Origin of the sequence: Marinitoga aeolica (genome assembly GCF_029910535.1) — a bacterium.
Classification (GTDB): domain Bacteria; phylum Thermotogota; class Thermotogae; order Petrotogales; family Petrotogaceae; genus Marinitoga; species Marinitoga aeolica.
Map to the genome: position 1 here is coordinate 1,153,429 of NZ_CP069362.1, position 230,686 is coordinate 1,384,114.

Here is a 230,686-nt window from a genome sequence, read left to right on the forward strand (position 1 = left end):
TGAATAACGGTTTCATTTTAATTGATAAACCCGCTGGAATAACCTCACATGATGTTGTTGAGGTAATAAGAAAAAAATTTTCAACAAAAAAAGTAGGTCACTCTGGAACACTTGACCCATTTGCTACAGGATTATTAATAATTGGTATAAATAAAGGAACAAGGTTATTGGAATATCTTCAACATCAGGATAAAAAATATCATGTAAAGGCAAAATTAGGTATAGTTACAGATACATACGATATAACTGGTGAAATAAAAGAAACCAATGAAGTTCAAAAAGAGCATATCAATAATTTAAAAGAGGTAATCTTACAATTTAAGGGGAAATATATGCAGGTACCACCAATGTATTCTGCAAGAAAATATCAGGGAAAAAGATTATTTGAACTTGCAAGAAAGGGTAAAATAATAAAAATGCCACCCAAAGAGGTTGAAATATATAATATAGAAAATATACAAATTTTTGAAGATGGAACGTTTGAATTTGAATGTGAAGTATCTTCAGGAACATATATAAGATCATTGATAATGGATATAGGATATAAAATTGGTATAGGCGCAGTTACAACAGACTTAAGAAGATTGAAAGTTGGCGAATTTGATATAAACAATGCAGTAAATTTAGAAGAAGTATCTGAAAAGGATATTATTTCAATGATTGATATGTTATCTTTTCCAAAAGTAACATTAAATGAAATAGGTCTTAAAAGAGCATTAAACGGGAATCATATATTTTTAGAACATATTGAAAAATATGATAAATTTAAAAAAGATGATTATGTTTCTTTAATTGATAAAGAGGGACATTTAATTGCTGTTGCAAATGCTGAAAGGAATTCTGATTTTCTTGAAACATTAAAAAAACATGAAAGAAATGAAAGGATTTTTAAAATAAAAAAAGTTTTTAAATAAGAGGGTGAAGGTATGGAAGGAAATCATCCCTATGTTAGATGGGCAATAGACTGTATTGAAAATTACGTAAAACATGGTAGAAAAATAGATATAAAAGATGATTTACCAGAAGAATTATTAACCAGGAGAGCAGCATGTTTTGTAACATTACATAAATTTAATGGTGATTTAAGAGGATGTATTGGCACAATTGAACCGGTATATGAAAATTTAGCCATAGAAATAAGAGAAAATGGAATAGCAGCTGCTACAAGAGATTACAGATTTTCACCTGTGACTGTAAGCGAATTGGATGAAATACAGGTAAGCGTTGATGTTTTAAGCGAACCAGAACCTGTTGAATCTGTAGATGAGCTGGATCCAAACGTTTATGGGGTAATTGTTGTTAGTGGGTGGAAAAAAGGAGTTTTACTTCCTGCAATTGAGGGTGTTGAAACGGTGGAAGAACAATTAAGAATAGCAAAATTAAAAGCAGGAATATATTCTGCTGAGCCTTATGAAATTTATAGATTTACTGTAGAAAGATATTTTTGATATTCTATCAGGTGATTTTATGAAAGAAGCAATGTTTTATGAGGAGTTAGAAGATAAAAAAGTGAAGTGTAAATTGTGTCCTCATAATTGTATAATAAAAAATAACCTTACAGGAATTTGTAAGGTTAGAAAGAATATTGATGGAAAATTATATTCCCTGAATTATGGTGAAATAACGGCAATAAATGATGATCCAATTGAAAAAAAACCGCTATTTCATTTTTATCCAGGTGAATATGTATTATCACTTGGTACATGGGGTTGTAATTTTAAGTGTTTATTTTGTCAAAATTTTGAAATTTCGCAGGAACGTCCATATAGTATATATAAATTAAATCCAGAAGATATTGTGGAAATGGCAATTAAAAGAAAAACGAAAATAGTTGCATTTACATATTCTGAACCTATAGTATGGTATGAATTCGTATACGATACAGCCAAATTATTAAAAGAAAAAGATATAAAGACTGTTCTTGTTACAAATGGATACATAAACAAAGAACCATTATTGAAATTAATACCCTATATTGATGCTATGAATATAGATTTAAAGGGATTCAACGATGAATTTTATAAAAAAATTATAGGTGGTAAAAAAGAACCTGTGATGGAAGCAATTAAATTATCATTTGAAAATAATATTCATATTGAAGTTACAACGTTGGTTGTTACAAATGGTAATGATAATGAAAATGAACTTGAAGAGTTGTTTAAATGGATTGGAAATATTTCAAAAGATATACCATTGCATTTAAGCAGATACTACCCGGTTTATAAGTATTCTGAATCCCCCACGGATATTGTTAAGTTAAAAAAAATATATAATATAGCAACAAATTATTTGAACTACGTTTATTTAGGCAATGTATGGGATGAAAATTATGAATCAACATTTTGTCCTGAATGTGGGACCTTATTGATAAATAGAAGAGGTTATAATATAAAAATTCAAAATATAGATGACAAAGGAAGGTGCAAAAGTTGTTTAAAAAAGATCCCAATAATTTTCTAAAAAAGAAAGGAACATTATATTTAACTATTTTGATTTTAGCATTGGGTTTAACATTATTCTTTATATTTCATAAACCATTGCCTAAATATTATGAAAAAAAAGATTTTGCTTTGGGGACATGGGTTAATGTAGTAGTAGCAAGTAATAAAATTGATTCAGAAAAGTTAACTGATATAGCGTTTAATGAAATGAGGCGTATAGAAAGAAAATTTAGTAAAAACATAGAAACAAGCGTAATATCTCAATTGAATGAAAAAAGAAGTATTACAGCAGATAAAGAAACATTGTTTTTAATAAAAGCAGCAATAAACTATGCAGATTTAACAGGAAGCGCATTTGATCCAACAGTGGGCGCAATAATAAAGTTGTGGGGATTCGATGATATGAATAGTAAAAAAAGAGTACCTACTCAAGAAGAAATAAATAAACTTTTACCTGGCGTAAGCTATAAATTTATTAAAATCGAAGGAAATAAAATTACATTATTAAATGATAAAACAATGGTAGATTTAGGTGGCATAGCAAAAGGATATGCTGTAGACATGGCCATTCAAAAAATTAAGGATTTAGATCCAAATGCTACTGGTTTTATAGATGCAGGTGGAGATATTGGAATAATTGGTCCAAAATTTGGAAGATTTGCATGGTCAATAGGTATAAGAGATCCGGATGGTGGTCCATATGATATTAAAGAAAGGGTATATTTGAAAGAGGGTGCAATAGTTACTTCTGGTAATTATGAAAGATATTTTATAAAAGATGGCGTTAGATATCATCATCTAATAGATCCAAAGACAGGATATCCTGCTAATTATTATAAAAGTGTTACAATAATTTCAGATAGTGCCATGAAAGCTGATGCTATGGCAACTGCGCTTTTTATTTTAGGTGATAAATTAATAGGCTTAGACTCAATGACAAGATATGGAATACAGGTTTATGGTATTACATCCAATAATAAAATAGTTAAAACCACAGGATTTGATTATTATCTAAAAGAAGAAAAATAAAAATTGGAGAGAAAAGAATGAAAAAAGACTTAATCTTTGTATTTATAATAATATTATTAGTTTCAGGTATTATGATTATTCAAAATAACCTGAAGAATGATTTAAAAGGGGCAGAAGTATATTTAAGTGGAAAAGAAATAATGAAAATAACAAAACCTGGAACATACGCCATTTATGGTGATGATGGAGATTACAAATTAAAAGTTGTATTTAATGGAGAAAAGGTAAGGGTTATAGATGCGGATTGTCCTTTAAAAACGTGTGAGTATACCGGATGGGTTGATAATGCATCACAGGAAATCATATGTTTACCGAATAAAGTTGTAGTAAAACCAATTGGAAAAGAAAAAAATATAGGAGTTGACATTATTTCATGGTAAAAAATAATATTCCAAGAATAGCAATATTAACAGCTTTATCCTCTGCCGTTTATTATTTAGAAACACTTGTTCCTTTCCCTATTCCATTACCAGGTGCAAGATGGGGTTTCTCTAATTTTGCTATATTATACTCATTGAACTATGATCAATCACTTTTAAATGGATTATATATAGCGATATTTAAAAGTATTTTGGGAGCATTATTGGCTGGTAAATTTTTAAGCCCTACATTTTTTATGGGATTATCTGGTAGCATTATTGCAACATTTGCGATGTATTTAGTGATAAAAATGAAAAAATTTGGTATAATAGGAATTAGTGAAGTAGGGGCGATATTTAATAATCTTACCCAGGTAACAATAGGCTGGTTATTTATAGTGAAATCCATAGGAATATTTTGGTATCTACCACAGATGATATTATTTGGAACTTTTTCAGCTCTTGCAAATGCCTTTGTAGTTAAATCAACTTTTAGGAGTGTAAATAAATGAAAATAATATTAGGTTCTGGTTCTCCAAGAAGGAAAGAAATTCTGACAATGTTAAATATACCATTTGAAATTAGGGTATCAAATAGTGAAGAATATAGTGAAAATAAAAATCCTATTGAATATGCTAAAGAGTTGAGTTTAAAAAAATCAAAAGATATAAAAATATTTGAAGATGAATTGCTAATTACAGCAGATACTATTGTGGTTTTTGATAACGAAATATTAGGAAAACCAAAAAATAAAACCGATGCAATGAATATGTTAAAAAAATTATCAGGTAAAAAACATGATGTGATTACTGGAATTACCTTTAGAACAATAACTGAAACATATACAACATATGACTTAACAGAGGTATTTTTTCATGAATTACCAGAAAACATAATTCAATACTATATAGAAACATATCATCCTTTAGATAAAGCTGGAAGTTATGGAATTCAAGATTTTGGAGGATCTTTTATTGAAAAAATTAATGGAGATTACTATAATGTAATGGGATTGCCTTTAAATAAAATCTTTTGGTATTTATATGAAAAAGGAGTTTTTAATGTCTGATTTACCAAGAGAAAAATTATTAAAATATGGACCTAAAAATTTGACTATTGATGAATTATTAGCTATAATAATAAGAAAGGGAACTAAAGAAAAAAGTGTTTTTGAGATTTCAAAAGAAATTTCAAAAGAGTATTCCCTAAAAGATTTATTTTCTATGGATATTGAACAACTTTGTGAAATATCCGGGGTAGGTAAAGTGACTGCTATTACATTAAAAGCAGTATTTGAACTGGGAATAAGATTTCACAAAGAAGCATTAAAAAAAGACAATTTAAAACTTGATTCACCAGATAAAGTTTATGACCTGTTATATGATGAAATGGTTTTTTTAGATAAAGAAATGGTAAAATGCATATCTTTGAATAGCAAGTTAAATCCAATTTCCATAGACACAATTAGTATAGGAACGGCAAATCATTCAATTTTACATCCAAGAGATATCTTTAAAACAGCAATAAAAAATAATGCAATATCAATTTTAATTGTTCATAATCATCCATCAGGAGATAGTGAACCAAGTATGTTGGATTATGAAATTACCAAAAAGATAGAAAAAAGTGGAGATTTGCTTGGAATAAAATTGTCTGATCATGTAATAATTGGAAAATCAGAATATTATAGTTTTAAAATTGGAAGAAAGGTGATTAGAAATGGATAATATACCTGATAATTTAAAAGCTTTAATGCAGTTAAAAAAGAAGTTTGAAAAAGATTTAAAGAAAAAAGGTATTAATATTGAAAGAAAAAAACAGAAAAGTGTTGAAAGAGCCAAAATAGAAATAAAATACATATCTATACCAATTGATGATGTTCAAACTATTGTTGATCTTAATTATTATGATTTTAAAAATAATAATCTTGAATTAGCAAGACACATAGAAAAATTGTTGGCTAATAAGCCAAAAAGTTCTTATATTAATCAGCAAGCAGTAGTTCATTTACTGAGAGAAGAATATGAAGAAGTAAAAGAATTATTGGACAATCCATCGTTTCCAGAGGATTATTTTAATTTAGGAATGGCAAAGTTTCTTCTAAAAGAAAAAGATGCTTATGAATTTGCTGAAAATGCAGTTAAAAGATTTCCGAATAACAAATATACAAATTTGCTATTGGCAATGAATGCAGTATATAATGGTCAATATCATAAAGCATATATGGCAGTAGGAGAGGCTGCAAAAAGTGCAAATGATCCGTTATTGTATTTTGTTATGGCATTATATGATAAAGATTATGTAAAAGCAAAAGAATATTTGAGTAAAGTATTCTTACAGGGTAAAGTAAAATATGTAGCTTCAATTTATCAAGGGTATTTACACTATTTATCTCAAGAAGGAGATAAATTATATCAAATGAGAAAAAATTTTGAAAACAGTATTCCATGTGCTAATTGTTTATTGAGATATTCAAAATTAAAGGCTATAAATGTTCCTCCAGATTACTGTAAATACTGGAAAGTACTTGAATCATTTGAATATGAAACATCTGGTAGATTTGAAACAGAAATGAATTTACCAGAACAAGCTATAATTAGTTTTCTTGGTTTTTATAACTATAATAACGAAGAAATGGCAAATAAAAGTTTTGAAGAAATATCAGAAATGTTTGGAGAAGTAAGAATAATATTCTTCCCAAATGATTCACATGTAAAAGGATTAAAAACATTCTCAATGGAACCTATTAAAAACGGAAAAATAGCAAAATTAATAGGTCCTGGTGTATATCAAAAACTTAAAAATATAATACAGAGATTGGAATCAAAAGAAGGAGTAAGATATGATTTTGCTATAGATATGCCATTCTATGAAGGAATAAAGATGTTATTTGGATGGAGAACATGTCAAATGTATTATGAGGGGGAAGATGAATGACAAGAGATGAAGCTATTAAATTATTAAAAGAGCAGGTAAAAAATGATAATCTTATAAAACATTGTCTTGCCGTGGGTGCCATAATGAAAGGATTGGCAAAAGAACTGGGTGAAAATCCTGAAAGATGGGAAATAATAGGTATTTTACATGATTTGGATTATGAATATACAAAAGATAAGCCGGAAATACATGCTAAAAAGACAGTAGAGCTTTTAGGTGATAAATTAACAGAAGAGGAAAAGAATGCTATTTTAGCTCATAATAATCATGCCCCATTAAATACTAAAATGGATTATGCATTATATGCTGCTGACCCTATGTCAGGTTTAGTAACAGCAGCGGTATTAGTAAGGCCTGAAAAGAAAATAGAAGGCTTAAAAGTAAAATCTTTAAAGAAAAAATTTAAAGATAAGTCTTTTGCTGCAGGTGCAAACAGAGAAAATATAAGGAAAATAGAAGAAATAAACATAGAACTAAGCAGATTTTTTGAAATTTCAATAGAGTCAATGAAAGAAATTGCTGAAGAATTAGGACTTTGAAAAGAGGTGGAAAAGATGGAATTAAAAGAATTAGTTCAAAAAGAAATAGAAAGATATAACAGAGAATTTAAGATCGTGGAAAAAGATATAAAATTAGAACCAAAAGATGTTGCTAAATATATAGACCACACAATTTTAAAAGCAACAACAACACCAGAAGATATAAAAAGAATTTGTAATGAAGCAAAAGAATATAACTTTTTCTCAGTCTGTGTAAATCCCGCATATGTTCCTCTAGCAAAAGAAGAATTAAAAGGATCAGATGTAAAAGTAGCTACAGTAATTGGCTTCCCTTTAGGTGCAAATCCAATTGATGTAAAAGCTTATGAAACAGATATAGCTTTAAATGATGGAGCAGATGAATTCGATATGGTTATAAATGTTGGTATGTTAAAATCTGGAGATTATGATTATGTATATGATGAAATAAAAGCAGTTGTAGAAGCTGCTCAAGGAAAAACAGTAAAGGTTATTATTGAAACATGTTATTTAACAGCAGAAGAAAAAATAGCTGCATGTGTAATATCTAAGGAAGCTGGAGCACATTTTGTAAAAACATCAACAGGATTTGGAACAGGTGGAGCTACAGTTGAAGATGTTGCATTGATGAAATTTGTTGTAGGTGATGCATTGAAAGTCAAGGCTTCAGGAGGAGTCAGAAGCTTTGAAGATGCAGAAAAGATGATAAAAGTTGGTGCAGAAAGAATTGGAGCCAGTGCAGGTGTAAAAATTGTAAGTGGCGAAAAATCCAACGCAGATTATTAATACAAACATTAAATAACTCCTTAAGTATAATACTTAAGGAGTTATTTTAGTTTGTAGACAAAATCCTCAAAAGCAGTTATTTTAGTTTATAATATTTAATCTTCGCGAAGCGAAAGTTTGGGAATTTTCAAGTATTCGCTCATATTATTTTTTTAGAAAATACTTTGTCAACAGTATGAACTCTTTAAGTATAAAATACTTAAGGAGCTATTTTATATAGTGACATTGTATTAAAGTGAAATTAATATATTTTCATTAAAATAGCGTGGAATATAAAATATGAGGAGGTATTTCCATGGAAGTCAAAAACGTAAATGTTTCAGAAAAACTTGCAAATCCTGCACCATTAGGTTTGATGGGTTTTGGTATGACAACGATATTATTGAACTTACACAATGCAGGAATAATAAAATTAAGCGTTATGATTATGACAATGGGTATTTTTTATGGTGGATTAGCCCAGGTTATTGCAGGTATTTTTGAAATGAAGAAAAATAACACCTTTGGAGCAACAGCCTTTACATCATATGGTTTTTTCTGGTTGAGTTTAGTTGGTATATGGACAATGCCAAAAATGGGCTTGGGAGATCCAGCTTCCGCAAAAGCAGTCGCATTTTATCTTTTATTATGGGGAATATTTACATTATTTATGTATATTGGTACATTAAATGGAAATAAAGCGACACAAACAGTTTTTGGCTCATTAACAATATTATTTTTCTTATTGGCTATTGGCGATTTTACAGGAATTGCTGTGATAAAAACAATAGCTGGCTGGGAAGGAATATTCTGTGGAGCATCTGCTTTTTATACAGCTATGGCTGAAGTTTTAAATGAAAAATTAGGAAAAACAATATTACCACTATAACAAATAGCCCGAAAGGGCTATTTATTATTTTATTTTTGATGGATTTTCAAAATTTGTTTTTATAAACCACACATGAATTTTTACTCCATCTTTTTCTTCTGTTATATATTCAAAATCTTCTATTGAGCTAGAATATACTATTAACCATCCTTCTTTTAATCCTTTTCTTTTTATGTATTCTATTAATTGTTTTTTCGCTTTTTCATATTCATTTCCCGTTATATCTGCTTTTACTTCTATTAAATATTCTTTATTATTAAAGTTAATTAATAAGTCTATTCTTCCCCCGCCTACTTGTGTTTCTGGATATACTTTTCCTTCTGCTGCTTCTACATATAAACTCAGAAATTGATCTAAATTATATTGATATACTCCTTCATAATAATTTCTTCCTTTAAACATTATCGCTCCTCTTTGTTTTATGTATTTCGTATATCTTTTTAATAACTTATTTAAATCCAGACTTCCATCTTCTTTTATGTATGGTTTTACTGTATCTTTTAATGTTGCCATATATTTTTTTTCACCATTTATTTGTGGTTTGAAATATCCATATAATTTTTTGTAATACAACGGTACTTTTACACAACAATATCCATTACATTCATCTATTACTCCATTTAAATATAGATATTTTATCCTTTCATCACTTATATCAAATTCTATTGTTTCTGGTTCAAATAATATTCTCATCATTAATTCTTTTTCTTGTTTTGCTTTTGATACAATATTTTCAATGTTTTTTTGAATATATTTTCTGGTAAAATCAAAATATGTTTTTTCAAAATGTTCTTTTGTTATTATTTTTTCATTTTTTGCTTTTTTCTCTACTAAATCGTATGCTAATGCATTGGTTAATCCCGGTTGTCCTGCTGCATTATGCCAAATGAGTTCCTTTACTTTTTTATCAAACATTTGTCCAGTTTCTTTTTCATGCTGGCTTAATAAATCATATACCTGTTCTTTTGTAAAATATGGCACTTCCATGTGCTCTGCTATATTAAATGGACTTGCATTATCTTCTAGTATTCCACTTAAATAACTTACACTTATTAATATCACACTTCTGAGTTTATATAACATCTTTTTATGATACACATTTCTTATAACATGTAAAAATTCATTCATTAATTCTTCATTATTAAATTTCTCAAATTCATCTATCATCAGTATAATTTCTTTTCCTGTTTTATCATATAAATCTTCCAATACAAGCCTTATTTCATCGATTTCTTCAGGATTTTTTAATTGTATTTTTATATTGTGTCTATATTCTAGATCATCCATTATATCCTTTATCAATGTTTTTAAAAATTGATTTTGATCTTTACTGGAATAACTCTCAAAAGATATAAATATAGGCAAATATTTATCTTTTGTTTTTTCCACTATTTCATTTAAAAATGTAGTCTTACCTGTTTGCCTTGGTGCTGATACTGTGAAATATCTCCAATTCTCTATATGATCTATTGCTTCTTTCATTAATTTTGCTCTTTCCACATAATAACATGTTTTTTTATCAACAGGTCCTGATGTGCAAAATCGTTTCATCTTTTCACCTCCACAACTGAATTATATCACGTTTCAATTATTTTGTTACTTTCAACTTCAACCTCAATTATATCATAATTAAAAATAAAAATTGTGCTATAATAGTAGTGAGGTGGATTCTATGAAAATAATTAGAGAAACACCATATATCTGGAAAATTGAAAAATTTGGAAACATGAAAGTTGATGCAATTGTTTTTACCAATTCAGAAACAATATATAGTCAGGAATACCATGAAGCAATTCAACAATTAATCAATGTAGCTTCTTTACCGGGAATTGTTAAAGCAGCATATGCAATGCCAGATATTCATTGGGGATATGGATTCCCAATAGGTGGGGTAGCGGCATTTGATACAGATAATGGAATAATATCACCAGGTGGTGTAGGTTTTGATATTAATTGTGGTGTAAGAGTTATGACCACATCGCTTTCTTATTCAGAAATAAAAAAATATATAGATAAATTAATAAAAGAAATATATAATAATATTCCAGTTGGAGTAGGCTCAAGAACAAATTTTAAATTTTCTGTAAAAGAAATGAAGAATATTATAGAAAATGGAGCATATTGGGCGATTAATAGCAATTATGGAATATCAGAGGATTTGAATAATATTGAAGATAGAGGTAAAATAAAATACACAGATTTTAATACAATGTCTAAAGAAGCTATAAAAAGAGGTTCAAATGAATTAGGAACATTGGGATCAGGTAATCATTTTATTGAAATACAAAAAGTAGGGAAAATATATAATTTAGAAATAGCTGAAAAATGGGGATTATTTGAAAATCAAATTGTTTATACAATACATTCTGGTTCAAGAGGGCTTGGACACCAAATCGCTACAGATTATATTAAAATATTAAGGGATAACCTAAAAGAGTGGAACAAAAAAATTCCTGATAAGCAATTAATAAATGCACCATTTAATAGTCAATATGGGCAGAATTATTTCTTAGCAATGAATGGAGCTGCAAATTTTGCTTTTGCAAATAGGCAAATAATGGGACATAAAATCAGAAAAATTTTTAAAGAAATTTTTGGTACTGATGTGAAATTATTATATGATATAACTCATAATATTGCAAAATTAGAAGAGCATATTATTGATGGGAAAAAGAAAAAATTAATAATTCATAGGAAAGGTGCCACAAGAGCCTTTAAAAATCAACCAGTACTTATTCCAGGAGATATGGGGACATCATCTTATGTTCTTATAGGAACAGAAAAATCAGAATCACTTGCTTTTGGATCTTCTGCTCATGGTGCAGGCAGAGTATTAGGACGAAGGCAGGCAAAAAGAAAGTTGAATTCAAAAGATATATTAACAGAATTAAAAAACAAAAATATACGTATAATAGCTAAATCAAAAGGAACTATTGTTGAAGAAGCCCCCGAAGTTTATAAAAATATCGATGATGTAATTGAAATTATAGAAAAAACAGGTATTTCAAAAAAAATCGCAAAATTAATACCAATAGGTGTTGTAAAGGGTTAATGAAAATTAAAACGTATATTCAAGTTAAATCTTTAAAATTGTAAAGTTTTATTTCTATAATTTAAATGTAAGAAATAAACGACGGGGGTAATAATATGTTTGCAAAATATGAATGTATAGAATGCATAATAGGGCAGATAAAAAATATTATAAATAAAGATTTTAAAGGATATGATGAAAAACAAAAGTTCGAAATTATGAAAAATGTATCTATGGAAATGCTTAAATATTCAACATATGGAAAAAAACCAATTGAAATGGCAAGAGTAATTTATGAAATGCTCGGTGAATATACCGGTACTACTGATTATTTTAAAGAAGAAAAAAAACAGTCTAATGAAACATTTTTAGATGTATTCGATGAAATGTATACATTCTTAAGAGAATCAGATAATCCTCTAAAAAATGCAGCAAAACTCTCAGCTTTAGGTAATGTTATTGATTATGGGGTAAAGAATTCCTTTGGAGAATTAGAATGGGAACTGGAAAATATTTTGAAAAACAAAGATTTTGCGCTGGATGATTTTGATAGTTTTGCCGAAAAACTTGAGAATTCAAAAATATTACTATATATACATGACAATGCTGGTGAAATAGTATTAGACAAATTATTTATAAAACTTATTAAAGAAAAATATCCGTCATTGCATATTATTTCTGCAGTAAGAGGTGAACCTGTAATAAATGATGTGACATTAGAAGATGCAAAAGAGATTGGACTTAACGAAGTTTCATCAGAAATAATATCTTCTGGTAGTAAAATCCCGGGAACATTATTAAGTGACGTAAATCAAGAGTTTATGATTGCCTATAAACAGGCAGATATGATAATTTCGAAAGGACAGGGAAATTTTGAAGGATTAAGTGGAGAAGATGATAACATCTACTTTGTTTTAATGGCTAAATGTCCTGTGGTTTCAAGAGAATTAGGAGTTAACGTTGGAGATTTAATTTTTTCGAGAAAAAGTTTGTTTGTAAAATAAATCAGGGTCCATAATCTTATTTTTTAAGGGGGTAAGAAGATGAAAAAGTTATTAGTTATTTTGTTGGCAGTTTTAACAGTTGCTGTATTTGCAGCTCCTACACATCTTGTCATTTTTCATTTAAATGACACACATGGTCATGTGTGGCCATACAGTGAATATCACAATCCTGATATTGGGGGATTTGCAAGAATTGCAACTTTGGTAAACAAAGAAAGAGCAGTAAATCCTAACGTATTGTTCTTACATGCTGGCGATGTTAACACAGGTGTTCCAGAATCAGATCAGCTTGATGCAATTCCAGATTTTGTAACATTGCATTATATGGGTGTAGATGCAATGGCTTTGGGTAATCACGAATTTGATAATCCACTCGAAACAACATTCATGCAACAAAGATATGCTGGATTTCCATTTTTATCAGCAAACTTCGTTACAAAAGATGGAAGACAATTATTCAAACCTTATATCATAAAAAATGTTGGTGGAATTAAGGTTGCTATTCTTGGTGTTACTACAGAACAAACACAGGTATTAGAACCACTTCACTTAAATGGCGGTAAATTCTTAAATGTTGAAGAAACAGTTAAAAAATATCTTCCTGAATTAAAGAAAAAAGCAGATATTGTTGTTGTTCTTGGTCATTTAGGTTATGATGGAAAATATCAACCATTAGGCGTTCAATACACAACATCAGATCAGTTGGCAAAAGATGTAAAAGGTATCGATGTTGTTATAGATGGACATTCACACACATTAATGGAAAAAGCAGCATACATAAACAAAACAATAGTTGTTCAAGCAGGAGAATGGGGTAAATACTTAGGTAGATTGGATTTATGGGTAGAAAATGGAAAAATCGTGGATTATGAATGGGCAGCTATTCCAATTAATATGAAAAAATACTTAGGCAAAGATGAAAATGGAAATGCTCAATACGAATACGTAACAGAACCAATTCCTGAAGATCCATTTATAAAAATGATAGCAGATTACTACTACTCATTAGGTGCAGAAGAATTAAATAAAGTTATTGGTGAAACAAAGATATTATTAGATGGTGAAAGAACACATGTTAGAGGTGGAGAAACAAATCTTGGTCACTTAATTACAGATGCTTTAATCTGGAAAACAGGAGCAGATATTGCATTGCAAAATGGTGGCGGAATTAGAGCTTCAATACAACCAGGTAAAATTACATATAGAGACATCTTAACAGTATTACCATTTGGAAATACCGTATATGTTGAAGAATTAACAGGAAAAGATATTATGGATATTTTGAATTATGCAGTTAAGATTCCAGCAGGTAAAGGTGCATGGTTACATGTTGCAGGAGTAACATATAAAGTAAAAGATGGAAAACCTGTAGATGTTATGGTAAATGGCAAACCATTAGAAATGGATAAATTATATAAAGTTGCTGCAAATAATTACATGGCTAGTGGTGGAGACGGTTACTCAATGTTAAAAGGTAAAAAAGGATATGACACAGGATTTGTATTAGCAGATGTTGTTAAAGAGTACATTCAAAAATTAGGAACAATAGAAAATTATGATAATGCTCCAAGAATAATGATGGAAACAAAATAAAAATATAGCAATCGGCGAGTGTACACTCGCCGATTTTTAATTATGAAATTTAATATTTAATGTAGTGGTTTGTAATAATTAAAGTATATACTATAAAGGAAATCACACGTAGTTACAAAGGGTAACACGCGAAACATGGAGGAAAAGTATGAGAGGAAAAGTTAAATGGTTTGATGCAAAAAAAGGTTATGGATTCATTTCTGGTGAAGATGGAAACGACGTATTCGTACATTTCACAGCATTAAGCATGGACGGATTTAAAACATTAGAAGAAGGTCAAGAAGTAGAATATGACATTCAAGAAAATAACAAAGGTTTACAAGCAGTTAATGTAACTACACTCTAATAAAACCAATCAAGCCCCGGAATGGGGCTTTTTATATTTTATTTTGTACTTTGACTACAAACTTAATTTTATATTTTTGTTGACTTTTATAAAAAAAAGGTATATAATTGATTTGTCCCGTAAAGGGAAGAATCACATCCGTAGTTGCAATGGGTAACACGGTAGAAACATGGAGGAGAAGTATGAGAGGAAAAGTAAAATGGTTTGACGCAAAAAAAGGTTATGGATTCATTTCTGGTGAAGATGGAAACGATGTATTCGTACATTTCACAGCAATTGCTATGGACGGATTCAAAACATTAGAAGAAGGTCAAGAAGTAGAATACGACATTCAAGAAAACGAAAAAGGCTTACAAGCTGTTAATGTAAGAGCTATCTAACAAAATAAACCAATAAGCCCCGTTAAGGGGCTTTTTTATTTCTCGATAACTTTTTCAACATATTTACTTGTAATAGCTTTTAATAAACAACCATAACTCATTCTAAATTTAATAGTATCTCCCAGCTTATATTCATATTCTGAGTCTGTTAAATCAACTATAGTGTGATCACTGCTTGAATGCAAAACTTCGATTTTTTCATCTATAGGTATTAATCCATCTGGTGAAATATCCTGCTCTCCAATAGCAAGAATAGCTTTTAGTCTTTTCCCTTTATCTTCAAAAACAGGTTTTCTTCCAAAAGCATCAAATCCTATTTCTCCAACAGGTACTGATGGTTTTTCTTTTAATTCTATAATTTGTGCTTCTAAAATAACAGTATCCTGTCTATTTCCAGGTACATTTCTGTTATTAGTTACATCAGTTCCACAAATAATAGACTCACCCAGCCTAAAATGATTTATCCCATCAGGTAAAATTCCATTTTCTATTAATGGTAAAGCAGCAGAATTACCACCAGAAATTATATCTAATTTTCTACTTAAAATTTCTTCAATTTCATTTTTTACTTCAAGAAGAATATTCATATTTTTTACACTTGGTAGAACGCCACCAAAACACCCGAGGTTAGTTCCGATACCTTTTAGACAAATATTATCATATTTTTGTACCTCAATAATTTCTTCAACAGCATTTTCATACCAAACTCCTTCTCTTAAATCACCAACATCAACCATATATATAATATTTTGAATTTTATTTTTTTCTTTAGCAATTTCATTTAACCATTCAACAGTTTTCAATTCTGAAACGAGGGTAATATCAACATGTTCAACCACCAATTCCAACTCTGACTTCATAGGTATTCTTAATAGCATAAACTCTGCGTCAATACCATTTTCTTTCATATAAATAATGTTTTGAATTCTGGAGTCACCTAATGAAGTAATTCCTGCATCCAACATAGCTTTTGCAACGTCTATATTTGCAGAAACAACTTTTGTAACTCCTGTAACCATAATTCCACGGTTATCACAAAGCTTTTTAATGTTTTTAGCATTATGTTTTATCCTTTCAGGATAAATATGAAGAACTGGATACACTAACTATTCCCCCTTTAAATCTTTAATATTATCACTATTAATTCCAAAACATTCCTTTTCAGCATTACCATATGGTTCAATATGAATAACGATATCTCTAATACTATTATTTTTTTCCTTGATTTTTTCTTCTAATTTTGCGGTAATATCATTTGCTTCTTTTACTGTCATATCTGGTGGAAGTTCAATATGCATATCCACAAAAATTTTATATCCAAATTTTCTGGCTCTAATTTTATGAGGATTTTTTACGCAATTACAGGATTTTGCCTCATTAATTACTATATTATATATTTCTTTTAATTCAGGTGAACTCTCCATAAATTCATTTGAAGATTCCATAAATTGCTCAAATCCTGTTTTTAAAATCATAAATGAAACCAATATGGCTATAATTGAATCTAACCACCATATTCCTGTAAAGTATAACACAAACATACCAATTAGAACAGATGATGAAGTTAAAATATCATTTCTCATATTTAGAGCATCAGCGATAATAGCATTACTATTTATCTTTTTGCCAATAGATAATCTATATTTATATAATAAAAATTTAGAAATAACGGAAATAGAGGCAATAGCAATTACATAAACAACATTATCAATAATTATATCTTTATTAATTAATCTTTTAATTGAGCTTATCAATACTTCAAATCCAGCATATATAATAATTAATGAAACAACCTTTGTAGCAATAGTTTCAGCTCTTTCATGACCATATGGATGTTCTACATCAGGTGGCTTATTAGAAATTTTACCTGCAATTAAAGTCATAAAAGAAGTAAGAATGTCAGTAGCAGTATCCAATCCATCAGCCAATATAGCCATACTGTTAGTAAAAAATCCTATTAAAATTTTAAATAAAGCAAGCAGAGTATTAACAATTATTGAAATTATAGATGATTTTGTAGAAAGTTTTTCTCTTTCAATATAATCCACACCGTCACCTCTTTGCATTTATTAATATATCTATTGACTTTTGTAATAAATCATCCTTAACACTCATTCCAAGATCAATATCTGGTTTATTTTCGCCATGAAAATCACTGCCGGCGGTAATAAAAAGTCCAGTTTCAATAGCTAAATTTTTGAACATTCTTATTTCTTCATTGGAATGTTTTGGATAATAAACCTCTATTCCCCATAATCCATATTTTTTTAATTCTAAAATAATATTTTTTAATTTATTATAAGACAGTTTTAAATATTTTGGATGAGCAATAACAGGAAACCCACCTGCATTTTTAATTAATTTTACAGCTTCTTTTGGTTCTATTTTTTCTTTTGGTATATGTGCGATCTTTCCATCGCCCAGATATTTATCAAAAGCTTCATCTCTATCTTTTACATATCCTTTCTTTAATAAGACTCTTGCAAAATGTGGTCTTCCAACAACATCACCATGAGCCTCATTTATAACTTCTTCTAATGTTATATCAAATCCTAAGCTATTTAGCCTTTCAACCATTAAATTATTTCTGTTTTTTCTAAAATCCTGGACTTTTTTTAAAGCGGTATTTAATTCCTGATTATCCAGAGCAATATTATATCCAAGCATATCAAACATATTTTTGAACTTACAACTAATTTCAAGACCTGTAATATAATTGACCTCATGTTTTTTTGCATAATAAAGTGCTTCTTTTTGAGCATCGATATTATCATGGTCAGTAATTGAATATAAAATTAAATTTTTTTCTTTTGCTTTTAATATTAAATCTTCTGGAGTATATGTTCCATCTGAAAAAGTAGAGTGTGAATGTAAATCAATCAGCATAATGTTCCTCCTAATCAAATAAATTAATGCGGGCATAAAGCCCGCATTATGCGAGAATATCTAACTTCTGACCCTGATACATTTCACCAACGATTCTCACAAGTTTTCTTGTTAGTCCGTCCTGTTTGTAAACAATGGCATTTAATAAGTTTTCGAAATCTTGAGACGTTTGCTGGGTGATTCTGGCAGCTTGAACATGAGCCTGTTTTGAAACCTGAGGTGTATATTGATATGACACTCCACTAACTGGACTAATCATGCTATCACCTTCTTTAAGCTTTGGTCCATTAAATATATCGACTCAAATCATCTTTTTCTTAATATTATTCTAAATCTTCCTTCATTCCTATAGTATTTAATATAATAGAATCTTTTTGTCGCCATTTATCCTTGACTTTTACATATAAATCCAGATAAATTTTATCATCCAGTAAAATCTCAAGATCCTTTCTGGCAAGCATACCGATTTTTTTAATCATTCTTCCTTTTTGACCTATTATAATTCCTTTTTGCGATTGTCTTTCAACATATATTTCTGCTCTTATATAGACTAAATCTTCTTTATCTTTTATTTCTTCAACAACAACCGCAGTAGAATGAGGAATTTCCTGAGAAGTCAAATGAAATATCTTTTCTCTTACTATTTCTGAAATCATAAAAGCCAGAGGTCTATCTGTAGTCATATCTTCTGGGTAATATTGAGGACCTTCTGGTAATACCTCTATTATTTTTTGTAGTAATTCTGTTAAATTATGTCCTGTTAATGCCGAAATTTCAAATTCAGCAACAATATTTGAATTTTCGTCTAAAACAGTTTTAATTCTATTTTTGGCTTCATTTATTTGTTCAGGAGTTGCAGCATCTATTTTATTGATAATCAATATAGCAGGTATTTTTGATTCCTTTATTATTCTGGCAATATTTAAATCTGATTCTCTTACCTTATCAATAGGATCAATTAAAAATAATATTAAATCCTGTCCTTTTAAAGCATTTACAGCTATTTTTACCATGTATTCTCCAAACTTATGTAAAGGTTTATGTATTCCCGGTGTATCTACAAGAACCACCTGAGCCTCAGGGGTAGTTAAAACACAATTAATTCTATTTCGTGTTGTTTGAGGTTTATCCGAAACGATAACCACTTTTTTTTTCATTAAAGCATTAATCAATGTAGACTTTCCAACATTTGGTTTACCTGCAACCGCTACAAAACCACTTTTCATTACATCAACTCCCTTAAACTTTCCATTATCATTGCAGTTGCTCTACAATCATCTTCATTATATTTAATAATCTTTTCTAAACTCTCTTTATGTCCTCTTAAATAATTTTTATATTCAATAAATATAGCATAACCGTTTAAATCAGTTCTCCATTTATATCCAAAAAATTTACTAATATCCTTTAAAGAATACGAAGTTACAGGTAAAGCAATATTTTTCTGAATTTTTTCATATAAATCATATGATCTATCTTCTATTTTATATAGATATTTGTATAAATGAGATATGTTTTTTGTAATCATTTGCAACCTTTTTATATCATATACATCATAGTGGACAATAGTTTCTTTTGTAGAATCAATAAATTTCAGGAACCTTTCAAGATTATCGTCGGTGTTTTCGACATTCAAATAAGGCTTATATTTGCCTTTTACTAAAATTCCATGAAGAAAGTCCAAATCTCTGTATGTTTCAACATCATATATAATATATTTTTTAGGAATATCAAATTTGTTTATTATTATTGGTTTATTTTCCAATAAGGATTTTAAATTATACAATGGTTTTCGAAATTGTGGAGGGACCTGTTCAATTTTATTTGATTCAACAACTTTTATAGGGTTGATATTTAAATCTTTTAAAAGATTCATATAACTCTTTGAAATTCCAGGAACAACAGATAAATCACCATTTTTAATCATTTCTTTATGACATTGAATCTTTATTTTACAAAATTTACAATGATTTCCTGGAGTTTTTTCTTTTGGTATCTTAAAGGATTCAACCTCTTTTTTAAATAAAGGAAGTTTTCTCATTATCCATCGTTCAGAAAAATAATGAACCTTATTCTCAAGGGTTATTTCAACTCCCCTAACCTCTTTACCCATATCTTTAAAGTATAAATATACAGAAATTATATGAAAAATATGGCTTAATTTTAATTTTCTCGATTCCCTTAAAATCTTTACTGATTTTCTTTTTGCGTCATAACTGTCATAACTTGCAACAATATCAACGCCTTTGTAATTAAATTCAATATATTTAGTTGGCCTTTTATAAATAGGAACAAAGTGCTGACACTTTTTTATATTTCGATAATTCAACAGATCCATTTTCATTTTTCCAGCTCCACTTCCATATCCACTTTTTTAAAAAACATATTACTCAATATTTTGTTGAAAATTAACTGTATAATTTTGTAATATCACCAAATTCAAGAAATAAATTAGCAATATTTTTCAAAAATCCCAGTCTGTTCATTCTTATACTTTCATCTTTATCCATAACAAACACATTGTCAAAATAATTATCAATACTCTCCTTCATTCTCAATAGCTCTGCAATAGCCTCATCATAATTTAAATAATCCAATTTTTCTTCCATTTTTCCTTTTACACATAAATATTTATCAAACAATTCTTTTTCTGCATCTTCCTTAAATAATCTTCCATCATATTTTAAAGAATCATGATTTTTTGAAATGTTTTGTACCCTCTGAAATGTTTTGATAAATGCTGTAAAATCTTCAGAACGAACTACCTTATTAAGAGCTTGGGCAGAAATTAAAGCTCTCAAAGGTTTATTCCAGTTAATAATAACAGTATTTATTACATCTGTTGAAATGTTTTTCTTTGAAAGATACGTTTCAAAACGTCCTTTAAAAAAGTCTGCAATTTCTGTTTCAAGATATTCAACATTTATAATGTTAGCAATATTCTTCATCAAATCATTTAAATCAAAATCCCAATTATTTTCTATAATTATTCTTAAAACACCATATGCTTTCCTTCTAAGAGCAAAAGGGTCCTTTGAACCAGTTGGTATTTTCTTTATACCAAAAAATCCAACAATATCAAATAATTTATCAGCTAAAGAAACAATTAAAGAATTTAATTCAGTTGGTAAACTATCTCCTTCTTCAACTGGTTTATAATGTTCTTCTGGAACCATATATATATCTTCTGGATAATTGCGATGTTTTAAATAAATTCTTCCCATTGTACCCTGCAACTCAGGGAATTCATATACAATATGCGTTGGTATATCTATTTTTGATAATTCGGTAGCTTTTAAAAGATTTTCATTTTTATAATTTAAAATCTCTGAAATTAATTTAGAAATTTCTTTCATTGAATTTACTTTATCAAGATATGTACCCAATCCAGCTTGATAAGTTATTTCATTTAATTTTGAAAGATAAGCTCCTTCTACTGTATTTAGATCCTCTTCGTAATAGAATTTTGCATCATCGAGTCTGGCATTGATTACCCTCGAATATCCATTAGTAACATTTTCTTCTTCACTTAAACCATCTTGAAAGGCTATATAATAATTGCTAATTTCACCATTCTTCTTTGCTACAAAACTTCTTTGATGATGTTTTACAGTAATTTTTATTACTTCTTCTGGTAAAGAAAGATATTCTTCATTAAATTTTCCAACAACGGCACTTGGATATTCTGTTAATTGAGTAATTTCATTTATTAAATCCTCATCTTTTTCAATTTCCAGTTCATTATTTGTTGCAACCATTTCCAGTTCTTTTATTATTCTCTCTCTTCGTTCATTATAGTCAGCAATAACAAAATTTTCTCTTAATTCAGAGAAATAATTATCTGGATGTGATATTGATATTTCACCTTTTCCAAGGAATCTATGACCATATGATTTTCTCGATGAGTTTATACCAAACAATTCAAAATCAATTATTTCATAATCGAGTAAAGACAATATCCAGTGAATAGGCCTTATAAATTCATAATCACCATTTCCCCATCTCATAGGCTTCTTAAATCTCAATTTTTTAATTATCAGAGGATATATTTCTGCAAGCGTTTCAGAAATCTTTTTTCCCTCTTTTTTTATTTTTGCAAACATATATACATTGCCTTTTATTTCTCTTTCCTCTATTTCATAATTTTCATTCTGTAATGATCTTAAAAATCCCTGATACGGTTTTGCTGGATTTCCTTCTTCATCAAAAGCAACCTTTTTGGCAGGTCCTTTTCTTTCAATTATTCTATCAGGTTCTTTTTCAGGTAATCCTTCTAATAATATTCCAAATCTTCTTGGTGCAATAAACACCTGCAGTTTAGAATAAGAGATATTTCTATTCTTTAGTTCTTCTTCTGCATATGTATATAATTGTTTAATTATATTATCGTATTCACTTGAAGGTAATTCTTCAACACCTATTTCAAGTAATGATTTAATCATTCTCTTCGCCCCCAATCGCATCCAGATATGTGCGGGCAGTCTTTCTTGCCATATCTCTTATTATCAAAATATACTTTTGTCTTTCATTTACACTGATAGCATTTCTTGCGTCTAATAAGTTAAATGAATGAGCAGCTTTTACAAGATAATCATATGCTGGTAAATATAATTTTTGTTCTATTAAAGCTTCAAATTCCTTTTTATAAGTTTCAAATAATCCATATAATGTTTCTACATTCGCCTTTTCAAAATTAAAAATTGAAAATTGCCTTTCATTTTCTTTAAACAATTTTCCATATGGAACGTATTTATTCCACATAGTTTCATATACATTATCTTTTCCCTGTAAATACATAGCCAGTCTTTCTATACCATAAGTAATTTCAAGAGAAATTGGCTTTAATGGAATACCACCCATTTGTTGAAAATATGTGAATTGAGTAATTTCCATACCATCAAGCCATACTTCCCAACCAATTCCCCATGCTCCTAATGTTGGTGATTCCCAGTTATCTTCTACAAATCTTATATCATGTTCAAGGGGATCTATACCTATTGCTTTTAATGATTCCAGATATAATTCCTGGGAGTCTTTTGGAGATGGTTTTAATATAACCTGATATTGATGAAATCTCTGCATTCTATTTGGGTTTTCACCATACCTACCATCTGTAGGTCTTCTACTTGGTTGAACAAATGCAACGTAAAAAGGGTCTTCTCCCAATGTTCTGAAAAAAGTAGAAGGGTGGTATGTTCCCGCACCCATTTCCATATCATATGGTTGATCAATAACACAACCACGCTCGGACCAGAAACTATCTAATTTTAATATTAAATCCTGTATATACAAGTCAATTCCTCCCTATTCCAATGAAATTAACAGTGGATAATGTGGTTGCCCACCATTATGGATCTCCACTTCAAGATCAGGAAATTCTTCCATTAACTCATTAGCTATTAATTCTGCAGTTTTTAATTCTATATCCTGACCATAGAAAATAGTCATTATTTCATATCCATCATTAATCTGATCTTTTAATACTTTTAATACAGCTTCATTTAAATCAAAACTATGAGCTTTTAATTCCTTTCCAACAAATACAAGATATTCATCTTTTTTAATTTTTTCTCCAGCAATTTCAGAATCTCTTATAGCATATGTAACCTGAATAGGAACAACACCAGATATTTCAGATTCTATTGATTCCTTTAATTCATCATAATCCATATTATCATCAAAGGCCAATAATGCAGCAACGCCTTCCTGAATATATTTTGTTTTTATTACCAGTATTTCCCTATCTTCAATCATATCAGCTACTTTTTCTGCAGTTAAAATAATATTTGGATTATTTGGTAAAATCAAAATTTTCTTTTGAGGTAATTTTTCTATAGCATCCATAAAATCCTTAACGCTTGGATTCATTGTCTGTCCGCCGAATATAACAGCATCCACACCAAGACTCTTGAATATTTTCGTTAATCCTTCTCCAGGAGAAACTGTAACAATTCCCCAATTTTCATTATTAGATTCAAATTCTACTTCTTCTTCATTATTTTTAGCAGAATTTTCAATTGTTGATTCAACTACATGTTCATGTTGAACCTTCATATTATCAACTTTAACCTTATATAATTCCCCATATTCAAGAAATTCTTCAAAAACCTTACCAGGTCTATTTGTATGAACATGTGTTTTTAAAAATTCACCCTGATGAACCAATACAATAGAATCACCAAGTTCTTCCAGAAATGCTCTAATTTTGTCTATATTTTCTTTAGATATTTCAGGGTCATGTAATTTTAATACACATTCTGTACAATATTGAAATTTTATTTCTTCATATGCAATCTCTTTTATTTCTTCAGCAGATGCTGATTCAATCTCTTTAAGATTAACCTCAGTATCACCTTTAATGGCATCTCTAAAACCTTTAACAATATAACTAACTCCTTTAGCACCAGCATCTACTACATTAGCATCTCTCAGCTTTTTTAAATATTTAGGTGTTTCTTCTACAATTTCTTCTGATATTTCATATAATTTATCCATAAACTCTTCAAAATCATCTATATTTGACAGTTCATTTTCGGCCCTCTCGGCTAATTTTCTTATCAATGTAAGCATTGTACCTTCAACAGGCTTTATAACAGCATGATAAGCTACTTCTTTTGCGTTTTTTAAAGCTTCGATAAAATCCTTTGTTGTTACTGATTCTTTATTTTCTAATACTTCAGTAAAACCTCTAAAAATCTGGGATAAAATAACACCAGAATTACCCCTTGCCCCCATTAATAAACCGTCGCGCATATTTTTCATGATATCTTTTATCTTATCTTTATTTTTAACCCTGTCAAGCCATTCACATGCTTCCAGCATTCCAGAAGTCATATTTGAACCGGTATCGCCATCAGGTACAGGGAAAACATTTAATGCATTTATCTCATCTTTATTTACCAATAATGTTTCAGCAGCCTTTTTGAATGCCACATAAAAGTCTCTTGCCTTTAATTCAGTCATTACAGTCACCTCTTTATGATTTTATTCCAACGACTTTTACATTTACAATTACGTCGACATCCCCCAAGGCCTCTTTTATCCTGTGATAGACATTTTCCTGAGCATTGGCAGCAACTCTTTTTAAAGGTAAACCGTATTCCATATAGATATATAGATTTATAGTTACTCTGTTATTTTCTTCAATTACTTCAACACCTTTTTCTTGTGGTTTTTGAAGCATAGAAGTTAATTTGTTTAAAAATCCACCTTTTCCGATATCCACAGTACCATATGATTCTAATGCCGCTCTATATACAATTTCATTAAAAACTTCAGGTTTTATAGTAACCGTTCCAAGTTCTGTTTCAACTATCATAATAACACCTCCAGAATTATTTTTCTAATATAGCTGATAAATATCCAACAGTTCTGTTATAATCGCCAAATGTTTCAGCGCTAGTCGTGTGATATAAAATTCTTACCTTATCAAACCCCATATATAATAACGTATTTATACACCCATATCCACATGCAGAAATACTATATTCTTTTATATCTTCATATAATAGTTCGGGATCTAATTTTTTCAGATCTTTTATAATAATTTTGCCTTTTTTTATCGTTAATTCATGACTTTCATAATGGTTTAAGTCACTCGAAGCAATTATTAATGTTCCATCATCTATAATTTCTTTTAAAACCTGAGCCAGCATTTTTGACGTTTTTAAACTCTGATCTCCCAGTATTATAGGAATTATCTTAAACGTATTTCCATATAAATATTGTAAAAATGGTAACTGAACTTCAATAGAATGTTCATAATGATGTGCGGAATAATCACCTTTTATCTGTAATTTAGATAATAATAATTTTGCCTTTTCATCTATTTCTATTTCTCCATAAGGAGTGAGCCATGATCCTTCTGGAAACACAGAAATATTTGGACCTATACCTGTATGATTAGGTCCAATAATTATAACAGATTTTATTTTACCTTTTTTGAAGATTTCATAATATCCATATGAAGCTGTTTTTCCAGAATATACAAAACCAGCATGTGGTGAAATTAATCCTGTAGGTTTTATATAATTTTTTGGAATATCCGGTAATTCTCCAAAAAACTCTTCCATTAAATCATTTAACTCACTTATTTTTTCAGGATAAAAAGTCCCTGCAACCACAGGGTATCTAATCATTTTAATCGCCCCCATAATTAACTAATTTGGGCCAGATAAATAAGTTCAAATCATATTCTCGATTTCTTTTTTCATTACTTTTAAATAGAAAACCAACAATAGGTAAATCCTTTAAAAATGGAACCCCAGAATTTAAATTTTCTTCCTTTATTATTTTTAATCCGCCTAAAATACTTACAAAATTATTTTTTAAAATCATTTTAGTATTTATTTCTCTCGAATTTTCTGCATTATAATTTGAAACAGTAGATTTCTCTGGTTCTCCAACCTTTAAATCTATATCCAGATCAATTAAGTCCATATTTTCTACATAATTTGCTTCTATCTCCAGTGTTAAACCACTTTCAATATATTTAATAGAATTTTCTTGAACAACAGGAACTCTATATACAGATTTAAATGTCGATTTAGTTCCTGATTTCAATATAATTCGTGGTTTTGATACCAGTTTTGCATTTGATCTTGAATTGATATCATTAACATTAAATGCAGTATCAAGTATTTCTTTATATAATTGCGGATTAATTATTCCCTGATTTATTGAATCTATAATGCTCTTTGAAGATATTTTCGCTTCTATTTTTTGTATAGTTTCTTCTAAAATAGAAGAATCCACTATAGCAATTTCTATAGATATTATCTTTGGAATTCTTTTCTTTACAATTATAACATTTTTTTCTTTCTCAAGATAATAATCGTTTTTTGTTAATAAAAGTTCGATATCATTAAAATCTTTCGGATTATATATAGTTATATTTTTAAGTTTTTCATCATTTATCAATGCATAATTATTATTTTTAGCATATTGTTCTACCAATGAATATAATGTCAAACTTTCAGTATTTTTATTTTTCTGAACGTTTTCTTTCAAATCGTTTTTAAGAGATAATAATTCTTTTAACTTCATATATTCACTTTCATAAACATGTATTTTCACTATTTTTCCAGAATCATTTTCATATATATTATCATAATCAATATTTAAATTTTTTAAAATAATAGAAAAATATGCATATTCTTCATTTTTGACAGTAAAATAATAATCTTTTTTAGGCAATATAATTGGAGTGGGTTCATTTGTTACCTTAACATCATATTTTTCGTTAAAATCTTTTATTGTATTTATAACATTTTCTGTACCTTTTATTATATAATTTTTATCTATCTTTTGGATTATAGAATCTTTAAAAATTTTATTAAATGGTAATAAATCAAGGTTAGAATGTATTATTTCGATTTTTTCTTCATTTTTTAAATTTTTGACGTTATAATTTTTATTAATTTTCATTTCTTTTATTTGATGTATTTTTGATATAAGATTACTTAACTCATTAACATTTTTTCCTTTAACAATATATATAGTGTCATATACCTTTTTAATCTTTAAATCAAAAGTATCGGCTAAATTTTCTAGTGGTATATCTGTGTTTATTACTGTAATTGTAGAATCATTTTCTATATCAATAGAAGTTGGTTCCTCTGTAGGGATTAAAAATTTATTCAACTGCTCATTTAATGATTTTAACTGGCTTATATTTTTCTTTAAACCACTTATAAAATATATATCCTTATCAACATTTAAAATATTGACATTAAAAAATCTATCCATATTTTTCAGCGAATATTTTGACGTTATTATAGTATATGTAGGTTCTTCTGTAATTATTGGTTTGCTTTTTTCTTCTATTGTTTTAATTGTTGATTTAGTGCTTTTTTCATTTGCTTTTAATTTCTGAAATGTCTCATATGCCTTATTATAAAATTCTTCGAAAAGTGTAATATCTTCCTCAAAACCAGTAAGTAATATTAAATTATTCGTAATTTCTGAATATTCAATATTAAACACATTTATAATATCTTTTTGCGGTAAATTATATTCAAAAATTTTATGTATCTTATTTTTAATAATTTTTTGAGAATCTTTAATGATATTTTTATCCTGTTTTTTGGGTTGCACAGGTATTGTATTAATAATTTTCTTTACAAGATCGATTTTATCCTCTGAACCCTTAATTACATATAAAGTGTCACTTATTTTTACATATTTCAAACCTATAAGACTAAGTAGATTATTAAAATTAGATATATTGGTTTGCAAAGAAATATAAATTTCATCATCATTGATATTTAAAGGTTTTTTTGAGCTTATTATAGGATAACTGGCATTATATAAAGGACTTTTAGAAATATAAATATCTTTAGTGCTGATATAATTATAATAAATACCTGTGGAATCAAGTATTATCCTGAATAAATCCTCAGGGTAAAAGTTCTTTAAATCTAATGAAATTGTTTTATCAGGAATATCTGTCAAATAATATTGATTAAATCCCAGTTCTTTTAACAAAAGATTGAGCAAATCCTTTATTTTTATATTTTTAAATTTAAATGTTTCATTGTTTAATGCTTTTTTCCCTTTTGCGGAAATAATAACTTTATTATTTTTATTTATTACAATATCTCCCGGGAAAATCATTATAATTTCTATGATATTATCATATAGATTTATTTTTTTAATAGGGCCGCGAGGCAAAATATAAGTTTTCTTTTCAAATTGAACATCATTGAATTTTATTTTATAATTTGTTTTTGTATTGTTTTTAAAAATAGTAATATCTGTGGCAACTCCTGTAATTTCAATAATATTGTTATTATTAAGATAATCGATTTTTATATCATAGGCAAAAAATAATGATGAAAGTAATATAAAAAATACAACAAACGATTTTTTCATCTAAGCACCTCAAATCTCTTTTCATATTCGTTATATAATAAAATACCATCATTAAAAATCTTTAAAACATTATAATCCCCTATTTTTTGACCTTCGCTAACTTCTTTCAACAACCCATTAAAATATATATAAGCTTTTTTTTGACTGTTTTTCATAATTACACCAGAAAATTCAAAAAATTCAGGATTATGCATATTTAACGTATTTTCCCACAATTTATTCATATCAATATTTAAAAAACCAAATATTTTATAATCATATTTTTTATAATTTTTACTTAATTTTGTATTTTCTGGAATCGCCCTTTTTATATATAAAGAATAGCTTTTATTTGAGAAAAAATCATAATTTGATTTTAATTTAAAATGTTCTATTAAAACCCCTTTTTCACTTTTTAATTTGGATAATATTTCATTTAATTCTTTAGCAGAAATTGCTGTATTAACATAATTATTATTAACATCAGAAATAGTATATTTTGGTATAATAATTTTGTTAGAATTATCTTCTGGAATTGAATTAATCAAAAAAATAGAAAAAATAATTGCCATAATTGAAATCAAAAATCTATATATCATTTTTTCAACTCCAGGATTTTATATTCTTCATACATTAAATCAAGTGTTCCATTTTCTTTTATTTGATATGGAGAAATGATTTTCATTCCGTCTATTACTTCTATTAAAATAGTAGCATCAAGGCTTTCTGGTGTATAATCAATATCCTGAACAATAACCTTTGTTTTTATCTGTTCCAAAAAATTAAGAAAATCATATAATTTGCTATTTGCTTTTTTTGTGCTGTTGATTTTTAAGTTATACTCACTCATAATATTTTCATTTCTTTTAATCTGCGCAATTTTACTCATATGTTTTTTGTTTTGAAAATTTATATATGAAAATAATAATACTGTTAGTGATATAGTCAAAAAAATCCATGAAAAAATATTAAGAAAAAATCGTATTCTTGATCTAAACATAAACAGCATTTAGAAAATCCCCTTTTATTTCATTTATAATATTTATTAATAATTTATTATCAAGCTGTATTTCTTCCCCCATTTTTTCATCTGAATATACACCATATAAATATTCATTATCTATTTTCTGATAAATTATGTTATAAGATTCACCGATAAAAGAAATATATTCGCTTTCATAATTGTTTTTTTCCAGAAAATACCACAGCATATAATTAAGAGGAATAGTATAATCAAAAAAAATAGAATTTCGGAACTTTTTGATATTACTGGTAATATACATATAATATGTATTGTCTTTCAAAACAATATATTTTATTTTCTGGGTAGAAATATTATAATTTTTAGAGTTTTTAATAATGAATTTATTCCTTTCTGTTTTATCAGAAAATTTTTTTATAATACCATAATAATCAACAATATTTATTTTTTTCGAATTAAACCCTTTTCTTTTAAATCTATATAAAAATCTATTATTAAAATAAAAATTTATTACCATTCTATACCACTCCATCTAAATGACGATGTAATAGGTAAAATAACAAGATTGGCATCGTCTATTCTTAAAGTATTGCCAGGGCTTTTTAAGATTAAATTATAAAAATTAAAAATTTTTGCATAATCAGAAGTTTTATATGGAATTTCCTTATATATAATTCCATCAAAATAGCTATGGGAAGAAATTACGATTTTTGTACTCTGATCATTAAAATCAATAGAATGATATTTTATCTGAAGAAAATAATTCATCATTTCAATAAAATCAATCCTCTTTTTTAAATCATCAAAAAAAGAGGTTTTTATAATAAAAGAAAAGCTTATAAAAAGAAGACTTTCAATAAGTAACATAATCATCAATTCATATAACACAAATCCATTTTTCTTTTTCATAGCCCCAGTGAATTTATAGTATTGAATATACCCCCATAAAAACCATAAGCAACCTCAAATATAATTATAGATATAATCATTATAAGTACGGGTTCCAGAAGTTTTTTAGTTTTCTGTATAATTTGATTTAATTCAAAATTCAACTGTGCTTCCAGTATATCCAACGGTTGTTTTAAACTACTCAAATCCTTTGATAATGAAATGCTAAAAACTAATTCATTTAAATCAGTTTTTTTCAAAACATCTATAATATTATTTCCTTCTTCGATAAGACTTAAAATATTGATAATTTCTTCCTTTAGTCTTTTTGAGGAAATAATCTCAGAACTTTTCTCAAATGCCTCATATGTAGTATCCCCACTTTCTATAAAAACAGATGTGGTTTCAACAAATTCTAATAAAGCATATTTTTTATAAATTTTATTGATAAACGGCAAATTATAAATAATATTATCAAATCGTTTTTTATTCTTGAAAAGAATAATAACTGTTGTGATAATAAAAAGTATAATTCCCACTAAAATCCATGAAATTATAAAATTGAAATTTGTATGAAAATTATCTCTGAATATTGGAACAATTATAAACTGTAAAAATAAAAGAAGTGATATTAGTGCAGAAAATAGTAAAATTGGATAAGCCATTATATTTTTAATATCCTGAGCATTCTTTAATCTATTTTCATAAATATTTTCCAAACGATAAATGATTTTTAGCAGTTCATTATTATCAGAAACTCTCGATAGAGATTTTCTAAATTCATAATCAAAAAAAGTGTTCATATCCATAGCCTTTTTATATGGTATTCCAATTTTTATATTATTAATCAATAGATCAAGAGCAATTTTTATTCTTTCTGAAATCTCCTGGTTTTCCCTGATATATAAAATGGCTTCGTAAAAATTTAATCCAGAAGATATAAATGCCTTTAGCATTCTTATAAATTTCACATGTTCCTTTATATTTAATTTTTTAAATCTAATTTTTTTAACATATTTAAAATTTTCTATTTCTATATTATCATCAATATTTTTTAATGCATCTATATCATTTCTTCCAAGAACATAACCTTTTATTTTTAAATTAAAATCTTTACCTTCAAAATAAAAAAGTTTCATAATATCACCTATTTAAAACAATTTATATATATTTTACCATAATAATTTTATTTTTTAAAATGGAGATAAGAAAATTCTAAAAATAGGCTATTCAAAAAGTTAAAATTACTCAGACAGCTCGATTGCATATCTTTAAGTCTTCGTTTCTTTTATACTTTTTGATAGCCAATCAAAAATATAATGATGATATTGTTGCTATAATAGTTCTATAATAGAACGATTTTAATGAAAAATAGTATCATTATAGAACGATTTTTTCTATATCACATAAAATTCGTTTTAATTTAGAACGAATTATTGTATAATTAGTATTGATATAGAACGGAGGTGAAAAAATGGATTTAAATGAAATTATTGAAAGAATGGAGTTAAAAAAAGCACGATTGCTAAACGCATTACCTGCAAAAAAGAGGTTGTATTTTAAAAATATTGATAAATATGATAATAGAGGAATATTGTTATATGGACCTCGAGGAGTAGGTAAAACAACATATTTATTGATGAAAGCAAAAGAAAATAATTATTTTTATATCTCTGGAGACGATCCATTAATTTCAACATTTCCATTATATGAAATTGGTGAAAAAGTTTTTTTAGAAGGATATGATGGAATAATAATAGATGAAGTGCATTACTTGAATAAATGGAGCATACATATTAAGGCGTTATATGATTCATATCCAGATAAAAAGATATGGATAAGTGATAGTAGCAGTATAATATTAAGAACAGGAATATCGGATCTTTCAAGAAGGTTTATAAAAATTAGAATGCCTTTATTATCTTTTAGAGAATATATATATTTGTCAAAAAATATAGAAGTTCAAACCATAAATTCTCCTTTCAATTTTGATAAGGAGAAATTTATGTCACAAATAAAAAATATTGATATTTTAAAGTTATTTAAAGAATATGCATCAGCAGGAACAAGACCATTCTTCCTTGAAGGAAATTTTTCTGAAAAAATGGAAAATATTCTTGAAAAAACATTATATAGCGATATACCATTTTTTTTGAACAGCATAAAAGAAAATCATCTAAAATTAATGAAAGCTGTAATAGGTTATTTGATATATTCAAGAATTCCAACGATTAACGTTGAACGAATGTGTAAAGAGTGGGGGTTGAGCAAAAATAAATTATATGAATTATTAAAAGTGATGGAAGAAGCAGAATTAATAAATATAATATTAAAAGAAAAAGATTTTAGCATAAATTCAAAAGGTGAGAAAATATTTCTTGCTGATCCCGCATATTACTATATATATAATGGAGAAATTGAGAATTTTAGAGAGGCATTTACAGTATTTACGTTAAAAGAAAAAGGAAAGATATTCGCATCAAAAAATGAAAAAGAAGGAGATTTTATTTGGAATGATATAAAAATCGAAGTAGGTGGGAAAAATAAAAAAATTAAAAAATCAGATTTTGTTATTCGTGATGATATTGATATGCCTTTAAAAAATAAGGTACCATTATGGTTATTGGGATTTTTATGGTAAAAATGCTATAATCTTAACGGAGGAGGGGAAATAAAATGGAATTAAAATGGGAAGATTTCAAAGTGAAAATTCCAGAGTTGGATTTTGAAAACACAGAAAATATCGATGCGATGACAGAATATTTTGGACAAAAACGTGCATATGAATCAATATTAATGGGTTTAGAAATAGAACAAAAAACACACAATATTTTTATTGCGGGCCCTGTGAATACAGGAAGAAGAACCTTTGCAAAAAACATATTATCCAGATATTCTACGAATAAAAAAACACCAAATGATTACATATATGTATATAACTTCAAAGACTCAATGAAACCAAAAGCAATATCATTAAAACCTGGAACAGCAATAAAATTCAAAAAAGAACTGGAAGAAACAGTAGAAATGGCATTTAATGCTATAAAAAAGGGTATTGAAAGTGAGGATTTCTCACAAAAAAGAACAAAACTTGAACAGGAATATTTAAGTGAAAGAAAAAAAATATGGGAAGAATTGAAAAAACAGGTAGAAAAATTAAATTTTAAATTGCAATTTACATCAGATGGAGCAGTAACAATCCCTGTGTACGAAGGAAAAGAATTAACAGACGAAGAATATGACCAATTGCCAGAAGATGTGAGAAATAAATACGAAGAAAAAACACCTCAAATCAGGCAATTAATGGAAAAAACAATGGTAAAAATCACAGAAATAGACAAAAACTACAGAGAGCAATTAAGAAATTTAGAAAAATATTGGGCGTTATTTACTATTTCCAGCATATTTGAAAATCTCATAAAAGAATATAACGACAATTCAGATGTTGTTGAATATCTCAATGAAATAAAAAATGATATTTCAGAAAAATTTCCTGAAATACTCTCAGATGAAAACTTAATAAAATACTATAAGAAAAAATATTCCATAAATATTATCGTGGATAATTCTTCTATTAGTGGAGCACCTGTTATAGAAGCTACAGATCCCACATATTCAAACCTCATTGGAAAAATAGAATATATATCACAAATGGGTATATTAAAAACCGATTTTACAATGATAAAACCAGGGTTATTGCATAAAGCAAATGGTGGATATTTAATACTTGATGCAGAAAAAGTAATGAAAAATCCATATGTTTGGGAAGCATTAAAAAATGCACTAATGAATAAAGAAATAAAAATAGAAAACCTCGAAGGAAAAATGGGATTAAGCGTGGTTCACACATTAGAACCAGATCCAATCCCCTTAAATGTAAAAGTAATAATGATTGGTGAAGAATGGATGTATGAAATATTATATGCATATGATCCAGATTTCAAAAAACTATTCAACATAAAAGTTCCGTTTGATACAGAAATAGAATTAAGCAAAAAAAATGCGGAATACTTTTCAATGTTTGTAAAAAATATAATAAAAGAAAATGATCTGAAAGATTTTACAAAAAAAGCGGTAGAAGAATTAATAAAATATTCCTGCAGGTTAAACGGAAAAAATGATAAATTATCAGCAAGATTTGGTATATTAAAAAATATAATTTTAGAAGCTAATTATATTTCAGATAGATATAGCGATACAATTCCTTATGTAGATGGCAATGCTGTAAAAGAAGCAATTCAAAAACATGAAAATATGTTCTCATTATATAGGGATAAAATAATGGAATCAATAAAAGATGGTCAATTGATATTAGAAACAAAAGGAGAAAAAATAGGACAAATTAATGGATTAACAGTTATGGAAATAGACTCATATTCCTTTGGAGTTCCTGTAAAAATTACAGCAAAAGTATTCTCTGCAAAACAGGCGGGGTTGCTTGATATTCAAAGAGATGCAGACTTAAGCGGTAAAATACATAGAAAATCCACATATATTATAGAAAATTATTTCTATTCCAAATATCATCTTGATGAACATATGGTATTCTCGGCTTCAATAAGTTTCGAACAGGTGTATTCTATGCTTGAAGGAGATAGTGCATCATTAGCAGAAGTATTGGCTTTAATATCAGCGATATCAAATATTCCAATAAAGCAAAATATAGCAGTAACAGGTTCCATCGATCAGCATGGGAATATACAACCAGTAGGTGGAATAATAGAAAAGGTAGAAGGTTTCTATAATGTATGTAAATTACAAGGATTAACAGGAGAGCAAGGAGTAATAATTCCCTATCAAAATATAAAAAATCTAGTATTAAACCATGAAATAGAAAATGCAATAAAAGACGGAAAATTTCATATATATACAGTAAAAAATGTAGATGAAGCAATAGAAATAACTATGAATAAAAAAGCAGGAAAAATGGATGAACATGGCAATTTTGAAAAAGATACGGTAAATTGCATGGTATTAGAAGGAATAAAAAATCTAAAAAAATTGCATCCCACTAAAAAGAGGTTTTGGCCGTGGAAATAGAAAGGAAAGAAATAAACAAATTCGATGAAATATTAATAGAATTTCTCGAAGAGCTGGATGATGTAACTTCAGCGACTAAAAAGCAATATACAAAATCCATAAAATACTTTCTCAATTATTTGAGAAAGCACAACATATCAAAACCCACACCCAAAACAGTAAAAATGTGGAAAACATATCTATTAAAAGACAAAAGTCCATATACAGTAAATCTGTATCTTTCTGGTATAAGGCGTTTTTTTGCTTTCCTGGAAGATAAAGGATTATATAAAAATATAGCTAAAAATGTAAAAGGCGCAAAAAGACCATTTGGCCATAGAAAAGATATATTAACTGACGAAGAAATAAGAGAGATATTTAAAATAATAGACACATCAACATTAGCAGGAAAAAGAGATATGGCAATGATAAAAACATTGGCATATACAGGAATAAGAATATATTCTCTTATAAACATAAAAATAAAAGACATAATGAAAAGAAATAATAAAATATTACTTCATTACAAATCAAAAGGACATGTTGGTAAAGACTCGGTAATAGCTTTACATAAAGAAGTGTATGAATCTATAAATGAATTTTTAAAAGAAAGAAGAAAAATTCAAAAATACAAATCAAATGATCCGCTGTTTATTTCACTATCACCAAATTCATATGGCAAAGCATTAACAGAAAGAGCAGTTCAGATGATAATAGATAAATATTTCAATGAATTGGGGTTAAAAGAATTTAGAGGCGATAAAAAACTTTCAGCACATTCATTCAGGCATACTGTGATTACAAAAATAGCATTAAATCATGGAATAGAAGCAGCAAAACAAATAGCAGGTCATAAAAACATATCAACCACACAAATATACTATCACGAAGCAACCTCAGTAGCATTAGAAGCCGATGAGCTAATAGATTTTAGCGAGTAAACTTAACAAAATATTAACCAGTATTTAAACGGAAAAGATTATAATAAATGTGTATATACACATGAGGTGTAAAGGTGGTGGAAAAATGTCTAAATTGGAAAGACATAATATAATGATCGATCCAGAAACATGGAAAATCTTAAAAGAGTTAAAAAGAATACAGAATAAAAGCATTAGCGAAATATTAAGAGAAGCAATAAACCAACTTTTAAATTCAAAAAAATATAATAAAACATATTTTAAAATAATGACTAATGCATCGTATTGTGATGATAAAGAAAATGAGGAATTAACCAGAATTCTTGATAGTTTAACAGAAAAAGATTTAGAGGTTGTAGATGAATATGAGTTACATCGTTAAATTAACTAAAAAAGCAAAGAAATCGATGAACAAACTTGATAAAGCAACAAAAGATAGAATAAATAAAGCACTAATTAATCTTATAGATTATTATGATGGGAAAAACGTTTCAGAACCTGATGTTAAAATATTAAAAGGAAAATATTTTGGATTATTAAGGTTAAGAGTTGGTAATTATAGAATTATTTTTAAACTAGAAGAAAATGAGTTGATAATATTAATATTGGAAATAGTAGCTCGTGGTAGTGCTTATAAAAAATAAATTGTCCGGTTAAGCCGGACAATTTTAGATTATAAACAAAATAAAATATGAAAAAATAATATGAGAGAATCCTTGAAAATTCCCGAGAAAATTCAAATGGAGCAGGTCAATTTTGCACGGATGCAAAATTGAGTGAAGCCGAACACGGATGTGAGTCTGATACGACCTGCGAGAATGAGAATTCTCGAGGATTCAGAATTTTCACCGGATGAACGAATATTATTTTGAATATTTTATTTTTTACGTAATAATTATAACTACTATTAAAATATAACTTTTAAAACCGGATATTTTTCTGTATCAGATGGTACATCAGCAAGTGTAGAAAAATCTGTATTAGAAGAACTCCATTTTAATGTAGTGTCTAAATTTTCTAAATCATCAGCCTTTTCAACTTCGCTATTATAATAAACATAAACAACATTAGAATTTGTACTAAAATTTATATTATCAACAGCATTTTCTAAATAATTATTAGCAATTAAAGCACTAATATCCGCAGGAATAGTATCTTCATCATAATAGTACTGAATAATAGAATTTTCCAAAACCTTCATATCGTTTATAATCTTCGTCATCTTCGCCTTTAAAATAACATTATTCACCATTGGCACAGCAAAAGTCCCCAAAATAGCAATAACTGCCAGAACAATCAACACCTCATACAAAGAAAAACCAGCTTTATTCTTCAAAGCCATCCCCATACCCCCTTTTGTTAAATTTTAGATAAAACAATAATATTATATCATAAAATAAATAAAAAAGCACCCGAAGGTGCTAAAATTTTATTTATTTTTCAATATATATAACCCAATTATTTAAAATTAAATTTTTATACCTATCAACAACTTCTAATTCTGTAATTCCCTCTTTAATTAAAATAATCATTTTATCAAAAGATTTTTCATATAAAATAAAGTCTGGATCGGTTAATTCCGGTAAAAGCCTTATAGAAAAATCATTTGAATTGCTATTTTTAACACTTTCATCATCCTTTACCAGCATAATGACATTATCAACAAATTCCTCATGTATAGAAACATCTCTATTTTCTCCATTGGATAAAATGTTCAACTCGTTTAATTTCTCTTTTATCTCATAAGCAATTGTTTTATATTCAAATTCGCCAATTCTTGTAATTCCAATATTTTTTAAACCATTAACATAAATAAAATTAACAATCCTTTTTATTTCTCTTTCTATATTTCCATTATACATCACAAATTCTGGTGTTTTATATCTATTTGAAAACTCATAAACATCTTTCACCTTTTTATCTTGATATTCTTTAATAAAAATACCAAGTATAGCAAGAAATATTCCTAATACTCCACCTATAGCTAATGTTAATTTTTTATTTGGCGCAACAGGCTTGTATGGAATATATACATTATCAACAATCCTGAGTGATGGTTGATAAAAGTTAGATTGCAATTCCTGGGTTTCTATAGAAGATTTTAACGTTTCATATTTTGTTTGTAAAATAGCAGAATCCTTTTTTAATAAAAAATATTCATATAATAATGGAGATTTTTCTTTAATATCAGAATCTATTTTCTGCATTAAAGAAACTGTAGATGATTTAATAACATCCAGCAATTCAAGTTGTGTTTTATCCGCAACATACTGCTTATAAGTATCAATATCAGTTGTAGCAAGATATTTAAGGTTATTACTTAAAATATCATTAATTTGTTTTTTTAGATTATCCTCTAACACCTGAATTTTTGCTTCCAATTCAATTAATTTAGGGTTTTGAGAAGAATTTAATTTCAATGTTTCATATTCTATTTTTAAATTAACCAATTGATCTTTTAAAGGTTTAATGGAATCATTGTTTTCCAAAAAGAATTTCTTTAAATCTGGATTCAGATTTACAAGATTATCCTCAACAGATTTTATTTTTGTCTCTAATTCTGTCTTTTTACTGTCTATATCAATTAAATCAAAATATAATTTAGAATATTGCGAAACATAAGGCTCTAAAGAATTCTGATCAAAAATTTTATTATTAACCTGGAAATCCAAAATTTTCTTTTGTACATTTAAATACTTATCAGAAACATCCCTAAACATATCCTTCAACTTGCTTAAATAAAAGTTAATATCAGATAAAGCAACGTTTTTTTCGTACTTAATATATTCATCATAAACAGATTGTACAATAGAAGCAGCTAATGTTGGATCAGCTGATTTATAAGAAATCTTAATTAATGATGTATCTTTTTGTGGTTGAATATCAAGATTTTCTTTAATACTTTCAACAATATCGTATTTATTTATTTCACTTTTTTCTCTTTTCAAAATTTTACTAATAAAAGAAGGCTTTGAATTTTTTCGATAATAGTCCAATAACTTATTATCTTCCACAACATTTAACAAAATCTGATCTGATTTCATCTTTTCAATAACAGTGCTAATAGAATTGCCTCCAGATGGCAAACTAATTCCCACCATAGAAGCCAGGCTTCCATATTGAGCAAGCAAAGAAGAAGTCTTTGAAGTATTTTTTGTTTCAATCACCATCTTTGCTTCATATATATCTTTAGCAAAATAAAGATATAACCCTGTAATTAAAACAGTTAAAAATAAAATAACAAAAAAAGTAACCTTTCTTCTTTTAAATATTCTAAATATATCTGATAATGTCAACTCATTTTCAAAATCTTCCATCCAGCTACCTCCTAACGTTTTTTATTATTATATCAAATTTTTCTTAAATGTATACTGTGTATAATAAAAATTAATTAATAAATATTATAAAATATTATTTAGTTAGAATAAAAAATTTTCGAGAAGATAGGGAAATTGACTAAGCTTAAAAGCTTGTTTTTGTAATCATCTTTCTACTTTTACTATATTTATAGAATTAAGCGCTAAACTTGTATAGGTAAAAATATGTTATAATAAATGGAGAAAAAATATCGGGGGTGAAATTATGGCAATATTAATAACAGGTGGAGCAGGATACATTGGTTCTCATGCATGTGTGGAATTTTTAAATGCTGGATATGAAATTGTGGTTTTAGATAATTTTTCAAATAGTAAGCCAGAAGTATTAAAAAGAATAAAAGAATTAACAGGAAAAGACTTTAAATTTTATGAATTAGATTTATTGGATAAAAAAGGATTAAAAAAGATATTTGAAGAAAACAAAATAGATGCAGTAATACATTTTGCTGGTTTAAAAGCAGTAGGAGAATCCGTTTCAATTCCTTTAAAATATTATCATAACAACATAACAGGTACATTGAATCTATTAGAAATAATGCAAGAGAAAAATGTAAAAAAAATAGTGTTCAGTTCATCTGCTACAGTATATGGTAATCCAGAAAAAGTACCAATAACAGAAGATGCACCATTATCAGCTACTAACCCATATGGTAGAACAAAATTATTTATTGAATACATATTAAAAGATTTATATGTATCTGATAATGGATGGTCTATTGCATTACTCAGATATTTCAATCCAATAGGAGCACACGAATCTGGTAGAATAGGTGAAGATCCAAATGGTATTCCAAATAATTTAATGCCATATATAACTCAAGTAGCAGTTGGAAAAAGAAAAAAATTATATGTATTTGGAAATGACTATAACACACATGATGGAACAGGTGTAAGAGATTATATTCATGTAGTGGATTTAGTAATAGGACATATAAAAGCATTGGAAAAAATAATGAATGAAACAGGAGTAAAAGTATATAATCTTGGAACAGGTGTTGGATATAGTGTTTTAGATGTTGTAAAGGCATTTGAAGAAGCAAATAGAATAAAAATACCATATGAAATAGTAGATAGAAGACCTGGCGATGTTGATCAAGTATATGCAGATCCAACAAAAGCATTAAAGGAATTGGGGTGGAAAGCCGAAAGAAATATAGTAGATATGTGTAGAGATTCCTGGAATTGGCAAAAAAATAATCCAAATGGATATGATAAATAAAAATGCCGGTTATCCGGCATTTTTTTAATAAAATTAACAAATTCTTATTTAATTATAAAAACAAAAAATCAAAAGTGTGCTATAATTATGAATGGGATAAAATAGTGTTGGAGGCATGAAATGAAAATAAATTCAAATTTTCTAAAATTAATTGATTTTCTAATTTTAATAATTTTTAATACATATATAACCAGGAACATATATGTTTCATTGATATTTGGGACATTTATATATCTTGGTATATATGCATTTAGAACATATGATTTTGAAAACATAGAAAGCTGGAATGATACAATAATAAGAGTTTTTGCTGGAATGATGTTAGGTTTTCTCGCGGTTTTATCTTTTTCAGCAATTTTTGATAATTTTATTTTAAAATCATATTTTTTAGATAATTTTCTATTTAATATTTTAGTGTTACCAGTTGTTCATAAAATTAGTTATTATATATTATTAAGAAATATAGAACCAAAAAAATATATAGTAATTGGTAGAAAAGAAGAATGGGAAGATTTAATGAATGAAATAGAAAAAAAGAGTCTTGGAAAATTAAGATTTGCTGAATATATAAATCCTTCACCTGTTAGATTAAAAAAATTGATTAAAGAACATGATGGGGTTTTGGTAGCTGATCCAGAGTTAGAAAAATTGGTAATAAATGAAATAAATGAATTTAAAGAAAATGGTATAAAAGTTGAATATTTACCTGTCATAGTTGAAAGATTTTTAAGGAGAATTCCAATACAGGTAGCGAAAAAGTTTAAAGCCCATTATGAAGTAGCTTTTAGTGAAATAAAAGAATCGCCTGCTAAAAGAATAGTTGATATAATCTTCTCATTATTTCTTTTAATTTTATTTTCACCATTAATAGTTATATCATATTTTCTGATTTTTTTAGAAGATGGAAATCCTGTTATTTTTAAGCAGATAAGAATTGGGCAAAATGAGAAACCTTTCCTTTTAATAAAGTTTAGAACTTTGAAAGATAAAAAAGATGAAGACAAATTATCGAATCCGAATGAAAAAATAGATAAACATGCATTATATTTTGGGAAATTTTTAAGAAAAACAAGGCTTGATGAAGTCTTGCAATTTTTTAATGTATTAAATGGAACGATGAGCATTGTCGGTCCTAGACCAGAAATGGAACATTTTCATATTTTAGCTAAAGAAAACATACCGATGTATGAATTTAGACTTAAATTAAAGCCTGGAATTACAGGATGGGCACAAATTAATTATAAACATACAACTACATTAGAAGATTATAGAAAAAAAACAGAATACGATTTATATTATATAAAAAATAGAAAATGGTTATTAGATTTTAAAATAATGATTCAAACGGTAGAAACAATATTTGGGTTGAAAGGCGCTAAATAATGGAGGCATCAAAATGTGGCAATTATTTTTAATAATATCATTAATGCATGTATTATTTGTAGCTATAGCAATAATATATAATGTTTTTAGCAAAAAAATTGATATGAATGTTTCTAATATAGATATTTCTAATTTTCCTAAAATAAGTATTTTAATTCCAGCATATAATGAAGAAAAAAATATTGAAAATAAAATTAAAAATATTCTTAGTCAAAATTATCCAAAAGATAAATTAGAGATATTAATAGGTTCGGATGGTTCAACAGATAGGACAGCTGAAAAGGCTAGAAAAGTTGAAAATGTAAAAGTTTTTGAATTTGATCGTTCAGGAAAAGCTAGTGTTTTAAATAAATTATACCAAAAATCATCCGGAGATTATATATTAGTCTCTGATGCAGATACATTGTTTTTATCAAAAAATGCATTAAAAAATGCTGTTCTAAGTAATAGTGAAATGGTAACAGCAATTGTTGGAAGTGATGAACTACCAGGATTGAAAAAATATTGGAATATAGAATTTAATGTAAGGAATTTTGAAAGTCAATTTGGGAAATGTGTTGTTTCTAGTGGTACATTTATTTTTGTTAAAAGAGAATATTTTCCTGAAATACCTTCTCACATTATTGCGGATGACTTATTTATACCCTTGTGGGTTATAAAAAATGGCGGAAAAAGTATTCAAAATGATAGCATAATATGTAAAACAGAAAAAGAAAATTATACGACAAGGTCTTATTTTAAGAAAAAAATGAGAGTAGTTAGAGGTGGAATACAAACATTATTTGAATATTTTGAATTGAAATTAGATTTTTTATCTTTCTCTTTTTTCTTTCTACATAAAATTAGTAGATGGTATATGGCATTATTTTTTACACTATTCTTATTGTTTTTTGATGTAAAACTGTTTTTATCATATATATCAGTATCTTTACTTCTTTTTCTAGTATTTAAAAAGTTTAGAATGCTTATGATAGATTTATATGTACCCGTAATAGCGACAATTTTAGAATTCATCAAACCAACAAAATTTGGTGGATGGGATTTTTAAAATGGGAGTTGATAAAATTTCCAACAAAGTTTTTAATTTTTTGATATTTGGTTTTTTTTGGTTACCTGTAGTTTTTTTTGGTGATGATTTAATTTATATTTCTGAGATAATAATTGCATTTTTATTTATAATGTTTATTAAAACAGAGAAAATAGAATTTAAAAGTTATTGGTATTTTTTAATTCCAATAATTCTTTTTTTCTATAGAATAACATTTGCCCCATTTGCAGGAGCAGTTTTAGTAGCGAAAGAGTATATATTATTTTTTAAACAAATAGAATATTTTGTAATATTGACAGTTTTTTACCATTTTTTTCAAAAAAATAAATATGAGGAAAGCAATTTATTTAATATTTTGAATGTTCTGTTTATAACATACGCTATATATATTTTTTATGATGGGATTAGTCATTTGGGTCAATTTCATAGAGCTGTGATACCTTTTAAAAAAGGTGTAAGTAGTAGTTTATCTGGATTGTTTTCTTCTATTAGTATATATTTTTCATATTTGAACATAATCAACAATAGAAAAAAATTTTTAAACATTTTTTTTCTATTAATAGGTTTGGGAGCTCTTATATTAACTTTTTCACGAACTTCTTTACTTGCAATGATTTTAGTTTTTTCTGTTTTTTATATTTTTGAATTTATATATTCAAAGAATAAGAAAATAATAATATTAAGTATATTAGTATTATTATTAATTTTAAGTACTTTAAGTATAGTTTATAATTCTTTGGATTATAAATATGGTTTAAAATCATTTGATATAAATGGAATAATAAGAATGTTAAAATATGATAGATCATTTTATATTAGAATACATTATATTGCAAAACCAGCAATAGAAAAAGATATAGGAGAAGATACTTTTCATACTTTTATAAATACATTATTTGGAAATATTAAAAATTCACAAAATATTTGGGATAATCAGTATTTGATGTTATTTAATAATTTCGGTCTTATTGGGGTTTTTTCATATTTTTTAATATATTTAAATATTTATATAATGATATTAAAGAAATATAATAATATATTTAATAAATTAATGTTTCTAATAACTACGCATATAGTTATTTCTGGAATTACATTAGAATCTATGACAAATATATATGTTTTTTTAAATATATATTATATATTAATTGCGTATTTAATATATCAATCTGGAGGTTGCGAAAATGGATACAGTTACTATAATAAAGAATATGTATAAAAGATGGAAAATATATTATTGGATAACTTTTATATTAACAATAGTACTAGGAATATTGTATATAAAATATGCAGATAAAAAATATACTTCAAAAATGCTTATTGAATTAAATGATTCACAACAAAATTCATTTATTTCATCTGGATTAATTGATATTAATTCTTTAATAGGTGGAAATAATATAAATACAATAGCTACCGAAAAAATAAGATTAACTTCTGAACCAGTGATAGAAAAGATAGTTGATGAGTTAAATTTAGTAGATTATTACAATAAAAATTTAAATATAATAAGAAAATTATTAAAAACAAAAATCGAAAAAAGAAATGCTATAAATATTCTAAAAAAACAAATTGTTCTTGAAGAAGTACCATCAACAAATTATATTTATGTCAGTTTTACTTCTACAGACCCAACTCTTTCTGCATCAGTTGTGCAGAGAATATACGATTATTATATAGAATATACCGTAAATAAACAAAAAGAATTTTTTAATTCGTATAAACAAAAACTTGAAAATATTAAAAAAACTTTAGAAGAAGAATTAAATAAAAAAACTCAAGAAATAATAGATTTCGAATTAAAAAATAAAGTTTTTTCAAGTTCATTACCAAAAAATTTAATAGATAAATATTATGAAATATATAATAATTTATTTGAAATTGAAAATCAAAGATATGAATTAAGAAATAAAATTGAATTGTTTGAAAATAATTATGTGAATATTGATGATTCATTAAAAAAAGAATTAGTAATATCGTCAAACCCAGATATAACATCTTTAAAAAGAAGTTTATTAAATGAAAAATTAGAATTAGAAACGTTAAAATCATCAAATCCTAATTCTCCAAAAATATATGAAATGGAAACTCATATTAAATTATTAGAGCAGGAATTAGATAAAGAAGTTGAAAAAATATTATCAAATCAATATTTATATTTAGACACAGTATCAAAAAATGATTTCAAAGATTATATATCTCTAAAATCACAATATGAGAAACTTGATGTTTATAAATCGTTTCTTGAAAAAACATTAAAAGATATTGATGCCAAAATATATTCTCAATCACCGTTATATTATGAATATTTTAATTTAAAAAAAGAGCAAGAAATAGCATCAAAAAAGTTATCAGATATAACAAGTTTAATTGACCAAATAAATTTAAAGGATTTTTCAATTATGCCGAAATTTGATATTATTGAAAAACCCTATCCGCCAAAAAGTCCTTCTTCTCCAAACAAAAATTTATTATTAGCAACAACAATATTTTTAGCTATTATTATGGGATTTTTAGGTATTTATTTAAAAGAACATTTTAATAATAAAATTATTGATATTGATTTATTTAAACAACATTTCAAAGAACCTGATATATATGATGATATCAAATTTAATAATATACGGAAATATTTATATAATAATCATATAAAAAAAGCAGTAGTATATCCATTAAATCTAAAAGAATTTGATTATTTATTTGATGAATATGAAATTTATGAAATAAGGAAAAACACATCATTTAAAGACATAAAAGAAATAAATGAAAAAATAAAAAAATTAGAAAATGTACTTATTATAATAGATTCAAGCGAAAAAACAGACATAGAATTATTTAAAGAAATAAAAAATAGATTTGTTCTTATCGAAGAAAAATATACTTATATTGATGATGTAGAAAGAATAAAAGAGCTTCAAAACAATGTAAAATACATATATATTAAAACGGAGTGAAAAAAATGATAAAAGTGAAAAAAATGTTTTTAATATCTGGACCAATAGGTCCAGTTATTGGTAGTAATCAATCTTTTAAAAATACGTTAATTGAATATTTAAAAAGCGGTTATGAAGTATATCACTTTGCTTTTTTTTATAGAAATAGTCAAAAATATAATGTAAAAGATTTCCTTAAATTTAAAAATTATCATTTTTATGGAACACCCAAAGTTTTTGAGTATATAAGAAATTTAATAAGCAAGAAAAGTACTAAGAAAGAAATATCAATTCCAATTCCACATCCAGACGCAATAATAAAGCCGGAATCAGAAATTACCACATTTCAATCAATTTTTTTTATATTCTATACAATATTTGAAAGTATAAGAGCACTGCTATTAGCTTTATTTATAAAACCAGATTTAGTGTATTCATATGAAGTATTTTCAGTAATACCAGGATATTTAATAAAAAAAATATTTAAAATACCAGCAGCAAAAAGATTTCAAGGAACCTATCTTGATTACAACAATTTAAATAACAAAAAACTCTGGTTTCATAAACTGGCATATAAATTAAAATTTAACTTAGTAATAATGGCAAATGATGGAACAAAGGGAAATAAAGTATTAAAAAAATTAGGTATAAATAAATATTTATTTTTATTAAATGGTTTAGATGATAAAATAAAAGAAAAAGTTGATGAAGAAAAAATAAAATATTTAAAAGAAAAACATAATTTAAAAGAACATTATGTATTGGGAATATTTAATAGATTTCATCCATTTAAAAGAATAGATAGAGCAATATACTTATTAAAGCAAACCATAGATAATGGAATAAATGCAAAACTTCTTATAGGTGGAATGGGGGGACCAATGGAAGATTCATTAAAAAAATATGCGAAAGAGCTTAATGTAGAGAAAAAGATAATATGGTTAGGAAAAATAAAATATGAAGAAATGAAATATTACTATAAATTATGTGATGTTGTATTGATAGTAAATGATTATGCCAATACTGGTAATCAAATATTAGAAGTTTCATATCTAGGAATTCCAACAATTGCAACTGATGATGAAAATAATTCAAAATATTTATCGTTTAATAATATTTATTACGTGAAACCTAAAGAATTTTCTAAAAATGCTATAAAAGGGATTTTATACTTTTACAATAACAAAAATAAATTTAATAAAAATGAGTTAAAATCCTGGAAGGAAAGAATGGAAATAGAAATAAAAGAAATTGAAAAAATCTTGGAGGAAAAAAATGAAAATACTAAGTTTAATAGGAGCAAGACCACAATTTATAAAAGAAGCAGTAATAAATAAAGAATTAGAAAAAAAGGGTATAAAAGAAATATTAGTGCATTCAGGACAACATTATGATAAAAACATGTCAGATATATTTTTTGAAACATTAAAAATAAAAGAACCAGATTACTATTTAAATATTGGGTCATGGAATCATGGTGAAATGACAGGAAAAATAATGATAGAGTTTGAAAAAATAACAATAAAAGAAAAACCAGATATAATTTTGGTATATGGAGATACAAACACAACATTAGCAGGAGCAATAGTAGCAAGTAAATTAAAAATACCAGTAGCACATATAGAAGCAGGAATAAGACAAGAACCAAAAGATATGCCAGAAGAAATAAATAGAGTATTAACAGATAGAATATCAACATACTTGTTTTGTCCCAGCGAATTAGCGGTAGAAAATTTAAAAAAAGAAAATATAACAAAAGGGGTATACTTTGTAGGAGATATAATGCATGACCTGTATAAAATAATGGAACCAAAATTCAGATATGATATATTTAACGAATTAAAACTAAAAGAAAATGAATATATAGTAATGACAATGCATAGAGATTTCAATGTAGATAACAAAGAAAAATTAGAAAAAATACTACAGCAAATAGAAAAAATATCAAAAGAAAAAACAATAGTATTTCCAATACATCCAAGAACTAAAAAAAGAATAAAAGAATTTAATTTAGAGAAATACTTGGAAAAAGTAAAAGTAATAGATCCAATAGATTATTTAAATTTAATGGGGATGGTAAAAAAATCATGGAAAGTAATAACAGATAGTGGAGGATTGCAAAAAGAAGCATATTTTGCTGAAAGACAGGCAATAGTAATAATGCCAGATACAGGATGGAGAGAATTAATAGAATTAAAGTGGAATAAATTAGCAGATGAAAACAATATATATGAAAAAGTATTTGAAAAAAATAATGCGAAATATCCGGGAAATGTATATGGAAAAGGTAATGCTGGCGAAAAGATAGCAAAGATTTTAAAACATTTGGAGGAAATAAATGTTAGATAAAATATTAAAATTTGAAGAAAAAAATGATATATTAAATTTTAAATTTTCATCTGGAGATTTATTATGGCCATTTATAAGATATACTATATTATATGGGTATATGAAAAATTATTATGGTTTACAATTAGAATCAATGTCAAATGTTCATAAAAAAATGAACATTAAAGAATTATTAAAATATATATATATAACATTTTCCAATAACCCATATAAAGTAAAAAAAAATTATGAAATATTGTTTTTTGGAGTAAATTCTGCTAATCATTTAAGAAATGATGGATTATATTTTAATAGGCTACACGATTATTATACAAATATTTTTCCTGAAAAAACTTTTTTTATTGAAAAATCGCATAACCTACAGTATTTTAGACCGCGTTATTTTAAAAATATTGCATATAGTGATTATCTAACAATGAATATAATATTAAAATCTAAAATTTTAAAAAAAGCAGATAACCATGATAAAAAATTGGCAAATGAATTTATTCTTTTCTTAAAATCAAACTTTCAAGAATTTAATTATGAATTTTATAATAACATATATAATCTTATTATAGCTCACTCTGTTCAGATTCCATTATATAAAAAATATTATAGAAAATTATTCAAAAAACTAAAACCAAAAATTATTTTTGTTAACACTGCAAGTTACGGAAATATGTATGGACATATAGTAAAAATAGCTAAAGAGATGAAAATAAAAACAGCAGAATTCCAGCATGGTGTAATCACTTCGGGACATGTGGCATATAATTATAATGACACAATATTAAAAAATGAAGAATATAAAAAATATCTACCGGAATATCTTTTAACATATGGTGATTTCTGGAACGATAATATGAAAACACCTGTAAAAAAAATAACTATTGGTAATCCTCATTTTTGGTATAATTTTGAAAGATTGAATAATGAAAAAAAAGAGAGGTCAAAAAAAATAATATTAATAGTTTCTCAAGGAACAGTTACGAATATAAATGTAAAAATAGCAAAAGAGTTATCAAAAAAAATAGATAAAAATTATAGAATAATATTTAGATTGCATCCGGGAGAAATACCTTTTGAAGAAAGATATAAAGAATTATATAATTATAATAATATTGAAATAAATAAAGAAGGAGACATATACAATTTAATACACGATTCAGATTATATTATTAGTATATATTCAACAACAATTTTTGAAGCTGTATCTTTAAATAAAACAGTGTTTATATATAAACATCCGCTTTCCGAACTACATATTCCAAAGAATATAGGAATATGGTTTAACACCGTTGATGAATTATACGAAATGATTAAAAATAATATGAAATCAGAAAAGGAATATAATATAGAATATTTTTGGAATAAAAATTGGAAAGAAAACTATATAAATTTCTTAAAGAATGAAATTGGAATAGAGGTGAAAAAATGAAAGTATTAGTCACAGGTTCAGAAGGATTTATAGGGTCTCATTTAACTGAAATGCTGGTTGAAAAAGGATATAATGTAAAAGCTTTTGTTAGATATAACTTTCAAAATGATTGGGGTTGGCTTGAAAAATCTAAATATTTGAAAGATATAGAGATATATACAGGAGATATAAGAGACTATGATAGTGTATATGATGCAATGAAAGATGTAGATATAGTGTTTCATCTTGCAGCATTAATAGGAATACCATATTCATATCTTTCTCCATTAGCATATATAAAAACAAATACAGAGGGGACATATAATGTATTGGAAGCAGCAAGAAAATTAAATATTCAAAGAGTAATACACACTTCAACTAGCGAAATATACGGTACAGCACAATATGTACCAATAGATGAAAAACATCCATATAATCCTCAATCTCCATATGCCGCTTCAAAAGCAGGAGCTGATCATTTAGCTTTAAGTTATTATAGATCATTCGAATTACCAGTAACAATAATAAGACCATTTAATACATACGGTCCAAGGCAATCAGCAAGAGCAATAATACCAACAATAATATCTCAAATATTAGCAGGGAAAAAACAAATTAAGTTAGGTAATTTAACTCCTACACGAGACTTAAATTATGTAAAAGACACAGCAAATGGATTTATAACTGTAGGATTACATGAAAAAACAATTGGTGATGTATATAATTTAGGAACAGGAAAAGAAATATCGATAGGTAATTTAGCTAAAAAAATAATTGAATTAATAGGAAAAGATGTAGAAATAATAACAGATAAAGAAAGATTAAGACCAGAAAAATCAGAAGTTGAAAGACTATTATCAAATCCAGAAAAAGCAATGAAATTAACTGGTTGGAAGCCACAATATACATTAGAAGAAGGGTTAAAAGAAACTATTAATTGGATAAAAGAAAATATGCAATATTTTAAAGTTGATATATATAATGTTTAGAAGGTGAATATATGAAATATATACCATTATCAATACCTAATTTTACAGGAAAAGAGAAAGAATATGTATTAAATGCTGTGGAAACAACATGGGTTTCTACAGGGGGTTCATATATAACAGAATTTGAAAATAATATAGCTCAATATTTAAATGTTGAAAAAGCAGTTGCAGTTCAAAGTGGAACTGCAGGACTTCATCTTGGTTTAAAATTATTAGGGGTCGAACCAGGAGATGAAGTAATTGTTCCAACACTCACATTTATAGCAGCTGTTAATCCGGTAAAATATTTATGCGCAGAGCCTATATTTATGGACTGTGATGATTCATTAAATATAGACATAAATAAATTAGAAGAGTTTTTAAAAAATGAATGCGAATTAACCAGTAAAGGATTAAAAAACAAAAATACAAATAGAATAATAAAAGCAATAGTAGTTGTTCATATATTTGGAAATATGGCAGATATGGAAAGTTTAATAGATATAGCAGAAAAATATAAATTAAAGATAATAGAAGATGCCACAGAAGCACTAGGTACAAAATATACAGAGGGAAAGTATAAAGATAAATTTGCAGGAACAATAGGGGATATAGGAGTATATTCTTTTAATGGTAATAAAATAATCACCACAGGCGGTGGTGGTATGATGGTAGCAAAAGATAATAAAATTGCAGAAAAAGCTAAATATTTATCAACCCAATCAAAAGATGATCCATTATATTATATACACAATGAAATAGGCTATAATTACAGAATGACAAATTTGCAAGCAGCATTGGGTGTAGCACAGCTTGAGCAATTAGAAAAATTTATAAAAATAAAAACAAATAATTATAAATTATATAAAGAATTGATATCTGAAATAGAAGGATTAGAATTATTAGATTTTAGAGAAAATACAAGACCAAATTATTGGTTTTATTCATTATTAATAGATAAAGAAAAATATGGTTTAGATAGAGATGAATTGTTAAAACGATTAAAAGAAAATGGAATAGAAACAAGACCCATATGGTATTTAAATCATATGCAAAAACCATTTATAAATAATTATGCATATAAAATTGAAAAAGCTAATTATTATTGGGAAAGAGTATTAAATATTCCATGTAGCACTAATTTAACTGAAGAAGATGTTAAATATGTAGTAAAAAATATAAAAGAAATAAAAAAGTAGGGGATAAAATGTCTGAAAAAATTATTTTGGTTGGCGGCGGGGGACATTGTAAAGTTGTTTCTTCAATAATTTTAGAAAATAATGACTATGAAATTGTTGGTATTTCCGATATTGAAAATGAATTAGGAAAAGAGATAAATGGTATAAAAATAAAATATACAGATGACCAATTAGAAGAATTATATAATAAGGGAATAAAAAATGCAATAATAACTGTAGGTAGTGTAGGAAATTCAACGCTTAGAATAAAATTATTTAATAAAATAAAATCAATAGGATTTTATATACCAGTTATAATATCAAAAAATGCAATAATAGCTAAAGATGTAGAAATAGATGAAGGAACAGTAATAATGCCAGGGGTTATAATAAATCCAGGAGTTAAAATAGGAAAAAATTGTATAATAAATACAGGAGCTATTATAGACCATGATTGTATTATAAAAGATAATGCTCATATAGCACCTGGGGTAACTTTAAGTGGCGGGGTTAAAGTTGGAGAAAACACGCATATAGGAACAGGAAGTTCTATTATTCAATATATCAATATAGGTAAAAATTCAATAATTGGTGCGGGGTCAGTAGTTGTAAGTGACATACCTGAAAATGTAAAGGCTTTTGGAGTACCAGCAAAAATCAGGAGTGAAATATAATGAATAAAATATGTATTTTTACTGGAACACGAGCAGAGTATGGATTATTATATCCACTAATGAAAAAAATAAAAGAAAGTAATGAATTAGAATTGCAAATAATAGTTTCGGGGATGCACCTATCTCCAGAATTTGGATTAACTTATAAGGAAATAGAAAAAGATGGTTTTAAAATAAATGAAAAAGTAGAAATATTATTATCAAGTGATACTGATATAGGTATAAATAAATCAATAGGGCTTGGAATAATAAGTTTTTCTGAAGCATTAAAAAGATTAAATCCAGAAATTTTAGTAGTATTAGGAGATAGATTTGAAACATTAGCAATAACTATAACTGCATATATACAAAAGATTCCTATAGCACATTTACATGGTGGTGAAAGGACCGAAGGAGCTATAGATGAAGGTATTCGTCACTCAATAACAAAAATGAGTTATTTGCATTTCACATCCACAGAAGAATATAGAAAAAGAGTAATACAATTAGGAGAAAGTCCAGAAAGGGTTTTTAATGTTGGGGCAATAGGATTGGATAATGTAAAGAGCATGAATTTATTAGAAAAAGATGAATTAGAGAATGAATTAAATTTTAAATTTGGTAAAAAAAATATATTATTTACATATCACCCAGTTACATTAAAAAAAGAAAAATTAGAAAACGAATTAAAAGAAATATTTAATGCCCTTGAAGAATTAATAAAAAAAGGATACAAAATAATTATAACAAAAAGTAATGCAGATGCGGGAGGAAGAACAATAAACAAATTCATAAATAATTTTTCAAACGAATATAAAAATGAAGTTTTATCTGTTACTAATCTGGGGACATTAAAATATTTATCAACAATGAAATATGTTGATTTTGTAATGGGTAACTCTTCAAGCGGCATAATTGAAGCACCTTCTTTTAAAATTCCAACAATAAACATTGGAGACAGGCAAAAAGGAAGGGTTAAAGGAAATAGTATAATTGATTGTGACCCAATAAAAAAAGAAATATTAAAAGCTGTAAATATAGCAGAAAAAATGAATAGAAATGAAATAAACAATTCATATGATCAAGGTGGGGCAACAGAAAAAATATATGATGTATTAAGAGACTATATTAAAAACAATAAATTGAACACAATGAAGAAATTTTATGATATAAATTTTTCTATTTGAGAGAGTGAGAAAATGAAAAAAGATAAAGTTTATATAATAGCAGAAGCTGGAGTAAATCATAATGGAGATATTAATATTGCATATAAATTAATAGATGCTGCAGTTGAGGCAGGTGTAGATGCAGTAAAGTTTCAGACATTTAAAGCAAATAAATTAGTATCAAAATATGCAGATATGGCATCATATCAAAAAAGAAGTTTAGGTAATAGTTCAGAACAATTAAAGATGTTGGAAAAGCTAGAATTAAAATTTGATGATTTTATTAAATTAAAAAAATATTGCGATGAAAAAGGAATTGAATTCTTATCATCTCCATTTGATCTTGAAAGTATAAAATTTTTAGAGAAATTAATGCCATATTATAAAATTCCATCAGGTGAAATTGTAAATTATCCATATTTAAGAAAAATTGCAGAAAAAAACAAACCAATAATAATGTCAACAGGTATGGCAACTTTATCAGAAGTAGAAAAAGCTTTAGACACAATATATGAAGTTAATAATAATGTTGAAATTTATCTTTTGCATTGTACTACGAATTATCCAACTCCATATGAAGAAGTAAACTTAAAAGCAATGATAACATTAAAAGAAGCATTCAAATTACCTGTTGGATATTCTGATCACACTTTAGGAATTGAAGTGCCCATTGCTGCTGTTGCAATGGGAGCTCAAATAATTGAAAAGCATTTTACACTGGATAAAAATTTACCTGGTCCAGATCATAAAGCATCATTAGAGCCGCATGAATTAAAAGAAATGGTAAAATCAATAAGAAATATAGAAAAAGCGTTAGGAAATGGAATAAAAAAACCAAATAAAAGTGAAATTGAAATTAAAGAAGTTGCAAGAAAAAAATTAGTAGCTGCAAGAGATATAAAAAATGGTGAAATAATAACAGAAAAAGATATTAGCATAAAAAGATCAAATATAGGATTATCTCCTGAATATTATGAAATAATAATAGGTAAAAAGCTATTAAAAAAAATAAAAGAAGATGAAGGGTTTACATGGAATCATTTTATGGAGGAATAAATATGTATAACAATAAAAAATTTTTAGCAATAATTCCAGCAAGAGGCGGTTCAAAAGGAATAAAAAATAAAAATATTATAGATTTAAAAGGGAATCCTTTAATAATCTATACAATTGAAGAAGCTAAAAAAAGTAATATATTTGATAAAATAATAGTAAGTACAGATTCACCTGAAGTAGCAGAAATATCCAAAAAATATGGAGCAGAAATTCCTTTTTTAAGACCAGAATATTTAGCAACAGATACATCTAGTAGCATAGATGTTATTTTACATGCATTGAATTATTTTAAAGATATAAATGAACATTATGATTATTTTATATTATTACAGCCAACATCGCCATTAAGAAAAGCGGAAGATATTTTAAATGCTGTTGAGTTATTATTTCAGAAAAATGCAGATAATATAGTTAGTGTTTGTGAAGTGGAACATTCACCATTATTCAGCAATACTTTACCAGAAGATTTAAGTCTTTCAAATTTTATTAGAGAAGAAGTAAAAAATAAAAGAAGGCAAGACTTACCAAAATATTATAGAATTAATGGAGCTATATATATTTCAAAAGTAGAAAGTTTTTTAAAAACAAAAGATTTTTATAATAAAAAAAGTTATGCTTATATTATGCCTATCGAAAGATCAATTGATATAGATAATATGATTGATTTAAAATTAGCAGAAATATTACTGGAGGAATAAAATGAAAATAAAAGAAATAAAAGATTTTTTTTCAGTAAAAAAAGAGGATGATCTTAATGTTGTAATTGAAACATTAAATAAATCGCCATATAAAATTCTTTTTGTTTTAGAAGGAAACAAAATTATTGGCACTATAACAGATGGAGATATAAGAAGATATTTATTTAATAAAAAGAACAATATTTCAGAAATAAAAGCATTTAATATAATGAATACAAATTTTAAGTATATTTATGAAAAAGAATATAAGAGTTTTTCAATTAAAGATTACTTAAGATATAATGTTGAATATTTACCTGTTGTAAATGAAAAAATGGAAATAATAAAAATTATAAATATACCAATAAATTTTCAAGAATTAACCAATTTAAAAACTAAAGTTTTAATTATGGCAGGTGGAAAAGGCACGAGATTATATCCTTTAACTAGAGTTATTCCCAAACCATTGGTTCCGTATAAAGATAAAACAATAATAGAACAAATAATGGAACAATTTATAAATTCAGGATTTGATGAATTTATACTTAGTGTTAATTACAAAAAAGATTTAATAAAAAATTATTTTTCAGATTTAAAATATAATATTGAATATATTGAAGAAAAAGACTTTTTGGGAACAGCTGGAAGTATTGCTTACTTAAAATTCCATAATATAACTAAACCGTTTTTTATAGCAAATTGTGATGTTTTATTAGATGTTGATTTTAAAGAAGTTCTAGAATATCATAAGTCAGAAAAAGCTGATATAACAATTATTTCTGCAAAAGAAACAGTTGATATTGCATATGGTGTTTTAGAATTTGATGAAAATAATAATTTTAAAGAAATTTCTGAAAAACCAAATTATGAGTTTTATGTAAATACGGGAATTTATGTATTAAATCCCAATATTATTGATTTAATTTCACTAAACGAAAAAATAGATATGCCAGAATTACTTGAACGCGCATTAAAAAATAATAAAAAAATAAAGGTTTATAAATCAGATAAAAAAATGATTGATATTGGCCAATGGGATTATTATAAAAAGTTTTTATAATTTGGTGGTGATATAATAAAAAGCGTAATAACTAAAATAAAAAAAAGCACAACTATAAAATCGGGAATATGGTATACAATAACAGATTTTATATTAAAAGGAATGGCATTTATAACCATTCCTATTTTTACAAGATTATTATCAGTTGAAGAGTATGGAATAGTTTCAGTATATACCACATTTGTAGGAATTTTTGCTATAATTACAGGAATAGATTTGCATGCATCTATAGGAACAGGAATAAATGATTTTAAAGAAAAAAAGAAAGAATTTTTATCTTCTGTATTATTTTTATCATTATTAAGTTTTATCTCAGTTTTTATTATTATTTATATATTTAGAGAATTATTATCCAATGTATTTAATATAGAGAGTAATATATTAATTTTTTCAGTAATATCAGGATATTTCGCTTTTATATTTAATTATTATATAACAATAAAAGTATTTGAAAAAAATTATAAAGTAAAATCATTATTGAGTTTATTAAAAGCAATATCTACAGTTATATTGTCTATAATACTTGTAATAATAATAAAAAACAATAAATATTTTGGAAGAATATACGGTGAGTTAATTGTAGGAATTATAATCTCAACTATTTTATTTTTTTTAATATTAGCAAAAGGTAAGAAGATCATATGGATAAAAGCATGGAAATATTCAATGTTGATAGGAGTACCGTTAATATTACATAATCTATCTGGAATAATATTATCTCAATTTGATAGATTAGCAATACAAAAAATTATAGGATCAGAGAAAGTAGGATTATATAGCTATGCATATACCCTGGGAATGATACCATTAATAATTTTAGGAGCTACTAATTTAGCATGGGTTCCATGGTTCTATGATAAAATGTATGAAAATAAAAAAGAAGAAATATTTAAGAAAGTAAAATATTACAATGAGATATTCTTACTATTATTATTGCTAATGTTTATTATAATACCAGAGCTTGGTATTATAATGGCGCCTAAAAATTATAGTACTTCTTTGATAATACTTCCGATAATAATAGCATCATATTACATGCAATTCTTATATACAATATATGTAAATTTTGCATTTTTCTATAAAAAAACAGGATCAATATCCTTTGGAACATTATTAGCAGGTATAATAAATATAGTATTAAATATATGGTTAATACCAATATTTGGATACGAGATTGCTGCTATTACTACATTAATATCATATATATTTTTATTATTATTCCATGGAATAAACGTATTATACAACCTAAATGATAAAACAATAACTCCAAAATACATACTTGGTTTTGCATTTTTAATAATATCTTTTAGTTTAATTCAATATATAATATCTAAATATTTTGGAATGTTTTCTATAACTGAGCGTATTTCAAGAATATTAATTTTTGGGAGTGTTGGGGCAATAGTTGGTATAAAAATATATAAAAAATCAAAAAATCTTTTTAAGGGGGATTTTATTTGAAAAGATATTTTAAGTTATTATTTGAAAAAAATCATTGGTCATTATATGAAAAAATATTAAAATTAGCACTTAAAAATAATTACAATGTGTTAAGTTTAAAAGAGTATTATAATAATATAGAAAAATACAAAGACAAAAAAGTATTACTATTAAGACATGATGTAGATCATAGTCCTCACGATGCTTTAGTAATGTTTAATATAGAGAAAAAGTATAATATAAAATCTACATATTATTTTAGATGGGTAACTTCACAAGAGGAAATAATAAAAGAAATAAAAGATGCAGGATTTGAAGTAGGACTTCATTATGAAACATTATCTTCTTATATAAAAGCAAATAATTTAAAGGATATAAATACTGAACATATTCTAATTTGTAAAAACATTTTAGAAAAGGAAATAGAAGAATTTACACTATTATTTGGAGGATTAAACAGTATATGTTCACATGGAGCAATTGAAAATAGATTATTTAAAGTACCCAATACTATATTAGTAGATAAAACAATAAGAGAAAAATATGGTATTTTTGAAGCATATGATTTAAAGGAAAAATTTGATGTATACATTTCTGATAATGACTTTACTATAAACCCATGGAAGTATAACACTGATCCCATAACGGAAATAAAAAAAAGAACTGAAAAAATATATTTTTTATCCCATCCAGTTCATTGGGGAAGAAATATAATAAAAAGATATTATATGAAAAAATATAGAGAAACATATAATCAATATAATATTTAAGGTGATATCATGACAATACTAATAATAGGATATATGCATCCAAAATACGATAAAAGAGTACTTAGAACAGTAAAAGCACTGTCAAAAGAAAATAAGGTAATATATCAATATTGGACAAATAACGATGAAACAGAATATGAAGAGAGTAATGTAACATATATACCAATAAAATATACTAAAAATATTCAAGCAAACCCAATGATAAAACTAAAAAACAGAAGAAAACTCGATAAAAAAATTGTGAATATGATAAAAAATTATGATTATGATATATTATATATGCATCATTTTTTAGCTTCCAGACCATTAGAACCTTTTAAAATAGCCAAAAAAAGAAACAAAAAAATAATATATGACATTCATGAATATCATCCAGAAAATTTTTTAAACAATTTATCAGGAATAAAAAAACAAATAAAAGAAAAAGCATTATGGAAAATTTTTGAAAAACAATTAATATTATCAGATAAATTAGTATTTGTATCAACGGACATGCAAAAAGATGTATATCAAAAATTAAATATTCATAATGATTATTTTATTCAAAAAAATTATGCAGAAATATCAGTAGAAAAAAAAGAAATAATTAAAGAAATATCTTTTGTAGGTAAAATAAATAGAAATTTAGATGATGAAAAAGAAATACTAAAAAAACTAATTCAAAAAGGTTTTAAATTCAAAATAATCGGAATGGAATCAGAGTATTTTAAAGATATACCACATGAGCATACAAATTTTTTACCATATGAGGATATGATGAAAGAATTATCAAAATCAGCATTTTCTTTAATATCCTTTAATACAATAAAAAATAGAGAGTATAAAAATGATATATTCTCTTTACCAAATAAATATTACGATTCAATTGCCAGTGAAACACCAGTTATAGTAAAGAATACGTTTATATCAATGGCAAAAGAAGTAGAAAAATACAATATAGGTGTGGTTATAAATCCAAAGAAAGTAGAAGAATCAGTCGATAAAATAATAAAAGCATATGAGAATTATGATGAGTTATTAGAAAATATAAGAAAATATAAACATGAATTTATTTGGACAGAAAAAAAAGAAAAAGAGTTTGTAAACTTTGTATTATCTTAATGGGGGGATAAAATGAAAAAGGTATCTATTATAATACCAACATTTAATGAAGAAAAGTATATAGAAAAATGTATAAATTCATTAATAGAAAATGATTATGAAAATAAAGAAATAATCATTGTTGATGGTATGAGTGAAGATAAAACAAGAGAAATAATAAAAGAATATCAAAATAAAGAAAATTTAGATATAAAAATAATAGATAATGAACAAAAAATAACACCAGTTGCTTTAAATTTAGGAATAAAAGCAGCAACTGGTGATTATATTATGATAGCAGGAGCACACACAACATATTCAAAAAGTTATATATCTGCATGTGTAAAAAGATTAGATGAAAATAAATGTGACATTGTTGGTGGAATAATGATAACAAAACCTGGAAAAGAAACGACAATTGCAAAAGCAATATCACATATACTCTCTCATCCGCTGGGAATAGGAAATGCGAAATATAGACTTGAAAACTCAAAAGAAGAATATGTAGACACAGTAGCATATGGAATATATAAAAAAGAAGTATTTGAAAAAGTAGGATTGTTTGTTCCACAATTAAAAAGGAATCAAGACATAGAAATGAATTTAAGATTAAAAAAATCAGGAATGAAAATAAAGCTTGTTCCAGAAGCAAAAAGTTATTATTATGCAAGAGATAATTACAAAGACTTATTTAAAAACAATTTCCAAAATGGATTATGGGTAATACTTTCTACACATTATTCTAAAAAGGGTTTTTCATTAAGACATATAATCCCGCTATTATTCGTATTATTTTTAATATTTGGAACAATAGCTTCAATATTCTCACCAATTGTAAGAATACCATTTTTCATAATCCTTTCAATTTATCTTGTTCTAACAATATACTTTTCATTAGAAATATCATTAAAAAATAAAAATTTAAAACTATTCTTACCATCATTATTATCTTTCTGGATATTGCATATTTCATATGGACTTGGCTCATTTTATGGTCTTTTTCTCATTCTTTAATACATAAAAATTTATTTTTATTTAAATAACAAAATTAATTAATCACCTGATATATTAATTCGAATTTAAACAAAACAGAAAAGAAAAAAGTTGCAATATAACTCAATTAATGATAAAATAATACAAGATTATATGTTCAATATAAATATATGTTTAAATAATATTGACAAATCAAATTATTATAGTAAAATATATATAGATAGAATTATAATGAACGGAGGAAAAGAATGGAACCAGAAATCTATGAAGATGAACTTACTCTAGAGGACATAATGCATATATTTAAAAAACGTTTTTGGTGGTTTTTTCTTACAGTGGCAGTAACAGTAGCTTTAACCATAACCTATCTTTTTATAACAACACCCATATATGAAGCAAACGTCACATTGAAAATCGAACCACAGCAGAGCAGTTCTATATCAGATTTATTCACCTCACAAATCACTTCTGCAAGGCCAGAAATTTCAACAGAGGTAGAATTAATAAAAAGCAGAACTAATTTAGAAAAAGTAGTGGATGATTTAAATTTAATAGAATACTTTAAGAATAAATCAGAAGACCCAAAAGCAGAAATAACAAAACAGGACATAGTAAAAACATTATCCGAAATGATAACGGTTTCGCCTGTGAAAGACACAAATATAGTTAAAATTTCTGTTCAAAGTGATAATCCAGAATTAGCAAGAAATGTAGCAAATAAATTAGCAGAGGTATATAATGAATTTTTAAAAACATTGTCTAAAAATGAATATACAGTAAAGCGTGAGTTTATAGAACAACAAATTCCAAAAGTAGAATCTGATTTAAAAGCTGCAGAAGAAAAAATAAGAAAATTCAAAGAAAAAAATAAAGTATTTTTGCTTGATGAAGAAGCAAAAAACATATTATCTTTCACATTAGAATACGATAGGCAAATAAACCAATATAACCTTCAATTAGAAGAAACAAAATCAAAGGTGAAGGCATTCAACGACTTATTAAAAAAGGTTGATGAAAAAATCATTTCATCAGAAACCATATCAACAAATCCTTTAGTAAGCCAATTAAAATCCAAATTAATTGATTATAAAGTGGAATTGGCTGGGTTGTTAAACGTATATCCAGAAACAGATCCAAAAGTAAAGGAAATCAAAGACAAAATAGCAGAAACAGAAAAATTATTAAAAGATGAAGTATCTAAAATAATAACTTCACAGGTACAAACAATTAATCCTGCTTATCAAGACATATATTTACAATTAATAGAATCACAATATACAACAGAAGTATTAAAATCAACAATAGATGCATTGACAAAATTAAAATCAACATATAATGAAAAATTCTCAAAATTACCATTACTTGAACAGCAATTATTAGAATTAGAAAGAGATATAAAAGTAAAAGAAAATCTATATACATTATTATTAGAAAAATTAGAAGAAACAAGGATAGCAGAAGCAGGAGTTGTAGGAACAGCGAAATTAATAGATTCAGCAATAACCCCCAATAAACCAATAAAACCAAATAAAAAATTAACTGCAGCAATAGGTGGGGTATTAGGAATATTCTTAGGTATTCTTGTTGCTTTTATAGTTGAATATATGGATAAAAGTATAAAAGATGAAGATGAAATAAAAAGAATGGCAAAAGGTCATATAGTATTAGGTAGAATTCCAACATTTGAAATGAAAAAAGAATATGAAAAACCGGAATTAATAGTATTAAATGAACCAGTTTCTCCTGTTTCAGAATCTATTAAATTAACATTAGCTAATATTAATTATTCTACAACTCCAGCTCCTGAAGTAATTGCAATAACAAGTGCAGGTCCAGGAGAAGGAAAAACAATAACTTCAGCGAATTTGGCAATATCTTATGCACAAAACGGCTTAAAAACATTACTTATTGATATTGATATGAGAAAACCAAGGGTTGAAAAAGCATTGGGATTAGAAAGATATAATATTGGTGTTGTTAACCACATATTAAAAGATATACCAATAGAAAGAGTTACACAAAATTATATGGAAAATTTAGACGTTATACCAGTTGGTCCATTACCTCCTAACCCAACAGCCTTATTAACATCAAAGAAGTTTGGTGAATTAATAGAACAATTAAGACAAAAATACGACAAAATAGTTATAGATTTACCTCCAATTCTTGCAGCGGCAGATGCTTTAATTGTGGCAAAGCACACGGATGGTTTAGTATTAGTAGTAAGAGCTGGAAAAACACAAAAGCATTCATTAAAAGTAGCCCTTGAAAATATTACAACATCTGATAATAAATTACTTGGTATTGTAATTGATGATATAAATGAAAAGAATTCAGGTTATTATTATTATTATTATTATTACCAAGATGGTGAAAAGAAAAAAAGAAGTAAAAAATCAAAATAATAATTAAGGAAGTGTTTATATGTTTTATGACATACATAATCATATACTCTTTGGAGTAGATGATGGATTAAAAACAATAGAAGAATCAATAGAAACATTGGAAAATTATAAAAAAAATAATATTACGACAGTGTTTTTTACACCACATGTAAATCATCCAACAGTAAAAACAGATATAGGAAAAATAAAAGAGCATTATGAAATATTAAAAGAAAAAGCAATTGAAATAGGAATAACAACATATTTAGGTAGTGAATTATATTTAGGACCAAATCAAAATAATAATTTTATACCATTAAAAGATTATTTTGTATTAATAGAATTACCAACAACAATATATCCTGTTTATTTACTGGATACAATATTTGATTTACAACTTGAAGGATATGAAATAATATTAGCTCACGTAGAAAGATATCAATGGTTGAAAGATAATGAAGCATTAATAGATAAATTAAAAAGAATGAATGTATATTTCCAAATGAATTTAGAATATATAGAAAATGACAATTATTTTATACCAAATGAACTTATCGATTTCATAGCAACAGATTATCATGGTAAAAAAAGAAAACCAATAGACTTTTCATTGTTTAAAAAATATGAATATATAATGGAAAAAGGTAAAAAGATATTGAAGATATAGGACGTGTTATTATGCGAAAATTTCCAAAAATAATTGATTTGATTATATTAATAATAATAAATATTTTTCTATTTAATTATACATGGTATATCTCATTAATAATATCATTATCATTATTTTTAGGATATTATGCATTTAGATCATATGATCTTGAAACGATGAATTCATTAAATGAATCGATTATAAGAATATTTGCAGGATTTTTATTGGGTTCAGTTATATTGCTTTTCTTTTATCCTATATTCCTTGAAAATAATATAAATAGAAATACGTTTATAAATAACCTATTTATCTCGCTTTTAATTTTACCATTATTACACAAACTCGAATACCAGCTTTTTGAAAAGCATGCAAAACCAAAAAGATATTTAGTCATAGGAAGAGAAAATGAAATAGGACAGGTTTTAAATGAACTTGGTGAAAAAACATTAAATAAATTACAGTTCATAGATTATATAAACCCATCACCGGTAAAACTTGATGAACTGGTAAGTGAAGGATACCATGCTATTTTAGTAACAGATCCCAAATTAGAAGAAATAGTAAAGGATAAACTTGAAGAATATAAAGAGATGGGAATAGAAATAGAATATTTACCAAATTTAGTTGAAAAACATTTAAAAAGAATTCCTTTGGAAGTGGTAAAAAAGTTTAAAGAATATTATTCAATAATTTTTGAGCAAGAACAATATTCACCAGCTAAAAGATTAATAGATATTATTGGATCAATTATTGCTTTAATTATATTTTCACCATTTATGATATTAACTTCAGTTTTGATTTACATAGAAGATAGAAAACCAATAGTTTTTAATCAAAAAAGAGTAGGTTTGAATGAAAGACCATTTAATATGGTTAAATTCAGAAGTATGAAAAATATTAAAACAGATGGTCCAAAATTTGCTGATGATGAAAAAGATAGAATATTAAAAGTAGGTAGATTAATAAGACCTATAAGAATTGATGAAACATTACAATTTATAAATATCCTTAAGGGAGATATGTCTTTAGTAGGTCCAAGACCAGAGCAAATACCTTTTGTAAAAGAATTTAACAGAAATATTCCTTTTTATTATGCTAGACATAAGGTAAAACCTGGATTAACTGGTTGGGCGCAAATAATGTTTAAATATGCATCATCACAAGAAGATACAAAAATAAAGCTTAGTTATGATTTATATTATGTAAAAAATAGAAATACATTATTTGATTTAAGAATAATATTACAAACATTAGAAGCTGTATTTTGGAAGAGGGGAGCGAAGTGAATAATAAAAAATATCCTTTGGTAAGTGTTGTAATGAGTGTATACAATGGAGAAAAATATCTAAGTGATTCAATCAAAAGTATTCTTGATCAAACATATGAAAATTTTGAATTTTTAATAATTGATGACAATAGTAATGATAAATCAAGAGAAATATTAAAAAAATTTTCAAATATAGATGATAGAATTAAAGTTTTTTTTAATAATGAAAATAAAGGATTGACTTATAACTTAAACTTTCTAATAAATAAGTCAAAAGGTTCTTTAATAGCAAGAATGGATGCAGATGATGTTTCAAAAAATAACAGATTTGAAAAACAAATTTCTTTTTTAATGGAAAATACTGAAGTAGATATTTTGGGTACTTGGGCAATAGATATTGATGAGTTTAATAATGAAATTAGAAAAAGAACTGTTCCTATTACAGATATAGATATAAAAAAAATTATGTTAAAAGTAAATCCTTTGATTCATTCAACCATAATGTTTAAAAAAGAAAGTTTAGAAAAAATAAATTTCTATGATATAAAATATAGAACTTCACAGGATTATGATATGTATTTTCGAGCAGCTTCTATAGGTTTAAAATTTCATAATTTAAATGATTATCTTTTATATTATAGATACGAAAGAAATTATTCTAAAAAAAGGAATTTTAAATATAGGTTAAATGATTTTTATATAAAGAAAAATGGATTTAAGATTAATAGAGTTCCCTATTATAAATGGTATATGTTATTAATACCTATTTTTTTAGGGATTGTGCCCCCTTTTACATATAATATATTTAAAAAATTAGACCCAAGATAAGGAGAATAAAATATGAAAATATTAATAACAGGAACAGCAGGTTTTATAGGCTTTCATTTATCTGAGCATTTACTTGAAAAAGGATATAATGTAATAGGAATTGATAATATTAATGATTATTATGATACTAAACTAAAAGAAGATAGATTAGCAATATTAGAACAAAATAACAATTTTATATTCCATAAAGTAGATATTAAAGATAAAACAGAAGTAGATAAAATATTTGAAATGTATAGATCAGAATACGTAATAAATTTAGCAGCTCAAGCAGGAGTAAGATATTCTATAAAAAATCCTTATGCGTATGTTGATTCAAACTTAATAGGATTTATGAATATTCTTGAAGCATGTAGAAATTATCCTGTTAAGCATTTACTATACGCATCTTCAAGTTCAGTATATGGGGGGAATAAAATAGCACCATTTTCAACAAATCATAATGTAGATCATCCAGTAAGTTTATATGCAGCAACAAAGAAATCAAATGAATTAATGGCACATACATATAGTCACTTATATGGAATACCAACTACGGGATTAAGATTTTTTACTGTATATGGTCCATGGGGAAGGCCGGATATGGCATATTTTTCGTTTACAAAGAATATAATAGAAGGAAATCCGATAAAAGTATTTAACCATGGAAATATGGAAAGAGACTTTACATATATAGATGATATTGTAGAGGGAATATATAAATTATTAAATGTTATACCAAAACCAAATCCTGATTGGGATGAAACAAAGGATAGTATAAGTAGTAGTTTTGCTCCGTATAAAATATACAATATAGGAAACAATCAACCAGTAAAATTAGAAACATTCATATCTATTCTTGAAGAAAAAATAGGAAAAAAAGCAGAAAAAATATATATGGATATGCAACCAGGAGATGTATTGAGAACTTATGCTGATGTTTCTGATTTAGAAAAAGAAATAGGTTTTAGACCAAGTACGAGTATTGAAGAAGGATTAGAGAAATTTGTAAATTGGTATAAAGAATATTATAATATAAACCTTTAATTTAGTATTAATCGGAATAAGAGGGGGAATAACTTTGAAAATAGTAGTAGCAGGGATGGGATATGTAGGATTATCATTAGCAGTATTATTATCACAACATAATGAAGTAGTAGCATTAGATATAATACAAGAAAAAGTAGATATGGTAAATAATAAAATATCCCCAATAAAAGATAAAGAAATAGAAGAATATTTAAAAACAAAAGATTTAAATATAAAAGCAACAACAAATATAGAAGAAGCATATAAAGATGCGGAATATATAATAATAGCAACACCAACAGATTATGATCCTGAATTAAATTATTTTAATACAAGTTCAGTAGAAAAAGTAATATCAGATGTATTAAAAATAAACCCAAAAGCAATAATGATAATAAAATCAACTGTACCAGTTGGATATACAAAACAAGCAAGAGAAAAATTTGAAACAGAAAATATAATATTCTCTCCGGAATTCTTAAGAGAAGGAAAAGCATTATATGATAATTTATATCCATCAAGAATAATAGTAGGTGAAAGATCAAAAAGAGCAGAAAAGTTTGCAGAATTATTAATAGAAGGAGCAATAAAAAAAGATGTACCAGTATTATTTACAGATTCAACAGAAGCAGAGGCGATAAAATTATTTGCAAATACATATTTAGCAATGAGAGTAGCATTCTTTAATGAATTAGATACATATGCAGAAATAAGAGGATTAAACACAAAACAAATAATAGAAGGAGTATGTTTAGACCCAAGAATAGGAAATCATTATAACAATCCATCATTCGGATATGGTGGATATTGTTTACCTAAAGATACAAAACAATTATTAGCAAATTATAAAGATGTACCAAATAACTTAATAGAAGCAATAGTAAAAGCAAACTCAACAAGGAAAGATCACATAGCAGAAATGGTAATAAAAAAGAATCCAAAAATAGTTGGAGTATATAGACTAACAATGAAAAAAGACTCAGACAATTTTAGACAATCAGCAATACAAGGAGTAATGAAAAGGATAAAAGGAAAAGGAATAGAAGTAGTAGTATATGAACCAGCATTAAAAGAAGATGAATTTTACCGCTCGAGAGTAATAAGAGATTTAGAAGAATTCAAAAAAATATCAGATGTAATATTAGCGAATAGAATGTGTGAAGAATTGGAAGATGTAAGAGAGAAAGTATATACGAGGGATTTGTATGGGAGAGATTAACAAAAAAATAAAATTTGTAAAATTTAAAGGTGGTTTAGGAAATCAATTATTTCAATATGCATTTTTAAAAAATATTGAGAGATATTGTAATTGTAAAGTTAAAGGAGATTTTTCTCATTATAATAATTTAATCAAAGAAGATTTGATAAGAGTACCAAGAATATTAAAAATGAATGTAAATATTGATATTGCTACAGAAAAAGATTTAAAAAAAGTTTTAATATTTAAGAGTTTTAAATTTAATCCGAAATCCAAAAAATATAAAATGAGTACTGTATTTGAGACCTTATTTAATAGAAAATATTTTTTTGAATTTGATAGGAAGTATAGAACGGTTAAAGATATTATAAATTATATAATTTTTGATGGATATTGGCAATCATGGAGATATGTTAAGAATGTAGAAAAAATATTAAAAAAAGAAATTACTTTGAGAGATAAAATAAGTAAAAAAAATGCAATATTTATTGATAAAGTTACTAAAGAAGAATCAGTATTTATAGGTATTAGAAAAGGCGATTATCATAGTACAAAAAAAAGTATGAATCGATATGGAATTTTTGATGAAAATTATTTTAATAGAGCAATTGAAATAATCAAAAGAAAAGTGTTAAATCCAAAATTTTATGTTTTTTCAAATGATATCGATTGGGTAAAAAATAATATTAAATTTGATGAAAAAGTTATATATAGGGAAAAGAAAGACCAGGTAAATGATTTAGAAGAATTATTTGTATTAGGTTCATTTAAGCATGCAATAATTGTAAATAGCACTTTTTATTGGTGGGGTGCCTGGTTAATAAATAATAAGGATAAAATAGTTATTGCTCCCAAAGAATGGTTTAATGATGGTTCAAAAATAGATATCGTTCCACCCGAATGGATAAAATTAAGTAGGAGGAATTAAAAAATGAAAACCGCAATAATAACAGGGATAACAGGACAAGATGGTAGTTATTTAGCAGAATACTTACTAGAAAAAGGATATGAAGTACATGGATTCATAAGAAGATCATCTTCTTTCAATACAAAAAGAATAGATCATTTATATAAAGATCCTCATGAAGAAAATGTTAGATTATTCCTACATTATAATGACTTAACAGACTCAACAAATATAATAAGATTAATACAAAAAATACAGCCAGATGAAATATACAATTTAGCAGCACAAAGTCATGTAAAAGTAAGTTTTGAAATACCAGAATATACAGCAAATTCAGATGCGTTAGGAACATTAAGAATATTAGAAGCAATACATTTACTAGGATTAGAAAAGAAAACAAAATTCTATCAAGCAAGTACATCAGAATTATATGGAAAAGTACAAGAAATACCACAAAATGAAAAGACACCATTCTATCCAAGAAGTCCATATGCAGCAGCAAAATTATATGCATATTGGATAACAGTAAACTATAGAGAAGCATATAATATGTTTGCATGTAATGGAATACTATTCAATCACGAATCAGAAAGAAGAGGAGAAACATTCGTCACAAGAAAAATAACAAGAGCAGCAACAAGAATATTAGTAGGAAATCAAGAAAAATTATACCTAGGTAACTTAAGTGCAAAAAGAGACTGGGGATATGCAAAAGATTATATAAAAGGAATGTGGATGATATTGCAACAAGAAAAACCAGATGACTATGTACTAGCAACAGGAGAAACACATGAAGTAAGAGAATTCTGTGAAAAAACATTTAATAATTTAGGAATAGAAATAGAATGGAAAGGAATAGGAATAGATGAAAAAGGAATAATCAAAAAAATAGATAAAAATAAAACAAAAGAAATAATAGAAAAATTAAAAGAAAAACATCCAGACCTAAAAGAATTTAAAATAAATACAGATCATCTAAAAGAAGGACAAGAAATAATAGCAGTAGATCCAAAATATTTCAGACCAACAGAAGTAGATATATTGCTTGGTGATCCAACAAAAGCAAAAGAAAAGTTAGGATGGAAACCAGAAACAACATTTGAAGAATTAGTAAAAATAATGACAGAATATGACTTAGGATTAGCAATAAAAGAAAAACACAGAAATGAATGGATAAAAGAATAAAAAATAAAAAAAATATAAAAAGATAAATAAAAACAAGGGGATGTAAAAATGGAAAAAAATGCAAAAATATATGTAGCTGGACATAGAGGATTAGTAGGTTCTGCAATAGTAAGAAAACTAAAAGAATTAGGATATACAAATATAATAACAAGAACACATAAAGAATTAGACCTAACAGATCAAAAAGCAACAAGAGAATTCTTTGAAAAAGAAAAACCAGAATATGTATTCCTAGCAGCAGCAAAAGTAGGAGGAATATTAGCAAATAACACATACAAAGCAGAATTCATATATCAAAATATAATGATAGCAGCAAATGTAATAGAAGCATCATATAGATATGGAGTAAAAAAACTACTAAATCTTGGATCATCATGTATATATCCCAAATATGCAAAACAACCATTAAAAGAAGAATACTTACTAACAGGAGAATTAGAACCAACAAATGAACCATATGCAATAGCAAAAATATCAGCAATAAAAATGTGTAGATATTATAATGAACAATATGGAACAAACTTCATAAGTGTAATGCCAACAAACCTATATGGACCAAATGATAACTTCAATTTAGAAACTGCACATGTATTACCAGCATTAATAAGAAAATTCTATTTAGGAAAATTATTAAACGAAGGAAATTATGAAAAAATAAAAGAAAACATAAAAAAATATCCAATAGGATTTGGATTAGATAAAGAAATAGATGAAAATAACAATGAAACAATAGACAAAGTATTAAAACAAGTAGGAATAACAAAAGAAAACATAACATTATGGGGAACAGGAGAAGTATATAGAGAATTCTTGTATGTAGATGACATGGCAGATGCATGTGTATATCTAATGAGAAACGTAGATGCAGAAGAAATGGGAAAGATATCGCCAGATTATTTTGTAAATATAGGAGCAGGAAAAGATATAACAATAAAAGAATTAGCAAAAATGATAAAAGAAATAATAGGATACCAAGGAGAAATAATACATGACACAACAAAACCTGATGGAACCCCAAGAAAATTATTAGATGTAACAAGATTAAATAAATTAGGATGGAAATATAGTGTTGAATTGGATGAGGGTATTAGAAGAATTTTTGAATATTTATATTAGTTATCTGAATATTCTAACAATTTGAGAAAAAATAAGTGAACTCATTTTTCAAGTAAACAATAAAATCATTAAAATTAATTTAATTTCATTAGAATTATTATTTTGATTAGAAAAAAGATTAAAAATAGAATCATTTTATTCAATAATCAAAAAAAGAAGAAATATGGGTAAATAATTATAAAACCTTTGAAGAAGCAAAAATAAAAATATTTGAATACATAGAATCATTTTATAACAGAAAAAGAATACATAGTTCTATCAATTACATGACTCCACAAGAAAAAGAAGATGAAGCCTTAAAATTGTTAGAAAAAAGTTACATTGCTTAAAATGCTATTTTTTTAGTTAAACTTAGCCTGCCCACCGTTCTTGGATAAGACCATTAATCAAATCATTATTTATTTTTATAAAATCTAAATTATTAACTATATGAAATTGTTGAAAAGGAAGGTGTTTAATCGATTTCAACTAAGACAAATATTTATAATTATAAAAAATTATTAACTTTTCCAAACTTTTTTAATAATAGTAATGCTTAAGAATAGCTTTATAAGAAGAAAATTTTTCCTGTAAAAAGAATAATGAGTTTTTTAAAAAAATTATATCAATAATACTGAAGATAAAAATAATTTTTTAATAAAAGTGTGTTTAGGATCTAAGCTAATATAAATTTGAGTGTACTTATATCTACATTTTGGACATATAAAAGATAAGTCAATTATTTGGAAATATACTGTTGAACTAAAAGAGTCTCCGGTAATAAGTCAAGAGGAAAATAAAAAAAACAATGAAAATTAACAAGGATGTAAAACAACAAGAATTCAGAATAAAACGATAGAAAAAAGACTAAAACAAATATTATGCACAGGGTGCAAAAAATAGAATTATTTAATTGTTTAGTTAATTGTATTGCTTAATTATCACCATCATCCTTCAAAAATACCATATTTTTAGAAGGTTGAGATAATTCAATAGGATTATAGGATGAATTATTTTTAAGCATATAATAAATACTTCTAACTAATTTTCTGGCAGTAAAAATAACAGTCGCTTTGTGAGATTTACCTTGAGCTCTTTTCTTTTTGTAATAAGATTTAAGTACAGGATCATACCTAATAGCACAAGAAGCTGCTTGATATAGGTAATATCTTAGATATTTATTACCTCTTTTGGATAAATCTTTGTGATTATCAGTTTTTTTACCAGAATCATTTAAATCCCAGCGTAGTCCAGCATAAGAAGATAATTTAGAATCAGATGCGAAATTATCAATATTAATAATTTCAGAAATAATAGACATAGATAAAACAACAGAAATACCTGGTATAGTATCAAGAGTAGTGTTTAAACGTTTAAAATATAAGTTTAGTTGTTTGTCAATACGATCGATTTGAGATTTCAAAAGTTTAATTCTATCAAAAGCAAGAGCAATATTAAAATTAGCTGTATTAAAATCATTCAAAGTAGAACGATAAATCTTAGTAATAATAGACTTAAGTTTCTTAGCAAAGTCAATACCGAGTCTTCTTTTATATAAAGAAGAAACTAAATTGAATAAATCATTAATAGACTATTAACAATATCTTCAGCAGAATAATCAGATAAAATATTAATATGATATCTAGAACGAGTAATTTCTCTAAGAGATTCAAAAAAAGAATCTTTAGGAACAAAAGGAGTAAGATTCTCAGGAAACTTAATAGCAGTTTTTTGAATAACTTTAGCATCTAATTTATCAGTTTTAGGCCAATTAAGAATCTTTCTAGTATTATGAACATCAGAAGGAGAAACAAAAAACAACTCATCAAAACCGTGAGATTTAAGAAAAACAAAAATGTTTTTAGAATAAACACCAGTTATAAGCAAAAGCAACATCTTTGCCCTTGAAAATAGAAACAAGTTTCTCATAACCATCAATAGAGTTATCAACAACACCTTTGATAGAATTATCAAGATAAAAATCAAGCTTATCTTTAGAAACATCAATACCAACAAACAACATAGAAACACAACCTTTCAGAATTAGCTTCTAACTCTGGGTATATAAGAAAAGAACCTTATGGTACGTAGGAGCTCAAACTCATTCTCCGGTAGCAATTCAACTTATATACCAAAGTTAGTCAGACTATTCAAAGCGCCTTTTGTGCAGGAGGTGACAGAATTACTTTAGTTATATAATAACTCAGAGTTAGAATACTTTTTTTAAAAATAAATATCATATTTATTAATTATATGAAAACATTATACATAAGAATATTTCTTTGAAGAGGAGAGGAAAAATGTTAGAGAATTCTGAGAAATTGCGAGTAAGATTAATAGTTATTACAATAAATTACAATTCAGCGGAATATACATTAAAAGCTATAGATTCTTTCATTAAAAATCATCAAGGGTTATTATATAAATTAATTGTAGTTGATAATAACTCTTTAAAAGATGATTATGAAAAATTGCTAAAAAACATTCAACAAATTAATACTAATAATAATATAATAATAATTAGATCAAATAACAATTTAGGATTTTCTAAGGGAAATAATTTAGGTTTGAAATATGCTTATGATAACTATATATTTGATTATCTGTTATTAATGAATAATGACATAATAATACATACAAAAGGATTATTAAATAAAATGATATATGATATAGAAAAAAAAGGTTCTATATATGTAGCTGAAATGCCATTAATAAATAATATTAAACAAAAAAAAGAAGCTGAAAAACAAATTCAAATTAGAAAAATTCCAAATCTTTTTAGCTTATTTATAGTCTCAAGTCCAATTTTAAATAGAATATTTTTTCCAGTAAAAAATAACTTTATATATAAATCGAAAATGCCATTTAAAAATGATGTAGATGCTTATGTTCTTTCTGGAGCTTTTATGCTTTTATCAAAGAGATTTATAAATATGATCAAATATTTTGACGTTGATACATTCTTATATGGAGAAGAAATTATAATAGGTTATCAAATAAAAAAATATGGATACAAAGGATTTTTAAATACGAAATACATTGTTGATCATGTTCAAGGTGCTTCCTCTGAAAAAAAATCATTTTCTGGTTTTACATTTTTTCATAAATATAAAAGTGCAAGTATATTTGCAAAAAAGTATTTAAAAGCGAAAAAGTATTATCTTTTTTTCTTTAAAGTAAAATTTATTATTGAGGCATTTGTTTTAGATATGTTAATAAATAAATCAATAAAGGAATTTTTAATATTTTATAAATTATTGAAAAAACTATAAATATTTAAAGGTGTAATATGGAAAGAATGGGAAAAAAGATAGAAAAAAAATTTATTCTAGCTATTTTAATATTTCAGATTCTTTTTTATTTAACAGGTCCTTTAGAATACATTGGGATAAATAATAGAATAGTTACTATTTTTTCATATATGTTAATTTTTATGGTTTTATTAAGTATTGATAGAACTATAATTTTTAAATTATCAGTATATAGAGCGTTCTTATTTATATATATTACTTTAAAATTTCTTTTTAGTATATATCTTAAAATACCTCTTTTACAAATTGGAGTGGCATATTCTAAATTTTTGCTTTTATTATTATTGTTGCAATTTATTGAAGAAATGAAAGCATATTTTTCTATTAAAAAATTTGAAAAAATGTATATAATTTTTATTTCATGGTTATTATTAATTTCTATTATTCAATATGGAAAAATAGAGCCTTTTTCAACTATCTTTACAGAATATGGTGGAAATTTTATTAGCGGTAGAATATTCTTAGATAATTTTTATTTAAGAGTTAATGGTGGAATTGGAGGAACGGTAATTGATTTTGCAGTGCTATTAATTATATTTTATTATATTATAATTTTTTCTAATATAAAAAAAACATTATTTATTATTTTAAATATTTCTTTTATTATAATGTTTTTTTTATCTTTCTCAAGAGTTTCTATTCTCTCTCTTTTTTTTATAATACTGAGTATTTTTATTAGATATAGTGATAAATTATATAATAAAAAAATTTTTATAATATTTATTATATTATTATTATTATTTAATGTTATATTTATTATTGTAGCGAGGGATTTATTAATATCATTTTCTGATTTATTTTTAAATAATAAGATTGAGGATATTAAAGAAAGAAGAGTTTCAACATGGTTGAATGCTTTTAAAGAAGTTAACTTTAGAATACTTATTGGGAATGAATTTGGTAAAAATACAGGATTACCAATAAAAGATAATAAAAATATAACAGATAGTTTTTTATTTTCTATATTAGATGATTTGGGTATAATTGGATTATTTATATATATTTTGGTTATTTTGGAACCAATTAATAAATTAAGGAAAAAGATATCAAAAAAATATTTTTTGATTTCTATCGTTATGATAATTAATATAATTTTTATACAAATTATAAATAGTGCTTTTTTTTATCATTTAAATATTATTAATTATTCCATATTAATTTTATTTATTAGCAAAAAAACAACAAGCAAAAAATAATTTTATTCACAATTTAGACAATAAATTTATTGTTAAGATAATTGCTTATCTTTAGTTATTAGAGAATAAAAAAATTTTTTTGCAAAATAAAAAATTATTGAGTTTACGTAGTGAATTTTTTTATGTATTCAAAAAGTAGAAATAAAAATGACTGGATCTAACCAAAAAAAGTGGGCACCAAAAAGTTAACAAAGAATAGTATAATAAAAACAGAAAGAAGGTGACCCATATGAGTAGAAATGGTAAAAGGTATAGTGATGAATTCAAAGAACAAATAGTAGAATTGCATGAAATGGGAAAAAAAGTGTATGACTTAAGTGACGAATATGGCATAAGTGCAGTAACAATATATAATTGGATAAAAGAAACAAAACCAGTAGCAGACGGTGAATTTAGTAAAAAGGAATATGATAAAATGAAAAAAGAAATACAGCAATTAAGAATGGAAAATGAAATATTAAAAAAAGCTACAGCCATATTCGCACGAAAACAACAAGAGAAATAGTGAAATTCATAGAAAAATACAAAAAATATTATCCAATAAAAATGATATGTAAAGTATTAAAATTTGCAAGGAGCACATATTATAAAGCAAAAAATCATAAAAAAAGTAATCTAGAAAAGTTCAATGAAATACTGGATCAAAGAATATTAGAGATATATAATGAAAGTAAAAAACGTTATGGAGCACCAAAAATACAAAAAGTACTAGAAAAAAACGGTATAAAAGTTAATATAAAAACGGTTCAAAAAAGGATGAAAAAATTAGGAATCCACTCAATAGTAATAAAAAAATTCAAAAATCACAAAACAAAAGAAGAAATCAAACAATTGCCAAACATAATAAATCGAGATTTTGAAACAACAACGATAAACCAGAAATGGTGTGGAGATATAACTTATATAAATATACAAGGAAAACTGGCTGGACATACTTAGCAAGTGTAATGGATATGCATACAAACAAAATAATAGGATATTCATACTCTAAAAAAATGGATAAAGAACTAGTAATAAAAGCAATGAAAAATGCATGTATAAATATAAAAGAAACACAAGGAATCATATTTCACAGCGATTTAGGAACTCAGTATACAAGTAAAGAATTCAATAAATTATTAAAAGAAAAAGGCATTCAACATTCATACAGTAAAAAGGGAACACCATATGACAACGCAAAAATAGAATCATTTCATTCAATAATTAAAAAAGAAGAAATATATGTAAATAGTTATAAAACCTTTGAAGAAGCAAAAATAAAAATATTTGAATACATAGAATCATTTTATAACAGAAAAAGAATACATAGTTCTATCAATACATGACTCCACAAGAAAAAGAAGATGAAGCCTTAAAATTGTTAGAAAAAAGTTACATTGCTTAAAATGCTATTTTTTTAGTTAAACTTAGCCTGCCCACCGTTCTTGGATAAGACCAGACACTTATTAACTCAATATTAAAATATTAAATTAGATAAGAATTGATAAAAAAATTTTCAATTCAATATTAGCACAAAAGAAGGATGTTTGAGATTATTTTATAAAAAGGGAAGCTGCTTTATGTTCTTTATATGATATCTTTTTTAAAAAACCTGAATATTTTTTATAGAAAAAAGAAAATTTCTATATGGAGAGGCTTTATTTATCTTAAAAATAAGAGAAATTTATATTTATTGTTGTAAATTGTAAAATATTTTTGTATTTATAGTGGAGGTATATTATGGCATTTACTACATGTGTTGTCATGTGCACATATAATGGTGAAAAATTTTTAGAAGAACAATTAGATAGCATTCTTAACCAAAGTAAAAAAATCGATAAGATTTATATTACTGATGATAACTCTACGGATAATACAATTGAAATTTTGAAAAAATATGAAAGAGAATATTATGAGATTATTGATTTAAAGATTAATGATAAAAACATTGGGTATATAAAAAATTTCGAAAAAACATTAAAAAGAGCAAAAGAAGATATTATATTTTTGGCTGATCAAGATGATATATGGCAAAAATATAAAATTGAAAAAATATTAAAATTTTTTCATGAAAATCCATGGAAATCTTATGTATTTTCTGATGCATATTTAAAAGAAGGAGATCAAATAAAAGATTATTCACTATTTGATATTTATTTTAAAAAAAAGAAAAGAAAGCATTATGAAAAAAATCCTATAAAATCATTGTTACCTAAAAATTTTGTAACAGGAGCAACTTTAGCTATTCAAAAAAAATATCTAAATTATGCATTTCCATTTACAGGAAAAATTCCACATGATTATGAAATAGTTTTAAAATTGTCATATTTTAGTGAAGGTGATTATATTGAAGATAAATTGATAACCTATAGAATGCACAAAAACCAAACAATGGGTGTTCATTATGGCATAAAAAAATTTTTTCGTATAATTAAAAATTTAGATGAAGTATTCAATAAGGAAAAAAATATATTGTTATTAAACAATTTATATAAAGCATTTGAAGAAATTAATCATGCGTATAAAAACAACTCAAATCAAGAAATAGAAAATTTAATAGAAAATTATATAAGTTTTTTAAAATTTAGAAGAGATCTATATTTATCAAATGAAAAAAAAATAAAAATTTTTAGTAGATTAAGGGATTATTTAAAGTTTGACAATTTTAATTCTTTATTTAAGGATATATTTTCAATATAAGATGATAATTATGAATAACAAAATCTTATTTGAAGAAGATTTTGTGTATATTAAGATTATATGTCACGAAAACATAAGGATAAACAAACTTAAACAATTTTTAATTCATAACAATGAAAAGATCAATTAAAAAATACAATGCAATCCATACAGAAATTAAACAATTCTTGTTATTAACATATTAAACATTTTTTTGAAAAAGTTTTTGATGGATTAAACATTTCAGCAAGAAATTTTTTCATTTAAAATTTTTTGGCTTGACCCCATAATATTGGAGAAGAAATAAGGAAAACTCATTTTTTTACAAAAGCAATAAAATTATTAAATTTAATTTCTTCTAAATTAGAATCAAAATCGTGATAAGAAAAAAGATTAAACATAAAATCTAGTGTAAAATAATTTAAAGAACCGTGAGGCCTTAAATTATTGTAAAAATAATGTATGAAATATAATAATTATAAACATCATCAATATAATCAAATTCAATAGGTTCAATAAATTCATGTTGAACGCTAGAATGAAAAGATTCAATATAAGCTTGAGAATTAGTATTATTCTTGTACCAAAATTCATGGATAAATTTAATTCTTCTATGAAAGCAGAAATAATTTTAGAAAATGTCCATTATTAGGAGTAGATCCCCTAAATTCAATAGATTATATAACTGTATCAATAAAATTCTCAGTTTTAATAGAACTACCAATATAAACCACCAATAGATCTATCAAAAGCATCGATTATACTAAGAATAGGAATATAGCCATAATATTTAGTGTGATAAAAATTTTTTCAATATTCATTAATCAGCAATACTATATTTTAAAATCCTCTTCTAGGATCTTTGCAGGGGTGTAATTCTAAAACGGTTAATTTTTTTACTAATCCATAAAACTTTTTGTGATTAACAATAATATTAAACCTTTGCCTAGCAGATAATTTTTTAGAACCAAGAGTTTGGTAAAAAACTTTAGATTAGTGTTATTAACAACAGATAACAATTCAAAGAATAATTTTTTAATATATTTATAGAAACTTTTTTGTCATCAGTAGTATAAGAATAAGCCTAAAAAGTAGATATTTATTCACGTACAACAGTATCAAAAAAATGTAGTATTGTAATAAAAGCTACTAGAACTAATATTATAAGAACTTAAAAATAGTAAAAACACCATAATTTTTATATTTAAAAATTATCAAAAAGTTCCAATAAAAGTTATAACTTCTGGCTATTTTTTAAAAAGTTAATTCGTCTTCAGTATTTTAAGAAACAATTCTTTTTCAAGAAGAAGACGTTCATAATATTCGGTTCTTTATTCTATGAGGTGATTACGTTAAAAATAAAAAGAAAAAGATAATATTTTCAAAAAATTAAGAAAAAACTAGATTCAGATTTCCGGTAGACAGTCAAATGAATAAAAAAGAGGTTAATTAAGAATATTTTTTTGAAGAGGAGGCATTTATGAAATCAATAATACTATCAGGAGGTTCAGGAACAAGATTATATCCAATAACAAAAGCAGTAAGTAAACAATTATTGCCAGTATACGATAAACCAATGATATATTATCCATTATCAACAGTAATGTTATCAGGAATAAGAGAAATATTAATAATAACTAACCCAGAATACATAGAATTATACAAAAGATTATTTGGAGATGGCTCACATTTAGGATTAAGAATAGAATATAAAATACAAGAAGAACCAAGAGGATTAGCAGATGCATTTTTAGTAGGAGAAGAATTCATAAATGGAGATAAATGTATGCTAACCCTTGGAGATAATATATTCTATGGTCAAGGATTTAGTTCCATGTTAAAAAGAGCAGGAAGTTTAGAAAAAGGAGCAGTAATATTTGGATATTACGTAAAAGATCCAAGAAGTTATGGAGTAGTAGAATTTGATGAAAATGGAAAAGCAATAAGCTTAGAAGAAAAGCCAGAAAAGCCAAAAAGCAACTATGCAATACCAGGATTATATTTTTACGATGAAAGAGTAGTAGAATTTGCAAAACAATTAAAACCATCAAAAAGAGGAGAATTAGAAATAACAGATTTAAATAGAATATATTTGGAATTAGGGGAACTAACAGTAGAAAAATTTGGAAGAGGATTTGCATGGCTTGATATGGGAACATATCAAGGATTACTAGAAGCATCAAATTTTGTAGAAACAATACAAAAAAGACAAGGTTTCTACATAGGATGTATAGAAGAAATTGCATATAGAATGGGATATATAAATAGAGAAGAATTATATAGACTAGGAAAAGAATTAGAAAAAACAGAATACGGAAGATATTTAATGGAAATAGCAGATGGAGTGAGAGAATGAGTAAATTCAAAAAAATAGAAACACCAATAGAAGGATTATATATAATAGAACCTACAGTATATGGAGATAACAGAGGATTTTTCATGGAAAGTTGGAACAAAAAAGAATTTCAAGAAATAGGATTAAACATGGAATTTGTACAAGATAATCATTCAAGATCAACAAAAGGTGTATTAAGAGGATTACACTTTCAAAATCCTCATTCACAAGGAAAACTAGTAAGAGTAATAAAAGGAATAGTATATGATGTGGCAGTAGATTTAAGAAAAAATTCAAAAACATATGGTCAATATTATGGAATAATATTATCAGAAGAAAACAAAAAAATGTTTTACATACCAGAAGGATTTGCACATGGATTTCTAGTATTAAGTGAAACAGCAGATTTTATGTACAAAACAACAGATTATTATTGTAAAGAATGTGATGGCGGAATAATATGGAATGATCCAGATATAAACATACAATGGCCATTAAAAGAATATGTAATAGAAAAACCGATATTATCAGAAAAAGACAAACAATTACCAACATTAAAAGAATATAATGAAAAGAATATATAAGAAAAAGGAAAAAATAAAAAAAGAAAAAAACAAGTATAGAAAATAATAAATAAAAGCAAGGAATGATAAGCGTGAAAATATTGATAACAGGAGCAAAAGGACAATTAGGACAAGAATTTCAAAAATTATTCCAAAAAGTTAAAATAGAATATATACCAACAGATCATGAAGAATTAGATATAACAAATCTAAAAAAAATAAGAGAATTTGTAAAAGATAAAAATATAACTCATATAATTAACTGTGCAGCATATAATCTAGTAGATAAAGCAGAAGAAGATTGGAAAACAGCATATAGTGTAAATGGGTTAGCAGTAAAAAATTTAGCAATAGTAGCAAATGAAATAAATGCAGAACTAATACATTACTCAACAGATTATGTATTTGGAGGAAATAAAAACGAACCATATACAATATATGATAAACCAAATCCCATAAACAAATATGGAAAAAGTAAAGAATTAGGTGAAAGGTTCATACAAAATATAGCAAATAAATACTACCTCATAAGAGTAAGTTGGGTATTTGGAATAGGAAATAACAACTTTGCCAAAAAAGTAATACAATGGTCAAAAAACAATGAAGTATTAAAAATAGCAGATGATGAAATAAGTGCACCAACATATGCAGTAGATTTAGCAAATGCAACATATAAACTAATACAAGAAAAAGCATATGGATTATATCATATAACCAATACATCATGTTCAAGATATGAATGGGCAGAATATATACTAAAAAAAATAAATTGGAATAGGAAATTAGAAAGAGCAAGTAAAGATGATTTTAATTTACCAGCAAAAAGACCTGGATATTCAGTATTAGATAATTATGGATTAAAAGAAACAATAAACTATGAAATGCCAACATGGCAAAATGCAACAGAAAGATTCTTAAAAGAATTAAAAGAAACGGGGGAAATATAAAATGAATATACTAGTAACAGGAGTAGCAGGATTCATAGGAAGTAACTTTGTATATTATTACTTAGAAAAATACAAAGATAGAAAAATAATAGGACTAGATAAACTAACATATGCAGGAAACTTAGAAAATTTGGAAAAATTAACTCCAGAACAAAAAGAAAGGTTTGTATTCATAAAAGGAGATATAAACAACCAAGAATTAATAGAATACATATTCGAAACATATAAAATAGAAGGAATAATAAACTTTGCAGCAGAAAGTCATGTAGATAGATCAATACATGATCCACAAATATTCTTAAAAACAAATGTAATAGGAACACAAACATTACTAAATGTAGCAAAAAAATACTGGCAAAAAGATACACAAAAATTTATAGATGGAGTAAAGTTTTTACAGATATCAACAGATGAAGTATATGGTTCATTGGGACCAACAGGATACTTCACAGAAAAGACACCACTAGATCCACATAGTCCATATTCAGCAAGTAAAGCATCAGCAGACTTAATAGTAAAAGCATATTATGACACATATAAAATGCCAACAAACATAACAAGATGTTCAAACAATTATGGACCATATCAATTTCCAGAAAAATTAATACCATTAATGATAAACAATGCATTAAACCACAAAAAATTACCAGTATATGGAGATGGAAAACAAATAAGAGATTGGTTATATGTAACAGATCATTGTAGAGCAATAGATTTGGTATTTGAAAATGGAAGAACAGGAGAAGTATATAACATAGGAGGACATAACGAAAAAGAAAACATATACATAGTAAAAAAGATAATAGAAATACTCAGAGAAAAAACAGGAGATAAAGAAATAAATGAGAAATTAATAAAACACGTAAAAGACAGACTAGGACATGATAGAAGATATGGAATAGATCCAACAAAAATAAAGGAAGAATTAGGATGGGAACCAGAAATAATGTTTGATGAAGGAATAGAAAAAACAATAGAATGGTATTTAGAAAATCAAGACTGGATGAAAAGAGTAATTTCTGGTGAGTATTTGGAATTTTATGAGAAGAATTATGGAGGGAAAAAATGATACATAAATTACTATATTATATAAAATTATATAGTTTTAAAAAAAAATGGAGGGAAAAAAACAAACATAATGAGACTAGTCCTGTAAATTTGTTTCCCATAGAAATTGTCAAAGTAGGAAATTATTCATATGGACCGCTTGAAGTACATTCATGGGGTGCAAATAATGAAAGATTAGAAATAGGAAATTTTGTTTCTATAGCTTCTGGTGTAAAATTTATTTTGGGAGGAAATCACACAATAGATACATTTTCAACATACCCTTTTAAGGTAAAATTTTTAGGTGAAAAAAGAGAAGCATGGTCAAAAGGTCCAATAGTAGTGGAAGATGATGTATGGATAGGTATGGATTCAATGATTTTATCAGGGGTTAAAATTGGGAAAGGAGCTATTATTGCTGCTAGGAGTGTTATCAGTAAAGATGTTCCACCATATGCTATAGTTGCCGGAAATCCAGCTAGGGTTATTAAATTCAGATTTAAAAAAGAATTAATTGAAAAATTATTAAAAATTGATATTGAAGAAATTTTGACACAAAATTTTATTAAAAATAATATAGATATTTTATATAATAAATTGGATGAGAAAATATTAAATATAATTTTTTTTAATAATATGAGGTGACAAATGGAAACGTTGAGATCATGGTTTAATAATAATAAAATATATTACAAAAATTATAATTTATTAACTATATTGGTTGCTAAAAAGTATTTACAAATTCTTAATGAAAATTATTATTCAATGAATATAAAACTTAAATTAAAAAAAATAATTGAAAATCTCATTATAAAATATTCACATATTTTTAAACCTAAAATTTTAACATCAAGAATTAATAGTTTAGCTAATAAAAATTTTTATATTGTGAATTTTAATCCCGATGAGGTAAAGACTTTTCTTCATATACACAATATTATTAAATTTGATAATAACGCCGTTGTAGGTACAGTTTCGAAGAAAACTTATAAATATTATAAAATGTTAAAAATTCCAGTAATATTTTTTGATATTAAATATAAGTTAAAACATGATAAATTTACTTTTGATAAAAATTTTTCAGCGAATGAATTTTTAATGCTACATAGAGCAGCAGCGTTGATTGATACATTAGAAAAAACTATTATCAAATATCAATATCCAAAAACTTTGATTACAGTTCAAGATTATTATTATTTTGATTCTATTTTTGCTAATTTTTTTAAAAATAAAATACCAACAATTACTCTTCAACATGGCTTGATATCAAAGATGGAAAATAAAGATAATTCTTTATGGAATTTTGTATTTTCTGATTATATTATTGTTTGGGGAAAATCACAAAAAGAAATTTTAAAATATTATAATATTAATGAAAGCAAAATAAAAGCTTTAGGAACCGCAAGATATGATGACTATTTTATAAATAATATAAATAATATAAATTATAATACAAAAATTATTGATAATAAAATTTTATTTAGCATACAACCACTTAATTTATTAGAAAAAGATTTAATAAACTATATGATTAAGCTTATTGGCAAAATAACAAAAAATAATGAATATGAGTTATTTTTAAGATTTCATCCTGGAAATTCTAAAGAAGCGAAAAAAGAATTTATAAATTCTTTGAAGCGGGAGAATATAATCAATTTTAAAGTATCGGAAGAGGAAGATGTTATAAAAGATATAATTAGTTCAAGAATTGTTCTTTCGAATAGGAGTGGAATTGCATATGAAACAATGTTATTTAATAAACCTCTAATTGAGTATTATTCAATTGATAATAATACTTTCGACTACAGAAATGCTGTAATAAATGCTCTGGATATCGATGAAATAATTCAATATATAGATAGAATATTTAAAGAAGAAAAATTTTTATTAGATGTATTAAAAAAACAAAAAAAATTTATTAATCAGTATTTTAAACAACCCCCTTCAAGTAAAAGAATTTTAGAATTTATTAATAACCAATCTAAAAAATCTGGAGGTAAATAAGATGATAAATGGGAAATCTTTATTAATTACAGGTGGAACTGGATCATTTGGAAAAATGTTTACTAAAATATTATTGGAAAGTTATGATCCTAAAAAAATAATTATATATTCTAGAGATGAATTTAAACAGGATGTAATGAGGAAAGAATTAATGTTTAAGTATCCAGATAAAATGAATAAATTAAGATTTTTCATTGGTGATGTAAGAGATAAAGAAAGATTATATAGAGCATTTGATGGAGTAGATTATGTAATTCATGCAGCTGCAATGAAGCAGGTTCCAGCATGTGAGTATAATCCATTTGAAGCAATAAAAACAAACATACACGGTGCTCAGAATATAATAGATGCAGCTATTGATAGAGGTGTAAAAAAAGTAGTTGCTTTGTCAACAGATAAAGCTGTCAACCCCATCAATTTATATGGTGGTACCAAATTAGTCTCAGATAAATTATTTATTTCAGCTAATGCTTATTCGGGAAGCAAAAATACAATATTTTCAATAGTTAGATATGGAAATGTTGCTGGTAGTAGAGGATCAGTAATTCCATTTTTTAAAGAATTAATTGAAAAAGGAATAAAAGAATTACCTATAACAGATTTTAGAATGACTAGATTTTGGATAACCTTAGAACAAGGGGTTGATCTTGTTATCAAAGCATTAAAAGAATCAAAAGGTGGGGAAACATATATATCCAAAATACCATCATTTAAAATTACAGATTTAGCTCAAGCAATGTTACCTGGATGCAAAATGAAAGAGATTGGTATTAGAGAAGGGGAAAAATTACATGAAGTTATGATAACAAAAGATGATTCTAGAACAACATATGAATATGAAAAACATTATATAATTTATCCACATTTTGACTGGTGGAACTTTGAAAGCCATTTTACTCCTGGAGGAAAGTTAATAGAAGAAGGATTTGAATATAATTCTGGAAATAACTCAGAATGGTTGACTGTAGAAGATTTAAGAGATTGGCTAATCAAATTGAATCTAATGCCAAATATTGAGTGAAGGTGATACTGTGAAAATTCCATATGGCAAACAATGGATTGATGAAAAAGATATAAAAGAAGTAGTGAAAATACTGGAAAATGACTGGATAACTCAAGGACCAATGGTAGAGAAATTCGAACAAAAAGTTGCAGAATATTGTGGAGTTAAATATGCTGTAGCTGTTAATTCTGGTACTGCAGCATTACATGCAGCATATTTTGCAGCAGGACTAAAATCTGAAGATGAAATAATAACATCTCCTATTACATTTACTGCAACTTCAAATGCGGCATTGTATTTAGGAGCAAAACCAATATTTTGCGATATAGATATTAAAACATATTGCATTGATATTGAAAAAATTGAAGAAAAAATAACCGATAAAACTAAAATAATAACTCCAGTATCGTATGCAGGATATCCTGTAAACATAGATAAAATAAAAGAAATAGCAGATAAATATAATTTGATAGTCATTGAAGATGCTGCTCATGCACTTGGTGCAATCAGGAACGGAAAAAAAGTTGGAATTGATGCAGATATGACAATATTATCTTTTCACCCGGTTAAGCATATAACAACTGGCGAAGGTGGTATGATATTGACAAATGATGAAAAATATTATGAAAAATTAAAATTATTTAGAACTCATGGAATTACCAAAGATAAAAATAAAATGTTAAAAAACGATGGAGCTTGGTATTATGAAATGCATGAATTGGGATATAATTATAGAATACCAGATATATTATCTGCATTAGGTTATTCACAAATGGACAAATTAGAAATGTTTATAGAAAGAAGAAATTATATAGCAAAAAGGTATAATGAAGCATTTAGAAATAATCATAAAATAACAATTCCACCGGTAGTAGATAATAATTCTAGACATGCATATCATTTATATCCATTATTGATTAATGATAAAAATAAAAGAAAATATGTATTTGATAGATTAAGAGAAGAAGGAATATACGCTCAAGTGCATTATATCCCTGTACATTTACAACCATATTATCAAAAAAATTTGGGTTATAAAAAAGGAGATTATCCTATTGCAGAAGATTTTTATTCCAAAGAAATATCATTACCAATGTATCCAAAAATGACAGAAGAAGAAATTAATTATGTAATAAATACTGTAGATAAAATATTAAAAGAAATATAAAGAAGGTGATTCGATGGAATCCTTTAAAATAAAAAATAAAGAAATAGGTGGTACTTCACCCGTATTTATAATTGCAGAAATGTCGGGGAATCATTTACAAAAATATGAAAACGCTGAAAAACTTGTAGTAGAGGCTGCAAAATCTGGAGCGGATGCAATTAAATTACAAACATACACTCCAGATACTATAACATTAAATGTTGATAATGAATATTTTAGAATAAAGCAAGGAACAATTTGGGATGGAAGAACATTATATGATTTATACAAAGAAGCATATACTCCGTGGGAATGGCAACCCAAATTAAAAAAAGTAGCAGAAGATTTAGGATTAATATGTTTTTCAACTCCATTTGATAAAACAGCAGTTGATTTTTTGGAAGATATGAATGTTGAATTATATAAAATTGCATCATTTGAAATTACAGATATTCCATTAATAGAATATGTTGCTAAAAAAGGAAAACCTATAATATTATCTACAGGAATTGCAGAATTATCTGATATAGAGTTAGCGTTAAAAACAATAAGAAATATAGGAAATAATAAAATAGCATTATTAAAGTGTACTAGTGCATATCCTGCCCCTATAGAAGAAGCTAATTTAAAAACTATATCAAATATGATGGAAACTTTTGATGTGATATCAGGATTATCAGATCATACAGAAGGTATCGTTGCACCTATTACAGCAGTGGCACTAGGGGCAAAAATAATAGAAAAACACATGTGTTTAGATAGGAGTCTAGGAGGACCTGATGCTAAATTTTCTTTAGAACCTGAAGAATTTAGAGAAATGGTAAATGCTGTTAGAAATGCTGAAAAAGCTATTGGTAAAGTATCATATGAATTAACAGAAAAACAAAAAAGCGGAAGGGAGTTCTCCAAATCTATATTTGTATCGAAAGATATAAAAAAAGGTGAAATTTTTACAAAAGAAAATATTAAGGTAGTTAGACCTGGATATGGTTTACATCCCAAATATTATAATTATATTTTAGGGAAAAAATCTTTGATGGATATAAAAAGAGGTACACCTATGAGATTAGACATGTTAAAAATAGAAGGTGGAAATTTATGATAAAAGTAAATGAAAATATAATATTAAAACCTATAAGTGAAAAGGATACGGAGTTTATAATTGAATCTAGAAACGAAAAGGATATTTACTTAACTTCATTTTCTAACTTTCCTTTTTATGATTTTCAACATAGAAAATGGCTTAATAATGCATCAAATATTTTAGATTATGTAATATATTATAATAATGAGAAGTCTGGGAGAATTAATATTTCTAATATAGATTTTCAAAATCAAAAAGGAGAGTATGGAATATTTATTATAAAAAAATATAGGGGATTAGGAATAGCTTTTAAAGCATCAAAAACATTAATTGACTTTACTTTTTCTAATTTAAATATAAATAAAATATATTTAAAAGTTTTTTCCGATAACATTAAAGCAATTAGATTATACGAAAAATTAGGATTTGAAAAAGAAGGCGTTTTAAAAAAGGAAATATATAAAAATGGAGAATTTAAAGATGTAATAATAATGGCAATTTTCAAAGAGAAATGGATGAAAGAAAATGAAAATAGTATTTAGAACAAATGGTGGAAAAAGTATAGGCCTTGGGCATGTATTCAGATGTATATCATTAGCTAAAGCAATAAGGGTGATTAATCCAAATGCAAGGATTGTTTTTATCTCAAATGATGAAACAAAAGAATTAATAACAAAAAATGATTTTGAATATGTTAATTCAGAGAATTTTTCAGATATAAATTCAATACATAAAGAAAACCCAGATTTAATTGTTTTTGATTCATATCTTGCAAATAATAATTATTTAGTGAAATTAAAGAAAATATCAAAATTAGCGATTTTTGATGATAATAATGATATATATGATAGTTCTATACCAGATATAATAATAAATGGAAATATACATGCTTTTAATTTAAAATATGATGAAAATCCAAAAAAATTATTAGGACCTAAGTATTTAGTAATGAAAGAAGAATATTGGAATAACGATTCTAAAAGCTCAAAAAAATGTGTAAATAATAATATATTAATTACTACAGGTGGAAGTGATCCAAATAAATTAATGATTAAATTTGTTGAAGCTTTGAGCGATATTGATATAAATAAAAAAATTATAATAGGTCCTATGTATGAAGAAAAATATATTGAAATAATAAAAAATAAAATTAATGATTCTTTTGATTTAATATATAAACCATTATTTCTAAAGGATTATATTGATAATTCAGATATAGTAATTACATCAGCTGGTTCAACAATTTATGAAGTGTTAACTTTGAAAAAAACACCTATAATATATACTATAGCTAAAAATCAAGAATTAATAGCTAAAGAATTAGAAAAATTTGGAGTTATTAATTTTGGAAATTATAAGAATATAGATTTTGAAAAATTAGGAGATTTTATTAATGAAATTGCTAGTAGTATAAAGTTATATTCCAATAAAATACAAAATTTATCTGATTTATATGATGGAAAAGGAGCTTTGAGAGTTGCAAAAACAATATTGGAGGAATTTTTATGAAAAATTTAGCAATAATACCAGCAAGAGGTGGAAGTAAAAGAATTCCTAGAAAAAACATAAAAAAATTTTATGGAAAACCAATTATTTCTTATTCAATTGAGGCAGCTATAAAAAGTAATATTTTTGATGAAATAATGGTTTCAACAGAAGATGGGGAAATTGCTGAAATAGCAAAAAGTTATGGAGCAAAAATTCCTTTTTTAAGAAGCAAAGATAATTCTAATGATTATGCAACATTAGTGGATGTTTGTTTGGAGGTAATTGAGGAATATGAAAAAAACGATGTTTTTTTTGATTATGCTTGTTGTATATTACCAACAGCACCTTTAATTAATTATGAAAATATAATAAAAGCATATAAATTACTAAGCGAAAAGAATTTTGATTCTGTAATAACAGTTACAGAATATAGTTTTCCAATCCAGAGATCATTTAAATTAAAAAATAATAAATTGGAAATGAATTGGCCAGAAAATATGATGAAAAGATCCCAAGATTTAGAAAAAACATATCATGATGCTGGGCAATTTATTTTTTTTAAAATTGAAGAATTAAAAAAACAAAAAGTATTATATATGAAAAATATGGGTGGGATAATTTTAAGTAATATAGAAGTTCAGGATATTGATAATGAAATAGATTGGAAATTAGCAGAGTTAAAATATGAATTGTTAAAAAAATATCTGGATGGTGATGAAAATAAATCAGATAATAAATAAAATTAAAAATAGCACTACAATAAAATCAGGAATATGGTATACAATAACAGATTTTTTATTAAAAGGAATGGCATTTATAACCATTCCTATTTTTACAAGATTATTATCAGTTAAAGAGTATGGAATTGTTTCAGTTTACTTAACATTTGTAAGTGTTTTTTCAGTTATTACAGGGTTAGATATACAAGCTTCAATAGGAACAGGAATAAATGATTTTAAAGAAAAAAAGAAAGAATTTTTATCTTCTGTATTATTTTTATCATTATTAAGTTTTATCTCAGTTTTTATTATTATTTATATATTTAGAGAATTATTATCCAATGTATTTAATATAGAGAGTAATATATTAATTTTTTCAGTAATATCAGGATATTTCGCTTTTATATTTAATTATTATATAACAATAAAAGTATTTGAAAAAAATTATAAAGTAAAATCATTATTGAGTTTATTAAAAGCAATATCTACAGTTATATTGTCTATAATACTTGTAATAATAATAAAAAACAATAAATATTTTGGAAGAATATACGGTGAGTTAATTGTAGGAATTATAATCTCAACTATTTTATTTTTTTTAATATTAGCAAAAGGTAAGAAGATCATATGGATAAAAGCGTGGAAATATTCATTATTAATTGGAATACCATTAATATTACATAATTTATCAGGTATAATATTATCTCAATTTGATAGACTAGCAATACAAAAAATTATAGGATCAGAGAAAGTAGGATTATATAGTTATGCATATACCTTAGGAATGATACCCCTAATAATTTTGGGAGCTACTAATTTAGCATGGGTACCATGGTTTTATGATAAAATGTATAAAAATAAGAAGGAAGAAATATGGAATAAAGTAAAATATTATAATGAAATATTCTTATTATTATTGCTATTAATTTTTATTCTAACACCAGAGTTAGGTATTATAATGGCTCCAAAAAATTATAGTACTGCTTTAATAATAGTTCCAGTGATAATAGCATCATATTTTATGCAATTCTTATATACAATATATGTAAGTTTTGCGTTTTTCTATAAAAAAACGGGATCAATATCAATAGGAACATTATTGTCTGGTATAATAAATATAGGACTAAACATTTGGTTAATACCAATATTGGATACGAGATTGCTGCACTCACAACATTAATATCATACTTCTTTTTATTACTATTTCATGCACTAAATGTTAGAATAAACTTAAAAGATAAAACAATATCAGCAAAATATATATTTTCCTGGGCAACTTTGATAATTCTATTGAGTTTGATACAATATGTAATTTCAAAAAAATTTGGAATGTTTTCTATTCAAGAAAGGCTTTTAAGAATTTTAATTTTTGGTTCTTTAGGATTATTTATTAGTATTAAATTATTTAAAAAAGTTAGAAAATTAATATAGTAAAATCCCGGAAAATCCGGGATTTTCATTCTCCAATATCAAATTCCCCAAAAGCATCATGGAAAATGTTATATAATTTCAACAAATCTTCTTCCTTATAAAACCTCATGCCTCTTGTTTCTAGATCACCAGTTACTGGTTGAATGTTTAGGTGTTTTACTAATTTTCTTAATAAGTCTGGATTGTTGAAATTATACTTTCTACAAAAATAAGGTATAGTAATTAATCCCATAATAAAACCTCCCCCGATTTTTTATTATTTGGAATAATATAGTTATATTATACTACAAAATAGTCGAATGTTAATAGTTGTATATTTAATTTTTAGTAAAATCTTATTGAATAATAAATTTATATGTTATTTAATTTTCGATTTCTTCGATTTCATCCTTTATTTCATCTAATTTTTCGTCTATTTCTGATGATAATATTTTTATTTGTTTGTCGAGTTCTTTGTTGAAATTTTCCTGTAACTCTTTTAATTCATTTATTTTTTCTTTTTTATCCTCTTCGTTTATAATCATTGCAAGCATTTTAAAGAATTGATCCATTATATTTATTAATACCATTTTTAAAAAATCCCACATTGTATACACCTCCAGTATGATAATTGTTTGATTTTTAATTAAAAGCTAAAAATAATAATGAATGTTTGAAATAAACCGGGCTAGGAGCGCCCGGTTTTGATTTAGTTGATTAAATCAAAGAGTTCGTTTGATGTAGTGTCTACAATGGTAGCATTGTCTTTTTCATATCCTGTTGGAACAATTACACCAATGAAGGAATCCATTGCGTTTTGTACTTCTGTGTCTGTTAGGTCTGGTTTTGGGTCATTTAAATATATGGTTTTTCTTTTGCCATCTACTGTATTTACAAAGGACATTCTTAATTTTTTTGCCATAGTCTCACCTCCGGTGTGGAATTGGAATTTTTAATTTTGTTATTTTTGTTGTTTTGGATGTTTTAATAGTCAAAACATATTTCACTCATATAATTTTGAAAATAATATGTTCATACATACGGTGAAAATTCTAAATCCTCAAAAATATTCATTCCCACTGGTCGTTTAGACTCCGCGTCGTGCGTCGGCTGCACTCAATTTTGCATCCGTGCAAAATTGACCAGCTTCATTCATATTTTTTCGGGAATTTTCAAGTATTTCTTCACATATTATTTTTCAAAAATGGGTTCAAAAAATTAATGATAATTAGTTATCGATGTCAAAAGAGTTTGGGTTAGGCTTGGAGTTCGTAGTTTTCAATTTTTTCAATTTCGATTAATGATTTTTCACATAATGAAGCAAAGTTATTTGCTGCAGTGTATACTTGATCATCAGTTGCACCAGATATAATGCTGAATGATTTTCTTTTTACAATTTGTTTTCCATTCCCATCTAAACCATAGTCAAAAGAAATTCTTACTTTGTCACCCAAATTAACTTTAGTTGCCATAGTCTCACCTCCGTGAAAAATTTTGATGATGTTTTTGTTTTAATTGTTAAATATCTGCCGGCAGAATATTTTTAAAAACTTGATAAAAAATTTCATTTTTATCAGCGCTGACGATTGTAGTATAAAATATTATTTTTGCACGGGAATAGTTGATGAATTATTGGCAAATATCGTTACTGAATTGTGATATAATTCAGTTGTGGAGGTGGAACTGATGAAAAAATTACCAATAGGAATACAGGATTATAAGGAGATTATAGAGGGGAATTATATATATATAGATAAAACAAAATATATATTTGATTTAATAGATAAAGGAAAATATTATTTTCTATCTCGACCAAGAAGATTTGGAAAAAGTTTAACAATATCGACATTATATTACATATTCAAAGGCGAAAAAGAATTATTTAAAGATACATACATATATGATAAATGGGAATTCAAAGAATATCCAATAATAAGATTAAACATTTTATTAGCAGCAACAGATAATGAAGAGAGATTTAAAAAGAGTTTGACAAAATTAATAAAGCAAGAAGGTCAAAGGAATAATGTAGAAATAATAGAAGAAGATTATAAATTTGCATTTGATGAATTAATAATAAAACTTTCCAAAAAAGGAAAAGTAGTAATATTAGTAGATGAATATGAAAAACCGATATTAGATAATATAAATAATAAAGAAAAAGCAGAAAGATATAGAGAAATACTAAGAGATTTCTATGTAACAATTAAATCAAGAGATGAATATATAAAATTCGTTTTTCTAACTGGAATAACAAAATTTACAAAAACAGGTGTATTTTCAGCATTAAACAATTTAAATGATATATCATTAGACAATGACTATTCACAGATGTTAGGATACACCCAAGAAGAATTGGAATATTATTTTGCTGAGTACATAAAAGAAACAGCAGAAAAATTAGAAATAACAGAAAAAGAATTATTGCAAGAAATGAAAAAATATTATAATGGATTCTCATTTGATGGGGAACATTTCGTATATAACCCATTTTCAATATTAAAATTCTTCCAAAAAAAGAAATTTCAAAACTATTGGTTTGAAAGTGGTTCGCCATCATTTATATATGAGTATGTAAAAGGAAGAAAAATAGAATATGAGGATTTAGTAAAATACACAGTAAATTCATTAGATTTTACAACAAGAGAAATAGAAGATGCAAATGCAAACATATTCTTTGCACAAGCAGGATATTTAACCTTTAAAGGAAAAGAAAAATATGGTCTTGAAGAAGAGTATATATTAGACTATCCAAATTTAGAAGTAAAAAATAGTTTTTCAAAATTAATATTAGAAGCAAATTATAATTTAGAAAATGATAAAATAAAAGAATTAAATAAAACAATATGGAAATTATTATCAAAAAATAAAATAGAGGAATTAATAGAAGAAATAAAAAGAATAATAAGTGCGATACCGTATAACTTACATCAAAAAAGAGAAAGTTATTATCACTCATTAATATATACAATATTAGCATCAGCAGGATTAAACGTAACAGCAGAAGAATTAACGAATCTTGGAAGAAGTGACTTAGTATTAGAACACAATGACAAAATATATCTCTTTGAAATAAAATTAGATAAAAGTGCAAAAGAAGCGATAGAACAAATAAAAGAAAAGAAATATCATGAAAAATACAAAATTAAAAATAATGAAATATACATAATAGGAATAAATATAAACTCAGAAAAAAGAAACATTGAGGATTATATAATAGAAAAAATATAAATACTTTAGTTGATTTGAACATATGATGGTGTTTTGAGCGAAATTGATAGCTTCGGAGGTGGAACTGATGAAAAAATTACCGATAGGAGAAAGTGATTTTAAAAGTATAATAGAAGATAATATGTATTATATAGATAAGAGTTTATTAATAAAAGAAATTTTATCTGGTGGAAGAGTAATATTAATAACCAGGCCAAGAAGGTTTGGAAAAACATTAAATATGAGCATGATGAAATATTTTTTTAGAAATGACCAGGATAATAAACATTTATTTGAAGGACTAAAAATCTGGAATGAAAAAGAGATAATAGAAAAGTATTTAAATAAATATCCTGTTATATATATAACGTTTAAAGATTTAAAACAAAATAATTATGAAGATATGATAAAATCAGTAAAATATACAATAACGAATTTATATAGAAAGCACAAAGAATCAGTAGATGTATTGGAAGAATTTGAAAAAGAAGATTATATAGAAATAGCAAAAGGTATTGCAGATAATGTAAAATATGAAAATAGCCTAAAAAATCTAAGTGAATATCTCTACCGATATTACAAACAAAAAGTAATATTATTAATAGACGAATATGACACACCAATACAACAATCATATTTAAATGGATACTATAATGAATTCATAAATTTCATGGGAAATATATTAGGAAATGCATTAAAAGACAATGAGTATTTAGAAAAAGGAGTATTAACAGGAATAACAAGAGTAGCAAAAGAAAGTATATTCACAGGAGTAAATAATCTTGATGTATCAACAATATTAGGAAAACTATTCAATGATAAATTTGGATTAACATGGGAAGAAGTAGAAGAAACATTAAGATATTATGGATTAGAATATGAAAAAGAAAAAGTAATAGAATGGTATAATGGATATAATTTTGGAGGATTAGAAATATACAATCCATATTCAATAATAAATCTGGCAAGAAATAAAGGTGAAATAAAATACTATTGGATAAATAGCAGTGGAAATTCATTAATAAAACAATTAATAAGACAAAGTACAGCAGAAGTAAAAACAAAAATAGAAGAATTAATAGAAGGAAAAGAAATAGAAAGCAGTATAGATGAAAATTTAGTATATGGAGACCTAGATAAAAGCACAGAAGAAAGCATATGGACATTATTTCTATTTACAGGATACTTAACCTGGACAAAACATACAGGCGAAGAAGGAGAACCGAGATATAGTCTTAAAATAACAAACAAAGAAACATTACAATTCTTCAAAAAAACAGTGGTGGATATAATAAAAGAAACAAAGATAGAACTTGAAAGTATAATACAGAATATAATAATAGGGAAATACAAAGAATTTGGGATAAAATTCAAAAAAATAGTAAAAGAAACATTGAGTTATTATGATATAAGTGGAGAAGAACCAGAAAGATTTTATCATGGATTAATACTGGGAATGGTAGTAGGATTAAGTAAAAAATACATAGTAAAAAGCAACAGAGAAACAGGATATGGAAGAGCGGATTTAATATTAATCCCCAAAGAAAAAACAGAACCAGGAATAATATTTGAATTCAAAAAATATAGTATAGATTTTGATAAAGATTTAAAAGACAGTGCAGAAAAGGGAATAAAACAAATAGAAGAAAAAGGATATGAAGAAGAAATAAAGAGTTATGGAATAGAGAAAATAATAAAAGTTGCAATTGCTTTTGATAAGAAGAATGTGGAAATTATAGTAAAATAATTAAATGATAATAATGAAATAACAAAGCCGGGTTTGATGCCCGGTTTTTGTTATTTAAATGTGATATAATTTAGTTATGGAGGTGAAAAGATGAGACGATTCTGTACAAGTGGACCTGTTGATAGAAAAACATGTTACTATGTAGAAAGACCAGAATTGATGAAAGAAGCAATTGATCATATAGAAAATTGGAGATATTTCACAGTATCAGCACCAAGACAGAGCGGAAAAACAACATTCTTGAATGATATAGTTGAGAAAATAAAAGACAAATATTTGCCGATATTTATATCTTTTGAAAGTTTTGGGAATATAAAAATTGAAGAAAAGTTTATAAAACAATTCACTAAAAAGATTAAAAATTTCTTTGATTTTAATATGAAGATAGAATTTGAACCAAAAAAGATAGCAGCAATAAGCGATCTGGATGAATATATAATGGATATAAATGAAAAATTTGGAAAAGAAGTAATATTAATGATAGATGAATTTGAAATATTAGAAGAAAAATTAATGAATGAATTTTTGCATGTAATAAGAGATATATATCATTCAAGGCAAGGTTATAAACTAAGAAGCGTAATATTAATAAGTGTAGGATATTTAAGTGGAGTATTGGAAGACAATGCAAGTCCGTTTAACATAGCAGAACATATGGAAGTTCCATATTTTACAAAAGAACAGGTATATGACTTATTAAACCAACATGAAAAAGAAACAGGGCAGGTGTTTGAAGAAAAAGTAAAAGGACTAATATGGCATAATGCGGGAGGGCAGCCGGGATTAACCAATGCACTGGCATATGATTTAGTGGCAAAAAAGGCAAAAGGAGAAAAGATAATAACAGAAAAACATTTTGAAAAAACATTATATGATTTTATGCATCAATATATAGATAAAAATATATCAAATATAATATCAAAAGCAGAAAAAGAAAAAGAATTAATAATGAAAATATTATTTGAACCAGAAAGTGTTGAATTTAATATATATGATGAAAGGATAAACTACTTATATTTAAATGGAGTAATAGATAATTGTGAAGGGAAATGTTGTGTAAGAGTACCATTATACTACAAAGCATTATATGATAGATTTAAGCCACAAATAAATGGTGAAAAAGATAAAATGAAACCATTTGGAGAAACAGTCAAGAATTACATAAATAACGGTGTATTAGACCTAAATAAATTGATGAAAAGATATACAACATATGTAAAACAAAGAGGAGCAATAATGTTTAAAGGAAGGAATTATTATGAAGGTGTATATCAATATAATCTTGATCAATTTTTAAGTTTATATGTAGAAGCAGCAGAAGGAAAAGTATATCCTGAAACACAAGTAGGTGGAGGAAGAATAGATTTATTAATAAATTTAAATAATAGAGAATATTTAATAGAAGTAAAAGCAAATATAGATAGTGATGAATATGAAAAAGCGAAAAAACAATTATTTGAATACGTAACAAGAAGAGGATTAAAAGAAGGATGGTTGATAATATACTCAAACACAATAGAAGATTTTAAATATTTAATGGAAGAAAAAGATGGAGTAAAAATTCATGTGTGGTTTATTAAAACAAATTTTGAAAATCCATCTGAAGTGAAATAGACCCGGGGGTGGGATTGATGAATTTAAAAAGACTACCAATAGGACGAAGTGATTTTAAAAGTATAATAGAAGATAACATGTATTATATAGATAAAAGTATGCTGATAAAAGAAATAATAGAAAGTGGAGATGTAATATTAATAACCAGGCCAAGAAGGTTTGGAAAAACATTAAATATGAGCATGATGAAATATTTTTTTAGAAATGACCAGGATAATAAACATTTATTTGAAGGACTAAAGATATGGAAAAAAAAAGAGATAATAGAAAAATATTTAAATAAATATCCTGTTATATATTTAACCTTTAAAGATGCTAAACAAGAAGATTTTCTAACAATGTATTCCAAAATAAAAATGATTATAAGAGATGTCTATGATGAATTTAATTATTTGCTAAATAAAAATATATTAAGTGAAATAGAGAAAAAAGATTATATGAGAGTATTAGGATTAGAGGAAATTAAAGGAAATACTATAGAAGAAAAACGGTCAAACGAAAAAACAATGTTTGAAGAAAGCATAAAAAAATTAAGTGAATATCTCTACCGATATTACAAACAAAAAGTAATATTATTAATAGACGAATACGACACGCCAATACAACAATCATATTTAAATGGATACTATAATGAATTTATAAATTTCATGGGAAATATATTAGGAAATGCGTTAAAAGACAATGAGTATTTAGAAAAAGGAGTATTAACAGGAATAACAAGAGTAGCAAAAGAAAGTATATTCACAGGAGTAAATAATCTTGATGTATCAACAATATTAGGAAAACTATTCAATGACAAATTTGGATTAACATGGGAAGAAGTAGAAGAAACATTAAGATATTATGGATTAGAATATGAAAAAGAAAAAGTAATAGAATGGTATAATGGATATAATTTTGGTGGAAAAGAAATATACAATCCATATTCAATAATAAATCTGGCAAGAAATAAAGGTGAAATAAAATACTATTGGATAAATAGCAGTGGAAATGCATTAATAAAACAATTAATAAGACAGAGTACAGCAGAAGTAAAAACAAAAATAGAAGAATTAATAGAAGGAAAAGAAATAGAAAGTAGTATAGATGAAAATTTAGTATATGGAGACCTAGATAAAAGCACAGAAGAAAGCATATGGACATTATTTCTATTTACAGGATACTTAACCTGGACAAAACATACAGGCGAAGAAGGAGAACCGAGATATAGTCTTAAAATAACAAACAAAGAAACATTACAATTCTTCAAAAAAACAGTGGTGGATATAATAAAAGAAACAAAGATAGAACTTGAAAGTATAATACAGAATATAATAATAGGGAAATACAAAGAATTTGGGATAAAATTCAAAAAAATAGTAAAAGAAACATTGAGTTATTATGATATAAGTGGAGAAGAACCAGAAAGATTTTATCATGGATTAATACTGGGAATGGTAGTAGGATTAAGTAAAAAATACATAGTAAAAAGCAACAGAGAAACAGGATATGGAAGAGCGGATTTAATATTAATCCCCAAAGAAAAAACAGAACCAGGAATAATATTTGAATTCAAAAAATATAGTATAGATTTTGATAAAGATTTAAAAGACAGTGCAGAAAAGGGAATAAAACAAATAGAAGAAAAAGGATATGAAGAAGAAATAAAGAGTTATGGAATAGAGAAAATAATAAAAGTTGCAATTGCTTTTGATAAGAAGAATGTGGAAATTATAGTAAAATAATTAAATGATAATAATGAAATAACAAAGCCGGGTTTGATGCCCGGTTTTTGTTATTGAAATGTGATATAATTTAGTTATGGAGGTGAAAAGATGAGAAGATTTTGTACAAGCGGACCTGTTGATAAGAAAACATGTTACTATGTAGAAAGACCAGAATTGATGAAAGAAGCAATTGATCATATAGAAAATTGGAGATACTTTACAGTATCAGCACCAAGACAAACAGGAAAAACAACATTTTTAAACGAAATAGTGGAAAAAATAAAAGACAAATATTTGCCTATATTTATTTCATTTGAGAGTTATATGAATAAAGATGAAAAAGATTTTCTTGAAACATTAGTAGAGGATATTAACAGGTCATATAAAAAGATATATAAAGAAGAAAAATTAATTGAAAAAACACCAAAAAATATTGATGATATAAGGAATACAATAGAAAAATTGTACATAACAAAAGGTAAAGAATTAGTGTTAATGATAGATGAATTTGAAAGGTTTGATAATGAAAGATTAATGAATCAATTTTTGCATGTAATAAGAACAATATATCACAGCAGAGAAATATACGGATTAAGAAGTGTAATATTAATAAGTGTAGGATATTTAAGTGGGATATTAGAAGACAATGCAAGTCCGTTTAATATAGCAGAGCATATGGAAGTTCCATATTTTACTAAAGAACAGGTATATGACTTATTAAACCAACATGAAAAAGAAACAGGACAATTATTTGAAGAAGAAGTAAAGGAACTCATTTGGCATAATGCAGGAGGACAACCTGGATTAACCAATGCATTGGCATATGATTTAGTAGCAAAAAAAGCTAAGAATGAAAAGATAGTAACAAAATCTCACTTTGAAAAGACACTATATGATTTTCTGAAAAAGTATATAAATAAAAACATAGAAAATGTAATATCAAAAGCAAAGAATGAAAAAGATTTAATAATGCGGATTTTATTTGAACCGGATAAAATAGAATTTGATATAAGTGATGAAAGAATAAAATATTTATATTTAAATGGAGTAATAGATGAGTGTAATGGATATTGTTGTGTGAAAGTACCGTTATATTATAAAAAATTATACAATCATTTCAAACCACAAATAAATGGAGAAAAGAGTTACATGGCAACAATAAAAGATACAATAAAACCATATATAAAAGAAGATGGCAGCTTAGATTTAAATAAATTAATAAGAAGATATATAAAATATATAAAACAAAGAGGAGCAATAATGTTTAAAGGAAGGAATTATTATGAAGGAGTATATCAATATAATCTTGATCAATTTCTAAGTTTATACATAGAGGCAGGAGAAGGAAAAGTATATCCAGAAACACAGGTAGGAGGAGGAAGGATAGATTTATTAATTAACTTTAATAACAAAGAATATTTAATAGAAGTAAAGGCAGATATAACAGGAAATGAATATGAAAAAGCGAAAAAACAATTAATAGAATACATAAAAAGAAAAGGATTAAAAGAAGGATGGTTAATAGTATATTCAAGTTCAATAGAAGATTTTGAATATATATTGAAAAAATATGAAGATAAAAAATTGCATATATGGTTTATAAAAACGAACTTTGAAAGTCCATCAAAAATCAGATAGAATAAAACCGGGCAAAAACCCGGTTTTGTTATTGAATTGTGATATAATTCAGTTGTGGAGGTGAAAAGATGAGACGATTCTGTACAAGCGGACCTGTTGATAAAAGAACATGTTATTATGTAGAAAGACTAGATATAATGGAAGAAGCACTTGATAAAATAGAAACATGGAGATATTTTACAGTATCAGCACCAAGACAAACAGGTAAGACTACATTTTTAAATGAAATAGTGGAAAAAACAAAAGATAAATATTTGCCTATATTCATATCCTTTGAAAGTTATGATATAGAAAACAAACAACAATTTCTAAAGGTATTTACAGAGGATATAATTGAAGATATTAATTATAGACATAATATAGATTTAGAATTAAAAATACCAACTATTACCGATGAAATAAAAGATTTAATAAAAGAAATACATATGAAAACAGGAAAAGAAATAATATTAATGATAGATGAGTTTGAAAGATTTAAAAGTTCTGAAATAATAAATGATTTTTTACATGCAATAAGAAGTATATATCATAAAAAAGAGTTACATAAATTAAGAAGTGTAATACTAATAAGCGTAGGATATTTAAGTGGGATATTAGAAGATAATGCAAGTCCATTTAATATAGCAGAGCATATGGAAGTGCCATATTTTACAAAAGAACAGGTATATGACTTATTAAACCAACATGAAAAAGAAACGGGGCAGGTGTTTGAAGAAGAAGTAAAAGAACTCATCTGGCATAATGCAGGAGGACAACCAGGATTAACCAATGCATTGGCATATGATTTAGTAGAAAAAAAAGCAAAAAATGAAAAGATAATAACAGAAGAGCATTTTGAAAAAACATTAAATGATTTTATGTATGTATATATAGATAAAAATATATCAAATATAATATCAAAAGCAGAAAAAGAAAAAGAATTAATAATGAAAATATTATTTGAACCAGAAGGTGTAAAATTTGCAATATATGATGAGAGAATAAAATACCTATATTTAAATGGTGTAATAGATAATTGCGATGGGGAATGTTGTGTGAAAGTACCATTGTATTACAAAACATTATATGCAAAATTCAAACCACAAATAAATGGAGAAAAGAATTATATGGCAACGTTAAAAGATACAGTAAGGGAATATATAAAAAAAGATGGAAGTTTGGAACTAAATAAATTATTGAAAAGATATATAGAATATATAAAACAAAGAAGAGCAATAATGTTTAAAGGAAGGAATTATTATGAAGGAGTATATCAATATAATCTTGATCAATTTTTAAGTTTATACATAGAAGCCGCAGAAGGAAAAGTATATCCAGAAACACAAGTAGGTGGAGGAAGAATAGACTTATTAATAAACTTTAATAATAAAGAGTATTTAATAGAAGTAAAAGCAAATATAACAGGAAATGAATATGAAAAAGCAAAAAAACAATTAATAGAATACATAAAAAGAAAAAGATTAAAAGAAGGATGGATAATAGTATATTCAAGTTCAATAGAAGATTTTGAATATATATTGGAAAAATATGAAGATAAAAAATTGCATATATGGTTTATAAAAACGAACTTTGAAAGTCCATCAAAAATCAGATAGAATAAAACCGGGCAAAAACCCGGTTTTGTTATTGAATTGTGATATAATTCAGTTGTGGAGGTGAAAAGATGAGACGATTCTGTACAAGTGGACCTGTTGATAGAAAAACATGTTACTATGTAGAAAGACCAGAATTGATGAAAGAAGCAATTGATCATATAGAAAATTGGAGATACTTCACAGTATCAGCACCAAGGCAAACAGGAAAGACTACATTTTTGAATGATATAGTTGAGAAAATAAAAGACAAATATTTGCCGATATTTATATCTTTTGAAAGTTTTGGGAATATAAAAATTGAAGAAAAGTTTATAAAACAATTCACTAAAAAGATTAAAAATTTCTTTGATTTTAATATGAAGATAGAATTTGAACCAAAAAAGATAGCAGCAATAAGCGATCTGGATGAATATATAATGGATATAAATGAAAAATTTGGAAAAGAAGTAATATTAATGATAGATGAATTTGAAATATTAGAAGAAAAATTAATGAATGAATTTTTGCATGTAATAAGAGATATATATCATTCAAGGCAAGGTTATAAACTAAGAAGTGTAATACTAATAAGTGTAGGATATTTAAGTGGAGTATTGGAAGACAATGCAAGTCCGTTTAATATAGCAGAGCATATGGAAGTGCCATATTTTACAAAAGAACAGGTATATGACTTATTAAACCAACATGAAAAAGAAACGGGGCAAACATTTGATGATAAAGTGAAAGAGCTAATTTGGGAAAATGCAGCAGGACAACCAGGATTAACCAATGCATTAGCATATGATTTAGTGGCAAAAAAAGCAAAAGGAGAAAAGATAATAACAGAAAAACATTTTGAAAAAACATTATATGATTTTATGCATCAATATATAGATAAAAATATATCAAATATAATATCAAAAGCAGAAAAAGAAAAAGAATTAATAATGAAAATATTATTTGAACCAGAAAGTGTTGAATTCAATATATATGATGAAAGAATAAATTACTTATACTTAAATGGAGTAATAGATAATTGTGAAGGAAAATGTTGTGTAAGAGTACCGTTATACTATAAAGCATTATATGATAGATTTAAACCACAGATAAATGGAGAAAAGAATTATATGGCAACTATAAAAGATACAATAAAGCCATATATAAAAGAAGATGGAAGTTTGGAACTAAATAAATTATTGAAAAGATATATAGAATATATAAAACAAAGAGGAGCAATAATGTTTAAAGGAAGGAATTATTATGAAGGAGTATATCAATATAATCTTGATCAATTTTTAAGTTTATACATAGAGGCAGGAGAAGGAAAAGTATATCCAGAAACACAGGTAGGAGGAGGAAGAATAGACTTATTAATTAACTTTAATAACAAAGAATATTTAATAGAAGTAAAAGCAAATATAACAGGAAATGAATATGAAAAAGCAAAAAAACAATTAATAGAATACATAAAAAGAAAAAGATTAAAAGAAGGATGGTTAATAGTATATTCAAGTTCAATAGAAGATTTTGAATATATATTGGAAAAATATGAAGATAAAAAATTGCATATATGGTTTATAAAAACGAACTTTGAAGTACCATCGAAAATTGTGTGAATTATTATATAATAAAAAAATGGAAATAAAAAATCAGAGGTGGAAACGATGAAAAAATTACCAATAGGAAGAAGTGACTTTAAAAGCATAATAGAAGATAATATGTATTATATAGATAAAAGTATGCTGATAAAAGAAATAATAGAAAGTGGAGATGTAATATTAATAACCAGGCCAAGAAGGTTTGGAAAAACATTAAATATGAGCATGATGAAATATTTTTTTAGAAATGATCAAGATAATAAACATTTATTTGAAGGACTAAAGATATGGAAAGAAAAAGAGGTAATAGAAAAGTATTTAAATAAATATCCTGTTATATATTTGACGTTTAAAGATGCTAAAGCAAATAATATAGAGTTATTAAAAAAAATAATAATAGAAGAAATAACAAAGATATATATATTAAATGAAAAAATTATGGAAAAACTATATGAACCAGAAAAAGAAATATACAATAAAATAATGTTTAAAAAAGCAGACGAAAGTGAATACATGAACAGTCTAAAAAATCTAAGTGAATATCTCTACCGATATTACAAACAAAAAGTAATATTATTAATAGACGAATACGACACGCCAATACAACAATCATATTTAAATGGATATTATGATGAATTTATAAATTTCATGGGAAATGTATTAGGAAATGCATTAAAAGACAATGAGTATTTAGAAAAAGGAGTATTAACAGGAATAACAAGAGTAGCAAAAGAAAGCATATTTACAGGAGTAAATAATCTTCAAGCATCAACAGTATTGAGTGAATTATTCAATGACAAATTTGGATTAACATGGAAAGAAGTAGAAGAAACATTAAGATATTATGGATTAGAATATGAAAAAGGAAAAGTAATAGAATGGTATAATGGATATAATTTTGGAGGATTAGAAATATACAATCCATATTCAATAATAAATTTAGCAGATGAAAAAGAAATAAAATACTATTGGATAAACAGCAGTGGGAATGAATTAATAAAACAACTAATAAGACAGAGTACAGCAGAAGTAAAAACAAAAATAGAAGAATTAATAGAAGGAAAAGAAATAGAAAGCAGTATAGATGAAAATTTAGTATATGGGGATTTAGATAAAAGCACAGAAGAAAGCATATGGACATTATTTCTATTCACAGGATACTTAACCTGGACAAAACATACAGGAGAAGAAGGAGAACCGAGATATAGTCTTAAAATAACAAACAAAGAAACATTACAATTCTTCAAAAAAACAGTGGTAGATATAATAAAAGAAAGTAAAATACATTATGAAAGCATATTAATGGAATTAATACATGAAAACTATGAAGAATTTAAAATAGCATTTAAAAAGATAGTAGAAAGAACAATAAGTTATTTTGATGTAAGTGGAGAAGAACCAGAAAGGTTTTATCATGGATTAATACTGGGAATGGTAGTGGGACTAAGCAAAAAATACATAGTAAAAAGCAATAGAGAAGCAGGATATGGAAGAGCAGATGTAATATTAATCCCAAAAGAAAAAAAAGAACCGGGAATAATATTTGAATTCAAAAAACATTACATAAAAGAAGGGGATTTAAAAAACAGTGCAGAATTAGGAATAAAACAAATAGAAGAAAAAGGATATGAAGAAGAAATAAAAAGTTATGGAATAGAGAAAATAATAAAAGTTGCAATTGCTTTTGATAAGAAAAATGTGGAAATTATAGTAAAATAATTGAATAATAGTAGTCTGTGAGATAAAAGAAAATTTGGAGGTGTTGTTATGAAAAAAGTTATGGTTATTATTATGATAATATTTTCTTTATTTGCTTTTGGTTTTAATCTTGATATAAGTAAAAATAATATTTCTATTTCGAAAAATATATGGGAAGTTGGTGATAATTCAAATATTGGAGTTTGGTTGAGTTATCCTGTAGACTTTTCTGATTTTAATTTACCTGGTATTGGAATAAATTATAATGATAAGAATGAATTTTTTACATATCAAAAGGTGTTTTTTAAGAAAATAAAATTAAAAGCAGGAGAAAGGTATTTTGGTTTAAATGTGGGATATGATTTTAATAATGATTCTATTGTGTTAGCAACGGAAGTAAAAAAGTATAAAAACGATTTAATATCAAAGAGTTTTTCTTATTCATATACATCTGTATTTAAAGGTGGTAGTGAAGAAAGAAAAATAAGTCTTGATAGGTTTTTGGTTCCAACTGTAGCAAAAGCTTCAATTTTTTCTATTTCATATGATAATTTAGGTTCTGGTAATAACGTTTCAAATTATGGTATTCAATTACAAAGATATTTCACCATACCTTTTGTTATAGGAAGTTCTGATTTGGGTTATTCATTATCTATACCAATAGGTGTAATTGATGATAAATATATTTCTGGATATTTTGCATATGGTGTGTTATATGATGGAGAATATTCACCTGAATTTAGTTTTCAAACGCCATTTAAGGTAAATAAAAAGGATTATTATATGGGAATGCAATTAAAAATGAATAGCAATGCAAAATTTATTGCTTATTTAACGAAAGTGAATATAGACAATCCATTTACAATAATAATTACAAATAATGGAGGTAGTTTTTTCTTTGAATACTGAAATAGGATTATATATTCATATACCTTTTTGTAAATCAAAATGTTTATACTGTGATTATCCTTCAACAACAAATAATAGAATTCAGGATAAATATTTTGAGTATTTATTAAAAGAAATAGATTTGGTTAATTATAATGGAAAAATAAAAACGGTGTTTTTAGGTGGTGGAACACCAACATATGTTAGTATAAAACATATAGATAGATTATTTAGAAAATTAAATAATTTATATAGTGAGTTTGATCCTATAGAGATAACAATAGAGTCAAACCCTGAAACATTGAATGAAGAAAAATTACATGAATATTATTCTCTTGGTATAAATAGATTGAGTATGGGAATACAGACATTTGATAATGATATTTTAAAAGCAATGAATAGATTATATAATAATGAAATTATAGAGAGGAATTATTATTTAGCGAGAAGATATTTTTCAAATATCAATTTTGATTTTATTCTGGGATTGCCTGGAGACAATATGAAAATACTGGAAAATAATTTAAGGTTAGTTGAAAGGTTAAAACCCGATCATGTTTCATATTATATTTTTGATGATGATCATGATACACCATTGAAAAGATTATTGGAAAAAGGAAAAATGAAATTGCCAGATGATGAATTTATAGAAAATGGTTTTGATTTAGTGATTGATGAATTAAAAAGAATGGGTTATAAAAGATATGAAATATCTAATTGGGCTAAAGAAGGATATGAATGCAAGCATAATTTGATATATTGGAATAATGAAGATTATCATGGTTTTGGTTTATCTGCAGGGGGACATATTGGAAATATTAGATATACTAAAACATGGGATTTTAGAAAATATTTTGATATGATAAATAATAATAAAATTCCATATGATCATTATAATGAAAATTCAAAGCTTGATGAATTAACAGAGGAACTATTTATGGGATTGAGATTAATAGAAGGAATAAATGTTGATGGGTTGCAGAAAAAATATGGGAAATTATATGAAGAATTTTTCAAAAATCTTTTTCAAATGGTTTCAGGCTTAATTAAAGTGGATGATAGGATTAGAATGTCCAAAAAGGGCCTGGATTTATCTAAAATGGTATTTGAAAAAATCTTAGAAGTGAGGGAAAATATACATGGATATGAAGGATAGGGTGGAAAAGTATATAACGGATTTTATGAATATGAATTTTCCAGAGAAGGATAATTCTGAGGAATGGGACAAATATTTTATGAAAATAGCCTTTCTTGTTAGTGAAAGGTCTTCTTGTACTCATAGGAAAGTAGGAGCTGTTATTGTAAAAGATAAAAGGATATTGGCAACAGGATATAATCAACCACCATCTGGATTTCCGCATTGTAATGAAATAGGGTGTATTAGGGATGATTTGAATATTAAAAGCGGTGAATATCAGGAGATATGTTATGGATTGCATGCAGAACAAAATGCACTTATGCAGGCAGCTAAATTTGGTATTTCAACAGATGGTGCATCAATATATGTAACACATCAACCATGTTCTATTTGTGCAAGATTAATAATTAATGCGGGGATAAAGAAAGTGATATATGGTGGTAATTATCCTGACGCATTAACTAAGTTATTTTTTAAACAAACAGGTGTAGAATTTAGGATGATGAAATAAATTCGGAGGTGTGTTATGCCTAATCAAAAGTATTTTGAATATGTAAGAAAAGACAGACTACCAAATGTTTGGTGTCCAGGTTGTGGTAATGGTATTATAATGAAATCATTTATTGAAGCAGCATATAACCTTAAATTAGATAAAAATAAGGTTGCTGTAGTTTCTGGTATAGGATGTTCTTCCAGGGTTACAGGATATCTTGATTTTAACACATTGCATACTTTGCATGGAAGAGCAATTCCTTTTGCAACTGGTGTTAAGTTAGCAAGGCCGGATTTAGAAGTTGTTGTCATGGGTGGAGATGGCGATATGTTGGCCATAGGTGGTAATCACTTTATCCACGCATGTAGAAGAAATATGGATATGACAGTAATATTATTTAATAATACAATTTATGGTATGACTGGTGGGCAATACTCACCAACTACACCACATGAGGCTATTGCTTCAACAGCACCATATGGTAATTTAGAAAATAATTTTGATCCTGTGAAAATGGCAATATCTTCTGGAGCTACTTATGTTGCAAGAAGTACAGTGTATCATTATACACAAAGTGTAAAATATATAGAAAATGCTATTAAACACAAAGGAATGTCCGTTGTTGAAATATTGTCTAATTGTCATACATATTTCGGTAGATATAATGGTATGAGTAAACCTGCTCAATTTATGGAATATTTTAAGAAAAATGTAGTTACATTATCAAAAGCAAAAAATATGCCACACGAGGAATTAGAAGGCAAGATTGTAATAGGCGAATTCTATAATAATGAAAGCAAAAAGACATATCTTGAACTATATGAAGAATTATCCAGAGAATTAGGTGGTGTTGCAAAATGAATTTAAAGGAACCAAGAAGTATCAGAATTAGTGGTATGGGTGGTCAGGGAAACATACTTATGGGGCTTATTCTTGCAGAATCTCTTGTGAGCGAAGGTTATTGGGTTGTACAGTCACAGCATTATGGGGCTCAAGTTAGAGGTGGATTGTCTTTTTGTGATGTGTTATATTCAGACGAGGTTATTGATTATCCAAAAGCAGAAGCTTTTGATGTTTTATATATTATGAATGATATAGCATTTCCACATTTGTCAATGGTAAAAAACAATGGAATAGTTTTCTATGATAGCTCATATATAAAAGCATTGCCACAAACAGTTTCAAGAATTACAAAAAAGATAGTTGCAATACCAGCATCAAAATTAGCATATGAAGAACTAGGAAATACCAATGTAGCTAATATGATAGGACTTGGAGCTATTGCAAAAAATTGTGAAATAGTGAAATTGGATACATTGATTAAAGTAATGAAAAAACGGGTTAATCCAAGATTTTTTGAAATAGATGAAAAAGCTTTAAAAATAGGGTATAACTATACAAATAAGAAGTATGAAATAAAAACAAATGAAAAAAATGGAAGAGGATTGTGATGAAAAAATTTTCGAGAAGTTTTTCTTTTGCAATAAAAGGACTTTTTGAAGTTTTTAGGTCACAGAGAAATTTTAAGATTCAAACGGTATTTGCTTTAACAGCATTTATCCTGGCTTTTACATTAAACCTTGATGAAGGACAAATATTATGGATAACCCTTTCGGTTTCAATAGTGTTGATACTTGAAACGGTTAATACATTAATTGAAAAAATGATGGATTTGATACATCCTCATTATAATCCAGTTGTAGGTGTAATAAAAGATTTAGGAGCTGCTGCGGTTTTAATCGCAGCAACTTTTTCTATTGTGGTTGCAGTGGTGATATTTGGGGGTAAGGTTTTTAATTGGCCACCTAAGTATGGTATAATTATAGGTATAGCGTTTATTATTTTTATTATGATGGGAAGTCTCTTTAAAGGGAGGGAAAAAAATGGCCGATGATGTAATAAAAGTTTTGATAGTAGACGATTCAGGATTTATGAGGATGGTTTTAAAGGATATTATAGAAAAACAATCTGATATGAAGGTTATTGGAATTGCTAAAACAGGCCTTGAAGGTGTGGAAAAAGCCATAGAATTAAAACCAGATGTTATAACTATGGATGTTGAAATGCCGGAATTAAATGGTCTTGAAGCTGTAAAGCTTATAATGAAAAAGAATCCTACGCCTATTATTATGGTAAGTAGCTTAACATCAAAGGATTCTGAAATAACAATAGAAGCTCTTGAAAATGGTGCAGTTGACTTTATACAAAAACCAGCTGGTAGCGTGTCATGGACATTCAGGTCTGTAGCAGATGAATTATTAGAAAAGATAAGAAGCGCTTCTAAAGTTGACCCTACGAAATTAACTAGAAAAGTAACAATCAGACCCAAGAAACCAAGAATTACTTCCCTTTTAAGAGGAAAAAAGATAGTATTGATTGCTTCATCTACAGGTGGCCCAAGGTCATTAGATGCTATTATACCTAATTTACCTAAAGGTATTAATGTTCCAGTTGTTGTAGTTCAACATATGCCTCCGGGATTTACAAAATCACTTGCAGATAGATTAAATAGAATTTCTGAATTAACGGTAAAAGAGGCGGAGGATAATGAAGAACTTAAACCTGATACAGTATATATTGCACCGGGTAATTATCATTTAGGATTAAAGGCTAATGGTTCGAGGGTTTATACATATCTGGATAAGTCAGACAAGATAAATAATGTAAGACCCGCTGCTGATTTCACCTTTAATGATGCAGCAGAAATATATAAGGGAAATATAGTTGCTGCTGTTTTAACTGGTATGGGAAAAGATGGGGCAAAAGGAGCATTTAAAATAAAACATTATGGTGGGAAGATTATAGCAGAATCTCCAAAAACATGTGTTGTATATGGTATGCCCAAAGCAGTGGTTGAAGAAAACTATGCAGATTTTATCCTTCCAAACTATGATATAGCAGAAAAAATAGTTGAATTGTTAGGAGGAAAGTGATGAAAACACGGTTGATTTTATTATTTTTATTTTTTCCATTATTAATCTTTTCTATAAAAACATATACTTATACCATTCAAAGTGGTGACTCTTTGGAAAAGATTGCGTTCAAGCTCAATATACCATTATCTATTATTATTGATTATAATCCTGAATATGCATACAGAAAATATATATATGCTGGAGAAAAATTAATTATACCAGAAAAGCCAGTATATGTATATAGTGTTAAATCTGGAGATAGTTTGAGTTATATAGCTAAAACGTTTTTTTCAGATGCGAGTTTAATAGCGGAATATAATAATATACAAAATCCAAATTTGTTATATATAGGACAAAAATTGGAAATTCCATATGAATATATAGGATTGAGTTTTAATAGAAATGTTGCTGTTTCGTGGCCAGTATGGGGAGAATTAACTTCATTATATGGTTGGAGAATACATCCAATATATCATGACAGAAGGTTTCATTCTGGAATTGATATTGCTTTAAGTGAAGGATTACCAATTTTATCTGCTGTTACGGGGAAAGTTGTTGAAGTGAAAAAAGATAGAGGGTATGGTATATATGTAAAAATTAAAGCTGGCAGTCATTATTATATTTTTGCTCATATGTCAAAAGCATTGGCTGTTCCTGGAGAGATAGTAAAAAAGGGTGAATTAATTGGTAGAGTTGGTTCTACAGGTATATCCACAGGTCCCCATGTTCATTTTGAAGTGAGAACACTGGCTGATAAATCAGTAGACCCAATGGGATTATTACCTGGGTTTAAATATGCACATGTTCCAATAGAAAAACATTATATGGGTGGTAATTGAGAATGAAAAAGAAAATAACTTTAATGATTTTAGCATTATTAGTATCTTTTGTATTTTCTAAAGACCTTTTTCTTCAATGGAAAAAAGTTGATAAAAATAACTATATTGAGAAAAACAAAAAAGTTTTTCTCAATATTTCTTATTTGGAAAAGCTTGGCTATAATATTATGGGAACTTCAGAAAATCTGTTTATTATCAAATTTGATGATACATGGTCTGCTGTTGTTTTCCCAAAAGCTGGAATTGCCATTATTAATTCATCAGAAAGTGTAGCTTTGGATTTTGATGATTTTATTTTTCAAAATAAAACATATTTTGTAAAGGTGAGTGTTCTTGCAAAGTTGGCAAATCTTGAATACTTTGAAAATTCCAAAGGATATTATTTGAATTATAAACTTGCAAAATTAAAAAGTATAGACGGTTTTTTGGTAAATGATAAACTCAGAGTTATAATGGAATTTTCTTCGCAACCAGAAAAATATGAAGTTTATCCTTTAACTTCTGTTCCCGGGTATTTAATTAAGGTTCATGGAGTAGAAATACCTGAAGTTTCATTTTCTAAGGAATTCAATAATAAATTTTTGAGCCGAATTAAGGCTATGCAGCATTCACAAAAAGAAATATGGGTGACTATAATCCTTGGTGCTGAAGCAAAAAAATATACAAAAATAGAAGAAAATGGAAGAATTATTCTTGACATAGAAATGACTGAGGACTTTACCAAACCAGTAGTGGTTCTCGATCCTGGACATGGAGATTTTGATCCTGGAACAATGGGATATCTTGGGACAAAAGAAAAAGACATGGCATTGAAGGTTGCTTTAAAAACTAAAGAATTATTAAAGAAGAATAAAAATATAAGGGTATATTTGACAAGAGATACGGATAAATTTATTGAATTATATAATAGAGCAAAAATAGCAAATGATTTACATGCAGATTTGTTTGTTAGTATTCATTTGAATTCTTATCTTGAAAATAGAAGTATTAGAGGATCGGAAATATATTATTTTGCATTTTCTGATGACAAATATGCAAGGAAGATAGCCAGAAAAGAAAACTTAGATATGAATGATAATAAGGATATTATAGAATCAAGGGTTGTTGAAAAGAAGAATTCTATACCAGAAAGTAAAAAAATGGCTGAACTTTTAAAAAAACATGTAAAAGAAAATAAAATTCCTTTTAGGTCTATTAAAGCCGCAGAATTTGCAGTTTTAGCTTATACAAAATGTCCAGCTGTTCTTTTTGAACTTGAGTTTTTATCTAATCCTACAGTTGAGGTTAATTTTATGTCAGGGAAATATGTTGATCTTTTTGCAAAGATAATTGCAAATTCTATATTAGAGTATTTTAATATAAAATAAATTAGAATGAAGAAAATTATAAAATAATGCTCTTCACCAGGTGGAAATTCTAAATCCTCAAAGTTGGAATCAAAATAAAACTCAAACATATTTTTAATGCGCAGCATTAAAAATAGATAAAGGGTTACATATAAAAAAAATAAAATAAAAAATATAGGTTATAAATAAAGCAATTATTTTAGTTTATAATATTTAAAATTTCGCGAAGCGAAGCTTAGGCAATCATCGAGTTTTCATTCGTTTTATTTTTGAATTCCAATATATTCAACTCCATTCACATTTTTTTAGGCAATCTTCGAATCTTCACAACTTTTAAACTTTTTTGACAGTATAAAAGTAAGTTAAAATATTGATCAAAGAAATATCGGTATAGATAAAATTAACAATTTAGTAGCGAAAAATTTTCTTGATTTATAACATTTCTTATGTTATAATATACCTCGGAAGTTGTTCCGGCGTAGCTCAACGGTAGAGCGGGTGGCTGTTAACCACTAGGCTGGGGGTTCGAATCCCTCCGCCGGAGCCATAACCACAAGTCCAGCGAAAGCTGGACTTGTTTTTATTTAATAATGATTTCTACATTTTTCTTATCAAAAGCAATTGCAACTTTTATAATTTTTTCTATTCTGTATATTGGTAATCGTTTCAATTTTTTCATAGTTTCCACCTCCAAAACTATCAATACTAATCAAAACCGAACACGGATGTGAGTTTGAGCGACAGGCAAGAATGAGCATTTTTGAGGAATAAGAATTTTCACCGGATGAACGAATATTATTTTGAATATTTTATTTTGTACTTTGTCTACAAACTGAAGGCAGCAAAAGCTGCCTTTTAGGCTTTTGACAAAAATAACGGGGCATTAGCCCCGTTATTCATCTAATAATTTTTTAACTATTTGATTAGCTTTTTGCGGATTAGCTTTTCCTTTTGTTTCTTTCATAACCTGACCAACAAAGAAACCAAATAATTTTGTTTTACCATTTTTATATTGTTGATATTGTTTTTGATTGCTTTCAATAATTTTTCTTACAATTTCTTCTATTACAGAATCATCATCAATTTGTTCTAATCCCTTTTCTTTAACAATTTCTGATGGCATTTTTCCATTTTCAAACATTTCTACAAATACATCTTTTGCTATTTTTGTTGATATTTTTCCGGAATCTATTAATTCTTCTAATTCTTTATAATGTTCTGGTTTTATTTTTACATCTTTTAATTCTATATTATTTTTATTCATTTCTCTCATTAAATCGGTAATAATTAAATTACTTACAAATTGTGGGTTCTTAACCACTTTTGCAGCTTTTTCAAAATAATTAGCTAATTCTTTATCGCCTGCTAAAATTTCTGCATCATATGCTTTTATTTTGTATTGTTCAACAAATCTTTTAGCTTTTTCATCTATCATTTCTGGCATAGTTTTTCTAATTTCTTCAATTTTTTCTTGGGTAACAATAACTGGTGGTATGTCTGGTTCAGGGAAATATCTATAATCAGCTTCTTCTTCTTTTGATCTCATTGAGAATGTTGATCTTGTTGAGAAGTTCCAGCCTCTTGTTTCTTTTGGAATATTTTCCCCTTTTTCCATTGCTTCAATTATTCTATTTCTTTCGTATTCGAGAGCTTTTTCTACGAATTTAAATGAGTTTATATTTTTGATTTCCACTCTGTTGCTTTGTATATTTTTTTCTGTATCTGTTATAGAGATATTAGCATCACATCTTAAAGCGCCTTTTTCCATATCCCCCGATGATATACCGGCATATCTCAATATATTTCTTAATTTTTCCATGAAATTTCTTGCTTCTTCTGGTGATTCTATATCTGGTTCTGTAACTATTTCTATTAGAGGTATACCACTTCTGTTATAATCAACATAACTATATGAAGCATTTTCCAGGTCTTCCCCTTCGTGGAACATTTTTCCAGAGTCTTCTTCTAAATGCATTCTTTGTATTCTTATTTTTTTTCCATCTATTTCTATATATCCATTATTTGCCAAAGGATAAAAATATTGTGTAATTTGATAACCTTTAGGAAGGTCAGGATAGAAATAATTTTTTCTATCAAACCTTGAATATTCATTGATTTCTGCATTTAAAGCAATGGCTGCTTTTATTCCTAAATTTAATGCTTCTTCATTGAATACTGGCAATGCACCAGGTTGTCCTGTACATACAGGACAGATATTTGTGTTTGGTTCGCTTTCAAAAGCGTTTGCAGAACAGGAACAAAATGCTTTGGTTTTTGTTAGTAGTTGAGTGTGTATTTCAAGGCCAATTGTTGTTTTATATTTCATAATTCACCTCCGGTAGTTCTAAAGTTCCAAAAATATCTTCAAATTGTTTTGCTATTCTTAATAATTTAGCATCGTTTAAAGGTTTGGAAATTAAATGAATTCCAAATGGCAAGTCATTTATTTTTCCTGCTGGAATACTAATTGCAGGAGCTCCAATCATATTTGCTGGTATTGTAAATAAATCCATTAAGTAGTATTGTAAAGGTGATTTTAATTCACCAATTTTTGGTGGTAATGTTGGTGATGTTGGAGTTAAAATTGCATCATATTTTTCAAAGGCTTTTTCAAAATCCTGATTTAATAAATTTCTAATTTTTGCTGCTTTTGCAAAATATGCATCATAATATGCAGAACTCAATGTAAATGCTCCCATGAATATTCTTCTTTTAACCTCTATTCCAAAACCTGAGTCTCTTGTTTGCATATAAGTTTCTTTTAATGATTCTTTTTCATCTCTTAAGCCATATCTCATACCATCATATCTTGAAAGATTAGAACTTGCTTCAGATGGGGCTATAATATAGTAAATTGATACAGTATATTTTAAATGAGGAATATTTATTTCTTCAATTTCCACACCGTTTTTCTTTAATGTTTCAATATTTTCTTTGAATTTGTTTAGAACATCTTCATCTATTCCATCTAATTCAAATACTTCTTTTGGAACAGCGACTTTTAGTTTTTCTAATTTATTATTTAATTGTGAGGTTAAATCCCATTTTATATCCAAAGATGTTGAATCTTTTTCATCTTTACCACTCATTGTTTCTACCACAATCGCAGCATTTTCAACATTATTTGCTAAAACTCCTATTTGATCTAATGATGATGCAAATGCTGATAATCCATATCTTGAAATAGCTCCATATGTGGGTTTATAGCCAACAATTCCACAAAAGGAAGCTGGTTGTCTTACTGATCCGCCTGTATCTGATCCTAATGCAAATGGAACCATTTTTGCTGCAACTGCTGCTGCAGATCCACCACTTGAACCACCAGGGATTCTTTCCAGGTCCCATGGATTTTTTACAGGACCAAATGCGGAATTTTCATTAGAACCTCCCATTGCGAATTCATCAAGGTTTGTTTTTCCAACAACCGTAAATCCTGCATTTAACAATTTTCGAACAGCAGTTGCTGTATATGTTGAATTATAATTTTCTAATATTTTTGAGCCACATGTATTTTTTGTACCTAATACTTGAATGTTATCTTTAACTAAAAAAGGTGTTGAGTAATATTCTCCTTCTTTATTTCCTTCTACTGTAGTGAATTCTAATACAGCATTTATCTTTTCATTAATTTTTTTTGCTTTTTCAATATCAAATTTAAAATTTTTCATTTGATTCCTCCTTACCATCTTGTTGTAATATTGATCCCACCAACTTTTGGTATTAAATTTAATCTTTTTAATATTTCACGTTTATCTTCGGTAAGATAAATTCTTGAAATTTGAATTAAATTGCTTTCCATAAATTTATAAGCAGGATATCGTTCAAATACTTCGTCAAACCTTAATACATCACCATTATAATCAAGTATTGATACGTCTGTTGATAAAAATTCTTTTGGATGCATTAAGGCGAGTTTATATGGTGTGTCTATGATGAAAAGATTATCAAAATTATCTAAAATATAAGATAATTCCTGTTTATCTTCTTTAGAAATATCTGTTTTCATAACTTTTTCAATATTTTCTTTTAATTGTTTTAAGACGTTTTCTGCAACGCTTACGCTGATAACAGATGGATCTAATCCTGTAGTGGAAAATGGAATTTCTATTAATAATTTCCACAAATCTCTTGATTTTAATCTTTTTACCAATTCATGGGCTCTGGCTACTTTATCAGCTTTTTGCATTAATTCTGGGCTTATATTGAATAATTCATTATCTTTCTTTTCATACAATTGTTCATATACTATTTCTATTTCATTGATTATTCTTTGATCCGTTAATGAATTGAATTTATCAAGATTGCGTACTCTTTCTTTTAAATCAAGTATATCATCAGCTAATCTTAATATTTCCTGGATCATCTGGTCTGCAGCTCTTGAGGTTTTGTGGAAATATACATTTTTATACATCATAAATCTTGCAAATAATACGGTATAAATATTATCAATAATTTTTATGTTATAACATAACTTTTCTTTTCCATTTACAGTTTTTATTGAAGCATTTCTAATTATTCTATCTAAATCTCCTGTTCCGAAATCTCTTGTTCCTGCATAATATGAATCTCTTAATACAAAATCCAGTCTATCTGCACCTAAAGGGCCTTGGACAATATTGAATTCAGGGCTACCACCAGTATTTTCTGCTTCGAATAGGTCATTTATCATACTCATTACTTCTTTTAAACCATCTTTTATATCTTTTTCTTTATCTTTAATATCTTTATTTAATGTAAGAGATAAATCTTTTAAAAAATCTTTTTTTGTTCGTGGATCATTTAATTTATTATATACTTCATATGCTTGATCTATTAATTTTGTATTTAATATTTTTTTTCTATATTCATCGTGGCCGTCTTTAAGTCCCATTCTTTTATATATAACATCATCAAATTGATGACTATATGGTCCGTGTCCTAAATCATGTAATAATCCAGCCAATCTCAAAATCCTGGTTTTTTGGTGATTATTTTCAAAAAGTTTTTTTGCATATAATCCAGAAATATGCATTACACCAAGCGAATGGCTAAATCTTGTATGTGTGGCGCTTGGATATACATATTCTGCCCCTGCTAATTGGCTGAGATATCTTAATCTTTGAACCAATGGTGTATCTGCTATTACTATTTCTAAAGGATAGATAAAAATTTCAGAATATATAGGATCCCTCGATACTTTAAAGTATAGATTTTCCATTTTTTAGCCCCCTATTAAATATTGAATATCAAAAATCAAAAGCCATATAAATGAAGCAGTAATCAAACCAAAACTGATATATCCTAAGATTTTCCATTTTTTATATGAGGTGTAAGTATCTGAAACGGAGGTTAGCCATCCGAATGTAAATCCAGTTATTAATCCACCAATATGTGCAAAATTATTTATTCCAGATGCGGTAAATCCAAGAACTAAATTGATAATTATTACTGGTAATAAAGCTGTTCCCGTCATTGGCTTCAACATTGGTGGTGTGTCATCTCTGAATCCGGCGCCAAATAATAATCCAATAAGGCCGAAAATAGCACCACTGGCTCCAACTGAAAATGCATTTGGCATGAAAAGCTGTGTTAACGCAGCTCCTCCAATACCTGAAGCGAGATAAATTGTTATAAACTTATATGGTCCATATACCCTTTCTACTATATTTCCGATGTAATATAATGCATACATATTAAAGAATATATGCAAAAAACCTCCATGAACGAACATAGAAGTGATGAATCTAAAATATTGATGCGAAATGGTTATTAATTTTCCATATTGAGCACCTGCAAAGATTAATGTATAAACATTTGAGAAAGCATGAAATCCACCACCAAAAACAAACATTAATACAAAAATTAGAATATTCCATGTGAATATTTTTTGAGTAACATTATCAAAATTAAAAAACTTTTTTATATAATCCATAAAATTCACCTCAACTATCTGGAATGATACATTGCAGCAGCAGATGCGCCTAAGATTCCAGCATCTTCTACCAATGATGATAACATAATTTTAAATGAATTTCTAAATGATGGCATTAGATATAGATTAACTTTTTCTCTTATTGGGTTGATTAGGAATTTTCCAGCTTTACTCATTCCACCACCAATAATAATCATTTCAGGATTAAAAATATGAACAAAATTAGCTATAGCTTTTGCTAAAGCATCTGTTATTTTGTCAACAACCATTTGTGCAACGAAATCTCCTTGCTCTAATGCCATGAACACATGTTTTGATTCAATGGCATCTATACTACCAGCTAATTCTACTACTTTATTATCTGGAATTTTTACTGTAAATTCTTTTGCCCATCTTGCAGTATTTTTTGCAGAAGCAATAGCTTCAATACATCCTCTTGATCCACAACCACATAATGGTCCGTCTGGATCTACTATAACATGACCTAATTCAGTTCCAATGCCGTCTTTTCCGGTGATGAGTATTCCGTGAGAAACTACACCTCCACCAATTCCTGTTCCCAATGTTAGAGCGACGAAATGTTTTAATCCTTGAGCTGAACCAAAATACCATTCTCCTAAAGCGAAAGCATTTGCATCATTTTCAACAAATGTTGGAATTTTTAGTTCTTCTGAGATAGAATGTGCTAATTCAAAGTTGTGAAATGGAAGGTTTGGTGCATATCTTACAATTCCATGGTCTCTATCTATTGATCCCGGAGAACCAATTCCTATACCTTCCACCCTATTTAGATTATCTTCAGCAACTAATTTTATTGTTTTTATAATGTTTTCAGTAACCTTTTTAGCCCCAAGATTAGCTTCTGTTGGGATAGCAACTTTGTTGATAATTCCTTTGTCTTTTGAAACCAGTCCTGTTTTTATTTCGGTTCCTCCAAGGTCAACTCCAATTAAATACATTATACTCTCTCCCTTCTTTCTTAATCTGTTAATTGTAATTTTAACATATTTATGTAGTATAATAAAAATGAAACTATTTAAAATTTAATTTTGTAGATTAAAGATGATAATTTTTGAGGTGATTATATGAATGTTGGTATTATTGTTGCTGCTGGTAAAGGCGAAAGGACAAAATTAACTTATCCTAAACAATTTTACCAGATTTTGGATAAAAGTTTGTTAAGAATTGCATTAGAAAAATATGAATATTCAAAATTAATAGATAAGATAATTGTAGTTGCCAATGAAAATTTTATGGAAAAAACGAAAAAAGAATGTTATGGAATTAACAAAGTGTATGATATAATTAAGGGAGGAGATTCCAGACAGGAGTCTGTATTTAATGGCTTGAAATATATATATAACGTTTTTGGTTTTGATGTTTCTATTGTATCAATTCACGATGCGGCAAGACCTTTTGTTAGTATTGATAAAATTGATGAAAGTATAGAAATTGCTATTAAAAACGGTTCGGCAGTTTTAGCTTTGCCTGAAAAAAATTCTGTTTCTCATGTGATAGGGGATGTTATAGATAAAATTTTAGATAGAAATGAGATATATTTACATCAAACACCACAAACATTTGATTTTCAAAAATTATATAAAGCGTATATGAACTTTGAGAATGAATTAAAAAGTTTTACAGATGATGCGAGTATATTTCACAAAGCGGGAAATTTTGTAAGAATTATTCCAGGTGAAGAATATAATATAAAAATAACAACGGATTTTGATATAAAATTTGCAAAATGGTTAATAAAGGAAGGTAAAATAAATGTTTAAAATTGGAGCTCACATGAGTACTTCTAAAGGATTTCACAAGGTGCCAGAAGCAACGAGAAATATAGGCGGTAATACATTTCAGATTTTTTGTCATAGTCCAAGAACATGGAAAGTTAAAGAACCAAAAGAATCAGATGTTGTTAAATTTAAAGAAAAAATGAAAGAATTTGATATATCTTTTGATGATGTGCTTGTTCATTCTGGATATTTGATTAATCTTGCAACACCAAAGGATGAAAATTGGGAAAAATCCATTAATTTAATGAAAGAAGAAATAAAAATCACAGCGCATCTGGGTATTAAATATTTTAATGTACATCCTGGTTCTCATCTTGGTGAAGGTGATGAATTTGGATATGATAGAATTGCTAAAGCGTTGGATATTATTTTAGAAGAATTAAAGAATTTAGATGTTGTTATCCTTCTTGAAAATGTTGCAAAAAAAGGTGGAAATATAGGTTGGAATATGAAACAACTTGGTGAAATAATAAAAAGAAGCAATTTTCAAGATAAATTGGGTATTACATATGATACATGTCATGGCTTTGATTCTAATTATGATATAAGAGATAAAGAGGATGTGAAAAGATTATTAGATGAAATAGATAAATATATAGGATTAGAAAAGTTTAAAATGATTCATTTGAATGACTCTAAATTTCCATTGGGTGCCGGTAAAGATAGACATGAGTTTATTGGAAAAGGTGAAATAGGGATAAAAGGGTTTGAAACATTTTTATCTTTTGATGAAATTATTAAACTGCCGATGCATCTTGAGACGCCTGGTGATGATTCAGAACATGCTGAAGATATCAAGGTAGTAAAAGGCATATTTGAGAAACTAAATACCAGGTAAGAATATAAAAAAATAAAATTTTAAATTAAACACCGGAAAGGGGTGGGAGTATGACAGACAACTTTGAGATTTTTGATGTTGAAGAGGAAAAGCCAAAGAAAAGAAAAAGCTTTTTCAAGAGAATACTATGGCTGATTATTGTTTTATTGGTTTTAGGTTATTTTAGTACAAGTATTTATCAAGTTGGGCCATCGGAAATGGGATTAGTTTTGACTTTTGGTAAATATACAGCAAGCACAGGCCCTGGAATTCATTGGCATTTGCCTTATCCATTTCAAACACATAGAATAGTGGATATTAAAACGTTGAAAAAGATTGAAATTGGATTTAGAACAGTGAATTATAGGGGGAAAATAGAGTATCAGCCGGTTTCGGAAGAGGCATTAATGATTACAGGCGATGAAAACATTGTAAGTCTTGAAGCTGTTGTACAATATAGAATTTCAGATCCAGCAAAGTTTGCATTCAGGATATTAAATGGTTTTGATATGGTGAAATTTGCTACTGAAAGTGTATTAAGAGAAATGGTAGCAATTAATCCTATTGATGATGTTTTAACTTCTGAAAGGGATAGAATAGCTATGGAAACAGCAGCTAAAGTACAAAAGATATTAGATTCATATGGTGCTGGTATTAAAGTTGAAAATGTTTATTTGCAGGAAGTTGCTCCGCCAGATGAAGTAGTTAAAGCATTTGATGATGTTAATAGTGCAAAGCAGGATAAAGAGAAATTTATAAACGAAGCAAATAGATATGCAAATGATGTTATTCCTAAAGCTGAAGGACAAGCACAAAAAATATTAAGAGATGCAGAAGCATATGCATATGAAAAGGTAGCAATAGCAACTGGTGAAGCTAAAAGATTTAAAGCAATGTTAAAAGAGTATAATATGTCTAAAGATATTACAAAGAAAAGAATAATACTCGAAGCAATTCAAGATTTATTGGAAAATGCAAAGCAAAAAATTATTGTTGATAGTTCTGAAACACTTAAATTGCTTAACTTACCTGAATTAGGTGGTGGTACAAAATGAAAAAAACAACCAAATTTACAATATTAGGCATAATTATAGTTATTGTTATATTATTTATAACAACTTCTTTGTTTATTGTTAATCAGGAACAGCAAGCTGTAGTGTTAAGATTTGGTCAAATTAAGAAAGTTGTTACAGAACCTGGGATAAGTTTTAAAACACCATTTATTGATAATGTGGTAAAATTTGAAAAAAGGCTAATGTTATATGATATTGAACCAGAAAGAATTATTACAGCAGATAAAAAAACAGTTATTGTTGATACATACACAATCTGGAGAATTAATGATCCAAAAACATTTATGGAGAGTATGAGGTCTGTTCAATTGGCTTTAACAAGAATAGATGATGTAGTATATTCAAATGTTAGAGACCTGGTAGCTAAATATACATTAGATGAAGTTTTATCCAAAAAAAGAGAAGAGATGTTAACCGAGATTACAAAACGTAGTGGTGAAAATCTAAAACAGTTTGGTATTGAAATTGTAGATGTTAGAGTTAAAAGAACAGATTTGCCACCAGATATTTCAAAATCTGTATATAATAGAATGATGGCAGAAAGATATTCAATTGCTGCACAAATAAGAGCAGAAGGTCAGAGAGAAGCAGAAATTATTAAAGCAGAAGCTGATAAAAAAGTAAAAATAATAACTTCAGAAGCACAAAAGAATGCAGAAATTATCAGAGGTACAGCAGATGCAAGTATAATATCAATATATGCTGAAGCATATAATAAAAGTCCAGATTTCTTTGAATTAAGAAGATTGGCAGACATTTATCAGCAATCATTTAAAGATGGTATGTTGATATTATCACCAGATTCACCAATTTTAAAATTTTTATATGAGGGAAAATAAATGAAAAAGGTTTTAATTCCATTATTGTTTTTAGTATTATTGTTAAGCTCATGTTTTAATCCAGAAAAAAAGGTAAATATAACAATTGAAGGTGACGTTGTGTCACCTTCTTTTCCCATAAAAATTGATGTGAATATTGATAATTATGATTTAAAATTTTTTGACGAAAATAATATGCAAATTAATGTGAAAAAAGAAGGAAATTATTATTATTTTTCTGATTTAAAAGAAGGTAAAAATGAAGTTTTGATATCCGTGTTTTCTGAGAATAAGAAAATTTTTGATAAGAAATTTACCATTTATTTTGATGATATACCACCAAATATAGTATTTTTGAATTATTATTTAAAAGGTGGCGAATTAAACTTAACAGCTTCATCCCCAGCTACAGATTTAGAAAAATTTATATTGGAAAATGGTAATAAGAAATATAATTTTAATATTAGTTTAAAAATACCTATAGAAAAAAATAAGGGAATTATTAAATATAGATTATATGCTAAGGATAAATATGGTAATAAATCTAAACCACAAATAATAGAAATAAATACTGATAATGATGAAAGGCCTAAAATTTTAAATGATGATTTAAAGATATCATTGTTTGGTAAAACTAATATTAAAGTATCAGATGATTGGACACCTACGAATAATCTGAACATATTACTTGAAACTGAAAAAAATAGTTATTCACTGATAAATATAGATGAAGTATTATTAGAAGGTTCTAAAGAAGGAACATTAGTTGTTATTGACAACGGAAACAATTATGCAGAAAAAAAGGTAAATATAGAGTTGGAAAATAATATTCCGTCAATTGCAACTGGTAATCCAAGATTAATAGATTTTTCTGTGGACACATTTGGGTGGAATTATGAAACAGATGTTGATTCATATGTGGTTGAAGTGCCATACAAATATGGTTGGAAACAGGAATTAGAAACAAAAGCGGCATATGCCAGATTGACAGATTCAAATGTAGCTATGATAAGGAAAAAGAGTAAATACGGAACATTAAGCTTTCCATCTCGACCAACAATAAGATTTTCAGGGACATTTGTACATCTTGTAAGAAATATACTTGAGTCTTCTGAAGAAAATCTATATTTGCCGCAAATAAATTCTGAATTTTTAATTGGAGGCCAAACAGTCCTTGGTGAAAAAAGTATTGTTATGGTTGAATCTGGAAGTGTTTTAAAATTTGTATCAAATTCTAAATTGATAATAAAAGGTTTGTTTTTTATTATGCCGGGAGCTGGTAAATCGTTAATTAGTGGTAATGGTGAAATTATAGTAGATGGTGGTATTTTTATTGCATCAAAAACTATTTTTGATAAAATTAAAGTGATTGGTAAAAATGCGAAATTAATATATTTAGAGGATTCTGAATTTTTAGAAGGGTCAGATTTGCTTTCAACAAATGATTTTAGAGTGTGCTTATATAATACGCTGGGATATAAAAGTAATTTGAATTTTCATAATACTGAGGAAATCTATATTAAAGAAAGTACATTTAATAATTTGAACTTTCAAAATGTAAATATTTTTGATTCAGAAAAATCTTCTTTTGTTGATATGTATATAAATGGTTTAAGCAAGATTTTTTTGGATAAAACCAATGTAAAGAAGATAAAACAGGATGAATTTTCATGGTCTAAAATAATGAATTCCAATATTGATTCAATAGATATTTCAGGATACTCCAGAAGTGTATTATATAAAACCAGAGTGGCGACGATTACAGAGAATACGAGTGTGGTGGTAAAGTGAATTTAGATGAAGTTTTTAGACAATTAAATTTAAAATCACCTAATAAATTTCATTCACCAACACACGGAACAACATTTCTTATTGAAATCTCAAAGTTTTTAAAAAATGAAAAGAAAATATTGGAATTAGGTTCTGGAATCGGCAGTGTATCACTTGCATTAGCAAAGATATACAAAGATATCGAAGTTACTGGTTTTGAGCTACAAAAAGAACCATATGATTACTCTATTATGAATTTGAAAGAGAATGATCTTCAGGATAGAGTGAAATTTATAAACGATGATATTGAAAATATTTCAAAATATATAGAGAGAGAATCCATAGATTGTATTGTTACCAACCCACCACATTATTCAGATAAATCATTGAAAAGCCCCTTTGAAGACAGAAAAAAGGCAAGGACATTTGATAAGAATAATCTGGAAAAATTCTTTAAAACTGCAAGTTATGCATTAAAAAACAAAAAGAGAATGATTTTTGTATATCATCCTACATATTTTATAACCTTCCTAAATTTAGCCAAAAAGTATAATTTTATGCTTCAAGAAATGTATATAGCTTATGGAAATAAAAATGGGACAGCGCAGCTAATAGGTGGAGTTTTAAGAAAAAATGGAGGAGAGAATTTAAAAATATATCCACCTGTATTTCTAAAAAGTAGCGGAGAATAAGGAGGTAATTATGCTTATAACTTTTGAGGGAATAGAAAGTTCAGGAAAATCAACATTATCTAAAAAATTAGTGGAATATTTTAAATTAAAAGATTATCCTGTTATCTGGAATAGAGAACCCGGTGGAACAGAATTAGGCGAAAAAATAAGAGAATTACTTTTGGGAAATTATAATATATGTCACGTCAGTGAAGCATTGTTGTTTGCAGCCAGTAGGGCACAATTAATAGAAGAATTAATTAAACCAAACATGGATAAAATTATTATTTTAGATAGATTTGTTGATTCATCGATAGTTTATCAGGGATATGCAAGAGAATTAGGATGGAAAGAAGTGTATGAAATAAATAAACATGCTTTAGATGGAGTTATGCCAGATTTAACCATTGTTGTTGATGTTTCTGTTGAAACGTCTTTTAAAAGAATGGCGAATAAAAATAGGGATAGGATAGAAAGTGAAGGAAAAGAGTTTTTTGAAAAGACAAGAGAAGGATTTTTGAAATTAAAAGATTGGTTCCCTGAAAGAAATATTGAAATAATCAGTGGTGAAATGGATTTAAATGAAGAATTTAATATTTTATTGAATATTATAAAAAAGTACATGAGATAAGAAGAGTGGGAAATTCTAATCCTTAAAATTGGAATCAAAATAAAACTTATTCAAACGATTGATTGCTAATCTGAAAAAACTAAGAAAGTTATAAAATAATGCTCTTCACCAGGTGAAAATTCTGAGTCCTCAAAAATTCTCATTTTCACAGGTCGTATCAAACTCACATCCGTGTTCGGTTTCACTCAATTTTGCATCCATGCAAAATTGACCTGCTTCATTCGAATTTTCTCGGGAATTTTCAATGGTTCATCACATTATTTTTATAAACTTTCTTTTATGAAAACCTAACAATCTTCGAGTTTTCATTCGTTTTATTTTTGAATTCCAATAATATACTGCTTCATTCATATTTTTTCGAGAATTTTCAAGTATTCGCTCATATTATTTTTTTGAAAATACTTTATCGATAGTTTAAATGTTAAAATAGTATAAAGTTTTTATAAATAAAAAGAAAACAAATGTCCTGTTTGACTATTTTGGTTCAAAACAGGACAAAAATTACGAAAAATGATTTCAAGAAAAAAATTAATAGCCTGGAAACCAGAAGGACGTTGGTTAATTTATCCTGGAGAAATGAAAAAATAATAATTCAATTTATTAATTTATTCCCATCTAAAAAGGAGTATTTACACAAAAAAATACATGCTACCGAAATAGAAAAACCTAAAAAAATGATGGATTCAGAAGAGTTTAAAGAAAAATACTTCTAAAACACGCATGAATAGCTAAAAGAGGGAGATGTGTGTCTAATTTCTCTTTTTTGCAAAAAGTTAACAATTGCTATTTTTCTTATTATTTCTCTTTTTGAGAGATTAAATTATAAAAGCTCTGTCAAAGTCAGGAGGAATAAATATTATACTAAAAACTGGCCGGGTGAACCCCGGCCTAAATTATTTTATTATATTAAGCCAAAGAATTCATAATCTTTTTACAATAACTACGAATACTTGTGTAAATGAGGAGATTTATGATAAAATTATAGTGTAATAAAATAAAAGTTATAAAAAATTTAATCAATAATAAAAAGGTAAGAAATTCGACCTTTTGAAAAAAGAAAGAATTATAGAAATAGCAGAAAATTTGTTTGATATAAATAAGTTGAAGAAATTCTTATTTGCGTAAGATTCATAATTATTTGGAGGAAAAGAAAATGAAAATAAAAAAATTAAAGGTTAAAAATTTTAAAAGTTTTAATGAATTAGAAGTTGAACTCAAAAATTTTAATGTATTAATAGGTGCGAATGCAGGTGGAAAATCCAATTTCATTCATATTTTTGAATTTTTGAGAGATATCGCAAAGTTAGGATTAGATAACGCTATTTCTATACAAGGTGATGTTGAATATATTAGAAATATAAATATTGGCTCAGCAGAAAATTTGTCTATAGAATCTGTATTTTCTTTTGATGAAGATAGAATTTTTCTTGAGAAGGTTAAAGATGAATTTTTTTTAATAAAAATTCATGAAATATTTTATGAATTTGAATTAGAGTTCTATAAAAGAAGTTCAAAATATAAAATTGTAAAAGATAAATTGGTTCAAAAACTTAAAATTTTTAAATCTGAAGAAAAGAGCAAAAAACTGAAAGAAGATAATTTTCTTGGTGAGGGAAAACTCATTATATCAAGAGAAAATAATGGTAAAATAAAAATACACCTTGAAAGTCCTGATAATGTCTCCATAAAAGAAGATAGTATATATCCTCAATTTTTTATAAAAGAAAAGTTGTCTAATAATATTCTTTTGATAAATACTCCTTATTTTATTATTCCATTTCCTTTAATAGAAGCTTTTGGAGATATTTCGATTTATGATTTTGATCCAAAACTGCCAAAAAAAGCTATTCCAATTACAGGAAAAGCCGAATTAGAGGAAGATGGAAGTAACTTATCAATTATTCTCAATAATATTATAAAAAATACGAATAAGAAAAAGAAACTTTTTAATCTTGTAAAAGACATTTTGCCATTTATATCTAATCTTGATGTAGAAAAATTAGCGGATAAATCTTTGCTTTTTAAATTAGAAGAGAAATATTTTAAGAATAATTATATACCAGCATCTTTAATCTCGGATGGAACTATAAATATAATAGCTTTAATTATAACCTTATATTTTGAGAAAAAAAATCTAACTATTATTGAAGAACCAGAACGAAATATTCATCCTTATCTTATTTCAAAAATGGTAGAAATGATGGAAGATGCATCACAAAGGAAGCAAATTATTGTTACAACACATAATCCAGAAATAGTAAAATATACAAATTTAGATAACATTTTATTAGTTTCTCGTGATAATAAAGGGTTTTCTACGATTTCCAGGCCAGCAGATAAAGAAGAAGTGAAAATATTTTTAGAAAACGAAATAGGAATTGAAGAATTATTTATTCAGAATTTACTCAGGGGGTAGATTATGAGTTTTAAACAATTATATATTTTTGTTGAAGGGGAGGATGATGAAAGATTTTTTGACAATATAATAAGATTTAAATTATCCAGCAAATATAATTCGATTAATATTATAAAATATGCAAAAATGAAAAAAGATAAGGTTAATAATTTTATTATAAGTATAAAAAAAATGAATGCAGATTATATTTTTGCTCATGATATTGATAATACAGTTTCTACAACAAGTAAAAAAAGTGAAATAAAGCATATGTTGAAAAATATTGATGAAGATAAGATATTTATAGTTATAAAAGAAATTGAAAGTTGGTATCTTGCTGGATTGAGTAATGAAAAATGCCAAATGTTGAAAATTCCCATAATTAAAAATACCGATGAAATTACGAAAGAATCATTTAATAATATGATACCTGATAACTTTGATTCACGCATAGCCTTTATGATTGAAATTTTAAAAAATTTTTCTATTAAAGTTGCAATTCAAAAAAACAAATCGTTTAAATATTTTATTGATCAAATGAATATAATAGCTGATTAAATATACTGGAAAAACTAAAAAATAAAATAATTGGTTTCTTTTGGTTTTAAAAATAACAATACAAACTGTAACCGGGCTTAAGCCCGGTTATTTTTTACTGAACTAACTCAAAAAATTCATAAACATCAAAAGAAATCTTTACTTCATCTCTTTTTTTTTTCTACAAGCATTGATGGTTGTAGTAATTATATTTTCTTGTATGACAATAGCTGATATATGATTGATAAATTTTGTTATTGAAGGGTAATGTAGAGGTTTTTTATTGTGAAAAAGTTAAATTTTTAATATATCAAGTGATATATTAATTTAAGTTAAAAAATAGTTAAAATTAGTTGATAATATAAACCAAATTTAATTTTATGGTAAAATTGGTATGGAGATATTAATATGAAAGTAAAGAAAATTATGAAAATTAAAGTAAGCAAAGAAAAATTTAAAATCAAAAAACTTTTAATTGAAGAATATGAGAGGTTTTTTGGTGTAGTATTTTATATAAAAATTGTGTGATTTTAGTTTATCTAATTAAAATTAATTTTATTTTTGGAGACAAAAGAACATATAAAATAACAGTTTTAAAAATAATAACTATTTTAAGAAAGTATGTATGAGCAGTTAATATACGAAATAGCTAAACAATATTTTGGGAGGTGGAATATATGGAATTAACATTTTATGATAAAGAAGGTAGAGCAGTTGCATATACAGAAGATAGACTACACATTTATCTTTTTGATGGAAGACCTGTGGCTTATATTAAAGACAACTCAATTTATGCGTATTCCGGGAAACATTTGGGTTGGCTTGAAGATGGTTGGGTTATTGAACATTCAGGAAAATGTGTTTTCTTTACTGAAATTTCATCAGCATATGGTCCGATCAAACCTGTAAAACAAATAAAGCCTATCAAGAACATAAAACAAATAAATCCAATAAAAAGTATAAAAGAGATCCAACCTTTTAAACCTGTTAGACAACTATTATGGTCAGATTTTTCTGGAGAAGAATTCTTTTATCAATTATATATTTGAAATGTTATGTGCAATATTTCCAAATAAAAGGAGTAGGCATGTTTATGGATAAAGAACATAAAAATAAAGAAATAAAAAAGTTTCTGTATGAGTTAGATGCAATATCAGAGAAAATATCAGAATATGAAATATCGCAAAAAATTAAAAGTTTTATAAAAAATGAGTTTGAAAAAGATCCTCCAGAAATTTTAATTTGGGAACAAATAGCTTTTGATTTGATAGAGAATTGCAATGATAATAAAATGTGTTGGGATACTTATTTTGGACCTTTTTCTGTTTGGTCAAATGAAAAAGGAGAAATGTTTGAATATCCCAGCATCCAGAAATTAAGCTCTGAAATCATCATCTATTGGGAAAAAAGAGCCAAAGAATCTAAACATCCAATTCTTAGAGCGCGATATTCTAATTTAGTATGGGATTTTTCTTCTATAATTACGGGGAAAAAGCCTGATTATTCAATTGCTCAGATTTTTGTAGATAGTGTTGTAGAAATTATGGAAAAAGATTTACATAAATATACTATAGATGTAATAAAAAATAAAGCCAAGCGAGCTTTATCTATAGCATTAAGTATTAATGATAAAAAACTAATAAATATATTAATAGATACAATCATTAATTACGAAGAAAAAATATCGGAGGATGATAAACCAGGTTTATGGGGATTTTCATATGAATTACTTATTAAAAATAAAAATATAAAATTAAGTAAAGATAAAAAACAAATAATCATTGAGAGATTAGAAGAAAGATTTAAAAGATTATTAATGAGAAATGATTATTGGGCAGTTAAAAGAGCAGTAGTTTTATTAGTAGATTATTATTCCAGACACCAAAAGAAAGAAAAAACAAAAGAGATATTAATTAATTTTGAAAAAGTAATTCAAAGACTATCTGGGCAAATTTCGTTTTTTACTAAGAGCTTTTTTCTTGAAGAATTGTATCATTTTTATATTAAGTATGGATTAAAAAAAGAGGCAGATAGAATTTCTTTTGAAATTAAAAAAATTGGTAAGAATGTAGTATCTGAATTAAAGACAATAGAAGCTTCCATAAAAATTTCAAATGAAGAAATTAAAAAATTCATTGACAATATAATAGTTAATGATTTAAGAAATTCTTTGAAAAAAGTTGCTTTATATTATATTCCTAAAAAAGAAGAAATTAAAACGCAATTAAGGGAATTATCTCAAGAAGCACCTCTTACATATTTATTTAGCAGAAAAATTATAGATAGAGAAGGGCGTGTAATTTGTTCAGTAGGCTCATTAGAAGAAGATATGGATGGACATATTAGTCTTCAAATCTCGCAAAATATGGGAATTGATGCATTTCTTTTAAATGAAACAATAAATACATTAATAAAAAAATTTGATTTAGATGTTAAAAAGATTGTTGATTATTTTTATGAGTCACCTATTTTCGATGAAAAAAGAAGAGAATTTTTCATTCAAGGAATAGAAGCTTATTTAAATAAGGAATTTATAAAAGCTTTACATATTTTGATTCCACAAATTGAAGCAATAATTAGAAATTTAGCAGAATTAATCGGAATCCCTGTTTTAAAGACTTCTTCTTCTGATGGATTTAATTATAAAACATTGGATGGTCTATTAAGAGAAAATAGAGCAATTGGCATTTTAACAGAGGATATGTCCTTGTATTTAAGAGTATTACTTACTGATCCAAGAGGATGGAATCTTCGTAACAATATGTGTCACGGTATAAGTAACGTAGAAGATTTTAATCAAATTTCTGCTGATAGAATATTTCATGCACTTTTATGTTTAGCTTTGGTAAAAGAAGAAAAATGATTTTAATAATTTTATATTTATTTTCATAAATTATTTTTATATGCAATAGCAAGTTTTATAAAATCAAAAATGTCATTATACTGTTATGTTTTTAAATGCGAAAAATATGTTTCTCATGATTATAATTTAATAGATATATTATGAAACATTTACTATTTTTAATCAATATATGCAGGCATTTAAAAGAAGAAATAGAGGACTTTAAAGCTTAAATGTTTATTTGAAATAGAATCAATTAATGGTTTAAATTTAAAACAATCAAAAGGAAAATTCTAATAATTAGAATTTACCCTTTTAGTTTTCTTGCTTGTTAAATATAATAAATGAATTACAATAAAATATTATTAATTAGAAGGTGATAACAATGCTATTTTCTGAAAAAAATGGATATAAACCTATTAAAAATTCTGTACAAATTGAGTCTATAGATGAAACTTTAAAACATAGATTATGGAATTCTATGCAACTTTATTTTAAAGATATTGAAAAAAACATTTAGTTATGGTAACTTAAATCCTTTTATTTTTCAACTTTATGATAAATTTTTTAAAAAGTCAATTGATGAGATACCATTTCATTATAGCAGTTTTGAGGAAAGAAAAATTTACTACTGGAATGATATTTATGAAAATATAAAAGATTATTTTTTTACCTGTAAGTGGTACGAAATATATGATTTTATCGAATTTACAATTAATAATTATTCCAATGATTATATCACTAAAAGTTTTATTAAATATTGTAATAAAGTTTTGGGAAAGGAAAAATCAGGATATAGAATTATTGAAAAACAGATTGTTCCTATAATAGATGATATTGAGATAAAAGAGATTGAGAAGCATTGAAAAAACTATATGGATATACAAGTGATGAAAAAGGGATTAGACATGCGCTTCTTGAAGGAGAAAGTACGAATATATCTTTTGATGAAGCAAAGTTTATGTTGGTTTCTTGTTCTGCATATGTTAACTATCTTATTGAAAAAGTGTCAAAGATAGGGTTAATTGAAAAATAAATTGAATATTTATATTTTGGGGTGTTAACAGCTTTTTTCGGTTTTTAATTTTTGATGAGGAGTGAATATGAATGAATAATCTGGGAATAATTGACTTAGAAAATTTACTACTTACAATTTTTGATGAAGAAGTTAAAAAACTTATGAAAGAAGCTATGATTTGTTATAATGTTGGAGCTTATAGAGCAGCTATTATTCTAACTTGGAACACAGTTTTATATGACACGTATAAAAAAATAAGTTACCTTGCTAAGTATTTTGAAGATAATGAAGCCCAAGAAATTCAGGAAGATATTGAAAAAAAATTAAATGAAGGGAAATATTTTAGTGAATGGAATTTGATTGAAGAATATCTATATAAAAAACTTGATTTAATTGATAAAGTTGATTGCAAAAAGCTTTCTTTTATTAAAGATTTAAGAAATATGTCGGCTCATTTATCGATGCATTTATTAAAAGAAGAATTTTTTACTCCAACAGCAGAAGATGTAAGAATGGTTATAAGAAATGCAATTGAGATAATATTGTCCCAACCACCAATTTTAAATAAAAAAGCAACCAAATATCTATTCAAAGAGATTTTAGGACCTTATTTTCCAACATTATATGAAAAGTTTGAAAAAATAGTAATAGAAGAGTACCTTGAGAAAGGAGGAAAATACTTTTTAAGGAATTTGGTTATAGAGACAATAGAGAGATATTTATTTGGAGAAGCTAAGCATGAAAATCTTAAGAATTTATTTCTTGTTTTGCTTAGACATAAACAGAAATATTTTGAAGATGAAGCAGTTAAAAAATGTTTAAATAAAATAGCTTCCACTAAAGAGATAGAAAAACTAATTTGGATTATTATTGAAGAGCCAGAGATATTGAATTATATATCAAAAGGGAAAGAAGTACTAATAAAATATCTTGAGGAACAGTTAACAATATTTGATGATCTTCCTCAATGGAAAAGAGAATTTTTTCCAATTTTATTTATCATTTTTAAATTTCAAATGGGAAAAAATGATTATGAAAGCGTAAAAGAAATTACTAAAAAATATATTGAATATATAAATTTGTTTGAGTTACAAAAATATAATATTTATATAAAGTATTTTAATGAAGAATTAAAAGAAATATTTTTAGAAAGTTCAATAGAACATCTAAAAAATCTTTCATGGTTTGATGGAGCATATAAGTTTATAAGGAATACAATTTCTCCTTTATTATATTTAGTTACAGATAGTGGACAATTAAAAACTTTATTTACGAATATTGAAGAGAACAAAGGTCGTGGAAAAATAAATCAAATCCTTGAATCTTCTCATGCACTTGAAAATGTTGAAATAATTCTTAAAAATATTTCAAAAGATATTTTGAGAGAGAATAAAAAAATTGTCGAAACATTTTTAGATAATGTATGTTTAAGGTTAACCAATACAGGATTTTTTGATAAAGATATAAAAGAGTGTAAAAGATATTTTTTCGATGAATTATTAAATTGAAATCTAAAATTAATTGAAGTATTTAAAGATAGTAAATTATATATTTGGTTTATAAAACAGATTTTGTCTGTATCCACACAGCAGGTCTTTTTCTGTGTAAAAGCACATTCTTCAAATTCATGTCAAAGTAAAGTTTATATTTATTAAAATTGCCGGGTTTTTGAAACCCGTTTTTTTATTACATTAAGTCAAAGAGGTATTGGTTTGTGTATCAACGGAATAGCTGATATATGATTGATAAATTTTGTTATTGGATTGTGATATAATTCAGTTATGGAGGTGAAAAGATGAGAAGATTTTGTACAAGCGGACCTGTTGATAAAAAAACATGTTACTATGTAGAAAGACCAGAATTGATGAAAGAAGCAATTGATCATATAGAGAATTGGAGATACTTTACAGTATCAGCGCCAAGACAAACAGGAAAAACAACATTTTTAAACGAAATAGTGGAAAAAATAAAAGACAAATATTTGCCTATATTTATTTCATTTGAGAGTTATATGAATAAAGATGAAAAAGATTTTCTTGAAACATTAGTAGAGGATATTAACAGGTCATATAAAAAGATATATAAAGAAGAAAAATTAATTGAAAAAACACCAAAAAATATTGATGATATAAGGAATACAATAGAAAAACTATACATAACAAAAGGTAAAGAATTAGTGTTAATGATAGATGAATTTGAAAGGTTTGATAATGAAAGAATAATGAATCAATTTTTGCATGTAATAAGAACAATATATCATAATAAAGAAGTATATGGATTAAGAAGTGTAATATTAATAAGCGTAGGATATTTAAGTGGGATATTAGAAGATAATGCAAGTCCATTTAATATAGCAGAGCATATGGAAGTGCCATATTTTACAAAAGAACAGGTATATGACTTATTAAACCAACATGAAAAAGAAACAGGGCAAATATTTGAAGAAGAAGTAAAAGAACTTATATGGCATAATGCAGGAGGACAACCTGGATTAACCAATGCATTAGCATATGATTTAGTGGCAAAAAAAGCAAAAAATGAAAAGATAATAACAAAATCTCATTTTGAAAAGACATTGTATGATTATCTAAGAAAATATATAGATAAAAACATAGCCAATATAATAAACAAAGCAAAGAAAGAAAAAGAATTGGTAATGAAAATATTATTTGAACCAGGAAGCGTTGAATTTAATATATATGATGAAAGGATAAACTACTTATATTTAAATGGAGTAATAGATAATTGTGAAGGGAAATGTTGTGTAAGAGTGCCGTTATACTATAAAGCATTATATGACAGATTTAAACCACAAATAAATAGCGAAAAAGAAAAAATGAAACCATTTGGAGAAACAGTCAAGAATTACATAAGTAACGGTATATTAGACCTAAATAAATTGATGAAAAGATATATAGAATATATAAAACAAAGAGGAGCAATAATGTTTAAAGGAAGGAATTATTATGAAGGAGTATATCAATATAATTTAGATCAATTTCTAAGTTTATATGTTGAAGCAACAGAAGGAAAAGTATATCCAGAAACACAAGTGGGTGGAGGAAGAATAGATTTATTAATAAATCTAAATAATATGGAATATCTAATAGAAATAAAAGCCAACATAGATACAGATGAATATGAAAAAGCGAAAAAACAATTAATAGAATATATAAAAAGAAAAGGATTAAAAGAAGGATGGTTGATAATATACTCAAACACAATAGAAGATTTTAAATATATAATAGAAGAAAAAGATGGAGTAAAAATTCATGTGTGGTTTATAAAAACAAATTTTGAAAATCCATCCAAAATCAAATAGATAAAACCGGGTCACCCGGTTTTATCTATTAACAAATCCACCTGTACTTTTTTATGATTATTTTTCATAAACAATATTACCGTGGAATATAGTTTTTTTGATTTCAAGATCTCTGTTTAGAAGGGCGAAATTGGCAATATATCCTTCTTTTATTCTTCCTTCATTTTTAATATTTAGATTTTGAAGAGCATTATAGGAAGAAACTTTTGCCAGTTCTTTTAATGAACATTGTGTAATATTATAAAAGTTCCTAACGCCATCATCAAAGGTTAATGTGCTTCCAGCTATTGTTCCATCTTCAAGTGTTGCTTTTTTATCTTTAACTATAACCTTTAATCCACCAAGAGAATATTCACCATCTTCCAAATTGGTTGCAGAAATAGAATCTGTGATTAGTATAATATCGTCAATATTTTTTGTTTTATATACCAATTTTATAAATTCAGGTGAAGAATGAATTTTATCCACAATCATTTCTAATTTAAATTTCTCAAGTAACCCTGCACCAACACCACCAATTGATCTATGATGTAATGATGTTATAGCATTTGGAAAATGTGTAATTCTAATTATATTTTTTTCTAATGCTTTTTTAAATAATTCATAATTTGCATTTGAATGGCCCAAAGAAATAATCACACCATTTCCTTTTAAATAATCAATAACTTCAAAGAAATTTTCCACTTCAGGTGCCATAGTTATTAGTTTTACATTTTCGTTTATTATTTCTTTTAAGTCTTCTAATTTTGGGGGATATATATATGCTTCATTTTGTGCTCCTTTTTTTTCTTTATTTATGTAAGGACCTTCTAAATGTATTCCGGAAATAGAAAGTATAGATTGAAAATTATTTACTATTTCTTTTAATTGTTTTTTTGATGCAGATACTGTTGTTGGATAAAATTTTGTTACACCATGAGAAAAGTTCAACTCTGCCCATCTTTTTAAATCTTCTTTAGGTGCATTCATAAAATCTACACCCATGTATCCATGTGTATGTGTATCAACAAATCCTGGCATTAAAATATAATCATAATAATTATTATCTTTTTTAATGATTTGTTTAATAATATCGTTTTCTATAATAATATCTCCAACATATTCACCATCAATAGGATCCACAATAAGAATATTTTTAATTTCCATATTTATACACCTCATTAATTTTTTTAGTCTAAAATAACAGATTTACTTAAATTTCTTGGTTGATCAGGATTATATCCTTCAATTAATGCTTTTTTGTATCCAAGATATTGTGGAAGTATCATTCTTAATGGTGATTCAAATCCGTTGTTGTATGGTATATCTATATCCTTTTCTTTCCCTATTAGTATAACTTCTGCTCCCATGTTTTTTAATTCTTTTGCTAATTTTGTTTCTTCTTCTGTATCTTTTGAGTTTATTATTACTAGTGTATGTTCATTTAATGTGGATTTTGGTCCATGTCTGTATTCTAACGGTTCATGATATTCTACATTTTGTATTGCCATTTCTTGTATTTTTAATGCTCCTTCTTTTGAAATACCATATTGTTCATCAAATCCAAGAAATACATAATGATTATATTTTTTTAAGTCTATTGTATCTATTCGTTCTTTTATATTTGATATTATTATTTCAGCATCCTTTGTTAAATCCGTATATTTTATTCCATTTAGTAAGAAGTTAAGTATATATACAAATGATCCTGTCATTACAACACTTTCTTCATTAGCAAATTCAAATATATATGTTTCATCACATATTTTTGTTAATGAGGATTCAGGTGTGCATGTTATACCTATTGTTTTAATTTTTCTTTTTTTAAAGTTCTCAACAGCTTTTACCGTTTCTGTTGATTCTCCTGTTCTTGATATAAATATTGCTATATCTGTTTGAGGTACTTTGTCAAAAACTATTACTTCACCACCAGATATAGTATTTGATTTATAACCATATTTGTTTAACATTTTAGTTGTTATTAGTCCTAAATTATATGATGATCCACATCCAACAAAAGTATATTTTTTGTTTTTGTTATATGTTATTTTATATTCTTTCTCTTTTTCTAATAATTCTGGTATCCTGTTTATTTCTTTTATTGTGTATTTACCTTTCATCCTTTCACCGCTCCTTGTGTAATTCCAGAAATTATATGTTTCTGAAATACTAAAAATGCAATTATAACTGGTATTCCTATAATAGATGATGCTGCCATCAAAGTTGGCCATTCTACTTGATTAAACTTTTGAAATAATGCAAGTCCTACTTGTACTGTTCTCATTTCTTTTGATGTAGTCATAACGAGAGGATAAAATAACATATTCCATGATGTAATAAATGTATTTATTCCCATTACAGCTATTGCTGGTTTGGATAATGGAAATATTATTTTAAATAATATCTGGAACGTATTTGCTCCATCTACATAAGCTGCTTGTTCTAACTCAATTGGTAATTGTTCAATATATTGTTTGAGTAAAAATATTCCAAATGGTGTTACTAAAAATGGTATTGTTAAAGCATAATATGTATCAATCCATCCAAGGTTTTTCATGATTATAAATACAGGTATAATAGTAGTTTGTGGTGGAATCATCATGGTAGCTAATACAATCATAAACAATATGTTTTTGCCAAAAAATTCTCTTCTTGCAAAACCATAGGCAACCATAGTAGAAAATATAATATTTCCTATAACTACAATAATAGCAACAATTAAACTATTAAATATATATCTTGCAAAATTATTTTCTTTCCATACATTTATGAAATTTAATAATGTTGGATATTTATATTCTATTTTAAAATCATCCAAAAAAACACTTGCTTTTTGATTTGGTTTAAAAGAAAAAGCAATTTTAGTTATATGTTTTAAATCAATTCCTTTATTTTTCAATGTTTTATAATTTACTGCAATTTTACTCCATTTATCTGAATTATTATTAATTTCAAGTTCTGTGGTTTTACCATCGACATCATAAAATATAAGATTGAAATTTTTTATATTATTTGATTTAAAGTAAAACGTAAGATTTTTCATCACTCTTAAATCAAGATCATTAGTTAATAAAGCTACTCTTTGTGTTTTTGAAGGCAATAAATCAATTTTAATACTTTGTTTTGTTTCTGGAGAATCTTTAGAAATACTTAATTTCGCTCCATCATATGTTTTAACCTTTCTTTTTATATATTTAATGTATTTTATCTCAAAATCATTTAAATATTTTTCTTTTACCACATGGGTAAGATTTCCTTCTGGTATAATAGCAGTATAAAACATTGTTATTAATGGAAATAGAGATACTATCAATAAAACAAACATAAAAGTTAGGAATAAAAATCTTTTCATTATATATCACTCCTGAGAAGACGCTTTTGAATTATTGTAAAGAACATTATTATTGCCATTAAAATGTATGCTAATGCTGATGCATAACCCATATCAAATTGCCTAAATGATGTTTGATAAAGATAATGAACCACAGTTTGTGTAGAATTTGAAGGTCCTCCTCCTGTCATTGTAAAAATTTCTGCAAATATCTGAAATGATCTAATTGTATTTAATGAAATTATGAAAAATAAAGTTGGTTTTAATAATGGCAAAGTAATATTAAAAAATATTTGTTTTTTTGAAGCACCATCAATTGATGCAGCTTCATATACTTCATTCGGTATTCCCTGTAACCCAGCTAAAAACAATATGGTATAATATCCTATAGCTGCCCAAATATCCATTATCATTATAGACAATAAAGCCGTTTTAGTTGAAGCCAACCAACTTGTTCCTAAAGCGTTCATTCCAAATAGTTTCATCATATTGTTGAAAAAACCATTTGCACTATATAAATATGTCCATATTGTGGATATTACAACCATTGAAATTACTGATGGTAAAAAAAATCCAGCTTTAAAAAGGTCTTTTAACGGTAAATATTTGCTATTTATTAGTAAAGCGAGCAATAATGAAAATGTTGTTGTGAATGGAATAGTTCCAAGCACAAATATAAAAGTGTTTTTAAGAGCAATAAGAAATACTTCATCATGAAAAGCTCTTATATAATTTGATAATCCAATAAAATTATAATGTGGATTTATTCCACTATAATCTGTAAAACTCATAAAAAAAGAATAAACTATAGGAAAAACACCGAAAATTAAAAAAATTATTAAAAACGGTGAAAGCAATATAAGAGTTTCTATATTATATTTTTTATGTTTTTTCATTTTTTAGTCACTCCTTAAGATGCCTGTGCAGGTGGGACTGCACAGGCCACTTTTTTAATGATTTAACAATTGTTGTATTTTCAAATTGTAATATCTCAATGTATTTTCAACATCACCATTTTCAAGTACTATTTTTTCAATAGCTTCTGTTAAGTATTGTTGTATCTTAAACCATTGTGGATGTGATGGTGCAGGTTTAGCATATTTATTTTGTTCATAAAATACTTGATGCATAGGATGATCTTCAAACCAAGGATCTTTATCAGCACCTACAACTGATGGAAATACAGATGGAACTAATTTTGTTACTTGCATAGCAACATCAGATCTTAATAAGTATTCTATTAATTTTAAAGCGGCTTCTTTGTTTTTTGCTTGTTTTGTAACAGCTAAAACTTCTGCTCCTGCAAATGATGCATGATATCCACTCCATTTATTTGGTTTTGGTAATAATGCAACATCAAATAATATATTTGGATAATTGCTTTCTATACCAGAAATATCCCATGCGCCACTTACATACATACCTAATTTACCTTCACCAAATGCTTTAGCTAAATCTGCTTGTTTTGTTTTTAAAGAATATTTAGATAATGCTTGATAGAATTTTGCTGTTTCTATAACTTTTGTTGAGTATAATAATGATTTTTTCATATCTTTTGATAATATAGAAGCTTCATTTCCCCATACTGCAGGTAAGAACCATTGTTGCCATGGACTGAAGTTTTCTCCTGCACACATCCCAAAACCATATATATCATCACCTAAAGAATCGATTTTTTGTGCAGCGTCATATAATTCTTCCCATGTTTCTGGAGGATTATTTGGATCTAGTCCTGCTTTTTCAAATAAGTCTAAGTTGAAGAATAAAGCTCTTGTTCCTAATAACCATGGTAATGCCCAATAGTGATCGTTGTAAGCAACAGAATCCCAACCGAAATATTTATCCTTTACTTTAGATGCATAATTATCCATTTTTAATATAGCATCTTGACTAGCAAAATTTGCAACCCATGTGTTTCCGAGTTCCACCACATCAGGAGCATTATTTGCAGCAATAGATGTAACAATTTTATCAAAACCATTTGACCATGCCAATTGAACATATTCTACTTCGATATCAGGATTTTCTTTCATAAATTCACCTAAAATCTTTGCAGAAGATTCGTCATCAAGCATAAATCCCCAAAATGTAATCTTAGTTTTTCCAAAGGCAAATACCAACAACATACTCAATAATACTACAAGCACTAACTTTTTCATACACTTACCTCCCCTTTCAAAAATTGTTTTTTAAAAGCTTTAATAGCTTGGTATAATGAAATTAATTTTGTTGAATTAGTTACAATATATGATTCTGAAAGATAATTTTCTAAATCTTCATCATTTCTAATAATTATATAAAGCACTTTGCTGGAAAAATGTTTTAATTTCTTTTGCAAGTTCAATTGTTTTTTAAACCTAAAAGAATCAAGAACAAAAGAAACTACACTTTCTTCTCTTTTTGGAAGTTTATTAACTGAACCAGTAAAAGGATCATATTTTATTATTTTGCAATTTTTAAATTCTGAATTTATTAAATTTTCTAGTTTTTCTAAATCATTAGCCGTAGTATCTGCAGGGCTTAAGTTCTTAGCTTCCGGTATTAAAAAAGTTAAATTATCCTTATCAAAATTATTTTTTATATTTATTTTTAAAGCTCTTTTTGCAATATCCATTAATAATTCTCCTGAGTAATCTTTGTTATAATATTTTCTTTGTAAATCTTCTATTTTTTTAATCTTATTTTGAATCACATTTATCTTTATTTTTTTATCTTTAATAGCTTCTTCAAAAAAAGCATATAATTTTTTGAAATTTTGTCTTGCTTCCGCCACCATTAAAATATCTCCACCGCTATTAAAAAATTTAATTACTCCTTCTTTTGAATAATAATTGTTATAGAAAGCTTTCATTTCAATAGCATCACTAATAACAAGACCTTTGAATTTTAAATTTTCTTTTAAAAAATCATTAATAATTATTTTTGAAACACTTGCTATGTCATTATCTACAGGTTCATAAATCACATGTGATGTCATTAAAATCTCTAATTCTTTCAATGATTTTTTAAATGGTATAATATCTTCATCATCAAATGAAAAATCATATACAATAGCATTTTCTTCATGAGAATCTTGTGCTGCCTTACCATGACCCGGAAAATGCTTCCCAGTTGGCAAAATTCCACTCTCCTTCAAACCTCTTATATATTGAATTCCGTATTCTGCAACTACATCTGCAGATGTAGAAAATGCTCTAAATCCTGTAACTGCACTAGAACTTTTATGTAATACATCAAGTACAGGAGAAAATACCATATTAAAACCAAATTCTTTTAATTTTTCTCCAAGATACTTACCATACTTATATGCATATTCAGGCTTTCCCAATTTTCCCATAGCATAATTCCCTGAAGAGGATAATATACCTGGTACGGTTTCTAATTGACCCCCCTCATGATCTGAAGATATTAGCAAAGGGATGTCCAAATTATAAAGTTTATCCATCGATATTTGTAATTCCTCAACACTTTTCATATTTCCTGGATAAAGGATAACTCCTGCAGGCTTGTATTTTCTTATTATTTCTAAAGCTTCATCGTCAAACCCATCTGGAAATCCCAAAAAAAACAACTTTCCAAAATTCATATTATCCCCTCTTTTTCAAATATGTTGTCAAAAACCTTTCAATTCCTTCATCAGTTGAAAATAATTTATGCAAAATAAGTGACGCTGCACCGTGTGAAGTTAAAAAATCTTGTGAAGATGCGTAGCTAATACATAATTTTCTATAATCATTTAAAAAAATATTGTTTTCTATATTTTTAATAAAAGTGTCTAAAAACTTTTTGGGTAACATGGTAATATTTCCGCCTATCAAAACAGCATCTGGATCAAAGATACTAATAAACTTTGCTAATTCTTCTGAATAAAATTCTAAAAATTCATTTCCGTCATTTAAAAGTCTTTTTTCATCATAATTTAAAATATCCTTAAAAGTGATATTATTTTTTTCATTGAGTAACGGATGTTTTATTTCAACTTCACCAGATAAATTATTACTGCCATGATATAATTTATTTTTTAAAATAATCCCAACCCCTATGCCAATAGAATGCTTAATGTAATATGGAACAGAAATATGAAAATACAACAAATTTTTTGCTTTTTTCTTATTATTTAAATTAAAATACAAAGCTCCACAATTACTATCATTTTCTATATATATTGGAATATTTATATGTTCTTCTATTTTATCTGCAAGGTTGAAGTTTGCTATTTTAAGTGCTTTAGAATGTATAATAATTCCATGTTTTGAATCAACAATACCAGGAACAGAAATACCTATACCATACATATTTTCATCAATATTCTGATTTATAACTTTTAAAATTTCTTCTGTAATATTTTCTTCTAAAATTTCTTTATTTATTCTCTCCTTTTTTATCACTTCACCATTTAAATACGTAATAACATACTCAATTCCATCTTGCTCTACAGACATTCCAAGTATTTTACCAGCTGTGTAGTTGAGTGATAAAATATTTGTTTTCCTTCCGCCTTGTGGCGAAGCATCTGTTTCGCCTATTTTATTAACTAAATTTATTTCTTTTAATTTATTTAATGTTCTGGAAACTGTGGATTTTTCTAATTTCGTTTTTTTAGATATTTCCATTAATGAGGTTTTTTCATTTTTCCAAAGAAAGTTAAGAATTTTTATTAATGAATCAGTTATTTTTATCATCATTTTTCACCTCTTTTAATTAGTTGGTTGTTTCAATCAACTAATTAATTTATAACATAATTTTAGTAATATTTAAAATGATATTATAGAAGTTTAGAAAGATACAGAAGCAATTAAAAGTAAATAATTAGAAATATCGTTAAATTTATTATGTTTATAAATGTTAACATGTATTAAAAAAACCAGGCATAATGCCTGGTCATATTTTTTCAATAATATATTTATCAATATTTCTTTTTTCTGAATCTATGTTTATTCCTATTATGTATATTTCTTTTTCATTATTTTTACTCATATATTTTTCATAATATTTCTTTTCTTTTATTTGTTCTATTGCTTCTTTTGCACTTTTATCTAATTTTATTTCAAAAAGATATATTTTGTCATTGTGTTCTAATACTAAGTCACTTCTTCCAAGATTTGTCAGTTCTTCTGCTGTTACGTTTAATCCTGCTGATGCTAATATTGTATATATTAATGAGTGATAATAACTTTCTCTTTTTTGATGTAAGTTATACGGTATTGCACTTATTATCCTTTTTATTTCTTCTATTATTTCTTCTATTTCATTTGTTTCTATTTTTTCATATATTTTATTTTCTATCTCTTCTATTTCCTCTAATCCATAATTTGCTTCTAATATTAATTCTGAAAAGCTATTTTTTACTTCTATGTTTGGATAGTCTAATATGTATTTTTTTCTTAGTCCATATCTTTTTATTCCTTTAAATGTTAAATAACCAGCCTGTGCGAAGAATATGTTTGCTTTTGCATCTTCTATTTCTCTTGTTGAGAAATCCATTGCACTTACTGGATATTTTGTTAATTCTTCATAGGTTACTTTTTTACCTTTTATATATTCATATATGAATGATGGTGATCCACTTTCAAACCAGTAATTTTGAAATTCTTTTTTTTGAAAGAATTTTAATATTGAAAATGGATTATATACAAAGTGTTCCCCATCAAATGAAAATCCGTTATAATATTTTTTCATTTCCTGTAATAGTTCTTTTTCTGTTATTTTTAGTTTTTCTGCTGTTTCTTTTATATATTCTTTAAAGTAACTTTCTAACTCTTCTTGTGTATAACCTAACATTTGTGAATAATCATTATCCAATGATATATCATTTAAATTATTCAATGCTGAAAATACTCCTGTTTTTGTGAATTTTGTTATTCCAGTTAGAAAAACGAATTTTATATATTCATCCCTGGATTTGATTGTTACATAGAAATCTCTTAGTATTTCTCTATATCTTTCTGCTTTTTCTTTGTTATTTATATTATCTAATATCGGTTTTTCATATTCATCTACTAATATTACTACTTTTCCTTTTTTGGAAAGTTTTATTATTAATTCATCAAATGCAAATTTATAATCTTCTTCTATTATTTCTACATTATTCCTTTGACCTTCTTGTTTTATTAATTTTGTCAAACTTTTTTTAAATCTTTCTTCATTATCTGTTGCTGCTAATAGAACGTTTAATCTTATTATTGGATATTCTTTGAATTCCCATTTGTCATATATGTATGTATCTTTAAATAATTCTTTTTCTCCATTGAATATGTAATATAATGTCGATATTGTTAAGCTCTTCCCAAATCTTCTTGGGCGAGATAGAAATATTGGCACTTCTGAGCTTATTAAGTTATATATATATTTTGTTTTATCTACATATATATAATTACCTTCTATTATTTTTTTATAATCCTGTATCCCTATTGGTAATTTTTTCATCGATTCCACCTCCGATTCAATTATACCATATAAAAATAAAATGAGGCTTTCACCTCATTTTAGTACTTTGACTACAAACCGTAAGGAGTTCTTACGAACTCCTCTTAAATTAACTCTTTTAATTCCTCTATATTTTTTAAATCTTCTGGTATGTTATAAAAATTATATTCGAATTTTGGATAAATTTCAGTATTCCAAAAAATTGGTTTTTCCAATTCTTCTTTTAACTCTGTTTTGAAAAAATAATCAGAAATATATTCGGATAAAATATAAAAAGTATTGTCTTCATATGCAACTATATCTTCCTCAAATAATTTATTTATTCTATGAAAAATTGATTCCAAACTTTTCTCATCTAATTTATTCTTTATAGTTATCATTACAAAAATGAATTCTTCATATTTTTCAAAAAAGTCTTCGAGAGATTTAAGTAAAAATGTTTTATTATATAATATACCATTTGAAATCTTTGAATTATTTAAAAGCTTCTCTTTAATTTTTAAGTTTCTCTTGTCTTTTATATTTTCATATATATGTCCCATAAACTTAGCAAAAAGTTTAGCAATATTAATTATCTCACCATCGATAAATATATTTTTTTCTGAATAATTGTCTATATTCAAAAATCCTACAACTTCATTTTTTACTAAAATTGGAACTGAAAGATACGATTTTAATCTTAATAAGTTTCCACCTTTTACTAATAAATCTAATTGTTCTGTTGTTTCCCTTTCAATTCGAGAAGTAATAATGTGAGCTCCATGAAATTTTTCTTCAAAAATATGATTCTTTTTGAATCTAATATCTTTTAATATATTCATATTATGACCTTTGACAGCAACATATCTAAAATATCCATCATCATCTCTTAAAATAACACTGCCTGTAGTTAATCTACTATCAAAATCCATTATGGATATTAATATATATTCGAATATATTTTTCATATCTAAAAATTCATTATATTCTTTTTCAGAAATCATTTCAAATACTTTTGAAAAAATATTTATGAATTTTCTATTAATTATTTTAACCATCCCCATATAAAAATTTATTTATATTTATTATATCAATAATTACATGGTTTTGTCAAATTAAAAAAATATAATTCTAATTTTTAACATAAATAACATAAAACTCCCGAAGGAGTTTTATTCTTCAAGTTCTTCTATTGAATTTTCAAGCGTATGCCACGCAAGTGTAAAACATTTTACCCTAAGTGGAAACTTTGATATTTCAGAATATACAGCTACATTTCCAATTATTTCTTCATTAAATTCTTCGCCCTGAGCCATTTTTTCCACTTCTTCTAATATTTCTTCTGCTTCTTTTAATGTTTTTCCTTCAATAGCTTCACATAATAATGCCGCAGATGATTGACTTACTATACATCCATGACCACTAAATTTAGCATCTTTAATTATTCCATTTTCAACTTTTAAATAAAGAGTTATTTCATCTCCGCAGGATAGATTTTTCCCATCTTCTTTTATCGTTGCATCTGGTATTTCTCCCTGAAATTGTGGATTTCTTGCATAATCCAATATAATATCAGAATATAAATCTTCCAGGCTCATTTAAACCACTCCCTGATATATTTTAAGCCTTCAATTAATTGATCGACTTCTTCCTCTGTATTGTAAAAATAAAAACTGGCTCTACAAACAGATTTTGTTCCCATTTGTTTTAAAAGAGGTTGAGCGCATAAGTGTCCGCTTCTAACAGCTACACCGAATTTATCACTTAAAACCTGTGCAACATCATGTGGATGAACGCTATCAATATTAAATGTAATTATTGAAACTCTATCTTCTAATCCATATAATTTTATAAAATCTAATTCTTTTATTTTTTCTATTGCGTATTTTGTCAATATTTCAGAATGCTTTTTTATATTTTCCATTCCGATTTTATTTAAATAATCAATTGCTGCTTTTAATCCAATTGCTCCGCCAACATTAGGTGTTCCTGCTTGAAATTTTTCTGGCAATTCGGCAAAATCTGTTTGTTCAATACTTACCCAATTTATCATTTCTCCGCCATAATGGAAAGGAGGTAATTTTTTTAATAATTTTTTCTTTCCATAAAAAACACCAATTCCCATAGGACCAAGCATTTTATGTCCGGAAAAAGAAAGAAAATCAACATCTAAATCTTTTACATCTATTCCAAAATGAGGAACTAATTGAGCACCATCAACATGAACGAGTATCTCTTTCTCATGTGCATAATTTATTATTTCTTTTATTGGTATAACCTGTCCAGTAACGTTTGACATTCCAGTTATACTTATTAATTTAGTGTTTTCTGTTATATTAGATATAAATTCATCTAAATTAAAAATTCCATTTTCTGGATTGTAGTATTTTACAGTAAAATCAAAAGTTTTAGACAATTGTTGCCATGGAACAAAATTAGAATGATGTTCTATTGATGTAATTAAAACTTCTTTGTTTTTTAGCCATCCGCTTTTTCCTATTGAATATGCAAATAGATTAATAGATTCTGTTGTGCCTCTTGTGAAAATTATCTCTTGTGTTTTAGCGTTAATAAACTTAGCTACAGTTTTTCTTGCATTTTCATACATTTCTGTTGCTTCGTTAGAAAGCAAATGTGCACCGCGATGCACATTTGCATTATGATAATCATAAAAATCTTTAATAGCATTGGTTACATTAACTGGAGTTAATGTAGTTGCAGCATTATCAAAATATACTAATTTTTTTCCATTTATTTGTCTATTAAGAATCGGAAAACTCTCTATCAAATCTTTTTTGTATAACATCTCTTAATTCCCCCGCTAATTTAGTATTGTATTTGCTTATAAACTCAATAGATGGTTCAAAAATACCAGCTGCAATTTCCTTTTTCGCTTCATTCTTACTGTATCCTCTTGTCATCATATAATACAATTGATCTTCTTCAATACTTCCAATACTTGCAGCATGACCAGCAGTAACATCATTTTCATCAACGTATAATGAAGGATAAGCCATTACTCTTGCTTTTTCTGAAAGTATAAGATTGAAATCTTGCTCACCAGCATCAGCTTCTTTTGCACCTTTTTTGATATCAAGATTACCTCTAAATACAACTCTTGAAGAATCCATTAATACCCCATGACCTAAAATGTGACCAAATGTTTCTGGAGCATAATATCTTATTAAATAAAACATATCTATAATTTCTTCATCTTGAGTTAAATAGTATGGATATATGTTTACATTTCCTTTTTTTGCAGCCATTCTAACAACAATATGAGGAGCTGTAACTTTTCCACCTATATTAATATCATATATTGTTAATTTGGCATTTTCACCAATATCAAAGAATATATTGTCTGTAGATATATCATTTTCAAATAAATTCAAGTTAATTAAAGTTAATTCAGAATTTTCATTTAGTTTTCCCCTTAAAGAGGATATTTTTGAACTATTTCCATTTGATTTTACAAATCTGATTAATGTAGCTTTACTATTTTCTGCTAAGTTTATTATTCCTAAATCGTATAAAGGATTTTTATTGTCGATTATTGATTCAGTTGTATAAACATCATTTTTTTGATTTTTTTCTGTTTTTAAGTAGAATCCATTATTGAAAAATATATCAGACATCAATAAAAATTTTCTATGAGAACCATCAAAATCCATATCATTTAATATTTCAATACCTTCATCATCAAGATCATTTAAACTTTTAAGATTCTCTGAAGTTAGAGTGTTGAATTTAGAAATGAATGGAAGTGGATCAAAGCCGTTTAATCTCGATCTTTTCCATTTTGGAAATCCTAATTTTTTATATTCTTCATATCTATTTAATCTAAATTCGTTTAGTTTATTATTTGTAAAAATTTTTTTTGATTCATCTATTTCAATTATACCATAATCTTTATCAGATTCTATCTCTGGCACTGTCCATTCTGTTGCAAAAAAATCATCATGCCTCAAAATAAGCGCTTTTTCATACATAAATACACCTCCGGTGATAAAAATTTATAAAAATCATTTAATTATCCAATAGAAGATTCCACTTCTAAATTAATCAACTTATTCAATTCAAGAGCATATTCTAAAGGCAATTCCTTTACTAGTGGTTCAATAAATCCTCTAACAATCATGTTTTTAGCATCTATTTCTGATAGCCCTCTTGACATTAAATAATATATTTGTTCTTCAGAAATTCTTCCTATTTTAGCTTCATGCCCAACATCTGCATCGTCAGTAAATACTTCTATTAATGGAACTGTATCACTCTTTGATTTGTTATCAAGCATTAAAGCATTACATTCTACAGAAGATTTAGCGCCTTTTGCATTTTCTCCAATTTTTACCCAACCTCTGTAAAATGCCCAACCGCCACCAATACTGATACTTCTTGCATTTACAATAGAACTTGTATAAGGAGCTAAATGAAATACTTTAGAACCTGTATCAAGATGTTGATTTGGCCCAGCATATGTTAAGGTAACGGAACTATTCTTAGCACCTTTTCCTCTTAAAATAGTCATTGGATATAACATAGTTTTAAAACTACCTAATGAGCCAGATACCCATTCCATAGAACCATCCTCATCTACAATAGCTCTTTTGGTATTTAAATTATATGTATTTTTACTCCAGTTTTGAATTGTAGAATATTTCATCTTAGCCCCTTTTTTTACATATATTTCAACCATACCAGCGTGCAAATTGGTTACATTATAAAACGGAGCAGAACATCCCTCAATGAATTCAACTTCTGATCCTTCATCAGCAATAATTAATGTGTGTTCTAATTGACTCATCCCTGGGTTATTCATTCTGAAGTAAGCTTGTAAAGGTAAAGGGACTTTTACGCCTTTTGGAACGTATAAGAATGAACCTCCGCTCCATAATGCTCCATGTAAAGCAGCATATCTATGATTATGTGAAGGAACTAATTTCATAAAATATTCCTTTACTAAATCAGGATATTCTTTAACAGCAGTTTCCATATCTAAAAATACAATGCCTAAATCATTTAATTCTTTTTGTATGTGCTGATATACAACTTCTGAATCATATTGTGCGCCAACTCCTGCTAATGCTTTTCTTTCTGCTTCTGGAATTCCTAATTTTTCAAAAGTATCCTTAATTTCTTCAGGTACATCTTCCCATGAATTAGATTTTTTTGCATCTGGTTTCATATATGCAACTATTTTACTTAAATCTAACTTTCTTATATCAACACCAAAATGAGGTTCATGATAATTCTCAAATATTTTAAATGCTTGTAATCTATGCTCCAACATCCATTTGGGTTCATTTTTAGCTTCAGATATTTCCCTTATAACCTTTTCATTTAATCCGGGAGGAGTTTTATATGCATATTTAGCTTCATTTCTGAAGTCGAATTTTGACTGATTTATCATCAAATCTTCATAATTTATTTCATTAACATCTTTCATATTACCACTCCTTAACTTCTTCGATGTCTGTATACTCACTTAATACAGCATAACCTTTTTCTTCAATTTCTTCAGCAAGATGAGCATCTCCTGTGTATACTATTTTTCCATCAACATATACATGAACAAAATTTGGATATAAGTATTTTAATATTCTTTGATAATGTGTAATCATTAATACGCTCATATCATCAGTTTTTAATTTATTAATAGCTTCAGCAACGTCTTTTAATGCATCAACATCAAGTCCGGAATCTATTTCGTCTATAATAACTAATTTTGGTTTTAAGAAGAATAATTGTAAAATTTCACTTTTTTTCTTTTCTCCGCCGGAGAAGCCAGAATTAACATATCTATCTAAAAATTCTGGTTTTAGATTTATATCTTCACATAATTTCATTAATCTCTTATTTAATTCAATTGGTGAAACTTTTTCGTCTGGATGCATATGTCTGTATGCGTTTATTAAAAATTGTCTCATTTTAACTCCATCTATTTCCTGTGGGTGCTGAAATGTTAAGAATATTCCTTTTTTTGCTCTTTCATTGGTATCTAAATCTAAAATATTTTCTCCTTCAAATAATACTTCTCCATCTATAACTTTAAATTTTGGAGAACCCATTATAACATTAGATAATGTTGATTTACCAGAACCATTTGGCCCCATTAAAACGTGAATTTCTCCCGATTTTATATTTAAATTAACTCCCTTTAATATTTCCTTGTCATCTTCGATAACTTTAGCCCTAAGATTTTTCACTTCTAACAACATTTTAATTCCTCCTTTTTTTGTCATATTTATTCTAATGTTATTATACTAAATTAGACAAAAAAAGTCAAATTATATTTTGTACTTTTTGTAACTAATACAAGGATTTTATATTAAAAAAAATCGACTCTTTCGAGTCGATTACAGACTGTTGACAAAATAAAATATGAAAAAATAATATGAGAGAATCCTTGGAAATTCCCGAAAAAATGTGAATGGAGCCTGGCAATTTTGCATGGATGCAAAATTGAGCGAAACCGAACATGGATGTGAGTTTGAGCGCCAGGCAAGAATGAGCATTTTTGAGGAATAAGAATTTTCACTGGATGAGCGAATATTATTTTGAATATTTTATTTTGCACTTTGCCTACAAATTGAAATCGACTCTTTTGAGTCGATTAGATGTATTTGAGTAATATTTCAAGTTTCTTTTCATCGAGTTTTGTTATTCCATTTTTATATTTGGCAAGAGTATTAAGATTGAACTTTAAAATAAAATGCTCTTTTAATTTATATTCAATAGGTTTATTATTTTCTGGTTTGAAAATAGTAATTTTATTATTGTCAATGGATAATAAATATGTTGATAATGAAGAGGATATAGCATTTTGATCAAAATTTTCTAATTTACAAAGTGAATTATTCACTATTAAAAAATCCGGATTTTCTAGTCTGATATCCATTAATTGATACAATAATTCAGAAGAATTATTTAAAAAATAGAATTTTGTAGTTTTGAGATAAAGCGAATCGTTATTTTTTATTTTTTTAAGAGTATTTTCTTTTAGTAAATATACATCTTTTTTAATAATCGCAATAAGGGGCACATCAAAAATTTCTGCAATTTCCGATATATAGCGTATATATTTTGATGGGCAGTTATTTAATGTGATAATACCCAGTTTGTTTTTGAAATTAAGGCAATTTCTTAATTGTTGAGTAAAATTGGATAAAGGTTTTAATTTAAAAAAATTCAACGATAATGTTCCAAAATTTATGAAGTAAAAATGAGATTCATCATTTTTTATTTCTTTGAAAGGTTTATAATAAGCATGTTTTATTACTTTGAATAACCATTTTTCAATTAAAATATCAATTATATTTTTCATTGAGGTCACCTACTTTTTTCAAAAAAGAAGACAATTTGTTGTGAATCATATTTCTATAATAACCATGTAGCATAATTATATTGTCTTTTGTTTTGTTTATTTCAATATAAGCATATGGAGAATCTTTGAAAATAATGTAATCATTTCTATCTGGATAGAAGTAAGATATCTCGTGAGATTCTTTAAATATTTTGAACAATAAAATAGGTATTTTTACGAGAAACATATTTGAAATAATAACATTTAAAAGATAGTCATAATGAGATTTATTTAATAAGTCTATTCTTAAAACGATTAAATCAATATTTCTCATTTTAGCATAAAAATAATTTTCAAATTTGAAACCTTCATGTTGTAACAGGAAACATATTTTATTTTCATCATTTATATTTATTACTCTTTCTTCAAAAGGAGTTAGATTTTCTTCAGATAAACCATCGAAAAGGCTTATCGTATCTTTATTTAATATCATAGAAACCCCACTCTGGCCTAAAAAAGACCAGGAGTGGGAGGTAATATTCAAATTTATATTATCATTTTCAAATTCCATTAAATGGATTGGGTGACCTGCAAAAATTTTCAAAATTTCACTCCCGATTAATTTTTGTTTAAAAATACTTTATAAGCATAATATGTTTCGTATAAATCGGCTTTTGAAGCTAATTCGTATGGTGAATGCATCCCAAAGAGTGCAACACCAGCATCAATAACACTTAAACCTTTTTCGGCAAAGAATTTTGCTATTGTTCCACCGCCACCTTGATCTACTTTGCCTAATTCACCTGTTTGCCAGATAACACCATTTTCATTGAATATTTTTCTTAATTTACCGAAAACTTCTGCATTTGCATCATTAGTTGCAACCTTTCCTCTGGCTCCAGTATATTTTGCTATTGCTATTCCATAACCTAATTTTGGGGCATTAGCTGGATCATGAACATCTTTAAAGTTTGGATCAAGTGCAGCGGAAACATCTGCTGATAATAAAGTAGAATTTAATAATGTATCGTCTATATCCAATTCAATATTAATGCTTCCTTGGAGTTTTAATAATTTCTTTAGTATAGTAATCCAGAAATGATGTTTTGCGCCGGTATTTCCATCGCTTCCGATTTCTTCTTTATCCACTAATAAAATTGCAGCGCTTCTTATTTCTGGTTCTGCTTCTATTAAAGCAGTTAATGCAGTGTAAGAACATATTCTGTCATCATGACCATAAGCAGCAATTAATGATCTATCCAATCCAACATCTCTTGCTGGTAATGAAGGTACTACTTCTAATTCTGCAGAAATTAAATCTTCTTCAACAATACCATATTTTTCGTGCAAAATATTTAAAATATTTAATTTTACTCCTTCTTTTACTTCTTCTTCATAAGATATTGATATTGTTCCTAATAATAAATTTAAATTTTCTCCTTTAAATACTTCAGAAACTTCACCTTTTCTTCTATCAAGATGTGGTAATAAATCTGATATTACAAATACAGGATCTTCAGGTTTATCTCCAATTGAAACATCTATTTTTGTTCCATCATTTTTAATAACAACGCCATGCAATTCAAGAGGGATATTTAACCATTGATATTTTTTTATTCCACCATAATAATGAGTTTTTGCCATAGCTATGTCTGTATCTTCGATTATTGGTTCTGGTTTTAAATCAAGTCTTGGAGCATCAAGATGAGCACCAACAAGACTAATACCATTTGTTATATTACCTTTTATTTTAATAGCGAAAATGGCTTTTGAATTGTTAACATAATATATTTTGTCACCATCTTCGATTTTGCCTTTTTCTAAATAGAAATCTAAAGGTTTAAATCCATGTTTTTCTAATTCTTTCACGCTATATTCAACAGCTTTTCTTTCTGTTTTTGAATAATCAATAAAATCTTTATAACCTTTAGAATATTCATCAATAATTTTCCTATCTCTTTTTTTCCATACAGACACTTTTTTTCTTGTAAGTTTTTCTTGAAGCTTTTTTATCTCCACCTTTTTTCACCTCCGGAAAATATGATTAAAATTATTCTATTACAATTAAATTGTATCATATTGATGTTTTTTTTCAAAGTATGTAAAGAGGGTCATAAAATCTGTTATTGATTATAATTACATTTATTCAATTTATATGGGTAAAAATAGAGGTTTAAAAAAAAATTTTTTTTTAGTATAATAATAATGCTTGATATTGGTTAAATAAATATTTTATCATAGGGGGGATTTCATGCCAAATAAAGTAGATAGAGAAATAACTCTTGATTTGGTTAGAGTCACAGAAGCGGCAGCTTTGACTAGTAGTTTGCATTTGGGGATGGGTAATAAAAATGCTGTGGATCAAGCAGCAGTAGATGCTATGAGAGGAATGCTGGATTATATAGAAATAAAAGGTACTGTGATAATTGGTGAAGGTGAAAAAGATGAAGCTCCAATGTTGTATATTGGTGAAAAGGTTGGAACATGGAATGAAGATGATGAGGAATATGATATAGCTGTTGATCCAATAGATGGAACAAGACTTGTGGCTTATGGATTACCAAATGCAATTAGTGTTATGACTTTGGCAGAAAAAGGTAAATTAGCATATTTGCCAACATTTTATTCGTATAAGCTTGCGGTTGGTCCGGAATTAAGGGGATTACTGGATATTAGAAGTTCTATTAGAGAAAATTTAAGAGTTGCGGCGGCAGCGTTGAAGGTTCCAGTTAGTGAAATAACAGTAGTAGTTTTAAATAGAGATAGACATAAGAAAATTATTGAAGAAATAAGAGAAGTTGGAGCCAGAATAAAACTAATTGGCGATGGAGATATTGCAGCAGCTTTAGCAACTGCTATGCCAGATAGTGGTGTTGATATATATATAGGTATTGGAGGTTCTCCAGAAGCAGTATTAGCCGCAGGTGCTTTAAGAACATTGGGAGGAGAATTGCAGGTTCAGTTGTGGCCTCAAACCGAAGAAGAAAAGGAAAAACTGTTGATTGAAGGTTGGGACTTGAATAAGGTATATTATACAGAAGATTTAGCTGGAGGAGAAAATGTTTTGTTTTCAGCAACCGGAGTAACAGATGGTGATTTCTTAAAAGGCGTTCATTTTTATAAGGGTAAAGCTATTACTGAAAGCATAGTTATGAGATCCAAAACCAGAACAATAAGAAGAATTACTACATATCATGATTTGAAATATAAAACAATTAGGTTAAAATCTACAGATGGTGATTCTAAATTGTTGAATATTCACAAAAAAAGAGAGGATTATATGGGGGGAGGTATATAATAAATGATAGCCTTTTTCACTGATTGGGGGAATGATAGTTATTATGTAGGTGTTTGTAAAGCAGTAATGAAAACCATTAATAAAAATGCTGAAATAATAGATGTGTTACATGACACAAGAAAATTTGATCCTAAAATTAATGCGCATATTTTATATAGATTTTCTAAGGATTTCCCGGAAGGAACAATATTTTTAAGTGTTATAGATGCTGGTGTAGGAAGTAGTAGAAAGCCCATTATTTTAAAGGCAAAAAAAAGGAATTTTTATTTTGTTGCACCGGACAATGGATTATTAACTCTTGTAGCAGAAGAATATGGTATTGATAAATTAATAGAAATTAATAATGAGAAATATTATTTTAGAAAGAGGTATTCTACAACATTTCATGGAAGGGATATATTTTCTCCAGTAGCTGCATATTTGTCAAAAGGAGTTCCGATTGAAGAATTTGGTTCTGAAATTAATACCATAAATCTATTTAGATATAAGGCACCAGAAATTAAAAATGACGCAATTGAAGGTGAAATAATATTCTTTGATACATTTGGGAATGTTCAAACAAATATACCTGCTGAACTTGGTGAAACATTATTTAAAAAAGATGATGAAATAATGATTCACTTTGAAAATAAAAAGTTTAAAGCATATTATGAAAGAGTATTTAGTGATGTGTTACCAGGAGAGCTTTTGATTCATCCGGAAAGTTCTGGGTATTTGGAAATAGCAATTAATCAGGGTAACGCAAAAGAATTTTTAGAATTGAGTTCGGAAGGAGTGGAAGTAGTATTAAGAAAAGAAACCTATTAGGTTGGGATCTGTCGGAAAAGATATCTATTATACATACTATAGTGATGCTTTTTGTTTTTTATTTCTTACATCTTTTAGCTTATTGGTATTTAATACCAATAAGTTTTGTTTTTTTGTATTTTATCGTATATATATTTATAGAAAAAAGAATCAGGAGAATATTACATAAAGGTAATGCTTATACTACCAAACATTATAATCTGGAATATTCTGGTTTATTACGAGAATTGGATGAAATGATCAGAACATATTCATTATTATTATTAAGAGAGAGAGAAGGATTAAAAGAATATTATGAGAAATTTAATGCCATTTTTGATAGCATAGGTTCAGGATTATTGGTTTTTAATGAAAATAATATTTTACAAAGATCCAATCATAAAGCTAAAGAAATTTTTCATAACATTACGCTGAAATATGGAATGCAACTTTCAAAAATATTTATTAAAAGTGGAATAAAAATCACATTAGAATCTGGTATATATGAAGTATATTCTAAAAAATTAAGGAAAAATTTGCAATTGATTATAAGTAAAAAAAGCAATTTTATAATTATAGCTGTAAATGATATTACTACATATAAAAAATTAAAAAAGAATCTTGAAAATGCCAGACATTTTGCAAGGCTTGGAGAAATACTTGCCAACGCTGCTCATGGTTTAAAAACACCTATAGCAAGGTTAAAAATGACGTTCCAAATGTATGAGCTTACAAATGATAAAAACTATTTAAATCAAGTAAAAAATGAAATTGACAATATTCAAAACATAGTTCAGGAAACGCTAGAATTATTTAAAATACCAGAAGATATTAAATTGTTTAGTTTAAATCTGGTAATAAATGATGTGATAAATAATTTTAAAAAGGTATATCCTCAGATTAAATTTATTGTACAGGATATGGTAAATGTTGAAATCAAAAGTGATGAATGGCTTTTTAAATCGGCAATGTTTAATGTGATTCAAAATTCTATAGATGCTGTTTTAATGAAAAAAGATCAAAGTATTATAATTGTAAAAATGTTGAGAAAAAAGGGATGTTATAAAATTATGTTAGCAGATAATGGAATAGGAATGGATAAAACCGAGAAGGAAAAATATTTGAAACCATTTTTTACTACAAAGGATAATGGTACGGGGCTTGGTACTGTTTTCTTAGAAAGATTTGTTATTTTTCAAAATGCGAGATTGCGGGTTAATTCAATAAAAGGCAAGGGGACAATAATAAGTATAATTTTAGAAAAATAGTGAACTTATGTTCACTATTCAGTTTGTAGACAAAGTGCAAAATAAAATATTCAAAATAATATTCGTTCATCCGGTGAAAATTCTTATTCCTCAAAAATGCTCATTCTTGCCTGTCGCTCAAACTCACATCCGTGTTCGGTTTCGCTCAATTTTGCATCCATGCAAAATTGTCAGGCTCCATTCACATTTTTTCGGGAAATTTCAAGGATTCTCTCATATTATTTTTTCATATTTTATTTTGTCAACAGTCTGAATAGTGAACTTATGTTCACTATTTTTGTTTTAATTAATGTAAATTTTTAATTTTTTGTTCTCTAAAATATCGGCGAATAAGGAAAAATATGTTATAATTATAATTAGACTTATTTTAGGAGGATAATATGAAGGAAAAAGTATATATTTTGACATTGGGCTGCCCGAAAAACGAGGCAGATATGGATGTTTTAAAAGGTATTTTTTTACAAAAAGGATATGAATTAACGGATAATCCTGTTGAAGCAAATTACTCTATTATAGATACTTGTGGGTTTATTGAACCAGCAAAGGAAGAATCTATAAATGAAATTTTTAATATTGTATCTTTGAAAGAAGAAAACCCTAACATGAAAATTATTCCTATTGGATGTCTTGTTGAGAGATATTATGATGATTTAAAAAAAGAATTGACAGAGGTTGATGGATTAATAGGTGTCGTTCCACCGGCAAAAATTGTTGAAGCAATAGAAAAGAAAAATTATTATTTTAAATTATCAAAACCATATGATGTTTATAAATGTGATTATCGTATAGTTCAAGATAAACCATATGCATATATTAAGATTGCAGATGGGTGTAATAGGAAATGTGCTTTTTGTTCTATCCCGTATTTTAAAGGAGATCCTGTTAGTAGAGAAATTGAGGATATCAAAAAAGAAGCAGAATTTTTAATAAAAAATGGAGTAAAAGAAATTGTTCTTGTTTCACAGGATAATACATTATATGGTGTTGATTTGTATAAAAAACAAGCATTACCAGAACTCTTAAAAGAAATTAATTCTATTAAAAGTGATTTCTGGATAAGAGTAATGTATTTACATCCTGATTTCATCAATGATGAAATTATAGAGGCGATAAATTCACTTGATAAAGTTGTAAAGTATTTTGATATTCCTATGCAACATGGTTCAAATAATGTATTGAATTTAATGGGAAGAGTTAGAAAAACTCAGCAATTAAAAGATATTATCGCTAAAATAAGAAAGAATCCTGATGCAATAATTAGAACTACAATAATTGTAGGTTTTCCTGGAGAAACAGATGAAGATTTTGAAGCATTAATGGATTTTGTTGATGAAGTTGAATTTGATAGATTAGGTGCTTTTACATATTTTGATGAAGAAGGAACACCTTCCTATTTGTTACCGAATAAGGTTGATGATGTAATTAAAGAAAAAAGAATGGAAGAGTTGATGGAATTACAAAAAGAAATATCCACAGAAAGGCTTGAAAGATTTGTAGGTATGACTTTAAAAGTTTTAGTTGAAGAGTATGAAAATGGTGTATATATAGGTAGAGCTTACTCAGATGCTCCTGAGATAGATGGGAATGTATTTTTTAAATCTGAAGATAAATTGGAATTAGGTGATTTTGTAGATGTTGAAATAGTGAATTCATCGGAATATGATCTGGAGGGTATAATAAGATGACGTTATGGACGGCCCCAAATATACTGACGTTTATAAGAATATTGGCAACAATACCTATGTTTATTATTACATATGATGAAAAATACTATTTAATTGCATTTTTTGTATATATTCTTGTTTCTCTAACAGATTTACTTGATGGATATATAGCAAGAAAGTATAATCTTGTTAGCGATTTTGGTAAATTTATGGATCAAATTGCGGATAAAATACTCATTAATGCTTTATTTATTGCTTTTTTAGAAATGCATAAAGTTTCAGGATGGTTTGTTGCTATTATAATTGTTAGAGATATTTTTATTAGTGGATTAAGAATGTTTTTGGCTAATAAGAACGTTGTGGTAGCTGCAGACAAGTGGGGAAAATTAAAAACCTTTTCACAGACAATATTAATAGCTTCACTTTATTTAACGCCATTATTTTCTTTTTTAGACACAGTTAATCTTGTGCTTGTTATTTTGACAACTTTCTTTTCGTTATTTTCTGGTTATAACTATTTGGTGAAGAATTTAGTCTATCTTAAGGGGGAGTAATATGAATAACAGAAATAAACATTTACGGACATTCATAGCACTCGATGTAAATCAAAGTGTTAGAGATATTTTAAGAGATACAATTTTAAAACTTGAAAGAATGGGTTTTAAAGGTAACTGGACAAAACCCGAGAATGTTCATTTAACATTATATTTTATGGGGGATACATATATTACTAAAATTACAGAAATAGCTAAGAGAATGGAAGAAAGAATAACAGGATTTCCAACATTTGCATTTACTTTAAATAAAGTTGGATATTTTAAAACGAGGGATTTTCCAAGGGTTATTTGGTTGGGCATTGAAGGTGGAAATACGCTAAAGCAATTACATAATGAAGTTATAAAATCTTTAAAACTATCAGGGATTCAGGTTTCTGATAGTGAAAAAGATTTTCATCCTCATTTAACTGTTGGAAGAATAAAAAAAGCTCCAGATTTCTGGGAAAAACTTATAAAAGTTTTAGATGTTGAAAAGGTTATTGTTCCTGTAAATGCGGTTCATATATATTCATCTACATTAACAAAAACCGGACCAATATATAAGAAGATGTACACTATTGATTTTGAGGGAGGAATGATTATTAATGGCTAAAAAACCAGCTAAAAAAGACGCCATAAATAAAGAAGATATGTTAGATAAATTGGTAAAAGAATTAGAGAAAAATTATGGCGAAGGTTCAATAATGATTTTAGGTAAAGGATTGGAAGAAGAAAGAAAATTGGATATAGTTCCAAGTGGTGTATTATCTGTTGATGTTGCCCTTGGTGTAGGTGGTTATCCAAGAGGTAGGATTATAGAAATATATGGTAATGAGTCAAGTGGAAAAACCACTCTTGCATTGCATTCAATTGCAGAAGTCCAAAAAAGAGGCGGAATTGCTGCATTTATTGATGCTGAACATGCCCTTGACCTTGAATATGCAAAGAAATTGGGTGTAAACCCTGATACTTTGATATTGTCACAACCAGATTTTGGAGAACAGGCTTTAGAAATTGTTGATAGTATTGTAAGATCTAATATTGTAGATCTGGTAGTTATTGACTCAGTAGCAGCTTTGGTGCCAAGAGCAGAAATTGAAGGTAGTATGGGAGATTCCCATATGGGATTACAGGCAAGATTGATGTCACAGGCATTAAGAAAATTAGCTGGAAGTATAAACAAATCGAAAACCATCGTAATTTTCATCAACCAAACACGTATGAAGATAGGTGTTGTATATGGAAATCCTGAAACTACAGCTGGTGGTGTGGCATTAAAATTTTATTCCACAATAAGAATGGAAGTTAGAAAGGGAACAGCTTTAAGGGAAGGTAAAGAAGCTTATGGTAATGAAGTAAATATTAAAGTTGTTAAAAATAAAGTAGCTCCACCATTTAAGGAAGTAAAGGTGGATATGATTTATGGTGAAGGATTGGCAAAAGAAAATGATATTTTCAATTTGGCAGTTGCAAATGATATTGTAAAAAGAAGTGGTGCATGGTTTTCATATACTGATTTAGCTGGAAATGAAATTAGTCTTGGTCAGGGAAAAATAAAGGCTCTTGATTATTTGAAAAAGAATTCATACCTTTTTGATGAGATAGAATATAGAATTAGAGAAAAATTAGACCTTGTTATTCCAGAAGATTTAAAAGAAAAAATTGAGAATGCATCTAAAGAGACAGCTGAGGTAAAAGATGAAGAAAAAAAGGATAATTGACCCTTTTGATGAAGAGGCAGCCCAAAGAGCTGCGGTTAATTTACTAAAATTTAGAGCTAGATCAGAATTTGAAATGAAAAATAGACTGTTAGAAAAAGGATTTAATTTAACTGTAGTAGATCGAGTTATTGAAAAATTGAAAGAATTTAAAATGTTAGATGATGAGTTATTTGCTTATTTATATGCATATGATAAACTAACGTTGAATAAAAAAGGTCCATTTATTATAAAAATGGAATTATTAAACAAGTTTCATATAGAAGAAGATACTATATATAAGGCTATAAATAAGGTGTTGGAAGAAGTTAATTTGAAAGAAATTATTCGTGATATAGTTTTATCTCAAATGAAACTAAAAAAAGATAAAAGAAAAATAAAAGAATATATTTATAAAAGAGGTTTTGAATCATATTTGATTGAAGAAGTATTAGACGAAGTTGGAGGTGAATAAAGATGGATGTTTTATATATAATTATTATTGTACTTTTAGCAATAATATCTGGTGTTTTATATAAAATAGGGTTAAATAAAGGATTAGAAAAAGGGAATAAGGAATTTATTGAAAAATTAAAATCTGAAAAAGAACAATTAAAAATGGAAATAGAAATAGCGAAAAGAGAAAAAAATGAAATATTAAGAAATGCAGAAAAAGAAGCTGACAATATTGTAAAATCAGCGCTTATTGAAAGTAAAGAAGAAATTCAAAAAATGAAAGATGAGTTTAACAGGGAATTAAAGCTTGAAAAAGAAGAATTAAAATCAATGGAAGAAAGATTAATTAGAAGAGAAGAAATGATAGATAGAAAGGAACAAAATCTTGAAGAATTAAAAAGCAAATTGGATAAAGAGAAAGAAGCAACACAAAAATTAAAAGAGGAATTAGAAAATAAATTATATGAAATAGCTAATTTGACAATGGAAGAAGCAAGAGAAAAGGTTTTAAATGAAGCAAAAGAAAAATATGAATTAGAATTAGCTCAAAAATATAAATCTTTGAAAGAAGAATATGAGGAAGATGCGAAAAGACATGCGCAATGGGTAGTAAGTATAGCTGTCCAAAGATATGCATCAGATGTAACCTCAGAGATTACAACTTCTACAATTGCATTGCCTACAGATGATATGAAGGGTAGAATTATAGGTAGAGAAGGAAGAAATATCAGGGCATTTGAAAAGATGACGGGTTGTGACTTGATTATTGACGATACACCAGAAGTTGTAGTTATTTCTGGATTTAATCCATTGAGAAGAGAAATAGCAAAAAGAACACTTGAAGCATTGGTTGCAGATGGTAGAATTCATCCAGCCAGAATAGAAGAAGTTTATGAAAAAACAAAGAAAGAATTAGAAGATATAATTAAAGAAGCTGGAAAAGAAGCAGTAATGAGGGTTGGAATTAAACCATTGCATCCAGAATTAGTAAAATTGTTAGGTAGATTAAAATTCAGAACAAGTTATGGTCAGGATGTATTAGAACATTCAATTGAAGTGGCAAACTTTGCAGGTTTAATGGCTGCTGAATTAGGATTAAATGTTGAATTGGCTAAAAGGGCAGCGCTGTTACACGATATTGGAAAGGCAATTGATCATGAGGTTGAAGGATCACATGCTATAGTTGGTGGCCAAATTGCAAAAAGATATAATGAAAAGTTGGAAGTAGTAAATGCAATTCAATATCATCATAATGAAGTAGATCCAATGACACCTGAAGCAGTGATTGTAGGTGCAGCTGATGCAGTTTCTGCAGCAAGACCTGGTGCCAGAAGAGAAACACTTGAAAATTATATTAGAAGAATAGAGCAATTAGAAGAAATAGCAAAAGGGTTCAGACATGTTGATAAAGCCTATGCTATTCAAGCAGGAAGAGAATTAAGGGTTATAGTACAGCCTGATAAAATAGATGACGCTTTAGCAGATAAATTAGCAAGAGATATTTCTGCTCAGATAGAGGAAACTATGGAATATCCAGGAGTTATTAAGGTTACGGTTATTAGAGAAAAAAGAAGTGTAGCATATGCATCATAAAAATTGACGGCGGCAGTTATGCCGCCATTTATATAATAATTTAGAGGTGAAATATGAAAAAATCCATCTTTTTTGTTTTAACATTAGTTATTTCCTTTTTTTTATCTTCATGTATAACCTTTGATAAACAAAGTCCATTATTAACAAATGAATATTTAGAAGGAATACCTCTGGTTTTAGAATTTTCAAGACCAGTGGTAAAGGTTGATATTTATGATGGGAACAATAAAATTTATTCATATAGTGGAGATATAATTTATGAATTAAAAACAAATTTGATTTTACACAATGATGTAACCGTAAAAATTACAGAATTTTATAAAGAAAGACAATATACGGATATTATAAAAAAAGTGGAACCACAGATACAATTTTTGTTATATGGTGGTGCAGATAATAATCTGGATATGAAATATGAAGATCCGCTAACAAACGAAACAGATTATTTTTTTGATCTGGATATTGATGAAATTGAAAGATCTATACGGAAATCATTGCTGAATATATCAGTTGTTATTCTGGGAGATAGGAGTGCAAAAAATGATGAAATAATATTTATTTCTAATTTTAAAGGGAATTATATGGAATATAGATTCTCTCCATCGGATTTTGGATTTTCTAGTGAGTTGAGTTCAGCATCAACAAAAACATTATTCGAATTTATGGATAAATTAGCAGTAAGAAATAATAATACCGTAAAAGCATTGGATTTGTGGGATCATGGAAATGGATGGGCATGGGAATCAAAAAGTCTCTCAATTCAACCTAAAGCTATTATACAGGATGATACAACAAATAAAGTTTTAAGAATAAAGGACATAAAAGATGTTATTAATGAGTATGAAAAAAAATACAATACAAAGATAGATATTCTTGCTTTTGATGCATGTAATATGACCAGCCTGGAAATTATATATGAATTTAAAGACTTAGTTGATTATTTTATAGGTTCTGTATATTCTATTGCAGGATTTGGATTCTATTATGATATTTTTTATGATTTAGATATAAATAATCTCGAATCATCATTGGTATACAATATAATAGATAAATATAAATATTATTATACACAGGTTTCTTATCTTGATAGGTTAAGTTTAGTTGGAGTTAATATGAGAGCTTTTTCGGAAGTATGGAATAAAATAAATGATGTTAAGACAGTAAAAAGCAATTTTGTATTATACAAAAATGATGGCAAATATCGGTCAGAACCAACTGATATGATAGACGTTAATGATTTAATATTAAATACAGGAGAATTTTTAAGTAGTTATGTTAAGCCAGCAATTGTGAATTCTGTTGTAAGGATTGATGGTGTAGATTATCTGAATTATAGTGGAATTGGAGTAATGTTTGAAAATATTTTTGATACAAATCCAAATGGTTATTATGATGATTATAAAGCCCTTGATTTTTATAATGATTTTCAGCAGTGGATAGAAAGCACGTGGAAAAATATTATAAAAAATTATTAGTAAAAGAAAATTATAAAATAATGCTCTTCACCAGGTGAAAATTCTGAGTCCTCGAAAATTCTCATTCTCGCAGGTCGTATCAGACTCACATCCGTGTTCGGCTTCACTCAATTTTGCATCCGTGCAAAATTGACCTGCTCCATTCGAATTTTTTCGGGAATTTTCAATGGTTCATCACATTATTTTTATAAATTTTCTTATAAAACCGAGTGGACATATTGTTTTTTAAAATGAAATCTTGTATAATATTAAAAGAATAGAGTGTGGGAGGAAAGAATATGGCAAAACATGATCTTGGAATAGATTTAGGGACAGCAACTTTTATTGTATATAAAAAAGGAGAAGGTATAATAATAAACGAACCATCTGTGGTAGCGGTTGATAAATTGACGAATACAATAGCAGCTTTTGGTAATGAAGCTAAAGCGATGATTGGGAAAACACCATATGGTGTCGAAATAACCCATCCAATGCAGGATGGAGTTATTGCTTATCCGTCTTTAATTGAACAATTATTAAGATATTTTATAAAACAAGCAAAGACAGGATTTTTACCATCGAAACCAAATCTTGTAATTGGAATTCCCGCAAGAACTACTGATGTAGAAAGAAGAGCAGTTAAGGATGCTGCAGAAAAGGTGGGAGCAAACAAAGCCTTTTTGGTTTTAGAACCAATTATAGCTGCTATAGGTATAGGCCTTGATATAACAAAACCAAATGGACATTTAATAGTAGATTTGGGTGGTGGAACCACAGATATTGCAGTTATTAGTTTAAGTGGAAGTGTTATTTCCGAGTCAATAAAATTAGCTGGAGAGGCTATGGATGCAGAGATTATTAAATATATTAAAAGAAAGTATAAATTCTTGATTGGTGAAGCAACAGCAGAACTTTTGAAAAAAGAGATAGGTAAAGCGCATAAAGATATTGAAACGCTGGAAATAGAAGTAAGAGGTCAGGATATAGCAAGTGGAATGCCATCATCAAGGGTAATAAATTCAGATGATATTTTTGAGGCTATAGAAGGCGTTTTAGATGAAATAATTCAGAAAACAAAGGCTGTATTAGAAAATACACCACCAGAGTTGTCGGCAGATATATTGAAAAATGGCATTTATCTTGCAGGTGGAACAGCTAATTTACGTGGGTTGTCACAATTATTTGAAGAAAGGACAGGAGTTAAAACTGAAGTTGCAGAAAATCCTCAATTATGCGTTGCACAGGGGGCAGGTATATTATTAGATAATCCTCAATTATTATCAAAAGTTGCTGTAATATAATAAAACGGTGGAATTATTTTCCACCGTTTTTTATATTAACATCAAGTTGATTAAATGGAATTTCTATATTATTTTTGTTTAATAAATCAAAAATCTCTGTAGCAATTTTTTTTGTTCCTTCAAAAAAATCCTCTTTTTTTAACCAGAATTTTATGGAAAAATCTATTGAAGAAGCTCCAAATCCGGAAAACAAAACGATGGGATTGTGGTTTTCATCTTTATATATAAGATTTGATTTCTTAAGGTATCCGTTGATTATTTCTAAGAAATCATTTAAATTTGTATCATATGACACGCCGATATTTATTTCACTTCTCCTAATATCTGAAGGCCAGTAATTAGTGATAGAGCTACTCCACATGGTTTTGTTTGGTATTCTTACCAGTTTTCCATCAAAAGTATTTATTATGGTGTGATTTAAATCGATTTGTTTAACACTTCCAGAAACCCCATTTACTTCAATTGCATCGCCTTCTTTTATTGTTTTTGAAAACATTAAAAGAATTCCACAAATAAAATTAGCTAATGGTTCCTGTATTGCAAAAGCTACAATTACACCAGAAACTCCTAATCCAGTTAAAAATGGCATAAAATCTTTAAATATAAGAGATAAAATAATAAAACCGCCAAGTGTATATGAAGCAATATTTATTAATACCTTTAAGGTATTTTTATAAGATAATGATTTTCCTGCTTTTTCAACAATTTTTATAACTGAAGAATAGGTGATCTTTGAAAATATTTTTGTTAGTATTAAAACTATTATACTAATGCCTATTCTGATGGAATAATCTATAATCAACTCCACATTCATAATTTTAACTCCTATTAATTATTATCTCTTCAATGTTCCTACTGTTCTTAAGAAGTCATCTGCAGTTTGTACAGCTCTTGCGTTTAAATCATATGTTCTTTGAGCAACTATCATATTAACCATTTCTTTTACAACATCAACATTTGATTTTTCTAAAGAGCCCTGTTCAATTGAACCAAATCCATCTTGATTTGGAATACCTTCAGTTGCTACACCTGATGCTGGAGTTGATAAAAAGAGATTACTTCCAATAGCTTTTAAACCAGCGGGATTTACAAATTTTACAAGAGTGATGTTTCCAACATTTTGAATTGTTCCATCAGGTAATTTTGCACTGACAATTCCATCAGGTGAAACATTAACACTTTCTGCATTTGTAGGTAAAGTAATGTTTGGAACAAATAATAAGCCCTGAGAATTTACAAGTCTTCCATTTGAATCTACTTTAAATGAACCATCTCTTGAATATGCTATTCTTCCATCTTGTAATTGGACTTGAAAGAAACCATCTCCCATAATTGCCATATCAAATGTTCCGCCAGTTTGTTCGATGTTTCCCTGGGTGAAAATTCTATTCGTAGCTCCTATTTTTACACCATGTCCAACATATTCTCCAGTAGGTAACACAGAATTTTGAGCTGTTGGAGTTCCAGCTTCTTTTATGGGAGTGTATAATAAATCTTGAAACTCAATCCTTTGAGCTTTATAACCTGTAGTGTCTACGTTAGATAAGTTATTAGATATTGTGTCGAGTCTTCTTTGTTGAGCAATCATCCCTGTAGATGCAGAATAAAGAGATACTAACATATTCTTTTCCTCCTTGAAATTATATTATTTTTATATTCTTTGAGCACTTTCTATGATTTTTCCAGTCATATAATCTTGAGTTTGCACAGATTTTTCTAATATATTAAAAGCTCTATTAGCGTTTATTAAATTAATCATCTCTTTTAATGTATTAACGTTTGATTTTTCTATACTGCCCTGTATTATTTTATAGTTATTTGATACAACTTCAGTTCCGGTAAAAAGATTAATACCAAATTTAGAAGGTTTTTTAAGATTAACTATTGAAATTTTTTGTCCTGTAGATTGAGTGCCGTTATAAATATTTCCTGATTCATCAACGGTAAAATTTTTAGGTACTTGAATATGTTTATTGTTTGAATCCAATAGGTAATCCCCTTCTGATGTAACCAGATATCCTTCCTGGTTTCTTTTGAATTCGCCATTTCTAGAGTAATAAATTTTTCCGTTTCTTTCGACCTTGAAAAAACCATCACCAAAAATAGCGAAATCTGTAGGATTATTTGTTTCTACTATTTGTCCCTGAGATATTATTGGTTTTGTTTCATCTGCAACCAAAGCTGTTTCCATGTAACCAACATGTTTTCCTCTTTTTATGTCTACTGAATCATAATTTCTAAATTCTTTTTTTAGATACGCTTTAAAGGTTATTTCATCTTTTTTATACCCTGTTGTATCAGCATTTGCAAGATTGTTTGAAATTGTATCTAATTGAGCCATATTAGCAAGCATCCCCATAGTGGAAATGTAAAGTCCTCTATTCATTTAATCGCCTCCTGCGATAGTACTCATTAATATATTTCTTTTAAAAAAACTTTTTATCCTAAAAAAATAAAATGCCGCATAGCGGCACAGACTGTTGACAAAGTATTTTCTAAAAAAATAATATGAACGAATACTTGAAAATTCCCGAAAAAATATGAATGAAGGCGGATAAAATCACATGGATGTGATTTTAAGCGAAACCAATCAGGATGTGCGTTTGAGCGACCGCCGGGAATGAATATTTTTGAGGATTTAGAATTTTCCGTATGAGTGAATATTATTTTTGAAAATACTTTGTATTTAATTATAAAGTTTGTCTACAAACTAAAATGCCGCATAGCGGCATTTTATTGAGAGTTTTTCAACTCATAAATGAGGATATTTTTGACATTTCAGAGGAAATATTTATTTTGCAGGTATATTGTGACATTTCAAAATTATTTGAAACAAGTGTAGAATCATCTTTTTGTATAAAATTATTTAAATCTTTTAATGTAATATCTCCGATGTAATTAATAACAACAAAAACATTAGAAGGTATTTCCAATATCAGATTACTTACTTGAATGTTAATATCAATGTTAGAATCACTTTTTGATGAGGGAATTAAATGTAGTTTTGACGCTTTTGAATTTATTTTTATATAATTTGAATTTATTTCATATAAGTCCAACATTAAATCACTTACATTAGATTGAACGTTAAAAATAGTATTTGTTTTATAAGGTATATAAATGCTGCTTTGTGCTCTTTCTGGTATGTTAATAGAATTAATTCTTAATTTTTCCTCAAAATTTAAAATATTATCTTTAAAATCAATTTTTTGTTTAAATATGGATTTGTTGTATTTACTGCTTATTTTTAAAGTGCTTTCATTATGAGATATAATATTACATTTATTCCAATCAAGGTCAAGATTTAATTCCAGGGGTTTGTCATTTTGAATTTCAAAGATTTTATTATTTTGTGTTTGATAATTTTTAGAATATTTTAGAGAAAGGTCTCTAAAAAACAAAGTCACTAAACCACTTGATAATAATTGAGAACCTATAAATAATAGAATTAGTTCTCCAACAGAAGCGTTAAAATCAAAAAGATTAAAAAGATCAAAAAGCAAAATAATACCAAATATAAGATTTCCTAGATTTTCACTTTTTATTTTTTTAAATATTTTCATTCCATCAAAAATAAATATTAATGCAAGAATTAATTCTATTACAGCGCTTATAGTAAAAGATACTTTAAAAATCAAACTGGCAAAGATTAGGATACCTATGAGTACAGAAATAATTCCCATTATCATTTTATTTCCTCCTTAGAAATATTCTGGAAAGTCCAGAAGCTATTAACCATGCTGCTACTATCACTAATAATATTTCCCAGAAGCTTAGTTCAGTTTTAATGATGTTTAGACTATCTAATATTAATGTTATTCCAGATATTAAGCCGAATATAAGGCTTTTAAATCTGAAATTTCTATGAGTCCTTTTTAATAGTTTGAAAAACCATCCATTTTGAGGTTCTAAAATATCATCTATTACTTTTTCAGCATCTTTACCATTTAAAATCAATTTTCTATTATTTTTTGTAATTTCAACTTTTTGTGTAGGATTAAAACCTATAATAATAAATCCACATCCAACAATAAATTCGATAATCCTCCAGAAAGTTAAAGAATATCCCCAGAAAACCGATAATATAATTACTAAACCAATAATTATAAAAATTAAAGCTAATGATTTCATAATTCACCCCCATCAAAAAAATTTTTTATATAAAAGTAATATACCATATTTCTTTAAAAAAATCAATATCGAATTCAAAAAGTTTAAAAAAAGAATAAAATTTTTTATGTAAAAATAGGGGAAAATTGAAATAATTGAAAATGTATTCTTTATTTGAATATTAAAAAAAATATGTTATAATTTATCTAAGACATAAAAATGAAATTGGAGGTGTAATAATGGATTTTACAGTAGATTTTTCTGAACAGGAAAAATTTTATTTGATTAAGGTTGAAGGGGAAATTGATGCTTATCATTCTGCAACATTCAAGCAAAAAACTAAAGAGAAATTAACAGAATTATCCTATACTAAATATGTTATTGATATGTCTTTGGTTTCTTATATTGATAGTGCTGGGTTAGGTGCAATTGTAAGTTTGTTAAAAGAATCAAGAAATTTGAAAAAAGAGTTAGTCTTAGTTGGATTACAACCTCAGGTTAGAAAGATATTTGAAATGACTAAACTTGATAAAATTGTAAAAATCGTAGATACTATAGAAGAAATATAAAACCGCTCCATAAGGAGCGGTTTTATATTACACTTTCATATTTTTTTATAAATATATCGCTAACTTTTTTTGCAACATTTGTTATGTCTCCAGCACCAAGAAATAAAAATACACCATCACTTATATCTAAAACTTTATCTATCATTTGGTTTTCTGAATCAATAAATTCAGAGTTTTCTATTAATCTTGCCATCTTTAATTCATCAACACCTTCGATGGGGTCTTCAAATGCGGAATAGATCCTATATACAAAAACTCTATCTGCTTTTTTTAGAACATGGCTGAATTTTTTGTAATGTCTGAATAATCTTGTGTATCTATGAGGTTGAAATATTGCAATTATAGGATATCCTGGGAAATATTCTCTGGCAGCTTTAATTGTATGTTCCACTTCTTCCGGAGTATGTGCATAGTCGTCTACAACAAAAATATGACTGTTTTTAAATAATACATTAAATCTTCTATTAACAGAATTGAATGTTTCAAATGCAGTTTTTATTTTTTCAAAACTAACGCCCGCCTCCAATGCATATGCGATAGCAGCAATTGCATCATATGCATAATGAATGCCAGGTAAATTCATTTTTATTTTTCCAATAAATTTATTTTTGTAATTAACATCAAATGTTTGATAATATCCGTGTGGAACTCTATTTGTGAAATAATATTCAGATTTATCTGTTGAACCAAATTTAATTACTAAATTATCATAGAAAGTATTTAATATAGAGTCATCACCATTTAATAAAACGAAATCTCTGGCGTTTGACGCATGATTATAGATAGAATCAACAAGATTTTCAAATGAATTATTATAATGTTCTAAATGATCTGGTCTTAAATTTGTTATTATAGAAACATCTGAAACTGTATTTCTAATGAATCCGTCACTTTCATCAACTTCGCTAATAATAGGTCCAGAACCTATCCTGAAGTTACCATCTTCTAAGCTATCGTGTATTCCACCAAGAAATACAGTTGGATCAAAATGAGATTTTTTTAAAATATGAGATATCATAGCTGTAGTAGTTGTTTTTCCATCTGTTCCAGTAATTCCGACACTATAATTGCTTTTCAAAATGTAATTTAAATACTCCATTCTATTTAAAACAGGTATATTGAATTTTTTTGCATATTGAATTTCGGGATTTGTATCTTTAATAGCTGTGCTTTTTATAATCAAATCTATTCCTTTTACATTTTCTTCACTATGCCCTATATTAACGTTTATATTTTTGTTTTGTAAATATTTTGTTCTTTCGCTTTCAAGATTATTTGAACCAGAAACATCAAAACCTTTATATTTTGTATAAAGAGCTAAAGAACTCATTCCAATTCCGCCAATACCGGAAAAAAAGTATTTCATTTTAGGCGCCTCCTAATGAATCTAAAATAGTTTTTGTAATAATTTTTGAAGGGTTTTCCTTTTTTATAATATAATCTTTTCTTTTATGTACATTAGATATTATATCAATTATATCTTTTGAATTTATGTCATTTTCAGTAAATATATGTATATTTTCTTTATTAAAACTCTTTGCGTTTAAAAATTGTTGATTTTCTGCTGAATTTCCCCACGGTATAATTATAGCAGGTAATTCAAAAAAGTCAATCTCTGATAAACTTGTTGCTCCTCCACGGCTGATTGCCATGTCACTAATAGAGAGGTATTCAGTTAAATTATCTAAATATTTAAAAACTCTTACATTACTCCACTGTGATTTTAAATTTTTTGAAATATGTAAGAAATTAATGTCGTTAATGTGATTGTAAACATCTATCATTAGATTATCAATAAAATCTGAGCCAAGACTTCCGCCAAATACAGTAACTAATGGTTTGTTATCATCAAATTTTAAATTTTTCAGTAATTTTGTTCTGTTAATGGTGTTTGGAACTCTTAAAGGATTTCCGCTAATTATACTTTTTTCTGGATACTTATTTCCAATTGTATTTTTAAAGGTTAAAAATATTTTTTTTGCATATTTACTTAAAACTTTATTAGCTATTCCCATAATTTTATTTTGTTCAAGTATAAATATAGGAATTTTTAGATCTTTTGCAGCTAATCCTACAGGAACGGTAACATACCCTCCAGTTAATATAACAAAATCAGGTCTGTTATTTTTCATTATTTTTTTTACTTTCAAATAATTTTTATATGTGTTTAATAATATGCTGATATTTTTTATTGAATACAAAGGTCTTATTAAGCCTTTTACCCTTAATGGGATATGTGTAGCTTCTGGAAAATCTTGAGGCACTTTAAAGTAATCCAATCTGTTGTATATAGTAAAATATGTTAAATTAAAATCTATATTGTTTTCTAATTCTTTGATAACTGAATAAGCAGGATAGTAATGTCCACCGGTACCACCACCTGACACAACAATATTATACTTCATCAGTATTTTCCACCTTTTTTTCATTTTCAATTTCATCAGTTGGTTGTTCTTCTATAATTTCATAGTAAATCATACCCATGATATAGCCAATTGAAACAAGAGTTATTAATAATGATGAATTTCCATAACTCATTAATGGGAGTGTAACTCCTGTGGTTGGTAACATGCCAACAGAAACTCCAATGTTAATAAAACTTTGGAAAAATATCCAGAATGCAAAAATTACCATAAAATTTTGAGCAGCAGAATTTCTAATATAATGAGATATTAGAATCAATTCCCTCGAAATTAAGAAATATAATGTAATAACCATTATAATACCTATTTTCCCCCATTCTTCACCAATTACAGCTATAATAAAATCACTGTATGAATATGGAACAGTGTATTTTTCCTCACCAATAAAGGTTCCAGAACCAAACAAACCACCATTGGTTATAGCGTCGAGAGATTGTTGAAGCTGGTAATTTTCCTCTTTATTTGAGAATTTTTCTAAACGGGATTTTTGATATCCCTGTAAAAAATCAGTATTTGTTATAATAAATATCCCTAATATTATTATTAAAGCTATAGTCAAATAAAAATGTATATTTTTTACGCCATTTACATAAATTGTAAGTATTGAAAGTATAAATATTAGAATAGACGCGCTTAAATCAGGTTCTAGAAATATTAATCCAACTTCCAGGAAAATAATAAACATAGGAATTATAATTCCAAAAGTAAAATTAGATTTTTTTCCTTTGATTTTATAATAGTACCAGGATAAATATAATGGCAAAAATAATTTCATAAACTCAGATGGTTGAACTTGAATACCCAATAATGTTATCCAGCGCTTCGTGCCATTTATAGGTGTTTGAGTTAGAACCAAAACCAATAACATTGTAAAAAATATAAAGAGTAAATTCATAAAGTGTTTGCTTTTTGTAATGAATTTGGATAAAACAAAAGCTATGAATCCTAAAAATGATGATAATAATATTGTAAAAATGTGTTTTTGAAACATTTTATCAATTTGCACTGATGAAAAAGTGTATTCCATAGCTTTTAAAGAACTATAAACAAAAAATGTACCCAATGTCAAAGCCATTCCAACTGTGATTATGAATAAGATAATTCTATTTTTTAATACTTTATTTTTATTCACTATATCATCTCCATTAGCTTGTACACTTCTTCTTTAAAGGCTTTTCCTCGTTCTTTGTAATTTTTAAAAAGGTCATAACTTGCACCTGCAGGTGATAATATTATACAATCATCTCTATCAGCTAACGAAACAGCTTTTTTAAACGCAGCAGTTAAATCTTTTTCTATAATATAATTTGTAAAAAAAGGGTATTTTTTTACTTCCATAACCATTTCTCCAAAAACGATAACTTTTTTTGCGTTTTTTTGCAATTCATTTAAAAAGTCGGACATATCTTCATTTTTAGGGCGCCCAGACAATAAAGCAATATAATTTTTATTTCTAAAAGATTTATATGCAGAAAATGCTGCATGTACATTTGTTGCTTTTGAATCATTGTAAAATTTTATATTTTTATATTCTCCAACAAATTCTAATCTGTGTTCTAATGTTCTAAATGATTCTATATTTTTTTCAATTAATTCTTTTGATATGCCAAGGTTTAGAGATATTGCCACAGCAGCTAAAACATCTTCTTTATATATATCCAATTTTAACGATTCGTTTTTTATTTTTATGTTAATATTATTTTTTGTTTTTATCATGTTATCATTCCATAAATAGTCACCGTTTTCCCCGAAGAAAAATAGATTTTTATTATTAAAATCAAAATAGGATTTGAGATTTGAATTAACGAAACCAAGCCCTTCGGTATTAATACTTTTTAAGATTAAATTTATTTTTGTGTTATAATATTCCTCAATTGAAGAATGCCAATCTAAATGGTCTGGCATTAGGTTTATTAAAACAGAAAATTCTGGAGTAAATTCTTTGCTCCAGAATAATTGAAAGCTGGAAACTTCAACTACATATATTTCTTTGTTAAATTCAGCAGTCGAAAGAGGGGTTCCAAGATTTCCTCCAATAAATGTATTATATGTATTTTTTAATATATGACCTATTAATTTAGTAGTTGTAGACTTTCCATTTGTTCCTGTAATAGCTATAAAAATAGCTTTAGGGTTTTTCATTTTTATTTTTTCCCAGGCATATTCAATTTCTGTAGTATATGGAATATTATTTTCTTTTATAATTTTTATAGGAAGACTTTTAGGATTTATACCAGGGCTGATTATTGCCAGATCAGAATTTTTTAATAATTCTCCATGTTTTTCTTCATACAAAATATTGTTATTTTTAAAAAACAGAATTTCTTTATCAGAAAAACCTTTATTATTACTTACGCATATTTCATCATCTTCGTATATCAGAATATTTTTTAAAAGTTCTTCATTACTTATACCATATCCTACGAGACAGATTTTCATAATATACCTCCAAGAGCTATTATAGAAAATATTAAGTTAATAATAATAAATCTAAATGTAATATTTTCCTCCGGCCATTTTTTTAATTCAAAATGATGATGTATGGGTGACATTAAAAAGACTCTTTTTCCAGTTATTTTAAATGATATTACTTGAATAATAACGCTTAAGGTTTCAATGATGAATATAAAGCCAGTAAATAATAAAAAAAGTTCAATATGATAATATGTGGTTAAAGCACTTAAAATTGCGCCAAGAGCTAAAGAACCAGTATCTCCCATAAAGATTTTTGCAGGTTTTGCATTAAAAATAAGAAAAATTGATATAGGAAGTACAATTGAAAATAGTAAATATACTGGCGCATTAAATGATAATATAGCTATTAATATTGTAAATATAGAAGAAATTGTAAATGTACCACCAGCCAAACCGTCAAGACCATCTGTGAGATTTGTTGCATTAGAAAATCCAGTATAAAGAAAAATATATAAAATAAAGTATATTATGGAGTTAATCTCAAAAGTATTTTTTATATAGGGAATATTTAGTTTAAAAGGAGAAGAAAACTTGAAAAAAAGGAAATATAATATCACTGAAAATAATATCTGTAATATTAATTTTCCTTTTGGAGTTAGTCCCATAGCTTCTTTTTTTAATATAGATTTAAAATCATCGAAAAAACCTATAAAACTAAATAATAATGCGGAAATAGCTATATATAAAAATACAACATCTTTTAAAAATATAAAACCTATAAAATTTAAAATAGCAATTACCGGAATAAATATAATACCACCAGCTGTTGGAGTTCCTTGCTTGTACCCATGAAGATCTGGTCCTTCGGGACGGATATATTGTCCAAATTGTTTTTTTCTTGCCCAATTGATATATTTTGGATATAATAAAAATTCAATAAAGATAATGATGAGAGATATCGGTAATAACATTTCTTCCTCCTTGATGTTTTTATAATTTATTTTCTCTTTAAGTTTTATTATTAAAAAGTTCTTCGACGAATCTCCATAAGCCGGTGCCATTAGACCCTTTAACATAAATAAAAGATTTTGGTGTATTTAAAACTCTAAAAACATCGTCTTTGTTTTTTATAAAATACACATCTTTAAAATCAAATTTTTCTTTTGGATCGTAAAAATAAATTTCATCAAAAAATTCTTTAGCCTTTTCAATTATTTCTTTATGATATTCATAACTTTGCTTTCCAATTTCTAAAACCTCTGCCATTAATAATATCTTTTTATTATCGAATTCCATTTTTTTAAAACTTTCAAAAGCGGCAAAAAAAGCTTCTTTTGAGGCATTATAGGCATCATTTATAATAATCGAATCCTTATATTGTTTTAAATTAAATCTCTTTTCCGGTAATCTAAAACTTGAAATATAAAAAGGGTCTAATGGTATTTCGAAGTATAATGAAACCATTAAAGCAGCTAATGCATCTAATAATTGACCCTTATTCCATATTCCGTTGAAAGTAAGCATTAAATTTTCACCATAAATATTATAAAAAGCTCGCGTATTTCCATTTAAATATTCAAAATCAATTAAATATCCGTCATTTTCGGGTTTTTCACCAAATTTAAAAGTTTTAATATCTGAAGGATATTTTATATTCAATAATGGTTCATCACCATTAATGAATGCAATACCTGGTTTTTCGCTATGTGACAAAATTTTTAATTTTTCTTCTGCAATTTTCTCTCTTGTTTTAAAAAATTCCAAATGTGAACTACCTATATTAAGAATAAGGGAAACATTTGGATTATAATATTTAGAAAGATATTCTATATCATTTTCTTTTCTTAATCCCATTTCTAAAATTGAAACTGGCTCATTCCTGTAATTATTTAGTATGCTTAAAGGAATACCTATCTCAGTATTATAATTTTTTTCTGTTGTAAAAACATTAAATCCATATGATAATAAATGAAAAAGGAAAAACTTTGTGGTAGTTTTTCCATTTGAACCTGTAATGCCTATTCTGATTTTAGAATGTGATTTCAGATATTTTGAGGAAATATCGTTTATGTAATTAATTACATTATCCACTAAAATGACATCTTTTATATAATTTCTTTTTTCTTCAACTATAGCGCTTTTAGCGCCTTTGCTAAAAGCGTCATTAACAAAGTCATGGCCATTATTACGTTCTCCATTAATAGCAATAAAAATATCTCCTTCTTTAACATTTCTCGAATCTATTTCATAATGATTATTCATCTCTTCATCACCTTTCTAAATTTCTGAATAATATCATATGCAACTTCATAATCATTGAAAGGTATCTTTTTGCCGTTTTCATATAATTGAAATTTTTCATGTCCTCGTCCTGCTATAATAACGATATCATCCCTTGAAGCAAAACTAACTGCCGCTTTTATAGCAGTTTTTCTATCTCTGATAACTATAAATGTTTTTTCTTTATCGATTCCTTCTAATATATGTTCTACTATTTCATCTGGGTCATCATCTTTGGGATCATCATCTGTAATTACGATTAAATCGCTATATCTGGAAGCAATTTCACCCATTATTTTTCTTTTACCAATGTCAGCAGCACCTCCGGCACCAAACACAAGAATAATTCTTCCTTTTGTGATTTTTCTGGCACTTTTTAAAACTTTTTCTAAAGCATCTGGAGTATGAGCAAAATCAACATATACTTTATACTCAATATCCCTTGTATTTTCAACCAGTTGAAATCTTCCCGGAACACCATTGAATGTTAAAAGACCATGTCTTATTGTTTCGTTGTCTATTTTCATTAATTTTAAGGCTATAAATGCAGCTGTAATATTTTGTGCGTTATATTCACCAATTAAATGTGTGTGGATTTTATTTTCTGTTCCGTCAGGTTCTGTTATAATAAAACTCATTTGAGCATTGTTATATTCAACATTTGATATAGTATAATCTGCAACCTTATTGAAACCATAAGTTATAATATTATCTTTCTCTAACGGAACTTCATTTAAATTTATGCAGTCTAAATTGATGATTCCATAGCCTGTGTTTTTTAGCTGTTTGAATAAAGATAATTTTGTCTTTTTATATTCTTTAAAATCTTTATGATAGTCAAGATGATCTCTTGTTATATTTGTTAAAATTGCGATAGAAAAAGGAATTTTATATATTCTTTTTTGATCTATAGCATGTGATGAAACTTCAAGACAAATATTTTTTATGGACCTTTCTTTGGAAAGGCTTAAAATTTTTGCAATCTCATCTACACCTGGTGTGGTGTTATAAGGCTCATACAACAACTCATTCCCAAGTTTAATACCAACTGTACTCATCAAAGAACTATTTTCTTTTGCTTGCGTCAAAACATAATGAATTAAAGATATTACTGTTGTTTTACCATTTGTTCCAGTAACTCCTATAATATTAAAATCATTAAAGTTTATGTTATAATATGCATAATTAAGCAATGCGTAAGCCTTTTTTGTATCACTAACCAAAATATATGGATGAGATTGTGGGATTTTTTTAGGGTTTTCAGCAATAATTAAAGCGGCTTTGAATTCTATAGCAGTTTTTATAAAATCGTGGCCATCGAAATAAGTTCCTTTTATACAAACAAAAACCGATCCCGGTTTTATTTTATTTGTATTATTGGTAAAGAATGTATATTCTTTTTCCAGAGGGAAATTGTATTCAATTATCAAGTTACCCAATACATCAATAATCTTATGGCCAATCATAATATCACGCTCCCATATATCATTTCTTAACTAATTTTACACCAATAATTAATTTTTTACAACCCTTTTTTTATGTTATCATATAATTAGCACTCAAAAAAAAGGAGTGATAAAATGCCAAAAGAACTGAGTAGTAGACAAAAAAAGGTTTTATTTTCTATAATAGAGAATTTTATAAAAGAAAAAAAACCTATAAGCTCATCAGAAATATTAAAAAAGTCTAATTTAAGTGTTAGTTCTGCAACTATCAGGAATGATATGCAGAAATTGCAGCATCTTGATTTGATATTTCAGCCACATTCAAGTGCAGGAAGAATTCCTACAGATAAAGCACTGAGGTTATATTTTGAGGCAATAAAAGAGAGTTTTTCTGTTAAAAGCAAGAATATCGAATTGCCACAGGATTATAAATTCTATGATATAAATATTATGTTTGATAAGTTTTCGAAAATGCTTTCTGAGTTAACCAATAGTTTGGTTATTTTGGAATTACCGGATTCAAGATATATATATATAACAAGAGCTGTAGTTTCGGATTTAACAAATGATTTTTATCAAATAACTTTAATGACGAATTTAGGATTATCTATTACAAGAACTGTTGAAAAATATGGTTTCCCATCTCCTAAAGAACTTGAAAAAATATTAAATGATGGGTTAGTTGGAAAGTCAATGAATGAAATTATTAATATTATAAAATCAAAAAGTATAGAAAAAGAACAAGACATTAGATTAATGAATTTATATAATCTTGTATTTTTACTGGCAGAAGAATTTTTTAGAAATAAATTTATTGTAAATGGATTGGCAAAAGTTATCTCTTCAGGATATTTTAACACAAAAGAGATAGTTTTTCTATCTAAGATAGTAGAAGAAGATAAAATGAAAGTTCAATTATTATCCCTAAAGCCTTTTGATATTGAAATAAAAGCTACAATAGGAAATGAATTTCGTATTAATGAATTGAGGAACTTTATAATGATTGAAACGTCATATTGTCATAATGCAAATCCATTAGGGAAAGTTGCACTTTTAACCTTCAAATATAGTGATTACAAGAGGATATATACTATTTTAAATGAATACACTTCCAGATTATCTAAAATAATATCAAAAAATCTATAAGGAGGGATTTTAATGCCACAGAAAAAGAAGAAGGAAGAAAAGAAGATGGAAGTTGAGAATAAAAATGTAAAAAACAAAGAAAAGGAATTAGATAAAGATATGGAAGATTTAAAAAAAGAGATAGAAGAATTGAAAAAAGAACTGGAAAATCAAAAAGGTGAAAAAGAGAAGTTAATAGAGGAGTATGAAAAAATAAAGAATTATGCTATTAATTTAAAAGTAGATTTTGAGAATTATAAGGATATAGTTCAAAAAGAAAAGGTTAGAATAAAGAAAGAAGCAAAAGAAAATGTAATAAAACAACTATTGCCAATATATAAAAATTTCTCAATTGTAATGAATAACAGAGAAAATCTTGATGTTTTTGCACAGGGTGTTGAAATGGTTTATAAATCTTTTGTTAAAACAATTGAAAATATTGGTGTTGAATTTATTACCCCAGATAAAAATGATAAATTTGATCCTTTTGAACATGATGCTATTGAAAGGGTAGAAACAGAAGAAGTAGAAGAATATCATATATATAGTTTGGAGTCACCTGGAATAAAATTAGAAGGAAAAATAATTGAACCGGCAAAGGTAAAGGTTGCTGTAAAACCACTAAATAAAAAAGAAGAGGTTAAAGAAAAAGAAGAATCAAAAGATGAAGAAATAGATGAAAAAGAAAGGGGTGAATGATATTGAATCAGAAGAAAGATTATTATGGAATACTTGGAGTTTCTAAGAATGCAACACCAGAAGAAATAAAAAAAGCATATAGACAATTGGTCAAAAAATGGCATCCAGATAGACATCAAGAAAATAAAAAAGAAGCAGAAGAAAAATTTAAAGAAATCCAGGAAGCATATGAAGTATTAAGCGATCCTCAAAAGAAAGCTCTTTATGATAGATTTGGTTTTGTTCCAGAAAATGGTATGCCACCTCCGGGCCAAGGTGGAGGAAGAGGTGGATTTGAAGATTTATTTGAGGATTTATTTGGTAATTTTGGAGATTTTGGTGGAACATTTTCTGATATATTTGATATGTTTATGGGTGGAGGAACTGCTTCTCAAAGAAGGCAAAGAACATCAAAACCTCCAGTAAAGGGAGAAGATAAATTTTTCTCAATTACAGTTGATTTAAAAGATGTATTAAATAATATAAAAAAACATATAGAATACGATAGATATGCTGTATGTAAAGCTTGTAATGGAACTGGAGCAAAAAATGGGACAAGCTTTACAACATGTCCAAGGTGTAACGGAACTGGTACAATAAAGGAAGAAGAAAGAACATTTTTTGGAGTATTTGTTAGAAATTATCAGTGTCCAACCTGTCATGGAGAAGGAAAGATAATAAATGAACGATGTGATGTGTGTCATGGTAGTGGAAAAATAATACATAGGGAAAAAATAGATATAACAATTCCAGCTGGTGTAGAAGACGGATATACTTTTAGAATACCAAACAAAGGAAATGATGGTAAAAATGGCGGGCCAGCAGGAGATTTGATAATTAAGGTCAATGTAAGAAGACATCCAAAATTTGTAAGAAATGGAAATAATTTAGAAACTACAGTAGATATCGATTATGTACAGGCTTTGTTAGGATCTACTATAGAATTAGAATTGTTAAATGGAAAAACAACATTAAAAATTCCAGAAGGAACAAATCCTGGAACAGTTCTTGTTTTAAAAGGGCATGGACTTCCTGATTTTAGGACGGGAAAATTTGGGGATTTATATGTAAAGATAAATGTTAAAATTAAAAAACCAGGATTAAGGGAGAAGAAGCTACTAAAAGAAATTGCTAAATTAAAAAGACTGGGGGAATAAATTTTGGAAAAAAGATTTGATTTTAAAAAAGAGACCGTTAATTATATTATAATAACAATTGGAACATTATTAACAGCGTTGGGGATTGTATTATTTCTTGATCCATTTTCTATAGTTGCTGGTGGTGTTAGTGGTCTCGCTATTGTGTTAAAAAGTTTGTTTGGATGGTGGCTGGGATTACAGATGTTAATTTATAATGTGATCCTTTTTGCTTTGGGATTTTGGTTATTAGGCGTAGGTTTTGGTTTTAAAAGTATTTATGCAGCATTACTATTGTCATTTTCAATTGACTATTTTGAACAGGTCTGGCATTTGGATTCGAAAATGAAGTCTTTGCTATTAAATTCTAATTTTAATATTGACCCGTTATTAATAAGTGCTATTTATGGTGGTGTTTTAGCTGGTATTGGTATAGGACTTGTCATATGGAGAAATGCCTCTACTGGAGGTACTGATATTATAGCAATGATAATAAACAAATATTTTCATATTTCAACTGGTAAAGGTCTTTTATTAGTTGATACATTGGTCACTATGTCAGCATTTTTGATTAATCCAATTGTTCCAATGTTTGGTGTTATAACTATCTTTGTAACTTCAAAAATGATAGATACTGTAGTTGAAGGATTTGAGGCAACAAGAACAGTGTTGGTTATAAGCGAAAAATATGATAAAATTAAAGAGATGATATTTGAAAAACTCGATAGAGGCGTTACTTTTTTAGAGGGCGAAGGAGGATATACATCAAAGGAGCGAAAAATTTTAATGGTTGTATTAACAAGAAGAGAAATTGGAGAATTAAGAAGGATAATAAAAAATGTTGATGATAAAGCATTTGTAAGTATATTCCCAAATTCGGAAACTTTAGGTTATGGATTTAAGAGGTTAAGATAGGAGGTTGAGTTGTGGACGACCCCAGTAGTTATAAGGATATTATTGTTATGATTTTGGAAATAGTGGGATTATTATTCTTATCAGCGTTTTTTTCTGCATCAGAAACGGCATTAACTTCTATGAGTAGGTTGAAGATAAAGGATTTAATAGAAAGTGAGGATGATGAAAAATCTAAAGAAAATCTTCACCATTTTTTACATCATCCTAATCAATTGTTAACTACAATTCTTGTAATGAATAATTTGGTAAATATTTTGGTTTCTTCTTTGACAACAGCTTTTATTATTGAATTGGTACCAGGAAATACAGGGAAAGCGGTAGGAATAGTTACTGGTGTTTTGACATTGATGATATTAATTTTTGGAGAAATAACGCCTAAAGTTTATGCGAGAGAAAATACGGAAAAATTTTTTAATATAGTATTTCCTGTAATTTCATTTTTAACCTATATATTAAAACCAATAATATGGTTACTGGTAAATATTTCTAATTTTTTCATTAAATTATTTGGTGGTGAAAAAATAAGTGAAGCTCCTTTTATAACAGAAGATGAAATAATGAATTATCTTGATATTGGGCATGAAGAGGGAGTTATAGAAAAAGATGAAAAGTTTATAATGAAAAGAGGCCTTGAATTAAAAGAAATTTCTGTAAAGGAAATAATGACTCCCAGGGTAGATATTATCGCTATACCAGAAGAAGATACTTTGAATGAATTGATCAAAATAATAAATGAGGAAGGATATTCAAGGATACCGATATATAAAGAATCAATAGATAATATAATAGGTGTTTGTTATGCGAAAGATGTATTTAAAATTCTTGAAAAAGAGGGTATAAATGAAGATGTTTTAGAAATAAATATAAAAAATATTATGCATAAAGTAGAATTTATTCCAGTAACCATGAAAGTTAAAGATGTAATGAAACTGTTTTTAGAAAAGCATACTCATATGGCTATAGTAGTTGATGAATATGGTGGAACAGCAGGGTTGGTAACTTTAGAAGATATATTAGAAGAATTAACAGGAGAAATATTAGATGAATATGATATAGTATCTGAAGAAATTAATATAGTGAAACTTGGTAAGAACATATATTTAGTTAATGGTACAACACCAATTAATGACTTAGAAAGAGAACTGGATTTAGAATTACCAGAAACTGATTTTGAAACAATAGGAGGATTATTATTAGAAGAATTTGAAAGATTTCCAAAAGCCGGGGAAAAGATTACATTAGAAGGCGTAATTTTTGAAATAGTCTCTGTTTCAAAAAATAAAATTGATAAGGTTAAAATTACCGTTAAGGAGGATTTTAATGAAAACAAATCAAGAGAAGGTTGAATTATTATATGAAAAAGCCAAAGAAGCTTTAAATAATTCATATTCACCCTATTCAAAATTTAAAGTTGGAGCTGCTTTAATAACAAAAAGTGGTAAAATATACACAGGCACAAATGTTGAAAATGCATCTTATGGATTATCAATGTGTGCAGAAAGAATAGCGATATTTAAGGCGATATCAGAGGGAGAAAAAGATTTTGAAACATTAGTTGTAATTGGTGATACTGAAAAACCAATAAGTCCATGTGGTGCATGCAGACAGGTTATTGCGGAGTTTGGTGTTGATGAGGTTATACTAACAAATTTAAAAAAAGATTTCAAAGTTATGAGTGTTGAAGAACTGCTTCCATATGGTTTTTCTGGGGAAGAATTAGATGATAAAAATACTAATAATAGATGAAAATGAAGATCATCGTTATTTCTTAAAATATTTATTTTCAAATGAAAATGAAATTTTAAAAGCATTGGAGTTCAACGAAGAGTTTAAGGTATATGAAGCAAAGAATGGATTAGAAGGTATAAAAATGGCTCAATTGTATGAGCCAAATGTTGTTATATTAGAAGAGAAATTACCTGAAATGAGTGGGATTAAAGTTTGTGAAAGATTAAAATTAATAAAAAGGGATTTTGATATTCCTATAATATTTTTCACAGCAGTAAATGATTTAAACACCAAAGAAAGAGCTTTTCAAATTGGAGCATCAGATTATATTGTGAAACCAGCTCATCCATATGAAATTTTAATAAGGGTAAAGAAACATCTTGATTTTTATAATACTCAAAAAAAGTTAAAACAAACATTGGAAAACTATGAGAAGGATTTAAAAATAGCGAGAAATGTTCAAAAAAATTTATTGCCAAAAATAAAGAAAATTAATAATATTGTGTTTGACTATATATATATTTCATCGCATAATACTTCCGGAGATATGCTTGAAATAATTCCTATGACAAGCAATAAAATCTTTGCATATATATATGATATATCCGGACATGGGGTAACTTCTGCCCTTTTATCTATAATTGTTAAACAAGAAATAGATAGAATAATAAATAATGATAAACTGACAGATTTAAAAGAAATAATATTAAAGTTAGAAGAAAGTGTAAAGGAATATTTTTTTGATGGTAGATATTTTACAGGTATTTTTTCTATAATATCAGAAAATAATATTGAATATGTAAATTTAGCCCATAGAGAAGTAATATTTTTAAAAAACAACAATATTGAATATGATAACAGAACTGATTTTCCGCTGGGAGTAGGATTGATTAACGAAAATAATATAAATATATTTAAAAGAGAAATTGATAAAGATACGTTTGTTATATTTTATACTGATGGAATTTTAGATATGACAAATTTCACTGAAAAAGAATTGCATAATATTATGGTTGAAAAAGAGTATAAAAACATTAAAGAAATAATAGATACATTAAAGGAAGAAATAAGTAACCACCTTGACTGGAATTTTCCAAATGATGATATAACAGTGTTAGCATTAAAACAGGAGGAATGAATATGAATTTTGAAGAAAGAGTTTTAAATGAAGAAAAAGTATTTAAAGGAGTTTTGCTTGATGTAAGGAAAGCAACTGTTGAATTGCCAAATGGGAAAGAATCTACAAGAGAATTTGTTGTTCATCCTGGAGCGGTTGCAATTTTGCCAATTGAGAATAATAGCATATATTTAGTAGAACAATATAGATTTCCGATTGGAAAACAACTGTTGGAAATACCAGCGGGGAAATTTGATGAACCTGGTGAAGAACCGTTGGAATGCGGTAAGAGAGAATTAGAAGAAGAAATAGGGAAAAAGGCAAATACATGGACATATTTGGGATATATTCATACAACACCAGGATTTTCTAATGAAGTAATTCATTTATACATGGCAAAAGATTTTGAAGAATCTAAAATGAATTTGGACGAAGATGAATTTTTAGAGGTAAAAAAAATAAAGATATCAGATTTTGAAAAAATGATATTAAACAATGAAATAACAGATGCTAAGACAATAGCAGCATATACAAGAGCTAAATTACTAGGAGGGATATAAAAATGAGCGTTAGGGTAAGATTTGCACCAAGTCCAACAGGATTTTTACACGTAGGAGGAGCAAGAACCGCATTATATAATTATCTTTTTGCAAAAAAACACAATGGCGTGTTTGTATTAAGAATTGAAGATACAGATATTGAGAGATCAACAAAAGAATCAGAAAATCAATTGATTGAAGCTTTGACATGGTTAGGTTTAGATTGGGATGAAGGTCCTAATGTAAAAGGGGAATATGGTCCATATAGGCAAAGTGAAAGAACATATATATATAAACAAATGACAGAAAAATTAATTAATGAAGGGAAAGCATATTATTCATATGTATATCCAGAAGAAATGGAAGAGATAAAAGAAAAATTAGCCAAAGAAGGTAAACCGCCACATTATTCATATGAATTATTAGAACCATACAATACAGAAGAAAGAAAAAAAGAATTTGAAGAAAAAGGTTTAAATCCAGTTGTATTTTTTAAGATGCCAAGAAAACCATTTTCTATTAATGATTTAATAAAAGGACCAGTTACATTTGGTGAAGGGGCTATAGGTGATTTTATCATTATGAGAAGCAATGGGTTACCAACATATAACTATGCAGTAGTTATAGATGATATGACAATGGAAATTACCCATGTTATTCGTGGAGATGATCACTTATCCAACACATTAAGACAGGTTGCATTATATGAAGCATTTGGGGTTAAAGTTCCAGAATTTGCACATGTCTCAATGATTTTAGGTCCAGATGGTAAAAAATTATCTAAAAGACATGGAGCAACATCTGTAGAAGAGTTTAGAAATAAAGGGTATTTGCCAGAAGCATTGGTAAATTATTTAGCATTATTAGGTTGGTCTCACCCTGAAGGGAAAGAAATAATGCCATTATCAGAAATGATAGAGAACTTTGATTTAAACAGAGTAAATTCAAGTCCTGCTATTTTTGATAATGAAAAATTAAAATGGATGAATGGAGTATATATAAGAAATGCAAATTTAGAAAGAATTGTAAAATTATCAAAACCATTTATATTGGAAAAAGAACTATTAACAGAAGAACAATTTGAAAATAATAAAAAATGGGTAACAGAAGCAGTCGATATTGTAAGAGAATCTGTTGAAGATTTATCTCAAATTCCTGCTAAATTGGAAATATTCTTAAAAGATTTTGAAGTAGATCTTGAAGATGAAGAATTAAAAGAATTTTTAGATGCAGAAGGTGTAAAAAACACAATAAAATTAATACATGAAAAGGTATTAAATGATCCTGATTGGAAAGTAGAAACTATATTAAAAAATATTAAAGAAGCTATGAAAGAAGCAAAACCTAAGAAAAAACCTTTCTATATGTCATTAAGAAAAATCTTGACAAATTCTTTTGAAGGACCAGATTTAGTAAAAACCATTCATTTAATTGGAAGGACAAGAGTCCTTCAAAGATTGGAAAGAGTGGTGGCAAAATGGTGAAAAAAATAAAAATATTTGATACATTAAAAGGGGAATTAGTTGATTTTGAACCTATAGAAAAGAATCATGTGAGAATGTATGTTTGTGGTCCAACAATATACAATTTAATACATGTGGGAAATGCAAGACCTATGATAGTTTTTGATGCTTTTAGAAGATTTCTTGAATACGCTGGATATAAAGTAACGATGGTTCAGAACTTTACAGATATTGATGACAAAATAATAAATAAGGCTAATGAAGAAGGAGTTCCTTTTGAAGAAATTGCGGAGAGATATATAGTTGAATATTGGAAGGATTCATATTATTTAAGAATTAGACCTGCAAATTATCATCCAAAAACATCAAATTATGTATCAGAAATTATAGAATTCATTGAAGATCTGATAAATAAAGGATTTGCTTATGAATCTGAAGGTGATGTTTATTTTAACGTATCAAAATTTGAAAAATATGGAGAATTATCTCATAGAAAACCTGAAGATATGATAGCAGGTTCAAGGATTGAAATATCAGATAAAAAGAAGAATCCGTTAGACTTTACATTATGGAAAGCTGCAAAAGAAGGAGAACCATATTGGGAAAGTCCATGGGGTAAAGGAAGACCAGGTTGGCATATAGAATGTTCTGTTATGTCTAATTGTTTATTAGGTGATTCATTTGATATACATGCTGGTGGAAATGATTTAATATTTCCTCATCACGAGAATGAAAAAGCTCAATCAGAAGCAAGACATGGAAAAACATTTGCAAAATATTGGATGCACAATGGTATGATAAGATTTTCTGGTGAAAAAATGTCAAAATCTATTGGAAATATCTGGTTGGTAAGGGAATTGATAAAAGCATATGACGCTGATACTATAAAAACATTTATATTATCTAAACATTATAGATCACCACTTGATTTTACAGAAGAGGGTTTAAATGCTCAAAAGAAAGCCGTTAAAAGAGTAAATGAGGCATTAAAAAGAGTGGAAGAAAAATACGAAGAACATGTTCCATATATACCAAAATCAGAATATATGAAGAAAAGAATAGAAGAATTTGTGGATTATTTGGCCACAGATTTTAATACACCTAAGGCTATAGCTTTAATATTTGATCTTGTTAACGAACTAAATAAAGCATTTGATGAAAATAACGAGCAAAGAGTATTAGAAACATATCATTTAATAAGAAATGAATTTGGGCCAGTTTTAGGAATTTTTGAATTACCAACAAAAGAAGAAAAAGCTTTAAAGACAGAAGAATTAATGAATATATTGATTGATGTTAGAAATACTTTAAGAAAAGAGAAGAATTTTCAATTAAGTGATTATATAAGAGATACATTGAAAAATATTGGAATAACATTAAAAGATACACCAGAAGGAACTAAATATACAATTGACTAAAAATAATCCCACCAATTTTTGGTGGGATTATTTTTGTTTTTTATGAAAAAAACTTCATTGAAAATTTGACAAGTGCAAAAAATGTGTTATAATTGTAAAGAAATAGAAAAATGGAGGTAGGGTGATGAACTGCGAAAATGATATTTTATCTAATTTTGAGCTAATGGCAGAATTATCATTAAAATTAACAGGAGAAGAAAATGAAAAGGAATTTATGAAAAAACTTTTATCTGTTGCAATTGAAAGTATTCCGGAAGCAGAAGCTGGAACAATTTGGCTTATTGATAATACGCTATATAAAGCGGTGGTGGGATATAATTATAATGATGATGTTGTCGAAAATCTTGTTGTTCCCCTTGAAGATTCATATATATATAAATATATGAATTCTATGGATATTATAGAGATTGATTCGTTTGAAGAGTTTAAAAGCCCATCAAGATTGTTCAAAGAAAATTTAAAGGTATTACATGCAAAACATGAAACAATGATAACTCTTGCATATCCATTAAAAGTAGGAAATACTATAAAAGGACACATATACATAGATAATTTTCAATTAAAAAAATTCAGTGAGACCGCAAAAAAATCATTAAAAATATTTGGCAGTTTTGCTTCTACTTTTTTAACATTAAAATCTTTACGTGATGAAGAGAAAAAAGCAAATGAATTAAATAGAATATATTTAAGTTTTATTACTCATGAAGTAAGGACTCCATTAACTGCAATTTTAGGATATGCAGAGAGTATATTAAGAGGGAAAGAGGATTTTTCTAAAGAAGAAGTTGTGGATCTTGTAAAAAGAATATATTTAAGTTCTAAACACATGAATTCTTTAATTTCAGATTTGTCAACTTTTAATAAATTAAATAGAGAAGAAGAATTGAATATCAATGAATTACATTTAAAATTTCTTGTATATGAATCAATCTCTATTGTTGAACCGCAGTTGTCTCCAGATGTTGAATTGAATATTAAATTTGGCGAAAACATTCCTGAAATGATAGAAACAGATCCCATTAAAATGAAACAAATATTGGTAAATATAGTGGGAAATGCAATAAAATACACGGATGAAGGATATGTTAATGTATATATAGATTTTGATAGAAAAACAAAAGAGTATATTATCCTTGTAAAAGATAGTGGTCCAGGCATGCCAAAAGAAAAATTAGAAGAAATTTTTAAGCCTTTTGTTAGATTAGCTAAAAATAAACCTGGTAGTGGTTTAGGGTTGGCCATTGTAAAAAAATTAATAGAAAAGCTAAAAGGAAGAATTCATATTAATTCTGAAATTAATAAAGGTACTACAGTAGAGCTTAGATTTCCACAACGTATAAGTTAATAATAAAATAATCAAAATAATATTCGCTCATATTGTTTTTTCATATTTTATTTTGTCAACAGTCTATAATAAAATCAGGAAGCTTTTTAAGCTTCCTGATTTTATTAAGTATTAGCCTTTTTTATCAAGAGCTAATTTTTCTTCATTATCGGCATATCTTCTCATTCTTGTTTCGTAATTATAAACACCTCGTTTGGAAGGATATTTTTCAGCATAACCTCTTTCGTACCATAATTTATCTGCATATGGTTTCCAGCCTTCTGCTAATTTATCTATCTCAGGAGCTAATACTGTAATTGTTCTTTCGCTACCTGGATGTTGAGGTATGGCATTGAATTTTTTAACCATTGATCTAAATACTTTTGGATTATCAATAATTGGACATGGTCTGAATAAATTATTTGAATATGGTATTGTTCTCTTATATGCTTCAAAGAATGGAGATTTTAATATTTCTATTATAGATTTTTCTCTTATGTTATCAACTGCAAATTGTTGGAATACACATGGTTCAACATATCCTTTTGCATTGATGTGCAAGTATTTTGCGCCTGCTGCTAAACAACCATGTGTTAAGAATCCGTGGTTCCAGAAGTCTGCAACAAATGCAAAGTCTCCACCAAGTCTTTCTCTTTCTGTTACTTCAAATCTTTCATATCTTTGTTCTGGAGTTGGAACAAGATCCATGGTTGCATCCATACCTACAGGCATAAATTGATATATCCATACATATGCAACATTATGATCTTTTAAGAATTGCCAGAATTCATCGCTCATTATTAAATCATGATTCTTCCTTGTTGCTGTTACTGATGCTCCATATATTACACCGTATTTTGTTAATAATTCCCATGCATTTAATACTTTTTTGAATACTCCTTTACCTCTTCTCCAATCAGTCATTTCTTCAAATCCTTCAACTGATATAGAAAGTGTTGCATTACCTAATTCTGCTAATCTCTTTGCTTTTTCTTCTGTTATTAATGTTCCATTTGAATATATCATGAAATAAGAATCATTAAATTCTTCAAGCATTTCAAATAAATGTGGGTAAATAAATGGTTCACCACCAGTAATTACGAAGAAGTATATTCCTAAATCGTTAAATTGTCTAATTACACTAAATAATTCATCTTTGGATAATTGATATTTGTGTCCGTATAATCCAGCATAACACCCAACACATCTTAAATTACATGCATATGTAGGACTGATAACTGCTAATTTAGGTAATACAACTTTATGTTCGTGCATTTTTTCCTGCCTTACCTTTTCACCAATAGCAAATTCGTTGATAATGAGATTATTAATAACTTTTTCTACAACTTTAGGATTTGATCTTTTAAATAAATTTGACCAGTTAACAAGCATTGGATCACGGTTTTCAGCACCTTCTGCTAATTTTCTTAAACCACTTTTTGCTGGTTCTTTTGCTAAGTTGGAAAGTGTTCTTAATAACTTTGCTAAATCTTCAACATCAGAATTTCTTACAACGTTAGTTACCAATTTTGATGCCTGCTTTAACATCATGGTTTTCATACTGTCAAGGATTTTCATAAAAACCCCTCCTTTATGATATAATTTTTCCTATTATGTATTCTAAAGATGTACATAATTCTCCTTCTTTAAAATCAACACCAACAGATTTGTAAATACCAATCCCATCAATCATTGCCTGTAATATAATAGCAGTTGTTTTATTTGGAACAAATTCAGACCATAAATCAAATAATTGTGAATAATAATCATGAAATAAATCTCCGAGTTCTTTTAGCCTCTTTTTATCGTGAATAGAGTTGATTAAAATCTCAAAAAGTCTTAAAAGATCATCAGAAGGAAATTCCTTAATAATCTTTGAGTATAATTTAATAATAGCTTTTGCTTTTTCCTCTTTGGGAGTATCTTTTGGCAAAAGAGCACTAATATAGTTTTTTAAACGTTCTACCAATATACCAAAAGCGGTTATAATTAATGTATCTTTGCTATCAAAATATAGATATAATGTTCCTTTTGATACACCAGTTTCTCTGGCGACATCATCCATAGTAAAGTGAGATAATCCTTTATTTAAAATCAAATCTAAAGCATTTTCTGCTATTTTTTTCTTCTTTTGTTCTTTATATGCGTTTTTCTTATTTTTTGTATCTGCCACCATTTATAATCACCTCTATGACTGACTGGTTAGTCAATGATATTATAATACTTTTTACATTTCGTTTCAAATATGACAAAAAAAGTCATAAAATTAAACCGTCATATTTTATGATTATAAAAATACCAAGAATAAAAGATCTTCTAATGTGTAAAAACTGACTGACTGGTTAGTCAAATATATAACATAATAGCAAAAAAACTGTTACTAAAAAATAATAAAGAATAAAAATGAAATTAAAAATAAAATTTATTCAGACGCTTGATTGTTTTTCTGAGTTCGATTTCACTCAATTTTGCATCCGTACAAAATTGACCGGTTCCATATGTTATTTTTTTATCGATAATCTGAATGAGTTATATATTGATTTTTCTTATTTTTAGTGATATAATTATTTTGTAGAACCGCCGGGGGAGCTCCTAGGCCGGAGCTGAGATTAAGGTGGAAGCCTTAGACCCCAGCACCTGATCCGGGTAATACCGGCGTAGGGAGAGCGGAGTTAACAATAGATAAATTAACGCCTTCCAATGCCGGAAGGCGTATTTTTTTATAAAATTTTTAAGGAGGTAAGATATATGAAAAAAGTTTTGATGGTTTTAATTAGTATTTTAATTGTTAGTGCAGTTTTGGCAAATACTCTCACTGTATATGTTTATGACAGTTTGGATTGGATAAAGAAAGGAACTATTCAAAGGTTTGAAAATATGTATGGGGTAAAAGTGAATGTTGTTGTTTTAGGCGATGGTGGAAATGTTTTAGCAAGGTTAAAACTTGAAAAAAAGAATCCAAAGGCTGATGTAGTAATTGGGTTAGACCAATCATTATCTGTTTTAGCAATAAATGAAAATTTAGTAATTCCATATAAGCCATTGAATATTAATAAAATTAAAAATAATAGTTTGATTTATGACAAAACATATCATTTGATTCCTTATGATTATGGAGCAATTGCAATTGTTTATGATCCAGAGAAATTAAATGTTGTACCTAAAAGTTTTGAAGATTTAACTCAAATGAAGAAAAAACTAATTATAGAAGATCCAAGAACATCGTCTACAGGTCAAGCATTTTTATTATGGACTATTGCTGTATATAAAGATCAATGGAAAGATTTCTGGAAAAGGTTAAAACCAGCGATTTTAACTGTAACCCCTGGTTGGAGTGAAGCATTTGCAAAATTTGAATCTGGTGAAGCACCAATGATGGTAAGCTATGCTACGGATGGAGCTTATTCATACTATTATTATAAATCAACTAAATATAAAGCATTTATTCCAAAAGAAGGAGCATATGTTCAAATAGAGGGTGCTGGAATAGTAAAAGGAACAAAAAATTTAGAATTAGCTAAAAGATTTATAGAATTTTTATTATTTGATGATTTTCAAAAAAATGTCCCATTAAATCAGTGGATGTTTCCTGTAACCAATGTTAAAATGCCAGAAGCTTTTAATTATGCACTTATTCCAGAAAAGATAGTGACAATATCTTCTGAAGAAATGAATAAAAATATGGAAAAATGGCTTGAAGAGTGGGAAGAAATAATGTTACAATAATAAAACTGAACAGGCTATTTTGGTAGCCTGTTCAGTTTGTAGGCAAAGTTTAAAATAAAATAATTGAAATTGGAATCAAAATAAAACTCATTCAAACGCTTGATTGCTAATCTGAAAAAATTAATCATTCCCGGTTTCCGTTCAGACTCGCATCCATGCTCGGCTTCACTCAAAATCACATCCATGTGATTTTGGAAACCTCCATTCATAATTTTTTCAGGCAATCTTCGAGTTTTCATTCATTTTATTTTTGAATCCCAATATATTCAACTTCTTTTATATTCTTCCGGAAAATTTCATATATCTATATATTATTTTTTCATATTTTATTTTGTCAACAATTTGACAGGCTACTTTAGTAGCCTGTTTTTTGTTTGGAAATTAAAGTTTACTTGACATAATGTTAATAATCTTCTATAATTTAATTACGCGTGATAGGGGGGAGTATATGATTGCTAAAATCATAGCACTAATAATTTTTTTCTTTACTTATTATTTAATTATATTTGGAAAAGGAAATAAAGCAGTAATTGCTTTTAGTATGGGATTATTAATTTCTTTGGTAAAAGTTTCAGAAACTTTACGTGTTTCCAATGTGGGGGATTTTATAGATTTTAATACATTAGGTATTCTTCTTGGAATGATGATTGTTGTAGGAATACTTAAAACAACGGGTTTGTTTCAGGCAATAGCAATATATATTGTTCGAAAGTCGAAAGGAAATGTAATATCCATATTTATTTTTACAATGCTTGCAGTTGCAACTCTCTCCAGCTTTTTGGATAATGTAACAACATTAATACTTTTTTCTCCGGTTATTATATATATATGTCAAGAAATGGAGATTAAACCGGAAACATTTTTGTTTCCTATGATATTTTCGGCTAATATTGGTGGTACTGCGACAATGATAGGTGATCCTCCAAATATTTTAGTTGGTAGTGCGTCGGGAACAAGCTTTTTGGAATTTTTACTCATAATGTCTATACCTTCATTAATAGCACTTTTTTTATCTATAATATATTTTTTATCCATTCATAAAGAATTAAAAGTAATAGAAAAAAAGAAATTAGATAATTTAATGAAAGCCGATCCTAAAAAAGCTATTGTAGATTATGCATTATTAAAAAAAGGTTTACTTGTATTTGGACTGGTAATATTAGGTTTTTTTATACATGAGTATTTGGATTACGAAGCTGCATTAATAGCGTTGACAGGCGGAGCAGTAATGCTTATGATTTCAAAAAAAGATTTTGATGAAATTTCAGGTGAAGTAGAATGGGATACATTATTTTTCTTTGTAGGACTTTTTGCAATAGTAAAAGCACTTGAAGATGTTCATGTTATAGAAGATGTAACAAATTTGATATATAATTTTACTTCTCATCCCTATGTTTTATTAATAATAGTATTATGGGGAGCGGGTCTTTTAGCAGCTTTCATGGGTGCAGTTCCTGTTGTAACGATTTTTATCCCTATAGTTAGAGCTTTGATGGGAACATTCCCTCATAGTGAATTATTATGGTGGGCTTTAGCTTTAGGTGCAAGTTTTGGTGGTAATGGAACTATAAGTGGTGCAGCTTCAAATATGGTTATTGTTGGAATGATAGAAAGTAATTTTAATAGAAAAATTAAGTTTTTTGATTTTATGAAACTTGGAATGAAAATAGCTATTTTAGGGTTATTACTTTCATCATTATATTTATATGTATTAATAAAAATATAATGTTTTTAGATAGTAAAGGGGTGGAAAAATGGGATATGTTGTAAAAACTGATTTTGATATTATTAAAGTAAGTAAGGGTGAGCAATTTTTTAAAATAGCAGATGAATTACAAAAAAATAATAAGCATAAGATTCTTGCTATAAAATTTAATAATGAAATTAAGGAATTATGGAAAAAAATTCATGATAATGGTTATGCAAAACCAGTAGATATTACTTCAAATGAGGGTATGAGAATATATAGACGTGCATTACTTTTTATTATTTATATTGCTTTAAAAAGGCTACATAAAAAAGCTAATTTAGTAGTACATCATGCTATTGGACCTGGATTGTATTTTGAAATTAAAGGTATGCGAAATACTCAAAAAAATATAAATAAGTTAAAAGGAGAAATGAAAAAAGTAATCGATGAAAATATATTATTTGAAAAAATCACATTGAGTAAATTTGATGCTATAAAATATTTTAAAGAAGTTGAGGAACAAGATAAGGCATTATTATTTAAATATAGAAAAAAGACAACAGTAAAAGTATATAAATGTGAGGAGTATATAAATTATTTTTATGAGTATATGCCACCATCAACAGGATATATTGATAAATTCGATATTATTTCATATGACAAAGGATTTATATTATTGCATCCAACTAATATGAATCCAGATGAAATACCTGAGTTTAAACCATTACCTAAATTATCAGCAACGTTTATAGAATATAAAAAATGGCTTGATATATTAAATATCAAAAGTGTAGGGGAATTAAATTCATTAATAGCAAAAGGAGTAAAAAAAAGTGGTGAATTAATTAGGATTTCTGAAGCATTACATGAAAAAAAGTATGCAAATATTGCAGATGAGATAATTAAAAGAAAAAATGTTAGGTTGATATGTTTGGCAGGGCCCTCATCTTCGGGGAAAACCACAAGTGCAAAAAGAATAGCTCTTGAATTAAAAGTTCATGGTAAAGAACCACTCCAAATTTCATTGGATAATTATTATATGGATTACGAAAAAATCCCATTGACTCCCGATGGTAAAAAAGATCTTGAATCATTGAGAGCTTTAGATCTTGACTTGCTAAATAAAAATTTGAAGGATTTAATAGAGGGAAAAGAAGTTGAGTTACCATATTATAATTTTGTTACTGGAAAAAGAGAATGGACAGGAAAAAAAGTTAAGGTTGGCAAAAAGCAACCAATAATAATAGAAGGTATTCACGGTTTAAATGAAAAGCTCACAGAAAGTATTCCAAGAGATCAAAAGTTTAAGGTATACGTAAGTGCATTAATCCAAATGAATCTTGATGAAATGAATAGGATACCAACAACAGATACAAGATTAATTAGAAGAATAGTTAGAGATTATAATTTTAGAGGTGCAACAGCATTAAGAACATTGCAACTGTGGCCAGAGGTTAGAAAAGGTGAGGAAGAAAATATTTTTCCATATCAGGAAGAAGCTGATGTAATGTTTAATTCATATTTAATATATGAATTGCCTATATTAAAATTATTTGCAGAGCCTTTATTATTAGAAATAGATAATACATTACCGGAATATACCGAAGCAAAGAGACTATTAAGATTTTTGGATTATTTTTTGCCACTTCCAGCAATTAATGAAGTACCAAGAATTTCTGTTTTAAGAGAATTTATTGGTGATAGTGCCTTTGAATATTGATAAATATATCATTCAAACGCCGATTGCTAATCTGAAAAAATTAATCATGAACATCAGTTTGTAGACAAAGTGCAAAATAAAATAATCAAAACAATATTCGCTCATCTAGTGAAAATTCTTATTCCTCAAAAATGCTCATTCTCGCCTGGCGCTCAAACTCGCATCCGTGCTCGGTTTCGCTCAATTTTGCATCCATGCGAAATTGTCAGGCTCCATTCGCATTTTTTCGGGAATTTTCAAAGATTCACTCATATTATTTTTTAATATTTTATTTTGACAATAATTTAATATATATATATATATATCACTATTAAGTTTTTGATATTAAATTTTTATATAAATATGATATAATAAGTAAGGTATTAAACGAAGTTAGTTTTCTTTTAGATAATTTACGTAATTTAGAAAATTGTAAAGGTTTTGGAGGTTTTAATATGCCAGGATACGGAAGAGGTCAGGGAAGATTTAGAAGAGGATGGATAGAATCTTTTGTTCTTTTAATAATAGCAGAACAACCTGCTCATGGTTATGAAATTGCAAATAAATTATCCGATTTTGGGGTTATTTTAAATGGAATAGGACAGATGGGAAATTTATATAGAACTTTATCAAAGTTAGAAGATATGGGACTTGTTGTTACTGACTGGGATACAACAGATTCCGGTCCTTCAAAGAAAATATATAAAATTACAGAAGATGGTTTGATGTTCTTGAGGAATTCAAAAGAAGAATTTGAAGAATTTAAAAAAATTATAGAAGTTTTCATTCAAAGAGTATCTAAATTTGAAAAATAAGTGCCGAAAGGCACTTTTTTTGTTGACAAAGTACAAAATAAAATAATCAAAATAATATTTGCTCATCCAGTGAAAATTCTAATCATCAAAATTGGAATCAAAATAAAACTCATTCAAACGCTTGATTGCTAATCTGAAAAAATTACTCATTCTCGGTTTCCGTTCAGACTCGCATCCATGCTCGGCTTCACTCAAAATCACATCCATATGATTTTGGAAACATCCATTCATAATTTTTTCAGGCAATCTTCGAGTTTTCATTCGTTTTATTTTTGAATTCCAATAATATATTTGATTTAATTAGAGGAGGAATTTTCAAGGATTCACTCATATTATTTTTTCATATTTTATTTTGTCAACAGTCTGAAGTGCCGAAAGGCACTTTTTTTGTTGACAGAGAAAAATAAATATGATATAATTCACTCAGTGAATGAAAAATAAAACGATATTAATATATGGAGGGATGGAAATGAGTTTAATGGAAAAAATTCAAAACAAAACAGCTAAAATAGGGGTTATAGGTTTAGGATATGTTGGATTACCTTTAGCAGTAGAAAAAGCAAAAGCAGGATATAATGTAATAGGATTTGATGTTCAAGAAAAGAAGGTTGAAATGGTTAATAAAGGGATTAATTATATTGGAGATGTTGTTAATGAAGAGTTAGAAGATTTAGTAAAAACTGGAAAAATTACAGCAACTACTAATTTTGATGAATTAGCAAATTGTGATGCTGTAATGATTTGTGTCCCTACACCATTAGATAAATTCAAACAACCTGATTTACAGTATGTAGTAGCTTCTACAAAGGAAGTTGCAAAAAGATTACACAAGGACATGTTAATTACTTTAGAAAGTACAACATATCCAGGAACTACAGAAGAAGTAATGCTTCCTATTTTAGAAGAAACTGGATTAAAAGTAGGAAAAGATTTTTATTTAGCTTTTTCTCCAGAAAGAGTAGATCCAGGAAATTTAAGATTTAAAACAAAAAATACTCCAAAAGTAGTTGGTGGTGTAACTGAAGAATGTACAAAACACGCAAAAGCATTATATGAAAATGTCCTTGAAGCAGAAGTTTTTGCAGTATCTTCACCAAAAGAAGCAGAAATGGCAAAAATATTAGAAAATACATTTAGAATAGTGAATATTGCCTTGATTAATGAAATGGCAGTTGTTGCAAAAAAATTAGGAATTAATATATGGGAAGTTATAGACGCAGCCGCTACTAAACCATTTGGATTTATGCCGTTCTATCCTGGACCTGGTGTTGGAGGACATTGTATTCCAATAGATCCATTTTATTTAACGTATAAAGCAAGAGCTGTAGATTATCATACAAGGTTAATTGAAATGGCAGGAGAAATTAATGATGCAATGCCAGAATATGTTGTTTCAAGACTTCAGGATATTCTTAATGATAGGAAGAAATGTTTAAATGGAGCAAAAGTATTATTACTCGGTGTAGCATATAAAAATGATATTGATGATTTAAGAGAATCGCCAGCATTAAAGGTTATAGAACATTTAGAAAAGAAACATGCAGATATTATAATTCATGATCCATATATTCCAGAATTTAAACATGATGGTAAAGAATATAAAAGTGTGGAATTGACAAAAGAATTATTGGAAAATGTAGATGCAGTTGTTTTAACAACAGCGCATTCTAATATAGATTATGAATTTGTGTTAGAACATGCACCATTCTTATTTGATACGAAAAATAAAACTAAAAATATAGAAAAAAATAAAGAAAAAGTTATATTGTTATAATAATGTAAAGGAGATGTGCTGATGATTAGATTAGCTTTAATTGGATGCGGAAGAATTGCAACAAAAAAACATACAGAAGCAATTATAAAAAATAAAGAATTATTTGATCTTGTAGCAGTAGTTGATCCTGTGAAAGAAAAGGCAGAAAATGTAGCTAATATTATAGAAAATGCTGGATTAAAAAGACCTGAAGTATATACCGATTATAATGAAGTAATAAAAAGAGAAGATATTGATATGGTAACTATAGCAACAGAAAGTGGTTATCATTATCAAATATCAATAGATGCTATGAATAATAATAAACATGTTTTAGTTGAAAAACCAATGGCGTTATCAACAAAAGATATGGATCATATGATTCAATTATCAAAAGAAAAAGATTTAAAATTAGGTGTGTGTTTCCAAAATAGATTTAATCCACCAATTCAAGAAATGAGAAAGAAATTAGAGAATGGTGAATTTGGAGATTTATTACACGGTCAAATATCAATTAGATGGAATAGAAATAAATCGTATTACGAACAGGCACCTTGGAGAGGAACATGGGAATTAGATGGTGGCACATTAATGAATCAATGTACGCATGGAATAGATCTATTACAATGGACTTTTGGGGAAATAGAGGAAATAACGGGAAGAATTGAAAATTTCAATCATCCCTATATAGAAGCAGAAGATTTTGGAAGTGCTATTGTTAAATTCAAAAATGGTGCAGTTGGTATAATTGAAGGAACAGCAAATGTTTATCCTAAAAATTTAGAAGAAACATTATCTGTATTTGGTGAAAATGGGACTGTAGTTATAGGTGGCCTTGCAGTAAATAAAATAGAAACATGGAGATTTGAAAATGAAGATTCACATCCATTTCAAAATTTACCAGACCCTGATACTGTATATGGTGCAGGTCATGTGCCATTATATAGAGATTTCTATGATTCAATAGTAAATGATAGAAAACCATATGTTTCTGGTGAAGATGGCAAAAGAGCAGTTGAAATAGTTTTAGCTATTTATAAATCATCTAAAGAAGGAAAACCAGTTAAATTTCCATTTGAATTTTCAACAGAAGAAATGAAAGGATATTTTAAGAGGGTGAAAGAATGATTTCTGAATATGCACAAATTGATTATACAGTTGAAATGGGGCATAATATTGAAATTGAAGAAAATGTTATTATAGAAGAAAATGTAAAATTAGGAAATAATGTTGTTATTAAAAAGGATACTATTATAAAAAAGGGAAGCGTTATAGCAGATAATACAGTTTTGGGTAAAAAGCCATTTAAAGCTTCAAATTCTGCAGTAACTCAAGAAAAAGAATTAGAACCTTTAATAATAGGTGCATATGTAACAATAGGGGCAAATTGTGTGATATATAGAGGAGCAAAATTAGATAATTTTGTTTTTGTTGGAGATTTGGCAAGTATTAGAGAAGATGTAGAAATAGGTGAATATACTATTATTGGTAGAGGAGTTGCTGTAGAAAATAAAACTAAAATCGGGAAAAAGGTAAAAATAGAAACAAATGCATATATTACAGCATTATCTACAATAGAAGATTATTGTTTTGTAGCTCCTGAAGTTACATTTACTAATGATAATTTTTTAGGTAGAACAGAAGAAAGAAAAAAATATTTTAAAGGAGCTACATTAAGAAAAGGAGCAAGAATAGGAGCAAATTCAACAATTTTACCTGGAATTGAAATAGGTGAAGATGCACTTGTTGCTGCAGGTTCTGTGGTAACAAGAAATGTGCCTCCAAAGAAGATTGTTATGGGTAGTCCTGCAAAGATTTACAAGGACGTGCCAGAAGAACAATTACTTGAAAATCAAAGTTATTATAAAGAGGTGTAATTTTTACACCTCTCAGTTTGTAGACAAACTCAAAATTAAATACAAAGTATTTTCAAAAATAATATTCACTCATACGGAAAATTCTAAATCCTCAAAAATATTCATTCCCGGCGGGCGCTCAAACGCACATCCTGATTGGTTTCGCTTAAAATCACATCCATGTGATTTTATCCGCCTTCATTCATATTTTTTCGGGAATTTTCAAGTATTCGTTCATATTATTTTTTTAGAAAACACTTTGTCAACAGTCTGAGAGGTGTAATTTTTACACCTCTTTTTTTATTGATAATTTGTAATACTCTTGTATCCACGCAATGGTATCTTTTAAACTTTCATATAAAGGTCGTGGATTATATCCAAAATCTTTTTCTGCTTTTTTATGAGAAAATTTATAATATCTAAGAAGTGTATGGACGCTATAAGGGCTAAGTGAAAGATTTTTTCTTGAAGAAGAAAGATAATTAAATAATGTTAAGTAAGATACAAAATAAGCACTTGAAGGATTAATGAATTTTATTTTGTAATTTTTCTGGGTAATTTGATTTAGATAATAGAAAATTTTTCTCATTGTTATATTTTCTCCGCTTAAAATATAAATCTCACCGTTCTTTCCATATTTAGCTGCTTTAATTATTCCGTTAGCCACATCTCTTACATCAACAAAATCAAAAGCTCCATCAACGCAATATTTTAAATTTCCTTCTAAAAAAGATTTAAAAACTTTTCCAATTTCTGAAAATTTATAATCATATGGTCCAATAACTCCGCTTGGGCAAACAATTGTAGCATTGATTTCATTATTTTTTACAGCATTAAAAACTTTTAATGTTGCAATGGCTTTTGATTTTCCGTATGCACCAGAAGTTAAATCTGGATCAATAGGAGTATTTTCATCTATGGTAGCTCCTTTTTCTATTTCTGCAAAAGCATGAACGGAACTAACGTATAATAATTTCTTTACGTTAGTTTCTTTCATAGCTTTAATTATATTTTCAACACCATTGATATTTACAGAATATACTAAATCATTTTTCCATGGAAGTATAGAAATAATTGCAGCAAGATGATATATAATATCAACATCTTTGCTTGCTTCTCTTATATCATTATAATTTCTAATATCACCATAATAAATTTCAATTTCCATATCATCAAAAATACTTGTATCTTCGTTTGGCAATACAAAAATCCTTATTTTTTCTCCAACTTCATATAACTTTTTTACTAATACATTTCCAATATGGCCAGTTGCACCCGTAATAAGTACCATATTAGTCACTCCTTAAGTTGTTATAAATTTTAATTATTTTATAAAAACCTTCTGAAATGATTTTGAAATCACCATCTGAAACACGAGACATAAAATCTTCAAACATCAATTTGAAGTTGTTTAATGTTTCATTAAACACAGTTTTTCCCTTATTTGTTAAATCTATTAATATAACTCGTCTGTCTGAATCATTTCTAACCCTTTTTACATAATTATTTTTTTCTAAATTATCGATAATATTTGTAATATTACTTTTGGTCGTAGAAAAATATTCTGCTAAGTAAGACATTTTTTGTGGTCCTTTTAGTCCAATGTATAAAACAATATAAAATTCCAAAGTTTTTAATTTTTCTGCTTCAGAAAAATCTGTAATAACTTTTGTAAAATTAGACATAAAATCAAAGGTTAATTCAAAAGTGTCTTTAAAATCTAAATTCATGATTTTCACTCCTTTATAAATAGTCAATTATTTAGACTATTAAAAAAATAAATAGTTCAAAAAATGAATAATTAAATAAAAAAATAATCGGATGGAATAACCATCCGATTATTATAATTAAAAGTAAGCTTCTTCTCCGAATTCTGCTTTATCAAGCCCTTCTATTTCCGCTTCGCCACTAACTCTAATAGGAGTTATTTTATTTATTAACCATAATGCTACATATGTAAAGATAAAAGCATAAATTGAAACTACAGTAACAGCAACAAATTCTTTCCAGAAAAAGGAGGCATTTCCATAAAATAAGCCATTAGCGCCATTGGAATTTACTGCTTTTGTAGCAAATAATCCCAATAGAAGTATTCCAAGATAACCACCTACACCGTGAACACCCCATACATCAAGTGCATCATCCCAACCTTTTTTATTTTTATAAGAAACAGCTGCGTAACTGACAATTGAAGCTATTATTCCAATTAACATGGAAGATTGTATAGTAACATAACCAGCGGCTGGTGTAATAGTTGCTAAACCAGCGACTGCACCTGTTAACATACCCAAAATTTTTGGTTTCTTTTCAAAAATTACAGCTAAAATTAACCATGTTATAGCTGCAAAAGAAGCAGCAACATCTGTATTTAAAAAAGCATTAGCAGTTACAGCATCTACTCTTAATTCGCTACCAGCGTTGAAGCCATACCATCCAAACCATAACAATCCTGTTCCTAAAGCAACAAGAGGAATACTATGAGGCTTTGTATTAGCATTTTTTCTTTTACCGACAAAAAATACTGAAGCTAAAGCTGCTGCTCCAGCACTCGCGTGAACAACGATACCACCTGCAAAATCTAAAACGCCCCATTTTTGGAATAAACCGCCACCCCAAACCATGTGAACTAATGGGAAATAAACAAAAATTAGCCAGACAGTTAAAAATAACATATAAGCTTTAAATTTCACCCTGTCAGCAAAAGCACCAGTTATAAGAGCGGGAGTTATGATAGCAAACATCATTTGATAGGCGACAAAAACAATCATTGGAATACCCGTATTAGCCCCAAATGGAGTTGTAGTAGAAATTCCATGAAGGAATAAATATTTAAAATTACCTATTATTCCACCAATATCATTACCAAAACTCATAGTAAAGCCAAATGCTACCCATAAAATAGTAGTCCAACCCATAGAAACAAAACTCTGCATCATAATAGTCAAAACATTTTTTCGGCTAACTAAACCACCATAAAAAAATGCAAGACCTGGAGTCATAAGCATTACTAAACTTGTAGCAAGTAACATAAAAGCTGTGTTGCCAGTGTCAAACATCTTTTCACCCCTTTGCTAAATTTTTCCCACCCCCTGAAAGCTTGTGCAGGAAAATTATAGCTCTAATATAAAAGTAAATCAAGTTTAAAATTAGAAGAATTAAGAAAATTATCTGCCTTAATAACTGAAGATTAATTGTTATTAGTAGAGATATAAGTTTTTAACTGATTTGATTGTTGTAAGTAAATTTGAAAAAGTTAATTATTTTAAATCGAAATAAAAGTTAATTTTTGGTAAAATAAAGAATCTTTATATAGAAGATTAATTTTTTTTGCATAAAAAGTTTTTTATGGTAGAATATAAATTGATAAAATATTTTTTAAGATAGAATAGTTTTTTATCTGGAGGCAATATTATGCAAAAAAAATATATTATTTTAATTGCAATTGTTGTATTAATACTTATAATTTTGGTTTTTAAACCAGTTAAAGTATCTATAAGTTTAATAATCCCAGATGAATTTAGAGGATTAAAATATGAAATAGAGATTAAAGGTCAAAACTATAGATTGAAAAATAATCTGAGAATAAAATTATTTCCGGGAAATTATAATATTTATGTGAAATTAGGGAATAACAAAAAAAGAATAGACCTTAAAGTCCCATATTTTTCATTTAGTAAATTAAATTATGAGGTTTATGTTGAAAAACCGATTATAAAAGCAAGTTTTGAAAGAAAAGATTATGACAGGATATATGTTTATTTAAATTCTAAAAATTATAATATGGATTATTGGGTAATTAAATTTAATGATAAAGAATATAAAACTACATTATCTACATATAAATTATGTATTTCACCATATGATGATGGAAAGTTAACCATTTCTGCATATTTGCAAGGTAAAAAAATATATGAAAAAATATTTGATATAAAAGCTCCTTTATCTAAAATTATAGACTATAAAATGGAAATAAAAGATTATATTGAAATTACATTAGATATAGGACATAAAATAATAGATCCTATTAAATATGAAATATATAAAAATAATATATTAATTGATACTACAAAGGAACCTAAATATAGAGATAACTTTACATATGATAAAGTAAAATATAGAATAATCCCTATATATTATAGTGGGTATAAAGGGGAATCAATAGAAATTGAAAAACCAAAATTATCATATATTCCAGATAAAATAAACACGAGAAAAATAAATATTGATATGCATTATGAGAAAATAATTTTAAACGGTAAAGATTATAATGAAAGTAACTTTATTGAGGGTGAGAATAATTTAATTATACAAATAAGTAAAAATATTTTTTGGTATAAAAAAGTATTTTTAGATACAACGCCACCTAAAATAAATAAAATTTCCTTATACTATAATGGAATATTTTATATAAACATTCAATCCAATGAAAAATCAAAATATATTTTAATTACAAATAATAGTACTTACACATATAATAGCGATAAATTTTCTTTGGCAGATCATAGTAAAGAGGCCACAATATTTGCTGTTGATGAGCTTGGCAATGAATCAAAACCGATAAAATTAGAATTAAATCCATTTCCAAAATATAAAATTGAAGAATCCAAAAATGATGTAACCTTTGAATTTGAAAATAAATTTATAACAGATAAATGTGAATTAAGAATTATTGATGAAGAAAATAATGTGATTTCAACTATAAATGTAAAAAAATTAAATAGATTTACTTTTTCTAATTTTTTTCCGGGAAAAGAATATAGATTTATATTATATATAGATGAAAAATTCAATAAAGAAATATATAAAAAAATAACAAAACCAGAATTACCTATTATAAAAAGTATTGATAATCCAGAAACAGGAACATTTGAAATTGAGCTATTAAAGGATTATAAATATAATTATTATAGCGTTCAATTTGACGACTATAAGGAGAAAGGGAAATTTTCTGGAAAAGATTTGAGATTAGAAATTCCTTTGAAAAAGCTAACAAGAGAAGGAACATTAATCTTATGGCGAGAATTTAAAGGGTTAAAAACGGAAACTATAAAATTCAATTTAAGAGATAGCGTTTTGTTTAATAAAAAGATATATAGTAATTTAGAAGGAACTTTAAAAGATGTTAATTCACCATACATTGTCTCTGAAGATATTAAATTGAATAATGTTGAAATTAATGGTAAAATATTAGTGTATATTTTTCCAGGGAAGAAAGTATTTATAGATAAACCCATAAAATATAAAACTAGTAATTCAAAACTAATATTTAAGCCTATAAAAGACAAATTTGAAGGAATTGTATTAAGTAATAATAATTTAAAAAATATTGAAATCTATAATGCTAAAATAGGAATTTTTGCAAAAAACAATTTTGATTTATATAATCTTGTAATAAAGAAATGTGATATTGGAATATATGGAAAGAATGTTCGAGGAGTGGCATATAATATTTTAGCATCTGATAATAAAAAGGCTTTTGAGATAGTAAATAGTAATGTTGAAATAAAAAATTCATTATTTTTTGATAATGAAATAGCATTTAACATTTCTAATTCAGAAGCATATCTTTATAATTTGTCAATTGCTGATTCTAATTTGGATATAGATAGTTATAACTCTAATTTGAAAATAAAAACATCGGACTTTTTAAATAGTAAGCAATCAATAAAAAGTTATAAAGGGAATTTATATGTTGGGTATTCTTCGTTTAATAATAATTTGACAACGATAAAATCAGTAGAAAATAATAGTTTGTATATATTAAACACAAAATTTATGAATAATGTAATGTCAGTTGATATATTTAATTCACCTTTTGAAATTAATCAATCAGAGTTTGTTAATAATAAAAAAGCAATAAAGTTATTTAATTCTAAAAATGATAAATATTTTAAGATTAAAAACTCTCAATTTGAAAATAATAATATAGATATTTATGTAGACGGTAGCAATGATGTATATGTGGAAAATTGTGATATAACCAAATATTATGATGGAAATACAGAACCAACATGGATGGATGAAAATGGAAATATACTTAAAAGAGGTAAAATTATTTTAAAGGAGGAGAAAGATGAAAGCAATAATATTAGCAGGGGGGTCAGGTGAAAGATTCTGGCCTTTGAGTACATCGAAAAAGCCGAAACAGTTTTTAAAAATATTTTCTGATAAATCTCTGATAAGAGAAACCTTTGAAAGGTTATTATTCAAATTAAAATCAGAAGATATTTTTGTTGTAACAGCAGAAAGATATAAAGAAGAAACATTAAGAGAATTACCAGAGTTAAATGAAAAAAATGTATTATTAGAGCCAGTGGCAAGAAATACTGCACCCGCATGCTTTTTGGGAACATTAGTTGCAAATGATGAAGAAGTTGTGTTCGTTTTGCCTGCGGATCATTATATTCCAAATAAGGAAAAATTCTGGAAAACTGTTGAAAAAGGGATATATGCAGCAGAAAATTATAATGGATTAGTTACAATGGGAATTAATCCAACACGTCCTGAAACAGGATACGGTTATATAGAAGCAGGGGAAGAATTAGAAGAAAACATAATGAAAGTAAAAAGTTTTAGAGAAAAGCCGAATATGGAAACAGCATTAGAATATATTGAAAGTGGTAATTATTATTGGAATAGCGGTATGTTTTTCTGGAAAAAAGATATATTTTTAGAAGAAATGAGAAAATACAATGAAGATATATATAATAGTATGATAGAGCTTGATCCAAATAATACAGAACACTTGCATAGGGTTTATCCAACTTTAAGAAAAATAAGTATTGATTATGCTTTAATGGAAAAGTCGGAGAGAGTCTATACAATTAAAGCAGAATATGAATGGTCGGATGTTGGAAATTGGGTTTCTGTCAGAGAAATGGAAGGATATTCTGATAATGAAAAAAATGTTCATCTTGTTGATAGTAAAAATGTTTTTGTTAAAACTGATAAAAATGTTGGTGTTGTAGGGTTAGAAAATATTATTATAATTGATACAAAAAATGGATTATTAGTTGCAAAAGAAGATAAAATAAATGATATTAGAGAAATAGTAAGTCAATTAAAGAAAAAAGGTGAGTTTTGAAAAACTCACCTTAGATTATGGCTTTTTTCCAATTTCCAAATTTAATAAATATCCATGCGATAATCATTGCTAAAATATTACTAATAATCATAGCATAAAAAATTCCCATAAATCCCCAGCTTTTTGCCATAATAGCGATTAACGGTACTCTGATACCCCATAATCTTGTTATATTTATAATCATCGATTGACCAGTTCTCCCTGCACCAACTAGAGTATTTACAAAAACACTCATTGAAGAGAAAAATGGCAGCGAAAATGAAACATATTTAAAGAATATTTCGCCTATTCTAATGACTTCTGGTTCATTAATAAAAAATTTAGTTAAATGAGCTCCAAAAAAGAAAGTCAAAGTGCTCAAAAAAGTGACTATTAGAAAATTAGTTATGAAAGCTGTTTTAACAGTTTTTTCTGCGTTTTTGATTTGATTGGCACCCAAAAATTGGCCAACCATAGTTGTAACTGCTGCTCCTATTCCAAATGAAATCATTGTTATAAGATTGATTATTCTGTTTCCAATTCCATAAGCGCTAACAACTGAAGGACCAAAAGCAGAAACAAACCTCATAATAACAACGAAACCTAAAGAGGTTATTGTATAACTCATAGAACCAGGAAATCCAATCATAAGAATTTTTTTGATAATAAGCCAATCAAAATTTAAATCTTTAATATGCACTTTAAATCCTCTTTCACCTTTAAAGACAAGGTAAGAAGAAACCAAACCAATAAATATTCTTGAAATTGTTGTGGCCCAGGCGGCACCTATGACTCCCATTTTTGGGAATGGACCAATTCCAAAAATCATTAAAGGATCTAAAATAGTATTTAATACAGTAGAATAAAACATCATATGCATTGAAAATTTAGAATCTCCCCAACCTCTTAATATAGCTCCAGAGATATTAAATAAAAAAGCAAAGGGCATTCCAACCATTATTATATTAAAGTATTTAATTGCATATGGTGTAATTTCTTTACTCTTTTCACCTGCAATAGCAGTGATTACAGGGTTGGAAACCAGAACTCCTAATAAAGCGAGTGTTATACCAAGAAATATTGCAACAGTATAGGCCTGGCCGGCAGTTTTTTGTGACATTTTTTTATTTTTTGCACCAGTATATTGAGAGACTAGAGAAACAGTTGCATTTGAAAAACCTATAGTAAATGAAATAAAAACAAAAATTACAGGCCATGTAATTGTTGTAGCAGAAAATTCTATTTTTCCGAGCTTTCCTAAAAAATATGCATCAACGATGTTATACATAGTTTGCATTAAATTTGAAACAATCATAGGCCATCCTAAGAGAAAAAGAGACATAATTATTGAGTTATTAAATATATCAACTTTAGAATTTGATTTCTTTGTAGAAGCTTTTTGCGACATAATATCCTCCTATTGTTCGTTTTGCTAATTATTATAACATATAATATTTCATTTGTCAATTAAAGCCATTATAGCAGCCATCCTACCAGTTTTTCCTTCTTTTCTATAGGAGAAAAATAAATCTGTATTAGAATATGTGTCTATGTCTGATATTAATATATTTTCTTTTTTTATTCCACTGTTGATTAATGTGTATTCAATGGCTTTCCAAATATTAATTAAGTATTTTTCATTATTTTTTTTCTTTATAATATGAATATTTTTAGGAAAAGTTCTCTCAAATAGTAATTTCACATCTTCTCTTACTTCGAAACTATTGGGACCTATAGATGGACCTAAAGCCACCAGAATATCTTCAGGATTAGAGTTATACACATCCTTCATTTTTTTAATAGTTTTTTCTGCTATTTTTTTAATTGTACCTTTCCATCCTGAATGCGCTAATCCAATTACATTATTTTTAGGATCGAAAAAATATATAGGAGTGCAATCTGCATATAAAGTTACTAAAATAATATTTTTTTTATTAGTAATTAATGCGTCGCTATTTTTAACTTTTCTATCAAAAAGGAAATTGTTAGATTTATAAGATTCATCTATTATGAGTATATTGTCTTCATGTATTTGATCAGATAAAACAAAATCATTTAAATTTAAATTAAATATTTTGGCTAATTTTTCATAATTGTTGTATATTTTTTTTAAAGGTGTTTCTGTATTTATTCCTAAATCAAAATCGTTTGGAATTCTTGTAGTAAATATATGAAATAAATTGTTGAATTTTTCAAATGTCGGTATTGTTAAATACATTAAATCATTTTTTTTATTTAAATTGAAATTACCTATTTTTATTTTTCCTTTTATACTGTCTTTAATAAAATAATTTGCCATAATAACGCTCCTTTAAATATAAATTTTAATAACAACCTGTGATCTTACGTTTCTTTTGAACTTTTTGACACTCTTAATTATATCATTAAAAATAAAAATTTTTAAAGTTGTTAACATAACTAACTATTTTTTGTTGTATAATGTAGTTTGTATAACTAACAAATGGAGTGATTATATGAGAAATTTATTATACTATACTTTTTTAAGTAGCGTTGCACAATCAATATACAGAATAGTTTTTAATTTGTTTTTAAGAGATATAGGTTTTAATAATACTTTTATAAGCCATATTACTTCTTTAGAAATGATTGGTTCTGCATTTCTTGGACTTGTTATAGGTATAATGGGAGATAAATATGGTAAGAAATTAATGCTGATAGTTTCATCAATAATTTTTGCATTAATAACTTTTTTAAGAGTTTCATTTCCGACAGAACATATGTTGTTATATACAGCATTAATAAATGGAGGAGTTTTAACTTCAAGGATGATTTTATTAAATTCACTAATTGTAGATATTACTACGCATGATAATAGGGGAAAATATTTTGGATATAATTTTGGAATATTTATGGGGAGTGGTTTAATAGGAAATTTGATAGGAGGAACCATAGGGGAATTTTTAGGCTTTGGAACAGCATTGTTTATTACCGGAGTTACACATTTGTCTTCTAATTTATTTTTATTTTTGGTTCATGAAAATAAAGAACATCACTCAAACATCTCGATTAAAGAGATATTTAATTTAAATGATTTTAGCAAACTCCAGAGCCATATTGTAAAAATACATTTAATAAGAACATTTTTAATAGGATTTGGTGCAGGATTATTTGTTAACTTTGGAAATGTTATATTTAAGGATTTATTTAATATGCAGCCTACTATGATTGGCATTGCATTGGCATTCGCTCAACTTGGAGCATCATTAGGCTCGATTTTTTCTTCGAAGTTATCCAGAAAATTTGGAGCATATCAGTTTACATTTTTTATGAATATATTGGTTATACCTTTAATTATTTCTTTTGCAATGGTAAGAGATCCGTATGTATTCACTTTATTATATGCTCTTAGATTTTCTTTTATGAATATGACAAATCCTGTGTCAACCACGATTATAATGAGTTATATACCACAAAATAAAATAACTACTATAAGTAGTTTTAGAAATTTTCTTAATTTTATAGCTAGATCACTTGCAGCTTTAATGTTTGGATATATTACATCTTTTTCCAGTGGTTATTCGTATTTATTTTTAATTAGTGCAGTGTTTTATTTTGTTTCATTGATATTATTGAAGAATTTATTTAAACCGATATTGAATGATGAAATTTTTTTGAAACTATATAAAACTACACAATCGATTGAAAAATAAAACTACATTATTTGAGTTTGTTGACAAACTTAATGCTTAATGCTTAATGCTTATTGTTTTTATCATTTTGATTAACTATGATATCAGCAAAAATACTAACAACATTTCCATCAAATTGTTTCATAGACATCCTCTTTAACTCCATTATAGCTTCTTCTTTGGTAAGAGGTTGCTTGTAAGGTCTTTCGCTAATCATTGCATCAAAACTATCAACAACAGCTAATATTCTAGATTCAATTGGTATTTCTTCACCTTTTAATCCATCAGGGTATCCTTTTCCATCATACCTTTCATGATGGTGACGTATTATTTTGGATATATATTTCATTTCATCTACTTTATTTATTAATTCCTCGCCTTTAACAGGGTGAAGTTTTATTTTTTCAAATTCTTCATTGGTTAATTTTCCTGTTTTATTTAATATAACCTGAGGAACAAATATTTTTCCAATATCATGTAAAATTCCTGCCCAATATATCTGCTCTATTTTTTGTTTATCAAAATTCATTTTTTCTGCAATCAATGAAGCCCATGTTGCAACTCTTTCAGAATGCCCTCTGGTATAATTATCGTAATATTCTAAAGCCTTTACAAGAGTTAAAGCAATATCTTTATGGAATTTTCCTTCTTGTTTTATAAATTTTAGCATTTTCAGAAAACCAGCAAAGGTTTTTCCGAAATAGTCCATTATTTTTGTGTGGTAGTCTTCAAATTTATTTATATGATCATTATTTAAAATATCCAATGTTATAATTCCAAATAATTCGTCATTAAATGTTATTGGAGCTATAAGGGTTTCTTTTAGATCACCACCAAGTAGTTCGAATTCTTTAAACTTATCTAATGGCATTTTTGTTCTATTGATTTCATGAATATTTTTTACTATTTTAGCTTTTTCAGGAATGATTAATTCACTCTTTTTTAGATTTAATTCATTGATTTTTTGGTAGTTATAACCTTTTGCGAAAACCATTTTTGCATTGTCTTTTTCATCAAATAAATAAATAGAACCATTTTCAGCTGGTTCTATTATTTCAAGTGCTAATTCTAAAACTTTTTTTTCAAAGTCTTTTTCCATTAATTTTGGTGCTGCAAAAAAAGAAGATAACTCTAAAGTTTTTAAAATTGAAGAATTTAATTTTTCTATTTTATTGTAAGATGATTCCAGCTCTTTATTGGCTTCTTCAAGTTCATCATTAAGGTGTTTTAATTCTTTTTCTTTCTCTAAATATCTTTTTTTTAAAGTTTTTCTATCTATTATAAGAGTGAGAAGTATTGAAATAACGGTAAAAACAGATAAAACCACAAATAAAGTAGCACTATTGATACCTGTGCTATTATTATTTTTAACATCACCATATGTTATTATGACTAACAGAATTGTCATGACTAATAGTGCAACTCTTTTCATTAATCCACCAACCTTTAAAAAAAAGGGGAAATGACTCCCCTTATTGATTTATATCAAAAGTGTTTAATGTGAACACAACAGCATTTTGAGTTATTTCGGTTGAATCAAGTCCTCCTACATTAGGATCAGCAAAAGTAATTGATGAAAACAATATTGTAAATAAGAAGGTTAAAATAACGATTGTTTTTGTAATTTTTTTCATAGTTTCACGCTCCTTTCATATTTTCAATTATATTATACACGATTCTATATGACTTTCAAGTTTACCGCTTTCGTTAAACCTTATTATAAGCATATTTGATATCTATAAAAATATGCTATATTGTAACATTTGCGTTTTTCTATATATAACTTCCCATTTGTATAAAAATATAGTATAATAACAAAAAAGAGGTGTTGAAGTATGCAGAACAAAAATCAAGCAATTTTTGAAATTTTATCAACATATGGCTCTTTTGCAAAGCCGTTTCTAAATTTAATGTTATTAGAAACAAAACATGATGGATGGTATCATCTATTTAAAAGTTTAGAATATAGCTGGAAAAATAAAAGAAATAAATCATTAATGGAAATTGAGAAAGGATTACAACATAAAAAACCTAAAACCCTAGAATATCTATTATTAGCAAAAAAATTATCTTATTTATTTTATATGAAAGAATATGAAATATCAAAAGAATTATATACATATTTAAAAGAAAATTTTAAATATATTCCTAAAAAATCAAGAAAAATAGTATCATCTATTTTGATAAATATTGAAAATATAATGAATTGGAATGAAAATACCAGAATATGGAGTAAAGAATATGAATTAGATCCATCTACTGAAGTGTTTATTACTTTAGGTAAAGCAAGAAAAAAAATAAAAGAAAAAGATTATAAAAAAGCATGGGAATATTTTAAAAAATCATATGAATTATCAAAAACAATTCCACATAGAATAGGATTGATAAATTCTTTGAATGATTGGTCATGGTATTTAAAAGATTTTGATTTGGAAAAGTCAAGAAAACTGTCAAAGAAATTAATGTATTATATGGGATATTATTTTGAAAATAACGAAAATCATTTTGGTTTATTTGACACATTTTTTGAGATTAATAAAGAGAATATAGAAAGTTTATATTCATATGCACCTATTGTTAATCATTATTGGGAAAAATTACCAGAAAAGGGAAAAAGGAATTCTAAAGAAAATTACAAATCAATGTTTAATATTTTAAGAAAGTTTATTATGAGTGAAAAATCCACATATGAAAATACAGAAGAATTGAGAGATTATTTAAAAAACTATATTACCAATCTATCTGAAACATCCAAAAAGGTTAATATTTCTCGTAAAAGTCTTTCGGCAATTTTAAACGGAAAAGTTAAAGAAATTAAAGGAGATACATTAAAGAAAATAATTTTAGGATTAAATATAGTTCCCGATATTAATTCGCCAGAAGCTATTATTAATGAATATGGAAAAATATATATGGAAAAATCTTTTAGAGAAAGTATAGAAAAATTAGAAAAAATGAGTTTTGAAGAAAGAAAAAAAATATTTGTTAATTCATATATTGCCTGTGTTTATAAACCTAAAATGAATTTAATACAACTAAAAAATTTAGAATTCTACGATGATTTTTATATAAAATGGTTTATAATAGAAATGGTTAAAGGGAATGAATTTTTAAATTCAAGGAAAAATCTGGTAAATCATTTTTTTGAAAAAATGAAAAGATCAAAATATGAGGAATTTTTAACTAAATATTTTGAATTGAATAAAAAAGAAAGGCAAATAATGGATGAGTTTATTAGAAATTATTCAAGGTATGATATAAAGTGGAATATTAGAATAGAATTACCTGAATTTTTAAGAAGTTTTACAGAAAAGTTTTCATTAAAAAAAATGCCAGTATCTCTGGCATATTGGTATTATGAAAAAGGTTCAGATAGAAGAAAATTGCTTAATATATTGAATAAATTTTAAGGGGGCATGAAAATGGGTGTGAAAATAGGTATTATAGGAGCAGGTAGTGCAGTTTTTTCTATGAGACTGGTAGCGGATATATGTAAAACGCCAGAATTAGCTGGTAGTGTTATTAGTTTAATGGATATAGATGAAGAAAGGCTAAATGCCGTTCATTTGTTAGCAAGTAAGATTGTAGATGAATTTGGTTCTGATATAAAGTTTGAAAAAACAACCGATTTAGAAGAAACAATAAAAGATTCAGATTTTGTTATTAATACAGCAATGGTTGGTGGACATAATTATCTTGAAAAAGCAAGAGCAATAGGTGAAAAATATGGGTATTATAGAGGAATAGATGCGCAAGAATTCAATATGGTTTCTGATTATTATACTATATCAAATTTCAATCAACTTAATTTTGCATTTAACGTTGCAAAATTAATAGAAAAATTATCACCAAATGCATGGTTGATTCAAGGTGCAAACCCTGTTTTTGAGATTACAACATTAATTTCAAGAGAAGTTCCAATTAAAATGATAGGTGTTTGTCATGGACATTATGGAGCTATGGATATTTTTGAAAAACTTGGATTAAAAAATGAAAATGTAAATTGGCAGGTAGCTGGTTTTAATCATGCAATATGGTTAAACAGATTTGAATATAATGGAGAAGATGCATATCCTTTAATTGATCGATGGATAAAGGAAAATGAGAATAAAGAATTTAAACCAAGGGATCCATTTAATGATCAATTAAGTCCAGCTGCTATAGATATGTATAAGTTTTATGGAATGTTTCCTATTGGAGATACTGTTAGAAATAGTTCATGGAAATATCATTATAATCTGGAAGAAAAGAAAAAGTGGTATGGAGAACCATGGGGAGGTGCAGATTCTGAGATAGGATGGAAATGGTATCAAAACATGCTTTTAGAAGTTACAAAAATTATTAAAGATTTTGCAAAACTTGTATTGGAGAATAAGAATAAGAAATTATCTGAAATATTTGAGTTGGCATTGGTTGGTAACAGATTAGAAGGGCATTTTGAAGAAGAAATGAGAAAAATATTAAATCCAGCTCAATTAAGTGGAGAACAACATATTCCATTTATAAACGCAATAGTGAATGACAAAAAAACAAAATTGGTATTGAATATAATGAATTCCGGTATAATTAATGAAATTCCTGGCGATGTTGCGGTTGAAGTTCCTGTAATGGTAGATAAAAATGGAATACATCCAGAAGAAATATATCCAAAATTAAATAAAAGAATTATTAAATATTATTTATATCCAAGAATGATAAGAATGGAAATGGCATTAGAAGCCTTTTTAACTGGGGATATAAAACTTCTTGAGGAATTTTTGATAAGGGATAGAAGAACAACTTCATATGAACAGGTGAAAAATGTTTTAAGAGAATTAATGGAATTACCTGAAAATAAAAATATGAAAAAACACTATTTGAAATGAGGTGAAAAAAGTGATTGATGAAATATTAGAATCATCCCCTATTTTTGTTGAAAAAGTTTGGGGAGATGAGAAACTGAATAAACTATTTGAAAAAGAAAATATGAATAAAATAGGAGAAGTATGGTTATTTTCAGGCGTTGAAAATTATGAGACAGAACTTATAGGTATAAATAGCGGAAAGAAATACGGGAATCCCTCAGATATGATAAAAGAATTAATGGGGAAAGACTTTCCAAGAATGCCATTATTATTAAAATTAATATCAACAACTCAATGGCTTTCTATTCAGGTACATCCAGATGATAAATTTGCAAAAGAATTGGAAAATGAACCCTGGGGTAAAACAGAAGCATGGTATTTTCTAAATGAATCAAACGAAATATTTATTTCTAATGATGTTGAAGAAAATATAAAATCAATTGAAAAACAAAATTGGGATAAAATATTTAAACCAATAACTTTAAAAAAAGATGATTTATTATTTATACCAGCAGGAGTTGTGCATACATTAGGACCGAATTCAATGTTATTAGAAATACAACAAACATCGAATTTAACATATAGATTATATGATTGGGGAAGGCCAAGAGAAATTCATATAGAAAAAGGTAAAAAAGTTTTAAAAGATTGCCCATTTGTTATAGTGAATTCACCTAAAGAATTCAAAACTCAATATTTTAATATAAAAAGGGTTTCTAATGAAAAAATAAAAGGGTTCGGTATATATGTATCGTTAAAAGATTTTAAAACATACGTTATACCAAAAGGTTTAGAATTTGAAGTGAAAGAAGATGGATTGTTATTTTTTCTTTAAATTTAAAAATCATTGACTAAGAGCGATTAGATATAAAGTAAGGCGTTAAGGCCTTACTTTTTTTACTTTATTTTAATATAATTAGCCAATATGTTGCTTGAATTATTTTCAATAAAGTTTTATAATTACTTTGAAAAAACTTGCAAGGAGGATAAAAAATGGATTTTTCAAATTTCTTAGCTTTTTTTGCTAATAGTGGTTTCGCATATTTTACATGGCAAAACCTTCTTATGATTGTTATAGGATCTCTTTTGATTTATGTGGCAATAGTTAAGCACGCAGAACCCTTGCTTTTAATCCCTATTGGATTTGGAATTATTTTAGCTAATATTCCTCCAGAAGTAACGGGTTTATTGAATCCTCCAACAGCAAATCAGGTGGGTGGATTATTGTGGTACATTCAAAGAGGAATGTTTTTAGGTGTTTATCCACCATTGATCTTTTTAGGTATTGGTGCGATAACAGATTTTTCATATTTAATAGCTGATCCAAGACTGATTTTTTTAGGTGCAGCAGCACAGGTTGGGATTTTTGGAACATTTATTGTGGCAAATTTAATGGGATTTGATATACATAGTGCAGCTTCTATTGCGATTATTGGTGGTGCGGATGGTCCTACATCCATTTATTTGGCTTCAAAATTTTCTCCGCAATTATTGGCGATTATTGCAATAGCAGCATATTCATATATAGCTCTTATACCGATTTTACAGCCACCAGTATCAAGGCTCTTGACTTCGAAAGAAGAAAGAAAAATAAGAATGAAAAGAATGAGACATGTAAGTAAAAAAGAGAAGATAATATTTCCTATTGCTACAACTATTGTAGTTGCTTTATTAGTTCCTAAAGCTATTTCACTGGTTGGATTATTGATGCTTGGTAATTTATTAAAAGAATCTGGAGTTACTAAAAGACTTGCAGAAGCAGCTTCAAGGTTTATTTTGGATTCGGTGACAATATTATTAATGCTTTCAGTTGGTAGTACTGCTAGAGCAGATATATTCTTGAAACCACAAAGTTTAAAGATATTTGCCTTAGGTGCTGTAGCCTTTATAATCGCTATGACTTCTGGTATTTTATTTGCTAAATTAATGAATTTATTTTCTAAAGATAAAATAAATCCACTAATAGGTGCAGCAGGAGTATCTGCTGTTCCAGATTCTGCAAGGGTTGCACAAACAGTAGCCCAATCAGAAGATCCAAGTAATTTTATTTTAATGCATGCAATGGGTCCAAATGTTGCAGGAGTTATAGGTTCTGCGGTAGCAGCAGGTGTATTTTTATCAATACTTTCATAACGAGGTGGAAGATATATGGCTAAAAAAAGTTATCGTATAGAAATTAATTATTCTTTTTGTAAGAATTGTGGTATATGTTACAACGTTTGTCCTACAAAAGCATTGGGTGAAGCAGAGTTAGGAAAACCAATAGTTACAGATTCTTCTAAGTGTATAGGTTGTTTAATGTGTGAAAGGTTATGTCCTGACATTGCGATAAACGTTGAAGAGGTAGAAAAGGTGGTTGAAAATAATGGGTAGAATAGTATTTATGCAGGGAAATGAAGCTGTTGCTTTAGCTGCAATAAAAGCAGGATGTAGATTTTTTGCAGGATATCCAATAACACCTTCAACAGAAGTTGCTGAAGTTATGGCAAGAGAATTACCAAAAGTTGGTGGAAAGTTTATACAAATGGAGGATGAAATAGCAAGTGCTGCTGCTATAATTGGAGCTTCATTAGCTGGAGTTAAATCTATGACAGCAACAAGTGGTCCGGGTTTTAGTTTGATGCAAGAAGCTCTTGGATATGCTACTATGACTGAAACTCCGTGTGTTTTTGTAGATGTAATGAGGGGAGGTCCAAGTACAGGATTGCCAACTAAACCTTCTCAAGGTGATTTAATGCAAATAAGATGGGGAAGACACGGTGACCAACAGATTATTGCATTATATCCATCTACAGTTGAAGAAGCTTATAAATATACAATAAAAGCATTTAATTATGCTGAAACATATAGAACTCCAGTTGTTTTAATTATGGATGAAACATTAGGGCATATGAGAGAAAGTTTTTACTTAAGTGATGAAGATGAAAATCCAGAAATAATAGAAAGGTTGACAGAAGCAGCAATTGAAGAGGAGGATTTGTTCCATCCATTTGGCTTTCAGGATGAAAATTATCCAGTCAATCCGTTAATTGAAATGGGAAAAGCAAGATTTCATGTTTCAGGATTGGTTCATGATGAAACAGGGTTCCCTGTGGGGTCAACTCAAGTTGCAGATAAAGTAATAAAACATCTTGATTCTAAAATTAGATTATATGCTGAAGAAATTGCAATATATGATGAATATATGACTGATGATGCGGAAATAATAGTTGTTGCATATGGAACTGTAGCTAGAAGTGCAATGAAAGCAGTAAAAATGGCAAGGGAAGATAGAATTCCTGTTGGATTATTTAAACCAATTTCAATATGGCCATTTCCTGTTTCTAAAATGAAAAATATTTTAAAGAAATCTCAAGCAGTAATAATAGCAGAAATGAATTTAGGACAAATGGCATTGGAAATTTCAAGAATTAATAAATTTGGAAAACATCTTGAATTAGTAAATAAAGTGGATGGAGATTTGATAAGTCCAAGAGAAATTTTAAATTCAATAACTGCAGTTTGGAGAAGAATAATAGAATTTTAATAAAAAGCCGCTAAAAGCGGCTTTTTATTAATTAATGATAGTGAAAAATAAAATTTTTGGAATTATTTGAAAAAATAAGAGATTTATGGTAAAATTAAACTTAGAAAACGATATAAAGGGGGTTGAACTATCCATGGAAGTTTTGAAAGTTGGACATTCTTCATCACCAAACAAAGTAGCTGGAGCTATAGCAGGTGTTTTAAGCAAAACAGATGAAGTGGAGATACAAGCAATAGGGGCGGGGGCAGTGAACCAGGCGGTAAAAGCTATTGCTATTGCAAGAAGATTCGTTGAAACTCGTGGTAAAAAACTTTTTGTAGTTCCTGGATTTGTTGAAGTAACAGTAGGAGAAGAAAAGAGAACAGGAATTAAATTTAGGGTATTTGCTGAAATAACTGAAGAAGAAGCAGAAGCCTAAACAAGGAGAATTTTCTAAGTGATAGATGATAAAATCATCAATGAAATAGTTACCGCGTGTATAAAGGACGCGCGGCTTTTTTCTATAGTTGAAGAAATATCTAAGTTAAATAAAGAAAATAGATTGAAGATAAGAAGAAAAGCTTCAATGGTTTTGAAAAAAGAAAAAACCGTTGACAAAGAAGCTTTAACTTTTTATTTTGTTATAACTGAAAGTAATGTTGCAGAGGAAATTTTGAGGAGGATAAATAATGAAAAAACACGAAATGCCTAAATATGTAGGTGGTCAGGCTGTAATAGAAGGCGTCATGATGAAAGGAATTAACACAGTTGTAGCTGTGAGAAGAAATGATGGAAAAATACAGGTTAAAAGATTAAAAGAAGGATCATATGGATGGTTGGAAAAAATTCCTTTTATAAGAGGTTTTTTTGTTTTATTAAAAGCAATGGTTATAGGAATGGAAGCACTTTCGTATTCTGCCAATGTTTCTGGTGAAGAAGAAATTACGAAAAAGGATATGATAGTTTCAATTTTATTAGCGGTATTATTTGCAATTGGTGGTTTTGGCTTGGGACCAATGTTTTTAACGAAGTTATTTAATATACAAAATGAATTTTGGTTTTCATTAATTGAAGGTGTGGTAAGAGCATTTTTTGTAATATTATATATATGGGTTATTTCATTGTTTAAAGATATAAAACGCGTTTTTGAATATCATGGTGCAGAGCACAAAACTGTTTATAATTATGAAGATGGAAAAGAATTAGCTGTTCATAATGCTAAAAAATATACAACTTTGCATCCAAGATGTGGGACCAGTTTTTTGATTATAACAGTATTTGCTTCTATTATAGTATTTTCTATAACAGGAGCTTTAGGGTATACGACATTATGGGAAAAAGTTGTTACAAGAATTATTCTTCTACCATTAGTAGCAGGGTTTGCATATGAATTTCAGAGATTTACTGCAAAAATAATAGATACATGGTTTGGGAAAATTTTAGCCTGGCCTGGTTTAGCATTACAAAAGATAACAACGTCAGAGCCAGATGAAAAACAGTTAGAAGTGGCAATTATATCTTTAAAATATGCATTAAAAGAGGATTTTGATGGAGAAGAAGTTGTCGAGAATTAATGTGTTATAATATATAGTTTAAATAATCTCAGTAGAACGTTAACAATTATGTATTATAATATCAATACCTTAGCTCAGATAATGGCGAAGACCTTATCTTGGCTAAAGGAATATGAATATGGAGGTAGAGAAGAATGTCAAGAGGATTGGATCCAGAAATTAAAAACAAAGTTATTGAAGAATTTAAGATCAACGAAAAAGACACAGGTTCAGTTGAAGTTCAAATTGCATTATTAACAGCAAGAATTAGACACTTAACTGAACACTTAAAAGTTCATTCAAAAGATTTTCACTCAAGAAGAGGATTAATGAAAATGGTTGGTAAGAGAAGGAAAATGTTAAAATACTTGAAAAAAGAAAGACCAGAAGTTTATAAAGAATTAATTTCAAAATTAGGAATTAGAGGTTAATAAAAAAGCTCCCAAATATTGGGGGCTTTTTTTAATAGGAAATAATAATTTTGTTTCTTCCAAGATTTTTAGCCTGATATAAATTGTTGTCAGCTATTTCTAAAAAATTTTTATAATCATTAGTTTCAGGAATTTTTGAAATAGCTCCAATACTTATTGTAAATTTTATAAATTTATCTTCAAATTTAAATTCGTTTTTTTCAATGTCTTTACGTATAGATTCGAGCATAGTTTTGAAAGGTGTTGACGATTTTGATAGGTAATATATCACAAATTCTTCTCCACCATATCTAAAAATTTTATCATTGTCCCTATGAAAATGTTTTTTTAAAATTTTACCAAACTCTTTTAAGCAATAATCTCCAGCGAGATGTCCGTAATTATCATTAATTTTTTTAAAATGGTCTATATCTATAATTGCAAAATTAATGTATAATTTTTCTCTATATGCGAATTTATAATCGCTAATAAAGCTCTCATTAAAAAATCTTCTATTATATAAAGAAGTTAAAGCATCAGTTATTGAAATATTTTTAAGACGTTTATTTAATTGTTCTAATTCTTTTTTTTGCTCTTCTATTTTTTTTGTTCTTTCAGCAACAAGTTTTTCCATATTATTAATGTATTTTGTTAATTCGCTTCCCATAAAATTAAATTTTGTTGCAAGTAATTTAATTTCATCATCAAAATCTTTTTTTATTTTTACTGGTTGAAATTTTTTAAAATTAAAATTACCGATAATTTTAGTAATATATATTAATGGATTTGATATTTTTGATGATATATATCGGGCAATTGGCCATGTAAACAATGGAATGAAAAGTAATATTAAAATAAAGAAAATTAAAGACTTATATATATTTTTGAAAACAATGTGTTTATCTTCTAAAATGCTTAAATTTATATTATTGTTAATGCTAAAAGTTATAGATTTGAAACAACATTTATTTTGATAATTGCTGGAAATTATTTTTGTGGAATGGTTTTGAAGTAAATAAAAATTCTTATCCTGGGATATTAATAATTTATATGCATTTTCAAATTTTAAGTTAGATAAAAAATCATAAAAAATATCATTAAGATTTAAAATAAAAATTAGATTTTTTTCAGCTTTGAAATCAATTCTACTTTTTAATATAAGATAACAGTTGTTTTTAAAATAATACAAAAATTTTTTGTTTATAGAAGGTATATATAAATTATTTCCGGATTTTAGAATTATTTGTTGGTTTTCATTTATAATTAAAATTTCTTTGATATATTTATTTTTAGTTAATATATTTTCGAATTCCATTTTTAAGGCTTTTTCTGCAAAATCTTTTATAAGAGAATTTTTATCGAAAATAAATACAATATCATTACTTGAATTTAAATCGTCCATCGTTTTTTGTATATTTGAAAAAAGATTTTCCAAATGACTTTTGAAAATTGTATTCAATAAAAATAGCTTTTCTGATTCATATTTGATTAATTGATTAATTCGGAGAGAGAAAGAAATAGTGATAGCAATTATTAAAATAATAAAATTTATAAGAAACATGTATTTGAAGATTCTGTTTTTAATCTTCATATTATCGTGTCCTTTTTAAAATATCAAGATAATCATAATAATTTATTCCTATATATTTTTTAAAAAGGAGATTAAATTTTTCTGTTTCTTTGAATAAAGACATAAAATTTCCAAGTACAGCATTTAATTCCAAAGTTTTTGGTGATGTACAAAAAGCTAAATAACCAATATTATTAGCAATAAAAAGAGGTTTTAGATTCTCTTTAAAAGTATAGGTGTTAAATATTTTAGAAAAAAATGAAAATGAATCTAATATGCTTATATCAGCATTTTTTAATATTACTTGATAGTAAAAAGCATATCTATTAAATTTAATTCCCTCTGGAATTAATAAAATTTCTACATCGTTTTTTGAGGGTTTTTTATAAGGTTCTAAAAATATAATTTTATCATTATCAATGCTGATTTTGTTTATTATATAATGAAGTTTCCTTTTATTCAATTCGTTTATAAGTGTTGTGTAAAAATTATAAGTTTCGGCAGTTATTATTTTTTTTCCTTTGAAATCATTATATGAACTTATATTTTCGCTTTTTCTTGTAAAAAATAATTCGGCATTTTCTATAAAAGGAATCATTTTAACGAGTTTTTTTCTTTGGTCGGTTACAGTAATAATATCAGCGACAATATCAATGCTATTATAAATGTCTGGAATACCAGATAAATTATTTTTTAGCATATTTTTGCCATTTTTTGTCCAATAATCACTAAAATAATTTACAATTTTTATTTTCATATCGACATTTAAATAATCAGCAAAGCTTTTAGCTAATTCATAACAAAATCCTGGTTTATTTGGGATATCTGGTTGATAAACAACATCACTTGGAATATTTCTTATTCCAATAATTAAATATCCTGAATCTAAGATTTCTTTTAAGGTACGAGCGTTAATAACACTAAATATAAAAGTGAAAAAAACAATTAAAAAGATAATTTTTTTATACATAAAAATCACATCCTTGAAAATATTTCTTTACAAAATTATATCACAATTATGACAAAAAAACAAAATTATTTATTGTTGCAGACTGTTGACAAAATAAAATAATCAAAATAATATTTGCTCATCCAGTGAAAATTCTTATTCCTCAAAAATGCTCATTCCCGCCTGTCGTTCAAACTCACATCCGTGCTCGGTTTCACTCAATTTTGCATCCATGCAAAATTGTCAGGCTTCATTCACATTTTTTCGGGAATTTTCAAGGATTCGCTCATATTATTTTTTCATATTTTATTTTGTACTTTGTCTACAAACTAAAAGCTCCAGGAAAAACGCCTGGAGCTTTTAGTCAATATTGATTTGTTTTGATTTTTTAGCTTTTTCAGGTAATTTTGGTATTTCTATTTTTAAAACACCATCTTTGAATTTTGCTTTGATTTTTTCAATATCAATGTAATCGGGTAATCTAATAGATCTCTCGAATTTTCCAAAATATCTTTCCCTTTTGATATAATTTCTTCCTTTTTCTTCTTTATCGTCTTTCTTTTCAGCAGATATTGTTAAAATGTCATCATCTAATCTAATATTAATATCTTTTTTATCATATCCTGGCACATCGGCTTCAATAACTATATCTTTATCTGTTTCGTATATATCCAAGTTGGGCATGGTATATCCTCTGGAATTTTCGAAGATATCAAGAGTTCCGAAATCATCGAATAGTCTTTCAATTTCTCTTTTTAAAGTTTCAAATGGTTCAAAAAAGTTTCCTTTTTCATATCTTTTGATTTCACTCATGATATCCCC

Annotated in this window: 218 protein-coding genes, 1 tRNA gene, 2 pseudogenes and 1 riboswitch (2 of these 222 running past the window's edge); of the genes and pseudogenes, 148 read left to right on the forward strand and 73 right to left on the reverse strand. The window is 27.0% G+C overall.

Features of this window, described 5'->3' with window-relative positions:
- Positions 1-7, forward strand: the end of a protein-coding gene (rbfA, locus tag JRV97_RS05405) for a 30S ribosome-binding factor RbfA (RefSeq protein WP_281000922.1). It extends 362 nt beyond the left edge of the window; the window shows 7 of its 369 coding nt (coding positions 363-369); its start codon lies beyond the left edge, outside the window; its stop codon occupies positions 5-7.
- Positions 1-914, forward strand: the 3' portion of a protein-coding gene (truB, locus tag JRV97_RS05410; RefSeq protein ID WP_281000923.1) for a tRNA pseudouridine(55) synthase TruB. The gene continues 1 nt to the left of window position 1, outside the view; only the last 914 of its 915 coding nucleotides appear in the window; its start codon straddles the left edge of the window (only 2 of its three bases are visible, at positions 1-2); it ends in the stop codon at positions 912-914. Before rbfA ends, truB begins: the two co-directional genes overlap by 8 nt.
- A 12-nt stretch (positions 915-926) precedes the next feature.
- Positions 927-1,448 (forward strand): AmmeMemoRadiSam system protein A, encoded by a 522-nt coding sequence (gene amrA, locus JRV97_RS05415; RefSeq protein ID WP_281000924.1) that lies wholly within the window; start codon positions 927-929, stop codon positions 1,446-1,448.
- A 19-nt stretch (positions 1,449-1,467) separates the two neighbouring features.
- Positions 1,468-2,460: an AmmeMemoRadiSam system radical SAM enzyme gene (amrS, locus tag JRV97_RS05420; protein WP_281000925.1), complete on the forward strand. Its 993-nt coding sequence runs from the start codon at positions 1,468-1,470 to the stop codon at positions 2,458-2,460.
- A complete protein-coding gene (locus JRV97_RS05425) occupies positions 2,430-3,470 on the forward strand; it encodes an FAD:protein FMN transferase (protein ID WP_281000926.1) in 1,041 nt (346 codons plus the stop codon). Before amrS ends, JRV97_RS05425 begins: the two co-directional genes overlap by 31 nt.
- Positions 3,471-3,487: 17 nt before the next feature.
- Complete coding sequence (locus JRV97_RS05430; protein ID WP_281000927.1) at positions 3,488-3,850, forward strand: NusG domain II-containing protein; 363 nt, start codon at positions 3,488-3,490, stop codon at positions 3,848-3,850.
- Positions 3,844-4,341, forward strand: coding sequence for a Gx transporter family protein (locus tag JRV97_RS05435; protein ID WP_281000928.1), 498 nt, complete (start codon positions 3,844-3,846; stop codon positions 4,339-4,341). The genes JRV97_RS05430 and JRV97_RS05435 overlap by 7 nt, the downstream gene beginning before the upstream one ends.
- A complete protein-coding gene (locus tag JRV97_RS05440; RefSeq protein WP_281000929.1) occupies positions 4,338-4,898 on the forward strand; it encodes a Maf family protein in 561 nt (186 codons plus the stop codon). Before JRV97_RS05435 ends, JRV97_RS05440 begins: the two co-directional genes overlap by 4 nt.
- The gene (radC, locus tag JRV97_RS05445; RefSeq protein WP_281000930.1) at positions 4,891-5,556 is read left to right on the forward strand and encodes a RadC family protein; all 666 of its coding nucleotides are present in this window, start codon (positions 4,891-4,893) and stop codon (positions 5,554-5,556) included. Before JRV97_RS05440 ends, radC begins: the two co-directional genes overlap by 8 nt.
- Positions 5,549-6,766: a hypothetical protein gene (locus tag JRV97_RS05450; RefSeq protein ID WP_281000931.1), complete on the forward strand. Its 1,218-nt coding sequence runs from the start codon at positions 5,549-5,551 to the stop codon at positions 6,764-6,766. The genes radC and JRV97_RS05450 overlap by 8 nt, the downstream gene beginning before the upstream one ends.
- Entirely contained in the window at positions 6,763-7,305 is a 543-nt protein-coding gene (locus JRV97_RS05455) for an HD domain-containing protein (protein WP_281000932.1), read from the forward strand. The genes JRV97_RS05450 and JRV97_RS05455 overlap by 4 nt, the downstream gene beginning before the upstream one ends.
- Positions 7,306-7,320: 15 nt before the next feature.
- Positions 7,321-8,070 carry a deoxyribose-phosphate aldolase gene (gene deoC, locus JRV97_RS05460; protein ID WP_281000933.1) on the forward strand — a complete coding sequence of 250 codons (750 nt, stop codon included), beginning with the start codon at positions 7,321-7,323 and terminating at the stop codon, positions 8,068-8,070.
- A 295-nt stretch (positions 8,071-8,365) separates the two neighbouring features.
- Positions 8,366-8,938 carry an acetate uptake transporter gene (locus JRV97_RS05465; RefSeq protein WP_281000934.1) on the forward strand — a complete coding sequence of 191 codons (573 nt, stop codon included), beginning with the start codon at positions 8,366-8,368 and terminating at the stop codon, positions 8,936-8,938.
- Between the two features lie 24 nt (positions 8,939-8,962).
- Here the strand turns inward: JRV97_RS05465 and JRV97_RS05470 are convergent, their stop codons facing one another.
- Positions 8,963-10,489 (reverse strand): AAA-like domain-containing protein, encoded by a 1,527-nt coding sequence (locus JRV97_RS05470; protein WP_281000935.1) that lies wholly within the window; start codon positions 10,487-10,489, stop codon positions 8,963-8,965.
- 121 nt (positions 10,490-10,610) lie between these two features.
- On the opposite strand from JRV97_RS05470, the gene JRV97_RS05475 reads away from it, so the two are divergent.
- The 5 genes from JRV97_RS05475 to JRV97_RS05495 all read left to right on the forward strand — a co-directional run bounded on the left by JRV97_RS05475 (position 10,611) and on the right by JRV97_RS05495 (position 15,292).
- Positions 10,611-11,990: an RtcB family protein gene (locus JRV97_RS05475; protein WP_281000936.1), complete on the forward strand. Its 1,380-nt coding sequence runs from the start codon at positions 10,611-10,613 to the stop codon at positions 11,988-11,990.
- 95 nt (positions 11,991-12,085) lie between these two features.
- Positions 12,086-12,973: a damage-control phosphatase ARMT1 family protein gene (locus tag JRV97_RS05480; RefSeq protein WP_281000937.1), complete on the forward strand. Its 888-nt coding sequence runs from the start codon at positions 12,086-12,088 to the stop codon at positions 12,971-12,973.
- Positions 12,974-13,012: 39 nt separating this feature from the next.
- Complete coding sequence (locus tag JRV97_RS05485; RefSeq protein WP_281000938.1) at positions 13,013-14,566, forward strand: 5'-nucleotidase C-terminal domain-containing protein; 1,554 nt, start codon at positions 13,013-13,015, stop codon at positions 14,564-14,566.
- Positions 14,567-14,714: 148 nt separating this feature from the next.
- Positions 14,715-14,912 (forward strand): cold shock domain-containing protein, encoded by a 198-nt coding sequence (locus tag JRV97_RS05490; protein ID WP_129408488.1) that lies wholly within the window; start codon positions 14,715-14,717, stop codon positions 14,910-14,912.
- A 182-nt stretch (positions 14,913-15,094) separates the two neighbouring features.
- Positions 15,095-15,292 (forward strand): cold-shock protein, encoded by a 198-nt coding sequence (locus JRV97_RS05495; RefSeq protein ID WP_129408614.1) that lies wholly within the window; start codon positions 15,095-15,097, stop codon positions 15,290-15,292.
- Between the two features lie 35 nt (positions 15,293-15,327).
- Here the strand turns inward: JRV97_RS05495 and JRV97_RS05500 are convergent, their stop codons facing one another.
- The 17 genes from JRV97_RS05500 to JRV97_RS05580 all read right to left on the reverse strand — a co-directional run bounded on the left by JRV97_RS05500 (position 15,328) and on the right by JRV97_RS05580 (position 32,038).
- Positions 15,328-16,395, reverse strand: coding sequence for an alanine/ornithine racemase family PLP-dependent enzyme (locus tag JRV97_RS05500; RefSeq protein WP_281000939.1), 1,068 nt, complete (start codon positions 16,393-16,395; stop codon positions 15,328-15,330).
- 3 nt (positions 16,396-16,398) lie between these two features.
- A complete protein-coding gene (locus tag JRV97_RS05505) occupies positions 16,399-17,340 on the reverse strand; it encodes a cation diffusion facilitator family transporter (RefSeq protein WP_281000940.1) in 942 nt (313 codons plus the stop codon).
- A gap of 4 nt (positions 17,341-17,344) precedes the next feature.
- A complete protein-coding gene (locus JRV97_RS05510) occupies positions 17,345-18,178 on the reverse strand; it encodes a PHP domain-containing protein (protein ID WP_281000941.1) in 834 nt (277 codons plus the stop codon).
- A gap of 46 nt (positions 18,179-18,224) precedes the next feature.
- Positions 18,225-18,437: a hypothetical protein gene (locus tag JRV97_RS05515; protein ID WP_281000942.1), complete on the reverse strand. Its 213-nt coding sequence runs from the start codon at positions 18,435-18,437 to the stop codon at positions 18,225-18,227.
- A 64-nt stretch (positions 18,438-18,501) separates the two neighbouring features.
- Positions 18,502-19,404 (reverse strand): GTPase Era, encoded by a 903-nt coding sequence (era, locus tag JRV97_RS05520; RefSeq protein WP_281000943.1) that lies wholly within the window; start codon positions 19,402-19,404, stop codon positions 18,502-18,504.
- The gene (locus JRV97_RS05525) at positions 19,404-20,522 is read right to left on the reverse strand and encodes a TM0106 family RecB-like putative nuclease (RefSeq protein ID WP_281000944.1); all 1,119 of its coding nucleotides are present in this window, start codon (positions 20,520-20,522) and stop codon (positions 19,404-19,406) included. The genes era and JRV97_RS05525 overlap by 1 nt, the downstream gene beginning before the upstream one ends.
- A gap of 64 nt (positions 20,523-20,586) precedes the next feature.
- Complete coding sequence (glyS, locus tag JRV97_RS05530; protein ID WP_281000945.1) at positions 20,587-22,620, reverse strand: glycine--tRNA ligase subunit beta; 2,034 nt, start codon at positions 22,618-22,620, stop codon at positions 20,587-20,589.
- Positions 22,613-23,470, reverse strand: coding sequence for a glycine--tRNA ligase subunit alpha (locus tag JRV97_RS05535; RefSeq protein ID WP_281000946.1), 858 nt, complete (start codon positions 23,468-23,470; stop codon positions 22,613-22,615). The genes glyS and JRV97_RS05535 overlap by 8 nt, the downstream gene beginning before the upstream one ends.
- Positions 23,471-23,482: 12 nt before the next feature.
- Positions 23,483-25,141 carry a DAK2 domain-containing protein gene (locus tag JRV97_RS05540; protein ID WP_281000947.1) on the reverse strand — a complete coding sequence of 553 codons (1,659 nt, stop codon included), beginning with the start codon at positions 25,139-25,141 and terminating at the stop codon, positions 23,483-23,485.
- 13 nt (positions 25,142-25,154) lie between these two features.
- The gene (locus JRV97_RS05545) at positions 25,155-25,496 is read right to left on the reverse strand and encodes an Asp23/Gls24 family envelope stress response protein (protein WP_281000948.1); all 342 of its coding nucleotides are present in this window, start codon (positions 25,494-25,496) and stop codon (positions 25,155-25,157) included.
- A gap of 16 nt (positions 25,497-25,512) precedes the next feature.
- Positions 25,513-26,316, reverse strand: a complete 804-nt coding sequence (amrB, locus tag JRV97_RS05550) for an AmmeMemoRadiSam system protein B (RefSeq protein ID WP_281000949.1) — start codon at positions 26,314-26,316, stop codon at positions 25,513-25,515.
- 1 nt (position 26,317) lies between these two features.
- The gene (locus JRV97_RS05555; RefSeq protein ID WP_281000950.1) at positions 26,318-29,050 is read right to left on the reverse strand and encodes a hypothetical protein; all 2,733 of its coding nucleotides are present in this window, start codon (positions 29,048-29,050) and stop codon (positions 26,318-26,320) included.
- Positions 29,047-29,628, reverse strand: coding sequence for a hypothetical protein (locus tag JRV97_RS05560; protein ID WP_281000951.1), 582 nt, complete (start codon positions 29,626-29,628; stop codon positions 29,047-29,049). Before JRV97_RS05560 ends, JRV97_RS05555 begins: the two co-directional genes overlap by 4 nt.
- Positions 29,625-30,038 (reverse strand): hypothetical protein, encoded by a 414-nt coding sequence (locus JRV97_RS05565; protein WP_281000952.1) that lies wholly within the window; start codon positions 30,036-30,038, stop codon positions 29,625-29,627. Before JRV97_RS05565 ends, JRV97_RS05560 begins: the two co-directional genes overlap by 4 nt.
- Positions 30,022-30,528, reverse strand: coding sequence for a hypothetical protein (locus JRV97_RS05570; RefSeq protein WP_281000953.1), 507 nt, complete (start codon positions 30,526-30,528; stop codon positions 30,022-30,024). Before JRV97_RS05570 ends, JRV97_RS05565 begins: the two co-directional genes overlap by 17 nt.
- Positions 30,522-30,920, reverse strand: a complete 399-nt coding sequence (locus JRV97_RS05575) for a hypothetical protein (protein WP_281000954.1) — start codon at positions 30,918-30,920, stop codon at positions 30,522-30,524. The genes JRV97_RS05570 and JRV97_RS05575 overlap by 7 nt, the downstream gene beginning before the upstream one ends.
- Positions 30,917-32,038: a type II secretion system F family protein gene (locus tag JRV97_RS05580; RefSeq protein WP_281000955.1), complete on the reverse strand. Its 1,122-nt coding sequence runs from the start codon at positions 32,036-32,038 to the stop codon at positions 30,917-30,919. The genes JRV97_RS05575 and JRV97_RS05580 overlap by 4 nt, the downstream gene beginning before the upstream one ends.
- A gap of 335 nt (positions 32,039-32,373) precedes the next feature.
- Here JRV97_RS05580 and JRV97_RS05585 point away from each other — a divergent pair, with 335 nt between their 5' ends.
- From JRV97_RS05585 to JRV97_RS05605, 5 genes are all read left to right on the forward strand, one after another.
- Positions 32,374-33,540, forward strand: coding sequence for an ATP-binding protein (locus tag JRV97_RS05585; protein ID WP_281000956.1), 1,167 nt, complete (start codon positions 32,374-32,376; stop codon positions 33,538-33,540).
- 35 nt (positions 33,541-33,575) lie between these two features.
- Positions 33,576-35,939, forward strand: coding sequence for a Lon protease family protein (locus tag JRV97_RS05590; protein ID WP_281000957.1), 2,364 nt, complete (start codon positions 33,576-33,578; stop codon positions 35,937-35,939).
- Complete coding sequence (locus JRV97_RS05595) at positions 35,930-36,859, forward strand: tyrosine-type recombinase/integrase (RefSeq protein ID WP_281000958.1); 930 nt, start codon at positions 35,930-35,932, stop codon at positions 36,857-36,859. The genes JRV97_RS05590 and JRV97_RS05595 overlap by 10 nt, the downstream gene beginning before the upstream one ends.
- An 85-nt stretch (positions 36,860-36,944) precedes the next feature.
- Entirely contained in the window at positions 36,945-37,220 is a 276-nt protein-coding gene (locus tag JRV97_RS05600; protein ID WP_281000959.1) for a ribbon-helix-helix protein, CopG family, read from the forward strand.
- The gene (locus JRV97_RS05605; protein ID WP_281000961.1) at positions 37,198-37,482 is read left to right on the forward strand and encodes a type II toxin-antitoxin system RelE family toxin; all 285 of its coding nucleotides are present in this window, start codon (positions 37,198-37,200) and stop codon (positions 37,480-37,482) included. Before JRV97_RS05600 ends, JRV97_RS05605 begins: the two co-directional genes overlap by 23 nt.
- Before the next feature lie 263 nt (positions 37,483-37,745).
- Here JRV97_RS05605 and JRV97_RS05610 read toward each other — a convergent pair whose 3' ends face one another.
- Together JRV97_RS05610 and JRV97_RS05615 are read right to left on the reverse strand one after the other, a co-directional pair.
- Positions 37,746-38,180 carry a type II secretion system protein gene (locus JRV97_RS05610; protein WP_281000963.1) on the reverse strand — a complete coding sequence of 145 codons (435 nt, stop codon included), beginning with the start codon at positions 38,178-38,180 and terminating at the stop codon, positions 37,746-37,748.
- Positions 38,181-38,271: 91 nt separating this feature from the next.
- Positions 38,272-40,155, reverse strand: a complete 1,884-nt coding sequence (locus JRV97_RS05615; protein WP_281000964.1) for a GumC family protein — start codon at positions 40,153-40,155, stop codon at positions 38,272-38,274.
- Positions 40,156-40,420: 265 nt separating this feature from the next.
- Between JRV97_RS05615 and galE the strand changes: the two genes are divergently transcribed.
- The 29 genes and pseudogenes from galE to JRV97_RS05760 form a co-directional block, all read left to right on the forward strand.
- Positions 40,421-41,434, forward strand: a complete 1,014-nt coding sequence (galE, locus tag JRV97_RS05620) for a UDP-glucose 4-epimerase GalE (RefSeq protein WP_281000966.1) — start codon at positions 40,421-40,423, stop codon at positions 41,432-41,434.
- Positions 41,435-41,554: 120 nt separating this feature from the next.
- Entirely contained in the window at positions 41,555-42,817 is a 1,263-nt protein-coding gene (locus JRV97_RS05625; protein ID WP_281000968.1) for a sugar transferase, read from the forward strand.
- Positions 42,818-42,830: 13 nt separating this feature from the next.
- Positions 42,831-43,865 (forward strand): glycosyltransferase, encoded by a 1,035-nt coding sequence (locus JRV97_RS05630; protein ID WP_281000970.1) that lies wholly within the window; start codon positions 42,831-42,833, stop codon positions 43,863-43,865.
- A 1-nt stretch (position 43,866) separates the two neighbouring features.
- The gene (locus JRV97_RS05635) at positions 43,867-45,081 is read left to right on the forward strand and encodes a hypothetical protein (protein WP_281000973.1); all 1,215 of its coding nucleotides are present in this window, start codon (positions 43,867-43,869) and stop codon (positions 45,079-45,081) included.
- Positions 45,047-46,816: a GumC family protein gene (locus JRV97_RS05640; protein ID WP_281000975.1), complete on the forward strand. Its 1,770-nt coding sequence runs from the start codon at positions 45,047-45,049 to the stop codon at positions 46,814-46,816. Before JRV97_RS05635 ends, JRV97_RS05640 begins: the two co-directional genes overlap by 35 nt.
- Positions 46,817-46,821: 5 nt before the next feature.
- Positions 46,822-48,132 carry a glycosyltransferase family 4 protein gene (locus JRV97_RS05645; RefSeq protein ID WP_281000977.1) on the forward strand — a complete coding sequence of 437 codons (1,311 nt, stop codon included), beginning with the start codon at positions 46,822-46,824 and terminating at the stop codon, positions 48,130-48,132.
- Positions 48,071-49,144 carry a non-hydrolyzing UDP-N-acetylglucosamine 2-epimerase gene (gene wecB, locus JRV97_RS05650; RefSeq protein WP_281000979.1) on the forward strand — a complete coding sequence of 358 codons (1,074 nt, stop codon included), beginning with the start codon at positions 48,071-48,073 and terminating at the stop codon, positions 49,142-49,144. The genes JRV97_RS05645 and wecB overlap by 62 nt, the downstream gene beginning before the upstream one ends.
- Entirely contained in the window at positions 49,134-50,564 is a 1,431-nt protein-coding gene (locus JRV97_RS05655; protein ID WP_281000980.1) for a hypothetical protein, read from the forward strand. Before wecB ends, JRV97_RS05655 begins: the two co-directional genes overlap by 11 nt.
- Positions 50,561-51,532, forward strand: a complete 972-nt coding sequence (locus JRV97_RS05660; RefSeq protein ID WP_281000982.1) for an NAD-dependent 4,6-dehydratase LegB — start codon at positions 50,561-50,563, stop codon at positions 51,530-51,532. Before JRV97_RS05655 ends, JRV97_RS05660 begins: the two co-directional genes overlap by 4 nt.
- An 11-nt stretch (positions 51,533-51,543) precedes the next feature.
- The gene (locus JRV97_RS05665) at positions 51,544-52,710 is read left to right on the forward strand and encodes a LegC family aminotransferase (protein ID WP_281000984.1); all 1,167 of its coding nucleotides are present in this window, start codon (positions 51,544-51,546) and stop codon (positions 52,708-52,710) included.
- Positions 52,711-52,718: 8 nt separating this feature from the next.
- A complete protein-coding gene (locus tag JRV97_RS05670; RefSeq protein WP_281000986.1) occupies positions 52,719-53,363 on the forward strand; it encodes an acetyltransferase in 645 nt (214 codons plus the stop codon).
- Entirely contained in the window at positions 53,363-54,529 is a 1,167-nt protein-coding gene (gene neuC / locus JRV97_RS05675) for a UDP-N-acetylglucosamine 2-epimerase (protein WP_281000988.1), read from the forward strand. Before JRV97_RS05670 ends, neuC begins: the two co-directional genes overlap by 1 nt.
- Before the next feature lie 12 nt (positions 54,530-54,541).
- Complete coding sequence (gene neuB, locus JRV97_RS05680) at positions 54,542-55,564, forward strand: N-acetylneuraminate synthase (protein WP_281000990.1); 1,023 nt, start codon at positions 54,542-54,544, stop codon at positions 55,562-55,564.
- Between the two features lie 2 nt (positions 55,565-55,566).
- A complete protein-coding gene (locus JRV97_RS05685; protein ID WP_281000992.1) occupies positions 55,567-56,262 on the forward strand; it encodes an acylneuraminate cytidylyltransferase family protein in 696 nt (231 codons plus the stop codon).
- Between the two features lies 1 nt (position 56,263).
- A complete protein-coding gene (locus JRV97_RS05690; RefSeq protein ID WP_281000994.1) occupies positions 56,264-57,301 on the forward strand; it encodes a sugar phosphate nucleotidyltransferase in 1,038 nt (345 codons plus the stop codon).
- Between the two features lie 66 nt (positions 57,302-57,367).
- Positions 57,368-58,762, forward strand: coding sequence for a lipopolysaccharide biosynthesis protein (locus JRV97_RS05695; protein ID WP_281001043.1), 1,395 nt, complete (start codon positions 57,368-57,370; stop codon positions 58,760-58,762).
- Entirely contained in the window at positions 58,759-59,511 is a 753-nt protein-coding gene (locus tag JRV97_RS05700; RefSeq protein ID WP_281000996.1) for a polysaccharide deacetylase family protein, read from the forward strand. The genes JRV97_RS05695 and JRV97_RS05700 overlap by 4 nt, the downstream gene beginning before the upstream one ends.
- Before the next feature lie 9 nt (positions 59,512-59,520).
- Complete coding sequence (locus JRV97_RS05705) at positions 59,521-60,612, forward strand: glycosyltransferase family protein (protein WP_281000998.1); 1,092 nt, start codon at positions 59,521-59,523, stop codon at positions 60,610-60,612.
- 12 nt (positions 60,613-60,624) lie between these two features.
- On the forward strand, positions 60,625-61,605 hold the full coding sequence (locus tag JRV97_RS05710) for a glycosyltransferase family 2 protein (protein ID WP_281001000.1): 981 nt from the start codon (positions 60,625-60,627) through the stop codon (positions 61,603-61,605).
- Positions 61,606-61,832: 227 nt separating this feature from the next.
- Positions 61,833-63,989 (forward strand): GumC family protein, encoded by a 2,157-nt coding sequence (locus JRV97_RS05715; protein ID WP_281001001.1) that lies wholly within the window; start codon positions 61,833-61,835, stop codon positions 63,987-63,989.
- 19 nt (positions 63,990-64,008) lie between these two features.
- Positions 64,009-64,635 (forward strand): CpsB/CapC family capsule biosynthesis tyrosine phosphatase, encoded by a 627-nt coding sequence (locus tag JRV97_RS05720; RefSeq protein ID WP_281001003.1) that lies wholly within the window; start codon positions 64,009-64,011, stop codon positions 64,633-64,635.
- A gap of 11 nt (positions 64,636-64,646) precedes the next feature.
- A complete protein-coding gene (locus tag JRV97_RS05725; protein WP_281001005.1) occupies positions 64,647-65,903 on the forward strand; it encodes an exopolysaccharide biosynthesis polyprenyl glycosylphosphotransferase in 1,257 nt (418 codons plus the stop codon).
- Positions 65,900-66,712, forward strand: a complete 813-nt coding sequence (locus JRV97_RS05730) for a glycosyltransferase (protein ID WP_281001007.1) — start codon at positions 65,900-65,902, stop codon at positions 66,710-66,712. Before JRV97_RS05725 ends, JRV97_RS05730 begins: the two co-directional genes overlap by 4 nt.
- Positions 66,713-66,724: 12 nt before the next feature.
- Positions 66,725-67,738, forward strand: coding sequence for an NAD-dependent epimerase (locus JRV97_RS05735; protein WP_281001008.1), 1,014 nt, complete (start codon positions 66,725-66,727; stop codon positions 67,736-67,738).
- Between the two features lie 34 nt (positions 67,739-67,772).
- A complete protein-coding gene (locus tag JRV97_RS05740) occupies positions 67,773-68,939 on the forward strand; it encodes a nucleotide sugar dehydrogenase (protein ID WP_281001010.1) in 1,167 nt (388 codons plus the stop codon).
- A complete protein-coding gene (locus tag JRV97_RS05745; protein WP_280997082.1) occupies positions 68,926-69,846 on the forward strand; it encodes an alpha-1,2-fucosyltransferase in 921 nt (306 codons plus the stop codon). Before JRV97_RS05740 ends, JRV97_RS05745 begins: the two co-directional genes overlap by 14 nt.
- A 3-nt stretch (positions 69,847-69,849) precedes the next feature.
- Positions 69,850-71,010 (forward strand): GDP-mannose 4,6-dehydratase, encoded by a 1,161-nt coding sequence (gmd, locus tag JRV97_RS05750; protein ID WP_280997084.1) that lies wholly within the window; start codon positions 69,850-69,852, stop codon positions 71,008-71,010.
- 48 nt (positions 71,011-71,058) lie between these two features.
- Positions 71,059-72,126: a GDP-L-fucose synthase family protein gene (locus tag JRV97_RS05755; protein ID WP_280997086.1), complete on the forward strand. Its 1,068-nt coding sequence runs from the start codon at positions 71,059-71,061 to the stop codon at positions 72,124-72,126.
- A 124-nt stretch (positions 72,127-72,250) separates the two neighbouring features.
- A pseudogene (locus JRV97_RS05760) lies at positions 72,251-72,455 on the forward strand (IS3 family transposase); the annotation flags it as partial.
- A gap of 584 nt (positions 72,456-73,039) precedes the next feature.
- Here JRV97_RS05760 and JRV97_RS05765 read toward each other — a convergent pair.
- From JRV97_RS05765 to JRV97_RS05775, 3 genes are all read right to left on the reverse strand, one after another.
- On the reverse strand, positions 73,040-73,588 hold the full coding sequence (locus JRV97_RS05765) for a transposase (protein WP_280997088.1): 549 nt from the start codon (positions 73,586-73,588) through the stop codon (positions 73,040-73,042).
- 83 nt (positions 73,589-73,671) lie between these two features.
- Entirely contained in the window at positions 73,672-74,001 is a 330-nt protein-coding gene (locus tag JRV97_RS05770) for an IS110 family transposase (RefSeq protein WP_280997091.1), read from the reverse strand.
- Positions 73,967-74,128 carry a hypothetical protein gene (locus JRV97_RS05775; protein WP_280997093.1) on the reverse strand — a complete coding sequence of 54 codons (162 nt, stop codon included), beginning with the start codon at positions 74,126-74,128 and terminating at the stop codon, positions 73,967-73,969. The genes JRV97_RS05770 and JRV97_RS05775 overlap by 35 nt, the downstream gene beginning before the upstream one ends.
- 277 nt (positions 74,129-74,405) lie before the next feature.
- Here JRV97_RS05775 and JRV97_RS05780 point away from each other — a divergent pair, with 277 nt between their 5' ends.
- The 18 genes and pseudogenes from JRV97_RS05780 to JRV97_RS05865 all read left to right on the forward strand — a co-directional run bounded on the left by JRV97_RS05780 (position 74,406) and on the right by JRV97_RS05865 (position 93,038).
- Positions 74,406-75,377: a glycosyltransferase gene (locus tag JRV97_RS05780; protein ID WP_280997094.1), complete on the forward strand. Its 972-nt coding sequence runs from the start codon at positions 74,406-74,408 to the stop codon at positions 75,375-75,377.
- Positions 75,378-75,394: 17 nt separating this feature from the next.
- A complete protein-coding gene (locus tag JRV97_RS05785) occupies positions 75,395-76,612 on the forward strand; it encodes a hypothetical protein (protein WP_280997096.1) in 1,218 nt (405 codons plus the stop codon).
- 229 nt (positions 76,613-76,841) lie between these two features.
- Positions 76,842-77,996: pseudogene (locus JRV97_RS05790) on the forward strand (IS3 family transposase).
- A gap of 335 nt (positions 77,997-78,331) precedes the next feature.
- The gene (locus tag JRV97_RS05795; protein ID WP_280997098.1) at positions 78,332-79,291 is read left to right on the forward strand and encodes a glycosyltransferase; all 960 of its coding nucleotides are present in this window, start codon (positions 78,332-78,334) and stop codon (positions 79,289-79,291) included.
- A gap of 1,459 nt (positions 79,292-80,750) precedes the next feature.
- The gene (rfbA, locus tag JRV97_RS05800) at positions 80,751-81,626 is read left to right on the forward strand and encodes a glucose-1-phosphate thymidylyltransferase RfbA (RefSeq protein WP_280997100.1); all 876 of its coding nucleotides are present in this window, start codon (positions 80,751-80,753) and stop codon (positions 81,624-81,626) included.
- The gene (rfbC, locus tag JRV97_RS05805; RefSeq protein ID WP_280997102.1) at positions 81,623-82,189 is read left to right on the forward strand and encodes a dTDP-4-dehydrorhamnose 3,5-epimerase; all 567 of its coding nucleotides are present in this window, start codon (positions 81,623-81,625) and stop codon (positions 82,187-82,189) included. The genes rfbA and rfbC overlap by 4 nt, the downstream gene beginning before the upstream one ends.
- Positions 82,190-82,251: 62 nt before the next feature.
- A complete protein-coding gene (rfbD, locus tag JRV97_RS05810) occupies positions 82,252-83,115 on the forward strand; it encodes a dTDP-4-dehydrorhamnose reductase (RefSeq protein WP_407081541.1) in 864 nt (287 codons plus the stop codon).
- A 1-nt stretch (position 83,116) separates the two neighbouring features.
- The gene (rfbB, locus tag JRV97_RS05815; RefSeq protein WP_280997106.1) at positions 83,117-84,184 is read left to right on the forward strand and encodes a dTDP-glucose 4,6-dehydratase; all 1,068 of its coding nucleotides are present in this window, start codon (positions 83,117-83,119) and stop codon (positions 84,182-84,184) included.
- Complete coding sequence (locus JRV97_RS05820) at positions 84,181-84,807, forward strand: CatB-related O-acetyltransferase (protein WP_280997108.1); 627 nt, start codon at positions 84,181-84,183, stop codon at positions 84,805-84,807. The genes rfbB and JRV97_RS05820 overlap by 4 nt, the downstream gene beginning before the upstream one ends.
- Before the next feature lie 3 nt (positions 84,808-84,810).
- On the forward strand, positions 84,811-86,166 hold the full coding sequence (locus tag JRV97_RS05825; protein ID WP_280997110.1) for a UDP-N-acetylglucosamine 2-epimerase: 1,356 nt from the start codon (positions 84,811-84,813) through the stop codon (positions 86,164-86,166).
- A gap of 1 nt (position 86,167) precedes the next feature.
- The gene (gene pseB / locus JRV97_RS05830; RefSeq protein ID WP_280997112.1) at positions 86,168-87,187 is read left to right on the forward strand and encodes a UDP-N-acetylglucosamine 4,6-dehydratase (inverting); all 1,020 of its coding nucleotides are present in this window, start codon (positions 86,168-86,170) and stop codon (positions 87,185-87,187) included.
- A gap of 10 nt (positions 87,188-87,197) precedes the next feature.
- Positions 87,198-88,337, forward strand: a complete 1,140-nt coding sequence (gene pseC / locus JRV97_RS05835; RefSeq protein ID WP_280997114.1) for a UDP-4-amino-4,6-dideoxy-N-acetyl-beta-L-altrosamine transaminase — start codon at positions 87,198-87,200, stop codon at positions 88,335-88,337.
- A 13-nt stretch (positions 88,338-88,350) separates the two neighbouring features.
- On the forward strand, positions 88,351-89,418 hold the full coding sequence (gene pseI, locus JRV97_RS05840; RefSeq protein ID WP_280997116.1) for a pseudaminic acid synthase: 1,068 nt from the start codon (positions 88,351-88,353) through the stop codon (positions 89,416-89,418).
- The gene (locus tag JRV97_RS05845; RefSeq protein WP_280997118.1) at positions 89,415-89,942 is read left to right on the forward strand and encodes a GNAT family N-acetyltransferase; all 528 of its coding nucleotides are present in this window, start codon (positions 89,415-89,417) and stop codon (positions 89,940-89,942) included. The genes pseI and JRV97_RS05845 overlap by 4 nt, the downstream gene beginning before the upstream one ends.
- Positions 89,926-90,909: a PseG/SpsG family protein gene (locus JRV97_RS05850; protein WP_280997121.1), complete on the forward strand. Its 984-nt coding sequence runs from the start codon at positions 89,926-89,928 to the stop codon at positions 90,907-90,909. The genes JRV97_RS05845 and JRV97_RS05850 overlap by 17 nt, the downstream gene beginning before the upstream one ends.
- Complete coding sequence (gene pseF, locus JRV97_RS05855; RefSeq protein ID WP_280997123.1) at positions 90,906-91,628, forward strand: pseudaminic acid cytidylyltransferase; 723 nt, start codon at positions 90,906-90,908, stop codon at positions 91,626-91,628. Before JRV97_RS05850 ends, pseF begins: the two co-directional genes overlap by 4 nt.
- Positions 91,603-92,787, forward strand: a complete 1,185-nt coding sequence (locus tag JRV97_RS05860) for a lipopolysaccharide biosynthesis protein (RefSeq protein WP_280997125.1) — start codon at positions 91,603-91,605, stop codon at positions 92,785-92,787. The genes pseF and JRV97_RS05860 overlap by 26 nt, the downstream gene beginning before the upstream one ends.
- Positions 92,739-93,038 carry a hypothetical protein gene (locus JRV97_RS05865; RefSeq protein ID WP_280997127.1) on the forward strand — a complete coding sequence of 100 codons (300 nt, stop codon included), beginning with the start codon at positions 92,739-92,741 and terminating at the stop codon, positions 93,036-93,038. The genes JRV97_RS05860 and JRV97_RS05865 overlap by 49 nt, the downstream gene beginning before the upstream one ends.
- A 25-nt stretch (positions 93,039-93,063) precedes the next feature.
- Here the strand turns inward: JRV97_RS05865 and JRV97_RS05870 are convergent, their stop codons facing one another.
- The 4 genes from JRV97_RS05870 to JRV97_RS05885 form a co-directional block, all read right to left on the reverse strand.
- Positions 93,064-93,270 carry a hypothetical protein gene (locus JRV97_RS05870; protein ID WP_280997129.1) on the reverse strand — a complete coding sequence of 69 codons (207 nt, stop codon included), beginning with the start codon at positions 93,268-93,270 and terminating at the stop codon, positions 93,064-93,066.
- Between the two features lie 130 nt (positions 93,271-93,400).
- Complete coding sequence (locus tag JRV97_RS05875) at positions 93,401-93,625, reverse strand: hypothetical protein (protein ID WP_280997131.1); 225 nt, start codon at positions 93,623-93,625, stop codon at positions 93,401-93,403.
- A gap of 101 nt (positions 93,626-93,726) precedes the next feature.
- Entirely contained in the window at positions 93,727-93,939 is a 213-nt protein-coding gene (locus JRV97_RS05880; RefSeq protein ID WP_280997133.1) for a DUF2922 domain-containing protein, read from the reverse strand.
- Positions 93,940-94,273: 334 nt separating this feature from the next.
- Positions 94,274-94,489 (reverse strand): DUF1659 domain-containing protein, encoded by a 216-nt coding sequence (locus tag JRV97_RS05885; RefSeq protein ID WP_280997135.1) that lies wholly within the window; start codon positions 94,487-94,489, stop codon positions 94,274-94,276.
- 214 nt (positions 94,490-94,703) lie between these two features.
- On the opposite strand from JRV97_RS05885, the gene JRV97_RS05890 reads away from it, so the two are divergent.
- The 18 genes from JRV97_RS05890 to JRV97_RS05975 all read left to right on the forward strand — a co-directional run bounded on the left by JRV97_RS05890 (position 94,704) and on the right by JRV97_RS05975 (position 115,968).
- A complete protein-coding gene (locus tag JRV97_RS05890; protein WP_280997137.1) occupies positions 94,704-96,248 on the forward strand; it encodes an ATP-binding protein in 1,545 nt (514 codons plus the stop codon).
- A gap of 67 nt (positions 96,249-96,315) precedes the next feature.
- The gene (locus JRV97_RS05895) at positions 96,316-97,974 is read left to right on the forward strand and encodes an AAA family ATPase (protein WP_280997139.1); all 1,659 of its coding nucleotides are present in this window, start codon (positions 96,316-96,318) and stop codon (positions 97,972-97,974) included.
- Positions 97,975-98,064: 90 nt separating this feature from the next.
- Positions 98,065-99,588 (forward strand): AAA-like domain-containing protein, encoded by a 1,524-nt coding sequence (locus JRV97_RS05900; RefSeq protein WP_280997141.1) that lies wholly within the window; start codon positions 98,065-98,067, stop codon positions 99,586-99,588.
- A 17-nt stretch (positions 99,589-99,605) separates the two neighbouring features.
- On the forward strand, positions 99,606-101,312 hold the full coding sequence (locus tag JRV97_RS05905; RefSeq protein WP_280997143.1) for an AAA family ATPase: 1,707 nt from the start codon (positions 99,606-99,608) through the stop codon (positions 101,310-101,312).
- Between the two features lie 90 nt (positions 101,313-101,402).
- Positions 101,403-102,932, forward strand: a complete 1,530-nt coding sequence (locus JRV97_RS05910; RefSeq protein WP_280997145.1) for an AAA-like domain-containing protein — start codon at positions 101,403-101,405, stop codon at positions 102,930-102,932.
- Positions 102,933-103,000: 68 nt separating this feature from the next.
- Complete coding sequence (locus tag JRV97_RS05915; RefSeq protein ID WP_280997147.1) at positions 103,001-104,527, forward strand: AAA-like domain-containing protein; 1,527 nt, start codon at positions 103,001-103,003, stop codon at positions 104,525-104,527.
- Positions 104,528-104,595: 68 nt separating this feature from the next.
- Positions 104,596-106,122 (forward strand): AAA-like domain-containing protein, encoded by a 1,527-nt coding sequence (locus tag JRV97_RS05920; RefSeq protein ID WP_280997149.1) that lies wholly within the window; start codon positions 104,596-104,598, stop codon positions 106,120-106,122.
- 48 nt (positions 106,123-106,170) lie between these two features.
- Complete coding sequence (locus JRV97_RS05925) at positions 106,171-107,823, forward strand: AAA family ATPase (RefSeq protein WP_280997150.1); 1,653 nt, start codon at positions 106,171-106,173, stop codon at positions 107,821-107,823.
- Between the two features lie 48 nt (positions 107,824-107,871).
- A complete protein-coding gene (locus JRV97_RS05930) occupies positions 107,872-108,711 on the forward strand; it encodes a hypothetical protein (RefSeq protein ID WP_280997152.1) in 840 nt (279 codons plus the stop codon).
- Positions 108,701-109,846, forward strand: coding sequence for a radical SAM family heme chaperone HemW (hemW, locus tag JRV97_RS05935; protein ID WP_280997154.1), 1,146 nt, complete (start codon positions 108,701-108,703; stop codon positions 109,844-109,846). The genes JRV97_RS05930 and hemW overlap by 11 nt, the downstream gene beginning before the upstream one ends.
- A complete protein-coding gene (locus JRV97_RS05940) occupies positions 109,836-110,339 on the forward strand; it encodes a deoxycytidylate deaminase (protein WP_407081574.1) in 504 nt (167 codons plus the stop codon). The genes hemW and JRV97_RS05940 overlap by 11 nt, the downstream gene beginning before the upstream one ends.
- A gap of 15 nt (positions 110,340-110,354) precedes the next feature.
- A complete protein-coding gene (locus JRV97_RS05945) occupies positions 110,355-111,182 on the forward strand; it encodes a 2-oxoacid:ferredoxin oxidoreductase subunit beta (RefSeq protein ID WP_280997158.1) in 828 nt (275 codons plus the stop codon).
- The gene (locus JRV97_RS05950) at positions 111,179-111,772 is read left to right on the forward strand and encodes a 2-oxoacid:acceptor oxidoreductase family protein (RefSeq protein WP_280997159.1); all 594 of its coding nucleotides are present in this window, start codon (positions 111,179-111,181) and stop codon (positions 111,770-111,772) included. Before JRV97_RS05945 ends, JRV97_RS05950 begins: the two co-directional genes overlap by 4 nt.
- Complete coding sequence (locus JRV97_RS05955; RefSeq protein WP_280997161.1) at positions 111,772-112,215, forward strand: diacylglycerol kinase family protein; 444 nt, start codon at positions 111,772-111,774, stop codon at positions 112,213-112,215. The genes JRV97_RS05950 and JRV97_RS05955 overlap by 1 nt, the downstream gene beginning before the upstream one ends.
- Positions 112,205-113,254 carry a protein-glutamate methylesterase/protein-glutamine glutaminase gene (locus JRV97_RS05960; RefSeq protein WP_280997163.1) on the forward strand — a complete coding sequence of 350 codons (1,050 nt, stop codon included), beginning with the start codon at positions 112,205-112,207 and terminating at the stop codon, positions 113,252-113,254. The genes JRV97_RS05955 and JRV97_RS05960 overlap by 11 nt, the downstream gene beginning before the upstream one ends.
- A complete protein-coding gene (locus JRV97_RS05965) occupies positions 113,254-114,075 on the forward strand; it encodes a M23 family metallopeptidase (RefSeq protein WP_280997165.1) in 822 nt (273 codons plus the stop codon). The genes JRV97_RS05960 and JRV97_RS05965 overlap by 1 nt, the downstream gene beginning before the upstream one ends.
- A 2-nt stretch (positions 114,076-114,077) precedes the next feature.
- Positions 114,078-115,442 carry an N-acetylmuramoyl-L-alanine amidase family protein gene (locus JRV97_RS05970; RefSeq protein ID WP_280997167.1) on the forward strand — a complete coding sequence of 455 codons (1,365 nt, stop codon included), beginning with the start codon at positions 114,078-114,080 and terminating at the stop codon, positions 115,440-115,442.
- A gap of 451 nt (positions 115,443-115,893) precedes the next feature.
- Positions 115,894-115,968 (forward strand) — tRNA-Asn (locus JRV97_RS05975).
- 345 nt (positions 115,969-116,313) lie between these two features.
- On the opposite strand, the gene gatB is transcribed toward JRV97_RS05975, so the two are convergent.
- From gatB to JRV97_RS06000, 5 genes are read right to left on the reverse strand one after another with little or no spacing between them, the layout of a single operon-like run.
- Positions 116,314-117,747: an Asp-tRNA(Asn)/Glu-tRNA(Gln) amidotransferase subunit GatB gene (gene gatB, locus JRV97_RS05980; RefSeq protein ID WP_280997169.1), complete on the reverse strand. Its 1,434-nt coding sequence runs from the start codon at positions 117,745-117,747 to the stop codon at positions 116,314-116,316.
- Positions 117,737-119,107 carry an Asp-tRNA(Asn)/Glu-tRNA(Gln) amidotransferase subunit GatA gene (gene gatA / locus JRV97_RS05985; protein ID WP_320415405.1) on the reverse strand — a complete coding sequence of 457 codons (1,371 nt, stop codon included), beginning with the start codon at positions 119,105-119,107 and terminating at the stop codon, positions 117,737-117,739. Before gatA ends, gatB begins: the two co-directional genes overlap by 11 nt.
- Positions 119,101-120,618: an HD domain-containing protein gene (locus JRV97_RS05990; RefSeq protein WP_280997173.1), complete on the reverse strand. Its 1,518-nt coding sequence runs from the start codon at positions 120,616-120,618 to the stop codon at positions 119,101-119,103. The genes gatA and JRV97_RS05990 overlap by 7 nt, the downstream gene beginning before the upstream one ends.
- A 3-nt stretch (positions 120,619-120,621) precedes the next feature.
- Positions 120,622-121,332 (reverse strand): rhomboid family intramembrane serine protease, encoded by a 711-nt coding sequence (locus JRV97_RS05995; RefSeq protein WP_280997175.1) that lies wholly within the window; start codon positions 121,330-121,332, stop codon positions 120,622-120,624.
- Between the two features lie 14 nt (positions 121,333-121,346).
- The gene (locus tag JRV97_RS06000; protein ID WP_280997177.1) at positions 121,347-122,291 is read right to left on the reverse strand and encodes an ROK family protein; all 945 of its coding nucleotides are present in this window, start codon (positions 122,289-122,291) and stop codon (positions 121,347-121,349) included.
- A gap of 126 nt (positions 122,292-122,417) precedes the next feature.
- Here JRV97_RS06000 and ispD point away from each other — a divergent pair, with 126 nt between their 5' ends.
- The 17 genes from ispD to JRV97_RS06085 all read left to right on the forward strand — a co-directional run bounded on the left by ispD (position 122,418) and on the right by JRV97_RS06085 (position 139,025).
- Positions 122,418-123,113 (forward strand): 2-C-methyl-D-erythritol 4-phosphate cytidylyltransferase, encoded by a 696-nt coding sequence (gene ispD / locus JRV97_RS06005; protein WP_280997179.1) that lies wholly within the window; start codon positions 122,418-122,420, stop codon positions 123,111-123,113.
- A complete protein-coding gene (locus JRV97_RS06010; protein WP_280997181.1) occupies positions 123,106-123,969 on the forward strand; it encodes a deoxyribonuclease IV in 864 nt (287 codons plus the stop codon). Before ispD ends, JRV97_RS06010 begins: the two co-directional genes overlap by 8 nt.
- Positions 123,970-124,019: 50 nt before the next feature.
- Positions 124,020-125,003, forward strand: a complete 984-nt coding sequence (hflK, locus tag JRV97_RS06015) for an FtsH protease activity modulator HflK (protein ID WP_280997183.1) — start codon at positions 124,020-124,022, stop codon at positions 125,001-125,003.
- The gene (hflC, locus tag JRV97_RS06020; RefSeq protein WP_280997185.1) at positions 125,000-125,860 is read left to right on the forward strand and encodes a protease modulator HflC; all 861 of its coding nucleotides are present in this window, start codon (positions 125,000-125,002) and stop codon (positions 125,858-125,860) included. The genes hflK and hflC overlap by 4 nt, the downstream gene beginning before the upstream one ends.
- Positions 125,861-127,630, forward strand: coding sequence for a hypothetical protein (locus JRV97_RS06025; RefSeq protein ID WP_280997187.1), 1,770 nt, complete (start codon positions 125,861-125,863; stop codon positions 127,628-127,630).
- Complete coding sequence (locus tag JRV97_RS06030) at positions 127,627-128,301, forward strand: tRNA1(Val) (adenine(37)-N6)-methyltransferase (protein ID WP_280997189.1); 675 nt, start codon at positions 127,627-127,629, stop codon at positions 128,299-128,301. Before JRV97_RS06025 ends, JRV97_RS06030 begins: the two co-directional genes overlap by 4 nt.
- Before the next feature lie 10 nt (positions 128,302-128,311).
- Positions 128,312-128,911 carry a dTMP kinase gene (gene tmk / locus JRV97_RS06035; RefSeq protein WP_280997191.1) on the forward strand — a complete coding sequence of 200 codons (600 nt, stop codon included), beginning with the start codon at positions 128,312-128,314 and terminating at the stop codon, positions 128,909-128,911.
- A 461-nt stretch (positions 128,912-129,372) separates the two neighbouring features.
- Positions 129,373-129,624 carry a hypothetical protein gene (locus JRV97_RS06040; protein WP_280997193.1) on the forward strand — a complete coding sequence of 84 codons (252 nt, stop codon included), beginning with the start codon at positions 129,373-129,375 and terminating at the stop codon, positions 129,622-129,624.
- Positions 129,625-130,064: 440 nt separating this feature from the next.
- Entirely contained in the window at positions 130,065-131,327 is a 1,263-nt protein-coding gene (locus JRV97_RS06045; protein WP_280997195.1) for an AAA family ATPase, read from the forward strand.
- 3 nt (positions 131,328-131,330) lie between these two features.
- Positions 131,331-131,864: a hypothetical protein gene (locus tag JRV97_RS06050; RefSeq protein ID WP_280997196.1), complete on the forward strand. Its 534-nt coding sequence runs from the start codon at positions 131,331-131,333 to the stop codon at positions 131,862-131,864.
- 656 nt (positions 131,865-132,520) lie between these two features.
- Positions 132,521-132,892 carry a 4-fold beta flower protein gene (locus tag JRV97_RS06055; protein ID WP_280997198.1) on the forward strand — a complete coding sequence of 124 codons (372 nt, stop codon included), beginning with the start codon at positions 132,521-132,523 and terminating at the stop codon, positions 132,890-132,892.
- Positions 132,893-132,936: 44 nt separating this feature from the next.
- Positions 132,937-134,706 (forward strand): DUF4209 domain-containing protein, encoded by a 1,770-nt coding sequence (locus JRV97_RS06060; protein WP_280997200.1) that lies wholly within the window; start codon positions 132,937-132,939, stop codon positions 134,704-134,706.
- A 364-nt stretch (positions 134,707-135,070) separates the two neighbouring features.
- On the forward strand, positions 135,071-135,205 hold the full coding sequence (locus JRV97_RS06065; protein ID WP_280997202.1) for a hypothetical protein: 135 nt from the start codon (positions 135,071-135,073) through the stop codon (positions 135,203-135,205).
- A complete protein-coding gene (locus JRV97_RS06070) occupies positions 135,189-135,551 on the forward strand; it encodes an AbiJ-NTD4 domain-containing protein (protein WP_280997203.1) in 363 nt (120 codons plus the stop codon). Before JRV97_RS06065 ends, JRV97_RS06070 begins: the two co-directional genes overlap by 17 nt.
- Positions 135,548-135,721 carry a hypothetical protein gene (locus tag JRV97_RS06075; RefSeq protein WP_280997205.1) on the forward strand — a complete coding sequence of 58 codons (174 nt, stop codon included), beginning with the start codon at positions 135,548-135,550 and terminating at the stop codon, positions 135,719-135,721. Before JRV97_RS06070 ends, JRV97_RS06075 begins: the two co-directional genes overlap by 4 nt.
- Positions 135,722-135,792: 71 nt before the next feature.
- Positions 135,793-137,211: a hypothetical protein gene (locus tag JRV97_RS06080; RefSeq protein ID WP_280997207.1), complete on the forward strand. Its 1,419-nt coding sequence runs from the start codon at positions 135,793-135,795 to the stop codon at positions 137,209-137,211.
- A gap of 287 nt (positions 137,212-137,498) precedes the next feature.
- Complete coding sequence (locus JRV97_RS06085) at positions 137,499-139,025, forward strand: AAA-like domain-containing protein (RefSeq protein ID WP_280997208.1); 1,527 nt, start codon at positions 137,499-137,501, stop codon at positions 139,023-139,025.
- Positions 139,026-139,082: 57 nt separating this feature from the next.
- On the opposite strand, the gene nagA is transcribed toward JRV97_RS06085, so the two are convergent.
- The 17 genes from nagA to JRV97_RS06170 all read right to left on the reverse strand — a co-directional run bounded on the left by nagA (position 139,083) and on the right by JRV97_RS06170 (position 158,062).
- Positions 139,083-140,171, reverse strand: a complete 1,089-nt coding sequence (nagA, locus tag JRV97_RS06090) for an N-acetylglucosamine-6-phosphate deacetylase (protein ID WP_280997210.1) — start codon at positions 140,169-140,171, stop codon at positions 139,083-139,085.
- A gap of 23 nt (positions 140,172-140,194) precedes the next feature.
- Complete coding sequence (locus JRV97_RS06095; RefSeq protein WP_280997212.1) at positions 140,195-141,124, reverse strand: SIS domain-containing protein; 930 nt, start codon at positions 141,122-141,124, stop codon at positions 140,195-140,197.
- Positions 141,121-142,356, reverse strand: a complete 1,236-nt coding sequence (locus JRV97_RS06100) for a carbohydrate ABC transporter permease (RefSeq protein WP_280997214.1) — start codon at positions 142,354-142,356, stop codon at positions 141,121-141,123. The genes JRV97_RS06095 and JRV97_RS06100 overlap by 4 nt, the downstream gene beginning before the upstream one ends.
- The gene (locus JRV97_RS06105; protein ID WP_280997216.1) at positions 142,356-143,231 is read right to left on the reverse strand and encodes a carbohydrate ABC transporter permease; all 876 of its coding nucleotides are present in this window, start codon (positions 143,229-143,231) and stop codon (positions 142,356-142,358) included. Before JRV97_RS06105 ends, JRV97_RS06100 begins: the two co-directional genes overlap by 1 nt.
- A gap of 54 nt (positions 143,232-143,285) precedes the next feature.
- Positions 143,286-144,494, reverse strand: a complete 1,209-nt coding sequence (locus JRV97_RS06110; RefSeq protein WP_280997218.1) for an extracellular solute-binding protein — start codon at positions 144,492-144,494, stop codon at positions 143,286-143,288.
- Entirely contained in the window at positions 144,491-145,921 is a 1,431-nt protein-coding gene (locus tag JRV97_RS06115; RefSeq protein WP_280997220.1) for a glycoside hydrolase family 3 N-terminal domain-containing protein, read from the reverse strand. Before JRV97_RS06115 ends, JRV97_RS06110 begins: the two co-directional genes overlap by 4 nt.
- 1 nt (position 145,922) lies before the next feature.
- Entirely contained in the window at positions 145,923-147,017 is a 1,095-nt protein-coding gene (locus tag JRV97_RS06120) for an ROK family transcriptional regulator (RefSeq protein ID WP_280997222.1), read from the reverse strand.
- 199 nt (positions 147,018-147,216) lie between these two features.
- Positions 147,217-148,761, reverse strand: coding sequence for an ATP-binding protein (locus tag JRV97_RS06125; RefSeq protein WP_280997224.1), 1,545 nt, complete (start codon positions 148,759-148,761; stop codon positions 147,217-147,219).
- A gap of 104 nt (positions 148,762-148,865) precedes the next feature.
- Positions 148,866-149,798 carry a GAF domain-containing protein gene (locus tag JRV97_RS06130; RefSeq protein WP_280997226.1) on the reverse strand — a complete coding sequence of 311 codons (933 nt, stop codon included), beginning with the start codon at positions 149,796-149,798 and terminating at the stop codon, positions 148,866-148,868.
- 114 nt (positions 149,799-149,912) lie between these two features.
- Entirely contained in the window at positions 149,913-150,338 is a 426-nt protein-coding gene (gene sufU / locus JRV97_RS06135) for a Fe-S cluster assembly sulfur transfer protein SufU (protein ID WP_280997228.1), read from the reverse strand.
- Positions 150,335-151,546, reverse strand: coding sequence for an aminotransferase class V-fold PLP-dependent enzyme (locus tag JRV97_RS06140; RefSeq protein ID WP_280997231.1), 1,212 nt, complete (start codon positions 151,544-151,546; stop codon positions 150,335-150,337). The genes sufU and JRV97_RS06140 overlap by 4 nt, the downstream gene beginning before the upstream one ends.
- Positions 151,503-152,729 (reverse strand): SufD family Fe-S cluster assembly protein, encoded by a 1,227-nt coding sequence (locus tag JRV97_RS06145; protein ID WP_280997233.1) that lies wholly within the window; start codon positions 152,727-152,729, stop codon positions 151,503-151,505. Before JRV97_RS06145 ends, JRV97_RS06140 begins: the two co-directional genes overlap by 44 nt.
- Positions 152,730-152,770: 41 nt before the next feature.
- Positions 152,771-154,186, reverse strand: coding sequence for a Fe-S cluster assembly protein SufB (gene sufB / locus JRV97_RS06150; protein WP_280997235.1), 1,416 nt, complete (start codon positions 154,184-154,186; stop codon positions 152,771-152,773).
- A gap of 1 nt (position 154,187) precedes the next feature.
- Entirely contained in the window at positions 154,188-154,958 is a 771-nt protein-coding gene (gene sufC / locus JRV97_RS06155; RefSeq protein WP_280997237.1) for a Fe-S cluster assembly ATPase SufC, read from the reverse strand.
- Positions 154,959-155,353: 395 nt separating this feature from the next.
- Entirely contained in the window at positions 155,354-156,064 is a 711-nt protein-coding gene (locus tag JRV97_RS06160) for a hypothetical protein (protein WP_280997239.1), read from the reverse strand.
- Positions 156,048-156,536, reverse strand: a complete 489-nt coding sequence (locus JRV97_RS06165; RefSeq protein WP_280997241.1) for a hypothetical protein — start codon at positions 156,534-156,536, stop codon at positions 156,048-156,050. The genes JRV97_RS06160 and JRV97_RS06165 overlap by 17 nt, the downstream gene beginning before the upstream one ends.
- A 125-nt stretch (positions 156,537-156,661) precedes the next feature.
- Positions 156,662-158,062, reverse strand: a complete 1,401-nt coding sequence (locus JRV97_RS06170) for an aminopeptidase (protein ID WP_280997243.1) — start codon at positions 158,060-158,062, stop codon at positions 156,662-156,664.
- A gap of 232 nt (positions 158,063-158,294) precedes the next feature.
- Here JRV97_RS06170 and glpX point away from each other — a divergent pair, with 232 nt between their 5' ends.
- The 11 genes from glpX to mreB all read left to right on the forward strand — a co-directional run bounded on the left by glpX (position 158,295) and on the right by mreB (position 170,096).
- Positions 158,295-159,341 carry a class II fructose-bisphosphatase gene (gene glpX / locus JRV97_RS06175; RefSeq protein WP_280997244.1) on the forward strand — a complete coding sequence of 349 codons (1,047 nt, stop codon included), beginning with the start codon at positions 158,295-158,297 and terminating at the stop codon, positions 159,339-159,341.
- Between the two features lie 3 nt (positions 159,342-159,344).
- Entirely contained in the window at positions 159,345-160,148 is an 804-nt protein-coding gene (locus JRV97_RS06180; protein ID WP_280997245.1) for an SAM hydrolase/SAM-dependent halogenase family protein, read from the forward strand.
- Between the two features lie 44 nt (positions 160,149-160,192).
- Positions 160,193-161,395 carry a sensor histidine kinase gene (locus JRV97_RS06185; protein ID WP_280997246.1) on the forward strand — a complete coding sequence of 401 codons (1,203 nt, stop codon included), beginning with the start codon at positions 160,193-160,195 and terminating at the stop codon, positions 161,393-161,395.
- Positions 161,396-161,775: 380 nt separating this feature from the next.
- Positions 161,776-163,080 carry a 30S ribosomal protein S12 methylthiotransferase RimO gene (gene rimO / locus JRV97_RS06190; protein WP_280997248.1) on the forward strand — a complete coding sequence of 435 codons (1,305 nt, stop codon included), beginning with the start codon at positions 161,776-161,778 and terminating at the stop codon, positions 163,078-163,080.
- Entirely contained in the window at positions 163,077-163,613 is a 537-nt protein-coding gene (pgsA, locus tag JRV97_RS06195; protein ID WP_280997249.1) for a CDP-diacylglycerol--glycerol-3-phosphate 3-phosphatidyltransferase, read from the forward strand. The genes rimO and pgsA overlap by 4 nt, the downstream gene beginning before the upstream one ends.
- Position 163,614: 1 nt before the next feature.
- Positions 163,615-164,208: an RNA 2',3'-cyclic phosphodiesterase gene (gene thpR / locus JRV97_RS06200; protein ID WP_280997250.1), complete on the forward strand. Its 594-nt coding sequence runs from the start codon at positions 163,615-163,617 to the stop codon at positions 164,206-164,208.
- Complete coding sequence (recA, locus tag JRV97_RS06205; protein WP_280997252.1) at positions 164,201-165,316, forward strand: recombinase RecA; 1,116 nt, start codon at positions 164,201-164,203, stop codon at positions 165,314-165,316. The genes thpR and recA overlap by 8 nt, the downstream gene beginning before the upstream one ends.
- A complete protein-coding gene (locus JRV97_RS06210; protein WP_280997254.1) occupies positions 165,294-165,767 on the forward strand; it encodes a regulatory protein RecX in 474 nt (157 codons plus the stop codon). Before recA ends, JRV97_RS06210 begins: the two co-directional genes overlap by 23 nt.
- A 2-nt stretch (positions 165,768-165,769) precedes the next feature.
- Complete coding sequence (rny, locus tag JRV97_RS06215) at positions 165,770-167,341, forward strand: ribonuclease Y (protein ID WP_280997256.1); 1,572 nt, start codon at positions 165,770-165,772, stop codon at positions 167,339-167,341.
- A gap of 53 nt (positions 167,342-167,394) precedes the next feature.
- Positions 167,395-168,816: a clostripain-related cysteine peptidase gene (locus tag JRV97_RS06220; protein WP_280997258.1), complete on the forward strand. Its 1,422-nt coding sequence runs from the start codon at positions 167,395-167,397 to the stop codon at positions 168,814-168,816.
- Between the two features lie 278 nt (positions 168,817-169,094).
- The gene (mreB, locus tag JRV97_RS06225) at positions 169,095-170,096 is read left to right on the forward strand and encodes a rod shape-determining protein (protein ID WP_280997260.1); all 1,002 of its coding nucleotides are present in this window, start codon (positions 169,095-169,097) and stop codon (positions 170,094-170,096) included.
- A gap of 13 nt (positions 170,097-170,109) precedes the next feature.
- Here mreB and JRV97_RS06230 read toward each other — a convergent pair whose 3' ends face one another.
- The 5 genes from JRV97_RS06230 to JRV97_RS06250 form a co-directional block, all read right to left on the reverse strand.
- Complete coding sequence (locus JRV97_RS06230; RefSeq protein ID WP_280997262.1) at positions 170,110-170,910, reverse strand: mechanosensitive ion channel family protein; 801 nt, start codon at positions 170,908-170,910, stop codon at positions 170,110-170,112.
- A 21-nt stretch (positions 170,911-170,931) separates the two neighbouring features.
- Positions 170,932-171,717 carry a flagellar basal-body rod protein FlgG gene (gene flgG / locus JRV97_RS06235; protein WP_280997264.1) on the reverse strand — a complete coding sequence of 262 codons (786 nt, stop codon included), beginning with the start codon at positions 171,715-171,717 and terminating at the stop codon, positions 170,932-170,934.
- A gap of 30 nt (positions 171,718-171,747) precedes the next feature.
- On the reverse strand, positions 171,748-172,482 hold the full coding sequence (locus JRV97_RS06240; RefSeq protein ID WP_280997266.1) for a flagellar hook-basal body protein: 735 nt from the start codon (positions 172,480-172,482) through the stop codon (positions 171,748-171,750).
- Positions 172,483-172,843: 361 nt separating this feature from the next.
- Positions 172,844-173,785 (reverse strand): hypothetical protein, encoded by a 942-nt coding sequence (locus JRV97_RS06245; protein WP_280997268.1) that lies wholly within the window; start codon positions 173,783-173,785, stop codon positions 172,844-172,846.
- Position 173,786: 1 nt separating this feature from the next.
- Positions 173,787-174,227 carry a hypothetical protein gene (locus tag JRV97_RS06250; protein ID WP_280997270.1) on the reverse strand — a complete coding sequence of 147 codons (441 nt, stop codon included), beginning with the start codon at positions 174,225-174,227 and terminating at the stop codon, positions 173,787-173,789.
- A gap of 218 nt (positions 174,228-174,445) precedes the next feature.
- Between JRV97_RS06250 and JRV97_RS06255 the strand changes: the two genes are divergently transcribed.
- Positions 174,446-174,775, forward strand: a complete 330-nt coding sequence (locus JRV97_RS06255) for an STAS domain-containing protein (protein WP_280997272.1) — start codon at positions 174,446-174,448, stop codon at positions 174,773-174,775.
- Positions 174,776-174,797: 22 nt separating this feature from the next.
- Here JRV97_RS06255 and murC read toward each other — a convergent pair whose 3' ends face one another.
- The 7 genes from murC to JRV97_RS06290 are packed head-to-tail and all read right to left on the reverse strand — an operon-like array spanning position 174,798 to position 183,359.
- Positions 174,798-176,141, reverse strand: coding sequence for a UDP-N-acetylmuramate--L-alanine ligase (gene murC, locus JRV97_RS06260; RefSeq protein ID WP_280997274.1), 1,344 nt, complete (start codon positions 176,139-176,141; stop codon positions 174,798-174,800).
- A 1-nt stretch (position 176,142) separates the two neighbouring features.
- Entirely contained in the window at positions 176,143-177,180 is a 1,038-nt protein-coding gene (locus tag JRV97_RS06265) for a UDP-N-acetylglucosamine--N-acetylmuramyl-(pentapeptide) pyrophosphoryl-undecaprenol N-acetylglucosamine transferase (protein ID WP_280997276.1), read from the reverse strand.
- Entirely contained in the window at positions 177,170-178,330 is a 1,161-nt protein-coding gene (locus tag JRV97_RS06270) for an FtsW/RodA/SpoVE family cell cycle protein (RefSeq protein ID WP_280997278.1), read from the reverse strand. Before JRV97_RS06270 ends, JRV97_RS06265 begins: the two co-directional genes overlap by 11 nt.
- Entirely contained in the window at positions 178,330-179,637 is a 1,308-nt protein-coding gene (gene murD, locus JRV97_RS06275) for a UDP-N-acetylmuramoyl-L-alanine--D-glutamate ligase (protein ID WP_280997280.1), read from the reverse strand. The genes JRV97_RS06270 and murD overlap by 1 nt, the downstream gene beginning before the upstream one ends.
- Complete coding sequence (mraY, locus tag JRV97_RS06280) at positions 179,634-180,674, reverse strand: phospho-N-acetylmuramoyl-pentapeptide-transferase (protein WP_280997282.1); 1,041 nt, start codon at positions 180,672-180,674, stop codon at positions 179,634-179,636. Before mraY ends, murD begins: the two co-directional genes overlap by 4 nt.
- Positions 180,622-181,875, reverse strand: a complete 1,254-nt coding sequence (locus JRV97_RS06285) for a UDP-N-acetylmuramoyl-tripeptide--D-alanyl-D-alanine ligase (RefSeq protein WP_280997284.1) — start codon at positions 181,873-181,875, stop codon at positions 180,622-180,624. Before JRV97_RS06285 ends, mraY begins: the two co-directional genes overlap by 53 nt.
- Positions 181,872-183,359: a UDP-N-acetylmuramoyl-L-alanyl-D-glutamate--2,6-diaminopimelate ligase gene (locus tag JRV97_RS06290; protein ID WP_280997286.1), complete on the reverse strand. Its 1,488-nt coding sequence runs from the start codon at positions 183,357-183,359 to the stop codon at positions 181,872-181,874. The genes JRV97_RS06285 and JRV97_RS06290 overlap by 4 nt, the downstream gene beginning before the upstream one ends.
- 114 nt (positions 183,360-183,473) lie before the next feature.
- On the opposite strand from JRV97_RS06290, the gene JRV97_RS06295 reads away from it, so the two are divergent.
- From JRV97_RS06295 to JRV97_RS06345, 11 genes are all read left to right on the forward strand, one after another.
- The gene (locus JRV97_RS06295; RefSeq protein WP_280997288.1) at positions 183,474-184,484 is read left to right on the forward strand and encodes an HrcA family transcriptional regulator; all 1,011 of its coding nucleotides are present in this window, start codon (positions 183,474-183,476) and stop codon (positions 184,482-184,484) included.
- 12 nt (positions 184,485-184,496) lie between these two features.
- The gene (locus tag JRV97_RS06300) at positions 184,497-185,162 is read left to right on the forward strand and encodes a nucleotide exchange factor GrpE (RefSeq protein WP_280997290.1); all 666 of its coding nucleotides are present in this window, start codon (positions 184,497-184,499) and stop codon (positions 185,160-185,162) included.
- A complete protein-coding gene (gene dnaJ, locus JRV97_RS06305) occupies positions 185,162-186,298 on the forward strand; it encodes a molecular chaperone DnaJ (protein ID WP_407081575.1) in 1,137 nt (378 codons plus the stop codon). Before JRV97_RS06300 ends, dnaJ begins: the two co-directional genes overlap by 1 nt.
- Positions 186,299-186,301: 3 nt before the next feature.
- The gene (locus tag JRV97_RS06310) at positions 186,302-187,192 is read left to right on the forward strand and encodes a YitT family protein (protein ID WP_280997294.1); all 891 of its coding nucleotides are present in this window, start codon (positions 186,302-186,304) and stop codon (positions 187,190-187,192) included.
- A gap of 11 nt (positions 187,193-187,203) precedes the next feature.
- Entirely contained in the window at positions 187,204-188,538 is a 1,335-nt protein-coding gene (locus JRV97_RS06315; RefSeq protein WP_280997296.1) for a hemolysin family protein, read from the forward strand.
- Positions 188,513-188,938 (forward strand): cytidine deaminase, encoded by a 426-nt coding sequence (locus JRV97_RS06320; protein WP_280997298.1) that lies wholly within the window; start codon positions 188,513-188,515, stop codon positions 188,936-188,938. Before JRV97_RS06315 ends, JRV97_RS06320 begins: the two co-directional genes overlap by 26 nt.
- Positions 188,913-190,058 carry a SpoIIE family protein phosphatase gene (locus tag JRV97_RS06325; protein WP_280997300.1) on the forward strand — a complete coding sequence of 382 codons (1,146 nt, stop codon included), beginning with the start codon at positions 188,913-188,915 and terminating at the stop codon, positions 190,056-190,058. Before JRV97_RS06320 ends, JRV97_RS06325 begins: the two co-directional genes overlap by 26 nt.
- Positions 190,059-190,060: 2 nt before the next feature.
- The gene (locus tag JRV97_RS06330) at positions 190,061-190,597 is read left to right on the forward strand and encodes an NUDIX domain-containing protein (RefSeq protein ID WP_280997302.1); all 537 of its coding nucleotides are present in this window, start codon (positions 190,061-190,063) and stop codon (positions 190,595-190,597) included.
- Between the two features lie 2 nt (positions 190,598-190,599).
- Entirely contained in the window at positions 190,600-192,060 is a 1,461-nt protein-coding gene (gene gltX / locus JRV97_RS06335) for a glutamate--tRNA ligase (RefSeq protein ID WP_280997304.1), read from the forward strand.
- A 5-nt stretch (positions 192,061-192,065) separates the two neighbouring features.
- Positions 192,066-193,457, forward strand: coding sequence for a cysteine--tRNA ligase (gene cysS, locus JRV97_RS06340; protein ID WP_407081576.1), 1,392 nt, complete (start codon positions 192,066-192,068; stop codon positions 193,455-193,457).
- Between the two features lie 124 nt (positions 193,458-193,581).
- Entirely contained in the window at positions 193,582-194,802 is a 1,221-nt protein-coding gene (locus JRV97_RS06345) for a GAF domain-containing sensor histidine kinase (protein ID WP_280997308.1), read from the forward strand.
- A 111-nt stretch (positions 194,803-194,913) separates the two neighbouring features.
- On the opposite strand, the gene JRV97_RS06350 is transcribed toward JRV97_RS06345, so the two are convergent.
- Complete coding sequence (locus JRV97_RS06350; protein WP_280997310.1) at positions 194,914-196,359, reverse strand: radical SAM protein; 1,446 nt, start codon at positions 196,357-196,359, stop codon at positions 194,914-194,916.
- Between the two features lie 13 nt (positions 196,360-196,372).
- On the reverse strand, positions 196,373-196,957 hold the full coding sequence (locus JRV97_RS06355; protein WP_280997312.1) for a TetR/AcrR family transcriptional regulator: 585 nt from the start codon (positions 196,955-196,957) through the stop codon (positions 196,373-196,375).
- 396 nt (positions 196,958-197,353) lie between these two features.
- Positions 197,354-197,463: riboswitch (TPP riboswitch) on the forward strand.
- A gap of 66 nt (positions 197,464-197,529) precedes the next feature.
- Between JRV97_RS06355 and JRV97_RS06360 the strand changes: the two genes are divergently transcribed.
- The 7 genes from JRV97_RS06360 (at position 197,530) to JRV97_RS06390 (ending at position 206,341) form a co-directional block, all read left to right on the forward strand.
- A complete protein-coding gene (locus JRV97_RS06360; protein ID WP_280997314.1) occupies positions 197,530-198,507 on the forward strand; it encodes a thiamine ABC transporter substrate-binding protein in 978 nt (325 codons plus the stop codon).
- Positions 198,508-198,955: 448 nt separating this feature from the next.
- Positions 198,956-200,233: an ArsB/NhaD family transporter gene (locus JRV97_RS06365; protein WP_280997316.1), complete on the forward strand. Its 1,278-nt coding sequence runs from the start codon at positions 198,956-198,958 to the stop codon at positions 200,231-200,233.
- Positions 200,234-200,261: 28 nt separating this feature from the next.
- A complete protein-coding gene (locus JRV97_RS06370) occupies positions 200,262-201,917 on the forward strand; it encodes a nucleoside kinase (RefSeq protein ID WP_280997318.1) in 1,656 nt (551 codons plus the stop codon).
- A 434-nt stretch (positions 201,918-202,351) separates the two neighbouring features.
- Complete coding sequence (locus JRV97_RS06375; protein WP_280997320.1) at positions 202,352-202,711, forward strand: PadR family transcriptional regulator; 360 nt, start codon at positions 202,352-202,354, stop codon at positions 202,709-202,711.
- Positions 202,712-203,180: 469 nt separating this feature from the next.
- Positions 203,181-204,485 (forward strand): nucleotide sugar dehydrogenase, encoded by a 1,305-nt coding sequence (locus tag JRV97_RS06380; protein WP_280997322.1) that lies wholly within the window; start codon positions 203,181-203,183, stop codon positions 204,483-204,485.
- A gap of 21 nt (positions 204,486-204,506) precedes the next feature.
- Complete coding sequence (locus JRV97_RS06385; RefSeq protein WP_280997324.1) at positions 204,507-205,592, forward strand: Gfo/Idh/MocA family protein; 1,086 nt, start codon at positions 204,507-204,509, stop codon at positions 205,590-205,592.
- A complete protein-coding gene (locus JRV97_RS06390; protein ID WP_280997326.1) occupies positions 205,589-206,341 on the forward strand; it encodes a DapH/DapD/GlmU-related protein in 753 nt (250 codons plus the stop codon). The genes JRV97_RS06385 and JRV97_RS06390 overlap by 4 nt, the downstream gene beginning before the upstream one ends.
- A 265-nt stretch (positions 206,342-206,606) precedes the next feature.
- Here the strand turns inward: JRV97_RS06390 and JRV97_RS06395 are convergent, their stop codons facing one another.
- The 3 genes from JRV97_RS06395 to JRV97_RS06405 form a co-directional block, all read right to left on the reverse strand.
- The gene (locus JRV97_RS06395; RefSeq protein WP_280997328.1) at positions 206,607-207,611 is read right to left on the reverse strand and encodes an NAD-dependent epimerase/dehydratase family protein; all 1,005 of its coding nucleotides are present in this window, start codon (positions 207,609-207,611) and stop codon (positions 206,607-206,609) included.
- A gap of 1 nt (position 207,612) precedes the next feature.
- Positions 207,613-208,050 carry a MarR family winged helix-turn-helix transcriptional regulator gene (locus JRV97_RS06400; protein ID WP_280997329.1) on the reverse strand — a complete coding sequence of 146 codons (438 nt, stop codon included), beginning with the start codon at positions 208,048-208,050 and terminating at the stop codon, positions 207,613-207,615.
- Positions 208,051-208,167: 117 nt separating this feature from the next.
- The gene (locus JRV97_RS06405) at positions 208,168-209,376 is read right to left on the reverse strand and encodes an ammonium transporter (RefSeq protein WP_280997330.1); all 1,209 of its coding nucleotides are present in this window, start codon (positions 209,374-209,376) and stop codon (positions 208,168-208,170) included.
- A gap of 355 nt (positions 209,377-209,731) precedes the next feature.
- Here JRV97_RS06405 and JRV97_RS06410 point away from each other — a divergent pair, with 355 nt between their 5' ends.
- Positions 209,732-212,428 carry a hypothetical protein gene (locus JRV97_RS06410; RefSeq protein WP_280997332.1) on the forward strand — a complete coding sequence of 899 codons (2,697 nt, stop codon included), beginning with the start codon at positions 209,732-209,734 and terminating at the stop codon, positions 212,426-212,428.
- Positions 212,394-213,404, forward strand: a complete 1,011-nt coding sequence (locus JRV97_RS06415; RefSeq protein ID WP_280997333.1) for a mannose-1-phosphate guanylyltransferase — start codon at positions 212,394-212,396, stop codon at positions 213,402-213,404. The genes JRV97_RS06410 and JRV97_RS06415 overlap by 35 nt, the downstream gene beginning before the upstream one ends.
- 10 nt (positions 213,405-213,414) lie before the next feature.
- Here the strand turns inward: JRV97_RS06415 and JRV97_RS06420 are convergent, their stop codons facing one another.
- Together JRV97_RS06420 and pgeF are read right to left on the reverse strand one after the other, a co-directional pair.
- The gene (locus JRV97_RS06420; protein ID WP_280997334.1) at positions 213,415-214,791 is read right to left on the reverse strand and encodes an MATE family efflux transporter; all 1,377 of its coding nucleotides are present in this window, start codon (positions 214,789-214,791) and stop codon (positions 213,415-213,417) included.
- A gap of 48 nt (positions 214,792-214,839) precedes the next feature.
- Positions 214,840-215,682 carry a peptidoglycan editing factor PgeF gene (gene pgeF, locus JRV97_RS06425; protein ID WP_280997336.1) on the reverse strand — a complete coding sequence of 281 codons (843 nt, stop codon included), beginning with the start codon at positions 215,680-215,682 and terminating at the stop codon, positions 214,840-214,842.
- Positions 215,683-215,857: 175 nt separating this feature from the next.
- Between pgeF and JRV97_RS06430 the strand changes: the two genes are divergently transcribed.
- A complete protein-coding gene (locus tag JRV97_RS06430) occupies positions 215,858-217,054 on the forward strand; it encodes an MFS transporter (RefSeq protein WP_280997338.1) in 1,197 nt (398 codons plus the stop codon).
- A gap of 43 nt (positions 217,055-217,097) precedes the next feature.
- On the opposite strand, the gene JRV97_RS06435 is transcribed toward JRV97_RS06430, so the two are convergent.
- Together JRV97_RS06435 and JRV97_RS06440 are read right to left on the reverse strand one after the other, a co-directional pair.
- Positions 217,098-218,465 carry an HD-GYP domain-containing protein gene (locus tag JRV97_RS06435; RefSeq protein ID WP_280997339.1) on the reverse strand — a complete coding sequence of 456 codons (1,368 nt, stop codon included), beginning with the start codon at positions 218,463-218,465 and terminating at the stop codon, positions 217,098-217,100.
- A 40-nt stretch (positions 218,466-218,505) separates the two neighbouring features.
- The gene (locus tag JRV97_RS06440; protein ID WP_280997340.1) at positions 218,506-218,667 is read right to left on the reverse strand and encodes a hypothetical protein; all 162 of its coding nucleotides are present in this window, start codon (positions 218,665-218,667) and stop codon (positions 218,506-218,508) included.
- A 201-nt stretch (positions 218,668-218,868) separates the two neighbouring features.
- On the opposite strand from JRV97_RS06440, the gene JRV97_RS06445 reads away from it, so the two are divergent.
- The 10 genes from JRV97_RS06445 to rpsO all read left to right on the forward strand — a co-directional run bounded on the left by JRV97_RS06445 (position 218,869) and on the right by rpsO (position 227,366).
- Positions 218,869-220,443 carry a hypothetical protein gene (locus JRV97_RS06445; RefSeq protein WP_280997341.1) on the forward strand — a complete coding sequence of 525 codons (1,575 nt, stop codon included), beginning with the start codon at positions 218,869-218,871 and terminating at the stop codon, positions 220,441-220,443.
- Between the two features lie 12 nt (positions 220,444-220,455).
- A complete protein-coding gene (aglA, locus tag JRV97_RS06450) occupies positions 220,456-221,898 on the forward strand; it encodes an alpha-glucosidase AglA (RefSeq protein WP_280997342.1) in 1,443 nt (480 codons plus the stop codon).
- Between the two features lie 10 nt (positions 221,899-221,908).
- Positions 221,909-222,712 (forward strand): type I phosphomannose isomerase catalytic subunit, encoded by an 804-nt coding sequence (locus JRV97_RS06455; protein ID WP_280997343.1) that lies wholly within the window; start codon positions 221,909-221,911, stop codon positions 222,710-222,712.
- Positions 222,713-222,870: 158 nt separating this feature from the next.
- Positions 222,871-224,010, forward strand: coding sequence for a sodium ion-translocating decarboxylase subunit beta (locus tag JRV97_RS06460; RefSeq protein WP_280997344.1), 1,140 nt, complete (start codon positions 222,871-222,873; stop codon positions 224,008-224,010).
- A gap of 15 nt (positions 224,011-224,025) precedes the next feature.
- Positions 224,026-224,250: a 4Fe-4S dicluster domain-containing protein gene (locus tag JRV97_RS06465; RefSeq protein WP_280997345.1), complete on the forward strand. Its 225-nt coding sequence runs from the start codon at positions 224,026-224,028 to the stop codon at positions 224,248-224,250.
- Positions 224,243-225,403, forward strand: a complete 1,161-nt coding sequence (locus JRV97_RS06470; protein ID WP_280997346.1) for a 2-oxoacid:acceptor oxidoreductase subunit alpha — start codon at positions 224,243-224,245, stop codon at positions 225,401-225,403. Before JRV97_RS06465 ends, JRV97_RS06470 begins: the two co-directional genes overlap by 8 nt.
- Positions 225,404-225,536: 133 nt before the next feature.
- Positions 225,537-225,821 carry a stage V sporulation protein S gene (locus JRV97_RS06475; RefSeq protein WP_280997347.1) on the forward strand — a complete coding sequence of 95 codons (285 nt, stop codon included), beginning with the start codon at positions 225,537-225,539 and terminating at the stop codon, positions 225,819-225,821.
- A gap of 18 nt (positions 225,822-225,839) precedes the next feature.
- Positions 225,840-226,094 carry a hypothetical protein gene (locus JRV97_RS06480; protein ID WP_280997348.1) on the forward strand — a complete coding sequence of 85 codons (255 nt, stop codon included), beginning with the start codon at positions 225,840-225,842 and terminating at the stop codon, positions 226,092-226,094.
- On the forward strand, positions 226,072-226,956 hold the full coding sequence (locus JRV97_RS06485; protein WP_280997349.1) for a DUF1385 domain-containing protein: 885 nt from the start codon (positions 226,072-226,074) through the stop codon (positions 226,954-226,956). Before JRV97_RS06480 ends, JRV97_RS06485 begins: the two co-directional genes overlap by 23 nt.
- A gap of 134 nt (positions 226,957-227,090) precedes the next feature.
- The gene (gene rpsO / locus JRV97_RS06490; protein ID WP_129408695.1) at positions 227,091-227,366 is read left to right on the forward strand and encodes a 30S ribosomal protein S15; all 276 of its coding nucleotides are present in this window, start codon (positions 227,091-227,093) and stop codon (positions 227,364-227,366) included.
- 31 nt (positions 227,367-227,397) lie between these two features.
- On the opposite strand, the gene JRV97_RS06495 is transcribed toward rpsO, so the two are convergent.
- The 3 genes from JRV97_RS06495 to JRV97_RS06505 form a co-directional block, all read right to left on the reverse strand.
- Positions 227,398-228,804, reverse strand: a complete 1,407-nt coding sequence (locus JRV97_RS06495; RefSeq protein WP_280997350.1) for a diguanylate cyclase — start codon at positions 228,802-228,804, stop codon at positions 227,398-227,400.
- 133 nt (positions 228,805-228,937) lie between these two features.
- Entirely contained in the window at positions 228,938-229,885 is a 948-nt protein-coding gene (locus tag JRV97_RS06500; RefSeq protein WP_280997351.1) for a transglycosylase SLT domain-containing protein, read from the reverse strand.
- 339 nt (positions 229,886-230,224) lie between these two features.
- Positions 230,225-230,677: an Hsp20/alpha crystallin family protein gene (locus JRV97_RS06505; RefSeq protein WP_280997352.1), complete on the reverse strand. Its 453-nt coding sequence runs from the start codon at positions 230,675-230,677 to the stop codon at positions 230,225-230,227.
- Positions 230,678-230,686: the final 9 nt, after the last annotated feature.

Coding starts and splice junctions, on each gene's coding strand:
- amrA (WP_281000924.1), top strand. CDS start 927: ATGGAAGGAAATCATCCCTATGTTAGATGGGCAATAGACTGTATTGAA.
- amrS (WP_281000925.1), top strand. CDS start 1,468: ATGAAAGAAGCAATGTTTTATGAGGAGTTAGAAGATAAAAAAGTGAAG.
- JRV97_RS05430 (WP_281000927.1), top strand. CDS start 3,488: ATGAAAAAAGACTTAATCTTTGTATTTATAATAATATTATTAGTTTCA.
- JRV97_RS05435 (WP_281000928.1), top strand. CDS start 3,844: ATGGTAAAAAATAATATTCCAAGAATAGCAATATTAACAGCTTTATCC.
- JRV97_RS05440 (WP_281000929.1), top strand. CDS start 4,338: ATGAAAATAATATTAGGTTCTGGTTCTCCAAGAAGGAAAGAAATTCTG.
- radC (WP_281000930.1), top strand. CDS start 4,891: ATGTCTGATTTACCAAGAGAAAAATTATTAAAATATGGACCTAAAAAT.
- JRV97_RS05450 (WP_281000931.1), top strand. CDS start 5,549: ATGGATAATATACCTGATAATTTAAAAGCTTTAATGCAGTTAAAAAAG.
- JRV97_RS05455 (WP_281000932.1), top strand. CDS start 6,763: ATGACAAGAGATGAAGCTATTAAATTATTAAAAGAGCAGGTAAAAAAT.
- deoC (WP_281000933.1), top strand. CDS start 7,321: ATGGAATTAAAAGAATTAGTTCAAAAAGAAATAGAAAGATATAACAGA.
- JRV97_RS05465 (WP_281000934.1), top strand. CDS start 8,366: ATGGAAGTCAAAAACGTAAATGTTTCAGAAAAACTTGCAAATCCTGCA.
- JRV97_RS05470 (WP_281000935.1), bottom strand. CDS start 10,489: ATGAAACGATTTTGCACATCAGGACCTGTTGATAAAAAAACATGTTAT.
- JRV97_RS05475 (WP_281000936.1), top strand. CDS start 10,611: ATGAAAATAATTAGAGAAACACCATATATCTGGAAAATTGAAAAATTT.
- JRV97_RS05480 (WP_281000937.1), top strand. CDS start 12,086: ATGTTTGCAAAATATGAATGTATAGAATGCATAATAGGGCAGATAAAA.
- JRV97_RS05485 (WP_281000938.1), top strand. CDS start 13,013: ATGAAAAAGTTATTAGTTATTTTGTTGGCAGTTTTAACAGTTGCTGTA.
- JRV97_RS05490 (WP_129408488.1), top strand. CDS start 14,715: ATGAGAGGAAAAGTTAAATGGTTTGATGCAAAAAAAGGTTATGGATTC.
- JRV97_RS05495 (WP_129408614.1), top strand. CDS start 15,095: ATGAGAGGAAAAGTAAAATGGTTTGACGCAAAAAAAGGTTATGGATTC.
- JRV97_RS05510 (WP_281000941.1), bottom strand. CDS start 18,178: ATGCTGATTGATTTACATTCACACTCTACTTTTTCAGATGGAACATAT.
- JRV97_RS05515 (WP_281000942.1), bottom strand. CDS start 18,437: ATGATTAGTCCAGTTAGTGGAGTGTCATATCAATATACACCTCAGGTT.
- era (WP_281000943.1), bottom strand. CDS start 19,404: ATGAAAAGTGGTTTTGTAGCGGTTGCAGGTAAACCAAATGTTGGAAAG.
- JRV97_RS05525 (WP_281000944.1), bottom strand. CDS start 20,522: ATGAAAATGGATCTGTTGAATTATCGAAATATAAAAAAGTGTCAGCAC.
- glyS (WP_281000945.1), bottom strand. CDS start 22,620: ATGATTAAATCATTACTTGAAATAGGTGTTGAAGAATTACCTTCAAGT.
- JRV97_RS05540 (WP_281000947.1), bottom strand. CDS start 25,141: ATGACTGAATTAAAGGCAAGAGACTTTTATGTGGCATTCAAAAAGGCT.
- JRV97_RS05545 (WP_281000948.1), bottom strand. CDS start 25,496: ATGATAGTTGAAACAGAACTTGGAACGGTTACTATAAAACCTGAAGTT.
- amrB (WP_281000949.1), bottom strand. CDS start 26,316: ATGATTAGATACCCTGTGGTTGCAGGGACTTTTTATCCTGAAAAAATA.
- JRV97_RS05555 (WP_281000950.1), bottom strand. CDS start 29,050: ATGAAAAAATCGTTTGTTGTATTTTTTATATTACTTTCATCATTATTT.
- JRV97_RS05560 (WP_281000951.1), bottom strand. CDS start 29,628: ATGATATATAGATTTTTGATTTCAATTATGGCAATTATTTTTTCTATT.
- JRV97_RS05565 (WP_281000952.1), bottom strand. CDS start 30,038: ATGCTGTTTATGTTTAGATCAAGAATACGATTTTTTCTTAATATTTTT.
- JRV97_RS05570 (WP_281000953.1), bottom strand. CDS start 30,528: ATGGTAATAAATTTTTATTTTAATAATAGATTTTTATATAGATTTAAA.
- JRV97_RS05575 (WP_281000954.1), bottom strand. CDS start 30,920: ATGAAAAAGAAAAATGGATTTGTGTTATATGAATTGATGATTATGTTA.
- JRV97_RS05580 (WP_281000955.1), bottom strand. CDS start 32,038: ATGAAACTTTTTTATTTTGAAGGTAAAGATTTTAATTTAAAAATAAAA.
- JRV97_RS05585 (WP_281000956.1), top strand. CDS start 32,374: ATGGATTTAAATGAAATTATTGAAAGAATGGAGTTAAAAAAAGCACGA.
- JRV97_RS05590 (WP_281000957.1), top strand. CDS start 33,576: ATGGAATTAAAATGGGAAGATTTCAAAGTGAAAATTCCAGAGTTGGAT.
- JRV97_RS05600 (WP_281000959.1), top strand. CDS start 36,945: ATGTCTAAATTGGAAAGACATAATATAATGATCGATCCAGAAACATGG.
- JRV97_RS05605 (WP_281000961.1), top strand. CDS start 37,198: ATGAATATGAGTTACATCGTTAAATTAACTAAAAAAGCAAAGAAATCG.
- JRV97_RS05610 (WP_281000963.1), bottom strand. CDS start 38,180: ATGGCTTTGAAGAATAAAGCTGGTTTTTCTTTGTATGAGGTGTTGATT.
- JRV97_RS05615 (WP_281000964.1), bottom strand. CDS start 40,155: ATGGAAGATTTTGAAAATGAGTTGACATTATCAGATATATTTAGAATA.
- galE (WP_281000966.1), top strand. CDS start 40,421: ATGGCAATATTAATAACAGGTGGAGCAGGATACATTGGTTCTCATGCA.
- JRV97_RS05625 (WP_281000968.1), top strand. CDS start 41,555: ATGAAAATAAATTCAAATTTTCTAAAATTAATTGATTTTCTAATTTTA.
- JRV97_RS05630 (WP_281000970.1), top strand. CDS start 42,831: ATGTGGCAATTATTTTTAATAATATCATTAATGCATGTATTATTTGTA.
- JRV97_RS05635 (WP_281000973.1), top strand. CDS start 43,867: ATGGGAGTTGATAAAATTTCCAACAAAGTTTTTAATTTTTTGATATTT.
- JRV97_RS05640 (WP_281000975.1), top strand. CDS start 45,047: ATGGATACAGTTACTATAATAAAGAATATGTATAAAAGATGGAAAATA.
- JRV97_RS05645 (WP_281000977.1), top strand. CDS start 46,822: ATGATAAAAGTGAAAAAAATGTTTTTAATATCTGGACCAATAGGTCCA.
- wecB (WP_281000979.1), top strand. CDS start 48,071: ATGAAAATACTAAGTTTAATAGGAGCAAGACCACAATTTATAAAAGAA.
- JRV97_RS05655 (WP_281000980.1), top strand. CDS start 49,134: ATGTTAGATAAAATATTAAAATTTGAAGAAAAAAATGATATATTAAAT.
- JRV97_RS05660 (WP_281000982.1), top strand. CDS start 50,561: ATGAAAGTATTAGTCACAGGTTCAGAAGGATTTATAGGGTCTCATTTA.
- JRV97_RS05665 (WP_281000984.1), top strand. CDS start 51,544: ATGAAATATATACCATTATCAATACCTAATTTTACAGGAAAAGAGAAA.
- JRV97_RS05670 (WP_281000986.1), top strand. CDS start 52,719: ATGTCTGAAAAAATTATTTTGGTTGGCGGCGGGGGACATTGTAAAGTT.
- neuC (WP_281000988.1), top strand. CDS start 53,363: ATGAATAAAATATGTATTTTTACTGGAACACGAGCAGAGTATGGATTA.
- neuB (WP_281000990.1), top strand. CDS start 54,542: ATGAAAAAAGATAAAGTTTATATAATAGCAGAAGCTGGAGTAAATCAT.
- JRV97_RS05685 (WP_281000992.1), top strand. CDS start 55,567: ATGTATAACAATAAAAAATTTTTAGCAATAATTCCAGCAAGAGGCGGT.
- JRV97_RS05690 (WP_281000994.1), top strand. CDS start 56,264: ATGAAAATAAAAGAAATAAAAGATTTTTTTTCAGTAAAAAAAGAGGAT.
- JRV97_RS05705 (WP_281000998.1), top strand. CDS start 59,521: ATGACAATACTAATAATAGGATATATGCATCCAAAATACGATAAAAGA.
- JRV97_RS05710 (WP_281001000.1), top strand. CDS start 60,625: ATGAAAAAGGTATCTATTATAATACCAACATTTAATGAAGAAAAGTAT.
- JRV97_RS05715 (WP_281001001.1), top strand. CDS start 61,833: ATGGAACCAGAAATCTATGAAGATGAACTTACTCTAGAGGACATAATG.
- JRV97_RS05720 (WP_281001003.1), top strand. CDS start 64,009: ATGTTTTATGACATACATAATCATATACTCTTTGGAGTAGATGATGGA.
- JRV97_RS05725 (WP_281001005.1), top strand. CDS start 64,647: ATGCGAAAATTTCCAAAAATAATTGATTTGATTATATTAATAATAATA.
- JRV97_RS05735 (WP_281001008.1), top strand. CDS start 66,725: ATGAAAATATTAATAACAGGAACAGCAGGTTTTATAGGCTTTCATTTA.
- JRV97_RS05745 (WP_280997082.1), top strand. CDS start 68,926: ATGGGAGAGATTAACAAAAAAATAAAATTTGTAAAATTTAAAGGTGGT.
- gmd (WP_280997084.1), top strand. CDS start 69,850: ATGAAAACCGCAATAATAACAGGGATAACAGGACAAGATGGTAGTTAT.
- JRV97_RS05755 (WP_280997086.1), top strand. CDS start 71,059: ATGGAAAAAAATGCAAAAATATATGTAGCTGGACATAGAGGATTAGTA.
- JRV97_RS05770 (WP_280997091.1), bottom strand. CDS start 74,001: ATGTTGCTTTTGCTTATAACTGGTGTTTATTCTAAAAACATTTTTGTT.
- JRV97_RS05775 (WP_280997093.1), bottom strand. CDS start 74,128: ATGTTGTTTGTTGGTATTGATGTTTCTAAAGATAAGCTTGATTTTTAT.
- JRV97_RS05780 (WP_280997094.1), top strand. CDS start 74,406: ATGTTAGAGAATTCTGAGAAATTGCGAGTAAGATTAATAGTTATTACA.
- JRV97_RS05785 (WP_280997096.1), top strand. CDS start 75,395: ATGGAAAGAATGGGAAAAAAGATAGAAAAAAAATTTATTCTAGCTATT.
- JRV97_RS05795 (WP_280997098.1), top strand. CDS start 78,332: ATGGCATTTACTACATGTGTTGTCATGTGCACATATAATGGTGAAAAA.
- rfbA (WP_280997100.1), top strand. CDS start 80,751: ATGAAATCAATAATACTATCAGGAGGTTCAGGAACAAGATTATATCCA.
- rfbC (WP_280997102.1), top strand. CDS start 81,623: ATGAGTAAATTCAAAAAAATAGAAACACCAATAGAAGGATTATATATA.
- rfbD (WP_407081541.1), top strand. CDS start 82,252: ATGATAAGCGTGAAAATATTGATAACAGGAGCAAAAGGACAATTAGGA.
- rfbB (WP_280997106.1), top strand. CDS start 83,117: ATGAATATACTAGTAACAGGAGTAGCAGGATTCATAGGAAGTAACTTT.
- JRV97_RS05820 (WP_280997108.1), top strand. CDS start 84,181: ATGATACATAAATTACTATATTATATAAAATTATATAGTTTTAAAAAA.
- JRV97_RS05825 (WP_280997110.1), top strand. CDS start 84,811: ATGGAAACGTTGAGATCATGGTTTAATAATAATAAAATATATTACAAA.
- pseB (WP_280997112.1), top strand. CDS start 86,168: ATGATAAATGGGAAATCTTTATTAATTACAGGTGGAACTGGATCATTT.
- pseI (WP_280997116.1), top strand. CDS start 88,351: ATGGAATCCTTTAAAATAAAAAATAAAGAAATAGGTGGTACTTCACCC.
- JRV97_RS05845 (WP_280997118.1), top strand. CDS start 89,415: ATGATAAAAGTAAATGAAAATATAATATTAAAACCTATAAGTGAAAAG.
- JRV97_RS05850 (WP_280997121.1), top strand. CDS start 89,926: ATGAAAATAGTATTTAGAACAAATGGTGGAAAAAGTATAGGCCTTGGG.
- pseF (WP_280997123.1), top strand. CDS start 90,906: ATGAAAAATTTAGCAATAATACCAGCAAGAGGTGGAAGTAAAAGAATT.
- JRV97_RS05860 (WP_280997125.1), top strand. CDS start 91,603: ATGAAAATAAATCAGATAATAAATAAAATTAAAAATAGCACTACAATA.
- JRV97_RS05870 (WP_280997129.1), bottom strand. CDS start 93,270: ATGGGATTAATTACTATACCTTATTTTTGTAGAAAGTATAATTTCAAC.
- JRV97_RS05875 (WP_280997131.1), bottom strand. CDS start 93,625: ATGTGGGATTTTTTAAAAATGGTATTAATAAATATAATGGATCAATTC.
- JRV97_RS05880 (WP_280997133.1), bottom strand. CDS start 93,939: ATGGCAAAAAAATTAAGAATGTCCTTTGTAAATACAGTAGATGGCAAA.
- JRV97_RS05885 (WP_280997135.1), bottom strand. CDS start 94,489: ATGGCAACTAAAGTTAATTTGGGTGACAAAGTAAGAATTTCTTTTGAC.
- JRV97_RS05890 (WP_280997137.1), top strand. CDS start 94,704: ATGAAAAAATTACCAATAGGAATACAGGATTATAAGGAGATTATAGAG.
- JRV97_RS05895 (WP_280997139.1), top strand. CDS start 96,316: ATGAAAAAATTACCGATAGGAGAAAGTGATTTTAAAAGTATAATAGAA.
- JRV97_RS05900 (WP_280997141.1), top strand. CDS start 98,065: ATGAGACGATTCTGTACAAGTGGACCTGTTGATAGAAAAACATGTTAC.
- JRV97_RS05905 (WP_280997143.1), top strand. CDS start 99,606: ATGAATTTAAAAAGACTACCAATAGGACGAAGTGATTTTAAAAGTATA.
- JRV97_RS05910 (WP_280997145.1), top strand. CDS start 101,403: ATGAGAAGATTTTGTACAAGCGGACCTGTTGATAAGAAAACATGTTAC.
- JRV97_RS05915 (WP_280997147.1), top strand. CDS start 103,001: ATGAGACGATTCTGTACAAGCGGACCTGTTGATAAAAGAACATGTTAT.
- JRV97_RS05920 (WP_280997149.1), top strand. CDS start 104,596: ATGAGACGATTCTGTACAAGTGGACCTGTTGATAGAAAAACATGTTAC.
- JRV97_RS05925 (WP_280997150.1), top strand. CDS start 106,171: ATGAAAAAATTACCAATAGGAAGAAGTGACTTTAAAAGCATAATAGAA.
- JRV97_RS05930 (WP_280997152.1), top strand. CDS start 107,872: ATGAAAAAAGTTATGGTTATTATTATGATAATATTTTCTTTATTTGCT.
- JRV97_RS05940 (WP_407081574.1), top strand. CDS start 109,836: ATGAAGGATAGGGTGGAAAAGTATATAACGGATTTTATGAATATGAAT.
- JRV97_RS05945 (WP_280997158.1), top strand. CDS start 110,355: ATGCCTAATCAAAAGTATTTTGAATATGTAAGAAAAGACAGACTACCA.
- JRV97_RS05950 (WP_280997159.1), top strand. CDS start 111,179: ATGAATTTAAAGGAACCAAGAAGTATCAGAATTAGTGGTATGGGTGGT.
- JRV97_RS05955 (WP_280997161.1), top strand. CDS start 111,772: ATGAAAAAATTTTCGAGAAGTTTTTCTTTTGCAATAAAAGGACTTTTT.
- JRV97_RS05960 (WP_280997163.1), top strand. CDS start 112,205: ATGGCCGATGATGTAATAAAAGTTTTGATAGTAGACGATTCAGGATTT.
- JRV97_RS05965 (WP_280997165.1), top strand. CDS start 113,254: ATGAAAACACGGTTGATTTTATTATTTTTATTTTTTCCATTATTAATC.
- JRV97_RS05970 (WP_280997167.1), top strand. CDS start 114,078: ATGAAAAAGAAAATAACTTTAATGATTTTAGCATTATTAGTATCTTTT.
- gatB (WP_280997169.1), bottom strand. CDS start 117,747: ATGAAATATAAAACAACAATTGGCCTTGAAATACACACTCAACTACTA.
- gatA (WP_320415405.1), bottom strand. CDS start 119,107: ATGGTAAGGAGGAATCAAATGAAAAATTTTAAATTTGATATTGAAAAA.
- JRV97_RS05990 (WP_280997173.1), bottom strand. CDS start 120,618: ATGGAAAATCTATACTTTAAAGTATCGAGGGATCCTATATATTCTGAA.
- JRV97_RS05995 (WP_280997175.1), bottom strand. CDS start 121,332: ATGGATTATATAAAAAAGTTTTTTAATTTTGATAATGTTACTCAAAAA.
- JRV97_RS06000 (WP_280997177.1), bottom strand. CDS start 122,291: ATGTATTTAATTGGAGTTGACCTTGGAGGAACCGAAATAAAAACAGGA.
- ispD (WP_280997179.1), top strand. CDS start 122,418: ATGAATGTTGGTATTATTGTTGCTGCTGGTAAAGGCGAAAGGACAAAA.
- JRV97_RS06010 (WP_280997181.1), top strand. CDS start 123,106: ATGTTTAAAATTGGAGCTCACATGAGTACTTCTAAAGGATTTCACAAG.
- hflK (WP_280997183.1), top strand. CDS start 124,020: ATGACAGACAACTTTGAGATTTTTGATGTTGAAGAGGAAAAGCCAAAG.
- hflC (WP_280997185.1), top strand. CDS start 125,000: ATGAAAAAAACAACCAAATTTACAATATTAGGCATAATTATAGTTATT.
- JRV97_RS06025 (WP_280997187.1), top strand. CDS start 125,861: ATGAAAAAGGTTTTAATTCCATTATTGTTTTTAGTATTATTGTTAAGC.
- tmk (WP_280997191.1), top strand. CDS start 128,312: ATGCTTATAACTTTTGAGGGAATAGAAAGTTCAGGAAAATCAACATTA.
- JRV97_RS06040 (WP_280997193.1), top strand. CDS start 129,373: ATGTCCTGTTTGACTATTTTGGTTCAAAACAGGACAAAAATTACGAAA.
- JRV97_RS06045 (WP_280997195.1), top strand. CDS start 130,065: ATGAAAATAAAAAAATTAAAGGTTAAAAATTTTAAAAGTTTTAATGAA.
- JRV97_RS06050 (WP_280997196.1), top strand. CDS start 131,331: ATGAGTTTTAAACAATTATATATTTTTGTTGAAGGGGAGGATGATGAA.
- JRV97_RS06055 (WP_280997198.1), top strand. CDS start 132,521: ATGGAATTAACATTTTATGATAAAGAAGGTAGAGCAGTTGCATATACA.
- JRV97_RS06060 (WP_280997200.1), top strand. CDS start 132,937: ATGGATAAAGAACATAAAAATAAAGAAATAAAAAAGTTTCTGTATGAG.
- JRV97_RS06065 (WP_280997202.1), top strand. CDS start 135,071: ATGCTATTTTCTGAAAAAAATGGATATAAACCTATTAAAAATTCTGTA.
- JRV97_RS06080 (WP_280997207.1), top strand. CDS start 135,793: ATGAATAATCTGGGAATAATTGACTTAGAAAATTTACTACTTACAATT.
- JRV97_RS06085 (WP_280997208.1), top strand. CDS start 137,499: ATGAGAAGATTTTGTACAAGCGGACCTGTTGATAAAAAAACATGTTAC.
- nagA (WP_280997210.1), bottom strand. CDS start 140,171: ATGGAAATTAAAAATATTCTTATTGTGGATCCTATTGATGGTGAATAT.
- JRV97_RS06095 (WP_280997212.1), bottom strand. CDS start 141,124: ATGAAAGGTAAATACACAATAAAAGAAATAAACAGGATACCAGAATTA.
- JRV97_RS06100 (WP_280997214.1), bottom strand. CDS start 142,356: ATGAAAAGATTTTTATTCCTAACTTTTATGTTTGTTTTATTGATAGTA.
- JRV97_RS06105 (WP_280997216.1), bottom strand. CDS start 143,231: ATGAAAAAACATAAAAAATATAATATAGAAACTCTTATATTGCTTTCA.
- JRV97_RS06110 (WP_280997218.1), bottom strand. CDS start 144,494: ATGAAAAAGTTAGTGCTTGTAGTATTATTGAGTATGTTGTTGGTATTT.
- JRV97_RS06115 (WP_280997220.1), bottom strand. CDS start 145,921: ATGAATTTTGGAAAGTTGTTTTTTTTGGGATTTCCAGATGGGTTTGAC.
- JRV97_RS06120 (WP_280997222.1), bottom strand. CDS start 147,017: ATGATAAAAATAACTGATTCATTAATAAAAATTCTTAACTTTCTTTGG.
- JRV97_RS06125 (WP_280997224.1), bottom strand. CDS start 148,761: ATGAAAAAATTACCAATAGGGATACAGGATTATAAAAAAATAATAGAA.
- JRV97_RS06130 (WP_280997226.1), bottom strand. CDS start 149,798: ATGGTTAAAATAATTAATAGAAAATTCATAAATATTTTTTCAAAAGTA.
- sufU (WP_280997228.1), bottom strand. CDS start 150,338: ATGAGCCTGGAAGATTTATATTCTGATATTATATTGGATTATGCAAGA.
- JRV97_RS06140 (WP_280997231.1), bottom strand. CDS start 151,546: ATGTTATACAAAAAAGATTTGATAGAGAGTTTTCCGATTCTTAATAGA.
- JRV97_RS06145 (WP_280997233.1), bottom strand. CDS start 152,729: ATGTATGAAAAAGCGCTTATTTTGAGGCATGATGATTTTTTTGCAACA.
- sufB (WP_280997235.1), bottom strand. CDS start 154,186: ATGAAAGATGTTAATGAAATAAATTATGAAGATTTGATGATAAATCAG.
- sufC (WP_280997237.1), bottom strand. CDS start 154,958: ATGTTGTTAGAAGTGAAAAATCTTAGGGCTAAAGTTATCGAAGATGAC.
- JRV97_RS06160 (WP_280997239.1), bottom strand. CDS start 156,064: ATGAAAAATATAATTGATATTTTAATTGAAAAATGGTTATTCAAAGTA.
- JRV97_RS06165 (WP_280997241.1), bottom strand. CDS start 156,536: ATGATATTAAATAAAGATACGATAAGCCTTTTCGATGGTTTATCTGAA.
- glpX (WP_280997244.1), top strand. CDS start 158,295: ATGCCAAATAAAGTAGATAGAGAAATAACTCTTGATTTGGTTAGAGTC.
- JRV97_RS06180 (WP_280997245.1), top strand. CDS start 159,345: ATGATAGCCTTTTTCACTGATTGGGGGAATGATAGTTATTATGTAGGT.
- JRV97_RS06185 (WP_280997246.1), top strand. CDS start 160,193: ATGCTTTTTGTTTTTTATTTCTTACATCTTTTAGCTTATTGGTATTTA.
- rimO (WP_280997248.1), top strand. CDS start 161,776: ATGAAGGAAAAAGTATATATTTTGACATTGGGCTGCCCGAAAAACGAG.
- pgsA (WP_280997249.1), top strand. CDS start 163,077: ATGACGTTATGGACGGCCCCAAATATACTGACGTTTATAAGAATATTG.
- thpR (WP_280997250.1), top strand. CDS start 163,615: ATGAATAACAGAAATAAACATTTACGGACATTCATAGCACTCGATGTA.
- recA (WP_280997252.1), top strand. CDS start 164,201: ATGGCTAAAAAACCAGCTAAAAAAGACGCCATAAATAAAGAAGATATG.
- JRV97_RS06210 (WP_280997254.1), top strand. CDS start 165,294: ATGAAGAAAAAAAGGATAATTGACCCTTTTGATGAAGAGGCAGCCCAA.
- rny (WP_280997256.1), top strand. CDS start 165,770: ATGGATGTTTTATATATAATTATTATTGTACTTTTAGCAATAATATCT.
- JRV97_RS06220 (WP_280997258.1), top strand. CDS start 167,395: ATGAAAAAATCCATCTTTTTTGTTTTAACATTAGTTATTTCCTTTTTT.
- mreB (WP_280997260.1), top strand. CDS start 169,095: ATGGCAAAACATGATCTTGGAATAGATTTAGGGACAGCAACTTTTATT.
- JRV97_RS06230 (WP_280997262.1), bottom strand. CDS start 170,910: ATGAATGTGGAGTTGATTATAGATTATTCCATCAGAATAGGCATTAGT.
- flgG (WP_280997264.1), bottom strand. CDS start 171,717: ATGTTAGTATCTCTTTATTCTGCATCTACAGGGATGATTGCTCAACAA.
- JRV97_RS06240 (WP_280997266.1), bottom strand. CDS start 172,482: ATGAATAGAGGACTTTACATTTCCACTATGGGGATGCTTGCTAATATG.
- JRV97_RS06245 (WP_280997268.1), bottom strand. CDS start 173,785: ATGATAATGGGAATTATTTCTGTACTCATAGGTATCCTAATCTTTGCC.
- JRV97_RS06250 (WP_280997270.1), bottom strand. CDS start 174,227: ATGAAATCATTAGCTTTAATTTTTATAATTATTGGTTTAGTAATTATA.
- JRV97_RS06255 (WP_280997272.1), top strand. CDS start 174,446: ATGGATTTTACAGTAGATTTTTCTGAACAGGAAAAATTTTATTTGATT.
- murC (WP_280997274.1), bottom strand. CDS start 176,141: ATGAAATACTTTTTTTCCGGTATTGGCGGAATTGGAATGAGTTCTTTA.
- JRV97_RS06265 (WP_280997276.1), bottom strand. CDS start 177,180: ATGAAGTATAATATTGTTGTGTCAGGTGGTGGTACCGGTGGACATTAC.
- murD (WP_280997280.1), bottom strand. CDS start 179,637: ATGAAAATCTGTCTCGTAGGATATGGTATAAGTAATGAAGAACTTTTA.
- mraY (WP_280997282.1), bottom strand. CDS start 180,674: ATGGCACCGGCTTATGGAGATTCGTCGAAGAACTTTTTAATAATAAAA.
- JRV97_RS06285 (WP_280997284.1), bottom strand. CDS start 181,875: ATGAATAATCATTATGAAATAGATTCGAGAAATGTTAAAGAAGGAGAT.
- JRV97_RS06290 (WP_280997286.1), bottom strand. CDS start 183,359: ATGATTGGCCATAAGATTATTGATGTATTGGGTAACTTGATAATTGAA.
- JRV97_RS06295 (WP_280997288.1), top strand. CDS start 183,474: ATGCCAAAAGAACTGAGTAGTAGACAAAAAAAGGTTTTATTTTCTATA.
- JRV97_RS06300 (WP_280997290.1), top strand. CDS start 184,497: ATGCCACAGAAAAAGAAGAAGGAAGAAAAGAAGATGGAAGTTGAGAAT.
- JRV97_RS06320 (WP_280997298.1), top strand. CDS start 188,513: ATGAAAACAAATCAAGAGAAGGTTGAATTATTATATGAAAAAGCCAAA.
- JRV97_RS06325 (WP_280997300.1), top strand. CDS start 188,913: ATGATAAAAATACTAATAATAGATGAAAATGAAGATCATCGTTATTTC.
- JRV97_RS06330 (WP_280997302.1), top strand. CDS start 190,061: ATGAATTTTGAAGAAAGAGTTTTAAATGAAGAAAAAGTATTTAAAGGA.
- gltX (WP_280997304.1), top strand. CDS start 190,600: ATGAGCGTTAGGGTAAGATTTGCACCAAGTCCAACAGGATTTTTACAC.
- JRV97_RS06345 (WP_280997308.1), top strand. CDS start 193,582: ATGAACTGCGAAAATGATATTTTATCTAATTTTGAGCTAATGGCAGAA.
- JRV97_RS06350 (WP_280997310.1), bottom strand. CDS start 196,359: ATGAAAATCCTTGACAGTATGAAAACCATGATGTTAAAGCAGGCATCA.
- JRV97_RS06355 (WP_280997312.1), bottom strand. CDS start 196,957: ATGGTGGCAGATACAAAAAATAAGAAAAACGCATATAAAGAACAAAAG.
- JRV97_RS06360 (WP_280997314.1), top strand. CDS start 197,530: ATGAAAAAAGTTTTGATGGTTTTAATTAGTATTTTAATTGTTAGTGCA.
- JRV97_RS06365 (WP_280997316.1), top strand. CDS start 198,956: ATGATTGCTAAAATCATAGCACTAATAATTTTTTTCTTTACTTATTAT.
- JRV97_RS06370 (WP_280997318.1), top strand. CDS start 200,262: ATGGGATATGTTGTAAAAACTGATTTTGATATTATTAAAGTAAGTAAG.
- JRV97_RS06375 (WP_280997320.1), top strand. CDS start 202,352: ATGCCAGGATACGGAAGAGGTCAGGGAAGATTTAGAAGAGGATGGATA.
- JRV97_RS06380 (WP_280997322.1), top strand. CDS start 203,181: ATGAGTTTAATGGAAAAAATTCAAAACAAAACAGCTAAAATAGGGGTT.
- JRV97_RS06385 (WP_280997324.1), top strand. CDS start 204,507: ATGATTAGATTAGCTTTAATTGGATGCGGAAGAATTGCAACAAAAAAA.
- JRV97_RS06390 (WP_280997326.1), top strand. CDS start 205,589: ATGATTTCTGAATATGCACAAATTGATTATACAGTTGAAATGGGGCAT.
- JRV97_RS06395 (WP_280997328.1), bottom strand. CDS start 207,611: ATGGTACTTATTACGGGTGCAACTGGCCATATTGGAAATGTATTAGTA.
- JRV97_RS06400 (WP_280997329.1), bottom strand. CDS start 208,050: ATGAATTTAGATTTTAAAGACACTTTTGAATTAACCTTTGATTTTATG.
- JRV97_RS06405 (WP_280997330.1), bottom strand. CDS start 209,376: ATGTTTGACACTGGCAACACAGCTTTTATGTTACTTGCTACAAGTTTA.
- JRV97_RS06410 (WP_280997332.1), top strand. CDS start 209,732: ATGCAAAAAAAATATATTATTTTAATTGCAATTGTTGTATTAATACTT.
- JRV97_RS06415 (WP_280997333.1), top strand. CDS start 212,394: ATGAAAGCAATAATATTAGCAGGGGGGTCAGGTGAAAGATTCTGGCCT.
- JRV97_RS06420 (WP_280997334.1), bottom strand. CDS start 214,791: ATGTCGCAAAAAGCTTCTACAAAGAAATCAAATTCTAAAGTTGATATA.
- pgeF (WP_280997336.1), bottom strand. CDS start 215,682: ATGGCAAATTATTTTATTAAAGACAGTATAAAAGGAAAAATAAAAATA.
- JRV97_RS06430 (WP_280997338.1), top strand. CDS start 215,858: ATGAGAAATTTATTATACTATACTTTTTTAAGTAGCGTTGCACAATCA.
- JRV97_RS06435 (WP_280997339.1), bottom strand. CDS start 218,465: ATGAAAAGAGTTGCACTATTAGTCATGACAATTCTGTTAGTCATAATA.
- JRV97_RS06440 (WP_280997340.1), bottom strand. CDS start 218,667: ATGAAAAAAATTACAAAAACAATCGTTATTTTAACCTTCTTATTTACA.
- JRV97_RS06445 (WP_280997341.1), top strand. CDS start 218,869: ATGCAGAACAAAAATCAAGCAATTTTTGAAATTTTATCAACATATGGC.
- aglA (WP_280997342.1), top strand. CDS start 220,456: ATGGGTGTGAAAATAGGTATTATAGGAGCAGGTAGTGCAGTTTTTTCT.
- JRV97_RS06460 (WP_280997344.1), top strand. CDS start 222,871: ATGGATTTTTCAAATTTCTTAGCTTTTTTTGCTAATAGTGGTTTCGCA.
- JRV97_RS06465 (WP_280997345.1), top strand. CDS start 224,026: ATGGCTAAAAAAAGTTATCGTATAGAAATTAATTATTCTTTTTGTAAG.
- JRV97_RS06470 (WP_280997346.1), top strand. CDS start 224,243: ATGGGTAGAATAGTATTTATGCAGGGAAATGAAGCTGTTGCTTTAGCT.
- JRV97_RS06475 (WP_280997347.1), top strand. CDS start 225,537: ATGGAAGTTTTGAAAGTTGGACATTCTTCATCACCAAACAAAGTAGCT.
- JRV97_RS06485 (WP_280997349.1), top strand. CDS start 226,072: ATGAAAAAACACGAAATGCCTAAATATGTAGGTGGTCAGGCTGTAATA.
- rpsO (WP_129408695.1), top strand. CDS start 227,091: ATGTCAAGAGGATTGGATCCAGAAATTAAAAACAAAGTTATTGAAGAA.
- JRV97_RS06500 (WP_280997351.1), bottom strand. CDS start 229,885: ATGTATAAAAAAATTATCTTTTTAATTGTTTTTTTCACTTTTATATTT.
- JRV97_RS06505 (WP_280997352.1), bottom strand. CDS start 230,677: ATGAGTGAAATCAAAAGATATGAAAAAGGAAACTTTTTTGAACCATTT.